The organism is Thermodesulfobacteriota bacterium, assembly GCA_025062045.1.
Lineage (GTDB): Bacteria > Desulfobacterota > Syntrophorhabdia > Syntrophorhabdales > JANXAF01 > JANXAF01.
Map to the genome: position 1 here is coordinate 1 of JANXAF010000002.1, position 229,261 is coordinate 229,261.

Sequence of the window (229,261 nt, forward strand, 5' to 3'; positions counted from 1 at the left end):
CCTGCTAGAAAACCACTGGTATCCCGACTCAAATAAACGGGATCCTTCACTTTTTCGGAAGTTGAGGCGGCTGATAATAGGAAAACCTCTTGGCACACCTGAATACCCCATTTTTCATAGACTCTCCCTCATACCCCTCCTTGCCTGGATAGGGCTTGGGTCTGATGGTCTTTCATCTTCCGCCTACGGGCCTGAAGAGGCTTTTAAGATAATAACAGGCCATTCTTATTTGGCCATTTTTCTTGGGCTTGCAACCGCGATTACTGTCTTTACCATTTCTTATGCTTATTCCCGTATAATCGAACAATTCCCGTATGGTGGAGGCGGATACGTAGTTGCAACCCATACCATAGGCAAGCATGCAGGAGTTATATCAGGTTGCGCTCTCCTTGTGGACTATATGCTTACGATTACAGTTTCTATCGCCTCATGTGGAGATGCGATATTCAGTTTTCTTCCAGTCTATCTCCACAAATACAAGTTAATCTTTTGCGCCAGTCTCATCTTTTTTCTCGTAATCCTCAACCTTAGAGGGGTCAAAGAGTCGATTCTCGTTCTTGCCCCGATATTTATAACTTTCGCCGTAACACACGCGATCCTCATAGGATACGGAATCTTAAGCCACATTTCCGAGGTAAGCCATCTCGTAGAGGATGTAAAAAGAAGCGCATCCCAAGACATATCGAATATCGGTCTTTGGGGTGTAATTGCCATATTCCTTAGGGCATTCTCACTAGGAGGCGGGACATACACTGGACTTGAGGCGGTCTCAAACGGAATGCAGATTATCCGTGAACCTAAAGTAGAGTATGGCAAGCGAACCATGGCCTATATGGCAACTTCTCTAGCCATTACCGCGTCAGGTCTTTTATTCTGCTACTACCTCTTCGAAATTAAACCCGTTCAAGGCAAAACCCTTAATGCTTGCCTTTCGGAAGAAATATTCGGGAGATGGACTTTTGGAGATTCTTTAGCTTTTCTTACTGTCCTTTCTGAGGCTGCCCTTCTTGTTCTTGCTGCCCAGACAGGGTTTGTAGATGGACCTAGGGTCATGGCGAATATGGCAATGGATTACTGGCTTCCAAGAAAGTTCGTTTCCCTCTCTGAGCGTCTTACAATGCAGAATGGGATTCTCCTTATGGGCCTTTCCTCCCTCATCCTCTTGTTTTACACGCACGGTTCAGTATCAACCCTCATAGTGATGTATTCTATCAATGTCTTTATCACCTTTTCCATTTCCCAATTCGGCATGATAAGGTTTTTTTCGAAAAACAGAGAAATCGACGCAAAATGGAAAAGACACGCCGCAATCCACATTTTTGGATTTTTTGTGTGTTCACTCATACTCTCCATTACAGTTTACGAGAAATTTGAAGAGGGTGGATGGATAACTCTACTTATTACAGCCTTCATCATATCCCTTTGCTATCTGATACAGGCGCATTATAGAAAGGTTCAGGTCGAGATGGCGAAATTAAGTGAGCTTCTTTTGGATGTGCCCGTATCAGAGAAAGAAAACAGAGAACCCCCAAAAAAGGAGGATATGACCGCAATTGTTCTTGTAAATGGCTATAACGGATTTGGCCTTCACACTTTTTTCTCCATATTAAAAAGCTTTCCAAACGTTTACAAAAACTTTATATTCGTTACTGTTGCAGAAATAGATTCGGGGGCATTCAAAGGGATCGCTCAGATAGAATCTCTAAAGAAGTCCGTTTATGCTTCCCTCGAAAAGTATGTAAAACTTGCCCGTAGACTTGGTTATCCTTCCGATCATAGGATGGATTTGGGAACAGATGTTGTAGAGAGTGCAAGTGAGCTTGTAAAAACCCTAGTTACAGAGTACAAACATTCAACGGTCTTTATGGGAAAACTCGTTTTTAGACACGAAAACCCCTTCCATAGAATCCTCCATAACGAGACCGCTTACGCTATCCAGAGGCGTCTGCACTGGGAGGGAATCGCATCATTCATACTTCCAATTCGAGTCTCGATTTAAAATCTCGTCTGAAGCTAATATAAGTTCTCAAATTCTTTGACATACTTTGCTCTTTCTGATATCTAAGTTTGGGCCCTAAGAAACGGTTATACAAACCGGCGGGGAGAGTTCCTAAGGAAGGATCAGTGATTCCTGTTTTAGTTCTTTTAGTCATCGCCCTTTTGTATTTCCATCCTTTTTTGAGCGGAAAGCTAATATTCATCGAGAGGGACCTTTCCGTTTTTTTTATTCCTCCCAGGTACCTATGGGTTAAAATGGTGAAGGATCTCGAATTTCCCTTGTGGAATCCACATCAGTACTCTGGGATTCCGCTTTTTGCCACACTTCAGCCTGGCGTACTGTATCCGCCACATCTTTTTTATCTTATTTTACCCTTCAACATAGTCTGGAACTACCTCATCATTCTGCACTTCTTCTTTTCCGGAATTACAACCTATTTTTTCATGAGGTACATGGGAGGGTCAAAAATTGCTTCATTTCTTGCGGGTACGGTCTTTATGCTTTCCGGGTATACCCTTTCGGTCCACAATCTCATTCCGCATCTTTTCTCCGTCTCCTGGTTCCCCCTTGTTCTTCTTTTCTTTCTTAAATCCCTAAAAGAAGGGAGAAAAACCTCAAGAGTTTTCGCATCTTTCTGTCTTACTATGCAGTACCTTTCCGGCGCACCTGAAGTAGTTTTAATGACTCTCGTTGTTCTTTCGGTACTTTACTTTATTTCCTCAAGAAAGGATCTATTATCGGGTGGCAAAGTTCTACTTCAAATCTTTCTTCTTTTCATACTACTTTGTGCGGTTCAGCTTCTTCCATTTTTTGAACTGCACCTTGCAAGCATAAGGAAGGGGGGTCTCAGTTATGAGGAGGCAACAACATGGTCCTTTGCGTGGAAAGACTTCCTTCTCTTCTTCATGCCGGATGCGTATAATTATTTCGCGGATGAGACAAGGTACTGGAAAAACCAAGCCTGGCTTAAGACTGTTTACATAGGGTTCGCACCTATTTTGCTTACAATCTTTTACTTTCTTTCCCAGGACAAAAGGCGCTATGTAGTCCTCCTTTTTATGGTCATTTCTTTTATCTTTGCTTTAGGCAAACACACACCCCTATACAAACTCATCTACCATGTGCCTCCTTTCGGGAGTGTGAGATACCCTGTTAAGTTTCTATTTCTTTTTTTCTTTTGCATCTCATTCACGTCTTGTTTTGGCTTTGATGTTTTGAGGGAAAAGATAAAGGAAAGAAGGTTCTCTTCGGCAGCTAGATTTTTTTTCTATTTGGGATTCGCTTTTTTCATATCCTTCTTTTACATAGTGTTTTTCAAGGACGATGTGAGAAATGCCTTCTACCAGATCGGGTTTGCACCTGACCGCTTCCACGATGTGGATTTCAATATCCACAACTTAAGAAGGTTTTTCTTCTTCGCCTTCCTTTTCTCCATTCTTCCTTTTATTTATCTTAACATCAAAGCAAAAAGACCAGTTCTTTACTTTATGGTCCTTGTTGCAGGAGCTGATCTTTTTCTTGCAAACTACGGCTACTGCGCACATGCTCCGTGGGAGTTCTACATTCAAAAGACTCCGTTGATTGAAAAGATGTCCCAAGAAGGGACCTTAGGTAGGTACTTTCTGACCCCTAGAACTTCCGAGCAGTACAAGTTTTTCCCTAGAAACAAAATAGCACCGGGACCTTACTTTGCCCAGGTCTTTGGGCTTTACTCCATAGACGGCTCGGAAGTCATGAGGATCTGCTGGCATGACGTGATTCTGAATACTATAAATGCTATGCCCTCTTTCAGTGCCGCAAAAAGACTCCTTGAAATATCGGGAGTAAAGTACGTCATTTCCTCAAAAGAGATAGATGACAAAGATGTAAAGGAACTAGAAAAAATCGAATCGAGCGGTGAATTCGTAAGACTTTATAGCCTAAATTCTTTCCTGAGAGCCGAAATTATGGGAGCCAAAATTGCAAAAACCGATATTGACGCGTTAAACATGATACTCGATCCTAAATTCGGTTACACGAGTTTCATCGTTATTGTAGATGGCACAGAAAGTTCACCCGAGAGGATGCCAACTAAGGGAAGTATAAAAATAATGGAATATTCACCCCATAGAATTTTAATTGAGGCTTATTCTGAAAAAGAGGCGTACCTTTACCTATCTGACACATTCTATCCCGGATGGAAAGCATACGTTAATGGAAAACAAGTTAGGATATTGAGGGCGAATGTAGCTTTCAGGGCTGTACCGATTCCAAAGGGTGATTCTCTTGTTGAGTTTGTCTATAAACCCCTTTCGTTCTATATAGGCCTTATTCTTTCCTTTTTAGGATCTGTTTTTTCATTGCTTTGCCTTTATTTCGACAGAAGGGAAAAAAGTGAAAAGTTTAAAGATCGAACTTAAACGTTTTGAGGATTTTGGAAAACCAAAGGAGATTTTCTTTTTTCTTGTCGTATTATACTCAGGGATCTTAGGTGGCTATTTAAAACCTCTTTTCGGAATCACCATCTTCTTCGTGCTGTGTCTTGCTTTACTCTTTCTCTTTTTAAAAGAGATGAAACTCAACTCCGATTCGTTAATCTATTTGCTTTTCGCTATGTTTTGCGTTCTATCCACGTTGTGGGCTCCCAATAAGCACAGCGCTTTACTCTTTTCACAGAGTATCCTTGCCGGGTCGATCTTTTACATTGTGCTTAGGTCTAATGAGAGACTTTTACCAAAGGTTCTTACGCTCCTTATAGTTTGCGGTCTAGTCCATTCTGTTTTCGGGCTTATCCAACATTCGAGAGAAGTTCCGTCTGGCTTATTTTACAATAGAAACCCTTATGCCGGATTTTTGACTCCTTTAGTTTTTTTGTCCCTTTATCCCTTTTTAGAAAAAAATCGCTCAATTTGCGGTTTCTTTTCTTTTTTCTTCATCTTTTCGGTCTTCCTTTCCGGCTCACGGGGTGCAAGCACATCGATTCTGGCTTTGTTCATAATTTTAATCGTCTACTTGATCGTTAAAAAAGATTGGTTAAGCCTCAAAAGAGCATCGATCGTAATCCTTTGCAGCTTATTTGTTTACATTGTATTTTTACAAGGGAAAGTCGTTCTGTGGAAGAGCAGCTTGCACGAACCAACCTACATAGAAAGAGGTTTCACAACGGATCGATTCGAAAAATTTAGATCATACCCGGAAGCCCTCTTTATGTCGCCCCTCATTGGCCAAGGAATGAATTCCTTTCGAGTGATTTCTTTGACGATCGATTGTCCCCCCTTGAACATTTGGAAGGACGTTCACGCTCATAATCTCTTTTTCAACATCTTACTTGAGCTTGGAGCCGTTGGGTTTTTACTCTTTTCGGCTTTCCTAATCTCAGTCTTTAGGATGGGTTATCAATCGGATACCATTCTTTCAATCCTTCCCTTGATCTCTTTCTTTTTGCCAAACCTTTTCGAATACAATTTCCCTGCTCCTCCGTTCCAGGTACTTCTTCTTACCCTTTGTGCCTCGTCTATAAAGAGAAAAGCGAGCCCTTTCTTCCTAAATGTGCGCATAAAAAAAATCCTATGCTTGGGAATGGTTCTCTTTTTTCTCATTTCTTCTCTTTTTCCAGTTTTCGGGATCACCCTTTTTAATCGCGCAATAAAGATCGCTGAAAAAGACATGGAGGCAGGATTCAAGCTCATGCTTTACGCAGACTCGCTTTGCTGGTGCTGTGCTAATATACCTCTTGCTATAGCCGATATGCTGTATCAAGCTTACGACGCGGATAGAAAAAAAGGAGAGCCCCTTTTACCCCTCATAGAACGCTATTATAAAAAAGCTCTCGAAAGGGACAAAGGATCGGTCGAGTATCACATAGAACTTGCAAAATTCTACTTTAGAACAGGAAGGATACAAGATGCGGAGGCTCAGCTTCTTTATGCGCAAAAGCTATTTCCTTTCAGCACTGACTTAAAATTTGAGATGGGCCGCTTTTATAGAGAAAAAGGGGACTACGCAAAATCGATCCAATTCTTTTCGGAGCTATTAGAGCTTTACTCGAAATACGATATCTTTCCGGAGCTTAAAATTCGCGTTCTCGAAGAGCTGAATATGACTTACAAGCTTAAAGGAGATACGGACAATTTGAGAAATACAAAAATGTAAATTGAGGAAAAAGAGTAATGTAACTTTGCGGCTTCCTTTCCAATTTTCTTGACAAGAATTCAGAGATAGTATAATAAATCGCCGTTATCGCATAGAAATCCTAAAAAAGGAGGTTTGTTATGTCTCCATTCCTGTGGGTTGTATTTGTTGGCTGTGCGAGTGGCATTGTATTCGCTTTATGGCTAATAAAGTACGTTCTAAGCCTTGATACCGGAACGGACGCGATGAGAGATGTTAATTCCAGAATAAGTGAGGGTGCTTGGGCATTCATAAAGAGGCAGTATTCAACCATCGCGGTAACTGCTATCGTAGTCGCAATAATCATCGGGTTTCTAATAGGGGGATTGAGTGGAAAAGCTGAACTGGATATGCTCCAAGTCACCCCATTTGGGCTTGGATGGAGGACTGCCTTAGCCTTCCTTATCGGTGGATTGTGCTCCTGCGTATCAGGGATAGTCGGCATGTGGGTTGCCGTTAAATCCAACGTAAGATGTGCCGCAGCTTCCCACAGAAGTTTAAATGAAGCCTTGACTGTGGCACTAAGAGGCGGGGCTGTATCCGGTTTCCTTATTGTCACACTAAGCCTACTTGGTGTTACCGTGATGTTTATAGCCTATGGAGGTCTTGAAGATCCCCATATAGCACCCCATCTTACCGTCGCTTTTGGCTTTGGTGCCTCCATGGTTGCACTGTTTGCCCAGCTCGGTGGTGGAATTTACACAAAGGCAGCTGATATGGGAGCAGATCTTGCAGGAAAGGTTGAGGCTGGAATTCCAGAGGATGACCCGAGAAACGCGGCTGTCATAGCCGACCAAGTTGGTGACAATGTCGGTGACTGCGCTGGACGTGGTGCGGATCTATTTGAATCCACCGCAGCGGAAAACATCGGAGCAATGATCATCGGTTCAAGTCTCTATGCCATATCTGTGAAGTCTGGAATAAAACCCGACGTCGCCGTTGGATGGGTACTATTTCCCCTTGTCATCCGCGCCATAGGAATAATCGCAAGCATAATTGGTGTTCTCGTTGTAAGAAGCAAAAAAGAGTTCGAACCTCCAATGGACATATTAAACAGGGGATATTATGTCGCATTAATCCTCTCAGGTATAGGGATGGTTTTGACGTGCTGGCTCATGTTTGCTCCCATGTGTGAAGGTTGGGCATACCTTATGGGAGCTGGGCTCGTAGGCATTATCACAAGCGTATTCGTCATATACATCACAGAGTACTACACAGAGAGCCGTTACGCGCCCACAAGAAAAATAGCAGAATCCGCAAAAACAGGACCTGCTACTGTGATGGTCACAGGGATTTCCGTCGGATTTGAAACTATCATGCCAACGGCCATACTTATAAGCGTGGCTCTTCTGATTACATACTACTTTGGAATCAAGGCAGGCCTTGACTTACCCTGGTGGATAAGTGGCGCCTACGGCACCGCCATAGCGACTATGGGAATGCTCATGACCTGTCCCTATATCCTTGCTGAGGACACTTTTGGACCGATAACTGACAATGCGAACGGTATAAACGAGTTTACAAAGGCAGGTGAGCATATAAGAAGGGTTACGGATCATCTAGATGCCGCAGGAAACACAACAAAGGCCTTAACAAAAGGTTATGCCATGGTATCTGCTGGTCTTGCAGGTTTCTTGCTCTTCCAGGCATACTTTGACAGGGTTTTACTCCTCACAGGAAAAGAAGGCGAGCTTTTCAATATCAACCTTGTCATCCCAGAGGTCCTAATCGGAGGAGTACTGGCTATCATGATGGTCTTCCTTTTTAGCGCTTGGGGATTGAGAAGTGTGGGAGATGCGGCATCGAAGATAATAGAGGAAGTACGTAGACAGATAAAGGAAGATCCGGGGATACTGGCAGGAACCTCACGGCCTAACTATGCCAGAGCAGTTGACATAACAACGAGGGCGGCCTTAAGGGGAATGGTAGCTCCGGGCCTTCTTCCTGTTCTACTTCCCGTTGCTATAGGACTATTTTTCGTCTATTTCCAAGTTACGGGAGTAAATGCACCTTACGCTGTTGGAGCATTTCTTATGGTTGGGACCTTTTCGGCAATCTTACTGGCTTCCTTTATGAATAACGGTGGTGGAGCTTGGGACAACGCGAAAAAGTACATAGAGGACGGTAATTTGAAGGACGATCAAGGAAACGTTATCCCAAAACACTCTTTTGCCCATGCAGCGGCGGTTACAGGGGATACTGTTGGAGATCCCCTAAAAGACACAGTTGGTCCTTCTCTTCATATTGTAGCTAAGCTTATAGCTACTGTTACACTAGTTCTTTGTCCCCTCTGGTTATAACAAAAAACCCCGGCCGAAGCCGGGGTTTTTTGTTTGTTTATATTCCTCTATGCTTCGACAAGAATAGTGACTCTGTCACCAATTACTTCAGCAAAGCCAGCCCCTGCACTTATTACGTTTACCTTGCCCCCCTTTATGTACCTTATTTCTCCCGGCTCCAAGGTCGTGAAAAATTGAATGTGGCCAGGTAGGATTCCAAATTCACCTAGTGTGCCACATGCTTCAACCATATCTACTTCATCTCTGACTAAGACTTTGTCTTTCGCTATAATTTCAAGATAAAGTTTTGCCATTTTTCACCTTAAAAGTTTCTTTGCCTTTTCGACAGCCTCATCTATTGTTCCCACCATGTAGAACGCTTGCTCCGGAAGATCATCGTGTTTACCCTCTATGATCTCTTTGAAGCCTCTGATCGTCTCTTTTAGAGGAACGTACCTTCCAGGAATACCTGTAAAAGCTTCAGCAACAAAGAAAGGCTGGGACAGAAACCTCTGTATCTTTCTTGCCCTGGCCACAAGGATCTTATCCTCCTCTGAAAGCTCTTCCATACCGAGAATCGCGATTATGTCTTGAAGCTCCTTATATTTTTGGAGGATCCTCTGGACCTCCCTTGCTACATAGTAGTGCTCTTCCCCAACTATTTTTGGATCAAGGATTCTGCTTGTGGAGTCGAGCGGATCGACTGCCGGATAGATTCCAAGCTCAGCTATCTGTCTCGAAAGAACCGTTGTTGCATCAAGATGAGCAAACGTGGTAGCCGGAGCGGGATCCGTTAAATCGTCCGCAGGGACATAAACGGCCTGAACAGATGTAATCGAACCCTTAAGTGTAGATGTTATCCTTTCTTCCAGCTCACCCAAGTCTGTGGCAAGTGTTGGCTGATATCCGACTGCGGATGGCATCCTTCCGAGAAGTGCGGAGACCTCCTGGTTGGCCTGTGTGAATCTAAAAATGTTGTCTATGAAGAGAAGCACATCCTGACCCTCTTCATCCCTGAAATACTCCGCTATGGTAAGGGCTGTCAAACCAACCCTAGCCCTCGCACCAGGAACCTCTGTCATCTGGCCGTACACGAGTGCACATTTGTCAAGAACTCCCGATTGCTTCATCTCAAGCCAGAGATCATTTCCCTCTCTCGTTCTTTCTCCCACGCCTCCAAAGACCGAAATACCACCATGGTGCATGGCTATGTTGTGTATCATCTCCATGATTATGACTGTCTTTCCAACGCCAGCACCTCCAAAAAGCCCGACCTTTCCGCCTTTCGGATAAGGCTCTATAAGGTCTATCACTTTTACCCCTGTCTCAAGGAGCTCTATTTTGGTGTTCTGCTGTGTAAGAGGGGGTGCGGGTCTATGGATTGGGTATCTCTTTTCAGTCTTTATTTCGGGAAGGCCATCTACGGGTTCTCCAACTACGTTGATCACTCTCCCGAGCACTTCCTTTCCCACAGGAACCGTAATCATCGTACCTTTATATGTCGCCTCCTGCCCCCTTTTTAAGCCATCCGTTGTATTCATCGCGATACACCTTACCGTACTGTCACCGAGATGTTGCGCCACTTCAAGTACCAAATTGTCCTTTCTGTCGTCGATCGCGGGGTTTGTGACGTAGATGGCACCATATATAGGCGGTAAACTGTCTGTGGGGAATCTCACATCAACAACCGTCCCTATGATCTGTACTATCTTTCCCTTGACTTCTATACTCATCTACAACCCCTCCTTAGAAAGTCGTTCTCTTTACCGCCTCAGCACCACCAACTATGTCGAGCATTTCTTTGGTGATGCTCTCCTGCCTCTTCTTGTTGTAGAGAAGCGTCAAAAGATTTATCATCTCGCCGCAGTTGTTCGTCGCATTATCCATAGCGTTCATCCTGGATGCGTGTTCCGAGGTCTGAGAATTGAGAATCATGTGATACACCTTGGTCCTTAAATACTCCGGTATGAACCTTTCAACAACATATTCGGCTTTGGGTTCATACAAATAATCTATGGGTCCTTCATCCCTTTTTGTTTTAATTGGGATTAGCTCTTCGGTTCTAACTTCCTGTCTTATTGGGGATCTGAAAAATGTATAGATGGCGACGATCTTGTCAAATTCGGAGGTCAAATAGTAGGACATAAAGTCTTGAACCATGCTTTCAATATGCTCTTTCTCAATCCTTCTTAATTCGATCCATTCCTTAACTATTGGAACACCTTTTTTGGCAAAGTAGTCCCTTATCTTCTTTCCCAGAACGTAAAGCCCTATTTTTTCGTACTGATCCTTCATCTGAGAGATGAGATTGTCAATTGCCGCATTCACATTTGCGTTAAAACTTCCGCATAAACCTCTGTCGGACGCACAGGCAAAGATAAGAAGGTTTTTCTGCTCTTCTCTCTCCATAACAATAGGGTGTATGTTTTTACGTACGCTAGAAAGAAGCCTTTCTTTTAACTCTTCAATCTTTGACGCGTATGGGCGGGTCCTTTCAAGTTCTTCGTGACACCTCCTCAACCTAGATGAAGCGATCATCTTCATGGTCCTTGTTATCTTTTGAGTGCTTCTGATACTCGCTATCTTTCTCCTGATATCCCTCAATGTCGGCATAGTTTCAGTCCTTAGTATTTGAACTTATCTCTCAAATCTGAAAGTGCCTTATTTAACCTCTCTTCTATGTCAACGTCTATTTCTTTTTTCTCCCTTATGTCCCTTAAAATATCGGGGTAGTTACTATCGAAGAACTGGTATAGCTCTTTCTCGTACCGTTTGAGAACTGATTCGGGATACATGTCGATATAGCCATTCATGGCTGAGTAGAGAAGAACAACCTGTTTCTCCATCGGGATAGGTTCATAAAGATCCTGCTTTAGTATTTCTGTGAGCCTCGAGCCTCTCGCAAGCAGAGCCTGGGTTGCCCGGTCTAGATCGCTACCGAATTTTGCAAATGCCGCAAGCTCCCTATACTGGGCAAGTTCAAGTCTCAGTCTTCCGGCAACCTGTTTCATCGCCTTAGTCTGAGCGTTGCCTCCGACCCTTGACACAGATATTCCGACATTTATGGCTGGTCTGATCCCGGCGTAAAATAGCTCCGGTTCAAGGTAGATCTGACCATCCGTAATCGATATAACATTGGTAGGTATGTACGCCGAAACATCTCCTGCCTGCGTCTCAATTATGGGCAGAGCTGTAAGTGACCCGCCTCCATGGGCATCATCCCACTTTGCAGCCCGTTCAAGAAGCCTAGAATGTAGATAGAAGATATCGCCAGGATAAGCCTCTCGTCCGGGTGGTCTCCTAAGGAGGAGGGAAAGTTGCCTATAAGCAACTGCGTGCTTCGACAGATCGTCATAGACGATAAGTGCATGCCTTCCCGTATCCCTGAAGTATTCGCCCATTGCACATCCTGCATAAGGAGCCAAAAACTGCATAGGAGCTGGGTCTGAAGCTGTCGCCGCGACAACAATTGTGTACTCCATAGCCCCGTAAGTCCTAAGGATGTCTATTATCCTTGCCACCGAGGACCTTTTCTGCCCTATGGCTACATAAATACAGTAAACATCTGAATCCCTCTGGTTTATTATCGTATCTATCGCAATGGCCGTTTTTCCCGTTCCCCTATCACCTATGATGAGTTCCCTCTGCCCCCTGCCGATTGGGATCATGGCATCTATCGCTTTAATTCCCGTCTGGAGTGGCTCTTTTACAGGCTGCCTAACGACGACTCCTGGGGCTATCCTTTCCACATTCCTGAACTCTGTAGCCAAAACGGGTCCTTTTCCGTCCAATGGATTTCCGAGACTGTCCACAACCCGTCCAATCAAAGCCTCACCTACAGGTACCTGGGCTATTCTATTCGTCCTTTTTACGATATCCCCCTCTTTTATCTTGAAGTCCTCACCGAAAATCACAGCCCCTACGTTATCTTCCTCCAGATTCCACACCATTCCCGTAATTCCGTGGGGGAACTCCAAAAGCTCCCCAGCCATTGCGTTTTCGAGACCGTATATCCTTGCGATCCCGTCACCTACAGAGATAACGATACCTGTCTCCTCAAGGTCTATTTTTCTTTCCGCGCTCGCTATCTTTTGTTCTATTATTCTACTTATTTCCTCTGCTTTTAACTCCATGGTTCACTCCTTTAAAAGCGTTTCTTTCATTGAGTCTAGCTGTTTTCTTATCGTACCGTCCAAAACCCATCCGTTTAGAACCAGTTTTATCCCTGCAATCAGTGATTTATCTTCGATCACAGTAAGAACGATCTCTTTCTTTATCTTTTCCTTCAGTATATCGATTATCTCCGTAAAAATCCCATCCTCTAAAGGAAAAGCAGTGTAAAGTTTTCCCCTTACGATTCCATCCTTTTCGTCCACAATTTTTGTATACTCTTCCAGAATCGCCGAAAGATACCTGATCCTATTGTTTTCCAGTAAAAGAAGCAAAAGATTTGAAACCGCAGAAGACAGGTTCAACCCCCTTGCAACATCAGAGACGATCTCTTTCCTAAAATTCAAATCGAAAAGCGGATACATAATTGCTTTGTAAATCCTCTCGTTTCCAAAGACCAATTTTGTGAAAGACTCGAGCTCTTCCCTATAGCGCTTGTAATTTCCGTCCTTTTGTCCTACTCCAAAGAGACCAAAAGCGTATCTTCTCGCAACATTTCTGTGGATCAACTGACGCTCCTCAGCCTTTCTATAAAATCTCGGACCAATCTGTCATGGTCCTCTTTTTTCAAATTCTCTCTTATGATCCTTTCTGCCTCATCGACACATTTTTCTGCTATTTTTTCTCTGATCATGAGCCTCGTCTCTTTAAGTTCCTGTTCTTTAGTAAGAATTGCCTGTTCCCTAAGTCTTTCCGCAAAGGCTTTCGCTTCCGAAATTATCATATCCCTTTGAGCATAAGCCTCCTCCATCACTTTTTTCTTTATCTCCTCCACCTCCGTATCTAAGGCTTCGAGTTTTCTCTGCAACTCGGCCTTTAAAGTCTCTATCTGGGCGTATGTAGTCTTTCCCGTTTCTATCTCATTCTTTACTCTTTCATGTCTTTCTAAAAAAAATTTTTTTAAAGGTTTTCCCGCAAACTTGACGAGAATGGCGACAAGGATTCCGAAATTAATGAATTTGAAAAGAATCGAAAGTCCGGACTCCTCACCGTGCATCAGTCTACACTCCTAAGAAGGATTTTTCTTGCAATCTCCTTTGCTAGTCTTTCAGTTTCTAAAGAAAGCTTTTCAAGCACCACCTTCGTTTCTTTTTCTATTTCTTCCTTCGCTCTTTTTACGTCCGTAGCTACTTCCCTTTTTGCGCTCTCGAGAATCTCTGTGAACTCTTTTTGTGTTGCAAGGAGAATCTTCTCTCTTTCATCATATATGGGTTTCTTTCTCTCCTTTAAGAGCTCCTCGTATCTTTTCTCCATCTCCCGGAGATTCTCCCTTTCTTTTTCAATCTTAAAGATGAGGTCCTTGATGGTCGATTCCCTCTTATTTAAGGCTTTAAGGACTGGCTTGAATAAAAGAAAATTAAGAAGGATCAAAACGACAAGAAGGTTCACAAACTGAATCAAAAGCGTATAGTTAAACTCTATCATGTGCCGGGCTTGGAAGTTTTAGAAAAGATTCACGATCTCTTAAATAACACAAATAACTTCTTCATTTCAAATCTTTTTCTAACCCATAACCGATTTGACAAGATAAATCTTTCTTGGGTAATATAACCCCATGATTGAAAGATACACGCTGCCAAGAATGGCAAATATATGGAACGAGGAAAACAAATTCAAAAGATGGCTAGAGATAGAGTTACTCATATGTGAAGCATACGCCAAACTCGGTGTAATTCCGGAAGACGTTTTGAAAGAGATAAAAGAAAAGGCAAAAGTAGACGTAGAAAGGATAAAGGAACTGGAAAAAAGAACAAAGCACGATGTTGTAGCTTTTATAGAGTGCGTATCTGAGTACATTGGACCATTATCCAGATATTTTCACATGGGGATTACGTCTTCTGACATTCTCGATACCTGTTTTTCCTGCCAGTTAAAAGAAGCGTGTGAGATCATAATCAAAGATGTAGAAGAACTCATGGAGGTCTTAAAGAGGAGGGCCTTCGAATTCAAAGACGTTCCGATGATCGGCAGAACACACGGAGTCCATGCTGAGCCTATCACTTTTGGACTGAAGCTTGCCAATTTTTACGATGAGATGAAAAGGAACCTAGAAAGACTCAAAAACGCAAAAGAAAGGGTAAGCTATGGCAAAATATCTGGTGCTGTCGGAACTTACGCGCATGTTCCTCCTTTCGTAGAAGAATACGTAATGGAAAAGCTTGGTTTAAAAGTTGCTCCTATATCATCCCAGATCATATCTAGGGATTATTACGCAGAGTTCTTTACAACACTTGCCATTTTGGCATCCACAATCGAACGCATGGCGCAAGAAGTACGGCATCTCCAAAGGACAGAAGTGAGTGAGGCTGAGGAATTTTTCGATGTTGGACAGACTGGATCATCTGCTATGCCCCACAAAAGGAATCCCATAGCATCTGAGAATCTCTCAGGTCTTGCAAGGCTAATTAGAGCTTATGCACAGGCGGCGTTGGAAAACATTCCTCTCTGGCATGAGAGGGATATAAGTCATTCATCGGTAGAGAGGGTTATAGGACCGGATGCCACAATACTAGTCGACTATATGCTGGAAAGGTTAAAGAACCTTTACGATAGGCTTCTTGTCTATCCTGAAAAGATGAGGATGAATTTAGAAAAAACAAGGGGCCTTTATCACTCGGAGAGCGTTCTTGTCTCCCTAATGAAGAAAGGGGTTCCGAGGAGTACCGCGTATAGAATCACCCAACAAATCGCCATGAGATGTTATGAGAATGGCCTTGATTTTAAAAATGAAATAAAAAAAGATGAGGAAATACGAAAATATCTCAGCCTCGAGGAAATAGAAGAGGCTATAGACGATAAAAAGTACCTAAGACACGTCGATACAATATTTAGAAGAGTCTTCGGTTAAGACCGCAAGGGATGCCGGCTAACCTTCCCCCTCAGTATTACGAGGAAGAAAAAAAACTAAAGGAAGCCAAAACTCCGGATGAGAAGATAAAGATCATCGAAAGGATGCTCGCAATAATACCTCACCATAAAGGAACGGATAAACTCATAGGTTCGCTTAGGGCAAAAATCGCAAAGTTAAAGGAAGAGAAGGAAAAAAAACCCCAAACAAGAAAGGGTATAGAAGCCCTCTACAACGTAAAAAAAGAAGGGGCTGCCCAAGTTTTATTTCTAGGTTTTCCTAACGCCGGAAAGTCCTCCTGTGTTGCCGCGTTATCCGGAGAATATGTGGAGATTGCCGACTATCCTTACACAACAAAGATGCTTCAGCCAAGGATGATGAGGTACGAGGACATCTGGATTCAGCTTGTAGATACCCCCGCAATTGGTGATGACAGTACAAACATGTGGTTCGGCAATATGGTGAGGAAGGCTGATCTTATTTTAATTGTGATTTCGGTTGAAGAGGATCTCTTTACAGAATACGAGCTTATTATGGAAGAGCTTTCTTTACACACTAAAGAGGTCAGTAAACCGTACATAGTAGTCGTCAACAAGATGGACCTTGCGGAACATTCTCAAAAGTACGAAGAATTTGAAAAGGCTTTAAAAGCAAAGGGTGTACTCTCCATTCCATTTTCTGCAACCCACTTTATGAACCTACACGAGTTAAAAGAGCAGATTTTTATAAGGTCAGATATCATAAGGGTCTATTCCAAACTTCCTGGTAAAAAACCTGACATGGAAGTTCCATTTACATTGAAGAGAGGAAGCACTATTTTAGATTTTGCCGAAGGGATACATAAAGATTTTGTAAAAAGGCTTAAATATGCAAGACTCTGGAGAAGTAACGTTTTAGCAGGAATGATGGTGAGTAAAGACTTCCTTCTTGAGGACAAAGACATAGTTGAACTTCACGTATAGACCGCTTACCGAAGACCAAATCAAAGAGATCCTACAAAAAAGCTTAACATTGACGGAGATGGATCTCAAAGAGAGGGTAAAAAAGGATCCTGTCTATTTTCCTCATCTTTTCAGTGAACCTAAAGATATAGAAATAGCTGCTTTCATAGCGGCCCAGTTCTCTTATGGAAATATCGTCCAGATAATGGCATTTTTGAAGGAACTCTTCTCCCGGATAGGCACAAGACCTAAAGAATTCATAATCTCAGGTGAATTCAGTAAACTAAAGGGTCTTTATTACAGATTCCACAAAGAACGGGAGATAGAACTCTTTTTTTTCACACTCAGAAACATACTTTCGATTTACGGAAGTATCGAAGAACTTTTTTCGCACGTCTATAAGGGGGACACGACAAAAGCAATCTTTTCATTAAGGGAGAGAATTGGCATCCCGGCTGGAGAACTCAAATTTTTTTTTCCTTTGGAATCCAAGACCAATCCACTCAAAAGATGGAACCTTTTTTTAAGATGGATGGTGAGAAAGGATGGAATCGACTTTGGAATATGGAACCTTCTGAGACCCAGAGATCTTCTCGTACCTTTGGACACCCATATCTTCAAAGTTGCGAAGTGTCTCGGTTGGATCCAAAAAAATAAAAAGGATCTTGAGGCTGCAAAAGAAATCACAGCCAAACTAAGACTCATCTCTCCTGAGGACCCTTTGAAGTACGACTTTTTTATATGCCATTTTATAGGAATCGAGAATAAGTGTCCCGGTATAAAGAGAGATTTGTGCAAAGGGAGATGTATCTTTTATGGCTGACTTTTCAATCATAAGCCTTGGGTGCCCAAAAAACTTGGTAGATTCTGAGTATATAGTGGCAAGGCTCAAGACAAATGGGTTCGAGTTTGTCAATGAGGGTAGATACATTATAGTCAACACCTGTGCATTTATCGAAGATGCCGTAAGGGAATCACTCGACACAATCATCGAGCTTGGAGAGAGAAAGGCAAAAACTAACCAAAGATTGATAGTGATAGGGTGTCTCGTTGAAAGATACAGAAATGATGTCTTAGAGCTTCTTCCCGAGGTTGACGTCTTTATCGGAAGGTCTCACTATCGCTTTATCGAAAAACTTATTGATAAGACCGGCATTTTCGTAAGCGATGAACCTTTTTTCGAGACCTATCCGCGACAAGTTTTAACAAAGCCCCCCCTCGCCTATTTAAAGATCCAGGAAGGTTGTGATAACTTTTGTAGCTATTGCACCATACCAAAAATCCGTGGTAGCCTCCAATGTAGATCCCCCAAAGACATATTAAATGAGTTTTTATGGCTTTTGGATGCCGGATTTAAAGAGATAAACATAATAGGGCAGGATATAACTAAATATGGAAAGGGGGTGGATCTGGATCTTACGGGCCTTTTGTCTGAAATGCTAAAAATATCGGGCAACTACTACATACGACTCCTTTATATGCATCCCAAAGGGATAACCGATGATCTTGTGGATCTTATCGCCGGTGAAGAAAGGATAATTAAATACTTGGATATCCCGATTCAACACTCCGAGGACAGGATACTTGCCTTGATGAACAGGGGTTACAATAAAAGGTATCTTATAGAGCTTATCGAAAAGATAAGGGGGAAAATCCCTTCTGTCACATTGAGGACGAGTGTAATAGTTGGCTTCCCTTCCGAAACCGAAGACGAATTCGAAGCTCTCTTACGGTTTATAGAGGACTGGAGTTTCGACATGCTCGGTGCGTTCATGTACTCCCGAGAAGAAAAGACACAGGCTGCAAAGATGAAAGGACAGTTGACGAAAAAAGTAAAAATTGAAAGGTTCAATAGACTTATGGAAAAACAGAAAGCCATCTCTAGAAATAGGCTTAAGAGGCTCCTCAATAAGAGGACGAAGGTTATAGTTGAGGAAGAAGGACACCCTTACATGCTAGGAAGGATTTTGAATCAGGCTCCTTCTGTAGATGGGATCGCGTTCATAAAAGGGGACGCAAAAAAAGGAGAGATCCTTGATTGTGTAGTTACAAAAACTCTCGATTATGATGTAGTCGTTCAAGTTATCTAAAGAGGGGAAAGAGGATGGAACCAATATCCGAACTTATAGAAGTCAGAAAAAGGAAGATGGAAGAACTAAAGGCTCTAGGGATAAAACCTTATCCCCAGACAAGATTTCTCTCATCTACATCGGAGGAGGTGAAAAGGCTTTACGGGGAAAAAAATGAAGAAGAACTTGAAAAAGAGATGCCAATTGTCAGATTGGCTGGAAGGATAATCTCTTTCAGGGACTTTGGTAAAAGCGTCTTTTTCCACATCCAAGATAGGAAGGGTAAGATCCAGGTGTATGTGAGAAAAGACGTGCTTCAATTTCCATCATACGAAGCTTTTAAAAAGCTCGACATTGGTGATATAGTTGGAGTTGAGGGATCCGTCTTTAAAACGAAGACTAAAGAACTTACCGTGCTTGCAAAGACTGTCACACTCCTTGCGAAGTCCCTTAGGCCTCTCCCTGAAAAATGGCATGGATTGAAAGATGTGGAGGAGAGATACAGAAAGAGATACCTTGACCTTATAGTGAACGAAAAAGTAAGGGAGATTTTCGTAAAAAGGTCAAAAATTACAAATTTTATACGAACATACCTGACTGAGAGAGACTTTCTAGAAGTTGAGACCCCTATGATGCACTTAATACCTGGAGGAGCTGAAGCGAAACCCTTCGTAACTCATCACAATGCTTTAAATCTCGATCTTTACTTGAGAATAGCCCCGGAACTTCATCTAAAAAGGCTGGTAGTCGGTGGCTTTGAAAGAGTATTTGAGATCAACCGTAATTTCAGAAACGAGGGGATTTCTGTCAAACACAATCCCGAATTCACAATGCTTGAATTTTATCAGGCCTATGCCACATACGAAGATCTCATGGTTCTCCTGGAAGAGCTGATTTTTAATCTGGTGACTGAGCTTACCGGTACTACAACCCTTAGCTTCAAGGGCCATACAATAGACTTTAGGCCTCCGTGGAAAAAATACACCATAAATGAGGCTTTGAAACTTTTGGGTGGGATAGATGTTGAAAACTTAAACACTTATGAAGCACTACAGGCAATCGCCAAAGATTTAGGTATACATGACTTAAAAGACGCTTCCAGGGGAAAGATCCTCACGAAACTCTTTGAAGTGGTCTGCGAAGATAAGCTTATAGATCCTACTTTTATAACCCACTATCCCGTGGATGTTTCTCCGCTCGCCAAAAGGAGTGAGGAGAACCCCGATGTTGTTGAAAGGTTTGAGCTGTACATTGGGGGAATGGAAATAGCGAACGGTTTTAATGAGCTAAACGACCCTTTCGACCAGAGAGATAGATTCTTAAAGCAGGCACAGAAAAAAGGTGAGGAATATCCCATAGATGAGGACTATATTGTTGCCTTGGAACACGGTATGCCACCTACCGCTGGATGTGGAGTAGGCATAGATAGACTCGTTATGATCCTTACCGATAGTCCCTCCATTAGGGAAGTCATTTTATTTCCCTTACTTAAGCCATGAGTATCGAGACGCAAATAGGTTTAAGATACTTAAGGTCGAAAAGGAAAGAGGCTTTTATCGCATTTACGACCCTAATAGCCATAATTGGAATCGCCATAGGGGTTATGGCCCTTGTTGTGGTAATAGCCGTAATGACTGGATTTCAAGAGGAAATAAAAAACCGGATACTTGGTATCAGTCCCCACGTTTTAGTTCTAAGCCTAGATGGCGAAATCAGAGATCCAAATAAAGTAATTGAGACCATAAAAAAAGAGAAAGGCATAACCTATGCCTTTCCTTTCCTCCAATTCCAAGCTCTTATCCTTTCGAGAAACCAACAGACGGGTGTGATCGTAAAGGGGGTGAACCCTGAGGACGTACCATTTTTGGCTAGAATAGTAAGGGCGGGAAGTATAGGCTCTCTCAAAACTGATGGGAATGTCCTTGTGGGAAAGGAGTTATTGCGCCAGCTAAATCTTATGCCAGAGGATGATTTTCATCTTATGATACCTTCTTCCGGTATCTCCCCTTTTGGGCTTATTCCCGAAATTTATAGGTTCAAGGTTGGCGGCGTTATAGAAACGGGGATATTCGATATAGATAGTGTTATTATCCTTATGTCCCTAGATGCTGCGCTTAAGCTTACAGGAATGCGCATAAACGGAATTGAAGTTCGACTGGAAGATGCCTACGAGGCGGAAAGAATCAAACAGACAATCGTAAAAAAACTAGGTTTGCCATTTTTCGCTAGAACATGGATCGAGATGAACAAGAATCTATTTTCCGCTTTGAGGCTTGAAAAGATCGCCATGTTTATCATCCTTGCTCTCATAATCTTTGTGGCAAGCTTCAACATAATCAGTTCTCTCGTTATGACGGTGATGGAGAAAAAAAAGGACATTGCCATCCTTAAGTCATTCGGAGCAAAAAAGAGGATGATAATGAAGATATTTGTAATCGAGGGAATGGCGATCGGTATTTCCGGTGCGATAATTGGGTCGGTTTTTGGTTACATTCTCTGTGAACTCATAAAAAGATACAAAATAGTGACCTTACCTCAGGATATTTATTACATAACCCATCTGCCTGTGAAGATAGATCTTACAGACATCTTACTTGTCGGCTCTGTGACACTCATCATATGTGCCCTATCCACCATATATCCTTCTTACAAGGCAGCAAAGGTTGACCCAGTCGAAGCACTCCGCTATGAGTGATATCATCATAGAGGCATTCGGCATAAGAAAGTCATTTCCGAAAAAGAACGGCTCTATAGAGGTTCTAAAAGGCATAGACTTAAAAATAGAGAGGGGAGACTTTTTGACCATCATGGGGCCTTCCGGTGCGGGAAAGAGTACCCTTCTACACATACTTGGAACTTTAGATAGACCAACAGAAGGGGAGATAAGATTTGAAAATAGAAGAATAACCGATCTAAGCGAAGATGAACTATCTATTATAAGAAACGAAAAGATAGGGTTCGTATTCCAATTTTACCATCTCCTAGAAGACTTCTCGGTCTTAGAAAATATCGCCATGCCACTCCTCATCAGAGGAATCAAAATGAAGGATGCACGAGAAAAACTCGAAAGGATCCTTGCTTTTTTTGGCCTTACTGAAAAAAAGGAGCACAGACCTTTCGAACTTTCAGGGGGGGAACAACAAAAGGTAGCTATAGCAAGGGCACTCATCTGTGACCCAAAGGTTATATTCGCCGATGAGCCGACAGGAAACCTAGATAGGAAAACCGGTTGGGAAATTGTAAAACATTTCGTGGAGGTAAACGAGAGGTTTGGAACGACCATCGTACTAGTAACCCATGACCCGGAGATAGGAAGGATTGGAAAAAAAAGATTTAGGATGTTGGATGGGGAGATCTTTCCAACCTCGGAGTAAACTAGATTGACACGTATTTCAAAAACTTCCCGATTATGGATAGAGGGCCTGACTTGAAAAGACTGTCGGATAACGATTTTTTCTTCACGTTCGACCAGTTCTCATAATGGACGATTTTTTCGATCTCGAGTCTTTTTGGTGCATCTGGTCTCTCTTTAGGATATCCCACTGTAATGAGAGCTATCACTTTCACATTTTCCGGAATACCCAAAATTTCTTTTACCTTTTCTTCGTCAAACGCTCCTATCCAGCAGGTGCCAAGCCCCAGACTTTCTGCAACAAGAAGTATGTTCCCGCCCGCAAGAGTAGCGTCGTAAATCCCGAATTTACTTTTGTCCTTCTCATAACAGAGAACTATTATGCACGGAGCCTTTGCGACATGTGAAGACTTAAAGAAAAAAAATTTCGCGTACTCTCCTATCTCTTTTCTCGTCTTCTCATCACGGACTACAATGAAATGCCAGGGTTGAATATTTGCACCGGTTGGAGCCCACCGGGCAGCTTCCAAAAGTTTTATTAAATGTTCTTCCGGAATAGGCCTGTCCTCATAAATTCTTATCGATCTTCGTCTTTTGATAAGATCTAGTATCTCCACATTAAAAATTATATCCTATGCTTCGTGAGTTTTGAAAAATCTCTTGACACAACTTTTTTCCTTCTGCTAAAAACTCATCTAAAAAAGGGGTTGGTAATGCAAAACCTGGCTACTTTTCTCTTTATTTTTATCTTTGTCTTTCTCAACCTTACAGATGCTTACGCCCAAAGATCAATTCCTCAAAACCGCAAATTGGCAAAAAAAGTTGCAAGCACTCAAACCGTCTTGGAACAGACCGAGATCGCTAATCCTGATGTGGAATTCATAAGGCATAGGGTAAAAAGGGGTGAGACACTAGCAGAAATCGCTAGGATGTATGGGGTAAGTGTTCACGAGATAAGGTCTTTAAACGGACTTCGCTCGAAGAGAATCTCTGCCGGAAAGATACTTGTTATTCCGAAGAGGTTAAATGAGGAAAAGGAAGAAGAGATACCGGAGTTCACATATGGAAGGTGGAAAGATCCCAATGAAAGATATATGCTCGTTAAGGTGGCAAAGAGTTTTGTAGGCGCTCCGTACAAACTTGGAGGAAGTAGCGTAAGAGGAATCGATTGCTCCGCGTATGTTAAGAAGATCTTTGAAATATTCGATGTGAATTTACCTAGAACTGCAAAAGACCAGTTTAAGGTGGGCAGACGAATAGAAAAAGATGAACTTGCAATCGGTGATCTTGTTTTCTTTAAAACGAGACCGGGAAAGGATTATCCTACTCATGTGGGAATATACATCGGTAATGGAAAATTTATTCATGCCTCATCTCACAATAAAAGGGGAGTGAGGATAGATAGTCTTGATTCGGATTTTTATAGAAGAACTTACGTTGGTGCAGTAAGGGTGAAGGAACTCCCAGAAGATTTAAAAGAAGAAAGGAAGGATTTTCGCTCGGATCTGAGTTCGTAGGCTTTTGAGAACAAGAAAACTCATATTAGCCTTCTTTCTTACTTCCCTTCTCTTTCACATTTTCGGATATTCCGTTTTGGCCTTACGACTTGAACCTTTTATCCATGTTTTTTACCTTATCATCTGGTGGTCATTCATCATAGGGCTTGATTCGATCATAGCCCTTACGAGAGGTAGATCTTTACTCATCTCTAAAGGTATCTTCACTACCATTGCTATCTCCAGCGCATATTGGTCGATATTCGAGCTCATAAACGTGAGAATCCAAAATTGGTTTTACATAAATTTGCCAAGTGAAATTGCCCTCCGGTATTTTGGGTATTTTTTTGCTTTTGGAACCGTCATCCCTGCTATAGTGACTGTGAGGGAGGCTTTAAGATTCTTTGTGTTTCGAGGAATGAGGCTAAAGAAGAAGGTTTTTATTAAAAACTATCCCGCACTTTCAATATCTCTTGGCTCTTTCACATTCCTTCTTATGCTCTTTTATCCGGATTATCTCTTTCCCTTTGTGTGGGTTGCACCACTTCTTGTCATTGACGGTATAAACTACAAAAGAGGGCACGAATCGTTTGCCAACAAGATAGAAAATGGAAGCTATGAAGAAGTGTTATCCACAGCTCTTTCCGGACTTACATGCGGTCTTCTTTGGGAATTCTGGAACTACTTTGCTTTGGCAAAATGGGTATACTCCGTGCCCTTCTTCGAGGAAATGAAGCTTTTCGAAATGCCAATTTTGGGTTATTTTGGCTTTGTTTTCTTCGCTTTAGAGACTTCTGCTTTTCTGAACTTTTTAAATGGCGAGGGCCTTTCCAAAAAGAGGCTCACCACTTTTGCCGCTCTTTTAGTCTGTATATTCATATTCCCGTTAATAGATAGGCATACCGTCTTTTCCTTCAGGCCAAAACTTGAAGAACTCTACTTTATCGAAAAGGAAAAGATAGAATACTTCAAATCGCTGGGCATAAAAAGCAGCTACGGGCTCAAGGCTCAACTTTTATCTCCCTTTGAGCAAGAAAAACTTAAGCTACTCCACCTTTACGGTTTGGGACTTCCCAATCTCAAAAAATTGGAAAAAGCTGGGGTGAATTCCGTTGAGGAACTAGCCAAACTCGAAGAACGTGAGCTTTCTCAGATCATAGGAGAGAAAAATTTAAGGCGAGTAAGGTTGTACCTGAAGGAGGCAGAAAAGCTTACAAAAAGGTCAAAAGGGCCTCAACGATCTTAAGATCGGGTTCAAAAAAATCGAAGTCGGCCAATTCTTCTTTTGTGACCCATCTTACTTCTTCGTGTTCGATAGGTGTAGGCTCACCTGATACATACTTCGCCCTATAGGCGTAAAGAACGATATCTTTGCCGGAATCGGTTTTATAGTTTACATGTGATATACAGTCTAAAACGGTTATATCCAGATTGAGCTCCTCTTTTATCTCTCTTTTAAGGCAGTCTTTAAGATCCTCCCCTCTTTCTACCTTTCCTCCTGGAAACTCCCACTTATCTCCCTCTTTGTCTTTCCTTTTTGCTATAAGGATCTTTCCGTCTTTTTCGATTATTCCACAGGTAACCAGTATCGTTTCTTTGCCCATCTTAGACTATCTCTATTTTCACCTTTTCCCCCTTCGTAATCCCAAATGTATCTTTAATACTCCCTTTGAAACGGGCAAATTCAAGGTATCCTGAGCTTCCAACAAGGCACGTAAGTTCATCATCCATATAGGTCCTGCTGAGCTTTGTAAATACGAGATCCTTAATGATAATCCTAAAGTTCTGTTTTCCAGTAAATTCAAAGAAGAGCTCGTAATGGATGTTAGTTATGGCATTCCCAAACCTGTCGAACCTTACGATCTCACCGTAAAGTACATCGTTTATTATGTCCGGAAAATAGGACGAGTCTATTACGGGATTCTGCACCTTCTCTCCAAAACTCGACGGATGGAACCCTTTAGCAAGATACACAGCTACAGGAGCAAATATGTCTCTGCCGTGAAAGGTGTTACTTATTTTTTTTAGCATAAAATCTCTGTTCGATATTTCATAAACCTCGAATTCTTCATCGAGGATGAGTGTGTATATGCCGTTATCGGGCCCTACAAAGAGGTGATTATCCTTTGACACTATAATTGGTCTTCTTTTTGTTCCCACTCCAGGGTCAACAACTGTCACATGTATAGTTCCGGATGGGAAAAACGTGTAATATTCCTTTATCACAAATGCTGCTTCCCTTATGTCCTGTGGCTCTATTTCGTGCGTGATATCTATGGTTTGGACATCCACTTTTAAATCTGAGGCGAGGTTTAAGATCACTCCCTTCATTATTCCTACGTATGGGTCTTTTGTTCCGAAATCTGTAAGAAGGGTTATAAGTTTCATCTAACCGAAAATAGTAGCTATTTTGTCGAAGGGTCTCTCGATTATGCCCTTTTCTGTTATAAACCCAGTAATCAGTGAGTTTGGAGTAATATCGAATGAGTAGTATCTCGCTTTAAAAGATGGCATTGTGATGTATCCTCTTTTAAATTTTATCACCTCTTTTCCTTTCCTTTCCTCGATCGGAATCGATGATCCGGAAGGTATATTCCTATCGAATGTCGATCCGCAGCACGCAACGTAAAAAGGTACGTTATGGTTCTTAGCACACAGCGCTATCATGTAAGTCCCTATCTTATTTGCCGTATCCCCGTTTGCCGCAACGCGGTCAGCACCCACTATCACTTTCTCTATCATCCCTTTTGACATAAGAAGACCTACGTGGTTGTCCGGAACGATTTCAAATTCAATCCCAAATTTATTAAGTTCATAGGCGCTCAACCGTGCACCCTGAAAATATGGCCGTGTCTCTGTAAGGAACACCTTTATATTCTTACCCTGTTCCTTTGCCCTTCTTAAAACTCCTAAAGCGGTTCCATACCCGCCTGTTGCCAGTTCTCCAGCATTGCAGTGGGAGAGGATCGTATCACCATCCTCGATAAGAGCTGCCCCGTGTTCCGCAAGTGAGATGTTATTCTTTATATCCTCTTCATGTATTAGGCGGGCAAGATCAAAGAGCCCAGAAAGTAGACTTTCGGTTTCTGCATGTCTTTCGCATTCTCTTTTCATCCTATCTAAAGCCCAGAAAAGGTTATAGGCCGTAGGTCTCGTTTTTGCAAGAACTGTATATATTCTCTCTATATCTTTCTTCGTCACCTTTTTCTTCCTCCTAGCCACCTCCCGTACTCCAAAGGCAAAACCGTAGGCTCCAACGATTCCTATGAGGGGCGCACCTCTAACAACCATATTCTTTATGGCTTTTACAAAGTCCTTAAGGCTTTTTAGCGGAACCAGGACTTCCTCAAAAGGAAGTCTTCTCTGGTCAAGCACAAATAGCTTTTCATCTTTAAGAAAGATGTGATCACTCAACGTTTATTTAACCTTTCTTTTAGAAGCTCATTTACAAGCTTAGGATTTGCCCTTCCTTTTGTCTCCTTCATAACTTGGCCTACAAAAAAACCGAAAAGCTTCTCCTTGCCCTTTCTATACTCTTCCACTTCCTTTGGATGATTGGCAATGACCTTTTCGACTACCTCTATGAGCAACTGAGGATCAGAAATCTGCACGAGTCGTGCCTTTTCTACGTATTCCTTGGGAGAGATCCCTTTTCTAAAAAGTTCAGGGAAGAGTTCTTTCCCCATTTTTATGCTTATCTTCCCCTCTTTTATCAAATCGAGAAGTTCTGCGAGATACGAGGGGGGAAATACGATTTTATCTATCGGAGTTTCAGCTTGTTTAAGTTCCCTTAAAATTTCGGTCATTATCCAATTGCTTACGGTTTTGGGTTCGGGATAGAGTTTCACCGTCTCTTCGAAGTAGTCCGCGAGTTTTTTTTCAGAACAGAGGATTTGAACATCATATAGTGGCAGACCATACTCTTTTATAAACCTCTCTTCCTTCTCGTGGGGAAGCTCGGGGATAGTCTTTCTTACGGATTCTATCCATTCCTCATTTACGATGAGAGGAAGAAGATCTGGGTCGGGAAAGTATCTGTAATCATGAGCTTCTTCCTTTCCTCTCATGGAGTATGTTACCCCTAAGTCAGGGTTAAAAAGCCTAGTTTCCTGGATTATCTCTTTTCCTTCTCTGAGCAACTCTATCTGTCTTCTTATCTCGTAATCGAGTGCCCTTTCGATGTATTTAAACGAATTCAAGTTCTTTATCTCAGTCCTAGTACCGAACCTCGTGTCCCCTTTTTTTCTCACCGAGACGTTAGCATCGCACCTCAAACTCCCTTCTTCCATGTTTCCGTCACATATGTCTAAGTACATGACTATACTCCGCAAGAGCTTTAAATACTCAACAGCCTCCCGCGGACTCGATATATCAGGCTCTGTAACGATCTCCAAAAGCGGGATGCTCGCCCTGTTAAAGTCAACGAGGGTGTAAGAGCTTGCCTCTACCGTTCCCTCGTGGATTAACTTTCCTGCATCCTCTTCTAAGTGTATTCTTTTTATCCTTACCTTTTTTCTTCCTTGGTCTCCATTTATGAAAATAAAGCCGTCTGAGCAAATAGGCTCCTCGTACTGGGATATCTGGTAACCCTTGGGGAGGTCCGGATAATAGTAATTCTTTCTTGCAAAAACACTTCTTTTATTTATCTTGCAATTAAGAGAAAGTCCAAGTTTTATGGCATACTCTACCGCCTTTTTATTGAGTACCGGTAGAGCACCTGGCATACCGGTACAGACTGGGCAAGTATGGATGTTTGGCTCTGCCCCGAACTTCGTTGAGCAAGAACAGAAGAGCTTACTCTCTGTCAGAAGCTGAGCATGGACTTCAAGTCCTATTACCCCTTCAAAATCCCCGTAGTCCAAGGCGATCTCCAGCGATTCATCAGTATACATCACGCTGTTTTGATTTTCAAAGCTCTCTTCTCTTCTTGAAAAACGGATAAGACCTATGTGAACATTAATTTGGATATGGAGATAAGAAGGATAGATGCATTATCCGTTACTGTCGCTATCGACAACTTTTACGATGCTTTTTTTGATGACCCTCCTTGCGGAAAAAGGTATAGAACCCTTCCTTCAAGATCTATATATGCTGAACACGGTCTCTCCTTTTTTGTGAATGCCTTTTTAGATCGTAAGAAATACTCCTTTATTTTCGATTTCGGCGTAGACGGAGAGCTCCTTCTCCACAACTTTGAGGTTTTAAAAATTGAACCAAAGGGAGCTTCGGCCTTGATTCTAAGCCACGGCCATTTTGACCACTACGGAGGTCTTTTACGTCTTGTGAGGCATCTCGGTTCTTCTGGAATAAAGGGTCTTCCTCTCTATTTGGGCTCAGGAACTTTCGCAAGAAGGTTCGCCAAGAAAAAAGACGATGAAGGGCTTATCGATCTAGGAATGTTAAGGAGGGAGGAGCTCGAAGGCGTAACCAGGGTGTACGAGATAGAAGAGCCTTTGGAATTTTTACCAGGGTGTTATATCTCTGGAAGGATCGAGATGAAAAACGACTACGAGGATATATCTAGCGGCTTCTTTGTGGAAAGAGAAGGGATTCTCGCAAATGACGATTTCAGAGAAGAACTAGCTCTCTTTTTCCTTTTAAGAAGAGGACTTGTTATAATCTCTGGGTGTGCCCATAGGGGTATAGTAAATACAGTAACCCAAATCGTGGACCAGACAGGCATAAGAAAAATCTACGCTCTTTTTGGCGGATTCCATCTTCTTGAAGATGAGACAAGGATAAGAAAGACTATAGAGGGCCTTGAAGCTTTCTCTCCGGACTACGTGATTCTCTGTCATTGTTCGAGCTTATCCGCTAAGCTTCTGTTTATGAAACTTGTGGGGAAAAGATGCATAATAAATACGGTTGGAACAACATACAATCTCTAACCTACCATTTTTCGGTTAAAAAGATCGGTCGGGGCTCAATTTTTCGTTCTTTAATACTTTCCTTTCCAGCATAAGAAAGATCCTTTCAAACAAAACAGACATGAGAGAAAGGATAAAAAGGCAACTTACGATGATATCTACCCTTATTAGGCTTTCGGCCCTCATAAGAAGTGCTCCTATTCCTTTTGGCATCGCCACCATCTCCGCTGCGATAACGACACGGAAAGCGCCCCCGGATGAGAGCCTAAGCCCGGAAAATATGGATGGTAAAGCCAATGGGATGATGACCTTTGTGGCTAACGTAAGACCTTTAGCACCCATACTCCTTGCGACTTTTACCATCCTTTGGTCGATATTTTTTATTCCTGATCTCGTGTTGTAACATGTCGGAAAGAACGAGTGGATGGCTATAACTGATATGGGAAGGGCTTCCCCTATGCCAAGCCATACCATAAGAAGGGGAACCCACCCAAGTGCAGGGATAGGATATAGAAAAGCTATTATCGGGTGGAGCGATCTGTCAATCAGATCTTTATAACCCATCATAAAACCTGTTGAAATCCCAAAGACGATCCCTATCAAAAAGCCGCATATTACTCTCATAAGACTCCACAGTATATGATCTCCCATAATACCAGACAAAATGAGCCTTCCCGTCTCCACTAAGACTTTCGTGAAGGGTGGAAAGAGATTTCCCATCTCTCTTGGAAGACTACGGCATACAATTTCCCATGAGGCAAAAAATAAAAGGACCGGAAGGACCAAGTATAGGTTTTTTCTCCCTGCTAGAGATCCCATGCGATTATACTTTCCGCATTAAAAGATTCCCTTATATATCCCTTCTTTGCCATATAATCTATCGTCTCCTGGATCACTTTTCTGTTTAGCTGATTTGTGAATTCGAGTCTGGACATAGATATGAGTGCTTCTTGTTCCTTTATCGAGAGTTCGGCTTTTGGATCAAGCCTTTCGCTAAATCCAACTTTAGAGCCTTCTAAAGATAGATATCTCGCGAGTATTCTCGATGAATCTTCTCTTTGTGTATTTATCCAATGAGTAGCCTTTTTTGTTGCGCGTACGAGTTTTTTTACAGCTTCTCTTTTATTTTTTAACACCTCTTCTTTAACCACGATTACGCTTCCCTGAAAGTTTGGCCAGATGTCTTTTGCGGTAAGCAAAACTTTAAGACCATCCCTTTCTGCGAGCGTGACGAAATGTTCAGGCATGAACGCCGCATCTATGGATCCTGATCTTAGCGCGATAAGCATGTTTTGGGGGTTCATCCGCACAACAGAGGACAGAACTTTCTCCTCTTTCAATCCAAGACCGTCGATCGTTCTTCTTAAGATGAGATCCGTTGCGCTTCCTTCGCTTATACATCCGATCCTTAGAGCTTTTATGCCCAAATCATTTACACTCTTTACCCTTTTTGGGTTCACGACAAGCCCAAAACCGTATAAATGGCTTCCAAGAACTATTTTCAGTCTTATCCCGCCATTCGAATAGGCATTGATCGCTGGAACGAGGCACATAAAGGCAGCTTCTATGTTTCCCTTCTTCAATGATGAGGCAAGGGCAACACCTGTCATATAAGCCTCGTGCGATTTTATCTTTAGATTTTCCTTTTCAAAGATCCCTTTTCCTTGAGCCACATAAAAGGCTGCGGAATGGCTATTGAATTCCAAAGCCACCGAGATCTCATCCTCAGCGAAAACCAAGCTTCTACAAAGTAAAAGGATTGCAAATAGAAAGGAAAACTTTATTTTCATTCCTCGTAGACCCTTATCCTCCTTAACTTGAATATTAGGAATACCTCCTTTTTTGTGGCAAGGCCGAGTTTATGAAAAGTCTCTCTAGGAAGCTCAATTGTTAGATGGTTTTTGCCAACTTCAACATTCATCTGAACGAGATGGGAAAACTCTTCCACCTTTTTGACAATGCCCTTGAATCTATTAACGGGAGGACCCGGTGGAATTTCCGGAGAAACGTATATGTCCCTTGAGGATAACGCAATTTTTCTTATCATTCCGTCTTTTTCATAGGGTATAACGAGCGGCAAATCACCGCATGTTGCTTCATACAGCCCATAACCTAAGGGTCTTACGTTTTCTACATCAAGAATGTTCATTGTCCCCATAAATCTCGAAACGCTTTCGTTTTTCGGAAAGAAGAAGATCTCCCTTGGTGTTCCTATTTGTTCGATTCTGCCTTTACTCATAATTGCCATTCTGTCCGCCAGCTCTTCCGCTTCCACGAGGTTGTGGGTCACATGAATCGTTGTTACGTTAAATCTCTCTTTCATTCTTTTCAGTTCCAACCTTAAAAATTTTGATGTGGAGAGATCTATGTTGGCCAGGGGCTCATCTAAAAGCAAAAGCTTTGGAAAAGGAGCAAGTGCTCGAGCAAGGGCAACTTTCTGTCTTTCTCCACCACTTAAAGTTCTGACATCTCTTTTTAAGAGATGGCTTATCTCTAAAGAATGCGCTAAAAACTCAACCCTTTCTTTTATCTTTTCCTTAGGGTACTTCATGATTTTAAGCCCAAACTCAAGATTTTCTTTCACGTTGAGAAATGGAAACAGCACGCAGTCTTGAGGTACATAACCTACTTTTCTTTCTTCTGGAGGGACATGGGTGAGGTCTTTTCCATCAATGAAAATACTCCCCTTTTTCAACTTGTGGAAACCAACTATAGATTCGACAAGAACGGTCTTTCCCGCACCGTTTGGTCCAAGGATTACAAAATACTCCTTTTCTTTGATTTCAAGGTCTATATCCTTCAGGTGGAAGTTCCCAACTTCGACGCACACACCTTTTAGCTCAACCAACTCTATCTATACCTCCCATTTTTTGAGCGTTATAGTCTAGTGTATATAACGAATGCATGTCAAGCTTGCTCTAACCTTTTTGGGAAATCGATTGCTTAACTTTATTCAATCTGCTATAAAAAATAGCCACTGCTAAAATGGAGCTTGACGAATTCGATTACCAATTACCAAAGTCTCTCATAGCGCAGTATCCGAGAGAGGACAGAGCTTCATCACGCCTTCTTATTTTCATTAGGAAGGAGGGGAGGATTATACATGATCGCTTCAGGAACATCCCCAATTACTTTCGGCCAGGAGACGTACTTGTTCTAAACAACACCAAAGTTATTCCAGCGAAGTTTGAGGCAAAAAAGGTAACAGGTGGTCGCCTGGATATACTTCTTACAGGAAGGGTAGATGAACGGACATTCACATGCCTTGTGAGGAATGCTGGGAAAAAGACTGAACTTTCCGCAAAAATAGGCGAAACCGAAGTAATTCTAAAAAGAGAAGGCCAGGAATGGTATTTATACCTTCCCGGGGGAGAAGCAGATTTTCAAAAAATTCTTGGACAAGGAAAGATGCCTCTGCCCCCCTATATAAAAAGACCCGTTACAGACGTGGACTTCGAGAGATACCAAACAGTTTACGCAAAAGTTGAAGGTTCAGTTGCCGCACCAACAGCCGGTTTTCATTTTACCCAAGAAATCCTCGAGGAATTGGAAAAGAAAGGTGTTCTTATACTTTACATCACCCTCCACATAGGTATGGGAACGTTCCTACCTGTAAAGACCAGAAGAGTTGAAGACCACAGGATGCACAGAGAATACTTTTCCATGGATGAAAGTGTCTATGAAAGTGTACTTAGGGCAAAAGAAGAAAAAAGAAGGATAATCGCGTGTGGGACGAGTACCGTCAGGACACTGGAGACTGTCTTTACCGCAAAAGAAAGAGTACTCGCAGGATACACTGAGCTCTTCATATACCCCGGATACCGATTCACCGTTTGCGATGCTCTCATAACGAACTTCCATTTGCCTAAATCGACACCTTTGATTCTCGTCTGCGCTTTTGCTGGGAAAGAAAATGTGCTTAGGTGCTACCGACAGGCTATAGAGGAGGGATACAGATTTTATAGCTACGGAGATTCCATGCTGATACTATGAGCATCATAGAAGTAATAAAGGTCGATGGGTCTGCACGCTTAGGGTTGCTAAAAACTTCTCACGGCACAGTTAAAACTCCAGTATTTATGCCCGTTGGGACACACGGAGTCGTTAAAGCTATCATGCACCGGGACCTAAGGGATATCGGAATAGAAATGATTCTGGCGAATGCTTATCACCTTTACCTTAAACCAGGGGATGAACTCATAAAAGAGCTCGGAGGCATTCACCGATTCTCTGGATGGAACGGTCCTATCTTAACGGACAGCGGCGGTTACCAGATTTTTAGCCTTGCCCGCTTAACAACCGTAACTGAAGACGGTGTCATATTCCAGTCCCATATAGATGGTTCACGGCATTTCCTTTCACCCGAGAAAGTCATAGAGATCCAAGACAACATAGGAGCAGATATCATCATGTGCCTCGACGAGTGCATACCCTACCCAGCTTCCTACGAGTATACGGAGAGAGCAACAGAACTCACAACTAAATGGGCGAGAAGATGCAAAAATGTGGAAAGGAAGAATAAAAGTCTCCTCTTTGGCATAATTCAGGGGGGCTTTTACCGGGTATTGCGTTTGAAGTCTGCCCATGATTTAATAAATATCGGCTTTGATGGGTACGCAATAGGAGGGTTATCGGTTGGAGAACCCAAATCCCTCATGTGGGAGATGGTCGACACCGTCATTGGACTTCTTCCGGAAGACAGGCCAAGGTACCTTATGGGCCTTGGATTCCCCGAGGACATAGTAGAGGGGGTTAAAAGGGGTATAGATATGTTCGATTGTGTCATTCCCACAAGGCTTGCAAGAAACGGAAATCTTTTTACTTGGCAGGGAAGGATAAATATAAAAAACGCGAAATTTAAAAAAGATGAAAGGCCAATAGATGAAAACTGTGAGTGCATAACGTGTAGAACCCATTCACGCGCATACTTAAGGCACCTACTTCTTTCCCATGAACTTACGAGTTTTTATCTCAACACCATCCATAATCTCTACTTTTACTCTAAGCTTATGGAGAGAGTGAGGTCGGCCATCGCACATGGTGCGTACGAAGAGTTTTATGAGGATTTTATGAAATCATGGAAAGGAGGAGAAAGAAATGATGGAGATAGCATATGCGATGGGTAGTCAGGCTCAGGAACAGCAAGGCGGAACCGAGCCGTGGGTGAGTCTGATACCCCTTGTTCTGCTAGGTCTCATATTCTACTTTCTTCTTATAAGACCCCAGCAAAAGAGGCAAAAGCAACATAAAATGTTCCTCGAAAGTTTAAAAAAGGGGGATGAGGTTGTCACAGCAGGTGGACTCTGCGGAAAGATATCCGGAATAACGGATAACTACGTTACTTTAGAGATATCCGATAAGGTAAGAGTTAAGGTGTTAAAGAGCACCATAATCGATAGGATGAAAGGAGAGTAAAAGTGCCAAGATACGAGAATATCATAATTCTAAATCCCGAGACTCCCAAAGAGGAAAAGGAGGAATTGCTAAAGAGGGTGAGAACGAATATCGAGAAAACTGGGGCCAAAATCATAAGGTTCGATGACTGGGAAGTGAGGAAGCTCGCCTATTCAATCAAAAAGATGGACAGGGGTCACTATTTCTACATTCTATTTGACGCCCAAAAAGAGGCAATTCCTCAACTCGATAGGTTCTACAAAACACAGGACAACTTACTCCGTCACCTCTTCGTTAGAGTCGACGATACAGAAGAGGGTCCCAAAACAGTCCCAGAGCAGGTTATTTTTGATGAGCTTGAGGGTGAGTACAGTTGAACCGCATCTTTTTGACCGGGAAAGCCGGAGAGGTGAGGATCTTTTTTACACCCAGAGGGGAAAGGATCGCTCTCTTTCTTTTAAGAGTTGATGATCTTGACATAATAGAGGTCATGTATCTTGACAGTGAGGGGAAACTAAAAGAAGAGGACATTTCTGGGAAAACATTAATGGTTGCGGGCACTCTTGCAAGGCCCGAAAAAGAATGGAAGTTTTTACGCGTAAAGGCAAAAAACATTGCGCTTATGGAGGACTAGATGGCTAATAAACCTAAAAGTCAGGATTTGCAGAAGAAAAGGATTTATGTGAGAAAGAAAGTCTGTAAGTTCTGTGAGGATCCGGCTTTGAAGATCGATTACAAAGATCCTAAACTCTTAAAGCAGTTCATAACAGAAAGGGGGAAAATAATGCCCCGAAGGATGACAGGTACCTGTTCATACCATCAAAGAAAACTGAGGAACGCAATTAAGGTTGCTAGAATTATCGCTCTTTTGCCTTTCACCACTCTATCGCGCTAGGGGGAAAAGATGAGAGTGATCCTTACGGAAAATGTGGAAGGTGTTGGAAAAAAAGGTGAAGTTATAACCGTTAGGGACGGCTACGGGAGGAACTATCTCATACCTAAAGGACTGGCGGTACCAGCAACGGAAGGGAATCTAAAAAGGTTAGATCATTTGTTGCGGGAAATGGAAAAAAAAAGGCAGAGGATTGAGAGGCACTCTCAGGAACTGAAAAGACTCTTGGAAGAGAAGGTTGTTAATATTTACAAAAAGATAGGAAAAGACGGAAAGCTATTTGGTTCAGTCACCCAGAAGGATATCTCAGACGCCATCCAAAAGACTTTCAAAATCTCGATTGATAAGAGAAATATAACGATCGAAGAACCAATAAGAAGCGAAGGCATCCATACGGTTGAAGTGGATCTGGGTCAGGGGATCAAAGCTTCGTTAAAGATTTCGGTGGAAAGAAAAGAGTAGATGGAGCTAGCCAGAGCAAAGAAATTCAAAAGAACGAGATTAGAAGCTAAGGTACCTCCACAGAATCTAGAGGCCGAGCAGTCGGTCTTAGGAGGCATTCTTTCGGATCCCGAGGCAATAAACAAGGTTGTAGATCTCATATCTCCGGAGGATTTTTACAGGGAAGCTCATAGAAAGATATACGAACTGATGGTCGAACTTTACGAGAAAAATGAGCCTATAGACATCATTACGTTGAGTTCGCTCGCAAAAGATAAAGACCTCCTCGATGAGATAGGAGGCGTGACATATCTGAGTTCTCTGGTGGATATAATGCCTACTGCCGCAAACATAATGCAGTACGCAAAGATAGTCAGGGAGAAGGCCATACTGAGGGAAATGATAAATGTGGCTAACGAGATCATTGAAAGGAGTTACGATGTCGATCTCGATGTGGAAGATTACGTGGACTATGCAGAAAGGATGATATTTAGGATTTCGGAAAAAAAGTTCAGACCATCATTTTATCCAATAAAAGACATTGTAAAAGAGAACGTTAAAACTATTTGGAAGCTCTATGAAAAAAAACAGGCTGTAACAGGAATACCAACCGGTTTTATAGAGCTCGACAGGCTGACAAGCGGTTTACAACCATGCGACTTTATAGTTGTGGCAGGAAGACCTAGCATGGGTAAGACCGCATTTTGTATGAACATTGCCCAGTACGTATCTCAGCTCAAAGACCCCCAGATAGCTGTAGGTATCTTTTCGATGGAGATGTCAAAAGAACAGCTTGTAACAAGGATGTTAAGCTCAGAGGCTGAGGTTGATCATGCGCGCTTAAGGACAGGGACCTTTTCAGGAAGCGAGCTGCAAAGGATATTCCAAGCGGCCGGAAGGTTATCGGAGGCCAAAATATTTATAGACGATTCGCCTTCCATGACCATTTTGGAGCTAAGGGCTAGAGCAAGAAGATTAAGTAAAGAGCATAATGTAGGCTTGATAATAATCGATTATCTCCAGCTTATTAAGGGTAGAGGGAATGCAGAGACAAGAGAGCAGGAGATATCTGAAATCTCGAGGTTCCTTAAAGCGCTCGCCAAGGAACTGAAAATACCGATAATCGCCATATCTCAGTTAAACAGGATGGTCGAACAGAGGGAGGATAAAAGGCCCCGTCTCGCAGACTTAAGGGAGTCGGGTGCCATAGAACAGGATGCCGATCTTATACTTTTTATATACAGGGACGAAGTTTACCATAAGGACAAGGAATCGAACAAGGGGATCGCAGAAATAATAATAGGTAAGCAAAGGAACGGCCCAACCGATACAATAAAACTCGCATTCATAGACAAATACGCTACGTTCAAGAACCTTTTCAGGGAATGACAATACCAAATGCGCTTTCTCTCTTTAGGCTCGTAGCCACTTTTTTCTTTATCTTTTTCGTAACTAAAGAAATGTTCGGTTTTGCCTTCACAATCTTTTTGCTACAGGCACTCAGCGACCTTGCGGATGGTCTTATAGCAAGGAGGTTTGGATTTAAAACCCTTATGGGTACTTATCTAGATCCGATAGCTGATAAGTTCATGCTCCTTTCAACCTATTTGATCCTGACTTACAAAAGTATGGTCCCAAAATGGCTAACTTTCATCGTCCTTTTCAAGGATTTTCTCATTCTTTTGGGATTCTTCACTCTATATAATTTTTCTGTGCGAATAGTTCCAAACCCAAGACCTTTAGGTAAGATATGTACTGCTTCCCAGATGGTGGCTATCGCATATCTTCTCTGGGCAGGAACCGAAGGTTATGTTGACTACTTTTTTTACGCAACCGCCATTTGCACAGTTCTTTCTACGTTTGATTATTTCTTCTCTGGCCTTTTTCTTTATGCGAAATATAGACTCAATAAAGGGTGAACGGGTTTATAATTTTAGGACGAAGAAGCTTGCAAGGGTCACAATTATTCCAAGGAGCTTTATTCCCAAAGCAAAAGTGAAGTGATCTCCAAAAAATCCTAAAATATAGGGAATAATCCCTATCCCAAAAGCAGAGGCTATCGAGACAACAAATCCCATTGCGAATGCTCTCTTCTCCAAAGGAAAGATCCGAGAACTCAAAACGAAACATAAAGGAAACATCCCAGAGATCAGGGTGGCCTGCAGGAAAAGAACGTACTGCATGACATCCCAAGAAAAAAACGGGCACGAAAAAGTAAGAATCCCTGAGCTAAAGAGGATAAAAAAGAGTAGTCTTTTTATGTCGAAAAATTCTAAAAGAAAACCCACCGTAAAAGAAAAGACAAAGGCACCTATCCTTGTGTAACCTAGTATTTTCTGTGCAAGGGAGATTTCGAGCGTAAGTTCCTTTGAAAGATAAAGGGGCAGTATATAGTAGAGCCCCATGTTCCCGCCGGCTGCGACAACGAGAATGAGACTTATTATCCATAAAGTTCTGTTTCTAACTATTTCCGAGAAGATTCTTTTCGTATCCTTCTTTTCAACTTTTATCTCCTCGACCTCCTTTGTGATTAGGTAGAATAAAATACTTGCCAAGGCGAAAACCACAGCCAAAATGATGAAAACGCCTCTCCAAGAGGTGTGTTTCAAAAGGTAGTAAGCTATAAAAGGGGCAAGTAAAATACTTGCGGAGGCTGCCGAATCGTGGATGGGAATCACCTTTTCCCAAAGGCGTTCATCATAAATCTTGGTGATAAGCGAGATTGAAGATGGTAGATAGATACCAGCTGTGAATCCAAGCCCAAATAGCAAAGGATATAAAAGAAAGAAGAAGCTATTGAAAGAAAGGAGAGTAAGGAAAAACGCATTGAATATGAAAGAGATAAGTATCGATTTCTTATGGCCTATCGCACCTGAGTAAATACCCATTAGAAAAAGGGCAATCCCATTTCCTATCGATATGGAAGCGAAAAGGCCTCCCGCCAAGGTATGCGAGATTTTGAACTCGTCTTCCAAGATAGGAGCTAGAGGGGCTAAAACTGTTCTACAGGTGAAGATGAGAAACCAAAAAAGCCAAAAAAGTATAAGGTATGCTATTGAGGTGAGATCGAATTTCCAAAAGCTTTTCATTCCTGTTTTAAGACCATGTTCAGACTAACATATGTAAACTTTGCAATTCCAGTTTTTTATTGACAAAAGAGCCCAAGTTACGTAGAAAGATAATGGGGCTTAGAACAAAGTTCTATACACAAAACGGGAGGAAAGATGCGTAGAATCATGCAGGGAAACGAAGCCATAGCAAGGGGCGCCTACGAGGCAGGGGTTATCGTTGGCTGCGCCTATCCTGGAACCCCAAGTAGCGAGATTTTAGATGCTTTATCTAAGTACGATGGAGTTTATGCGGAATGGTCGCCCAATGAGAAAGTAGCAATTGAGGTTTGCCACGGAGCTTCGATTGCGGGCGGCCGGGCCATAGCATGCATGAAACACGTTGGACTTAACGTAGCATCTGATCCATTCATGACCATCTCCTACACAGGGGTTAAAGGAGGGTTTGTGGTTGTAGTTGCCGACGATCCTGGCCAGCACAGTTCTCAAAACGAGCAGGACAGTAGAAACTGGGCTAGGTTTGCAAAAGTGCCAATGCTCGAACCATCCGATGCACAGGAGTGCAAGGATTTCACAAAGCTGGCATTCGATATAAGCGAGGAGTTCGACACCGTTGTGCTTATAAGGAGTGAGACGAGGGTATCCCATAGTTATTCTTTAGTCGAACTGGGTGAAAGGAATGTTGTAAGACAAGAGTTCAATTTAAAGAAGGAGGATACGCCGAAGTACACCATGATACCCGCTTTCGCAAGAAAGCGAAGGATAGAGGTCAAAAACCGGATGGAGAGACTGAAAGTTTATGCGGATACAACTTTCCCTTTCAACGTTGTCGAGATAAACGATCCCGAAATTGGATTTATAACATCTGGAGTTTCGTATCTCTACACAAAGGAGGTCTTTCCGGAATATTCTTTTCTTAAGCTTGGTATGGTTTGGCCGCTCCCTTTAAGGCTCATTGAAAATTTTATAAAAAAGGTGAAAAAGGTCATAGTTGTTGAAGAACTCGATCCTTTCTTGGAGACTGAAATAAAAGCCATGGGATTTAAGGTCTCCCACGGAAAGGATCTACTACCGGAAATAGGGGAGTTCACGCCTGATATCATAGAGGAAAGTCTAAGAAGAGTTATAAAAAAGAAAGCCTTAAAAAAACCGAAAGAAAGGCTCGACGTTTCAGATCTGCCGCCTAGACCGCCCAACATGTGCGCCGGATGTCCCCACCGTCCTATGTTCTACATTCTCAAAAAACTCGATCTTTTCGTTTTCGGCGATATCGGTTGTTACGGTCTTGGCGCATCTAAACCCCTCTCCGCTATGCACATGTCAACATGCATGGGCGCGGGTGTTGGTGGTGCCTATGGCGCAGGAAAGGTACTAAAGGAAGGATGGCTTGGGAAGATATGTGCGGTGATTGGCGATTCCACGTTTTTACACTCTGGGATTCCCCCTCTTATGGATGCGGTTTATAACAAGGGTTATTCCACAACGATTATACTTGACAATAGAATTACGGCTATGACAGGCCAACAGGAACATCCCGGGACAGGGTACACTATCAGGGGAGAACCTACACATGCCGTTGACTATGAGGCTTTAGTCCGAGCTCTGGGCGTGAAGCATGTAAGGAAGGTCGATCCGTATAAAATTAAGGAGACGATGGAGACAATAAAGGAAGAGGTTGAAAGAAACGAAGCCTCAGTGATAATAACAGTTAACAGTCCGTGCATGCTTTTGAGAAGGGAAAGACCGAAGGAAAGGTTTCTCTATAAATTTTACACCGTTGATGAAAATTTTTGCAGAGGCTGTAAAGCCTGTCTCGAGCTTGGCTGTCCGGCGTTAAGCTGGAAACCGAATCTCGACAAGAAAAAGGGGGTCGCCTTTATAGTTGAGGATCAATGTGTGGGATGTAGTGTCTGTGCCCAGGTGTGTAGATTTGAAGCGATAAAACCGGGAATTATAAACACACCGAAAGATGCCTAAAAAAGGATCGTCTCCAGAGTATACACAAACTGTGCCAGCTGTCGACCAAGCACTTAGAATACTATTTTTTATGGCAAAAAGCCCCCATCCAAAGCTCTCTTTAACAGAGATATGTAAGGGTGTGGGGATCCATAAGAGCAAGGGCTACTCTATTTTGAATACCCTCATAAAATATGGGCTTGTCTCTAAGGATACGGAGGATAAACAGTACACATTAGGTCTTGGGCTTCTTTCTCTCTCTAGAAAGGTCATTGAGGATTTAGATTTGAGAAAACTTTCTCTTCCATACCTGGAAAAAATAGCAGCTATCACAAAAAAGACAGCCATTTTTGGAATCATTTTCGGGGAGAACCTCGTTGTTGTTGCAAAAAAAGAAACGGAAAACCCAATAAACGTCACTATAAGGCTTGGCTCCAACTTCCATGTGACTTACGGTGCCCACGGAAGGGCAATAGCGGCTTTCCTTGGCGAAAAGGAGCTAAACTCGCTACTTAAAAGAAAGAAAATTTACTTTTTCGGGAGTCCTTCGAATTTTGACAAAAAAAGGTTCGAAGACGAGTTGCAAAAGTGTAGGCTTAAGGGGTATGCTTGCGATATAGGAGAACTATACCCCGGTATCTCTGCCATTGCCGTGCCTGTTTTCAGTTCCAAAATGAGCGTGATTGGAGTCTTCATTGTCCTCGGGGCGTACGGCGAAGACAAAGTAGAAGAGTATGGAAAGGTACTCCTTGAATGTGCAAAAGAGTTCTCATTAAGTCTAGGAGCTGATCCAAAACTCACATACGATAAATACAAAAAAGGAGATTGACGCATGGATGAGAAGGAAATTCAAGCTATTAGAACAACAACTTGGTCGGCCGGACCAGGTTGTCACGGCGGTTGTGGCGTAATCGCGTATGTCAAGGATGGTAGGCTTTTAAAGATTGAGGGTGACCCAAGCCACCCCTGGAATCAGGGAAGATTATGTGCGCGTGCTTTGGCTATGAAGCAGTACATCGAGCATCCAAAAAGACTGAGAAAACCTCTTCTACGGAAAGGAAAAAGAGGGGAGGGAGTCTGGGAGGAGATATCTTGGGATTTTGCGTTCGACTTCATAGAGGAAAGGATGAAAAAAATTAGAGAGGAGTCCGGGCCTGAAAGTTTCATATTTGCTATGGGAACGGGCAGGGATATAGGCCCTTGGATCTCAATGCTTGCATATGCATACGGAAGTCCGAATGTCATGTTTGCTTTGAGCGGAAACGCTTGTTACAGCCCTAGGATTGCTGCTCTTGATACTTTTCAGGGCGATTACTGTGTTTTTGACGCGGGTCAATGGTTTGAAAAGAGGTATGACGATCCAAGATTCGTTCTTCCTCAATGCATGATAATTTGGGGTTACAACATTCATGCCACATGTCCCGACAATCTGTTTGGCCATTGGATAGTAGACATGATGAAGCGAGGCACAAAGATAATAGTTATAGATCCGAGGTTCACCTGGTTTTCATCTAGGGCTGAGATCTGGCTACCTGTAAGACCTGGTACTGATTCGGCACTGGCTATGGGACTACTCTACGTTATATTAGATGAGGGACTGTTAGATTATGAATTCCTTAAAGAATGGACAAACGCCTCTTTGCTTTTGAAAAAAGACAAAGATCAGCTCCTTCGTGAAAGCGATATCTATCCGGATGGAAAAAGAGAAAACTTTCTAGTCTGGGATGAAGAGGCTAAAAGGGTTTCGGTCTGGGATACGGAAGAGCTCTGTTATAGGCCTCAAGCATCAAAAGTGGCAATCTCCTGCGAAATTTCTCTTTTGGATTTAAACGGCAAGGAGATAAAGTGCCATACCGTATGGGATGCTTTCCAAAAAAGGGTAAAAGAGTACGATCCAAAGACCGTTGAAGGTATAACTGGCGTGCCGGCAAGCGACACAGTGAGAGCGGCTAGACTCTATGCCAAAAGCAAACCCGCCTCCATCCACTGGGGTGTACCGATAGACATGACTCCAAACGTAACACCCCTTTGTCACGCAATCGCGTGTCTTTGGGCTTTGACGGGCAATCTTGATGTTCCGGGAGGTAATGTTATTGCAAGATTCGCGTTTGACTGTGTCGCCTATGCTCTGCCCGGTTCGGAAGGGGTAATAAAACTTAAAACCAAAAAGCAGGATCTATTAAGGATCGGGAGTAATAGGTTCGGCCCTTTTCAGAAATTCATATGGAGATGTCAAACTGATAGTGCCTTCGAGCAGATATTTACCGGGAAGCCTTATCCAATAAGGGGAATGTGGATCCAGGCTTGTAACCCTCTTGCAGGGATCGGAATGGATCCTAAAAGGTGGCTTGAAGCATTTTTACGGCTCGATTTTATTGTAGGTGTGGATCTTTTTATGACTCCGACTTTAATGTACGCTGACATAGTTTTGCCTTCCGCAACATTTTTAGAAAAAAATGGAATAAGATCATGGTGGGTTCCGCTCCAAAGCATAAATAAAGCGCTAACGATCGATGATTGCAAACCCGACATCGAGATAAACTTTGAACTGGCGAAAAGATTCGACCCAGAGTTCAAATGGAAGACGGTGGAGGAGCTTTTCGACGATATACTTAAGCCATCGGGACTTACCTATAAAGAACTTCAAAATAAAGTATGGGTATTTCCCCCCGAGGGTCATCCAAGCCATCCGTATTTTCGTTATAAGAGGGGGCTTTTACGAAAGGACGGAAAGAAAGGATTTCAAACACCTACTGGCAGATTTGAACTTTACTCTGTCCTCCGTGAAGATTGGGGATACGAGCCATTGCCGCTTCACGAAGAACCCCCTTTTAGCCCTTCATCCCAACCGGACCTTGCGAAAGAATATCCTTTGGTCCTTTCTACGGGGAGGAGATCTCCCGTTTATTTCCACAGCGAACATAGAATGATTCCACATCTTCGCATTTTAGAGCCCGATCCAATTGTGGAGATTCATCCTGAGACCGCAAAAAAGTACGGTATCTCTGATGGAGAATGGGTCTACGTCGAAAACTGGATGGGAAAAGCGAAATTCAGGGCGAAGGTCACACCAATAGTCCCAAAATGGATGGTTATGGCGACCCATGGCTGGTGGTTCCCTGAAAGAAAGGCTGAAGAGCCTGAGCTTTTTGGAGTTTGGGAGTCGAATATAAATCTTCTCATCCCAATGGGCTATAACGGAAAGGACGGTCTTGGAGCTCCAATAAAGCATCTACTTTGTAAAATTTACAGGGCCTAAAAAGGAGAGTCCTATGGAAGACAAGGATATATACGGAATCCTTATAGATTACGAGTACTGTACCGGTTGCTACACCTGCGTTGTGGCCTGCGCTCAGGAATACGGATACGAGCCTGGAGTTTCCGGCATGAGGGTTATGGAAATCGTAGAAAAGCTTCCCAATGAGAAGTATTATCTGGTCTATCTTCCCTTTCCCACAGAAGTCTGTACGCTATGTATAGGGAGGGTAAGGAGGGGGCTCGAACCACAGTGTGTGAAGCACTGTATGTCCAGATGTCTGGATTTTGGACCTTTAGAGAGTCTTATAAAAAAAATGAAGGAGAAGAAAAGGACTGTTCTTTTTAGACCCAGGTAGCGAATTCGTTTCCTAGTTTCGAAGTTTATACCTTACGAGCTTGCCTGTTACCGTTCTAGGAAGCTCTTCCACAAAGGCTATAGATTTGGGAACTTTAAAATGGGCTATTTTTGCCTTTACGTGTTCAATAATCTCTCTTTCTAAGTCATCGCTAGGTCTATATCCTTCATTTAAAACGACAAAAGCCTTAATTTTTATGAGACCTTCCTCAGATGGCACCCCTCCTACACCACACTCTTTCACCGCTGGATGTTCCATCAGCGCATTTTCTACTTCCAGAGGGGATACCCATTGCCCACTTACTTTTAACATATCGTCTGCTCTTCCCTGATAGTAGAAGTATCCATCTTCGTCCATGAGAAAGAGGTCCCCGGTATTAAACCATTCACCTTTTATCACCTCTTTATTCTTATCGTGCCTCCTCCAATAACCGGGGGTGACCCCATCGTTCTTTATCCATAACGTACCTACACTTCCCTGTTTTACCGGTAAGCCATCATCGCCCCTTAGTTCTCCTTCAAATCCCTGGATAATCTTTCCACTCGATCCCGGTTTTCTTTTTCCTTCTTTATTTGCCATGTAGATTCCGCCAACATCGGTACTACCAACTCCGTCTATTATCTCGAGAGAAAATCTTCTCTCCCATTTTTCGAATATCTCTTTGGGGAGTGGCTCCCCCGCTGAAACACACGCTCTTATCGAAGAGAAGTCACAAAAACCTCTTTTTTCGACTTGCTTCAAAATAGCATTGTAAAATGTAGGCACACTAAAAAAGATGGAGGGCCTTTTAGTCTCGATAAGCTCTATTATATCTTCTGGTCTCGGCCATTTTGGCCAAAGTATGACTGACGCTCCATACAAAAGAGGTATCTCCAAGGAAGCATTTCTCCCGTAAGAGAAGAACATTTTGGATGTGGCAAATATGACGTCTTTTTCAGTTATGCCCAGTATAAGCTCCGCAAATGGCGGTATATAGTAACATATGTCGTGGTGGAGATGGATAACACCTTTCGGCACCCCTGTAGTTCCAGAAGTATACATCCAGAATGCCATGTCGTCTTTGGATGTGGTTTCAACTTGAAGCTCGGATGAGCCTTTTGATATAAGCTCAGAATAGTTTATGGTTCCTTTTTCGGATCCTCCGACTATTATTACGTGTTTTAGGGAGGGCACCTCTTTTTTTATTTCACGGATTTTTTCGTAATGTTCAAAATTAACAAAAAGGGCTTTTGATCTCGAATCGGAGGCGAAGAAAACGTAATCTTTCGGCTGGGCGAGCGTGTTCACAGGACAAGGGACGGCTCCTATCTTCATCGATGCAAGATAGGCAGTTATGAATTCGGGGGAATCGTTAAGAATGATGAGGATCCTATCTTCGGGTTCTATCCCTAAATTTTTTAGGCTGTTTCCGAGTCTATTAACGGACAGATAAAGATCAGCGTAGGTTATTCCTTGATCTCCATAGTAGATAGCGACATTTCCTCCCCTTTCTTCCCTTATATGCCTTTCGAGGAGTAGATCAACCTGGTTAAAAAAATCTGGAACTTTGTAGTCCAGAAGGGAGATGCGCCCCATCTTTTCACTTCACAAACGACGGAAGGAAAGTTGCAATTGGTGGGTAAAAAAGGAGTATTATAGAAGCAACAATCATGGCTATAAGGAACGGGAATATGCCTTTGAATATCTGCTCTAGTGGAACATCCTTGGCAATTCCCTTTATCACATAGACATTAACCCCGACGGGCGGGGTAACGACACCCATGCATGTGACAAGCACGATTATAACCCCAAACCATATGGGATCATATCCTAAATTAAGAACAATAGGATAAAGGATAGGGATCGTAAGAATGATAAGCGGAATAGCGTCTATGAAACATCCACCCACAAGGTATATGGCGATTATGACAAGCATAATGACAAAGGGCGGGACCTCAAGGGATGAAACCCAGTTAGATATAAGGAGAGGCAACTTAGAAATAGTTACAAATTTTCCAAAAACAGTGGCACAGGCAATTATCGTAAGGATCATACAAGAGGTCCTTAGGGCTTCCCTCGTATTTTGCACAAAGGAATCCCATGTAACCTCTCTTCTTAGAAGACCAAGTACTAAAGCACCAGCTGCTCCTATTCCTCCTGCCTGAGTGGGTGTAAAAAAACCAAAAAGGAGTCCACCAACGACAAGAATAAAAAGGCCCACAGCATCCATGATCCTAAGACAGGCTATGACCTTTTCTTTTAGCGTTGATCTTTCTCCCTTCGGCCCGTATGTAGGGTTTTTGTAGCATATTATTATTACAGCTACGCTCATAAGGATTGCGAGGAGAATACCTGGCAATATACCAGAGATAAAAAGCTTGCCGATGGACTGTTCCGTCATGAATCCGTAAATCAAAAATATTACGCTTGGCGGTATTAGTATTCCCAAACTTCCCGCAGCTGCAATGCAGCCCGTTGCAAGCGTATCGTTATATCCATACTTTTTCATAGCGGGAAGTGCAAGCTTTCCCATAGTAGCAGCTGTGGCAGTAGAAGACCCACAAATAGCCCCAAAGGCAGCACACGCAAATATTGAGGCGATAGCTAACCCACCCCTTATGTGGCCAAATACTTTGTAGGCCGCATCGTAAAGCCTCGAACCAAGTCCTGCAGAAAAAGCATAGTAACCCATGAGGATGAACATCGGAATGGCACTAATAGAGTAAGATGTGAGCTGCTCAAAGATGTTTCTGGGGAGAATGGCAAGACCTGTTTTTAATGATGTTACATAGGAAAAACCCAGAAATCCTACAAACGCCATTGAGAAAGCAATAGGCATCCTTATTACAAAAAATAAAACAAGGACCCCTATTCCGATTATACCTACCGTTTCTGGGCTCATCTCTTCATCCTCACATTTTTTACAACTTCTAAAAGGTAGAAGAGAATGACCGGGATTGTACTTAAAGCAAAGGCGTAAGCAAATGGGTATAATGGCAATTTAGATACTGATCCAATCTCACCGGAAAGCTGAAGAGATCTCGCATACTTAAGACCGTAGACTAGGAGGACCAAAAAGAGGATAAGACAGCAAAAAGAGACAAAGATATCCAAAATTTTCTTTACATAAAAAGGCAACTTTTCAGAGATAAATTCGATCTTTAAGTGGGTTCCTATGAAAAGGCCAAAGGCGATCGCAAAAGCTATCGCCACTACCTGGGCAAAGCTTATTATCTCTAATGCCCCTGGCAGGGGCCATCTAAAGAATTTAGCGCCCACAACGTCGACTAAATTTGCAAAAAACATGATAAGGAAGAAGATGGCCCCTATGCCCTCCATGTATCTGCTTACCCGTCTCGTTAGCTTCTCTAACGTTCCCATCAGTGCACTACTTTATCCTTACGTCGTCTGGACCAGTCGTTGACTTTATCTTAAGCTCCCTTTGCTTTTTCAACCAGTAGTCAATCCTTTCCTTCACAAAGGAGATCCATCCCCTCACATCCCTCTCGGAATAACCAGCGGCCACCATTGATTTTATGTACTTGTCAATCACCGTTTCGGCAGCCTTTATCCATCTTTTTTCCTCTTCAGGGGAGAGAGTGATAAACTGGATCCCTTTCTCCATACCTAGCTGTTTTCCATCGATGTCTATTTCATTCCACATTGTAGCCAGCTTTTCCTGGAATGGATATTCGTTAAAGACTTTCTTTACGTCGTCAGGAAGTTTTCTCCACGTATCCTTATTCATGACGATATAGAAGTTATACTGCTGTCCGATGCCCCAACACTCCGTCGTGTATTTTATGACCTCTGCAAATCTGAAGGCTCTGAATGTCTCCATAGGGATATAAACTCCATCTACTACCCTTTTTAGTATCGCATCGTACGTCTCCGGAGCGGCAACGCCCCTCGGTGTTGCACCTAAAGCAGAAACGACATCGGCTATGTAACCCATCGCCCTGATATTAAGCCCCTTCAAATCCTCGAGCTTATAGACTGGTTTTGTCGCAACCATCATTACGTTTATAGGAGAACTGTGGAGAGTGAGAACATGTACATCATCCCATTCCTTAGGTCTAAATCTTTTGAAGAAATCGTTGACCACGTGGTTCGACACCCAAGCATTTGGAAAACCGAGTGGCATATCGAGGACTTCTGTGACCTTAAATCTGCCAGGTGTGTAAGCGATGTGAGAGAATCCTATATCCGCTATACCCTGGACAACCCCATCATACATCTTGGCTGGGCTAAGAAGCGTACCTGCGGGGAAATAGCTGAATTTCACCTTCCCCCCTGTTCTTGCCTCGATGTCCTTTATGAACTCTTCACAAATCTTCGACTGCCTCGCAACCACAGGGAAGTAGTTGGCCCATTTGAGCTCGATTGCCGGTGCACAGAGAACAGAATCCGCAAGGAAAAGAAACATTAAACCAACGAGCAGAGCATAAGAAAGTTTCCTCATGATCCCCTCCTTTAAACATTGTTTGATCTATCTTTATTACTTTTTCTTCAAAGATGTCAAGTGAAAAGAGAATACGACTGTTCTAACATTTTTTGACTCGCCGTTTAAAAACGGAGTATATTTTTCCATGCAAATTTTAAAGGGAGACGATTACTCCGCTTTTCAAATAGCTTGCGATCTCTTAAAAAAGGGCGAGATCGTCGCTTTTCCAACAGAAACGGTCTATGGACTCGGTGCTGATGCCTTAAACCCACACGCTGTCCTTAAGATTTTCGAAGTAAAAAGGAGGCCGCGTTTTGACCCGATAATCGTTCATGTTTCCGATTACGAATGGGTGCGGCAAATAGTGAAAGGATTTCCGGAAGAGGCAAAAAGGATAGCGGAAAGGTTCTGGCCAGGACCCTTAACTATCATTCTAGAAAAGAATGAAAAAATTCCAGACATAGTAACAGCGGGTCTTTCCACCGTCGCTGTACGTATGCCCTCCCATCCTATTGCTAAAAGGCTTATAGAATCCTTCGGGAGACCGATCGCCGCACCTAGCGCAAATCCATTTGGATACATAAGTCCAACAAAGGCCTCCCATGTGGCAAAGCTTCTAGGGAACAGAATTCCTCTCATAATCGATGGAGGAGATACGGTATTCGGGATCGAATCGACCGTTATATCCGTGGAGGGACAAAGGATAACAGTTTACAGGTTGGGTGCAATAGCGATTGAGGAACTTTCAGAGTTCGGAGAGATTGTGTTCGCCCATTCGGGAACAGAAAAATACCGTTCACCCGGACAGCTTCCCTACCACTACGCACCACATAAACCCTTAAAAATAGTTGATGGCCCAGAGATGGTAGAAAATCCTCTGTCCTCCTATCTCGCCTTTAAAGAACCAGAAAAAAAGGTTAATGCCAAATACATAAGAGTACTCAGTAAGACTGGGGACTTAAAAGAGGCAGCTTTTAACTTCTTTTCCTATCTTTTGGAGCTCGACAGAGATGACGTAGAGATAATTTACGCTGAAAAGATTCCAGAAGTTGGTCTCGGTCGTGCAATGATGGAAAGACTGAAAAAAGCGGAAAAAAAACATCTTCTTACTTGAGAAAGTGAGTTTTAGATGTTATTTTAGAGGCCGGTCTTTGGCAGGGGCAGGAAGTTGAAATACTCTTGTAAAATTGAGCACTTAAAAATGAATCAGTACATTTTATCAACAAGATTTCAACAAAAAATGTTGAAAACTTGGCTTGTAATTTTTTTTCTCTTTTTCATCTTTGGTTGCTCTGGTCCCCAAATAAGACCCGAAAGGTCTATAGCAATAACAGTGGGTATGACTCAAGAGGAGGTAAGGAGTTCGCTTGGCGAACCCACTTCAATAAGCATGACTTCTTATGGTACAATCCTTTGGACGTACAGGCCCTCCTGGAAAATTTTACCTGACAGAGGGGGCACCCTAATTGTCGAATTTAAAAATAACAAGGTAATAAAAGTAGTCAGGATGAGGTGAAAGATGCTCTGTGCGGATTGCCAAGAGAGAATAACAAAGATTGAATGTCCGAACTGTGGAAAGAATGTCTACGTCCTTGGCCAATACTGTTACGAATGTGGTAATGAGCTTCCATCGGAAAGTGAAGACTTTGAAAGTCGGATTCTTTGCAGCGACGAAACTTGTATTGGAACAATAAATGAGAACGGTATCTGTAATGTCTGCGGAAAACCTTATAGTCCATAAGCTATGTCACTTTTTGAAAAGCTAAAAGAGGGACTAAAGAAGACAAGGGATCAGATTAAGACGAGAATCGAATGGGCCATAAGGGGCACATTCGATGAAAGTGTTTTTAATGAGATAGAGGAAGCCCTCATCCTTTCCGACTGTGGTGTCGATACATCTTCAAGGCTTGTAGAGCAGTTAAAGGAGAGATGGAAGAGGGGATACATAAAGGATGAAAAACAGTTAAAAGTTGCTCTTCGAGACTTAGTCGAAGAGATCCTTAAGAAGGTTGAAGAACCACTCTATGTGGACAATTTTAAACCTTTTGTGATTCTGACACTTGGTGTAAACGGTGTTGGAAAAACGACAACCATAGCCAAATTGGCAAAAAGATTAAAAGACGAAAAAAAGAGTGTGCTTCTGGGTGCTTGCGATACCTTCAGAGCAGCAGCAATTGATCAGATCTCCATATGGGCCCAGAGGGTTGGGGTAGATATCGTCAAAAGTAGAGAAGGTTCTGACCCTGCAAGTGTGGCATACGATACATTGAAGGCTGCAAAGGCTAGAGAAATGGACGTTGTTATTCTTGATACGGCAGGAAGGTTACATACAAAGCATAACCTTGTGGAAGAGATTAAAAAGATAAAAAGGGTGATTGCCAAGGAGATAAGTGAAGGACCCCACGAGACCATGCTCGTTTTGGATGCAACAAACGGGCAGAATGCGATCCAGCAGGTAAAATCTTTCCACGATGCTCTGCACGTGACAGGATTGACAGTGGCAAAGCTCGACGGTACTGCAAAGGGGGGATTTATCTTGCCGATTGCAGAGCGTTTTAAGATTCCTATAAGATACGTAGCCACGGGAGAAAAGCTTGAGGACCTCTCCCCTTTTTCTGCAAAAGAATTCGCTAGGGCTCTCTTTGAGGACTAAATTCAGGTTGCCCTTTCCAGAGCGATTAAGGCGGCGCCTAAGGCCCCAACTATCTGAGGTTCAAAGTAGACTTTAATTTCCACGCCTAGGGCAGATTCAAGGGCCTTAACAACACCGATGTTTTTTGCAACCCCTCCTGTCATTACCACCTCTTTTTCAATGCCACCTAGCCTATTTATTAGACCCAGCGTTCTATCGGCGATGGCCTTGTGTATCCCGTAAAGGATATCTTCCAGCTCCTCTCCTTCGCTTAAGAGGGAGATCACCTCTGATTCCGCAAAGACTGTACATATGCTACTTATGCTTATCTCTTTTTTGTGCTTAAGCGATATACCACCAATTTTGTCTATGTCCACATTCAGAGCATGGGCCATGACTTCGAGAAACCTTCCCGTACCTGCCGCACATTTATCGTTCATTTCGAATTCAACAACCCTTCCCTTATTATCTATCCTTATTACCTTTGTGTCCTGACCACCTATGTCTATCACTGTTTTGGCGTCGGGGAAAAGGTAGTTGGCGCCCCTCGCGATACAGGTTATCTCTGTCACTGTATCATTGGCAAAAGTTGCTCTTTTCCTTCCGCAACCTGTTGCAATTATGTAGGATAAGTCCTCCATGCTCTTTTTAGGGTACGCCAACACCTTTTCGAGTGCTTCTTCCGCCGTCTTTTTTGAGTCTGCACCGGTTTGCATTATCGTGTAGTTCACTATGCCTTTTTCCTTTTCAAAAAGGAGTGCTTCGGTCGTAATCGAACCTATATCTAGACCAGCAACCAGCATGCCATTGCCTCTTCTTCACTCGATGACAGCAAGAACCGAATCCGCTTCCACATCGTCGCCGGGTTTTACCCTGATCTCCTTTATCGTGCCAGAGCAGGGTGCGACAATAGGCATTTCCATCTTCATCGCTTCTAAGACAGCGATTTCGTCGTTCTCATTTACCTTGTCCCCAACATTTACTAGAACTTTAACAATCTTTCCAACCATTGGTACGGTAACCTCTGTCGCCATAACTACCTCCTTGACACTTAACTTAGGCCTTTCTATAACCCAAGACGTACTGGGCAATGATCATTTTTTGTATATTCGAAGTACCTTCTACGATTTGATAGGACTTTGCGTCCCTAAAGAATCTTTCCACAGGATACTCCGTAGAGTATCCGTAAGAGCCAAAAATCTTTATAGCTTCGGAGGCGCAGAAATTCGCTGATTCAGCCGCGTAGTACTTGGCAACCGATGTCTCCAAGGTGTTGTTGATGCCCTGATCCTTCTGCCATGCCGCTCTTAGGACGAGAAGCTTTGCTGCCTCGTGTTCTACGTACATTCTGGCTATCTGCTCCTGAATCATCTGGAATTTACCTATCTGCTGACCGAACTGCTCCCTTTCGTTTGCGTATTTGACAGCCTCTTCAATACAAGTCTGGGCAACGCCTACTGCTCTTGCTGCTGAACTAAGCCGCGTAAAGTTCAACATGTACATACAGATTTCGAACCCTTGTCCTTTCTGGCCAATCAAAGCACTTTTAGGGATCTTTACGTCTTCGAAGAATATTTCTCCCGTTGGAGCGCAGAAAAGCCCAAGTTTAGTCTCTATGGCTCTCTGGGTTATACCAGGAGTGTTAAAATCAACGATGAATGCGGACATCCCTTTATGCTTTGCGGACCTGTCAGTCATCGCATAGACTATACCCACATCAACGTACGGAACACCGGATATCCATGTTTTCGTTCCATTGAGAATGAAGCCATCATCTACTTCGGTAGCAGTTGTTCTCATGCTCGCTACGTCAGATCCCGAGTTAGGTTCAGTTATTGCGAAGCAGCCTTTTAGAGTTCCAGCAATTAGTCCGGGCAAATACTTTTCCCTCTGCTCTTCCGTACCGTATTTTAGAAGGACCGTCTGGGGCCCATTCATCTGCAGATTGAACGGCAATCCGTATGAAGGGCTCACTCTTGCAACTTCGATAGTCATGAGAGTTGCAGCCAGGTGCCCCTCGGGAAGTGCGAGTCCTCCGTATTTTTCAGGAGCTATACACGCAAACATTCCTTGCTCGCCCATCTTTTTCACAATTTCAGGACGGAATCTGTGTTCCTTCTCATCCTCTTCCATTGTAGGTTTTATGTGTTTGAGTGCGAACTCGTAAGCCATCTTTCTCATTTGCTCGAGTTCTTCAGAAATTCTAAAGTCCATCTCATTCACTCCTTTCTTTCTGGTTTGTGAAACTGTTAACAACCTATCATATCAGAGGGTATCTTGAGTGTCAAGACCATTTTTGAATGTGGAACTTGATCTTCAAAGATCAAGCATGCTTCCAGAGGCAAAATGAGACTCTCCCAATGTCCTTTTTGTCTAAAGCTAAGGGCTACAGCTATCCGTGCAGTCTTTAGTATTTCGTCTTTCTGGCTTGACCCAATTTTTTCTTTGAATTAAAAGCCCTCAAAGATGTGCCTTCGTCGACGGTTAGAACGCCTAAGGACGTGCTAAATTGAGTCTCGAGAAAAGAATTTTTTGACCTAATCCTTACTCCATCTAGTTGGGCAATAAGATCGTTAAACTATTCTATCACGTCGTTCGATTTACAAGATCGGTCCCGAATGCTAACATTCTTTTATGGCCTACGAATTTTTCGAGTCTGTCCTTGTCGTTTTTGGAATATCCGCATCGATAATATACCTCCTTGGAAAAGTAAAGCTTCCATCCATTGTTGGTTTCCTTTTAGCTGGCACTATTATAGGGCCCTATGGGCTTGCTCTCATCAAAGACATAAAGGATGTGGAAATGACGGCTGAGATCGGGATTATCCTTCTTATGTTTACTATTGGAATTGAGTTTTCTTTAAGCAAACTTTCGGCTTTAAAAAAGGAAGTCTTTTTATTCGGTTCTCTCCAAATACTTTCCACAACGGCAATATGTACGTTTTTCGGCTACTTCATTCTTGACACAAAACTTACAAGTTCCATCTTTTACGGGTTCGTCATAAGTTTGAGTAGCACAGCCATTGTAATGAAGCTACTTGCCGAAAAAGGCGAGTTGAATACGAGACACGGAAGGATATGTGTCGGGATTCTTCTATTCCAGGATCTGTGCGTTATTCCCTTTATGCTCCTCACAAGGCTTTTTTCCGAGGCAGAAATCCAACTTGCAGGAGGCTACATTTTCACTCTTTTTAAATCGATTCTCATACTCTTTTTCGTTTTTACTTTTTCAAGAACTGCTGTTCCCTACCTCCTCCACGAAATAGGAAAGACGCGCATGAGAGAACTTTTCATCCTTGTCACCGTCCTTATATGCATGAGTACTGCTTACTTTACATCGAAACTCGGTCTTTCCTTAGCCCTGGGGGCATTTCTTGCAGGAGTTTTGATCTCAGAGTCAGAATATTCTTCGCAGGTTCTTTCTGATATGCTTCCGTTCAAAGAGATATTTTCGGGGATATTTTTCATTTCCGTGGGGATGCTCCTCGATCTCGACTTTTTGAAACTAAGGTTTTTTGAGGGGCTTCTACTCGTTGGCACCGTCATTTTTATTAAAGCCTCTGCAATCTTTTTTACAATCTACCCATATTTGAGGTCATTGAAGATCACCCTTAGGGCAGGTTTTTTTCTCGCCCAGATAGGAGAGTTCTCCTTTATTCTCGCCTTTGCCGGAAAGATGGCGGGTTTGATCGATGATTTTGAATATCAGACTTTTATAACGATAACCGTAGTGTCAATGCTACTTACTCCTGTAACTATGAAGTATACACCTGGTTTCGTGGATTTTCTTACCAAGAGAAGACCATTTTACTTTCTCGAAAAGACAAGTAGATTGAAGGATGGGGAGATACCGGTAAGAAAGACAAACCACGTAATCATAATAGGTTTTGGCTTAAACGGAAGAAATTTGGCACGAGTTCTTAAAGAGTCCCAGATACCCTACGTAATTCTTGAGCTTAATCCCGAAACTGTCAGGAAATCGCGTAAAAGAGGCGAACCCATATACTACGGTGATGGAACAAGTCCCGAGATTTTAAGAAAATTGGGTATACGGTTCGCGAAAGTCCTTGTCGTTGCGATTTCAGATCCGATAGCTACCAAAAGGATAGTAGAAATCGCAAGGATGGAAAACCGAAAACTACACATAATTGTAAGAACACGCTACGTATCAGAGATGGAAGAACTTCTGGCGCTTGGGGCAGATGAGGTGATTCCTGAGGAGTTTGAAACATCTCTCGAAATCTTCGGGCGCGTACTACACCACTTTGGCGTTCCAAGAAACAAGATTTTAGAAAAGATAGAAACTATAAGAAGCGACGGGTACAAAACCCTAAGGGCTGACACACTTGCCAAAACGAGGGTTGGTTTGGAGTGCTTCGTGGTGGAGGGGCTTGAAATGGATAGTTACTTTGTCGAAAAGGACTCTTGGATTTGCGGTAAATCGATAAGGGATATCGATCTCAGGGCAAAAACGGGCGCTACGATTATAGCGGTAAGGCGAAACGAAACTAATATACTTAATCCAGACCCTGACCTTCCAATAAGAGAGGGCGATATCCTAATCTACATTGGAACAAAGGATCAGCTTCTATCAGCCTTTCACTACCTGAGTAAGTGATTCTGAGGAAAATATCGATGTAAGAAGATAAAGCGCTTGGAGATAAGAAGTTGGACAGAGGGGAAAACATTCTTTGCACCTGGCACACTCTTTAGATGCCACTTCTGGTATAAAACGGACTTCTCTTTTTAGCCCGCTTTCCATAAAAGTAATAGCGTACTTTTTCTTGATCTCCGCACAGTATCTAACACATAAACCACAAAGTATGCAGAATACAGGTTCTTTTGGAAATTTACCGTCTTCGGCCTGATACTCCTCTTTGAGCTTTTTGAGTTCGGGGGCTTCAGGAGCTCGGGCGAGTAAAAGTTCCACGATGATTTTTCTTATCTTTTCGACTTGAGGTGTCCTTGTCCTCACAATAAGTCCCTCTTCAACTGGATAAAGACATGATACAACATAAGTTATTCTTCCTTTCGTCTCTATCTCCACGGTGCAGAGCCTGCAACCACCGTAAGGTTCTAGATCTTTCCTGTAACATAGAGTCGGAATCTCTATCCCTTCTTTAAAAGCTACATCTAGAATCGTCGTACCCTTTTCTGCCTTAACTTCCCTTCCGTCTATGACTATTTTTACGTCTGACATCATTAACCCTCTCTTTTTAATCTCGATTCAAACTCGTGCCAAAAGTATTTGAGAGCGTTCTCAAGGGGATACGATGCAGTTCTTCCAAGCGCGCAAAGGGATGCCTTTCTTTGAGCGTCGCATATTTCTTTTATGGTCTCTATGTCTTTTTTCGTGCCTTTACCCTCTCTTATCCTGTTTAGCAAGTTTTTTATCTGCCTTATCCCTTCCCTACATGGAACGCATTTCCCACACGATTCACCAGACAAGAAGTCTAAAAAGTAGAGAACTACTTCCAGCATATCGTCTGTCTCATCAAGAACAAGAAGCCCTCCCGCTCCTATTGGAGCTCCATACTCAGCCAAAGTATCGAAGTCCAACGGCAGATCGATCAAATCTTTGGGGATCGATCCGCCCATCGCCGATCCTAGATGGACAGCCTTTAGAGCCCTTCCGTTTGTTGTTCCCCCACCAATCTCGTAGACTATCTCTCTGAGTGTAATTCCGAAGGGAACTTCAATAACACCAGCGTTCTTTATTTTTCCAGAAAGCGATATGAGTTTCGTTCCTTTACTTTTTTCTGTCCCTATAGCCGAATACCATTCGGATCCTTTTGCCACAATTAGAGGAACATTTGCCCACGTTTCAACGTTATTGAGATTGCTCGGTCTCTCGTATATCCCACTTACGGAAGTCCTTATGTATTTTGGCCTCGGTTCCGGGACCCTCCCTTCTATCGATCTCATAAGCGCACTCGATTCGCCTGAAACGAATATCCCTATATCCAAATGGATCTCTACATCAAAATCGAAACCACTTCCCATTATGTTTTTCCCGACAAACCCATACTCTTTTGCTCTCTTTAATGCCACTTCCACGTTCCTTTTTAAGCTCGGCGAGTCATGTCTCAAGTATATAAAGCCCTCTTTCGCACCTATGGCATACGCACCTATTATCAAACCTTCAAGGACTAGGTGTGGATTCCCTTCTAGGATCGCCCTGTCCATGTAGGCACCGGGTTCGCCCTCGTGGGCGTTTACGATGACATATTTTATTTCTCCTTTTGCGTTTTTAGTTGTCTCCCACTTCTGACCAGCCGGAAATCCACCTCCTCCCCTACCTCGGAGATTTGCCTTTTTTATCTCTTCGAGAATTCCATCCGGCGACATCTCAAAGAGTGCTTTAGCCAAAGCAGAATATCCACCTATTGCTATGTAATCCTCAATGCTTGTGGGATCGATTCTGGAATTATATTCGAGAATGTATCTCGTCTGCTTTTTGTAAAATGGGATCTCCTTTAGTTTTTGGATCCTACCTAAAGCTGGGTCTTCGTAGGTGAGTCTTTCCACTATCCTTCCAGAAAGTAATGTCTCTTCTATTATTTCCTCCACATCTTCCACTTTAACTTGGAGATAGCATATCTCTTCGGGATAAATTATGATGCTCGGCCCAGAAGAACAGAATCCATGACAACCCGTAAGCTTGACTTCTACCTTACCTTTGAGCCCTTTTTTTTCTATTCCTTCCCTTAGGAGATGAGCAATCTTCGGACCCGATAACGCTCGACACGCCGCACCTCCACAAACGGAGATCGTCTTTTCCATAAGGGTTAGACGAGACTCAAGTATCTTTTTGAGCTCGAGAAACTCTTGGTAAGAATTTATCCGTTGCATAGTCCTTCCTTTTTTCAAAGGATCTTTTCGATTACATTCTTTAAGTCCTCGGCCTTTATCCCCACGTAAACTTCACCATCCACTTCTATTTCTGGCCCAAGAGCGCATCTCCCAGAGCAAGACGATGTTTCAAGCTTAAATTTCATATCGAGAGTCGTCTCCCCTTCCTCAATTCCTAGCAAGTTTTTTAGTTCCTCCAGTATCTTTTTGCCTCCCCGGAAGCAGCAAGAAGAACCCATGCATACCTTAACGGTGTGGTCAGCACGCGGTATTAAACTAAAGGCTTTATAGAAACTCGCCATTCGGAATATCTCGCCCGGTGGCAAAGATAGTTTTTCGCCAAGATAGAAGACGGACTCCCTAGGAATGTAACCTTTCTCATGCTGGATGTCTATTAGCATCTCTACGAGGTAATTTCGTTTACCGTTATACTTGGCAATTATTCTATCTAGCCACTCCATCTTGGGCTCCTTCTGGTCTCTGATATTAAAAATCCTTCCCTTTCTAACTCTCCCAAAAGCTTAATGGCCTTACGCATTTCCAATTCACGAGATTCTTCTAGCCAAGCTTTGGGGTCTATTCCTTTCTTTCTTGATCTTAGGATAAGGACCATCCTTATCTTGTCGAGTATAAGCTTCTCGATCATCCTCTCTACATCCCTATCATTGAAAAGTTCATCTATGGCCTTTACGCTATTTTCAGGGAACCTCAGTCTTTCCCTCTCAACCAGCTTTATATATGGTAAGAGACTGAGTACCGCATCTAGCCTTTCGGTAAGGACTTCTTGTGCCAAATTTTCTTTCTTTCCTATTGGGCCTAAATCCTTCATCTCTTTGATGAAACTATTCATGACCTCCGCAAATCTCACCCCTTCTGCCGACGAGAGGAACTCCATCCTTAGCCTTTTGGGATCTAACCCTATAAAGCCGAAGATTCTTTTTAAAAGCAGTGTCATGGCGTAAGCGTGCAGATTCCCGTCCGTTGCATAATGGCATTCCCCAGGAAGACAGCCTACTATTATGATCCCGTCTGCCCCTTCCTTTAGGGATGTTATCACGAAGGAAGGGTCAACCCTTCCTGTGCACATTACACGGATTAACCTGATATCTGGGGGGTATTGCAGCCTGGAAACTCCAGCCAGATCGGCTGCCCCGTACCCTCACCAAAAACAAACAAAGCCTATTAGTTTTGGTGCGTATTCGAAGGTGTTCATCTTCCCTCCTAGTCCTTTTCCTTATAAGCCTTAAGCCCCTCTCTTATCTGTGTCAAAAGTTGATTATCTGTGAAATGCTTAAGCTGGATAGCGTTCGTCGGACATTTAGCACAGCAAAGTCCATCGCCTTTGCATAAAACTGGATTGACTTTAGCCTTCTTTCCTTTTTCCGTCTCGTAAAAGTCTACTGCGCCGTAAGCACACACAGATATGCAAGCACCACAAGACACACACGCGTCTTCGTCCACTTCGCACACGGATCCAGAAGCATAAACATATTCACTCGAAAGAACTGTTATCGCCCTTCCTGCCGCACCATATGCTTGATTTACAGTCTCGTTTATGTGTTTTGGATAATGGGCCATTCCGCACAAAAATACTCCTTCCGCGGAGAAATCGACAGGCCTTAGCTTCACATGGGCCTCTTGGAAGAATCCGTCCGGGTTCAAGGGAACTTTAAAAAACTTTGAAATCTCACGGTTCTTCTTGGAAGGAACTACAGCCGAAGCAAGAACGAGTATATCAGCTTCCAGCTCGAGCTCTTTCTTCATGATTCGATCCAGAACAACTATTTTCATCAATTCCTTTCCATTAAATGTTTGGACTTTAAGTTCTGGCGGTCTTTCGACATCATACCGTATGAAGCGAACGTTCTTACCCTGGGCTTCCCTATAATACTCCTCAAAGAACCCATATGTCCTCATATCCCTAAAGAGGATGTATATGTCTTTGTCGGGATATCTCTCTTTCACCTTCAATGCATTTTTAATCGAATGGCTACAGCAGATTCTGCTACAGTAATTCCTCTCCCTATTCCTTGAACCGACACACTGGATCATAACTATTGAATTTGCTTCTTTTAAAATCACGTCATCCTTTGCCACCACTTCCTCAAATTCCAGGTTTGTTAACACAGATTTGAGCGTGCCGTATCCGTACTCATTAGGCTTTAGCTCTTCCGCCCCGACAGCTATTATCGCAACCCCATGTTTTATGACAGAGATTTGGTCCTTTGTCCTTATCCGTGTCTCAAAATTCCCGATGTATCCTGACACATCCACGATCTCCGAATTCGTCCTCACATGGATCCTGGGATCAGAATGAACCTGTCTTATAAGCTCCTCGGTGTAAGATCGAATGTCGAACCCATCTAAGGTAAAGTAGAGCTTTTTTGCGTATCCCCCAAGCTCTTTCTCCTTCTCAATAAGATAAACCTCATAGCCCTGTCTCGCTATGCTTAGCGAGCAGACCATTCCGGCGATACCGCCGCCAACGACCAGAGCCCTTTTGTCAATGGGCAGTTTCAGCTCCTCAAGAGGTGCAAGATGCACAGCCCTCGCAACTGCCATTCTTACTATGTCTTTGGCTTTTTTTGTGGCAAGTCTTTTCTCTTTGGGATGGACCCATGAACAGTGCTCTCTTATGTTAGCCATCTCGAAGAAATACTGATTGATTCCCCCTTCCCTTAGCGTATCACGAAATAGGGGTTCGTGGGTTCTCGGTGTACATGCAGCGACAACCACTCTGTTTAATTTTTTTTCCTTTATGACTTCCGCTATTTCCTTTGCGGTATCAGTGGAGCACGCAAATATGGACTCTTGGGCATGTACGACGTATTTTAATTTTGACGCAAATTCAACCACTTCCGGCACATTGACAACCCTACCTATATTGGCGCCGCAGTGGCACACAAACACCCCGACTCGGATCTCCTCACCTTTGGTATCCCTTTCTTCTGGGTAAACCCTCTCCTTCGTTAGAAGGTTTCTCCTTATTGTCAGTAACTCTCCGCACTGGCTTGCGGCACCACTTCCTGAAACTACCGATTCTGGAATGTCCATGGGGCCAAGAAATGCGCCGCTTACAAATATGCCGGGCCTTGAACTTTTGATCGGGTTCGAAAGTGAGGATTTGGAGAATCCGTATCCGTTAAGCTCGATTCCAAACTTTTTTGCAAGTTCGTCATGTCCTTGAGGAGGCCTGAGCCCGACCGAGAGTACCACCATATCGAACTCTTCTTCCTTTACTCCTTCTTCTGTGGCATATTTGATTCTTAGGTTTTTCGTCTCCTCGACTTCACGTTCCAAAGAGACATAGCTCCTTATGAACCGAACACCACTAAGGTTCGACGCTCTCTCATAAAACCTTTCGAAGTCTTTTCCAAAGGCCCTTATATCATTATGAAAGACCACGCATTCACACTCCGGTTCGTGCTCCTTTGTAAGGATCACCTGTTTCTGCGTATAGGCACAGCATACTGATGAACAATAAGGAGATCCGGGTTCCCTTACAGTTCTTGATCCAACACACTGTATCCAGGCAACCTTTTTCGGATGAGTCTTATCCGATCTCCTTAATATCTCCCCCTCATAGGGACCGGTTGAACAGAGTAGTCTTTCGTATTCGAGGCTCGTTATTACGTTTTCGTAAAGTCCGTATCCAAACTCGGCTGTAAGAAAGGGATCAAAGACTTCAAATCCCGGTGCGAGTATTATCGCTCCTACTTCTATCTCCTCCCTTTTCGGCTTTTGAAAAAGGTCTATCGCTCTATTCTTACATACTCCCGCACATATTGAACATTTTTCACCACCAAGGTAAAGACAGTTGTCCCTCTCTATGTATGCAACAAGGGGAACCGCCTGAGAGAAATAAACGTGGATCGCCTTGTTTTTGGAGAGCCTCTCGTTGTATTCGTCATCCACTTTTATCGGACAGAACTCGGTGCAAAGCCCACATCCCGTGCATTTACTCTCATCTATGTACCTAGGCTTTTTTATTAGTGTCACAGTAAATTCAGGATATTCTCCTTCGACTTTTTCGATCTCAGTGTAAGTTAGAATCTCTATGTTTGGATGTCTGCTACACTCCACAAGTTTAGGAGACTCTATGCACATTGAGCAATCGTTCGTAGGAAACGTTTTGTCCAGCTTCGCCATGTGTCCGCCTATTCCAGGAGCCCTTTCAACGAGATAGACCCTAAAACCTGACGAAGCAAGATCTAAAGAAGCCTGAATTCCACTTATGCCACCTCCCACAACCATTACATCCGCAATCTTTTTCCTCTCAAAGTCTTTAATGAGTTCTAGTATCCTTTCCTTCGTTATTATTTCCCCTCTCACCTTTCTTCCCCTTCTTTCAAGTTACCTCATTTATAATCTCTGTCAGATCCTTAATCTGCAAGCCTTCTTCATATCCTAGAACCAATCTACTGTCTTCTAACGCAGTAATACAGTAAGGACATGCACTCACAATGTAGTTCACGCCTAGTCTTACCCCCTCTTTTACCCTTATATTCGAGAATCTCTCAGTTTTTTCAGTCTCCGCCCATATCCTTCCACCACCCATTCCGCAACAGAGACTCGAAGCTCTATTCTCCCGAAATTCCAAGACTTTAAGAGAGTCAACCGACGCTAACACCTTCCTCGGTTCCTCGAAAATGCCACTGTGTCGCCCTAGATAGCATGGATCGTGATAGACAGCACATCCATTCATCTTTTTATCTATGGAGAGTCTTTTTGACTCTATGAGCTTATATATGTACTCAGATATGTGGACGATTTCGAAACTCGCCCCAAAGATGGGATACTCGTATTTGAAAGTGTAGTAGCAGTGGGGAGAGGAGGTAACTATTCTTCTTACACCAAAGTCGACGAATCTTTTTATGTTTTCTTTGGCAAGCCTTTTAAATACATCTTCGTTTCCAGTCTTTCTTATACTTTCTCCGCAGCACATCTCAAAATCCCCTAAAATACCGAAATCCACTTTCGCCTTCTTAAGCAATTGAACCTGGGCTTTAGCTACATTTTTAAGCCTCGGATCGTAACACATATAGCAGCAGACGAATAAAAGAATTTCCATCCCTTCTTCGTAAGTCGGCACATGGAGCTCTTCTGCCCATCTTGAACGTTCTTTCGGATCTTCATTGAATGGGTTTCCCGAAGATGTAAGGTACGTGGCAACCTGTCTATAAGTTTTTACTGAAGCTGGAAAAACTCCGTAAGATGTTGCCATTCTCCTTAAGGCAACCATATCCTCTATTTGCCTTACATCCCTAGGACACAGAAGAACACACTTTCCACACGTTGTGCAGATCCAGATGTCCTCTTTTTCTATCTCCGAAAGTCCAAATGTGGCATCTCTTATTATCTTCCTTACACTTAAAGTTCTTACCCGATTCCACGGGCATACGGCATCGCACTTACCACACTGGTAACAGTACTTTATTCTCTCGCCACCGTACCTATATATCTCTTCTATAACCTCTTTTTCGGGGACGAACCTTTCCATTGGCTACCTCTGGATTTCTTTGGCTACTTTCGCTATCGTGTCAATAACCTTCTCAAGTCCATGTCGTCTAAGAAGTGTCATTACCGAAACCGTAAGCTCATCTGTCTTTCGAGGTTCTATCTCGACTTCTCTTTCAACGTAAGTTAGGGCACCGGGATGGCATTCCTTTACACAAAATGGGATGTCTGTGTCTTCACCTTCACACCCGTCACATTTCAAAGGAAGGCCCGATTCCGGATCCTTAAATGAGTCCCTTGAAGGACAGGATGCAGGACAGAACTCACACGTTTTGAATTCCCTGCCCTTTATTGTGAAGGCGTTTCTGGCGTTACATTCGGCTTCCGTGTACTGTCCGGCCCTGATCGCTATGTAGTTATCTGAAAATTCGTCTATTAGCACACGTATTCTCGCCCTTGCAGGGTTTACGCTCGCGTATTTTGGCGTTGCGTGAATCTGTGAGCAGACTATCTCACAGGATCTACAGCCTGTGCACTTGTCCATATTGAACCTTATCTCTTTAATCTTCTTTTTTATCCTCTGTCCTTCCATCTTTTTGCGCTCCTTTGGCCTTATATCCCCCAAGGATACATGTCTTTGTACTTTTCGTAGACGTTTGGAACCTCATCATTTCCTGTGAGAATTCCTCTTTTTAGGAAATCCTCAGCCACAAAATCCAGATTCAGTTTTCTTAAAGTCTCAACCGTAGGAATCCCTTCTTTTGTCCATCCCTGATACTCATAGTAGCAGTCAAGTAATATCTGTTCGTACTCCGGATTCCTAACCGCCCAGTGGTCTTCAGGCGGCTTTTCGTCAGCCCTTCTCATACCCCTCCTCACGTTAAGCGCCCGGACGAGATTTCTATTTCTTTTGTAAACTGTCCAAACCTTGTCCTCATCAAACTCAACGCCCGTAGTAAGTTCAAGAATCTGGGGAATGTTATGGATATGATAGACGGTTCTCCCACCGAACTGACCCCTAAAGGAAGACACAAATCCGCAAAGGCCCGTTGCGTCGTCTATATAGTGCATGGCCTCGTTCCATTCAGTTATGGCGCAGGCCATCTCTATCGTCACTCTCTCCCTCTTTTCCCATTCGAGAAACCATCTTTTGAACCTCTCATCCTTTGCCGCAACCCAACCCTCTACAAATTTTTCCCTCTCTTCGCGGGTAGGGAGAGGATCCTGCGGAAATGAGCCTTCTATTTGAGTTATGTTCATCTTTTCACCGGTTGCGATCATTAAGAAGTATGGTGGGTTCAGTTTTCCGAGTTTTATTGGAACCTGTTCGAACTTCTTGGTGGTATTGTGATCGTAAGCTTCTGCTCCTTTGCCTATCTTCCTTGCAGCCCAATAAACCCCATCGGCAAGGATGTCTCCTATCCCCTCCCTTTTTACGATTTTATCGAGAAAGTAGAAGAAGCGACCCTTTATATCCTTTGGCATCCCCGGAAGGTCGTTATCTGTCAGTATCCCCGCCTCATAGAGCTCAAGGGCAAATGCGATGACTTGCGGGGTTGTGTAGGAGTCTAGTCCTAGATTCTGAGCGACACCCAGTATATCGTAACTAAAGTCCAATTCCTGGAATGCTGCCATATGGTACGTGTCTTTTCCGAAACATTTGTAGGAGAATCTCTTTCTGCCAGGCCAGGATATAACGTTATGGCATTTTTTTGGACAGTTAAAACATCCGGTCTGTCTGTCCAAATGATCGTATTTTAATTTTGTGAATCTCTCCTGAATCTCTGGCGTCCAATATCCTTTCCTCCTTACCCTTGCGTTTCCCCATGCGAAGTTGTCATGGTGGAAGCTATCGTCTTCATCTACCGCCATCCAGTCACCCACAAAGGGATTTTCAGCTATCTCCTTTCTCAATCTGTTTCCAAGCTCAAAAACTTTTTCTGGATTTGCAACGTAAACATCTTTCGTTCCCCTTATTGCTATCGCCTTGAGCCTTTTGTCGCCCATTACCGCTCCAGCACCCCTTGCTGCGCTGGCATGGCTGTGATCGATCGATGCGTAGTAGACCCTATTTTCACCGGCAGGTCCTATAGCTGCTATTTGGAAGCTATAGCCCAGTTCTTTTTTTAGAACTTCCTGAGTATCGTACGTCCCAAGCCCTTTTAAGTGGCTTGCATCTCTTATTTCGACTTTGTCGTTGTATATGAGTATGTATACGAGTTTGTCGGCCTTTCCTTTAATGATTATCTTGTCGTATCCCGCAAATTTCATCTCCGGCCCGAAATAGCTTCCCATCATTGTATGCGCGTGAAGATTGGTCTGGGGAGAAAAGGTGTTGACGATTGTTCTATTTGCGCCTGGGATCGGGGTGCCACAAAGTAGCCCGGAACTAAAAATCAAAAGGTTGTCCGGAGAAAAAGGTTCAACCTCCGGGGGTACCCTATCCCATAGGATCCTGTCTGCCGATCCCTGGCCTCCGATGTAAAGCTCAAGCCAGCTTGGATCAGATTCAACTTTTTCTATGTTTCCTGTTGATAGGTCAATCTCCAAGAAGTAACCTGTTTCTGCGTACCTCATGCTTTCACTCCTTCTGAGCTTTTTGACTGTTTTGCTCGTCTATCTCTTTTGCAGTGGAAATAAGTAGGTTAACGACATCAGTTATTTTACTTTCGGGAAGCTGGCTTTTAAGGCCCACAACCCATATGGCCGATTGCACAGTTCTACTGCCTGAGGCAACCGGAACTGCAAGGCCAACCATGCCTTCTATATATTCTTCAAAGTCGTATGCTACTCCTTCCCTCTTTACCCTGCGGATCTCCTCTTTATACTTCTCTCTATCTACTATACTTTTTTCGGTATACCGTTTGAACTCTACCTTTGCCAAAACCTCGTCAATCTTCTCTTCAGGAAGTTGAGAAAGCATCGCTTTTATTCCGGCTCCTGCAAGGGGTGGCATGACCATTCCTATTTCCGAGCTAAGCTTTATTCCGTAATCGGCTTCCACTTTATCTATAAGTACGGCTTGGGAGCCCGACCGTACTCCGAGAAATACGGATAGGCCTGTTTTTTCCTTAATAAGATCGAGGTACGGGTGTACCTTGTGGATCATATTTGACCCTCTCGCGCTCATGCTGGCCAAACTGTAAAAGAGAGTGCCTAAAGCGAATTTCCCCGAGGGAAGCGATTCAAGAACGCGAAGCTCAGAGAGGGTGTAAGTTATGTTGTAAACGGTACTTTTGTTTAAGCCCAATCTCTTTGAAATCTCTGTTATTCCTAGGGGTGTTTGAGCTTTTGCCAAGGTCTCTATTATTTTAAAGCATTTCTCTACTGCCGGGACTTTTCGAAATTTGTTCTCCATGTTGAACGTTATGTTTTATATAATAAACGGCAAGCTATGTCAAGGATTTTTTAGATTCAGAGGCTTTCGAGAATTTGGGCCAACATTCTTTCAAGCTTTGCCTCTTCTGTATCATCCGCGTATTTTGGCGGAAGAACATCTGGGAAGAACTGGAATATGCCCTTTATGATGACCTCCGCATGGGGTGGACATCCGGGAAGATGGATACCATTTTTCGCGTTGTGAAGCTGACAAGTGCCCATGAATAGATTTACTCCATTAAGATCTATTTCTCTTCCAGCGTATGGACCAACGTAGATTTTTACAGGCTTTTCTAACGGTCTGTCTATGAGGAGATTTCCTGGTTCTTTTGGGTCTGGCCTTCTGAGTTTATGGAGAACGAAATGCAAGTATCCTTTACATCCCGGACAGGCTCCCTCCTCGTAAATCTTTAGGTCCCGACCTGAATTTAGATTTATTTTTGGCATCTTGAAGGGACTTCTAACCTCTTCTATCTTCGCCCCTATTACCTTTATCCTTTCCTGCTCAACAGGACCAAAACCCTGAATGTACGCTAAAAGAACGGGTGGTGAATCGAATGGCTCAAGCCCCATTATTCTCATACAGGTTGCGTCTATGGCAACCGGGTTTTCTCCTCCGATCAAAAGATTCATGACCTTCGGACTTCCCGATACGGGACCGAAGTCTTCTTGACCGACAAGGCCATCAACTATCGTTAGTTTTGTTCTCACAAGATAATGGATGTTTACAAGGTTCTGCCAAAGGCCGAAAAAGTGAGTCATGTACTTTTCTATAGGCGGCATTGTACCTTGAAGATTCTTTATGGCAAGCGAAACACAGGCTGCAAAATGGAGTTTCATTACAGGAAGGTTTATGATGACATCCGCATCGAGGAGCGTTTTCGGTACTTTCCTTGAGTTCATCCTCCTCCCGTAGGGAACAGGCATCTCCACAGTCTCATCAGTATTTAAGTCAACAAGGCTTACCTTTCCTGGAAAAGACTCTTCCAGTCTATCGTAACCGTAGATCTTAAACATCTTCGTTGTTGCACTTCTATTTATGGAAGAGCCCTCAGCAACGATGATCCGGGAAGCGTAAGGTAAAAGGTGCCTAATTAAAGCGTAGACGAGCCTTAAGTCTGTAACAACTCCCCCTTTGTATATGCCATTCACCATACCGTGGTCGGCAACGATATTGGGTTTCAAAACTACTGTTTGGCCTTTTTTCACATATTTTCTCACGCCTCCTAGCTTTTCAAAGAGTTCTTTTACCGCCTCGTAGATGTCTTCTTCCGACTGGGCCGGATTAACTCTTTGGATGACAACCCGTTCTACTTTTTTAGAAGGTTTTATCTGCTTTATCTCTTTTAGCCTATCGAAGTATACAACTGTACTTAGTTCGAGCTTCTCTCTGACATAGGACCCATCTTTTACGTATCGAAATGGCCTAAAGCCATAGTCGATAAGGAGCCTCCTCTTTTCTAGATCCATCTTATGGATAGTTGCGGAGACAAGACTGTGCTTAGCTAAAATGGAATCAAGCGCACAAAAAACTATCTCAGATTGGTTTGGACTTTCGTCTATGTATATCTCCTCTATGTTGCTTTTTTCCAGGTCAAATACCAAAAAGCCGGAAAATTTTTCTCTTTTCTCTATCCCGTATACTAGAGGCTTCCCTTTTTTCCAATTGCTCCATAGAAAATCCGCATACCCTTCCATTCCTCCAAGCTTCGCGTAATAAGCAGAGATTGCCTTCCTTATCTTCTCAGATAATCTTATCCTTTTAAGGACCACTCCTTCCATCTCTATCTCTCCTTTCTTGGCTTTATAGAGGGAAAACCCATCAGGGGACCATCTCGTACTCCAAAGCGATGAAAGGCATAGGATCGATAAGTTTCAAAATGTTGGTGTCCGTCATAACGGACCAATCTAATCTATATGGGAGATCTTTAAGTAAAATTCCAAAAGAAATGTGAATATGGGGGGTTATGTCTTTTTGCCTTTTTGCCGCAAGGGTACCTATAACTTCACCTCTTTCAAAGCACATACCCTTTTGCAAATTATTTTCCACATTTATGTGTCCCAAAGCCCATACTATGTTTGGATGCGAAAAGAAAAAAACTGATCTCCCAAGATAGTCATCGATGGAGGACAAAACCTCGCCAGAAAAGATACACGGGATGAGCGTCCCTTCCTCTAACTTTTCGATTTTCCCGTTTTTCTTTCTATAAAAGCAGAGGTCTACTCCTTCATGAGGTCTCTTTCTCATTTCCGTGGGTCTCCACCACATCTTCCAGCTTTCAAACAACATCCCTGGACGGAATACCCAGTTTCTAAACCCGTCCAGTCTTTTTTTGTTCACCTTACAAAAGAGGGCGCTCCAGTCTTTTTTACATTTTATCACGGACAGTATCTTAAACCGAAAGGTCGGAAAAATTCAAAAAGACCATGAGCTCGTAGTAAATCGAATTTTAGGTTCTTTTAGCTTCCCAGTCTTAATAGTTTAGCTCCTGTACAAGGATTGCAGAACAATGTAAATAAATAGAGGATGGATGGAATCTTATACGTCGTTTCTACCCCCATCGGGAATCTAAAGGACATCTCTGAGAGGGCCGTTTCAACTTTAAAACTTGTCGATTTCGTTGTGGCCGAAGACAGAGAAAGGGCAAGAAAGCTTTTAAACTCGATAGGTGTGAAAAAGAGTATCGTAACCATAAACTCCTACACGGAGAAAAAGAAAGCCAAAGTTATAGTTAAAAAGATCAAAAACGGCGCTTCCTGTGCGCTTATTTCTGGCGCGGGGACTCCTTGCATTTCTGACCCAGGATTCTTCGTTGTCTCTTCTTGCCACGATGAAAGGATAGAGGTCAAAGTTGTGCCTGGCCCTTCTGCGCTGACGGCTGCAATTGCTGTAAGTGGGATTCCCATGGATCGCTTTCTTTTTTGGGGTTTTCTTCCCCAGAGGAAGAGCAAAAAAAGAAAAATTTTAAAAGAACTCGCCGGTTTTCCCTACCCTATCATATTTTTTGAGTCACCTAGAAGACTCCTTGAAACTTTACGGTTGATACACGAGATGTTAGGTTTAAGAAGGATCGCAATAATGAGGGAGATGACAAAAATTCACGAAGAAGTCATAAGAACAAATACCGAAAAAGCACCCGAACTCTTTGAAACTAAAAACCTTCTTGGCGAGTTCACAATCATAGTTGATAGGGCGGAAAGACGAGAATAAAACGACTTCCTTTTCCTTTTTCACTCTCTACAAAGATTTCACCCTTTAGTGATTTAACTATCTCGTAGCTTACGTAAAGGCCAAGACCGACCCCCTGATGTTTTGTTGTGAAGAACGGCTTAAAAAGGTTCTTTTTTGTCTCCTCGTCCATTCCACATCCGTTATCCTCAATAACTATCCTTAGACTTCCGTCCTCAGTGTTATCCGTCGCAATTTTTAAATACCCATTTTTCTCTCCTATTGCCTCTATCCCGTTTTTTATGAGATTTATGAGGACCTGGCATACTCTTCCGTGTACGCCAAAGATTAAAGGATTCTCTGCCCTAAGCTCCTTTTTTATCTCTATTGGCCTTTTTTTGTACTCATTGTAAAGGATCCTTAAGGAATCTTCTATTGCTCCATGGACATTAACTTGCGACTTTTCCTCCTCCTTTTGCCTTGTTGCATAAAGAAGGCTCTTGACTATATTTTCCGCTCTGTTAAGTTCTTTCAAACAGAACTCCAAGTCACCGTAAAGATCTCCCTCTTTGTCAAGTCGATCAATATGGTATTCTATTGTGCTTCTCACAGATGCCAAAGGGTTATTAAGCTCGTGGGCAACTCCCGCAGCGAGTCTTCCGATCTCTGCGAGGCTTTCGCTTCTTATTAAAGCCTTTGTCTTCTCTTCAACCATTTTCTCAAGGGACTCACTGAAATCTTTTAGCTGCCCATAGATATAAGCATTATCAATTGCAAGCGCCAAATTGTTCGCAAGGATACTCAAAAGCTCTATCTCTTCCTCCGTATAAAGGGTCATATCCAGCTTCTCCCCAAGGAGAAGTTCTTGAGGGGCCCGATCTGATGGAACGACAAGACCGACTCTGTAACCTTTTCGCCACTCTGGGTCCGTTTCGCTAAAAAACCTTACATTTCTTTGCGGTTCCTTCAAAAGACGGGGCCTTATTGCACATTCCCTTAGCTGGAATGCGGATCGGAGCCTTCCGATGACAAACTCTTTTACGTCTTGGATAGAACCTATTTTTAGGATAGACAAGCTCAACTCTTTTAGAATGCCTCTTCTTTTTAGCTCTTCCTTTAGGGTCATGTTGAGTACGATTGATTCTATCCTATCTCTGAAAGCAAGAACGAAGGCAAGGCTCACAAAAAAGGCAAAAAGGGAATTAAGGTAGGGGTTAATATCTCGTCCATAGAGGTGATCAACTATTGTGATTAACCCAAGAAAAAGCGCAGACGAGAGGAAAAAGAAGATGAAGAACAAAAGCCCTCTATTCAAAAATATCTTCCATTCCATTATGTCATGTTTCAAGAGAGAGTAGGCGAGTAATGACATGGGAAGGAATATGAAGTTGCCGAAGGGATAAACATCCCATCCAAGAACAACTAAAAGATCGAAATGGCTAAGAAAAGCGGAACTCCCCATGCTTAAAATTATGTACTTTACTTTAGCCCTCTTTAAAGCTACCGTTTCTTCCCGCAATGAAGAAAATAAAATAAACATGGATAGTCCTATGCTTACGATGCTTAGAAGTCCGAATGCGTAGAATAGTGGCCCGGCCGTAGCAAAGAATCCGAAAAAGTGTCTTCTAACTCCAGAGAGATAGTAGTCCGTTTGGGTAAAAGGCATAAGCAAAAAAGAAATAGCGTAAAGAACTTTGTAAACCTTTGAATACTCTCCTTTTCCCGTAAGAGCACAGCTAAAGTGCATATAAAGAGGGATTATGAAGACTAAGAACATGTGATCGAGGCGGCTTATTTTTAAAGCTTGAGTCTCATCTTCAACCAGAGTTAGAAGCATTTTGTCGAGGTTTAGAAAGAACCCCAGAAGACACACGAAGGAAAAAAGGATATTTTGTCTTTCCGTCTTTCCTCTAAAAATGCCAATTACAAAGAAAATGAAAAGTACTATACTCGAGATAAGCGGAGGAATCGTGTAAATGCTCATTGACCTGAAAATTACAAAAACTTGGTTACCTGTTCAAGCCTATTTTTTCGGATTGTTTTTCTGTGGTATAAAATTTATGTGTGAGGGAGCGTCTCCTCTATAACGCGCTTGCATTCGTACTTGCCGGGGGGGCTGGCGAAAGACTTTATCCCCTTACCAAGGATAGGGCGAAACCTGCGGTTCCTTTCGGTGGTAAATACAGAATAATAGATTTTACCCTCTCTAACTGTATAAACTCCGGTATAAGAAAGATCTTCGTGCTACCCCAGTACAAATCCCATTCGCTTCTTAGCCACATAAGGGATGCTTGGAGTGTTTTAAACCCCGAACTTGGCGAGTTCATCACCCATCTCTCCCCCCAGATGAGGGTCGGCGAAGACTGGTACAGGGGAACGGCTGATGCTGTATACCAGAATCTCTACCACCTTGAAGGTTTAGACGTGGACTACATCCTCATTTTATCCGGTGACCATGTCTACAAAATGGATTACGGGCCCTTCATAAGGTATCACAGGCAAAAGGGCGCCGATCTCACAATCTCTGTGATAGAGACTGATATAGAGGAGGCAAAACGTTTCGGGGTCGTAGAGATCGACAACGAATACAAACTTCGGGCCTTTTATGAGAAACCAGACAAACCACCTTCAATCCCGGGCAACCCAAAAAAGGCTTTGGTCTCAATGGGTATATACGTGTTCAAAAGGGACGTCTTGATGGATGTTGTGAAGGAGGATGCCAGCAAAAATACATCCCATGACTTCGGAAAGGACATAATCCCCTCAATGATAGGCAGATACAAGGTATATGCCTACCGATTCGGTCAGGGAAGGAAGAAAGATTCAGGCTACTGGAGAGACATAGGTACCATAGACGCCTACTACAAGGCGAACATGGATTTGGCCTCGGTGAACCCTACCTTCAACCTCTACGACAAAACCTGGCCCATCAGAACTTACGAGGGCCAATACCCTCCGGCCAAGACAGTTTTTGCCGACGAGGAGAAAGGAAGAGCCGGAAAAGCGCTCGATTCGATAATCTGTAGCGGAGTGATAATAAGTGGTGGCAGGGTCGAAAGGAGTATTCTCTCCCCAGGAGTCAGAGTGAATAGCTACGCAGAGGTCAAGGATTCAATCCTTTTTCATAATGTAAATGTGGGAATGAGGGCCAAGATAAGAAGGGCCATCATCGACAAGGGCGTGCGAATCCCAGAAGGTGAGAAGATAGGCTATGACCTGGAAAAGGATAGAAAAAGGTTTTTCGTCTCCCAAGAAGGGGTAGTTGTTGTGCCGCGAGGAACTGTTATAAAATAATCTTCAGCTTTTCCTTTCAGGTATTAGATCGCACAATTTGAGAAGGCTTTCTTTGTAGGGGGAGAAGGGGATCCCTTTTATGCAATCCTTCGCTTCCTCTATAAAAGTTTTTGCAATTTTATAAGTCTCAATAAACCCGTTCCTTTTCTCAATGAAATCCTTTACAGCCAGGAAATCTTTGGAGTTTATGCGCGTCTTTTTAAAAATTAGCTCCACCATCCGTCTTTCAGCCTTTGTTGATGACTTTAAAGCCAATATGAGGGGGAGGGTCACCTTTCTCTCCTTAAGGTCAGTTCCTATCTTTTTGCCCAAGGTTCTTTCCTCCGAAACGTAATCCAAGACGTCGTCAGTGAGCTGAAAGGCGAAACCTAGTTTTTCACCGAACCTTCGAAAAGTTTCCCTTGTATCTTTTCCCTTCTTCGCCAAAAGGGCTCCCATTTCACAGGCTGCCCCAAAAAGACTTGCTGTTTTGAACCCTACTATCTCGAAATACTCTTCCTCTTTGAGGTCAAGATCTCCCGTCCTTAAGACCTCTAGTATCTCGCCTTTTGTAACTTCTGTTGTCGCCCGGGAGATTATCCTTATCACCTCTTTATCCCCATATTTACTTACTATCTCAACAGCTTTCGAGTAAAAAAAATCACCGAGAAGCACCGACTGTTCATTTCCCCAGAGTTCATTAACTGAAGGTCTGCCCCTCCGGATCTTCGCGTTGTCAAGGACATCATCGTGCAGCAAGGTCGCCGTGTGGATAAGTTCCACAATGGCAGCGTAGGGTATTGTTTTCCTTCCCCTGTAATTGCACACCCTCGCCGAAAGGATAACTAAGGCTGGCCTTATTCTCTTTCCTCCTCCACCCATGACATATTTGCTAACTTCATCGATAAAAGGAACGTTCGAACTCATGCTTTTTAAGATAAATTTTTCAAATTTTCCAAGTTCTTCCCTTATTACATCCATCCTTTAAAGCTCGTAGTAAGTTTTAACTTCCTCCGTGTATTCAGAACCACTGTACACATAAAGTGGTCTTTCGACCCGCACGCCAGTTTTCGCACCTTTCCTTAGATCAGCAAGGACTAGGTTTGCCTCCTCTTCTGCCCTTGAATGTACGAACCTCAGTCTCTTCGGTTCCAGCATATGCTTTTTCCCAAAGTATATTAACTCTGAGGTCCTGTAAGCAGGGTATATAAGGTAGAGACGTCCGAGGAATTTTAGAAGCAGTCTACCTACGTCCATTATCTCTTCCAGTCGCAAGGAGGTCTCGTACCTCGCAAGATGCAGAGATTTTTTGGGGCTTTTCCTTCCCGATTCCTCCCTGGTGTAAGGGGGGTTGCTGATTATAACATCGAAGGGTTCCTTTTTTAGCTCCTCTTTTAGCACTCTTATGTCTCCGTGGATGAATTGAACATTCTCACATCTGTTGATTATCTTGTTCTTTTCTGAAAGTCTATAAAGCTCTTCTTGGATCTCCACTCCCAAAAAGCGGTTTTTAAACCCCCGAAAAGTAAGATATATTGGGATAATTCCACACCCGCTGCCTATTTCTAGAACTCGGTCGCCTTCTTTGAGCTCGACGAAATTGCAAAGCAGAATAGAATCGATTGAAAACCTATAGCCTTCTTTTTTTTGGATAAAGAAGAGTTTCTCGTTGAAAAGGACATCGAGTGTCTCGTCATCTCCTATTTCGATTGGCTTATCCATATCTGTAAAAGATTGGACCCGTCGGCAACTTGGGATAGAAGTAGGTTGATTTAGGGGGCATGGTCAGTTTTGCCTCTGCTACAGATTTTATTTCATCCACTGTCACAGCGGGACAGATAAATGCCACATCGACATGTCCTTCCTTCATAAGCTTTTTCGCTTTCTCAAGCCACGGGATAAAATCAATCTCACGATCCTTAATCTTTAGGAGGCCTTTTATCACCCGATTGTGGATCATTTGGATCTTTAATTTCTTTGAGGGGTCTTTCCTTTCTTCGTGCCCCCTTCTTTCGATCTCGAAAATGTATATGACTTCTGGGTTCTCCTTTCTTAAAAACCCGAAGGATACCGTCTGTGGATCCTCAATTTTTGATTTCAGTTCCTTTAAGTTTTCTCCCGGAATCTTATATGCGGAGTGAGGGTACTTTTTAAGAAGAAGTTGGAGGATCTCTTCCGTTCTTTCTCCATCACGAAACCTTACGAGCCTGTGATAGGGAAGGATCCGGAGACCCCGACTGAACATATTCGTAAGGTAGATTGGAATGTGCTTCAACCTCAATCTTTTGAACACTGCAAGCCTATGATGACCATCCGCAATGTAGATCTTTTTATTTTCCATAAACTCTCTGATTCTATCTATGTCTCTTTTCAATCTCACCCTATGAAACTCTGTATGTATTTCGTTTTCCTCCACAAATTCAAAAAGCTTCTCCTTTTTGGCCCCATCGATAATTTCTTCGATTCTTTCCTCTTTATCAGCGTAAAGGCCGAACACAAAGTTTGTAAAAGTTTTTATGGCCCGAAAAAGCCTCTCCCTATCCTCTTTCGGTTCTCTCCTTGTCCGCTCATGCGTTAGTATTCTTTCTCTGTCTAACCCTATAAGAGCCAAAAATCCTCTCCTTTTATACGTTTCACCGTCTAAAGTAAAAGTCTGTTCGCAAATGTATATCGACTCCTCATCCTCTATGAGGACTCTTTCGTTTATCCATTTTTGGAGTGTTATTCTTGCCGCCTCGTAGCGGTTCGCTTTTTTAGAATCCATCGGTAACTCCAGCTTTATTGCGTTATACGGCGACATTCGGTAGTAGTATTTTGGCTCATCGATAACGTCATAAGGTGGACATATACACGAGGATAGATCATTGACTACTTCCGGGTTGTAAAGTAAACCTTTGAAAGGCTTTATGCTATCCGGAAAAGACATGAATTCTTTTAACACACATCTGGAAGAAACGTCAAAACTTGGCTTTTAGTCCGCCCTTTTTGACAGTCACAGGGATGAGCAAATAAAATAATTTAGGGCCATCATGAAAAAAAGATTCAGGCTTGTGAGTAATTACGAGCCAAAAGGAGATCAGCCCCGCGCCATATCTAAGCTGGTCGAAAATTTATCCAAGGGTGTGAAACACCAAGTTTTGCTTGGTGTGACAGGGTCTGGAAAAACCTTCACAATGGCAAATGTTATAGAAAGGACTCAAAGACCCGCTCTAATCATTTCGCACAATAAGACGCTTGCAGCTCAGCTTTTTACAGAGTTCAAAAACCTTTTTCCGGAAAACGAGGTCCACTTTTTCGTAAGCTATTACGACTACTATCAACCGGAAGCGTACGTGCCGCAAACCGATACATACATTGAAAAGGACGCCTCCATAAACGAAGAGATAGACAGAATGAGGCTCCTTGCTACAAACGCCCTCTTCGAAAGAGATGATGTCATAATAGTCGCGTCAGTATCCTGTATCTATGGCATCGGTTCACCCGACTCTTATTACGGGATGATTATCTCAGTTGAGGAAGGTCAAAAGATCGACAGAAGATCCTTTTTAGAAAGACTTATCCAATGCCACTACGAAAGGAACGATTTCGACTTTTATAGGGGTCGTGTACGGATAAAGGGCGAAAACGTAGACATATACCCTCCATACGAGGAAGAAAGGGCAATTAGAGTTGTTATAGATGACGACAGGGTCTCGAAAATCTACGTCATCGATCCTTTAAGTGGCATCTTGAAGGAAAGATTAAAAAGATGTGTTATCTTTCCCGCATCCCATTATGTTACTCCCACCGATAGGCTGGAAAGAGCGATAAAATCGATTGAAGAGGAGCTAAAGGCGCAACTTCGCCATCTTAGATCGCAGAACAAACTCCTTGAAGCTCAAAGACTTGAGGTGAGAACCCGCTACGACCTTGAGATGCTAAAAGAAATGGGCTACTGTCCGGGGATCGAGAATTATTCCAGACATCTCTCAGGCAGGATGCCAGGCGAACCGCCTCCCACCCTTCTCGATTATCTGAAAGAAGATACAATAATAATGATAGATGAAAGTCACGTCACCATACCCCAACTTATGGGGATGTACAGGGGCGACAGATCCCGTAAAGAGATTCTTGTTGAATATGGTTTTAGATTACCTTCTTGTCTCGACAACAGACCTTTGACGTTCGAAGAATTCGAAAGAAGGGTAAGGCAGGCCATATACATCTCTGCAACCCCGGATGAGTACGAACTTCGAGTATCCCAAGGTCATGTGGTCGAGCAGATCATAAGGCCTACAGGCCTTATGGATCCCCAAGTCGAGGTAAGAAGCACGAAAAACCAGATAGAGGTTCTACTAGAAGAGATAAAAACCGTAATAAAAAGGAGAGAAAGGGTCCTTGTTACCACCTTGACAAAAAGATTCGCAGAGGATCTTGTGGACTTCCTTTTAGATAAGGGTATAAAAGCCAAATACCTCCACTCTGACATAGATACTCTTGAAAGAGTATCAATTGTCCGTGATTTAAGGCTTGGGAAATTTGACGTCCTTGTAGGCGTCAACCTTCTGCGGGAAGGACTAGATATACCAGAGGTTTCTTTAGTTTGCATTCTCGATGCTGACAAAGAAGGTTTCCTCCGTTCCTCCACCGCCCTTATCCAGACTTTTGGCAGGGCTGCAAGGAATGTGAACGGAAAAGTCATAATGTTCGCCGACAGAATCACGGATGCCATGAGAAAGGCTATTGAGGAGACCGAAAGAAGGAGAGCAATTCAGAAAAAGTACAACGAGGAACACGGGATAACGCCGGAAACAATAAAAAAATCTATATCTGACGTACTCTCCTCCATTTACGAAAGGGATTACTACTCAGTGCCCATTGAAGATTTCGATGATTTACAGATCGAACCCAAAAAGATCCCTTCCATAATAAAGAAGCTGAAAAAAGAGATCGAAGAGGCCGCAAAAAGGTGGGATTTTGAAAAGGCTAAAGTTTTGCGCGACAGACTCTTAAAGCTAGAAAGAATGGAGATGATCCTCTGATGATTGACATCTCGAGATTACCAGAAAGCCCGGGAGTCTATCTCTTTAAGGATAAAGATGGAAGGATACTTTACGTTGGCAAGGCAAAGAATATTAAAGAGCGAGTAAAAACTTACTTCAGGAACGATTTTAAAAATCCGAAAACGCAAAACCTCATAAAAAAAATTTTTGACCTTGAGGCCATAATAACTTCAAGTGAAAAAGAGGCTTTTCTTTTAGAGAACAACCTCATAAAAGAGTACGCTCCCCCTTATAACGTAAACTTGAGGGATGACAAGACATACATATCGATAAAGATAACGACTGCCGAAGAATATCCCGGACTTTACATAACGAGAAACGTAAAAGATGACGGGTCTACCTATTTTGGTCCTTATCCCCATGCGCATGATGTAAAAGAGACTCTAAGACTACTACAGCGTATATATCCATTAAGAAGATGCAAAAACACGGTATTTCGAAAACGGTCGAGGCCTTGCATACTTAACGAGATAGGCAGGTGTCTAGCGCCATGCACGGGTCAAGTAACTAAAGAGGAGTACGCAAAAGTAGTCGGAGCTGTTATCGACTTTCTCTCAGGTCGGGCCGATGAGCTACTCAAGGATCTGGAACAAAAAATTCAGAATTACGCAAAAACTTGGCAATTTGAGGAAGCCCAAGCCCTAAAAGAGAAATACATGGCCATTAGGGAGATGCTGGAAAAGCAGAACGTTCACTCCCACTTCGGAAAAGACAGGGACGTTTGGGCATTCCTTTGGGGTTCTGACATCTTCCGCTGTGTCGTCCTTAATTTCCGGCGGGGTGTTCTCATAGGAAAAAAGATTTACAAAAAAACGGTTTTTTGCCCGTACGACGATGACGAAATTGTCTCTCTCCTTTTCCAATATTACAGTTTCAAACCGATCCCTGATGAGATTATCCTTTCCGAAAAGGTAGAAGGGGTCCATCTCTTAAGAGAGTATCTTAGCGAAAGAGCCAAAAAAGACGTGTCCTTTAAAGTTCCATCCGACGACGAGACTCGCGACTTGGCCTTCATGGCAATTGAAAACCTTTACGCGGACGATATGCCGCTCGACGTAGCTTTCGTAAAGTACCTTCATCTTTCCCGCAAACCACGAAGAATAGAAATTTACGACTGCTCTCACCTCTTCGGAACGAGTCCATATGCAGCAATGGTAGTATTTGAGGATTTTAAGATGAAGAAGGAGGACTACAGGTTATTCCGTATAAAGGATGCTAATCCCATGGATGACCTTGCCTCACTAAAGGAGGTTCTGACAAGGAGAATAAAAGACTCAAGCCTAGGACCCCTTCCTGATCTATTCATAGTAGATGGCGGAAGAGCTCACCTCAACGCATTAAGCAAAGTTCTCTCTGAGTTAAAAATTGAGGCCGATCTCATAGGAATAGCTAAAGCCAGAAAAAGGAAGAAGCTGGAAGATACCATATATCTTCCCACGAGGAAGAATCCCTTATACCTTCCCAGATCTTCGAGCGTCTTTAAAGAGCTTATTAGGATGAGGGACGAGGCACACAGATTCGCCTTATCTTCCCACAAAAGGGGAAAGAAAAAGGATGCTTTCGGCGCATGATCTTCTCTCTTCACCCATAACACTTAAGGGCATCGTTATGGTCATAGGCGCTCCGGATACTGGTAAAACTTACCTATGCAGGGAGCTCTTTAAAAAAGCGAAACTTTCCCAAAGAAAGGTCTCTCTCCTCGACCTCGATGTTGGCCAACAAAGCCTCGCATATCCTGGAACGGTTGCTCTTACATACGAGCTTTCCGATTCTTTTCCTAACTTTCACAAGATGAGGTTTGTCGGCACAATAAATCCTTTTTTACGCCTTGAGGAACTTATAGAAGCCGCGAGGTCGCTCCTTTCCTATTCTATAAACTCCGATCTCACCATAGTTGACACATCTGGGCTTGTCGCAGGAGAACAGGGAAGGGTTCTAAAGACAAAGAAAGCTAACGCTCTCCTTCCAGACTTAATAATAGCGATCCAGAAGGAAAATGAGTTGGAGCACATTCTAAAGGAACTTAAAAACTTTGAAATTATAAGGGTTTCTCCCTCCTCACTCACTCAGGTGAAGACAAGGGATGTGAGAATAAGAAACCGAACGCAAAAGCTCGTGTCCTATTTTTCCCTACCGCAGAACCAATTTTCCATAAAGCTCAAACACGTAAGGCTAAAACCTGATGGTCTGCGAGGATGGAACCTTCCTCCGGGACGTATAATAGGTTTAAATAGCAAAAACGAGACTGTAGCATTGGGGCTTTTAGAGGGGATTAGTAGAGAAACCCTCTTCTTTTCCTCTCCCCTCCCTATAGATAGAATTGGGGAGGTCGAAGAGATCGTCCTTGGCGAGAGGGGTTTAGACCTTGTCCTGGAAACCTGTTGAAACTTTCGGACTTTTGTTTTATCATTTACGAAACCTCCAAAGGCAAATGTCAGATAATTAAAGCCATGGATATCCGAAGAATCGAGTCCTTCTTAAAGGAGAGGCTCTCTGAATCTCTAGATGCGGAATCATTTAAGACTTGGATAGAGCCTATATGTGTAGAAGAGGTGCATCAAAAGAAAATCACTCTTTCAGTGCCAAACAGTTTTTTTAGGGACTGGGTCTTAGAAAACTACTCCTCCACTATAAAAAACGTTCTTTTTGACATCATGGGTCAGGATGTATCTGTCGAATATACGGTAAAGAAACAATCTGAGCAAAGAGACAATAGACGGTTCCTATACGAAGAGAAACGACCGACCGGGATCTTTAACCCAAAGTACACTTTTGACAATTTTGTCGTCGGAGCAAACAACCAATTTGCGAATGCCGCGGCTTTAGCAGTTGCTACGAATCCTGGAAAGACTTACAATCCCCTATTCATCTACGGTGGTGTCGGGTTAGGTAAGACCCACCTCCTTAACGCCATTGGGAACTTCGTAATAAAACATGGAACTATAGAACCCGATAAAGTCTGTTATATAACTGCAGAGGTTTTCACTAACGAGCTAATAAACTCGCTACGTTATCAGAAGATGGATGAGTTTCGGAATCGCTTTCGAAAGATGAGTATACTTCTCATAGACGATATACAGTTCATAGCTGGAAAGGAGCGGACACAGGAGGAATTCTTCCATACTTTCAACGCTCTTTACGAAGGCATGAAGCAGATAGTGGTTACGAGCGACAAGTTTCCAAGGGACCTTGAAAACATCGAAGAAAGATTAAAGTCCCGCTTCGAGTGGGGTCTAATAGCCGACATTCAGCCTCCCGACATAGAAACGAAAGTTGCGATCTTAAAGAAGAAGGCTGAGGAGGAGAACATCGATCTGCCACTGGATGTGGCGTTTTATATAGCCTCACATACCGACGATTCTGTAAGATCGCTCGAAGGATGTCTAAAGAGGTTAAGTCTATACGCCTCCCTTCATAACGCCGAAATCACACTTGAACTTGCAAAGACGGTTATGAGCGGCTTTTTAAAGAAAAAAGATCGACCTGTGAGCGTAGAAACAATAATAAGGGAGGTCGCCAAGTACTTTTCCATTAGGCCTCAGGATCTCCTGTCTAAGAAAAGGGCAAGATCGGTTCTCCTGCCAAGACAGATCGCTCTATACCTTGCAAGAAAACATACCGACCATTCTCTTATAGATCTCGGTCAAAAGTTCGGGGGAAAGGACCACGCAACGGTTATACACGCCATAAAAAAGATCAAACAGGAACTCGATTTCAACAAAGAGTTGAAAACTGCTGTAGAGAACATAGAGAGGAATCTAAAAGAGAGATAAGGTTACAATGGGTGAACCGGAATTCAACATCTATTGTTAAAAAAAATCGCTTTATTTTCACCGTTTTATCAACTTTTTCAACAGGTGATAGACTCTTTATTACGGGTGGTGATTTATGTTTGAAACAGTAATAGCAAGAGACAAACTTCTAAACCCTCTCTCCTTCGTTGTAGGAGTAACCGAAAAGAAGAACCTTATGCCTTATCTCGCCAACGTTCTTCTCTATTTCGGGAAGGAAAGCTACACCTACGCCACAGATCTCGAAATTTCGGCGATAGCAAAAGTCGACCACGAAACTCCCGAGGAAACTTTCATTCTGGTTAACGCAAAAAAGTTCTATGACGCTCTTCGGGAGATGGAAAGGGGAGATATTTTCCTTACTGTAACCGAAAGTCTTTTGATCGTTAGGCAGGAAAACACCGAGTTTGCACTTACGCTTTACCACCACGATGACTTCCCGGAACTCAAACCACTAAACCCTGAGACTAAATTCCAGATAAGAGGTAGAGAACTCCTAGACGTTCTCGATTCCATCTCTTTTGCCATGGCTACTGATCAATCAAGGCCAGTTCTTTGCGGTGCTTTTCTCAAGCCTGAAAGTGAGAGATTTACAATTGTTGCGACTGACGGTTTCCGGATGGCCGTAAGGAGAGTTCCTCTATCTGGGGTTGAACCTTTTCCTGGGGTTATAGTGCCACTAAGAGCGATAAAAGAACTCGAAAAGACAATTCCGGAAGAGGAAAACGTGGTAATAGAAATTGAAAAGTCACAAGTTTGCTTTAGGACATCGTCTGCGACAATCATTTCAAGGACTGTGGAGGGGAAATATCCGGACTACGAGGCCGCAATTCCAAAGAATTACAAAATCAGAGCGACATTTGAGAAGGTTCATTTCCAAAGGGCTTTAAAGAGGGTATCTGCTCTTCTTGGAAGGAACGAACCAATACGGATTCTGTTCCTTTCGGATGGGATAGAACTGTCTTCTCGCTCGCAAGAAGGAACGGCCAAAGAGGTGATTCCAGCGCGGCTAGAAGGCAAATCGAAAGATTTTTACTTCAACGTGAGGTATCTCATGGATGCCGCATCCCGTGCGAGGGGTGATATGATTACTATTGAGCTTCCTGAAGATTTTGGAGCTATTTTACTTGAGGACTCTTCTGAGAAGGACTATGTAAATGTTATTATGCCTGTCAAGATGTGAGGGTTTTGTATGAGAGAGTACACGGCTCAAAACATAAAGATTCTTTCAGGACTCGAAGCAGTGCGCAAAGTCCCGTCTATGTACATCGGAAATACAGGTGTAGAAGGTCTCCATCAGTTAGTTTACGAGCTCGTGGATAACAGTGTGGATGAAGCGATTGAAGGCTTCTGTGATAGGATAAATGTGACGATCCACAAGAATAACAGCGTAACGTGCGAAGACAACGGTCGAGGGATACCCGTTGAGATGCACACTACTGAGAATATTCCGGCCTTGGAAGTGGTCCTTACCAAGCTCCATGCGGGTGGAAAGTTCGACAAAGAGAGCTACAGGTACTCCGCAGGACTTCACGGCGTTGGTCTTTCAGTTGTAAATGCTTTATCCGAGTATTTGGAAGTAGAAGTAAGAAGAGACGGTAAGGTCTACTTTCAAAGATACGAAAGAGGTTCAAAAGTAACTGAGCTAAAAATAATAGGAGAAACTGATAAGACAGGTACGAAGATAACATTTCGGCCTGACAGAACTATATTTGAAACTATAGAGTTTAGTTTCGATTATCTAGCTCAAAGGATGAGAGAGATTTCCTTCCTCAATAATGGGATTCACATAGTTCTCACTGATGAGAGAAAAAATAGGAGGCAGGAGTTTAGGCACGAGGGTGGAGTGAAAGGCTTTGTAAAGTACCTCAATTCGACAAAAAACGTCCTTTTTGACGATCCGATTTACATCCAGTATTCTAAACCACCTCTCGACTTTTTCGAAGTCGCCATCCAGTATAACGATGGATATACAGAGACGATTCAAAGTTTTGTGAACAATGTAAACACGAAGGACGGTGGAACCCATGTTGCTGGCTTTAGATCAGCCCTTACGCGGTCCATTAATACGTACATCCATAAGCACCTGGACAGGAAGTATAAGGAGACCGTTTCGGGAGATGACATAAAAGAAGGATTAGTCGCGGTTATAAACCTAAAGATCAAGAACCCTCAGTTTGAAGGGCAAACCAAAACAAAACTCGGTAATAGCGAAATAAAGGGTCTCATTGAGTCCGTTCTTAATGAAAGGCTTTTAGAGGAATTCGATCTTAAGCCTGATGTGGCAAAGGCGATTGTAAATAAGGCTTTCGAGGCCAAAAGGGCAAGAGAAGCCGCAAAGAAAGCGAAAGAGCTCATAAAAGGCAAAGGATTGATGGAAAGTGGAGTCTTACCCGGAAAACTGGCAGACTGTCAGGAGACTGACCCGGATTTGTGTGAGCTTTTCATAGTTGAAGGTGACTCGGCAGGTGGCTCTGCCAAGCAGGCAAGGAATAGGAGGACACAGGCTATTCTGCCACTTAAAGGAAAGATACTGAATGTGGAAAAGTCCACAACTGAGAAGATCCTCGCAAATGAAGAGATAAGATCAATACTTTTGGCTTTAGGGATAAACTCCGGACGATCCAACCGGCCAAGGTACGGAAAGGTCATAATAATGACGGATGCCGATGTTGATGGTTCCCACATAAGGACACTCCTTCTCACTCTTTTTTACAGGAAGATCCCAGAGATTATAGAGAGAGGATCGCTTTACATTGCCCAACCCCCTCTTTTCAGGGTAAAGCACGGAAGCAAAGAGATATACGTGAGGGATGAGAAAGAACTAGAAGAGTTCGTGACAAAAAGAGGCTTAGAGAGGATAGAGTGTGTTCTTGGGGGCAAGTCAGTATCCGGTGAAATGCTCTTGGATAAGGTAAGGTCCATAAGAAAAATAGAAGGGTTCTTCAAAGAAATGCAAAACCTGGGGCTAAAGAAAGACATCTGTTTTTTGCTTTTGGACGAAAGATTCTATGAAAGGGAACATTTCGAGACTGAAAAGAACATGTTGAGCGTTGCTTCTGCAATAGAGAGGATAGGCTATGTAACGGAGTTGAGAGTTGATCGGGAGCACGGCCTTTATTGTCTGAATGTCAAAGATCCCAGAGAAAATTCTAAGGAGATACTACTTTCCTACGATCTTCTCTCAGGCTATGAGTTTTCGGAGGCTAAAGCTCTCTATACGGAGGTTAGAGAGTTTTACTTGGGTAGCTTTGAAGTAGTTGATGGAGCAAGAAGGCAAGTTATGAGGGTCGATGATTTCATAAGGTTTATCGAAGAGAAGGGAAGAGAAGGCCTTACCATCCAGCGTTACAAGGGTTTAGGAGAGATGAACCCCGAGCAGCTTTGGGAGACGACTATGAACCCAGAGAAGAGGACCCTAGTTAGGGTATCGATTGAGGATGCGGTTGAAGCTGACCAGATTTTTGCGATTCTTATGGGCACCAATGTGGAAAGAAGGAGGCTCTTTATAGAGGAGAATGCGCTCAATGTGAAAAACCTTGACATATGATGGTCATAGGATTAACTGGAATCATAGGTAGTGGAAAATCGACAGTTTCGAGGATTCTTTCGGAAGAAGGATACCCTGTTATAGATCTTGACGAGATTGTCAATGAACTAATCGGTAAAGAGGAAATAGTACGTGCGGTAAAAGACCTTTTCGGTGAAGATTTCGTACATGATGGAAAAGTTTTGAAAAAAAAGTTGTCGGAGAAAGTTTTTTCGGACGAAACTCTTCTAAGAAAGTATGAGGCCTTGGTACACCCAAAAGTGATCGAGGAGATGAAAGGAAGATTAGAAAAGTTAAGAAGCGAGGGACAAAGAATAGTCTTTGTTGAGGCTCCACTTATATTCGAGACAGGTACTCGGGCCTTATTCGACAAGGTTGTTGTAGTTTACGCAGAAGAAAAAGAAGTGATAAGGAGGATGGAAAAGAGGGGGTTCGAAAAGACTGATGTGATTATGAGGCTTAAAAGGCAGATACCAATAAGCGAGAAAGAAAAAATGGCAGATTTTGTTATATACAACACTTCGAGTCTTTCGGAACTTAGGCTTAAGGTTAAAGAACTTTTGGAAAAGATAGGGGAATGGGAGGGAGAGTAATGCATCTTAACGAGTTGAAGAAAAAGAAGATTGAAGAGTTGATGCAGATCGCGAAGGATCTTGGAATAGAGAACGCTTCGGGAATGAAAAAACAGGAGCTCATCTTCGCGATACTTCAGGCCTACGTAGAAAGGAACGAAACGATTTACGGAGAAGGCGTGTTGGAGGTTCTGCCGGAAGGGTTCGGCTTCCTTCGATCACCTGAGTCAAACTATCTTCCGGGTCCTGACGACATATATGTTTCTCCGTCCCAGATAAAGCGCTTCAATCTGAGAACGGGGGACACAACAGCGGGCCAGATAAGACCACCGAAGGACAACGAAAAGTATTTCGCCCTTCTTAAGGTCGAATCTATAAACTTCGATGACCCTCAGGTGGCGAAGGAAAAGATAATATTCGACAACCTGACACCTATCTTTCCCAACGAAAGGATAAAGCTGGAGACCACCCCAGACAATCTTTCGGCTCGGATTATGGATCTTTTCACTCCGATCGGTAAAGGGCAAAGGGGGCTTATCGTTGCCCCACCAAGAACGGGAAAGACTGTACTCCTTCAGAACATAGCGAATAGCATAATAAGGAACCACAAAGAGATTTACCTTATTGTTCTCCTCATCGATGAGAGACCGGAAGAGGTCACCGAGATGATGAGAACCGTTGACGCCGAGGTAATTAGTTCCACTTTCGATGAGCCTGCAACGAGACACGTGCAAGTGGCGGAAATAGTGATCGAGAAGGCCAAAAGGCTTGTAGAGCACAAAAGAGACGTCGTAATTTTGCTTGATAGTTTGACTAGGCTTGCAAGAGCTTATAATACTGTCGTTCCTTCAAGCGGAAAGATACTGTCTGGCGGGATCGATGCAGCGGCCATGCAGAAGCCGAAGAGGTTTTTCGGGGCGGCAAGAAAGATTGAAGAAGCAGGAAGCTTAACGATTATAGCCACAGCCCTTATAGATACTGGCAGTAGAATGGATGAGGTGATATTTGAGGAGTTCAAAGGGACAGGAAACTGCGAAATTTACCTTGACAGAAGACTTGCGGAAAAAAGAATCTTCCCAGCCATCGATATCAACAAATCTGGAACGAGAAGGGAGGAACTTTTACTGGACCCCGATGATCTTTCGAGAATCTGGCTTCTTAGAAAGGTTTTACAGCCTATGAATCCGGTTGAGGCGATGGAATTTCTAATCGAAAAGTTAAGCGACACTGAATCGAACAGGGAGTTTTTGGACTCCATGAGTAGAGGAGGTCAAAGATGAAAAAGGACATTCATCCAGTTCTGAAAAAGGCTATTGTGAGATGCGCATGTGGGAACACATTTGAGACGCTCTCGGTGAAAGAGAGGATAAACGTGGACATATGCGCAAAGTGCCATCCCATTTTTACTGGAAGAGAAAAGATCGTGGATACAACAGGACAGGTGGAAAGGTTTGAGAAACGGTATAGGAAGAAATGATGTTTGAGAAGCTTAAAGAGTTAGAGATTAAATTTGAAGAACTGGAAAAGGAACTGGCGGACCCCGCTATTTTTTCTGACGTTGAAAAGTACAGGAGAATAGCGAAAGAGCACAATGAGCTCGAAAAGACGGTGAGCCTTTTTAGGGAGTGGAAGCGTGTAGCAGAGGAGGAAGAGAAACTCCTAGATATGATTGACGAGGAAAAGGACGAAGAACTTAGGCTTTTAGCAAAGGAAGAACTTAAGGTTTTAGCTAGAAGGAAAGAAGAGCTTGGAAAGATGATACGGGATGAGCTTTTAAAGAAGGATGAGAAGGAAGTAAAAAGCATGTTTCTCGAGATTAGGGCTGGCACCGGGGGCGAGGAAGCTGCACTCTTTGCGGGCGAGCTTCTTTCTGCGTACTTGAAGTACGCGGAGAAAAAGAAATGGAAGACAGAGATAGTGAGTTTGTCTCTTTCAGATCTGGGAGGAGTAAAAGAAGCCATAATTGTCATCGATTCTAAAGAGGCATACAATCTTTTACGCTACGAAAGCGGGGTACATAGAGTGCAGAGGGTCCCTGTGACTGAGGCTCAAGGAAGGATCCACACGTCTACAGTCACGGTTGCGGTTTTGCCTGAACCCGAAGAGACCGAGATAGTGATAAACCCTGAGGATTTACGGATAGACGTCTTCAGGGCAAGTGGGCCGGGTGGCCAACACGTAAACAAGACGGAATCTGCTGTTCGCATAACGCACATCCCGACAGGCATTGTCGTTACTTGTCAGGATGAAAAATCTCAGCATAAAAACAAGGCGAAGGCTCTGCGGGTTCTAAGGGCCAGGTTGAAAGAGATGGTAGAAAGGGAAAAAGCAAAGGAGCTCAGTGAGGAGAGGAGAAGACAGGTAGGTACTGGCGAGCGAAGCGAAAAGATAAGGACGTACAATTTTCCTCAGGGCAGGGTCACTGACCATAGGATCGGTCTTACGATTTATAAGATACAGGATATAATGGATGGTGACCTTGACGAGATAATAATACCTGTCACAGAGCATTTCAAAGCAGAGGCCCTAAGAACCAAAGGATGGCATTGAAAAAGAGGGATCTTTTACTCTCGGTTAGCAAGGTAAAAAAGGAGGAGATCATTTGTATCATTTCGTATGTGCTAAACGAGAGCAAAGAAAAGGTACTTTCGACTTTAGACGAACTGATAGGAGAATTGGAAAAAGAAAGGATTGCGAGTCTTATAAAGGAGAGAGAAAAGGGAAGACCGCTTGCTTACATTACTGGAAGGAAGGAGTTCTATTCCTTAGAGTTTTTGGTAAACGAATCGTGTCTTATTCCCAGACCTGAGACAGAACTTATCGTGGAAGAAGCAGAAAAAATTATAAAGACAGGAGGGGTCGAAAGGATACTCGATATGGGAACGGGTTCGGGAATAATAGGAATAACACTTGCAAAAAGAACGGGGGTTCCGGTTCTCTGTATAGACATCTCCAAGGAGGCCCTCTTTATTGCAAAAAGAAATGCACGTTTAAACAGAGCGGAAGAAAAAGTAGTTTTTTTATGTTCTGACCTCTTTTGTGCGTTAAATTCTAAAAAGAAGTTCGATCTTATTTTGGCGAACCTCCCCTATGTAGCTCAAGAGGAGTGGGAAGAGTTGCCTGTAGATGTGAGAGAATATGAGCCAAAAGTCGCTCTTTGGGGCGGTAAGGATGGATTAGAGGTCATAGGGAAGTTTGTTGATAGAGTCGATCGGTACATCTCTTTTGGAGGGAGAGTGCTTCTCGAGTTTGGGAATCAAAAGCAGAAGTCTATCCTTAAAAGTAAGCTTGAGGAGAGAGGTTTCCATGTGGAAATCTTAAAGGATTATTCAGGGAGGGAGAGGGTGATAAAAGGGGTATGGAAAAACTTGTCATAGAGGGCGGCTATAAATTAGAAGGAGAAGTTTCGATAAGCGGCTCTAAGAACGCGGTACTTCCTGTCCTTGCTGCGACACTTCTCGCAAAGGGGGAATTCCGGATAGGTAATGTTCCTAGGCTTAAAGACGTTGAAACGATGATGGAGCTTTTGAAGCTTCTGGGATGCGAGGTGGAATGGATCGACACAAGGATGCTAAGAGTTGATACTTCTAGGGCCGAAAATTACGTTGCTCCATACGATGTGGTAAAGAAGATGAGAGCCTCTGTGCTGGTTATGGGTTCTCTCGTGGGAAGACTGAGACGCGCAGTTGTATCCTATCCTGGGGGATGCGCCATAGGCGTTCGACCGATAGACATGCACCTTGAAGGTTTAAAGAAAATGGGGTGCGATGTGGAACTCAAAGGAGGATACGTGGATGTTAATGCACAAAAGATAAGAGGAGCAAAGATCTCTTTTAAGACGAAAACAGTAGGAGGAACGGAAAATCTTATGATGGCTTCTGTTTGTGCACCAGGAGAAACGATCTTAGAGAACGCGGCGAGGGAGCCAGAGGTAGTTGATCTTGCGCGAATGCTTAAAAAAATGGGAGCAAAAATTGAGGGAGAAGGAACGGACGTGATAAGGATCGAAGGTGTCAGTGAATTACACCCGTGCGACTATGAGGTGATCCCTGATCGAATTGAGGCGGGTACTTATCTTGTGGCATGTGGAATAACGGGTGGGGAAGTCATCATAAAGGGGTGCATCCCCGAGCACCTCCGCTCTGTTATAGAGAAGTTAAGAGAAGCTGGAATGGAAATAGTGGAAAAGGATGGAGAGTTATTATCCCGCATGAGAAGGAAAAGACCGATTGCCTGTTCAGTTTCGACCATGCCATATCCTCATTTTCCGACTGACATGCAGGCTCAGTTTATGGCATTTATGTGCGTGGCTAACGGAATAAGCCGTATCACAGAAAATATATTCGAAAATAGAATGCTCCACGTAGCTGAGCTAAAAAGGATGGGGGCGGATATAGAGCTTTCTGGGAGAACCGCGGTAGTGAGAGGGGTAAAGTCACTATCCGGAGCCAAGGTTATGGCCTCCGATCTCAGAGCTTCGGCGTCTCTTGTCCTAGCCGGGCTTAGATGCGAGGGAGTGACAGAGGTTCTAAGGATATATCATTTGGACCGAGGCTACGAGCGGATAGAGGAGAAATTGAAAAAATTGGGAGCAAAGATAGAAAGGGTGGAAGATGAAGATATGGGAGCTTGAAAAGGATAAGGACGAACTAGTAGCGTTATTGAACGAGGTGAGATTTAAGAGAAAGGAGGAGGTAAGGAAGGAGGTTCTTGAAATAAAAAAGAGGGTCGAAAAAGAAAAGGAGAGAGCATTAATCGAACTATCTAAAAGATTTGACGGTTGGGATCGCGAATACAGTTTAAAACTGACGGTGGAGGAGATAAGAGACAGTTTGAGGAAGGTAAAAGAGGAAGACATCCTGTTACTTAAAAGAATGGCGCAAAGGGTGAGAGCATACCATGAGGATAAAAAGAATGATAGGAGACTTTTTAGAAGAAAAGGTCTTCTCGTAGAAGAAGACTATGTAGCCATAGAGAAGCTTCTCATATACGCTCCTGGTGGAAAAGCGTCATATCCCTCGTCGCTTATCATGGCAGCGGTACCCGCCCTAATTGCTGGAGTAAAGGAGATATACGTCACAAGTCCAGCCCCAAAGGGAGAAGTAAATCCTTACCTATGTGCGGCGGCCGAAGTCTTGGGGATAACAAATGTTTACCGTGTAGGTGGCGCACAAGCAATATTCGCATTTGCCTTAGGTCTGGGTGAGATACCGAAGGTGGATATGATAGTTGGGCCTGGAAATGCCTACGTCGAGGAGGCAAAGAGGGAGTGCTTCGGCCTTGTAGGGTTAGATACGATTGCGGGACCGTCCGAACTTCTAATCCTGGTAAAGGAGCCGGTTTTTCCCGATTTGGTGGCAAAGGATATGCTTTCCCAGGCGGAGCACGATGAAATGGCTTTGGTTTGGCTTCTCTGTAGGGATCGAAGATACATAGAAGAAGTAATAAGTCACCTATCCTCGTACTCGCAGAGGGCCCAAAGAAAAGACATAATAGAGAAAGTTTTAGAGAGGAACGCCTTCTTCGTCCATTATGCGAGTGAGGAGAGAGCCATAGAGACCATAAATAGAATAGCGCCCGAACACCTTGAAGTTATAGGAGATGTTAATGTGGAAAAAATCCTCTACCCCGGTATAATTTATCTGGGGATTACAACGCCGACAGCTTTAGGGGACTACTACATAGGGACAAATCATATTTTACCGACGGGCGGTTCAGGAAGATTCCTAGGCGGGCTCTCCGTTGAGACCTTTAAAAGAAAGAGGGTGATGGTTAAGTGTGACCTTGATTTTATTTTGAAGCACGGAAAGCACGCCGAACGTCTTGCTGAAATAGAAGGACTCGAATGTCATAAAGAAGCGATCAGGGCAAGAAAGGAGAGGAGAGATGAAATTAAAGATTGGGTTTCCAAAAGGGAGCCTTCAAGAACAGACCCTAAGACTCTTTAAAAACGCCGGTTACTCGGTGAAAGTCGCAGAAAGGTCGTATGTGCCTTTAATCGATGACGATGAGATGGAAGGACTCCTCATTCGGGCACAGGAAATCCCGAGGTACGTAGAGAGCGGGATCTTGGATGTGGGCATTACGGGACTCGATTGGGTGCTTGAGCAAGAGGCGAAGGTTGTTCACGTTGAAAGATTAAGGTACGGAAAAGTTGGTTTTAAAGGTGTCAAGTGGGTTGTGGCAGTCCCAAACGACTCTCCCATAAAAAGAATCGAAGATTTAAGAGGAAAGAAGATCGCCACAGAACTTGTTAACTTTACAAAGAAGTACTTCCAGGAAAGAGGGATAGAGACGTTTGTGGAGTTTTCATGGGGAGCCACCGAGGTAAAACCGCCTCTTCTTGCCGATGCCATCGTGGAGGTAACGGAGACAGGTGCCTCTTTGAAAGCGCATAACCTGCGGATAATCGAAACGGTTTTAGAATCGGAAACGGTAGTTATAGCGAATGAAGGTTCCTGGCAAGATAGCTGGAAGAGAAAAAAAATAGAGAATATAGTTATGCTTCTCAGGGGAGCGCTTCTTGCTGAGGAGAAAGTGGGATTAAAGATGAACGTTCCGAAGGAAAGATTGGAGGATGTGACAAGGATACTTCCTTCTTTGCACACACCGACCATCTCGAACCTCTACGATCCCGGGTGGGTAGCGGTGGAAGTCATAATAGATGAGAAGATTGTGAGAGATTTGATTCCCGAACTGAAAAGGGCTGGGGCCCAAGGTATAGTTGAATATCCGTTAAACAAAGTGATTTTGTAGGAGAAGAGGGTGACAAGACGATCAGACCTTTTAAGAAAAACGAAAGAGACAGAGATAAAGGTTTCCCTAAATGTGGAAGGAGAGGGTAAGTACAGGATCGTAACGCCCGTTCCTTTTCTAAACCATATGCTCGAGCTTTTCGCAAAGCACGGCAACTTCGACCTAGAAATTGAGGCGACTGGAGATGTAAACGTCGATCCCCACCACACAGTGGAAGATTTAGGTTATGCGCTTGGTGCTTCTTTTTATGAAGCCCTTGGAGACAAAAGAGGTGTAAACAGGTATGGGTATGCTTTAATACCGATGGACGAGACCCTTTGTCTTTTCGCTTTGGATTTAAGTGGAAGGCCACATCTTGCGGTTAAAGGAAGTTTGAAGGGGTTCGCGGGCTCATTCGACACAGGGCTTATAGTCGACTTTTTCTGGGCCTTTGTGAATGAATCCAAAATGACTATACACATACACATTCTTTCCGGAAGGAATCCTCACCACAAAATTGAGGCCATATTCAAGGCTTTCGGAAAGGCTATGAGAATGGCCGTAGATGCAAGTGAAAAACAAGGAGATATTCCATCAACGAAAGGTGTTCTTTAATAAAATTTAATTGCGAGAGAGGGGAGTTGAACCCCTACGGTTTGTAACCCCTGGATTCTAAGTCCAGTGCGTCTGCCAGTTCCGCCACTCTCGCTTTAATCTTTATTGATTTTACAACCGAAGGCTTTATGTGTCAATAAAGGGACCATTGCGCTGATCCCTACGGATGCCTTAAATTTTTTACGCGATGAAAGTTGTGGAAGTGAGAGACCTTGTTAAAAATTATAACTCCCTTAGAGCAGTAGACCGGGTGAGTTTCGATATTTTTAAAGGTGAGTGCTTCGGGTTTCTCGGGCCAAATGGTGCTGGAAAGACAACGATAATTAGAATTCTTTATGGTCTTTCTCCCCCAACATCGGGCGAAGTTAGAATTTTTGGGATGGACATAAAGACGGATGCTCCATTGATAAAAGCAAAGATAGGAGTTGTTCCACAGGAAGAGAACTTGGATGTGGAGCTATCTGTGATGGAAAATCTCATAGTCTATGCCAGGTTTTTTGACATACCAGGGAAGAAAGCTAAAGCCATCGCGGAAAGGCTGCTTGAATTTGCCAATCTTAAAGAGAAGAAGGCGGAAAACGTAAGGTCACTTTCCGGCGGAATGAAAAGATCGCTCCTTTTGGCGCGGGCGCTCATTAACGACCCGGAACTCATCATCTTGGATGAGCCTACGGTAGGGCTAGACCCTAAGATGAGAAGGATGATCTGGGAAAGATTAATAGAGCTAAAGAGTAACGGTAAAACTCTAATCCTTACGACCCACTACATGGAGGAAGCCCAAAGGCTTTGCGACAGGGTCGCAATTATGGACCAGGGTAAAATAGTTGAGCTGGGTAATACTCAGGAAATAATAAAAAGGTACGGAGGAGACTTGGAAAAGGTTTATCTTAGGCTTACTGGGAAGAGTCTAGGAGCATGAGCGTAAAGAGAGCACTAAGAGTTTTTCAGAGAAACTTGGCGGTGTACAAAAAACTTTATAGATCGAGCATCGTGCTTAACTTTTGCGAACCCGTCCTTTACATTTTGGCGTTTGGGATAGGACTCGGGGCCTATATAAAGGAGATAAACGGAGTTCCGTATATGGAATTTATCGCACCTGGCATAATCGCGTCATCCTCTATGTTCGCATCCTGTTATGAATGCACTTATGGCACTTTCGTGAGGATGAACTTTCAAAGGACATTCGAAGCGATACTTTCCACCCCCGTTTCAGCTTATGAGCTCATTCTGGGTGAACTTCTATGGGGGGCTTCAAAGAGCGTATTTTACGGCAGCATAATCATACTGACCCTCCTCCTTCTAGGCATATTTTCGTCCTTTTCCTTATTTCTAGTCCTTCCTGTGCTTTTTTTAAGCGGGTTTGTCTTTGCTCAACTCTCTATAATTTGTGCTTCCTTTGTTCCAGGTATCGATTCTTTCAACTACTTTTACACGCTCTTTATAACTCCCATGTTCCTCTTTTCGGGAATATTCTTTCCTGTCGATATACTTCCGGAATCCTTGCGGATAGTTGCAGAATTCACTCCGCTTTACCATTTGACCAATCTGTGTAGGGGATATGCGTCCGGGGAATTTTACGGGACAATTCCGGATCTTCTTTGGCTAATCGGGTTTGCTTTAATTTTATTCCCCTTCCCCTTTCTTCTCATGAAGAGAAGGATTGTAAATTGAAAATGGTCGGAAATTCTCGTAATATGATAGGCATGAGGAAGATAATGTACTACAGCACGAATAATTACCAAGAAAAAGTGGACTTTGAGACGGCCCTTTTGAACGGAATGGGCTCAAACTATGGGCTATACATGTTCTCGAAAGAGGACATTCCGCATTTGAGTATGGAAAAGATAAAAAGTATGCGCGGTATGTCTTATGCGGAGATAGCCTACGAAGTTTTGAGTCCCTTCCTTTTATCAGAGATCCCAAAGCCCGACCTAAGAAAGCTCTTAAATAACGCCTATGATGAAGAAAAGATAAGGACCCGCGTAGAACATGTAACCGGAAGGACTTACATAATGTGGCTCACGGACGGACCCACATATTCATTTAAGGACTATGCTGCCAGGTTTTACGGTCGCGTACTCGAGTTTTTCTTAAAAAGGAGAAAAGAGAGGAGAATAGTCATAGTGGCAACGAGCGGTGACACAGGAGGTGCGATAGCTGATGCACTCTACGGGCTGGAAAGCGTCGATTTATGCGTATTCTATCCTAAAGATTCAATTTCGGAAGAACAGAGAAGACAGATGACCACCCTTCAGGGGAACGTATACGCGTTCGAGGTGAATGGGGATTTTGACATTTGTCAGGCGTTGGCAAAGGAGATCCTCTCTGATAAAGAGTTTGCTAAAGAGGTTTTTAAACAGGCATCAATTTTTACTTCGGCGAACTCCATAAGCATAGGTAGACTTTTGCCTCAGGCCGTCTATCCGTTCTATGGTTATTCTAGGATCGAAGATGGAGGTTTAGGTTTTATAGCATCAGTTCCCTCAGGAAATTTTGGAAATATGATGGGGACCGTCATCGCAAAAGCTATGGGCCTGCCGGTTCGAAAAATAATCTGCGCACTGAATGAAAATGCAGAATTCATGGAGTTTTTGAAGGAAGGGAGGTACGTTGTAAAACCGACGGTAAAGTCGCCTTCTTCGGCCATGAACGTTTCCCATCCGAATAACATTGCGAGGCTTTTTGACTTTTACGGCGGTCACATATACGATGAAAGGGATGTGGAGAAAAACGAAGTAGTGAGGCGGGGAATCATAGACAGAATGCCAGATATGGAGAAGTTGAGAAGGGATATAGAGGCGATAAGTGTTTCGAATGAGGAGCATTACAAGACAATAAGGGATGTCTATTACCAGTTCGGGGTACTACTGGACCCTCACGGCGCGGTTGGCTGGAATGCTTTAGAGAAGTACCTAAAAGGCGTACACGATTTCCCCTCAATTGTCTATGAGACTGCCCATCCCGGAAAATTTCCGAAAGAGGTTGAAAGGGCCGTCGGTTTTAAGCCTGAAATTCCTTTCGGTATAACGAAAAGAATGGAGATGGAAGAACGAATTTACAAAGTTGAGAGTGAACCGGAAAGAACAGAATCTGGACTTAGGCTTACAAAAAGACAGGTGGAAGAGGCAAAAAGCAAGATAAGAGAGATTTTGGCACCATGAGAAAGATCCTTTGCGTCGGTCTTATTTTACTTATCTTCGTGGATACCTCTTTCGGCAAGACAAGGATTGTCGCGAGTATCTTCCCGTTTTATGACTTCACCCGCCAAGTGGTGAAGGAAAGGGCTGATGTACATCTTCTTGTAGGTGCAGATGTGGATCCCCACCATTTCGAGCCTAAACCGAGCGACTTTTTGGAGATCAGGAGGGCTGATTTCTTTGTATATGGAGGTAGTGAAATTGAGCCGTGGGCGGCAAAAATAATAAAAGGGATCATTAGTGAGCGACCATATATCGTTCCATTAGGGGAGGGATTGGATCTTGCCTATTCAGGAAAAGGTGTCAAGGATCCCCATGTCTGGCTAGATCTTACTTACGTTGAAAGGATGGTTGTTACTCTTATGGAGAGTCTTTCGCAAAAAGATCCGGGAAACGGAGACTTCTACAGAAAAAACGGTAAGCTCTACATAGAAAAGATAAGGCAACTAGACAGGAAATTCGAAAGAACATTATCGTCTTGCAAAGTAAAAACGATCGTTCACGCAGGTCATTACTCTTTCGGTTATTTAGCAAAACGGTACGGATTAGGATATTTTGCCGCCTATCCTCCGCATATGGAATCGGATGTTCAACCGAAAAAGGTATGGAAGATGAAAGACATTCTGAAAAAGAACCGGGCAAAGTTTGTCTTTTACGAAGAGTCGAAGAATCGAAAGCTGGCGGAAAAATTAGCAAAAGAGCTCGGTATAGAAATTTTACCCCTCAATCCTGGCCATTCTGTTTCAAAAAAGGATCTGGAAGGGGGGATAACGTTTGAAAAAATCATGGAGAATAACCTTCAGAGTCTTAGGAAGGGCTTGGAATGCAACCCGTAGTTTCCGTTAAAAATATCGATTTTTTTTACAACTCGGAATTCGTTCTAAAAGATGTGAGTTTCGAACTTAAAAAAGGAGATTATTTAGGGATTGTTGGACCCAACGGTTCTGGAAAGACAACTCTTGTGAGATTGATTCTCGGTTACCTTAGGCCAAAGAGGGGAGAGATTGAGGTTTTCGGAAAAAGCCCAAAAGATCTAAAAACGAAATCCCTTATAGGATATTTGCCGCAAATCATCCCAGACAGAAAATTCCATTTTCCTTTGACAGTTATGGAAGTGGTTCTCATGGGGCTTGTTTCACAGAAAAGCTTTCCAAAGTTAGTAACTAAAAAAGATGTGGATAAGGCTACAGAAGTTCTTAAAATGATGAACGTGCTTGACCTACAAAAGAGACTGATAGGCGAACTTTCCGGAGGCGAAAGACAGAAAGTATTTCTGTGTAGAGCGCTTGTTCATGAACCTGAGCTTCTGATTTTGGATGAACCAGTAAGTGCACTAGATCCGGAAAGTAGAGGCGAATTTTACGTCCTACTTGAAAGACTTAGGAAAGAGAGAGAAACAACCATAATCATGGTTACACACGATGCAGGAGAAATAGGCAACTACGCAACGAAATTGCTCTATTTAGACAGAAGAGTAATCTTTTTTGGGAGCTTTGAAAAATTTTGTGAGTCGGAGGAGATGACAAAGTACTTTGGCGAACACTCCCAGCACCTTATATGCCATAGACATAACAGAAAAAAGGCATGGTTGAACTCTTTAGAGAACCATTTATTCTTAAAGCAGTAGTTTGTGGGATTTTAATCTCTGTACCCCTTTCCGGACTAGGTCTATTTTTAGTGTTGAGAAGGTTATCTCTCATCGGAGATGGACTGGCCCATGTGAGTTTTGGAGGGGTCTCTTTAGGGATACTTCTAGGGAAGTCACCTCTATATTTCACAATCCCCTTTTGTGTGTTAGCTTCCATAGGTATACTTAAGGTGAGAAAGGCGGTAAAGATAAGTCCGGATGCTGCAGTAGGCATCATATCTTCTTTTGGTATCGCGTCAGGCATCGCTATTTCAGCCTGGAAAGGGGGATTTAGTCTTGAGGTTTTAAACTACCTATTTGGCAGTGTCCTTTCCGTGCACGACGAAGATCTACTCATTGCTTTTATTTTCAGCATTATTTTCTTGGGGTATCTCATTTTTTTTTATACTGACCTCATATCGACCACTTTTGATGATGAACTTGCCTACGCTGAGGGGATAAACGTCGAGAGGATCAATACGATACTTGGAATTTTTACGGCTTTAACTATTGTACAGGCAATAAAGATAATTGGTGTTCTTCTTGTCACATCGCTTCTAATAATGCCTGCTGTGACCGCTTTGCAGTTTTCGAAAGGTTTCAAAAGGACACTTTTCCTTTCCATGATCTTTGGGGTTATCTCTGTTGTTGTGGGGATAGGGCTTTCGATAGTAGTCGATTTGCCTTCTGGGTCCTCGATAGTACTTGTGAGTTTCGGAATTCTTCTCCTCTCCGTCTTCTTTGCGAGAAAAAAACGGTTGACAACCGGTAAAAACTGAAAAAGAATAAAAATCAGTAGCCAAAAGCCTCTTTGGGAGGTCAAAATGGTGGAAAAGCGTGGCATCGATTGGTCTTCTCTTTGGAAAAAGGATGATTGGGTGTCCGTTTGGATAGGCTTTCTCATACTCATTGTTTTTCTTGCGGGATTCAAGTTTTCAATGCCCAGCTGGAAATGGATGAGTGATGGAGCTTTTCAAAAGAAGGTTGAAGGTACAATCGAAAAACTTGAAAGATTAGCAAAAGATGCGGAAGCGAAGGGCGAGCACGCGGTGAAAGCATCTGCTTTAGCTGCCGTTGGTGCGATCAAATCAAAAGAAAGAAAGGCGGTGGGGGAGGCAGGAAAGAAGTTGGAGGAGGCGGCTAAAGGCGCAAAAGACAAGGATGTGAAAAAGGCGGGGGAGAAGTTAGGTAAGGATTTAAAAGATTGGTCGGGACAACTTATAGGAAAGGTATTTTCCGGTGGAAATCTTCTAAGGATGGTTTACCTTTTTATCGCCCTTGCAATACTTGGGTCAATCGGGATAATCGTTATGGGACAGCCGGTTTCTAAATTTATCGTAGGATTTCCGGTGGTCTACTTCCTTGGGGTCTTAGCTTTCATTATCGGAAATAATTATACAGTGTCTTACTGGGGATTGGAGGTGGTCTTCTGGGCTCTGATTTTAGGGCTTGTAGTTAGCAATATACTTAGGGTGCCTGATTGGCTTAAACCTGCAATAAGGACTGAGTACTTCATTAAGATAGGTCTTGTACTTTTGGGCGCCGAGGTTCTTTTTCCCACAATAGCCAAAGTTGGGGCATACGGGATCGTGCAATCTGTCCTGGTCATTGCTGTAGTTTTCTACTTCTGCTTCTGGGTGGCAAAGAAGCTCGGTCTTGATGATGAATTTGCTTCAATCCTCGGAACTGCGGTGTCAATATGCGGAGTTTCAGCAGCTATTGCTGCAGGTGGAGCAATAAAGGGAGATCCTAAAAAGGTAAGTCACACGATATCACTCGTTTTGCTATGCGCAATCCCTATGCTCATACTTGAACCTTTGATAGCCAAAGCTGTGGGGATGGCGCCTGAAGTTGCAGGTGCGTGGATAGGCGGTACGATAGATACAACAGGAGCTGTGGTTGCGGCGGGAGCAATTGCTGGAGAAGCTGCGATGGCTGTAGCCGTGGTTGTAAAAATGGCTCAAAACGTGCTTATAGGGGTCGCCGCTTTTCTCCTTGCACTTTGGTTCGTGCTTAAGGGGAGAGAGGTTGGGGAGGCTCCGAGAGCGATTGAAATATGGTATAGGTTTCCGAAGTTCGTAGTGGGATTTCTCGTAGCATCTATAGTCTTCTCTTTTTTTATGAGTGAAGCTTTTGCAAAGGCTATAACCGCATCCACAAGTGGGTTTAGGGTATGGTGGTTCACCCTGGCATTTATATGCATAGGGCTTGAGACGAATTTCAAAGAACTAGTGGCGATGGGTGGGGGAAGGCCGGCGATTGCATTCTTATTGGCTCAGCTTTTTAACGTGTTTTGGACACTTCTTCTTGCCTATCTCTTATTCGGTGGCGTGCTTTTTCCTCCGCCGAAATTCTAATTCGGGGCCGAAAGGCCCCTTTTTGATCTATGAAGAAGGTTCTCTCATTCGATCTCGAGGGAACGCTTGTGACCTTAGAATTTGGTGAGATAATCTGGAATCACGCTATCCCCCTTGAGTTTTCGAAAAAGTACGGGATCTCTTTCGATGAAGCCAAAAGACTTGTGATCTCTGAATATCAGTCAGTTGGAGAGGAAAGAATCGAGTGGTACGATCTGGAATACTGGCTTAAGAGGTTCGATCTAAAAATTAAACCTTTGGAGCTTCTAGATAAGTATGAGAAGCATATTAGACTTTTTGACGGGGTCAAAGAGGCGCTAGAGATGCTCAAAGAGAGATTTACCTTAATTATCTCTTCCAATGCTACAAGGCTCTTTATCGAAAAGGAACTTAGGTTTTCGGGCATAGAGCATTTCTTTGCAAAAATCTTTTCGGCAACGAGTGACTTTCAGCTTACCAAAAAGAGCATTCTGTTCTACAAAAAGGTACTGGAAGTTCTTTCTCTATCTCCAGAGGAGATGGTGCATGTGGGGGACCATCGTCTCTTCGACTACGAAATACCAAAAAGTCTTGGTATAGACGCTTATCTTGTGGAAGAAGAAAGGACGGTCAAAGAGATAGTTTCGGCTCTATGAAAAGATGTTACAATTGCGGGACGGAGTTAAATTATGGAAAGGTTTCAAGAAGGGACGAGTGCCCCAAATGCGGAAAAGAGCTTCATGTCTGTTTAAACTGCAGATTCTACGATAAATCGAAAGCGTATTTGTGTGCTGAAGTTAGAGCCGATCCTCCTTTAGACAAGGACAGAGCGAATTTTTGCGAGTACTTTGAGTTGAAAGAGGAAGAGGAGCAAAAAACTGGTAGACTTGAAGCGGAAAGGATCTGGCAGGAGATATTCAAAAAGAAGAAATGAAAATGCTCGATCTCACATCCAATAGTAACCCTTTTGGTCCTTCAAAGAGGGTGAGAAATGCATTGAGGAAGGCGATAAAAAAAATAAACAAAGATTCGGGCAGGGAGAAAGATCTGCTGATTAAATACATGGCCATGAAATGCGGGGTGGAAGTAAAAAGGATCGTTTTTTTTTCGAGTCTGCCTTTATTTCTTAAGGCTTTTTTTTCAGAATATTCGGTTAGATCTGTCGGTCTTGTGGCACCTGTTTCTAAAAGGCTGAAAAATATACTTGAGCGTGTTATAGCCTCGAGCAAAAAAGAGATTTTAGTAAAAGCAGGTTCATCTTTGGATGACTTTTCTTCGGGAGAGCCGATCGATCTCCTCTTTTTGATTTATCCGCACGACGTAGTTGGAGCAAAGACTTCTTTGCTGTCGCGGAAGCTTTTAGATTGGGCACTATCAGAAGGTGTCAAAATCATAATAGATGAAACCTTTTTGGAATTTTTGGAAAGCCAGGAGATCCGGAGGGAGTATAAACTGGGAGAGGTAACGCTGGTAAAGAGTTTTTCTGAATTCTACGGACTTTCTGGTCTCGATCTTTTCTGCGTATGTGGCGGTGAAGAGATCGTAGAAAGACTAAGGCCACATCTTGAAGTTGCGGACGCTTCCATCCTTGCTTACTGTGCGGTAAGAACTGCGCTTAAGGACAAAAAGTTCAGAGATAGAACTCTCTCATTATTAAGGGAGGAAAAGAAATACGTAATCGATAAGTCAAAGAAGGCAAAGACGCTCATTGTGGAAGATACTGGAAGTCATATTTTGCTCATAAAAAGCCCACACTTTGCGAAAATAGATGAGATTTTAAGAAGGAAGGGAATCCTCGTGGACACCTATCTAGATCAGGAGAACGTTTCGTACATACGGTTTCCTTTAAAGAAAAGGAGAACGAATGCTCTATTTATAAAAACGCTTCTCGCTATTGTGGAACCTTTTGAAAAACTACCAAAGAAAGACTCAGAGCCAGTAAGAGTCGACCCTTCCGCCACCCATTTCGTGCCTTAGTACCCATGCGGTAAGCTTCCCAGGATCTATAGGTGTTTTTCCTTGAGTCTTCGGTTTAGGAAACGAAAGGATTTGGCTCTTTGTAAAAGTCTCTATTCTTTTCTGCCACCTTTCCATATTCTTATCCCGTAGATCTATCCACTCTTTTTCCGCGAACCGCTCTACGTTTTCCTCGTTTATCGTCCAAGGCTTTTGCTCCCAAGCCTTATCGGGTATTTGCCTTTTAGCGAAAAGTAATTTTTTGCCGTCTGGAAGAAGAATAGGTATCCCGATCGAAAGGGCCTCCTTCCTCAAAGGATTATCCTTTTGCAGAATGAAGGACTCAGCCGTGCGTGATAGTTCAGATGGGCTCAATTGAATCACATCCTCCTCGTAAGTAAAGCATATTTTAAGGATGGAAGCCTCAAATATGAGCTTGGAAACTTTTGGCCCTAAAAGGCCGTAAGAGAAACCGGCGCCTCCGTAACTTTCGATTTCTGCCAAAGCTACATCTCTTAAGATTCCTGCCCTGTATGTTGAGCCAATGACCGAAGAGTTGATGCCGGATATTACGTCTTTTGCGTAGGGAACGCCCTCTATACAATCGAGTACAGCTTTTGCAACCTCTTCAGGGGTCACAAATTCCATAAGTCCTAGCTCTGTTATTGCTTTGAACTCGTAAGGAGAAAGATAGCCATTTTCGCCTGTGTCTATGTAAGTCCCCTCGATGAACTCGTTTTTTTCAAAATCTCGAAAGTCGAACCCTTCGAGGGTGAATGTGGTGTTATCTTCGAGGATAAAAGGCCTATCTAGTCGAGAATCGTAAGCTTTTATAGGTTTTCCCGACCTTATTATGGTTCCGGTTGCTATACCTTTCCAGGCTATCATGGTAGCCGGCTTAACTTCCTTTATTATGGGCAAGCCGGGAGTTCTACTCATTACAAAGAGGAGCATGGAGTGGGCACCGGCAAATGCCGATTTCATCATCAAAAGTTTAGAGGGCATCTCTTCTCCGTGGGTGAAAGGAATGTTTAGCCCCATACCACCTGTTCCTGTTGTTCCAACTTTTACGTAGATTTTTACGTTCGCTCTTTTTAGTGCTTCTTGGAGGATCTGTATGTGCCTTACAAGAAAAGGTAAACCTGATGCGAGAAGAATCTTTGAAAAGAGGGTCTCTTCCGAAAGACTGGCCTCTGGCGGCTTAAAAAAGGACTCGTAAAATGAATAGATATCAGTATAGGCAAGAGCAGTTGCAGTGTTTATACAGTCGATCACTATCTCGGGACGATACTCAACGATAAAACTGAAAAGGGAAGAGGAGTTTAAAATGTCTTCTGTAAGATCGTCGAAACTGTCTTTTAGAATGATGGAAAGCTCCCTTTTACCAAGTTCTCCTGAAGGTATATCCTTTAAATCCTTCCGGACAAATAGATTTCCCCAGAAAGGAACGATCTCACAGAGAGATCTATAAGAGGAGATTTTTTCAAGGAGTTCCTCCACCTCCTCTTTCCGCAAAGAAGAAACAAAGACCTTTTTGGGATTTTTTGCCAAGATCTGTTTTGTGAGTGCCATTCCCACTTCGCCGTACGCTCCGAGAATCATAACTGTTGAACCCGTGATTTCCATTTTTACCCCCCTAAAATTTTGGTGCCGTCATAGTGGTTTCTTCAGTTTGCTTTTACTCTTTTTATTAATCTTCCGCGAACATCTCCAAAAAGAAATACGTCCCGAATGAGCCCCTCTACCGGATAAAGGCCAGAAGAAAGCCACCCCTCCACGTAGCCAGATGAAGAATTGACAAGGTCTGGGTCGACCTTTATGAGAACGTGGTAATCTTTTAGAGCCGATCGACCATTTTTTGGGCGAAGAACAGTAATTTCGTAGTTTGTAAATTCCTTCCGTCTAAGGATCGGAATAGAGTAATTTGAACCCTCCTTTATCTGACCATAGACACCGTAACGGAAGTTATAGGCTGCCGTAAGAAAATCGTTATGATCCGAGCTCTTTGGTACTTTGAGGTGATATTCCCTAACTTCACTGCCATCCTTTATTCTCTTTATAAGCCACTCTCCCCTATTTTCGTCGAATGTACACATGAGCTGCCTTTTTCTTTTGCCCAAAGTGACATTTTCCTCGTAATAGACCGTTTTTAACCTTCTGCCTCCATCGATTTCCTCCGCGATTGCGATATATTCGTCGGATCTTTCAATAGATGCGAAGGCTGCAAGGCTTTTCGTCCTGCCTTTTAGAGTTATGATGTATCTGCCTTTGGTCTGTGACCTAGAAAAGAAGATTGTGACTTCTGCAATCCCTTTGATAAACCATAAGTCTATCTCATAGTGGAGCTCTTCTCCTACAAAAGTCTCCCCGATTGAACTCTGACCGAAAGCGAAAGAGACGAAAGTAAAAATTAAAAGGGAGATGAGTAAAAGACCTCTCATAAATCGCGTGATTTAATCTCTTTTGCTTTCTCAGGGGACAAAAGAGGTTTGAGCTCAAAAGAGTAATCGGCGTATTCGTCCTTTTTCTTTATGAAGAGCCAATCGTTTTTTTTGTTTTTTAGCTTCGTCAGGACGAAGAGACCTTTCAGAATTCTTCCTTCCATCGACACTTCTAGGATCCCCTCATCTAAGCTTCCCTTTACTAGCTTATATATGCCTTTATCCCAAATGAGCACAGGTCCTGCACCATACGATCCTTCTGGAATTACGCCTTCAAAATCGGCATATTCGATTGGGTGATCATCCACAAGAACGGCTAGTCTTTTGTCTTTGGGTGAAAGCGTGGGCCCTTTTGGAATGGCCCAAGATTTCAAAACCCCTTCCATTTCTAGCCTTAAATCGTAGTGGAGTTTTCTTGCGTGGTGTTCATGGACTACAAAGATAGGCACAAAAACATAGTACCACCATATTGGTCATTTGTAAACCTTAAAAGACAGGGTTCGACTAGCGCTGATCTAGGAAAGGAGCCTTGAGAGACCTTAAGTAGATTGGCAGCTTTTATGCAAAGTTTTAGAAAAATAAGAAAAGTCCTGCGATTTTTTTAGGTTAGTACTAATCGCCCTTTTCCATTCTTAACTCCCAGCGATAGATTTCATCCTTTGCAGCCCTCGCGTCCGGTGCGTCAGGATAGAGTTCAAGGTAGATAGACATGTTTTTTATGGCTTGATTAAAATTTTTGACTTGGGCGTAATTTAGCGCCAAAGCCTTGTAAATTAAAGGAAAGAAAGGTTGAATTTTTAAAGCCCTCTTATACTCTTCTATCGCCTTCTCAAACTGACCATCCTGTGTGTACGTTTCTGCCCTAATGACCATTCTTCTTGCCTCTTCAGGAAGCGCAAACATGTGAGGGTGCTTTGCGATTAGATCTGCTATGTGATTCCTTACCATTTTTGCTTCCTTTTCATCCGCAAGTTGAAGGTAACTGGAATAATTCCTTATAGCTTCTCTTAGCTGACCCTTTGCCTCATTATCTTTTGCCGATTTGAGTATTGCCTCCTTGTAAGGTTTCCATAGAGCTTTAGCGAGCGCTATGTAGTTTTGGTAGAATACGCTTTTCGTTTCAAACAAGTCGTCTCCTACTTGGGAAAAAGCGTCTACTGCCTTATTCATATCCCCTGCTTTAGAGTAAACTATACCCTCTAGGAGTCGATCGAAACTATCCTTTTTTTGGGAAAGAACCTTTAATGCCTCATCGTAACGACCTTTTTCGATATGGGTAAAGACTATAGCCCGCCTTGCCCATTCATTTTTAGGATCTAAGATGAAAGCCCGTTCTGCGTCCCTAAAAAAAGCCTGAGTTGCTCCGAGTTCCTTCTCGGCAAGGGCCCTTATGGCAAAAACGGCTGCCAATGGAGGATCCTTTTCGGAAGAGTGTCTTGTCCAGTAGGATACTTCAAGGACTATATCTTTTGGCTTATCCCATTTTTTCCTTTGCACAGTGAAAATAACGGTAGGTTCTTCGCGTCTTAGAGCTCTGAAAAGTTCTCTTAAGTCGGACAGGGTGACAGGTTGCCCGTTGATCTTGAGAATGCGATCGCCAACTTGAAGTCCAGCTTTTTGGGCAGGGGATGATTCCTTAATTTCTGCGATGACTAATGTACCATCCTCCTCTTTCATGTTGATCCCTATCAAGGATGTTTTTTGGGCAATGACTATCGTTGAGAGATTGGCCGCCTCATTAAACTTTCCGAGATTAAAATCGTGGAGGATTTCTATTAGCCGATACTCGGCCATAAAAAACTTGTCCATTTCGCTGACCCTGATTTTAAGCCTTTTTCTTATCTCTTCAGGGAATGACTCGAACTCCGACCCCAGATATAACTCTCTATTCCTTTTAAGGGCGGATTCATGCTGTCGTGACGGAAGGTAGTAGTGCCGTAAGACATTCCCAGAGGAAGAGAGTGTTAAGACGAATCCATCGGGGAAATAGGCTTTGTAAATTGCATCCCTCACCTTATATTCCTCGCAAGAAATAAGGGTGCATGGAAAATAGGCGATCGCCATATTTTCGGCTGGATCGAACTTCCACATAGCTGCTTCATTTGATACCATTTTTTCTGAAGGGCGTACCTGGCCCAAGGTTGCACCTGAAAGCGAAAGGAGAACGAGTGCAATGAGTGCTATTTTTATGATGAAGCATCTAAGTGATGTCATCTCATTACCTCCGTGAATCTCATTTTTAACTCATTTAATTCCTTTTCTATAACCTCCTTTTGGCGGATGAGTTTTTGTTCATCGTCTAGTACTTTCTGATACTCGGCGTCTATTTCGTGCTTTAGCGCGATAGTCCTACGAAGAAGATCGTCTAACTCGTTCTTTTCGGTGGGCGTTTGGGCAGTCTTTTTTTGAAGCTCCATCCTTTTTATCTCCTCCTCAACTTCCTTTAGCCTTTTTTCCGATATTTCTCTTTTAATTTTTATCTCCTCCATCTTTGCGATAGTCTCTTGAAGGACATCGAATTTTGGTAACACCTCTTTAAAAAGCCTCGAGTTTTGGGCAAGCCTCCTACTCATCTCCACTGCTTTGCGACTATCCATAGCATTTATAAGTTCTTTAGGTGGTTTGTAATCGATATCTCTTGGAGAAATGGATGGGCCTTCAAAGGCAAAGGTTGCCCAAAAACGGGCCGCCTCTAAGTCTCCATTCGATAGGGCGGTCTCTGCCATCTTCGAAAAATAAACCGTGCGCAAAAGTTCTTCCTTGACACTGTCGGCCGAAGATTCTAGTTTCCCCCTCGGATGATCCCAGTCTATGGGTGATAAGGATGGTTGAGTTTTTACGGGACTGAGTGTAGTTCCCATTCCGACCTTTTGGAGAATGCTCTCTCCTGCCTTCTTTCTCTCCTCCAATTCTTTTTCAGCCCTCCTTTTAGCCTCTTGAAGATACCTCTCCCAGGCCTCCGTCGTTTGATTGGTCTCCTCTCCTTTTTTTATTTGCTCATCCGTTTTTTGGGGAAGGAAGAGGTAATTGAAATTAAAAAGGGCGCTAAAGAGAGGCTGCAAAACACTTTTAATCATTTGGAGCTGCATCTGTTGCTGAGGAGATCTGGGAGTTACGGAAGGTTTAACTTGAGGGGGCCTGCAGTAGATGCGGAATTCTTCGGGTGTGTACCAATTGCCATCAAACGGACAATGAATCTTGGCTCGGGGAGTCGGAATGTTTTGAGCGAAACTCCAAAAGCTCGTGCCAGTTAAGAGGATTGCGATTACAATCATAACGGGCATTTTTTTTCTTAAGGCAAATAATTGCTGGATTTCTTGTCCCATAAGTTTCACCCCTTTGTTTTGATAAAAGCGGGACGGGTTCCATAGTTTGCTAAAATTCTATGAAGTTAAAGTTTCCCTGTCAATTTAAGCTAGTGCACCTCGGAAGTATACTTCTTTTGAGATTAGACCCAAGTGTATTCAGTGTTTTTGGTTCTGGCTAGTTATCTCTCGACAGTTATTCTTACTTGAAGAAGGAACGTCACTTGGAGGTGAGGGGGATCGAACCCCTGACTCCCTCGTTGCGAACGAGGTGCTCTCCCTCTGAGCTACACCCCCTCGAACTTTAGAATTTTTTTTACCTTCTCTTTCAATTCGGATGTATCCGCCGATTTAACAACGTAGTCGTCGGATACCCAGCTTGCGAAGTCTTGTTTATACTCAGTGTAAGCGGAACAGAGTATAACGGGAAGATCTTTATTGATGCTCTTTATTTCATTTAGGGTTTTCATACCGTCCATACCTGGCATCCTGATATCGAGTATGACTAGATCGTAGGGCTCTTTTTTTATTTTTTCGATGGCTTCGAGACCGTCTTCTGCAAGTTCTACACTAAATCCTTCATCTTCCAGTTCCTCTCTGTAGAGAAGCCTTATGTGCTCCTCGTCATCCACAACGAGTATTTTGGGCTTCAATGTCCCTCAAACCTCAAGTTTAGATTTTATCATTTTGCTTTACGGATGTCGAGTCGTAAGGAGCTGGGAGGTAAACAATAAATGTGGCACCTACTCCTGGGTGGTTTTGGACCTCTATTTTCCCCTTGTGGCTAAGTATAATCTTGTTGGAGATGGAAAGACCGAGGCCTGAACCTTTTTCCTTTGTTGTGAAAAAAGGGTTGAAGATGTTATCTACGATGAGGGGGTCTATCCCGCCTCCGGTGTCAGAAAAAGCGATCCCTACGAATGGTTTTTCATTTATAATCTTTTTGAAGGTTTTTATCGTTATTGTGCCCTCCCCTGCCATTGCCTCATGGGCATTGACAAGAATGTTTATGAAGACTTGTTTTATCTGGTGCGGATCGCAAAGAATAGGCGGGATCTCTGGTTCAAAATCTTTTAAAAACCTTATTTTCTGCCAGAGGGGATCGTGACTGAAAAACTGGATAAGTTCATCGAGTATCTCCTTTACATTTTTGGGAACCATCTCTAGCTTTACGTCCCTTGCGTAGTTCAATATCTCCTCTAGAATAGCTTCAAGCCTATGGACCTCACTTAAAATTATGTCGAGATAATGTTTCTCTTTCGACTTAAGCTCCAGCTTTTTTGCGAGCCTTTTTGTGAAACCGCCTATGACGACTAAAGGGTTTTTTATCTCGTGGGCGATGTTTGCGGTCATCTCTCCCAAACTTTTTAGTTTTTCCTGTTCTATTATCCTCTCCTGGGCCAGACTTAATTCGTGAACAAGGTTCTTAAGCTCCATGTTAAGGAAGATGCTTTCAAGACCGCTAGCCAAGTAGTTAGAAATTGTTTGAAGAAGGTACACTCCATCGAGCTCATCAAGGGGGGGGTTTTCTGGATTCCTCAAAATGGTTATCACTCCTATTGTCGTTCCTTTTGACACAATTGCGGTTGAGTAGAGAATGTACCTATCCAAAACGGAAGTGTTGGCGGGTTGAGACAGGCCCAAGACTCTGCTTTCAATTCTTTGTAAATCGCTTTCAAGGTTCTGGGATAAAGTTCCAAAGGTTGCACAACTGGGGAGGTTCTGTGTGTATTTCTCGTTTATCCTTATCCGGACAAAATCGGCGCCAAAAGTTTTAGCTAAGATTAGGGCCAAATTTTTGAGAACGTTGTCAATATCCCGGTTCGATATGAGGACTTTTCCAATCTCAGAAAGGGTCATAAGCTCTGTTATCCTTTTTTTCGAATCGGTATAAAGTTCGTTAAGCTTGAAAAGGCCGACCAATTCTTTCGCGGTAATTTCGAGAAGGATAGTCTCAGAGCTGTTAAAAAATGTGCCGGAGGAAGAAAGTAGAGCAAGTACTCCATAGCAGTTGCTCTCGTCAGAGATGGGGTAAAAGGCGAACCTTCTGTAAGAAGGAATTATGTTGTCCAGATCCGGTTTTAGGAGTAGCCCTAACCTTCTGGGAACGTTTTCGATGTTAAAAAAAAGAGTCTCCCTTTTTTGGGCTACGGAGCCAATTATGCCTTCTCCCAGTTGCGGTCTATAGGAAGAGAGGATGCTTGATGTTTCAGTCTTTTCCGTGGAATATTTCAAGGTTAAGCGTTTGTCTTTATCGAGGACATAGATGAAGATTTCGGAAGATTCAATGGCCCTCTCTAAGAGACGAACTATGTGACTTATTCTCGCATCTATGCGGATATTCGAGTGGGATATCTCTACGAGGCGACGGACAATATCAACGAGATCCATGTCGCTCGATGGCAAGTTTGTAAAGTTTTATATACTCCCTTGCGGATCTTTCCCAGGAAAAGTCCTGTAGCATGCATCTTTTGATTAACTGCCGCCATGCGGTCTTGTCACTATATAGCGATAATGCCCGTCTTATCGCAGATAGGAGAGCCTCCTTTGAGTACTCTGAGAATTTAAAGCCGGTGCCTAAGGAAGGGTTCTCACTGTAGTCGACTATAGTGTCGTCAAGCCCTCCCACGGCTCTCACAACGGGGACAGTTCCATATTTAAGACTATATAACTGGTTTAGCCCGCAAGGTTCGTACCTCGAGGCTAAAAGGAAGATATCAGCACCGGCCTCTATGAGATGGGCAAGCTCATCATCATAGCCGATTTTAAGACCGATGGATTCTGGGTACGTTCTTTTGAGCTCTTCGAGATCTTCGTGGAATTTTCTTTCGCCTGTACCCAGTATCACGTACTGAACATCGAAATTTACGAGATCCGGGATGGCCTGGATTATCAAGTCTAGGCCTTTCTGTTCGGAGAGGCGAGAGATAGTTGCAATAAGGGGTTTATCGGTGACTGGAAGGCCTAAAGTTTTTTGGAGAGCGATTTTATTCAATTTTTTGTTTTCTATTCGGTCTGGGCCATAGTTGTAGGGAATTTTTGTGTCCGTTTCGGGATTCCATTCTTCGTAATCTATCCCGTTTACGACGCCGAAGAGGTCGGAGGCTCTCTTTTTTAAAACGCCATCGAGCCCGAATCCGAACTCAGGAGTCTGTATTTCTTGGCTATATTTTTTGCTTACGGTATTTATGATGTCAGCAAATATTATGCCCCCCTTTAAGAAGTTTATCTTTCCGTAAAACTCGAGGTACTCAGAAGTGAAGAACTCCCAGCCGAGGTTCAAAAGGTGCATATCGTAATGCCAAAAGATGCCCTGATAGCCTAAATTATGGATGGTAAGTAAGGTGGCCACATTCCTAAGGAGAGGGTCGTCTTTATAGTGTACCTTAAGGAACATTGCGGAGAGGGCTGTCTCCCAGTCATTGAGGTGGAGGACGTCAGGAATGAATCCTGTGATCTTTATAGCTTCGAGGATGGCCTTCGAAAAGAAGGCAAACCTTTCTGCGTTGTCAAGGTAGTCGCCGTCCGGGGTGCTATAGAGGTAGTCGCGATAAAAGTACTCGTCTTTTTCAATGAGATAGGCAATTATTTCGTCATACTGGCTTTCGATTATTTCGGCCTCGACAATTCTGTTCGATATAGGGCAGGATATCTTCCAGTTGTGGTATCGCAAGGGAAACTTTTCGCCTATTTGCTTATGTTTGGGAAGGATAACCCTCGCATCTACGCCCAGTTTTTTTAAAGCCTTAGGGAGACTTCCGGTTACATCGGCCAAGCCCCCTGTCTTTACAAAGGGGTAGACTTCGGGGGAGGCTATGAGAACCTTCATGCTTTAAACCTCCCTCAGGAAAGAAGTGGCTTCCTCCGGGGGTGTAGGGTTTATGTAAAATCCGGTTCCCCACTCAAAACCCGCAAGCCTGGTAAGCCTTGGGATTATTTCGATGTGCCAATGGTAATGGGGAAGGTATGAAGTGTTAAGTGGGGAAGTATGGATTATAAAGTTGTAAGGAGGCCTCTTTAATCCCTTATCGTATTTTTTTAGAATAACCGAGAAGATCTCGGCCAGGGAAAGGTAACTATTCGATTGAGCATGCTTTTCAAAATGGGATTCGTGGTTTTTTGGGAGTATCCAGATCTCGAAGGGGAACCTGGAGGCGTAAGGTGAAATGGCGAGAAAGCGGTCGTTCTCAAAAACGACCCTTGTCTTTTCATCTTTCTCTTGGGCGATTATGTCACAGAAGATGCACCTTTCCTTCAGTCGGAAGTGGGTCAGTGCACCCGCCATTTCTTCGGAGACGATTTTGGGAACAATTGGTAAAGCGATGAGTTGGGAATGGGAATGGTCTATAGATGCCCCAGCCCTCTGACCGTAGTTTTTGAAAACCATGATGTATCTGAATCTTATGTCTTTTACTAGATCCTCGCATCTTTCCCTAAAAGCTATGAAGATGTCGGCCAATTTTGGAATTTCCATATCGAAAAGATGCTCATCGTGATCTGGAGTCTCAATTATTACCTCGTGCGCGCCAATCCCGTTCATCCTGTCGTAAATACCCACACCTTCCTTTTGGAGGTCTCCTTCGATCCTTAGTGCTGGAAATTTATTAGGTACGACTCTCAAAGTCCAGCCGGGTCTGTCTCTAGGGGAGCCGTCTCGCCTTATGGCAAAGACTTCAGGGGGGGTCATCGATTCATTTCCAGGACAAAGGGGGCAGACAGTGGGCCTCGTATAAGGAGTCTCATCGAGGACGAATATTGGCCTTTTACCTCTTTCCTCAGAGATTATTACCCATCTGTCGCTTACCGGGTCCTTCCGCAATTCTGGCATTGTGTTAACCTCTGGCGTCTTCTTTATTTTGACAGGGGGCGTGTGCGAGTGTTAAGTTTAAACTGAAATCTATGATCCCTATAAAAGATAACATACCTACCCGGACCTTCCCCATTATAACAGTTGGTATAATCTTTGTAAACATCTCGGTCTTTATCTGGCAATCTTTTCTTTCACCTAGAGAGGAGGAACAATTATTCCTTTATCTGGGTCTCATTCCAAGGGAGCTAACACTCGCTCTCTCCTCAAGAATCGAAATTCTGCCTTATAATCTGGTTACGCTTTTTACGTCGATGTTTTTGCACGGCGGGGTCTTCCACGTAGTCGGCAATATGCTCTATCTGTGGATATTTGGGAATAACATAGAGGATTCCTTTGGTCATGGGAGGTTTGCTTTCTTTTATCTGCTTTCTGGAGTATTTGCGGCGATCGTTCAATACCTTTACGATCCTTTGTCTAATGTACCGATGATTGGTGCTTCGGGGGCTGTTTCTGGTGTTTTGGGGGCATATCTTGTGCTTTATCCTTACGCGAGGGTTATAACACTAGTCTTCATATTTATATTTGTTAAGATTGTGGAACTTCCAGCCCTTATTTTTCTTACATTCTGGTTTCTAATGCAGTTTCTCCATTCTGGGATGGAAGGGGTGGCGTGGTACGCGCACATAGGTGGATTCATATTTGGGATTTTTATGGGAAGGCTGTTTGCCAAAAGACGCGTAAAAAGATTGTGGCGCTAGATCGGAAAATTGTTTCACGTGAAACAACCTTTTGTCCTTCTCGTTAATCCTTACATTTACGATTTTGCAGCGTACAATTATTGGTCCAAGCCACTCGGACTCCTCTATATCGGTGGGATTTTGAGAAAAAATAAAATTGAGGTTTTACTCATAGATTGTATGGAGGAAGACAAAAGAAAAAAGAAAGAAGATGGCCGCAGTCCTTACGTGAAAGAGAAGGTCAAAAAACCTGATGCCCTAAAGGAGATAAAACGGCCGCTTAGAAGATATGGCATTTCTCCGAAGAGACTCGTAGCGGCTCTAAAAGAAATACCGAATCCAGATATGATTTTCGTGAGTTCGAGCATGACTTATTGGTATTTAGGGACAAAAGAAGTTGTCCACATCCTAAAAGAGATTTATCCCTCGATACCAATAGTAGTCGGAGGAATTTATCCGAGCCTCTGTTGGGAACACGCCCAAAGAACGCTAAATGGAGCAGATCTTATAGTTTCGAAAGAAAAGATTAACACAATCTATACTTACCTCGAAGAGAGACTTAACATCAAATTCTCTTTTAAACCCCATTTGGAGGACTTGAATTCCCTCCCACTGCCTGCTTTTGATCTCTACGAATCGGTCGACTTTGTTCCCCTTCTAACTTCGCTCGGATGTGTATTCAGATGTACCTATTGTGCAACAAACTATTTATATCCAAAGATGAAAAGGATGAAACCGAAAAAAGTGTTAGAGGAGATTTCATACTGGGTTTCTTTTGGGGTTAGAAGGTTTGTTCTGTACGATGACTGTTTCCTTGCCGACAAGGACAATCACGCAGTCCCAATCCTTCGCGGAATAGCTACTTTTAAAGAGAAAGTGGAGATTTACAATCCGAATGCGCTAAATGCGGTTTTCATCGACGATGAGGTTGCAAGCCTTCTCTCGGAAGCAGGTTTTATGGAAGTAAGGCTTGGACTTGAGTCGTTGAATCCTTTTACCCAGATTAATACAGGCGGAAAAGTAGATACACAAGGATTGAGGAAAGCCGTATCACATCTTATGGCAGCTGGATTCAAAGGGAAAGATATCCACATTTATCTTTTGGCAGGGTTGCCCAACCAAAGATGGGAAGAAGTAAAAGAATCTATAGATTTTGTCTTAGATCTAGGATGTACCCCCCACATAGCCGAATACGCACCGTGTCCAAAAACAGAGATGTTCGAAAAGAACAAAAGGATTGCACGCTTTCCAATCGACGAAGAACCGCTATTCCACAATAACACGCTTATGCCCTTTGCCTGGTCAGGTTTTACCGAAGATGACCTTCAATATCTCAAATCTTACTTAAGACAAAATATTCAGCGGCTCTCCCAAGATTTGACCCAAAGGGTACCACACAAATGTTTAAAAGAACAACTCACACAGACTTTTGAGACTTGAGCAGGAGGGCTGAACGGGAAGGACGGATCCTTTATTTCGCTAATCGCGGATTTTGTTAATTCTTTTACAGATTCTAGTCCTTCTCTTATACCCATCTCTGAGAAAGGATCAAGAATACACTTATCGTTTAAGAATTTTTGACCCAAAAAGAAGTAAAAACCCCTTATCGTTGTTGGATCAAGGTCAAATTTTTTCGCATAAAGAAGTACATAGAGAGGTATCTGAAGCTTTACAGGCTTTAATGGATCTTTTCGCTCCAATAAGCTCTTTAGCACGTTGCTTTTTAATAGATACACGCTCGATTCACCCGATGTTTTAAAATCGATAATTTCAATTTTCGAATTCCTCTCCTGAACAAGATCTATACGGAACGCGAATTTTGCACCGTAAAGTTCCTCCTCTATAAAAGTCTCGGCCGAAAGTACCCTTATCGTATCGGACGAAGCATGCTTTCTCATATAGTCCAAAACGTGGTGCAATCTCTTTTCAATTTGCCTTTTTACGAGGAAGGCCCTACCATCGAGGTAGCTTCCATATCTTCTTTTGAAAATCTCATCGAGAATTTCGCTCATTTCTTCATTAGAGAAAGAATGGGGCAAGATTCTTTCATTCAATTTCCTTTCGAAAAAGGTCTTTAGGGCGAGATGCACTATTGTTCCAATGTCAGATCTTCCAATTCCTTCACGAATTTCTTCCTCAGCTTTTAATCCAAGGACATACTTGTAATAAAACCTGATCCCACATTCCAAATAGTCATCGATTGCCGTTGGGGAAAGCCTGACCAATTCTAGAAGTTTAAAGACACTTTGATTTTTTTCTTTTGGTCGGGGAAGAACGTTTGATAAGCTGACCTTGTAGTTTACGTATCTTATAAAAGTGTGGTCGTCCAGAGGTTTACCAATTTTCTTCTCCATCTCCCACACTATCCTTTCTGCGAACCTCGACCTTATAATCTCAGTATTTTCAACGAATAGGAGATGGACCTCCTCTGCACCGCACAAAAGGGTATTAAAATAGTAGTAGAGCAACCCCTCCCTGTCTTTTTCGGTAGGAAGCCCAAGAATCTTCCTAATCTTATAAGGAATGAAGTAATCTTCCGTAAGATCAGGGAATACTCCTTCGTTAAGATCGAGGAAAACAACCCTTTTGAATTTCAAATTCCTCGTTTCAAGGAAACCCAAGATTTGGAGACCCCTTGTCAGGTCACCTTCGAAGGGAAAAAAGGAGGAAGATATGAGCCTAACGAAAAAATTAAAATAAGAGTCCCGACTTTCGAACACCAATTCTCCAAAGAGGGAATTCTTTGCCCTCTCAAACTCGTTCATAAAGCCTTGCGCGTAACGGTAAAAGAATGGATCATAAGAAGCGGTGCTATTCTCTGAAAGGTAATAGATTACCTCGGAACACTTGCGAAAAAAGTCTTTGACACTCTTTATATCAAGAAACGGAAGGAAAAGATTTGCGTGTATACCTTTTATGTAATCTCTCACGATGGTCTCATCCTTAGTAGACAGACAGGAAAAGTTAGCTATCCTTCCGGGTAGTTTTTCTTCAAGGTATTCGAAGTCGGAAAAGCTGTAGGGAAGCACATTCTCAAGTACGTTTTCGATTTGTTTAAGAATCGTAGCAGTCTTTTCTGATCCTCCTAAAGAATGTAAATTTTTAGCGTATGGGTGATGTAAAAACCGTAAGTAAGTGGGAATGTGGACCTTAGAATCTTTTAAGTTTCGAACTACATCGAAAAGGCTCATAAAAAAACCAAAAAGCGGTGTTCGCGAAAGTGGATATCCAAGCGAAATGTTATAATCTTCGGGCTTGAGGTGAGAAATCCCGTGTCTTATGAGAGGGATTAGCGTTTCCGACCTTGGAAGCACCACTAAGACATCATCGATCTTTTCTGTCTTCCTTAATATCTCCTGCAAAATCTTCACCTCTCCGTGAACATCAGGAGCTGAATAGAGAAAGATCCTCCGGTTACTAGACGTTATCTCACCTTCCTTTTGAATTATGAAGAAAAAACCATCCTTGGCAGAAAGCTTTGAGAGTATTTTTCTTTCTGAGTTTGTAAGGGCATAAAAACCGACAAATATGATTCTTTCGAAATCTATTTTCGTTAGTAGATCGTCCCTTTCTGAAAGTTCCACATATCTTTTCGATCTTGTGCAAAATCCGGAATCCTCAATTCTTTTATAAAACTCAGAGTAAATGGTGGATAAAAAGCGGAAATTGTTCGAGGAGTAAGAAGGCACATGTATGGAGTACTCAATTTCTCGCAATCTTTCCAGAGTTACACCTTCTATGTAAAGCTCTTCGAGTAAACTTAGGATCCTCTGACCCAAACTTAAAAAAATGCTAAAATCTGCGAAAGTTTCCGAAAGCCAAAGTCGTTCTTGGCATATCTTGTAGATTATATAGATCGCATCCAAAGAATCGATCGGTTTTGACCGGAAAAGTCGACGGTGGAGGTCGAGCACAAAATCGTCCATAGAATAAATAACAGGGGGTATAAAAACCTTCTTGGTCTTTTTCGCTATTTTCTGACGAAGATAGCTTGCGGGTCTCCTTCCGGGGTAGACGACGGCGTTCGTAGAAAAGTCAGACCCGTCACTTTTGAGGTATTCTATGACTACCTCCTGAAGATTGACTGAGCTATCGACGATTACAATCTTCTCTCTATCTATGAACTCAAATCCATCGGGTATCACACCGAAACGACCCTCATTTCATCAACGTAGAATATAAAAGCCCGGACGGATCTTCCTTTGAAGACCGAGGATATAAGTCTTTTATATTTCTCGACTTGGGTTCTGTGTTCTGGGATAGGTTCGCCGGTTTTATATTCAAGGATGGTAACGCTTTCAGGATCGATAACGATCCTGTCTATTCTATAGACATTTCCTAAATGATCCGCCACCTCAAACTCATTTTTCACAAGCCTTCCAAGTTTTTTTGTAAAAAATGAACGGATAGGATCAGTCTTTATGGATGTAGTAACGAGCCTTGTAATTTCTTCCATGTCAGTAGAGTAACCGAGTTCATAGGCAAAAAGATAGGCCTTCCACCTAAGATCCTCCAAAGTTATCTCTTCCGCGTACTCTATAGAGGCAAAAAGCTTGTGGATCAATTCACCCCTCTTTTTCTCACCGATTCCAAAAAAGGAAGACCTAATCCCTTCGTAAACCGGTAAACACTCTTCATATGTGAAAGTGATCTCATTCTGTTTTTTACGTAGTGCAGCCGTGTTTCGTTCTTTGATTCCGTACCTTTTTCCGAACTCCTCGGTCAAGAAGTCAAAAGGAAACGCTGCGTCTTTTTTTGAACAACATACGACGTATAATTCATCTTGAGCCCTTGTAAAGGCCACGTAAAGGAGATTTAATAGCTCTGCATAAGCAGACTCTTCCTTTTCCATTCTTAGATTTTGAAGTCTTTCGCTCGAATCGGCCAAATCCTTTTTTATTTTTAGAGGCGCGAAGTACCCTCTTTCGTCTCTTATAACATAGTCCATCCGACCTAGGTAGCTAAACTCTTCGAGGTAAACGAATACAACTGGAAAACCAAGTCCTTTCGCCTTATGAATGGTCATAAGTGTTATAGCATCCGCATTTTGTGGCAGAGAAATATCAAAAAGTCCTTTTTCAGACTCTGAAAAAAGAAAAAAGTCAACGAAATCGCCTATGCATCCCCACCTTTCAGTTTCGAAGGCGCGAGCTACCTCGAGGAACTTTAAAAAAGCGGCCTCTTCAAAGGGGAACAGATTGAAGAGATCGAAGTGCTTGTAGATCCTTGTAGTAAGGTCATAAAGGGGCAAATAGGAAGCTGAGCTTAAAAGGTCTTGAAAATGGTTTGCCCAAAAGTCAGGATATTTTCTTTCAAAAATCTTATACAGTGGTTCGTTGTCTAGCCTTTTTTTCTTTTCCAAAAAGATCTCAGAAGGATCAAAAAAAAGGTTGTTTTTAGCTAAAAAAGTTGAATATGTCTCACTCAAAAGAAAGGACGCGAATGAAAAGTCGTCCGTAGGGGAAAAGAGGAACGATAAAAGAGTAAGGATTTCGTGAATTATCTTTCTGAATCTTATGTCTATACTACTGTGAGAGATAACAGGAAGGCCCATTCCGTTAATGATAGATGCAATATGTGTAACGTAGCTATTTCTCTCGGCCAATATGGCCACATCGGATAGGGCATAGCCCCGCTCCAAAATGTCATTTATTCGGGATGAGAAGTACTGAGCCAAAACTTTTTCGTCCCCGCTTAAAATCTTCTCTATTTCGACGTACCCAGCTCCCTCTCTCACAACCTTTTGTTGAACCTCATCGAGTCGAGTAAGAGCGAGAGCTCCTTGATAACGGGATTTAAGAATTCCATTTCGGAGGAACAAATTCTCGACAAAATCGAGGATTGCTTTTTTCGATCTCCAGTTAACGTCCAATCTCTCAACCTTTTTACTATCTTTGCATGACGGAAACTCATCGCCCAACTCAAGGCCCCTCATGATTTTTAGGTTCGCTCCCCTAAACCCGTATATTGCCTGTTTTGTGTCGCCAACGACAAAAAGACTTCCTCCCAGAGAGAGTGACTCCTCAATAAGAGGTTTTAAGTTAAACCACTGTATGGGCGATGTATCCTGAAACTCGTCTATGAAGAAGTGGTAAATTGTTTCGCCAAGCTTAAAATACACATCAGGAACAATCTCAGAGCTAAGATTTTCAGCAATCTTTCTCCCTATGTCTCCTATAAATAACCTACCCTCTTTTTTCCTCTTTTTCTCCAAAAAGTCCCTTAGTCCATCGAAAACGGACATGTACGGCTGATAAAATGAGATAGAGTAAAGATAAGCATACTCTGAAAGAAGCTTTTGAAATTCATTCCAAAGATTTTGCAAAGTTCTGTAAGCGTTCTTTAGTTTTGCATCAGTTTCCTTCGGTACGCAGATAGGGAGTTCCTTTTTTGCGAAGGAAAAGAAGGATGTAAAGTCGGAAGACGAAACGATCTCTGGAAATTTTGTGTCGATTGCGGATCTTTTTTTGAAGGTAAGACCCGATTCCTTGGCTAGCCTAACTATCTTCAATGCTAAATCGGCAAGACTCTTCTCACACTCAAAAAGATGGTCGAGTTTTTCTAGGATAAGAGGTGCACTCGGAGTCGTGCAGAAGGAGCTGTAGATGGTTTCAATTTTCTCCTTTATGTCTTTTTGCGGATCCCAAAGATATGATACTTTCGTGGACTCTATAATCGATACAAGTTTATCTAGGAAGTTTTGCCCTTCCTTTGAAAGGATGAGATTTTCCAGATATACATCCAAAGCGTAAGCTAAATCTTCGGAGTTGGAAAAAACGAACTGAATCTCTGGGGGATAATCGAAGTTAAAAGCCTCAGCCTTAAATATCTTAGCCATGAAACTGTCTATTGTTCTTATTTGCAAATCGGAATAGTTGGCAAGGATGTAATCTATGAGAAGTCCTGATCTTTTTTTTAACTCCTCATTGCTTATGGAAAGGAGATTTTTTAAACTTTCCATTCTACTTTTCTCGCCAAAATAAAAAGCCTTCAGGGTCCCTAGAACCCTCTTTCGCATCTCGTTTGCTGCGTTGTTGGAAAAAGTAATGGCGAGCATGTTTTTAAAATCGCTTTTAGGGACGATATCGGAAAGCAAAAACTGAACGTACCTTTCTGTTAAGGCATGAGTCTTACCGGAACCAGCGGAAGCCCTAACTATGAGAATGTGGGGAAATTTAATCTCTGAGTCCTTTTGAGCCTTCATCCTTAAAAGCTGAAGAGACATTCCATCTTCGGCTTTTTTGGCTTTTTAACCCTAAGCCTCTCAACGAAAGAATCGGGAATTTCTGAAAGGAAGGGAGAGGGAGACCTATCTTCGCTGTGGATTAAGAAAAGCTCATCCTTTGCCCTTGTCATGCCGACGTAGAGCAAACGCCTTTCCTCCTCAATGTCGAACCCGTCGGTCTGTCTTAGCGGGATACGACCTTCGTCGAGACCCACTATAAATACGCAGGAAAATTCAAGTCCCTTTGCCCTGTGAAGCGATGTTAGGGTTACAGCGTCAAAGTGAGGAATATAATCGTCCTCGCGAGTAAGTGTCATAAGGAAGGAAGGGACCTCTTTTAGACTGAAAGAAGAAAAAAGTTCTTCAATGAGAAAAGTAAGCCCACAGTTTTTCTGACGCAGGATTGGTAGAAGCTGGAAAAAGTCACGGACGGTAAGATCTTGGAGGCTTGAATCATTTTTTAGAGCCTCAGTAATAAGCTTTATGAGCTCGCGCAAACCGTTCTCAGAACCTTCAAGCCTCCCACCTATTATTTGGTAAGGGATCTTTGAGCTCTCGAAGGCTCTTTTTAAAAAAGACGCTTCCTCATTGGTTCTATAAAGGACAGCAAAGTCGGAAAAGGAAAGACTCAATCGGTCCTTTAAAGGTCTTACATTTTGAGCATCGATCTGATCCAACCCGCCAATTCTCCTTTGTATCTCCCCCACTATAAAATCACCTGCCGCATAAGGATTAGGCACGCATGCGACCTTTATCTTAGGACCTTGCTCCCTTTTTGCGACTAGAGGATTATCCATTCTCATTTTGTTGTTCCTTATGAAGGCCGTAGATGCTTCGATTATGTTTTTCGTTGATCTATGGTTCTCATTCAGTTTTAGAACCTGACAATCTGGATAGTCTTTTTGGAAATCTAAAAGTATGGAAGGATCAGACCCCCTAAATCCATATATGGATTGATCTACATCGCCGAACGCGCACAGAACGCTTTTGTGAAGTTTTACGATGTTCGATATGAACTCATACTGGGCCCGATTTAGGTCCTGAAACTCATCAACGAGTACGTGTTCTATTCTCGGTTCCCAAGACAAGTCTTTTACGATTTCTGCTGCCTTAAGGATGAGATCTTCGAAATCATAAAGGTCATGAGCCCTAAGCGTCCTTTCATAGATTTCAAATACGCTATCTTCTGGGTTAAAGACCATGCGATTTTTCGCTTTCTCGATCCTTTTGGCCTCCAATTTTGCAGTTTTTTCATCGCCAACTATCGTTTTTAAAATCTGAATCTGCGTTTCCCTGTCTATTACTCTTATCTCTTTCTTTGTGTAGGCCTCAAGAAACTTAAGAGCCAGTCTATGGATAGTGCCAACAAAAAGGGATGAAATTTCACCTCTAAGGACCCTTTGAAGCCTTTTATAGATTTCGGTTGCAGCTTTGTTGGTAAAGGTGATGGCAACTATGGAGGAAGGTTCCACCTTGGAATTTAGAAGATACTCGATCCTTTTTGTTAACGCGTATGTTTTTCCCGTACCGGGACCAGCACAGACAAGAAGGTTGTTTGAAGAGTCTTCACAAACCTTCCTTTGACTCTCATTAAGATCTTCCACGTTTTACTCTATTTCTATCTTGATCTCTTTTGGTAGATCTTTCTGGAGCTTAGGTATCACTATCTTTAGTACTCCGTCCTTGTAAGAAGCCTTTGCTCTTTTTGCCTCAACTTCCGTGGGCAAAGGTATTATCCTTTGAAAAAACCCGTAGAATCTCTCCTTTCGGAAAAAGCTTTCGATGTCTACATCTTCCACCTTTTTCCTTTCACCTCTTATTGTGAGTTTATCCTCAGAGACTGTGATAGAAACGTCCCTTGGATCTACCGCGGGAAGATCCGCGTATACAACTATATCGCTTGGCGTTTCAAACACGTCTATTGGAAAGACCCAGGGAGTTTCCTCTATAACTGGAAAGATAGGTCTTCCGAAAAACTCATCGAAGATCCGATCCATCTCTTCCTTTATAGAGAGGAGATCCGACTCCCAAATCGATCTCCAAGGTGTAAGGGGCATTTATTCCTTCCTCCTTTTTATTTGCTTTTTCGAGATGTTTCTTATAATTTTAATGGATCGCTATTTTTTTTCAAGTTGTTATGGGCTATCCGTCTTACATTGAACTGAAAAAGAGCGGAGAACTTGACGAAAGAATAAAGAGTCTCTATGGGCTTATGAATCCTTGTAGACTCTGTGCCAGAGAATGCGGTGCAAAAAGAAAAAGCGGTGAGCTCGGTTACTGTAAAGCACCTTTCGATCTCTATATCTCTTCGTACTTCGCCCATTTTGGTGAGGAAAGGCCGCTTGTTGGAAGATACGGATCCGGTACTATATTTCTCACTTTTTGCAACCTCAAATGCGTATTTTGCCAAAACTACGATATAAGCATTTACGGATACGGTGAGAAGGTCAGCGTGACAGACATGGCAAAGATGATGCTAAGATTACAGTTAAGTGGGTGCCATAACATAAATTTCGTAACCCCGACCCATTATATACCCCACATAGTAAATGCTTTATCGATGGCTATCGAAGAGGGGCTTTCACTTCCGCTCGTGTATAACTGCGGGGGATACGAGTCAGAAAAGGTTATAAAGCTTCTTGATGGCATATTTGACATCTACATGCCTGACATCAAATTTTTAACACCCGCTTTGGCGGAAAAGTACCTTAACGCTAAGGACTATCCCGAAATTGTGATGCGGGTGCTAAAGGAGATGCAACGCCAGGTGGGCGATCTTGAACTAGATGAGAGTGGAATCGCAAAAAGGGGCCTCATAATAAGACATCTCGTTATGCCATCCTGTGGGGATGACACAAAGAAGGTCCTCGATTTTATAAAGGAGGAAATCTCTGAGAACGCGTTTGTCAACATAATGGCCCAATATAGACCTTGCCACAAGGCAGAAAACTTTCCTGAAATCGCAAGGAGAATAACTGCAAAGGAGTACTATTTTGCGTTGGAGTACGCACGGTCCATAGGACTAAAAAGGGCTTCTAATCACTGAGTCTCCTTTTTAAGATCTCGTTGACTTTTAGGACTTCGTTTACATCCCTTCCCTGGATCTCCCAGCTGTAGTTTCCCTTTCCGTCCCTTTTTACTTTTATCTTTATGTCGGCCTTCAAACTCTTTTTTAACTCCTCAATCTGTTTCTCGTAACTCGTTTGAGTTATTTTTTCTTCTGGTTTCTGACGGTTTACTAAATCTTTTGCCCTCTCACAACCAAAAAAGATAAGTAAAGCAATCAAAAAGACTACAAAAAAACCGACCCTTTTACGCATCCGGAAAAATGGTATAATGACTCCAGGGGAGTTTGCAAGGGTGTCTTTCGTAGGCTCGAGAAAAAAGAAAGCGCTTAAAGAAAGGATGGAAAAATTGGGTATTTTTGAATCGGACCTGGAAGAGAGGTTCATCAAATCTGGAAAGCCCGGGGGACAAAATGTAAATAAGGTTTCGACATGCGTCTATCTTAAACATATTCCGACTGGTATTGAAGTGAAGTGTCAGAAGGAGAGATCTCAGGCTTTAAACAGGTATCTGGCACGAAAGATTCTCGTCGAGAAGATAGAAGAACTCCTCAGAGGAAAGGATTCTGAAAAGTGGAGGAAGATTGAAAGGATAAGGAAAAACAAGAGAAAAAGAGCAAAAAGGGCAAAAGAAAAGAAACTCAAAAAGATGGAGACGATTGTAGAAGAGATGGGAGCCGAGAACCCGAATCCAAATTCTTATCAAGGTCCCTGAACTTTTTAGAAAGCATATGGGCTAGCCTCAAAGGTTCCGGCGTCCTATACCCCCTTGAACACTTAAGAACAATATCCATAGACGAATGGATGTCGATCTTATAACCCGGTGAGACAAAAAGAGGCTTCGTATCGTTTTTTGTAACGAGTGCAAGACCGATTATTCTCTCCTTAAAGTAAATGGGAGTAAAAAAGCCACGGACTTTCTCGGGAGGTCTAAATTCGCCTATGAGGATAGACTTTGCGCAACCTAAAGATGGAATCCCTGTAATAACCCCAACGTAGGTCGCTATACCCGCGGATCTGGGATGGGCGAGTCCATGACCATCAACAATTAAAACATCTGGTTTTAGCTTGAGCTTCGATATTGCTTTTAGGAGGGCCTTCCCCTCCCGGAAACTTAAAAAACCGGGAATGTATGGAAAGTCTATCGAAGTTTTATAAAGACTGCTCTCAACGGGCACTAGATCTTTGAACCGAAATACGGAAGCGACAGCGTAAATATACTTGTCCGAATAGGAAGCATCGAGCCCGCAGACGAAATTTATTGACATGAGATTGAAAGAGGGGTTCGCTTTTTTCCCGAAAAAAAGTTGTATCTTTCTTAGCTTTTCAAACTTTCCCGAGAAAATCTTCATTCGGTTATTATATAATAGTTTACCTTTCCGGAGGTAAAAAGCATGGAACTTACAAAGCTTGAAAGACCCTCTTTAGATAAGTTTACGGAAAAGAAGAAGCTCTACTGTGTAAATCACATATTCATCAGCCGGAAAGATGAAGAATTCAAAACCATGCTCGATAGGTACTGGACTGAGATCGACGAACATTTACGAAAGTTGGAGGTGGCTGGCAGGATAAACAAGATCTTTATAGAGGGGCTCATCTATGAAAGTGACGAAAGCGTCTCTGAGATAAAGGAGATAAATGAGAACCTTTACAATCTTTTGAAGAAAAGGATAGACGAGGGTGGTAAGATAGTACCAATTGAAGATCGGGATACGTTTTCTGCCTTTGTGGATCTGAGAAACTGCCTCTTTATAGTCAAAAACAAGGAGGTGTATGAAAAGCTCTACCGATTCTTCAAAGAGGTTGCGGAAAAGAGGTTTGCTTCGATAAAGAAGGCCATAATGGACGCGCTTGAAGAGAAAGAATCGGCCCTCCTTATAATGGATGAGCATGTACGATCCGTTATAGACTTTCCAGAGGAGATCGAAATCTTCCTTGTCGTTCCTCCATCTTACGACGACATAATGAAGTATTTAAGGAGCAAAAGATAGAACTGTGCCTTTCGACGAGAAAAGATTTAAGGAGTGGTTAAGCAAACTCGATTTGGATCTTTACGGATTTGCTGATATGTCCAATTACGAAGGGGAGCTAGTAAGCATTGAAACCGATCTTAAAAAAAAGCTACCATACGCCATATCTATAGGATTGAAACTTTCAGATGCCGTCTTGGCTACAGTAAAAGATGGTCCTAACCTTCTATACTACCACCATTATAGACAGATAAATGCTAGACTCGATAGGTTTGCCACATCCATCGCGAGAAAATTAGAAAAAGAAGGTTATTTAGCTTTACCCTTTCCCGCATCTCAAATTGTCGATTGGAAAAGGCAATTGGGGCATATATCCCATAAACGAGTTGGAGACCTTGCAGGTCTCGGATGGATAGGAAGGAATAACTTACTCGTTAACGAAAAATACGGCTCAAAGGTGAGATACACGACAATTCTTACAAACATGCCTTTGTCTTCTGGGCAAAGGATGGGATTCTCATGCGGAGATTGCAGAGCGTGTGTGGAAGTTTGTCCGGCAGGAGCGATAAAGGAGGACCCAAAGGACTTTGACCATTTGGGATGTTACAGAAAGATAACAGAACTTAAAAACCAACGTAACATAGGCCAGCACATATGCGGAATATGCGTTGAGGCTTGTGGAGGGAAAAGGGCTAATCGACTCGGATAGGAAGATACTGATTTAGAAACTCCTTTAGAGCTCTAATCGAGATCTCCCTCCTATGAAAGATCCCTGCTGCTAGTGCGGCCTGACAGTTGGTCTTCAAAAAGACCTCAAGGAAATGTTCGCTTTTGCCTGCACCACTTGACGCAATCACAGGAATTGAAACTGACTGCGAAACTGCCTGTATGAGTTCGATGTCAAAACCCATTTTTGTTCCGTCTCTATCTATAGAATTTAGGAGAATCTCTCCGCATCCTAACTGCTCAACTATCTTTGCAAGGGTTATTGCATCTATGTTGGAGCCTTCTCTTCCTCCCTTTGTGGTGCACATAAAATAACAGTACCTTTCACCGTTAGGTCCTGGAATCTCGGTTTCTATAGTCACGTTTTTCGTGACGTTAGGTGATGTGACGTAAACCCTTTTCGGATCTATTGAAACAACGACAGCTTGGCTTCCATAGACCTTAGATATTTCTTCAATAGAGCTTTTGCCGGAAGGACCATTTTTAAGGAAATCCTGGGCGATAACAACAGCATCGGATCCTATAGAGACTTTATCCGCCCCTGACCTAAAATAGGCAGATGCCACATCAAGGGCGGAGTAATAATTTCCGTGATCGTCTTTATATCCCTTTATTCCGCCACCTATGGTTAGTGGTATAAAAACGTTTTTTGAGGTCTCCTTAAGGAGATCCAACATTGGCTGGTCAAATAAAGGGTAGTTCCTAAAACCAGTTATATTTAGAAAGACGATCTCGTCGGCACCCTCATCAAAATATTCTTGTGCCATTTTCACAGGATTTCCGAGATTTCTAACCTTCTTTGTCTCTTTGTCCCTTACGTCGTACCTGTCACCCTTTGTCACAACAAGCCTTCCGTCATCGTCACTTCTCACATCAAGGCAAACAACGATCCTTTTTGAAAGGGTTGTTTTTTCTGGACAAAGAGATGGCATAAAGGGACTTTTACGGTTAAGAAAGTTAGATAACATACGCAGTCCGGCCTTTCCGCTCTTTTCGGGATGGAACTGTGTACCCACTATTAAACCTTTCTGGACAGAACTTACAAATTCCTCTCCGTAATCTGTCCTTGTGAGCACGATTTCTTCATCCAACGGTTCGACAACGTATGAGTGCACAAAGTAAAACTTCTCCTCACCTTTTAATCCATCAAAGATAAAAGATGGCTTCTGGGCCTTAATCCCGTTCCAGCCAATATGGGGCACACTTAAATGAGTTCTAAGCCTTCTTACTTTCCCCTTGAAGAAACCTATGCCCCTTTTTCCCGGTGCTTCTTCGCTCTCTTCGAATAAAAGCTGCATACCAAGACATATTCCTAAATACGGCCTTCCAGATTTGAGATACTCGATAAGGGGTTCTATCAAGTCTTTCTTCCTTAGGCTTTCTAGTATTTCACCAAAGGCTCCAACCCCTGGAAAAACGATTGTCTCTGCAGAGAGGATATCTTTGGGAGTTTTAACGAACTTTACCTGGAATCCAAGCTTTAGGATGGCGTTAGTTACACTTCTTACATTACCAGCTCCGTAATCAAGTATCGTAATCATGAGACCTATAGTAAGAAACGTTTGTCGAGCACCCGATACTGGAGGGCCTCCAGTATGTGGTGCTCATCGATCACTTCGTTTTCTTCCATATCAGCGATCGTTCTTGAGACCTTAAGAATCCTGTGGTAAGCCCGGGGCGATAACCCAAACCTTTCGCAAGCATTTTCCAGTAAGTTTTGAGCCTTCTGAGTAAGTATACAGTATTTCTTGATGTATCTTGCAGGAATCCTAGAATTGAAGAGAAATTTTTTCCCTTTGTACCTTTCCTCCTGAATTTTACGTGCTACCATCACCTTCTCCCTCATCAGCTCTGATGATTCCTCATCTTTGGAAGAGGAAAGCTCAGAGACGCTCACAGGAGGAACCTCAATGTGGATATCAATCCTTTCCAGAAGCGGTCCAGAAATCCTTGATCGGTATTTCATTATCATCCGAGGAGTGCAGGTACAGACATGCCTTCTATCACCAAAGTATCCGCAAGGACAGGGATTCATTGCGCAAACCAGAATAAAGCTTGCAGGGTAGGTCACAGAGTGGGTCACTCTGGAAACTGTAACGAAGCCATCCTCGATTGGTTGTCTTAAAGCCTCAAGGACGTTTCTTTTGAATTCGGGAAGTTCATCGAGAAACAAAACACCATTATGGGCTAGCGAAACCTCACCAGGCTTAGGTATGTGGCCTCCACCGATAAGCCCGGCGTCCGATATGGTGTGGTGGGGGGCCCTAAAGGGTCTTTCCGTGACAAGACCTTTTTCACTGGGAAGGATTCCAGCAACGCTGTGGATTCTCGTTGTCTCGATAGCCTCTTCGTACGTAAGCGGAGGCAATATTGTGGGAATCCTTCTTGCAAGCATCGTCTTTCCGGATCCAGGGGGACCGATCATAAGAATGTTATGGGCCCCAGCGGCTACTATTTGCAAAGCCCTCTTTGCCTGTGAATGGCCTTTTATGTCCGAGAAGTTGACAAGATTATTTGTTAATTTGGCTTCGGAAAAAGGATCCTCGCTTTTGTGCTCCTTTAGAGTTTTATCTCCCCTGAAAAAATGAACTATGTCCAAGAGATTTTCTCCTGAAAGAACATTAAGCCCCTTAACTATTGCTGCCTCCTTTGCATTTTCGGAAGGGCAGATTATAGTCTTTATGCCATCATTCTTTGCAAGAAGGGCCATAGAAAGGACCCCTCTTACGCTCTTGATCCGGCCATCGAGAGATAGTTCACCAGCTATAAGGACTTCAAGAGGTCGTTCCTTTGGTACTACACCTACTGCCGAAAGAATTCCAATTGCTATGGGCAAATCGAAAGAGGCTCCTTCCTTCTTTAGGTCCGCTGGAGCAAGATTTACGGTGATTCTGTCGTTGGGAAACTCAAACCCGCTATTTTTTATTGCCGCTCTCACCCTCTCTTTGCTTTCCTTTACGGATGCCTCAGGTAAGCCGACGATGTTGAAAGACGGAAGCCCATAGCTTATGTCGGTTTCAACTTCGACCCTTATGGCGTCTATACCGAGTATAGCCGAAGTTATAACCTTAGAGATCATCGGAAAGAAAGTACCGAGCAAGTTCCCTCACAAAACCAGCGTATTCATGGGTACAAACCAAAACCCCGTTCTTTGCTGCAACGACTATCAAACCATCGACTCCCAGAACACCTAGATTTAAATCATCGCTGATTATGATCGAGTTTTTAACGTCCGATACAAAGGCATTTCCGATCCTTACGAGAGAGTTCTCATCCTTTTTTAAAATCCTAAAAAGGGAAGCCCAGGTCCCCACGTCGTCCCAGACAAAATCTCCCTTTACCATGAGCACTTCTGTCGACTTTTCCATAACGCCGTAATCTATGGAAATCCGAGGTAATCTTTTATAACAGGCCGAAAACCTCGCAAAATCGCCATTCTCCTGGTAAGAAAGAGCCTCTTTTAAACCTTCAAATAATTGAGGGAGACACCTTTCAATCTCACGAAGGATAGCTGATGTTCTCCAAACAAAGATTCCAGAATTCCAATAAAAGTCACCAGCCTCAAGATACTCCTTGGCCTTTTCCAGGGAAGGTTTTTCCACAAACCTTTGTACCCTGTAAACAGGTGGCTCAGAGAGTGAAAAAACCTCTCCTACCCTTATATAGCCGTAGCCGATCTCTGGTCTTGTTGGACGGATACCGAAAGTTAAAAGAAAATCGGTCTCTTTTGCAATCTCTACTGCCCGCAAAAGAGCTATTTTGAAAAGGTCTTCAGTCCCTATGTAATGATCGGCTGGAAAGAAGGCTACTACGGGATCACCGAAAAGTTTATTTAGAAAGAAAACCGAATAAGCGATACATGCGGCTGTGTCTCTTCCCTCAGGTTCCACGATGATAAAATCTGATTTCAAATTCGGATATAATTCTTTAAGCGTGGAAAGATGTTCTTGAGCCAAGACGAAGAATATCCTATCTTCAGGAAAGACCTTTTTTAACCTCTCGTATGTAAGTTCTATCAGAGAATTTCCATCTATGAGCTTTAGGAATGGCTTTGGCGATCTTGGGGTACTAAGCGGCCAGAACCTTTCGCCTTTACCGCCAGCCATTATAACGGCACAGACAGTATCGGTCATTTCAGAAATTTAATAAGCTCGGGAAGGTAGTAGGATGCACTTCCGGCAAAAAAGAAATCAGTGATTGACCTTGTAAAGGGTGTCCTTTCTATGTTTATTTCTACGATCACAGCTCCATGAGATTTTGAAATGAAGGGTATCTCAGCAGCAGGGTAAACAACACCGGAAGTTCCGATAACGAACATAACCCTGCACGATCTGGCTTCTTCGTTTGCCCTGATCATGGCATCGAAAGGTATACTTTCACCAAAAAAAACGACATCCGGTTTTAATGCTCTCTCGCACCTTGCACATCTTGGATAAGGAAAGATGCTCAAAACGTCCCTTGTAAATTCAGTTTTATACTTGCATGAAGGACAGACAAGCCATCTGTGATTGCCGTGATACTCGATCACATTTTTGTTTCCTGCAAGGTGATGGAGACCATCCACATTCTGGGTTATGATAGCCCGAAGGTAACCCATCCTTTCTAATTCACTTAGTGCCTCATGGGCTGGAGAAGGTTTGGCATCGAATATAACCTGCGCCATTTCCCTAAGCATCATCCAGACCTTTTCAGGATGGCGCATAAAGGAACTTATATGTGCGTACTCATCCGGGTCATACCTTTCCCATAGTCCTTGGGCTCCTCTAAAAGTAGGAATACCACTTTCCACAGAAATACCGGCACCCGTGAAAGCGACAACATTTGCCCTCTCTTTTATAATCTCAGCTACCCTCCTTAGGTCCTCCATCTCTCCTCCAACCGATTCTTATGGGACCTTTGAACCCTTAAAAATATCTTTGAATGCTGGAATTATGCCGAACCCATCAGCCTTCTTCACTGCCCTTTTTATTGCTTCAGCTACAACAAATGCGGCAAGGACACCGACTAAGTTTATGTCTGCTTCAATTTCTCCTGTAGACAATGCGAATATCAAATCCCCATCAAATGTTGTATGAGCCGGGCTTATCGTCTTCATTATGCCGCCGTGGGCCATCTGGGCTACCTTCGTTATATCCTTTTTATCGAACTTGGCATTCGTCGCAACTACTCCCAAAGTTGTATTGACCATTGCAAACTGTCTTTTTACGTAACCTTCCCGCATACATTTCATCGTATCGGCGAATTCATAACTCTTAGAGTCTTTTCGAGCACCGGCTATTATCTTTCCGGTAACGTTGTCTAAAACATCGCCAAAAGCGTTAACGACGCAAAGTGCACCGAGGATAAGACCGTTGGGCATCACAATACTACTCGTCCCAACCCCGCCCTTCATAGCCCTTTCCATCTCGAAAATTTTGCCGACCGTAGCACCAACACCAACACCTACACTTCCTTCGGAAACCTCATACGAGGAAGACTTGCATGCCTCATAACCCATCTCGGGGGTCGGTTTTGCATAAGCGTCACCGAATGCGAGATCGAATATGACAGCCGTAGGAACTATTGGGATCTTTCTTACACCTACGTCAAAACCGATTCCTCTTTCCTCCAGGTATGCCATAACGCCCTGAGCTGCCTCAAGTCCAAAAGAACTACCACCGCAAAGTAGAATCGCATGGATATGCTCTACTACATGGCTTACACTTAAAGCATCGATCTGTCTCGTACCTGAGGCACTTCCCCTTATGTCGATACCGCAAGTAGCACCGTTTTCACAAAGTATGACTGTGCAGCCTGTATAACCTTTAAAGTCCGAAGAGTGTCCGACTTTTATGCCGGGTACATCTGTGATGGCGTTCCTCATGTTTTTCTCAATTACTTTTTAATTCTTCTTTAAACTTTTTGAGTCTCTCAGCTATCTCTTCGTACTTTATTGAAAGTATTTGGCAGGCAAGGATAGCCGCATTTTTTGTCGCATCTATACCGACAGTTGCAACAGGAACGCCGCTTGGCATCTGAACTATTGAGAGAAGAGAGTCTAAACCCTTTATAGCACCGGCGCTCAGAGGAACACCTATAACCGGTAATGTCGTATGGGCTGCAAGAACTCCGGGAAGGTGGGCAGCGAGTCCCGCAGCTGCTATTATAACTTCAATACCTTTATCCCTTGCAGTCTTCGCATATTCCACTGTTTTTTCCGGATTCCTGTGAGCTGAAGAGACCTCTGCTACAAATTCCACACCCATTTCTCTTAAAAAATTGAAAGCTTCTTCAAGTTTTGGAAGATCGTTTTTGCTTCCAACGAGAATAAGAACTTTTGGTTTTTTGTCCATTGCGGCAGTTTCTATCATACACGAACCTCCTTTTTGTTTTCAACAGAAATTTCTCACTTTTCCTCTGTAAAGCGGAATATTTCAAGGACCGATACAAAAAGGGCCACAATAAGAGGACCCATTATGATTCCGAGAAGTCCAAAAAGACTTATTCCGCCAAGGATGCTAAAAAAAACAAGTATAAGAGGCATTTTTACCTTTTCTCTAACGATAAGGGGCCTCACAACGTTATCAATCATGCTTATCACACCAAAACCGAAGGCAAAAAGGATTATAGCTTTGGCGAGAAGACCCTGGTAGAGAAGAAAAAAAACGGTTGGTCCCCACACGCCGAATGTGCCAACGATCGGAACGAAGGAGGCAAAGAATATGGCGAATCCTAAAAGGGAAGCCCTGGGAACATCGAGAAGATGAAATATAAAACCACCTGCGAGACTTTGCAAAAGGGCGACCACCACACCTCCGTATATGGTAGTAACGATTATGTCCCTTATTTGGCGAAAAAGGATCGATTTTTGTTCTGGAGCAAAGGGCAAATAGTTGCTCACCCTTTCGATGAAATAGGGGCCATCCTTTAAAAAGAAATAGATAGAGATTAGCATTAACAAAAAATCCATAAAGAATGAAGGGATACTCTCAACTGTTACCCTGAGTTTCTTAAGGAGACTTTTTACCGCATCGGAAAGTGTGTGGATAAGGATCTCGGTGAACCTCTCCCGATCGATAGAGAGTTTTTCCATGGCCTTTTCGATTCCTTTCTGAAACCTGGGGTCAGCGACTATTTTGTCTACGAACTCCATCCTCTCCCCTTTTATGGCCTTTAAAATCTCGTCAATCTCGCGTGCCACAGAGTATGAAAAATAGGCAATGGGTCCTAAGATCATGAGAAGAATGATGATGACGGTAAGGAACGAAGATAAAGACCTCCATCTAAGGTACTTATTTAAAAAAGCGTAAAAAGGGTAAAAGACTATGGAAAAAACAATTGCCCATGCAATCGGTGATATGAAGGGCCTTATTATGAGATAGGTTGCGTACCCCAAAGCGAAGATTAAAAAAAAGAGGATAAGATAGTAGAATCTGCTCCTCTTTAGCATGCTACCTTTCCGTGTCCTTCTTCCCTTCCCACTTTGAGAAGAATCTTAAAAATAAAGAAGAGATTAGAGTCTTTAACCCCTCTACTACTGATCTTAAACCTTTTGGATCAGGACTTACCATCTCGAAAAGAGAAAGGAGTCTATTTGAAACCTTCAATAAGCTCGCAAGCTCTTCCCTTAAGGGAAGGGAATCCTCAAGCAAAGTTTTCAGATTTTTCAAGATAGTTTTTGAGTCTTCTAGTATAGTTGGCAGATTTTCATCCAGGGTTTTTATAATGGAGTCCACTCTCTCAATCATCATTTTTAAACGAAAAAGGGTATAGATCAAGGCACCCGCCAAAAGAAGAAGAGTCACACTTAAGATTGTTAGCCAAAATTCCATGCAGATCTAATAGTACAGTAAACTGTCTGGAGCTTCAAGAGGATTGATTGTTCTTGCATAAGGGGCAAGGTTGTGCTTATTATATAACAATCTTTACTGTTCCTCTATAATCTCTTGGGTAGGAGGGCAAGATGAGAAGGCTGCGCGGGATGACGATTCTATCACTCTTTGTCTCCTTTATTTTTGCCTTTTTGGTCTTTGGTTGTGCAAAACCGCCAAAGCAAGAATTAGAGACTGCGGAAAAGGCTCTAAGCGATGCTAAGGCGAAGGAAGCCCATATCTATGCCGAAGAGACTTACAAAAAGGCTGAAGAGGCTCTAAGTAAGGCACAGTCTCTCGTAAATGAGAAAAAATACAAGGAGGCAAAGAAGTTAGCTCAGGAGGCAGAAAAGCTGGCTAGACAAGCCGAAACTGAAATCGAATCCGGAAAAGCAAGGATGAAGGAAGAGACGGAAAAACTTCTGAGCGACATAAGAACTTCCATAGAGGAAACGAAAAAGATGATTCCTGAGGTCGTAAAAAAGAAAATCATATCTAGGGAAGAGGCGAGAACGTTATTAAGTAAATGGGAAAGTGAGCTTTCGTCCGCAAAAGAGAACTTTGACAAGGGTAACTTAAAAGATGCTAGAGATAAGGCGAAGGCCCTTATGGATGAGATAAATGAAAAAGTCAAAGAGATGAAAAAGTAAGAGAGGAATTCATGTGGGAAGATATGTCCCTTGAAGATGTTGTCAGGTGTGCCAGTGATCCTTATCCTTCCATCAGGGAATGGAAGAGAAAGTCCGGCAAAAAGGTCATAGGAACAACCTTTGCTGATGTGCCCGAAGAGGTGATACAGGCTTTTGACATCTTGCCTGTCACCCTTATGGGCACAACCAAACCGCTAAAGAGGGCCCAAGCCCTCCTTCCTGATAACGCCTGCTCCCTTGCAAGAAGTAACCTTGAGCTTGTATTAAGCTACGAGACCGATCTCTTTGACGGGTTCGTACTGCCCCAAGTTTGCGATACGACACAACACATGTCTGACATATGGAGGATAAACGTAAAAGCTGATTACTTTGAAAGCTTTCTTGCCCCCCGCCAGGTTGACAGACCGAGCGCAAAGTACTGGGTGAGAAAGGAAATAGATAGACTTATCGACTCTTTAAAAAACTTTTCCGGAAAAGATCTGGGGCCCACGGATCTTAAAAGATCCGTGGAGATTCATAACGAGAATAAAAGGCTTCTTAAGGAGATATACTCGATAAAGAACGAGAATCCTTCGTCTGTTTCCTCGAAGGAATTCTTTTCAATGGTCAAGATCTCTCAGCAGGTGGATAAAGGTGAGTTTAATAGATCCTTGAAAAAGATCAAGGATAGCCTAAAACCTGGCAAAAAGGAAGGTTACATTGATGTCATCCTTTGTGGAATCACCTGTGAGCCCATAGAGATATACGGACTATTCGACGAGTTAAAGTTGAACGTAATTGCAGACAATCTGCTTATTGGAAGTCGCTACTTAGAAGGGGAAGTGGAAGACGGGGAAGATCTGATTGATAAGCTAACTGAAAGGCACTTCAAAAGGGGCTTCTTCTCACCTATTCACGGAAACGTATTTGCAGAATTCGAACAGATAAAGAAACTATACAAAGAGAAGAACGCAAAGGCTGTAATTTACGTACACATTGAATTCTGCGAGTCCCAGGAGTACGATCTTCCAGACCTTAAAAGGATGATGAAGCAAGAAGGGATACCGATGCATGTAATAGAGACTGAATATCAGACAACGTCTCTGTCCCATATAAGGACGAGACTTCAAGCGTTTATCGAATCAATAAAGGGGATCTAGATGAGCGAAAAGCAAAAAAAAGAAATGACCAAATCCCAAATCTTATCAAAAGAGATAACGGAAGAGTACCTTGAAGAGGCATTTCGAGCCAAAAAGGAGGGTAGAATCGTCTGCTACACGACAGCCATCTCGCCGGTTGAGATCCTCGTTGCCCATGACATAATTCCAATCTACCCTGAAAATCACTCGGTTGCTAATCTAGTGGCAAAAAAGGGTGCAGAGATGTGTTCATTTGTCGAAGGGTTGGGCTACTCGAGTCACCTTTGCGCATACGCGAGGTGTGACCTTGCCTACAGGGCAACGGGCCGTACGGTAACAAGGGGGATTCCTGAACCGGACATGTTCCTTGCGTGTAACGCCCAGTGCTTTACACTAACTAAATGGTTCGAGGTATTGTCCAGAAAAGGAGGCGGACTACCCCTTTTTGTTTTTGATACACCACAGTACATACGGGATAGAAGGGCTAGGGAAGAGATTGTTAAGTACTGTGTGATGCAGCTGAAAGAACTCATAGCTTTGATTGAGGATCTAACTAAGAGAAAGTTCGACTACGACAGACTTAGGGAGGTTCTTAAGTATTCGAGGGAGGCAAGTCTACTTTACAGAAGATTCCTGGATATGGCCCAATACAAACCTTCGCCTATTAGCATCTTCGATGCTCTCATAGGAATGGCAATAACCGTGTACAGAAGGGGTACACCGCAGTGCGTGGAATACTATAGAACACTTTGCGACGAGATCCAGGAAAAAGTGGAAAAGGGTATAGGTGTCCTTCCAAAAGAAAAGGAAAGGTTCAGGCTTTACTGGGAGAATCTTCCTATATGGTATAAGTTCAGTGATCATGCGAAACTTTTGAGCTCTTATGGAGCTGTGATTCTAACCTCCCTTTACGTTCATGCCTGGAGCTTTGAATTTGACCTCGACAAGGACCCACTTTACACTCTCTCTGAGAATTACGTTTCAAGGTTTTCAAACGTGACACTCGAAGAGAGGGTCGATATGGCTTTAGAGCTTTTTGAAAGGTATTCTTTGAACGGGATGCTCATGTTCATGAATAGGAGCTGTAAGGCCGTCTCCTTCGCTGTACCAACCTTAAAAGAGATCCTCACAAAAAGAACGGGTATACCTGCACTTGTCTTTGAAAGCGATATGGGGGACCAAAGGTTTTACTCGGAAACCCAAATAAGAACAAGGATTGAGGCGTACTTCGAAACTTTGGAAAAGTTAAACCTGGCAAGGGGATGACTGTAAGCCTAAAAGCATTCGCTCTGCTCTCTCCAAGTCTTCTTGTGTGTCGATTCCAAAACCAGAATATTCTACCAGTAAGACTTTTATTTTAAAGCCGTTCTCTAAAACTCTTAACTGTTCAAGAGATTCTGCCTCTTCAAGTATACCCCTTTCCATTTTTACAAATTTTTCCAAAAATTCCTTCCTATAGGCATAGATACCAATGTGCTTGTAAATATCGGCTCTTTCTTTTCGGACGAAATAAGGGATTGGTGACCTAGAAAAATAGAGGGCATAAGCGTACTTATCTAGAACCACCTTCACACATTGGGGATTCTTATATTCGGCATCATCAAATATCTTTGTTGCAAAAGTGGCCATGCTTTCTTCCGTCTCTTCCATGTAATCGAAGAGCTTATCGATGAGGGAGGGATCCATGAAGGGCTCGTCACCCTGGAGGTTAATTATGATTTTTGCGTCAAGATCCTTTGTTGCCTCAAATACACGTTCGGTCCCGCTCGAGATTTCTTTTCCTGTCATTACAACATCACAGCCGAATGACTGGGCAAGATCTCTTATCCTCTCATCATCCGTGGCTATAATTATCCTATCCTTCTTTTTGGACATAAGCGCCTTTTCGTAGACCCACTTAAGGATCGGTTTACCTCCCAAAAGTCTTAAAGGTTTTCCAGGTAACCTTTTAGATCCGAACCTTGCGGGTATGGCGATGAGTCTCATAGGGCAGCCTTACTTTTAGATAAATTGAGAGGTTCTGTCTGAGCCAAATATTTTTTTAGAAAGATTCCAGTATAGCTTTTTTCACATTCCATGATCTCTTCCGGTGTTCCAACTGCAACAACCTCCCCACCCCTTATGCCTCCTTCAGGACCGAGGTCTATGATGTAGTCAGCGCATTTTATCACATCCATGTTGTGCTCTATAACTACGACCGTATTTCCCCTTTCTACAAGTTCGTTTAGCACCTTGATGAGCTTTTCTATATCAGAGAAATGTAGACCAGTTGTTGGCTCATCAAGGATATAAAGGGTTCTTCCAGTTTCCCTTTTTGACAGTTCACGGGAAAGCTTTATCCTTTGAGCTTCTCCGCCAGAAAGAGTAGTAGCAGGCTGCCCAAGCCTTATGTATCCTAATCCGACATCGTAGAGCACCTTTAGCCTTTTCTTTATTTGGGGATACGCATCGAAGAAATCCATAGCTTCTGTAACCGTCATTTCGAGGACATCGGCTATACTTTTCCCTTTGTAAAGAATCTCTAAGGTGTCCCTGTTATACCTTTTGCCTTTACACTGGTCGCAGACTATGTAAACGTCAGGCAGAAATTGCATCTCTATCTTTACGTAACCTTCCCCTTTGCAAGTCTCACATCTTCCTCCCTTAACGTTGAAACTGAACCTACCCTCTCTGTAACCGCGGATTCTAGACTCTGGTAGCCTGGAAAATATTTCTCTTATGTAAGAAAAGACACCCGTATAAGTTGCAGGATTAGATCTGGGAGTCCTTCCTATAGGGGACTGATCTATGTCTATGACGTTGTCTATTGCTTCGTATCCGTAAATCCCTGTTACCTCTCCTGCTTTTTCCTTCGATTTATAAAGCTTCTGCTTGAGAAGAGGATAGAGTGTGTCAACGATAAGGGTACTCTTTCCCGAGCCAGAAACCCCGGTTACGCAACTAAAGACCCCAAGAGGTATCGATACGTCTATGTTCTTTAAGTTATTAGCCCTCGCACCCTTTATAGTGATAAATCCCTTAGGCTTTCTTCTAACTTTGGGAGTCTCTATCCTGAGTTTCCCAGAGAGATACCTTCCAGTGAGGGAGTCTTCGCGATTGGCAAGGTCGTGAGGTTTTCCCTGAAAGACAAGATAACCCCCGTGTTCTCCTGCTCCGGGCCCAAGGTCGATAACATAATCCGACTGGACTATGGTTTCGTAGTCGTGTTCGACCACAATTACCGTATTACCCAGATTTCTAAGACGAATTAAAGTTTTTATGAGTCTTTCGTTGTCCCTCTGGTGGAGCCCTACACTAGGTTCGTCCAAAACGTAAAGGACGCCGGTAAGACCTGAGCCTATCTGTGTTGCAAGCCTTATCCTTTGAGCCTCTCCTGAGGATAAAGTCGCGGAAGTCCTGTCTAACGTTATATAGTCAAGACCAACGTCGAGTAAAAACTGCAACCGGGATGTGATCTCTTTAAGTATCATTTTTGAAATTTCCCTCTCTTTCTCGGTAAGGGTCAAGTTTTTGAAGAAACTTAGTGCCTGCTCCACTGTCATTCGGGAGACTTCGTGTATGTTAAGCCCCCCTATCTTCACCCATAACATCTCCTTTTTCAAACGGGCGCCTCCACAAGTAGGGCACGGAACGACATTTATGAATCGTTCAAGCCTTTCGCGCTCCCAGGGACTTGCGTTTTCCCATTCCCGTTTCAATTCTGCTATAACCCCCTCGTAGGGTTTTTTAACGATCTCCCTTTTCGAACCCCTATCGACGTAAAAAGGTATCTCCTTTCCCCGAGTTCCGAAAAGAAGGACGTTCTTTATCTCATCGGGAAGTTCCTTAAATGGTTTTCTGATGTCTATCTTGTAATAGTCGACGATTGATTCGAGAAAAGAAAAAAGATGGACGGGGTTTTTGTCTGCCCACGGAGCAATGGCTCCTTCCCTTAAAGAGAGATCTGGGTTGGGTACGATGAGGGCGGGATCGAAGTATTCTTTAACTCCAAGCCCGTAGCAGTCTGGGCAGGCCCCGTAGGGGTTATTGAAGGAAAACATCCTGGGAGTAATTTCTGGGTAACTTATCCCGCAGTCAGGACAGGCAAAATTTTCGCTAAAAAGATACGTGTCAGAATCGGTCTCAATCTTTACGAGGCCCTGCGCTTTAGAAAGAGCGAGTTCGATCGATTCGAAAAGTCTTCTCTCTGCTCCATCCCTTAGAACTACCCTGTCAACAAGGAGGTCTATTTCGTGTTTTTTGTTCTTGTCCAGATTTATCTCTTCGGAAAGTTCATACATTATACCGTCGATCCTTACCTTTGTGAATCCTTGTCTGCGTAGTTCCTCGAGCTCTTTTCTGTATTCTCCCTTCCTCCCTCTCACGATTGGGGCGTATACGGAGATCTTAGTCCCGTAACCTAGATCAAGAATGGTATCGACTATCTGAGGTACGTGCTGGCTTTTTATTTCCTTGCCACAATTGTAGCAGAAGACATGCCCTATCCTTGAAAAGAGAAGCCTTAAGTAGTCGTAAATCTCTGTTACGGTCCCAACCGTACTCCTCGGATTTTTGCTCAAACTCTTTTGCTCTATGCTTATTGCGGGAGAGAGTCCCTCTATGGAGTCCACGTCGGGTTTATCCATGAGTTCTAAAAATTGTCTTGCATACGAGGAGAGGGATTCCACGTATCTTCTCTGGCCTTCAGCGTATATAGTATCGAAAGCGAGGCTCGACTTTCCGGAGCCACTGGGCCCCGTTACAACAATGAGCTTGTTTTTGGGGATTATGACATCGATATTTTTTAAATTGTGCTGCCTTGCACCTTTTACGATTATTTTATCCATGCTTGGAGACCTAAAATGAAGATGGATAGTAACTTAAGACCTATTTTTCATCATGAGTTCAGGCTTTTTTAAGTAGACCTCCGTATTAGGCGGGACAGATTCCGTAAGCCAGACATTTCCGCCTATGATTGACCCTCTTCCTATTACTGTGTTACCACCCAAAATAGTTGCATTTGCGTAGATTATAACGTCATCTTCTATAGTTGGATGTCTCTTTTTATTCCGTAAAGATTCACATTCCTCTTTACTCAAAGATAGGGCTCCTAGCGTTACTCCCTGGTATATCCTCACTCTATTGCCTATTTCTGTTGTCTCCCCGATAACAACACCAGTTCCATGATCTATAAAAAAGCTTTCACCGATCTTTGCTCCAGGATGGATGTCGATCCCTGTTCTACTGTGGGCGTATTCAGTCATAATTCGAGGGATCAAAGGCACACCGTTTACGTGGAGAAAGTGGGCGATCCTATATACGGTGATTGCGAAAAGCCCGGGATAGCAAAATATAACCTCATCATAGTGTTTGGATGCCGGATCACCCTCGTATGCGGCTTTGACATCCTTTGCGAGGATCTCCTGTAGGTGAGGTATCTCGTCTAAAAACTTCAAAGCCACCTCGTACCCGAACTCGTCGCATGGAATGCAGGGTTTACCGTACCTTATACATTCGTGCCTATAGGCAAAGGTTATCTGTTCGGAGAGTATATTGAAGAGCTCTGTAAATTTTTGGCCGAAGTAGTATCTTATGGAGTTCTCATCGAGCCTCTCGAGAGTGTGGTATCCTGGATATATGAGCTCTATCGCTCTGTATATAATGTCAATAACTTTGACCCTGGAGGGTATCGGTTCGGGTTCTATGTGTGTAAACCTCCCCCCCTTTTTGTAGTTCTTTAGCATCCTTTCAACAGAGGCGGCTATGGCTCGACTGTAATTTTTCTTTTGAAGGGGCCTATTGCAGACTTTTTTCTTTTTTTGGGACTTACTCATGGGGCTAATTTTACCTTATTTTGGAAAAAAATGACAAAACTAAAGGCCAAAATAGCCTATAAGTGATAAGAAGTATTGATAGAAAAAACCCAAAGTAAGTAAAATTTAGATCCATGGATCGTCTGAAGTTAATCAAGTTGTCAGCCGTCTTTTTACTTCTTGTGATCTGTCCTTCAAATGTCCGAGCTATAACTCTTGAGGAGAGCATAAAAAGGGGTCTTTCCGTTTCTTATTCAGTAAAAGAGCAGGAAGAGCTTACAAAGAAGGCGAAATTCACTTACCTTTCCACCATAGACCCGTATCTTCCGCGATTCGACCTCGAAAGTTCATACTCTAGGGTTTTTTCGCCTGTAAAATCTCTAGATACGGTTAATTTTGATTTTCAAAGGGACACTTATCGATTCGGAGGGGTGATTTCTTATCGGATCTTTGATGGCGGGGAAAGGTATGCAAGAAGAAGGGGCGCCTATTTTACTTATGAGAAAAGTATCGAGGAATCGAAAAGGGTACGACAAGATGTGGCCTTCAACATAAAGAAACATTTTTACGAAGCTCTTGGAAAGAAAGAAATTTTGCAATTGAAAAAGGAATCACTGAATATAGCTCAGAGAATATTCGACCTCACAAAGGCAAGATACGAAGTAGGTGTGGCAAGGAAAAGTGATGTGCTTCAGGCAAAATTTAGAATGGAATCCCTAGCGATAGAGTACGAAAACGCACAGATGGAGTATAGAAAGGCTCTTTTGGCGTTAAAATCGATTCTCCTAGCGAAGGAGGAAGAAATTTTAGAAGTTGAAGGGACTTTGGAGAAGCCTGCGATTAAGTTTCAAAAGGAAGAACTCTTAAAAAGGGCTCTCTCCTCTAGACCGGAATTACTGGCACAGGAAAAAGAGCTAAAAAAGTTAGAAATGGTCCATAAAGAGAGGAAGGCCGTTTGGTATCCAAAGATCGATGCGGATGTGCAACATTCAAGGCATGATTCAACATTTTTTCCCCAGCGTCGGTCTGATCAATTCTTCTTATCTTTGAATTTGCCCATATTCGATGGTGTGGGAAGGTATTACACGTTAAAGAGCGTGGAAAAGGAGATTGCCTCCGCTTACGCGAATCTTTTGGAGAAGCGAAGGTTGGCAGAACTTGAAACGCTCGAGACCCTCTACGATTACGAAATGTCGGTAAAAAATGTGGAACTCCATGAAAAACTGGTTCAGGAAGCGGCAGCCAGCTTCGAACAATCCTTAGGAGAATACAGGGTTGGCAAAAGCGATATTCTAAGTGTTCTTAATAGCGAAAAAGACTTAACCCACGCAAAGGAAAAGTATATAATTTCTCTCGTCCAGGCAAATATCGCCCTCTCCCTTTTGGAAAAGGTCGCTTATCTCAAAGAATATTAGAGGCTCTTCAATGAAAATAAGACTAGTCGTCATACTCCTTTTGGTCCTTGTGGGTGCGGGCCTTACGGCCTATTATACCACAGCGAAGAGGGCTGAAAAATCGAAAAATTTTGAGGAAGAGGCCCAAATCAGGAGAGGAAAGATCATTCACTTCACTGAACAGACAGGGATCATCAAAGCTCAAGTTGGGGCAATAGTTAAAGTGGGAACAAGGGCTACAGGAGAGATAGTTGAGCTTCCATTTCAGGTTGGAGATTACGTTCCTAAAGGGGCCTTAATTGCCCGTATAGACGACAGGGAAATCCAGGCAAATAAAAGAGAGCTTGAGGCTCAAATAGAAGAGCAGAAAAAGGACATAGAGGCAAAACTTGCTAATTATCTATACTGCGAAAAGAACTACGAGAGGGAGCTTGTCCTTCTTTCCCATGATTTAACAACCAAGGACAGTGTTGACAGGGCAAAAAAAGAGCTTGATATGGCAAAGGCCCAACTAGAACTTTCCAAGGCAAAACTTAAAGGCCTTGAGGAAAAACTTAAAGCTTTGGAGGTGAGACTTAGTTACTACTCCATATACTCGCCAATCTCCGGTTATGTGGCCGAGATTACAACCCAGAAGGGAGAGACCGTTGTGACTGGTCTTTCGGCCGTCAATCTGATAACGATCATAGATACGAGAAAGTTAGAAATGTGGATATACGTGGACGAAACAGACATTGGAAGGACAAAACCAGGAATGAGGGTTGAATATTGGGTCGATGCCCATAAAGACAAGAAGTTTAGGGGAAAAATTTCAACGATTTACCCCCAACCTCAGGTTATGCAAAACATAGTCTATTATCTGGCAATAGTTAAAATTGATCCGGAATATGCAAAATTTTTAAGGCCTGAGATGACTACCCACGTAAGGATTATAATAGAAGAAAAAGAGAACGTAGTTTTGTGCCCAAATGAGGCGATTAGATTTGAGGACGGAAAGTATGTGGTATATGTGAAGAAAATGGGCGGCATTGAAAAAAGACCGGTAGTATTGGGTATCAGAGACGAAAGGCATACAGAAATTTTATCTGGTCTCGAAGAAGGCGAGATCGTCCTTCTTACGCCCAAAAAGCAGGCCCCTCATTCTAAGCTAGGCGTAAAAAAACCTGGCCGATGATAAAATTAAGGAACGTCAAAAAGAGCTACTTTTTAGGTGATCGGGAGATAACCGTTCTTAAAGGGATCGATCTTGAGATTGAAAAGGGAGAGTTCGCAATCGTCATGGGTGTCTCCGGTTCCGGAAAGACAACGCTCCTAAACATTATAGGGCTTTTGGACAAAAAAACCGATGGTGAATACTATTTTATGGGTGAAAACATAGATGGACTCTCTGACGAAAAACTGGCTCGACTTAGAAATAGACACATAGGTTTCGTATTTCAGCAGTTCTTCCTTTTACCATACCTCACGGCACTGGAGAATGTACTCATTCCCATAATATACTCGGACAAGAAGATAAAAAACCCTAGAGAAAAAGCAAGGGAGCTTCTTGAAAAATTTGGCCTCAAAGACAGGATGAATAGTAAGCCTGGCCAACTGTCAGGTGGGGAGCAACAGAGAGTGGCAATTGCGAGAGCTCTTATTAATGATCCCGACCTTATCCTCGCGGACGAACCAACTGGCGCCCTCGATTCTAAAACTGGAACGGAGATAATGGAGTTGTTTAAAATGCTAAACAAAGAGGGAAAGACTGTCATATGTGTGACCCATGACCCGAATGTGAAAAGCTTTGGCAGAAGGGTTTTAAAAATAGCGGATGGAGTTATAACCGAGGATGTTAAAGCTTAAAGAGTATCTAAGGGAGACATTTAAGATCCTTTATTTCTATAAACTCAGGGTCCTGTTTTCATTTTCCGGAGTTGCTCTCGGGATACTCTCAATAAGTATAATAGTTACGACGATAGAGGGTGCAAATAAAAAGGCTAAAGACATCTTTGAGTCCCTGGGTCCCGATTCGATCATGGTTTTTAGCGGAAGCGAAAGACAGAGGCAGGCAAGGATACGGGTCAACACACTTACCCACGATGATGCGGAAGCTATAGGGCGGATAGCTGGTATTTACCACATTGTGAAGGTTCTCGGTGTTAGAGCTCAGACGGTAAAGCATAAGGACAAAAAATGGCAGACACTTGTAGTTGGAGCCACACCAAACTATTTTTCCTCGTTCTCCTGGAACTTTCGTATGGGTGGTCCCTTTGACGACGAGGACGAGAAAAAAAGTGAGGCGGTTTGTGTTCTAGGTTGGAAAGTGTATAGAGAGCTCTTTGAGATGGAAGATCCCGTAGGAAAATGGATTATCATTGGACGGCTACCTGTAAAAGTCATTGGCGTCCTCGAGGAAAGAGGTGGTACGGTGGGTGGTCCCCACATAGACGACAGAATCATACTCCCCTTATCGACCGTAATGGAGAGACTTTCCAATGAGAGAAAGTATCTCTCCTTCATAAGGCTTAAGACTTTGAGAGATCCAGAAGAGACAATGGAAGATATAAAGAAAGTTTTGAGGAGAAACCATGGTATTCTTGAGGGACAGGAAGACGATTTCACAATAAGGAGCGCTAAGGACATCTATGATTTTGTAAGTGTCATATCTGGGTCACTCTTTCTTTTTTTAGGCACTGCCTCATGCATAGCATTGATTGTGAGCGGATTTGTTTTGGCAAACCTCTTTTATCTTACTATTGACGAGAGGAGAAAGGACATAGGCATACGGAGAACTTATGGTGCCTCAAGAAGAGGTATACTCATTTCTTTTCTCTTCGAGTCCATAACTATAACACTTATCGGAGGAATTGTAGGGGTCAGTTTAAGCTTTCTTTTAGGTGGCACGTTCGAAAGGTTTTTCAATATTCCTATGGTCTTTACCCATAAAGTGATCCTTTTCGCGGTCTTATTCAGTTTTTTGACCGGCCTTATCTCAGGGATTAGACCTGCTATGAAAGCAAGTAGAATCGAGCCCATAGAGGCGATAAGATCGTAATCTTAGATGGTGGATCTTTTAATTTTTCACTTAAAGATAGCCCTGAGAAACCTTCTAATTCATAAAAAGAGAATGGTTCTTTCCCTTTTGGGAATCCTTTTTGCTGTGATGAGCCTAGTAGCTTTTGGAAACATAAGTGAAGGACTTAAAGCAAAGCTTGAGATGGAAATTTCGAGGTTTGGCGAAAATCTCATCATCTTAAGATCGGGCATCTTTCATGTGGCTGGGAGGACATCTGCCCAGTTCAGCGAAGCAAGAACTCTAAAAATGAAGGATATAAAAAGCATAAAAGAGTCTTTAGTGGAAATCGAAGAAGTTGTTCCATTTTTCGATAGTTCGTACCCTTTGCGGTTCGGCGAAAAGAAAGTAACAGCCCTAATTGTTGGTGCAGAAAATGGTGTTTTTAACCTGAGAAATGTGGAGATCTTTGAGGGAAGGATATTTACAGATAAAGAGGAAGAGGATCTAGAAAGGGTTGCGGTTGTGGGGTTCAAGGTCTACGAGAATCTCTTTGCACCTTTCTCCCCGATAGGTAAATACCTTCTCATCTATAGGGTGCCGACTGAAATAATTGGTGTGATGAGCGAGAAAGGTTCTGATCTTTTCGGGCAGGATCAAGATCTCGTAGTCTATATGCCCCTCAAAACATTTATGCGGAGGTACAGCAATGTGGACTATGTGAAGGGAGCCTATATAAAGGTGAAGGAAGGGGTTCCACTATCTGACGTAAAACAAAAGATAAGGAGTTTTTTGCGTTCTGTAAGAAAGATGAAGCCTGAGGAAAAGGACGATTTCTCAATATTTACAGTGGAAGACATTTTGAAGACAAAAGAAGAGGGAACAAGGCTTGTGTCAATTCTTACCGTCATCTCATCAATCATATCCTTTCTCATAGGTGGGTTAGGGATATTTGCTATAATGTTACTCTCCGTTACAGAGCGAAGAGTAGAAATTGGAATAAGAAGAGCATTCGGATCGAGTAAGAAAGACACAATTTTTCAGTTTCTTGGAGAATCGACTGTCGTTTCCCTTATCGGGGGTATAAGTGGTGTACTTTTCGGTTTTGCAGCGACGATCATAGTTGACGCCATAGGGGACTTCCCTTTCAAAGTTTCGGTAAAGAATTTAATTCTTGCCCTTTCGGTATGTGTTTTTGTGGGAATCATTGCAGGGATCTATCCTGCTATGAGAGCAACCACATATGAGCCGACAGAGGTCCTCTCCTCTTAGTCTAGCTCTCTTAGCGCTCTTTCTGCGAGGTCTCTAAGGATAGAAGATTGGGAAGACTGACTTATAGCTTCAAGATCTTTCTTTGCCTCTTTCTTTTCCTGCCTCATCTCCTTTATCCGAGCGAGGTAAAATCTTGCGATGTCTGATAAAGTCCCCTCTTTTTCTTTAGCGATCTTTAGAAAGATCTTTTCCGCCTGAGAAAGATAAGACTCATTTCCGGTCAATATTGACTGCCGAAAAAGAACGGCCGCTTTTGAAAGCTCGTACTGTAACTCGTTCTCCCTTTTTTTTTCGTGCCAGGCGTAAAGGATAAAAAGGCAGATTATTAAAACGACACTAGAAGAAAGGATAATAACAAGCCTTAGGTGTGTTCTTATGTAAGTTTGGAACCAATTTACAGCTTTTATGAAAAAGTCAGGTTCCTTTATTTCCTTTTTGATTCTTTTTTTTCGCACGGTCTCTATTTGAGCATAAGTTCGAAGAGACTGTCAATGGTATTAGGCAGTGAAGAAATCAAAAGAGCGGTTTAGAGATCGTAAAAATCAGCACGTTTCTCGAAGCATCCCTTCTGTACTCAACGTTCTTTATCAGTTTCTTTATAAGTCTTACCGATTCATCCCTCTTCCTTCCTTCTTCGGCTGGGTATGGTTCGATATCCGAAAGAAGCATGTTGTAAGGCCTGCCGTAATCTGTTATGATCACAATGAGAAAGCCAGCGTCTGTTACTGAACATTCAACTGATATCTCGCCACCCTTATTTTGATATGCGTTTTCTGCTATGTTTTTCATTGCCAGATAGCTCGCATTTCTTATCTCTTCTATTCTAGAGTCTTCAAAACCGGCCTCCCAGGCGTGGGCACAGATGAAATCAGTAAGTGTAAGTAAGGAACCTTCGTCAGTACCTAAAGTGATCTCTCGTCCTGGAATACCTTCGCTCCAAAATGGATTCTTCTTTTCCATAGTAATTATCCCTAACATGGCATAAACGGATTTGCAAATACCTAAGAATCCCTGTAAATTTATCTTGCCGTGAAAAGGATCGTAATCGGTACAGCTGGTCATGTGGATCATGGAAAGACTGCCCTAATTAAAGCTTTGACAGGAATAGATTGTGATCGGCTTAAGGTCGAAAAGGAAAGAGGAATAACGACCGAACTCGGTTTTGCCTACTATAAAGGGGGAGAGGATCTCCTTTTAGGAATCGTTGATGTCCCAGGACATGAAAGATTCGTAAGGCACATGGTTTCCGGAGCTTGGGGAATAGATATGGTTCTTCTCGTTGTTGCAGCCGATGAGGGTGTGATGCCTCAGACGAAAGAACATGTGGATATATGTGAACTTTTAGGGTTAAAAAAGGCTATCGTAGCCGTAACAAAGATAGACCTCGTAGATGAGGAGATGCTTGAATTAGTGATAGAGGATGTAAAGGATTTTTTGAAGGGAAGACCATTCGAAAAGGCGCCAATAATACCGGTATCTTCAGTTACTGGACAGAATATTTCTCTTCTTAAAAGTACTATAATGGAAGTTGCCAAAGACGTGCCTGAAAAGTCTAAAGAAGGCATTTTTCGGCTTCCCGTTGACAGAGTCTTTTCAGTGAAAGGGCACGGTACTGTTGTAACTGGAACTTGCATTTCCGGAAGCGTAAAAGTGGGGGAGCAAGTAGAGATTTACCCTATCCATAGATACGCGAAAGTGCGATCGATTCAAGCATACTATGAGGAAAGGCAGAAAGCGTTTGCCGGGGAAAGGGTCGCCTTAAATCTTCAAGGTATTGACAAAGAAGAACTGGAAAGGGGTGTGGTAATCGGCGAGCCAGGCCGTCTAATCCCTAGTATAAGAGTGGATGTTTCGCTTAAGTTACTCGACCTTCCGATAAAACCGATAAAGAGCGATACGATCTTACGGTTTCACATAGGCACTGCTCAGAGGGAGGCAAGACTTATCATCCTAGAAAAAGACGAGATAAGGCCGGGTGAAGAGCTTTTCTGCCAGTTCGTTTTTTTGGAACCGATTGTGGCAATGCCTAAAGACAACTTTATCATAAGGGGATCATATTTCCCCTCGCAGACGATAGGAGGTGGTGTTATCCTCGATGTAACGGCAAAAAAGCATAAGAGGAAACGCCCAGAGCTAGGCCTGATATACAACGTTTTGAGAAATGGATCCCCGAAAGACAGGCTCGAATTGTTCGTAAAAGACAGGGATTATGAGGGGTTGTCTCTTGCCGAACTTGAAGCGATCTCCGGACTGAATTCAAAGGAGCTTGAAGAAGGCATATCAAGCTTGATGGGAGAAGGGAAGGTCCTTGTTATCTCGAGTCATGTGATGCATGAAGAGTTTGTCAGAGCTTATAAGTCAAAACTTATTGAGATTCTCCAAGAATTTCACGAACGGAATCCTTTAAAGATAGGGATTTCAAGGGAGGAATTGAAACAGAGATTGCCGAAGGTGAAGGATAGTTTCTTCGTTTTCGTTTTAGATGCTCTGGTAAAGGAAGGACAGTTAGAGATAGAAAAAGACAGAATAAGACACAAACTCAAAAAGCCTGAAGGAATGGATATCGATTCCCTAGAAAGGGAGATTATTTCCAGGCTCCACAAATACGACCTCTGTGCCCCTTCCATCTCGGAGTTGAACCAGGAACTTAAGCACCCGGAGAACATGCTGAGAGACTTCTTAGAGAGGCTCGTGTATGAGGGAAAGGTTGTAAAGCTAAAAAAAGATATGTACATTCACCCGGAAAGTTTAGAAAGATTTAGAACTGCGGTTGTGAGCTTTCTTAAGGAGAAAGGAGAAGCCTCGCCATCTGAGATAAAGTCAGTTGTGAACATATCGAGAAAGTATCTCATCCCTCTTCTGGAATATCTGGATGAAGTGAAGATAACGATCAGAAAAGGGGATAAAAGGGTCTTAAGGGAGATAAGCTTTTGATGTATAACTTCCAAGGATGGTCATTTTTCCGATCCATGTCTGGAAACTTAATGGCAAAAGTGTGCCAAAAGAGCTATGACCAAGGACTACTACGAAATTCTTAACGTTTCTAGAAACGCGGACGAGAAAACCATAAAAGAGGCTTATAGAAAACTCGCCCTTAAATATCATCCTGATAGAAATCAAAACGATCCTAGGGCCTTGGATAAAATGAAAGAGATAAACGAGGCCTACGCTGTCCTTTCGGACCCGAAAAAGAGAGAAAAGTATGATTTACTGCGGAAAGAGTTTGGAGATCGAGCGTATGACTACTTCAGAAAGGATTATTCGGAGGAGGACATATTTAGAGGCTCGGATATATTCGAGCTTCTAGATGAGATATCGCGTGCTTTTTACGCGGCTGGCTTTAAAAAGAGAGGATTCTTCTATTTCTATACAATTTTCCAAGTGCCGATTTTTAAGTTTCTTATCCGCAATGTCCCCTGGGGAGATAAATGGTATGACGAGGATTTGAGCGGGACAATCTATATCGATGAGGAAGACGCAAGAGTTGGAAACAAAGTCTCCTACTATGACAAAAGGCTCGACAAGCAGTTCATAGTGACGATTCCGCGGAACATAAAAGATGGTCAAGTGATAAGATTGAAAGGGGCCTTCGGTGACGGAATATTTTTTCCGAAAAGGGACATATATCTTACAGTCCGGATAAGAAAACCTTTTCTTAAAAGGATCTTCTCAGCCATAAAAAAATTCATTAATAAGGTAAGCCCATAGGTCACGATTTTTTTATCGTGAAAAGATACTCGGCTGCCGAATATAGGCCGAAAAACAAAGCGATGATAAGAACTATTAGACCCGGCTCCGGATAAATTCCCTGTTGGAAGATGGGCTCAGGAAAAGAGCGGTTAAAAAGGATCAATGAAATGCCAAGTATTTGCAATGCGGTTTTAAATTTTGCTGACCTTCCTGGAAAAATGGTGACCCCCTCACTTGCATAAAGCCCTCTTAAACCGTTGACAAAGAATTCTCTAAGAACGTGAAGAAGCGTGAGCCAAAGTGGAACTATCCGGTAATATGAGAGAGTTATAAGACAGGATGCAACAAGCATTTTATCAGCGACCGGGTCTATGTAGACACCAAACTTCGAATTAATCTTCAGCCTTCTTGCAAAGAAACCGTCCAATCCGTCAGTTATTCCTGCAAAAACAAAGAGAAAAAAAGAGATGAGAAAGAAACGGTTCTCCTCCAGGGAAATAAGAAAGCAGATGAGAGGAACAGAAAGAATTCTTGCAAAGCTTAAACCTGTTGGCAAAGTCCAAAGGTGGACCTTTTCATCTTGAGTCTTCATTCAAGGATTTAAGCTTTCTGTAAAGGTTCTTCACTTTTTTTACGTAGTTAACCGTCTCATCTATGGGAGGGATAGCCATTCTGTTCTCTATTATTCTTTTCGGTCCCGCGTTATACGCGGCAAGCACGAGGTCTAGATCTCCCTTAAAGTAGTCTTTAAGTAATCTTAAGTACATAATGCCACCTCTTATATTCTCCTCTGGATCAAAAACGTTCCTAAGATTCAACATCCTTGCCGTCTCAGGCATTATCTGCATAAGGCCCATGGCACCCTTTTTTGAGACCGCATAGGGATCGAAATTAGATTCAGCCATGATCATGGCCACAACGAGAAGAGGATCGATGTTAAATTTTCTTGAGTAATAATAGATTATAGGATCGTATTTTCGATTCCTTCTTATGCCTGTCTCTTTGATTTCGTAAGGGTTTGTCCCGTATATGACTATCTTGTACTCTTTGTTTCTTGGTTTAACGTTTGTAAAATGGATCACCCCTTCTTCGTCAACGTATGAGTAAATGGCGCAGTGTGTCCGGGATGGGCCAAAAACGATAAAAAAAAGGGATAAACAGATTAACGTAAGCCTTCTCTTTTCTAACCCCATTTTGCCTCATTGCTCCCCAATTAGTTTTTTGAACTCCTCGTAAGTTATCGTCTTTACCCCCAATTGTCTAGCTTTTTCAAGTTTTGAGCCTGGATCTTCCCCTACTATAAGGTAATCGGTTTTTCTAGATACAGATGAAGAGGCATGCCCACCTAAAGACTCGATAAGTTCTTCGATCTTTGACCTTTCCTCCGGAAGCCTTCCTGTAATTACGAAAGTGAGACCTTTCAAAGGTTCCCTTTTTTCCTTTTGTTCGCCTTCATAATCGGGATTCTCTATTTTTAATCCCATCTTCTTCATCTCTTCTATGGCCCCTATGTTTTCGTCCCGTCCAAAAAAGTCAGATACTGATTGGGCTATTTTATCTCCGATCTGTTTTATCTCTAGTATCCTTTCCCTTTCTATGCCATAGAGGTCCTCCACGTTTCTAAAATGTCTAGCCAGAAGTTTTGCGACATATTCACCCACGTGTAATATTCCCAATCCGAAAAGGAATCTGGCAAGGGTTGTGTTTTTGCTTCTCTCTATCGCGTTTATCAAGTTCGATGCGGACTTCTCTTGGAACCTGGGAAGTTTTAAAAGATCCTCTTTTTTCAGTTTGAAAACGTCGGTGAGGTTTTTGAGAAGACCAAAGGAGTAGAGAAGTTCAACGTTTTTTTCTCCGAGCCCCTCAATGTTCAATGCGTTCCTGGAGGCAAAATGGATTATTCTCTCAATAACCTGGGCTGGACAGTTGATGTTCACACACCTTATTGCCACCTCACCTTCAACCCTTACAACTTTGCTTTTACACTCGGGGCAAACATCCGGGATTGGAAATATCTTCTCAGAGCCTGTCCTTTTCTCCTTTATTGGGGCGATTACATGGGGAATGACATCTCCTGCCCTTTCGACTATCACGTAATCCCCTATCCTTATGTCCTTCCTTCGCATCTCGTCAAAATTGTGAAGAGTCGATCTTGTGACTGTTACCCCTCCTATCCTTACCGGTTCAAATATAGCGTAAGGAGTCAAAACTCCCGTTCTGCCTACGGAGGCTCTTATGTCTATGATTCTTGTTGTGCCTTGGTGCGCTGGAAATTTGTAAGCGATAGCCCATCTCGGTTCCCTTGTTTTTACCCCTAAAATTCTTTGCAACTCAAAATCGTTTACCTTTATTACAGCTCCATCCGCTTCAAAGGGAAAATCTTTTCTTTTCGATTCCAGTTCCTTTAAGGCGTCTACAACTTCCTTTATTCCAGTCACCACTATGAACTCATGAGGAACTGGAAATCTGGCAGACTGGAGCCACCTTATGAACTGTTCCTGAGTTTTGAACTCAAGCCCTTTTGAAAATCCTAGTCCGTAAGCAACGAAATGGAGCTTCCTTTTCGCCGTGATCGAAGAATCGAGCTGTCTTACGGAACCTGCCGCAGCGTTTCTAGGATTGGCAAAGAGGGGTTCGCCGTTTTTTTCTCTTTCCCTGTTTAGGCGCTCGAACTCCTCAATGTCCATGTAAACTTCTCCCCTTATGTCGATCTCTTCTGGCACAACCTCTTTGTCAATCTTAATTGGAATACTTCTTATAGTTTTGATATTTAGTGTGACATCTTCTCCTTCATAACCGTCCCCTCTTGTCGAAGCAACTTTGAGAAATCCTCCTTCGTAAGTTAACTCTACTGCCAACCCATCGTACTTTGGTTCAACAGTGTACTCAATGGGACCTTCAGTCTTCAAAAATTTCTTTACCCTCTCGTCGAATTCTTCAACGTCCTCGTACGAAAAGGCGTTATCGAGAGATAACATGGGCTCGCGATGTTTTACCTTCTCGAATTTGTCGAGTGGAGGAGCCCCAACTCTTTGGGTTGGCGAATCTGGGAGTATGTATCCATAACGCTCTTCAAGCTCCTTGAGACGCCTAAAGAGCCTGTCATACTCCTCATCGGAAATTACAGGAGAATCCAATACGTAATACCGGTAGTTGTGGTAGTTTATCTCTTCCACCAACTTTTTGATCTCTTGCTGTATTTCTGGAGGGACGGTCCGTTCCATATATGTTTATTATAGCAGATTCTCAATTTTGGGCGTACAAAGAGAAAGCTTACCAGAATTTTGATATTTCATCTGAGAGCCTTTTTTTTATCTCCGGTCTCTCCCTATCTATGTATTCTATTGCTGGTTTTAAGAGTTCAGGTGGATACTGACCGAAAAGATACTCCTCTTTTCTTATATGCCAACCGAAACTCTCCCATCTTTCCATTGTTTCCTTCTTAAACTCTTCAACCTCCTCTGGGGTCATCCTTCTTGTTGAGAAAAAAGGCGACAAGTGAGGCGACGGTTTTCCATAGTAAACCATAAAAAGTTCCCATTCTTTGAAGTCCTGTTTTGAGCTAAGAAATGCACCAAACTTTCTAATTACTGAAACGTACTGATGGAAGATCCCTATGTACGGAGGAGCTGAAAACTCAGGCTCTTCCTTACTTCCCAAATAGAATTCCACCTTTCCGACAAAACCACTGTCCATCTCCTCCTCGATAAATGAGTCAGTCTCAGAAGAACTGAAGCCCTCATCTTCCAGAATCTTTCGTAGGGTCCCGAGATGAAAGAGATAGGGTTCATATTCGTAGCCACCAACAAAGACATTTCTTATTCTGAGTCTCCCCCCTGGTGCAAGATATACTCCAGAAGAGAGAATACCGCGGACCAAAAACTCTATCTTTGGTCTATTTATAGCCTTTTCACAGAGTATGAAGAACTTCCGAGAAAATTCTTCATTGGCAGGTGTCCTATCGTAATGGTAAAGGGAACCCTCTTTGACTACCACTTTTCTCTCGGAGAGTTTCTCCAAAGCCTTTTCTACCCAAAGTGGGTCTTCTCCTGTCATACTTGAGAGTTCCTCAAGGCTAAGTGGCTTACGACTATCCCTCAGTACTTTTAGTGACTTAATTACAACAGGTTCCATCAGTAGTTTTTAAAAGCTCTTTTTTTCATTTTTAGGTAATCCTCGATGACCATCTCGCCAAGTCGCAGAGGGGAAGTGAAAAAAACCCTTCCTAAGTTTTTTCTCGCAAGGATAGATGCAAATTCTTTAAGCTCGTAACTTTCGTCGAGCATTATTATGTTAAGGGTAATCCCAGACTGACGATAGTAAAGGGCTTCTTGGATAACGCCACCTATAGCTCTACTGAATCCAACATACTTTCCATCTTCGGTATTGGGCTCAGTATCAGTTATGAGGTAGGCCTGTTTGTCACCCTTTTCATTAGCAACAGCCTTTCTGAAAGCTCTCATGGCTGCCCTTATGTCAGTTGATCCTCCGGCGAAACTCACATTTAGGATATCGTAGTAAGGGATTTCCCTAACGCAAGTGGAAAAGAGATAAACTTTAAGCAGATCCTTAGGCTCTCTCTTTATGAGTTCGGCCAAGGCCAAAGAAGTATCTATTGCCGCATTCATCTTATCACCGCTCATGCTGCCTGACTCATCTATTATGAGCCCGGAAACCATTCTCGTTTCCTCTATCTCCTCATAAACATAAAAATCTTCCAACTGAAAAGAGAGCCTATTTTTTATACCCTGCCTCTCTAAAGCATTAAGGAGAGTTCTCTCAATATCGATTCTCTCATACTCGTCACCTATTTCGTAAGGCCTGGAGGAGAAAGAGAGGTCAATTCCAAAGCCGATCTCGCCAGTTCTGTGGACACCGGCACCTTTTTCTGTCAGTTTTTCTAAGATCTTTCTTAATACGTTTTGGGCGAGTTTTCTTGCTCCTTTTGGGGTAATTTTTATCGTATCACCGTCCATCTGGATGTCGCCAAGATCAATGTACTCTTTTAAAGCATCCTCCAAGTCCTTTTGCGTTATATCTTTCGGTTCGTACTTAAGTCTCCTTATTTCCCTTTCCAGCTCCTCTTTTATCCTGTCTCTTCGTATTCTTTCTGCAATCTTTTCTGCGTCTTCGCCCTCGAAAAGCCAGTCGACAGATTGAAGAGCCAGTTCCTCGTTCCTTTTTTTCAGTTTCTCCTCGTATTCTGCCTTTTTTCTTTCGATTTCGGTAAGTCTCTTTTCCCTGTAAGCATTAGCCCGCCTGCCAAGCGAAGTGTCCGAATATCTTATTCGTCTTAAAAGGTCTTCCAAAGAACGATTCCTCATGTAGGAAATCTCTTGTAAGAAATCTCTGTCCTGGAACCTCACTGGAACACATTTACTTCCACTGCACTCTTGCATGCGTTACCTCTTCTGAAAACTTCCCATTCTCGGAACAAAAAAGCGTTGCTCAATTGAGCGGGAGGCCAAATTCCTATGCCAGGCCAAATTAGCGACAAGTTCGAGGGCTGAGTAGTTGTACTCGTCAAGAGTTTTCTCATCCACTTTTTCGGGAAAAAGGACAATCTCCTTTTCATTTTTGTTCCAGTCATCATTTATCTTATCCTTTGCGACCCTTTTAATCTCCTCAACGGCACGCAAAACTTCAGGATAAAATTTAAGTCTTTCGGTTATGTGGGTAAAATCATCTTTGAGAATGGAATCTAGCTCCTCTGAAAATCTATCTTTTTCGACTTCAATCCGGTATGGGAAACTCTCTATGCTTTTACATAAGAGATATTCAGACAATTCGTCACTCTTTCTCAAACTCTCTTTCGGGTTATCGAAATCGACAAGATCTGCTCTAAGGGCCATTCTCCCTCTTAAGGCTAAACTCAACCCAGTTGCAGCATCTTTCAGTGAAGCAACCCTCCTTCCGTCCAGTTCAACAGATCCATAAGTATGGTCGAGGGCCCGTATGGTTGCGCGAATGGAAGCTTTCCTCTCGAGAAGGGGAGAAACCCTGCTCTGCCTTACCGTTTCATTTATGAGTTCCATTATCCACCAGGGAACGATGCTTTTTCTGTCGAGCTCATCAATTGCTGGATACAAAGGTAAACCGTCTTCTTCGGATACTTGAGTTTCAATTTCTATTTTAAACTTTTCCTTAAGCATTATCTCTTCTTCAACTTCCTTGGCAGGCAAATCCATATATATGAGCTCCAATCTGTCTAGAAGTGGCCTAGGTACCTCGTTCACATGGCTAAACCCCTGAGGGTTACCCGTAGCGATAAGCACAAGGTCTAGAGGGTGCTCCCAATTGTACTCCTCTAAAATCGCCTTCTTTTCCTCAAGTACGGGATGGAGTATAACCTGCACCTTTGTCCGTATTGCTGGTAGTTCGTCGATAAAAAGGATTCCTCTGTTAGCCCTGAATATTCCAGTTCCAGTAAATACTCTTGGATCAGACGGGGACTTGCCCTGTGCTATGGCCTGTATATCCTTCAAACCTAGAAGCTTCGCTTCGTTTGTGTACTCGTTTCCCTGAACCCTTGAAAATCTTTTAAATCCTGGTACAATCTCGATCCCAAATTTTTTAACCGGATCCTTTGTGTTTCTACATCTGGGACATAGTAATCTCGGAGGCCATTTTGGATCATCGTTGTACGGACAACCCCTGATGACAGGAATGGGTAGAAGGAGCTTAGTTAAGCTTTTAGCGAGTCTAGTCTTTCCAGTTCCTTCCTCCGAAACGAGATACGGATTTGCACCAGAAAGTAACGCTATAAGGACATCCCTTTTTACCGATTCCCTGCCCTGAATGTCGGGTAGGGGATCCTCTCCGTTTTTGACCTTATTTAGGATTGAGTACCTAAGTTGGTAAACTACAGGCAAGGGCTGATAATTAGCTAAATCGAAACCCTTAGCCTTGCCCTTTGCGGTAAAATTAACACCCATCTCTAGACCACTTGCGAAAACCTTAGATTCACCCTTGAGCCCTTTAGCAGAATGAATGATCCTAAGGAAGGAAACCTTTTTTGAGACAAGTACGAAAATTTTATAATTAGCTTCATTACGGTTCGATACATAAATAATACACCTTACCGCCTAAGAAACGCAACGGCCTATTTTGGCTATAGTATTTGTAGAATAAACAAGCCTTGAAAAACGGAAAAAAGGTTAATGCTCAGTTATCAAAATGAGATCCTAAATTATTAAGGTACGGTTTTACATCATAAATGGAAATCTGCTATAATCGATGAAAGATGCGCGGAGGAGACCAATGCGGATAGGAAACTTTGAAGTAGAAGATCTTGCTGAAACTCCGAAAGATCCCATTGCAATTGCAGCTCTTTGGCCCTGGATAGATGTAAACAACGTCGGAACTGCTGTGCTTAGGGAGATAAGGAACAGGTACAATGCACGGCTTATTGGAAGATTGGCTACTCCGGGGCTCTTTTACGATTTTACGAGATACAGGCCCCAGATAGAACTGGAAGATGAAATCAAGGGAATGTCGATTCCTAATACAACGGTTTATCTGGCCAGAAGGGAGGGCAATAAAGACCTGATTCTTATAAGGATGAGAGAGCCCCATTCTCATGCTGAACTTTTTGTTCGATCCGTCCTTAAGCTTTTGACGGTATTTGGGGTAAAGACGTACATCGTTGTGGGGAGTATGTACGATGCGGTTCCTCATACAAGGCCTCTGATAGTCAACGGATACGGTATGGGAGAGAGTGCAAAGGAGATAGTGAGAAAAAATGGAGTTTTGTCCATAAGCTATAGGGGACCGTCAAGTATAGTCAATATGGTCACAAAGAAGGCCTACGAGTCGGGAATAGAAACGATGGTCTTTATAGTTTCTATACCTCAGTATGTAATCCTCGATGAGGACTATGCAGGAAAATTGCGACTGATTGAACTATTAAGCAGAATAATCGACATTCCGGTAGATCAGGACGACTACATAAAAGTGTTGGAACAAAAGAGCATCATCGGAGAAAACGTCGATAGATCTCCGGAGATAAAAGCTATACTTCCCCATCTTGAGAAGATGTACGACACGCGGGTAAAGGTTGCAGGAAGAGAAGGTACCCTGGAACTTTCTCCGGAGATGGAAGAGCTTCTGTGGAAAACTATGGGTAAGGATGTGGGGAAGGCTTAAGCGAATGCGAGACGATAAATATAGCGATTCCATAAAGCCCAATAGAACAGAGAAGGAGAAAGTCTAGCCCAAATGCTAAAGCGATAAGAGAACCGGCTTGAGGGGCAAGAACTGACGCCATTCCGTTTATGTAGTAAGCAAAAGGTGTTACAGAGGGATCCTCTTGGCACAATACCTTAGTGCCTAAAGGAAAGAAAAAGCCCATAAAGAAACCCAAAGCGAAAAGGTAGACAGTCATCTCCTTTAAAGGATCGAAAAGATATAAGAGAAAAAGCAGGATCGGAACGATTGGCACAAAAAGAATAATCTTTTTTTCTTTAAGGAAAGAGACAAATAGAGATCCAAAGCCGGCAGAAAGGAGGAAGGAAGCCACAACAATCGAAAAAGTATCGACTGGAGATCCGTGGATCTTTAAGAGTCTGTGGATGAATAAGACCTCAACAAACATAAAACCAAAACCAATAGAGAGGAAGTAAGGGATTATTCGGCAAGAGCCAGCTGTGAGAACTTTGCCCTTCAAAAAAGCATATGCCAAGGTAAAAAGAACAAAAAGAGAAAGAATGAAAAATAGAAACGGAAGGGCCATACCCTCCATGATAAAGTACGCGCACCCTTTATTCGTGATACGGTAAATATCTTTTATGCGCGAAAGCTTAAGGAAATAATTGAAAAAGGGCCTTTGGTCTGTTGTGATCCTTATGTCGAAAGGGTAAGCTTTTATGAACTCGCTTGCGGAGGAGTCAGAAAGGATGAGAATGAAATCCTTCTCCGGAAGTCCCTCAATCAGATTTTCAGAAAGAAGGTTTGGAGGGAAAACGGGCTCAAACATTCTTTCTTTCAAAAAATTTCTTACCCTTGAATAGTCTTCATCCCTAAAACCATCCTTTTTAACGAGAAAGCCGATCGTATCCCAACTGGCAAAAACCAAAAGATGTTTTTTTACAGGCAATAGATTCGAAATGTGTAGAGCGTAAAATAGATTGTTAAAGAGCTTAAGCTCGTATCTCGGTGGAGGAACGCGAAATATCTGAATAAAGAGAAGGCCCCTCTCCTCTAATGCATATAGATACTCAAGGAAAGCATCTACTGTTGTTTCGTAGTCCTCCTCGAGTCCAAAATTTCCAGAGGGCAAATAGTAAGTTCTTGAGATCACGATAAGGTCGAATTTTTCCTTAGTTTCTTTTAGAAACTTTCTCGTTGATGTGTGCAAGAGGTTTCTTCCGTAAAACTTTTCCAAGAACTTTCGCACTGACGTGTCCCTTTCTGCAACGTAGAGTTTTTCAACTCCCTGAATTTTGGCCGTAATTAGTTCCAGTCCACTGCCTAGACCGACAAAAAAAACGGTTTTTGGTCTCTCTTCGATAACATAAGGAAGAAAAGATGGAAGAAAGCGAAGGAACTCCACATTTTGGATCTTACTTTCCTCTAAAAATATCCCACTAATCTCAGCATCTTTACAAAGTAAGAGACCGCAGGGAGCCTTCTCGGTAAATTTGAAAGAAAGCCCGGGAGCATACCTTAAGTGGGGGTTCCACACTATATCCAACCTGGAATCTCTTGTGTAGATTGTGTCGATAAGCTCCGAGTGTGGCATTTTTAAAAGGGATGGAAGGCCCTTATATTCAGAAATGCGTATTGGAAAATAGTTTAAAGCTATAGCCAACGATAAAGGGAGGGGAACAAAAAGATAAAGAAGCGAGAAAATGTCTTTTGTTAGTAGGCGAAAGAGAAAAGAAAAAACGGAAACTAAAGAGAATACCAGACCTAAAGCTGTCTCAGGGCTCATTTTGTCGAGCAAATACGGAGCGAGAAAAGCACCACATGCTGCACCCACAAGATCTGCGGCATAGATTTTTGCGGCAAAACGTGCGTACTCCCTATAGCAGAGACCAATTAGAAGGCCATAGGCCCAAAATGGGCATAAAATTGGGATTATCTTAAGAATGAGATAGAACAAGTGGGTTTTTTCCCAAAGTAGTTTCACGTGGTCGAACGGTATAAAGTGAGAAACCAAAAAATGGAAAGGAAAGGAAAAAGAGAGCAAAAAAGAAGCATCTAAAGGCTTTATCTTAATAGTATTCCCTAGCACGTAAACTGTTAGACTGCCAAGGACTATACCGAATATCGATATTGCCAAAACGAAGGATGCAAAGTGGTATGACAGGGTTATTGAAAATATCCTTAGGAGGAGAACTTCAAAAAAAAGCACGGAAAAGGAAGAGATAAAAACAATTAGGAAAATACTGACCATCGGTACTTTAGTTATCTATCACGGGTTACTTAATAATGGAAAACTTTCTTGAGCTTTGAGAAAAGACCTGTTAAAGTCTCTTTATGGATCGAGAGTTTCACTACTACATCACTTACTTTCTTGCGCTCCGTGCAGGATTTTTGAAAGAGGAAGCCCATATTATCGCCTATTCTAGCCAGTATACGGATGACAATACGTTAATCTTTAAAGTGAGTTCTAAGAAGGGGTTATACGTAAATTACGTAAGCCAAACGTTTAATATCTTAAGACCCCAAAAAAAGCTTCTTAGGATTTATCCAATCTTTCACTTTATGCCAGGATCGAAAGAAGAAGTTCAAAGCTATGGTTTTACGAGAAAGGATGGAAAGGTTCACGTTTTGAATACAATACCGGGGAACAAGAATAGCCTCCTTATTTTGGAGGATGCGATAAACTCGAGGAACCTTTTTCGAATAGGAATCGCCTGCCACACTTTTTCAGATACATACGCTCATCAAAATTTTGTCGGTTTACCCGATCCCTTAAACTCGAAAGCAAACTTTCAAGAAAAACTAATTCCCAACGTTGGACATGCCGACTTTAGGAGAAAACCTGACAGACCTTATTTGGTCTGGGAGGATGTGAGGCTTAAAGAGAGCCTGAGAATAGTGAATAACAAAGATAGGGTTTTAAATGCGTCGCGCGAAATTTATAAAAAACTTTGCAGTATCACTGAAAAAGACCCTTATGGCGAAGACTATGTCATAAATTCGATAAGTAGTGTGATCGGGGATCCATTATGGAAAGAGGAGAGAGAAGAATCGAGGATCGAAAAATACAAAGATCTCTTGGGTAAAGATTTCATCCCTTACGAAAGAACCCTATGGCTTAAGGAAGCTTTAATCTTTGATGCTTTCTCATCTTTTATCCGTGCCATAGACGCCATCTTCGGCAGCTTGGGTCTTATGCCATTTAAAATCCCCGCAAAGGCAAAGGAAGATTTCGAAAATTCGAATTGGTTAAAATTTCAGGAAGCAGTAAAGGAACACCAGAGATTAGCACTAGACCTTCTTGGGCCTGTCTTTGGTGAAGTTGAAATCGATAATCTATAGGTTTTTTCCAGTTGTTGTCATGCTTAGGGTTCCGTGTTTTACCCCTTTTATGGAACGTAACTTATCTGCAAGTTTCTGCACTTGGACGGGATTTCCCCTCACTGCTATGAGTTCCAAACAGTTGTTGTGATCGAGATGTATATGTTGAGTAGAGATTATTATGCCCTGAAAATCGTGCTGGATATCCGTTATCTTATTTAAAAGGTCTCTTTTATGATGATCGTAAACGAGGGTTATCGCACCGGCAACCTCATCACCCTCAAGCCATTCCTGCTTTATAAGCTCCTGCCTTATGAGGTCCCGTATAGCCTCAGATCTATTTGTATAGTTTCTAGACTCAATAAGAGCATCAAACTTTTCTAAAAGATCTTTTTCTAATGAGACCCCAAATCTAACTATATTCGACATAGCTTTTCCAACCATAGCACAAAAACCTTATACTGTCAATTCGAATACTTGGGAAACCTTGGGATTCTTAAGATTTTGTAGGCGCGACGGGTATTGAACCCGTGACCTCTACCGCGTCAAGGTAGCGCTCTCCCACTGAGCTACGCGCCTTATAACTCTTTATATCTATCAGCAAAGGATAGAAATGTCAATAAGTGGTTCCCTTTCGGGTCTTATTTCTATATAATAATGCACAAGGCACAATGGCGAAAAGAAAGAATCTCATAATTATTCTTTGCGCAACGTTCATCTTTTTTAGCGCTACTCTTTTTGCGGAAGACAAAAGGGTAGGAATCTTAGTTGAGAAAGCCCCTGAGCGGGAAGTTTTTACGTGCAAGTACTGTGGTGTACCACTCAGTGCTGGAAAGATACACACCGAGGCAAACCATATCATAGAGAATCAGATAAGGAATCGACTCTTTTATTTGGGAATTACTCCGAACGAATGTAATGAAAGTGTGGAAAGATGTATCTACGTTTTGATCTACCGGTTCCAAGAAAGGATAGGAGGACCGTATTCGGTAGATAAGCCGGCAAGTGTGGGATTCCATATGCACCTTTTGGAGGAGATGCGCCCTATTCGGTCTTACACTTTTGATGAGGAACAGAAACCACTCTTTAGCAACTTATTTAAGTTACTGAAGTTTCTAAAAAGGAAAGGCAGATGGGTTGATGCTTCTACCCTTTCTGAAGAGGGAGTAATCGATGGGATTAAGAAAATAATTTTAGAGGGTGAGTCAAAATGAGAGTCCTTTTTGCTATGGATCTTTTGGATGGGAAGTGTGTGAGGCTTACAAGAGGAGACTACAGTCAAGCGAAAGTTTATGGTGAAGATCCCATTCTCATGATCGAGCAGATGGTCAACAAAGGAGCAAGAGACTTCCACATAGTAGATCTAAATGGCGCAAAAGAAGGTAGACCTAGGCATTTGGAAATAATAAAAGCTATAAGGGAGAGGGTTCCCGGTTACATGGAAGTGGGGGGCGGTGTAAGGACTAAAGAAATCGTAGAGATTTACAAAGACCTTGGTGTCGACGGCGTTGTAATAGGTACCAAAGCCTTAATAGACCCAGAGTTTCTTCCTTCCGTAAAAGGGATCGGAGACATCACACTGAGCCTTGACATCCTTAATGGAAAGCCTATGATTATGGGCTGGAAAAAAGAGTCAGGAAAAGACCTTGAAGAGATCATAAAATTTGCCGAGGAATGTGAAGTTAACTATCTTCTTGTGACCGCGATAGAGAGGGATGGTACCTTGTCAGGTCCAGATTTTGAAGTGTTATCAAGGGTCATTGGTAGTACCCGTATCCCGGTGATTGGAAGCGGCGGGGTAAGGACCCTTGAAGATGTGAAACTTTTACTAGATATGGGCGCATATGGTGTCGTTGTGGGAAAGGCTATCTACGAGGGTAAGATTAGAATAGAAGAAGTAACAAGGTTTTTCTCGGAGAACTGAATGGAGGAAGAGATTAAACAATTGATAAGCCTCATCAAGTGGGACAGAGACGGACTTGTTCCTTGTGTGGTCCAGGATTTCGAAACGAAAGAGGTTCTCATGCTGGCATACATGAACGAAGATGCGCTATTGAGAACAATAGAGACGAAAAAGGCCCATTACTATTCAAGATCGAGAAAAAGACTTTGGCTCAAAGGAGAAGAGTCAGGACATACCCAAGAGGTAAAAGGGCTTTTCATTGATTGCGACAACGACGCAATCCTCCTTCTTGTGGAGCAGAAGATCGCAGCCTGCCACACTGGCTACTATTCCTGCTTTTACAGAACGTTTGAGGGGGGGTTGAAGGTTGTTGGCAGAAAAGTTTTCGAGGAGGAAAAAGTTTACGGAAAATCGAAATGAAAAGGCTCGCAAAGGACTTTTTAAGTCTTGGTCCTTTGGGGTACTTTCCGTACTTTCCGGGCACCCTCGCTTCTTTACTTATCTGTCTTTTGTTATTCTTTTTACGTTCCGATAGTCCTTTAATTTTTGAGATTTCTGTTCTATTTGTCCTTTCTTCCCTTACAGTCGTTTCTGTTCTTACTAGTGACCTAAAAGAGAAGGATCCACGCTTCGTAGTCATGGACGAAGTTATAGGTATGTATCTTACAGTATTAAATCACACCCCTTGCGCGTTCAATCTCTTTGTGGGATTCATTCTTTTTAGGTTTTTTGATATAATGAAACCGTACCCACTAAAGAAGATTGAAAAGTTACCGGGGGCTTTAGGCATACTCGCCGATGATATACTTGCTGGTCTTTACGCTAATCTATCCCTCTGTTTGATAGAACGTCTTTCGAGGAATGTCCTGTGAAGTTAGAGGAGAGGATCGGAAAGATTCTGACTGAGAAAGGATTAAAGATTGCAATTTCAGAGTCGTGTACGGGCGGACTTGTCGGGCACCTTATCACTAATGTGAGTGGGTCCTCCAACTACTTCGAGGCTTCGCTTGTAACGTACAGCAATGAGTCGAAATGGAAATTTCTAAATGTGGACAAAGAGGTCCTCGATGAGAAGGGTGCCGTAAGCGAAGAAGTGGCTGTTCTTATGGCTAAAGGTGTACGAAAAGCAACGGGGGTGGACATCGGTCTTTCTGTTACAGGAATTGCAGGGCCTACTGGAGGTACAAAAGATAAGCCTGTAGGATTGGTCTACATTGGGCTTTCTGTCAAGGAGGGAGACCTAGTAAGGAAGTTTCTTTTTTCGGGTGAGAGGATGGAAATAAAAGAAAAAGCTGCCTACGAGACACTCAACTTACTTCTGGACTATTTGGAAGGAAGGTTATTTTGAGAGCTTTTATAGCCCTCGATCTACCGGACCGAGTAAAAACGTACCTTCAAACTGTTATACGGACGCTATCCGAAAAAGAGGAGGAAACTAGGTGGGTAAAAAGCGGAAACCAGCATTTGACTCTTAAGTTTCTCGGGGAGATAGAGGAGGGTTTGAAAGAAAAGATAATAGCGGTATTAAAAAGTTCTACTCAAGGTTTTCCTTCCGTGAGAGTGCGTTTAAATAGGATTGAGGGATTTCCGGACAGTAAAAAGGCGAGAGTCGTTGTTATCACCTTAGCTTACGGAGTCGATGAACTAAAAAAACTGTTTGAGATTTTAGAAGAAGGACTCTCCAAGATCGGTTTTGAGAAGGAACGTAGAGAGTTTGTTCCCCATATAACGTTAGGAAGGAGAAAGATTGCAAAAGCGTTACCTGGCAATATTCGTATTGAACCGATCGAGTTCGTATTGGAAGATCTCGTCTTCTATAAAAGCACTCTCACACAGAATGGACCTATCTACGAACCTATATGGAAGGTAAAACTGACAGAAAGGGGTGGTGAAAATGCCGAAAGATGAGCAGACGAACAAAATCAAGGCACTTGAGATGGCGGTTACGCAGATAGAACGACTCTTTGGGAAAGGTTCGATAATGAAGCTCGGTGAAAGGGCAAGCGTCGATGTGCCAGTCGTTTCAACAGGCTCACTGGCCCTCGATATCGCTTTGGGGATAGGAGGCCTACCTAGAGGGAGAGTAACCGAAATATTCGGACCTGAAGCGTCGGGAAAGACGACTTTGGCTCTTCAGGTTCTAAGCGAAATTCAAAAGAAAGGCGGGATAGCCGCATTTATCGATGCTGAACATGCACTCGATGTGAAGTACGCAAAAAAGATAGGAGTGAACACAGACGAACTTCTTATCTCTCAGCCAGACACTGGGGAACAGGCTTTAGAGATCGCTGAGATCCTTGTGAGAAGCGGTGCGGTTGAAGGTCTTGTGATAGATTCAGTGGCTGCCCTCGTGCCAAGAGCTGAGATTGAAGGGGACATGGGGGATGCGCATATGGGATTACAGGCTAGACTCATGTCTCAGGCACTCCGCAAGCTGACTGCAACTATAAGTAAGTCTATGACCACGGTAATATTCATAAATCAGATGAGGCAGAGAATAGGCGTTCAGTTCGGGAACCCTGAAACAACGACCGGAGGAAATGCACTGAAATTCTATTCTTCAATAAGACTCGAAATAAGAAGAGTGTCGGCCATAAAGGATGGACAGGAAGTGATAGGTGCGAGAACCCGGGTAAAGATAGTCAAGAATAAACTTGCGCCGCCCTTCAAAGAAGCTGAATTCGATATGATTTTTGGGGAAGGAATATCGAGGGAAGGAGATATAGTAGATCTGGGTGTGGAGCTTGGACTGATAGAGAGGACTGGAACCTGGTACTCCTATGGAGAAACGAGACTCGGGCAGGGAAGAGATAACGCAAAAGAGTTCTTGAAAAGGCACCCTGAAGTGGCGAGGGAGATCGAAAACAAGATCCTTGCTCATTACGGGCTTTTAAGGAGCGAGGCGTGACATCGAAAGAGATAAGATCGAAATTTCTTAGGTATTTTGAATCTAATGGCCATACCATCTGCGAAAGTTCTTCCCTTGTGCCCTATGATGATCCAAGTCTGCTATTTGTTAATGCAGGCATGGTTCAGTTTAAAGGGGTCTTTTTGGGAATTGAGACAAGACCTTACTTAAGAGCTGTTTCGTGTCAAAAATGTGTAAGAGCAGGTGGAAAACATAATGACCTTGAAAACGTTGGAAAGACCTTAAGACATCACACATTCTTTGAAATGTTAGGGAACTTCTCTTTCGGAGACTATTTCAAGAAGGAGGCCATCGCCTACGCGTGGGAGTTTGTAACTAAAGAGCTGGATCTGGAAAAAGAAAGGATCTGCATCACGGTCTTCAAAGAGGATGAAGAGGCTGAAATTATTTGGAAGGGGATGGGTATCCCTAGCGACAGAATATTTAAACTTGGGGAAAAAGACAATTTTTGGTCAATGGGAGACGAGGGTCCATGTGGCCCGTGTTCAGAGATCCACTACGATATGGGAAAGAACGTCGGTTGTAGAAGGCCCAATTGTGGGGTCACCTGTGACTGCGACAGATTTCTGGAGGTGTGGAATCTGGTTTTTATGCAGTGGGAGAGAAAGAAAAACGGTGAAATAAAACCCCTGCCGAAACCGTCGATTGATACGGGTATGGGACTTGAGAGGATTTCGGCCATCATGCAGGGAAAGATTGGAAACTATGATACGGATCTTTTTTCCCCAATCATTGCAAAAGTAGAAGAAATCTCTGGAAGAAGATACGGTCAAGACGAAGAGACTGACATCGCAATAAGGGTTATTGCAGACCACATAAGAGGGGCAACATTTATAATCGGAGATGGGATTTTACCGGAGAGGGAAGGAAGAGGCTACGTGCTGAGAAGGATAATAAGGAGAGCTATGAGGTACGCAAGAAAGATCGGAATAGATGGAAACTTTCTCTATAGCCTTTCAGGAGTTGTTGTAGATCTTATGGGGGATATCTATCCTGAGATAAAGCAGAACCATCCACACATAGCTATGGTGATAAAAGCGGAAGAAGATAGGTTTAGAGAAACATTAACATTCGGGACTAAACTTTATGAGGAGGTTTCTGAGAGCATAAAGAAGACAGGCGGAAAGATCATCCCGGGCGACATAGTTTACAAACTTTACGACACTTATGGTTTTCCTTTGGATTTGACGATGGAGATGGCAAAAGAGGATGGTCTTGAGTTGGATCTTGAGGGTTTCAATAGGTCGCTCTTCGAGCAGAAAGAAAGATCAAAAGAGATAGCAAAAGCAAAAAAGGAGACGATCTATAGGTACGATTACTCTGGGATAAAAGAACCAACAGTATTTGTCGGCTACGATCGGCTAGAGTGTCCTGCAAAGATTCTCATGGTTTTAAAAGATTCGATCCCGTGTGAGGAGCTCAAGGAAAAAGAGGAAGGGGAGATAATACTCGATGGGACCCCCTTTTACGCAGAAGGAGGCGGGCAGGTTCACGATGAGGGGACTTTAAAAACGGAAAATGGCATAGTGAAAGTTACCCATGTTAAAAGGATCTTTCAAGACGTCATAGTCCATAGGGTAAGAGTTGAGCGGGGCTTTGTTAGGAAGGGTGAAATAGTTAGTGCAGCCGTGGACCCTTTAAGAAGAAGGGATGTTTCAAGGAACCATACCGCCACCCATCTTCTCCACTACGCTTTAAGAACGGTTTTAGGCGATCACGTGCGCCAGAAAGGCTCTCTTGTCGAAAAAGAAAGGCTGCGATTCGATTTCGCCCATTATAAAGCTATCGATCCCCATGAATTGTGGAAGGTAGAAGAAATAGTGAATGAGAAAATCATGGAGTGTGAGGACGTAAAGATAGAGATTAAGCCAAAGGAAGAAGCTATCCGCAGCGGTGCTATTGCTCTATTTGAAGAAAAGTACGGTCAGATCGTTAGAGTGGTGAAGATAGGGGATTTCAGCGCGGAGCTTTGCGGAGGGACCCATGTGAAAAATACAGGAGAGATAGGATCATTTATGATTTTGAGTGAGAGTGCTCTCGCATCCGGAGTTAGAAGAATTGAAGCTACAACTGGAAGATACGCGCTTTATCACTCAAGAAAAGACAGAGAGACGATGAGAGAGATCTCATCCATCCTGGGCGTGGAAAAACAGAAGCTTATGGAAAGGATTCAGGAACTCACAACGGCCCTAAAGGAGAAAGAAAAACAGATTGAAACTTTAAAAGAGGCAATTGTTTCTCAGAGAGTGGATGAGGCAATAAAGGAAGGATACGAGATTGACGGAGCTAAGGTTGTATCCGTTTTCGTAGAAGATGGAGAAGTAGAATTTTTGAGGAAAGTATCGGATATGATAAGGGAGAGGAGTAAAAATGCTATAGCCATCGTTGGAACCCGCAAAGAGGATAGAGGAATAATCGTTGTTGCAGTAAGCAGAGGCCTTGAAAATAGGTATAATGCAGGTGAGATCGTAAAAAAGATTGCTGAAAAGTACGGAGGAAGGGGAGGAGGAAGCCCGAATCTGGCCCAAGGAGGAATTCCTGGCGATAGAGTGAAAAACGCTATAAAAGATAAGACCCTTTTGGAAAGTATTCAGATGAGAAACTGATGGAGGATTACCTAAAAAAAGTACCCATTTTTTCATCTCTTAGGGAAACGGAACTCAAAGAGATCACAAAAGTCGTAAAAAGAAAAAGGTCGGGCAAGGGAGAGATTGTGTGCCAAGAAGGGACAGCCGGGGACTCAATGTACGTTGTACTGTCTGGGAAGGTAAAAGTGTCGCTTTTTCACGAAGGGAAAGAGTACATCCTTTCGATCATCGAAAAAGGTGGATTTTTCGGAGAGCTCTCTCTGATAGATGGACTACCGAGATCGGCAAGCGTTGAAACATTAGAAGATTCTGAATTTCTCGTATTGAAGAGGGATGAGTTCTTACGCCTCCTAAAGACATATCCTGAGATCTCAATAGAGATAATGAAAACCATGGCTACTAGACTGAGGAACACTGACGAAAAACTGAAAAACCTCGCATTCTTTCCGGTAGAGAACCGCATATTGAATTATCTTATCGAACTTGCAAAAAAAGAAGGTATTCGTATTAAAAACTACGTGATCCTTAAAAAGCGTCCTTCCAACACAGAGATAGCAAATTTCTGCAACTGCGCGAGGGAGACTGTCTCAAGGGCGATAAAAGCATTAAAGGAGAAAGGAATTATCATGGAAAATAATCGTCAGTGCATAATCTTTCCTCCCGAAGATCTAGCTTAATATTACGCTTCTATGATCTTCGTTTCCCAATAAGCTCTTTTGTACGCATTGATGTTTTTCTGGGCCACATTTTTGAACCTTTCTTTTACAGGCTCATCTAAAGCGTCTATGGGAAAGAGATTGGAAGCTTTGATTAAGGCTCCGAGCATTGTTGTATTCGTTATGGTTACCCCCATTTCCTCCCTTGCTATTTTCAATGCGTCGACGTATGCTATCCTAAAACCGGGAAAAAGTTTTCTTAGAGACTCTTCGTCGAGATTCGTGCTTATTACTACCATACCACCGGGCTTTAATCCTTCCGCAATATTTCCTGTGTTGACGAGACTTGAGTCGAGAATAACTATAAAATCAGGTCTATAGATCTTCGATCTCAACCTCACGGGTCTATCTGAAACCCTAAGAAAAGCTTGAACAGGTGCCCCTCTCCTTTCTGGACCAAAGCTCGGAAAAGCCTGGGCATAAAGTCCTACAGATATAGCGGCCTGGGCGGCAAGCTCAGCTGAGGTTACAGCTCCCTGACCTCCTCTTCCATGAAACCTGATTTCCTTCATAGCGCTCTCCTTTCATGAAAATTTTTTTATCGTATTCTCCATATGGTTCCTTCTTTTGTGTCTTGAAGGACTATACCTTTCTCCAAAAGCTCCTTCCTTATTCTATCCGCCTTCTCGTAATCTCTCATGGTTCTGGCCTCTGCCCTTTCTTTGATCTTTTTTTCAACGTATTCCAGTTCCAATCCGATACGCTCAAGGTGTCTCTTTTTTTCATCAAACTCGAAAGTGTAAGGATCTTTGGCGAGTAAACCCATAATACTTGAAAGCCTTATGAGCGTTTCTCTGGCGTTTAAAATGTAGGGGTAAGCACTTTCATCCTTTTCGTCGATAAGTCTATTGAGCAATCTTGAAAGTTCAAAGAGTTGGGAAAGGGCGTAAGGTGTATTAAAATCGTCTTCCATAGCCTCGTAAAATCTTCTTTCTTTGAGTAAAACCTCATCGTGGGGTTTCTCGTACGTTATTTTGTCGGCATCTAGTTCTTTAGCCCTCATGAGAGTGTAGTATAGCCTTCTCAAGGCTTGATAGGCGTCCTCTATTGCCTTTTCTGTGTATTCGATGGGACTTTTATAGTGGGTGGAAAGGAAAAAAATTCTTAATGCTTCTGGTTCGTATTCCTTGAGAAACTCTTTTATTAGAAGGATGTTTCCTAAGGATTTAGACATCTTTTCCTTGCCCATATTTACAAAACCATGGTGAACCCAGTACTTGACGAAATCTTTGCCGAAGGCGGCTTCAGACTGAGCCTTTTCGTTTTCATGGTGGGGAAATATAAGATCCTGCCCACCGCCGTGTATATCTATGGGTATTCCCAGATACTTCACACTCATGGCCGAGCATTCGATATGCCAGCCGGGCCTTCCTTTCCCGAAAGGAGAATCCCAGAAAGGCTCACCTTCCTTGGAGGCTTTCCATAATGCGAAGTCCAGAGGGTTTCTTTTTTTTTCATCGATTTCGACTCGAGCCCCATGGAGCATCTCACTCAGATTTCTTTTAGAGAGCTCCCCGTATTTGGGAAAGCTTTCGACTGAGAAGTAGACATCGCCGTTCACAATATAGGCATTCTTTTTCTTAACGAGAATTTCGACGAGATTTATCATGTCTTCGATGTGCTCTGTTGCGCGAGGTTCGTACGTCGGTTTTAAAATATTGAGCATTTTCATGTCTTCATAGTATGAACCAATGTACTTTTCTGCGATCTCGTGCCAAGGGATACGTTCTTCTTTCGCTCTTTTTATGATCTTGTCGTCTATGTCCGTGAAATTCTTCACAAATAATACGTTTAGGTTCTTTGAAAGGAAGAAACGGTAAATGGTATCAAAAATTATGGCGTTTCGAGCATGACCTATATGGCAGTGATCGTAAACGGTAACCCCACATACGTAAATCTTTACTTTGCCATCTTCGCTTTGTATAAACTCTTCTTTTTTTCCGCTTAAGGTATTGAAGATCCTTTGCGGCATAGGGACGAATATTTACCACGACGCTTATTGTTTGTCAAAGATCTCAGAGAGGATTTTTGGGACGTTTGCAAGGAGGGCCATAGCTTTTTTAGCATCTTCGCTGCTTAAATTTCCGAGTCCGCAGCTAGGCGTAATAAGGATATTGAGCTCCTTTTCAAAAGGTTTGATTTTCGAAAACTCGTCAAGAAACCGGCAAAGAATCTCCTTTATCTTTTCTTGTGTAATCTCTTTTATGTCATCTGTGGAAGGGACTATGCCTGGAGAAATTGTGCCTTTTCTTTCAAGGAACCTTTCGAGATCTTCCCTAAAAAGGAAGATATTCTCCAAGAAGTTATAGGCGTCGTAGTTTATTATATCGGCATTGGATCTTAGAACTAATGACCAGTCCGTATTGCCGCAGCAGTGTATCCCGATTTTTGCATCAATCTGATAAAATGCCTCATTAAGAGCAGAGATTAGCTGATCTTGCGGCAGTGACAAGTAGGAAGACCCGTATGCCACAAGGTAAGGCTCATCAAAAAATAAAATCACCTCTTTACTGGGAAGCCGGTTTTTAATTTCAAAAACCATCCATCTTGCCTTCATGTTGATAGTTTTTTTTAGGATGCCAAAGAAAAAATCGTCGTATATTATGGGTAATCCTCTTTTATCTTTTATACCCATAGCCATGCTTATTGGGCCTGTTATCTGAGTCTTTACGGCCTTTACGGAGCTTTCGATCTCTTCGATCCTTTCTAAGAGCCTGTAAAATCCTGGAATAAGTTCTTTTCGGATAGCAAAGCTTTGGACTTTCTCCTCTGTAAGATGTATTAAAAATTCTTCCCAGTCCTCTCCATCATCCACGCGGGGATAGACATTGCCTATATCATCGATATAGAAGAAAGGGACACCGTCTAAAAAAGGTACGTACATATTTTCCAGTTTGGATCTGCGAGGAAGCTGGGGCCAAAAGGGAATTTCAGGACATTTGTTAAATATTAAATCGATAGCTTCGTCTACGTCTGTAAAAGGGAGACTGCCTATACCGGTTATCAAGGAAAACCTCCGGAAAAATTTTAGTAAAATTTTTGGCAAAAAACACTAAATTTGATTTATTTCGGCCCAAAAGACTGGTATAATTTTCGCAAAAGCCCCTTCTTAAACGTCCGGCCAAGCCCACGTTTAATAAAGGGTTAGAAAAGGTAGAAGGAGGTAACATGGAAGAGGCAAAGTTGAATGACACCGTGAGGGTACATTACAGGGTTTCTCTAGAAGATGGCTCAATCTTCGACTCCACAGGCGAAAAAGAACCGTTCGAGTTCACGATAGGTAAAGGGATGGTCATAAGTGGGTTCGAAAAGGGAATTATTGGAATGAAAAAAGGGGAAACCAAAATATTTTCCGTTTCTCCTAGCGAAGCTTACGGAGAGTATGATGAGAATCTTGTGTTTTCAATTGAGAGAGACTACATACCACCGCACATAAAACCTGAAGTTGGAATGGTTCTTAGGGTTCACTCACCTTATGGATTCTCAAGCCTTGTTACGGTAAAAGAGATTGACGATGAAACTGTGATACTCGATGCCAACCATCCACTGGCTGGCAAAACACTTATATTCGAGGTAAGACTCGTAGAGATTCTCAAATGATCGGATTGTTAGGAGAGAAAAAGGCCTCTACCTGGCAAGGCCCTTTCTCTCCTATTTCTTTCCGTTTTTCTATCCCATTGCGCGCATACCGTTGTCGAGTTTGGTCTAAATGTAAACCCATCTTCCAAATCTGAAAGTGGGTCGATCTTTTTTTATTCTAGCCATATCCTCACAATTTTGGAGGCTAGACTTCCCACTTTTTACCTATCTTACGTTGATTACGATGTTTGAGATCCTTGTGTGTCTTTTTTTCTCAGCCAAAATTACACCTTTCTGAGTTTTATACCTGCTTACGCTCCTTTTTCGCTACAGGTCTTTTCGTTTAATCTATAAGATTTTCTAAAATTGGCATTTTTGATTTTCCCAATCTTTGAGCTTTTTGCGATGGCCTAAAATCTTAGGTGGGAAAAAGCTATTTTCTAGCTTAAATCCTAGACGTTTGCGGCCGGAAAATTGACGTTCCCGGATAAAATAATTCTTTGCCCCGGGTAATGGGCCTTGGCAAAGACTTCTTTCTCTTGGGGAGATGAAAAACCACGCATTAAAAGGGTTTTTTTTATTTCTTCTTTTAGAGACTTAATTGGAGCTAGTTATGTTTTTTATTCATCCTTTGGAAGATGTATAGGGAATGGCGGGGTCGAATTCCTTGACATCATCTTTTTTCTCTTTTTGCCCATATTACTCCTTCTCAATCTCCTTCTGATTCTTGTCTTTTTTGTAAGCGATGCCATAGGATCCTCCTTTCTAATGGAGGATACCATAGTTGTCTTCCAATTGCAATTTTTGCTTGATGTAAGGGTCTTATGGTGTTATGAATATTGCGTAAATGGTAGGACTGGTAAAAGACGAGCTCTTTCTGGAACATAAGCCCGAGGCGTATCATCCGGAAAATCCGAAGAGGTTGGAATACATTTACAAGATGTTACCGGAAATTGACCAGGATGGCATATTTTATATAAGTGCCAGAGATGCGGATCCTTCCGAGATTACATACGTACATGATCCGTCTTACGTGAACTTTGTTGCCGCCACCTCAGGTTTTTGGAGAAGGCTAGATCCGGACACGTATGTGTCTCCTAGATCTTATGAAGTGGCTTTAAGAGCAGTTGGCGCCACAATATCGTTGATAGATGCGGTAATGGAAGGAAAAATAAGGTGTGGTTTCGCTCTGATTCGTCCTCCCGGACATCATGCGGAAAAGAAAAAAGCCATGGGTTTCTGTCTTTTCAATAATGTTGCTATAGCCGCAAGGCACCTACAGAGGCTTTATGGACTTAACCGGACCGCGATAATCGATTTTGATCTCCATCACGGAAACGGGACACAGAACTGCTTTTACAGAGAGAATTCTGTACTATACATTTCCACCCATCAGTACCCCTACTACCCCGGGACTGGTTGGCTTGATGAAATTGGTGAGGAAGAGGGTAGAGGCTATACTGTGAATGTCCCCTTACCGTATGGGATGGGTGATGAGGATTATGTCTTCGTTTTTCGTGATCTCATCTCGCCCTTACTTAGACAGTACAAACCTGAATTTATCTTGGTCTCGGCAGGGTTCGACGCGTACCATAGAGATCCTCTTGGGGGTATGTCGTTAACTGAGGATGGATATGGAGCATTGACAAGGATTTTAAATGATATAGCGAGGGATGTTTGCAAAGGGAGACTGGTTTTTGTCCTCGAAGGCGGATACGATCTACAAGGGCTTTGTAGTTCGGTAAAAAGAGTAATTGAGGAGCTGAAAATCTCTAGGCCCTTTGGCTCGGATACCGAACTTAAACCGTCTAAAAGAGTCATAGAAATTGTGGCCGAAATTAAAGAGAAGCTCTCGCTCTACTGGCGACTTTAATCGGTTTTTCTTTCCATAATCATCTCCTTAAGCTCTTTTCCGACCTTGAAGTAGGGTAATCTTTTTGGTTTGACATTCACTTTTTCACCGGTTTTGGGATTTCTTCCTATGTAGGCTCCATACTGTCTTGAAGAGAAGCTTCCGAAACCTCTTATCTCAACTCTTTCCCCGTTTACAATAGCTCTCTTTATGCTCTCGATGATGGTATCGACTGCGATTTTGGCTATCTTTAAATTAAGTCCCTTTCTTTCTGCAAGTTTCGCTATTAGATCGGCTTTATTCATGAATTTCCTCCTTATAAGTTTTGAGCACAGTAAGCATAAGCATTTTTAAATATACATAAACCGTCGGGTAAAGAGGGTAGTTTTTCTCTCATCCATCTTGGATGTTGAAATCTATCGACATAGGCTTCAGGGTGTGGCATAAGACCAAAAATCCTGCCTGTTCTATCGCATATACCCGCTATGGCCTCCTGTGATCCATTAGGATTCCACGGGTATAGGTGCGTAACATAGCCTTCTCTGTCTGTATACTGAAGTCCTATATGGTTTTCTTCCTTAATTCTTTTTAGAACCTCCTCGTCTTTTGCCACGAACTTTCCTTCTCCGTGCCTTACAGGAAGGTATAAATGATCGAGGCCTAAAAGAAAGATACAAGGTGAACCCTTATTAACCTTAAGGTAAACCCATCTGTCTTCAAATTTGCCCGAATCGTTAAAGGTAAGCGTTGCAGTCTGCTCCTTGTACGAGCCGCCCAAGCCTGGTAGGAGTCCCGTCTTTACAAGAAGCTGGAATCCATTACATATTCCTAAAATGCACTTGCCGTCGTTAACAAACTTTATGAGTTCATCTATAAAATAGCCTTGTCTTCCCTTCAAAGGTTGGTACTTCCATTTAACAGCCTGTGCCTTGGCTGAACCGAGGTCATCTCCATCGAGAAAGCCTCCAGGAAGTGTAATAAACGCGTATCTGTGGATTATATGGGGCCTTTCCAAAAGTTCGTAGATGTGGATAAGGTCCGGCGAAAACCCCGCAAGCTCATGAGCAAAAAAGGTTTCCCTCTCACAGTTAATGCCGTTTCCAAAAAGAACTAGGCTTTTTGGCCTTTTCTTTCTCATGTGGCGTAACTGTGGAGGCCAGATAGGAGAAAATTAACACCGAAGTATGTAAAGAGCACACTTAAAAAGCCAATTATAGAAAGAAGAGCAAGCCTTTTTTCAGTCCATCCGCGCACGAATCTTCCGTGTAGTAAAACTGCATAGATGATCCAAGTGATGAGTGACCAAGTCTCTTTAGGGTCCCAGCTCCAGTACGATCCCCAAGCGTAGTGTGCCCAGACAGACCCTGAAAGAATCCCAAGCGTCAAAAAAATGAATCCTATCGAAGCGCTAGTGTAATTTATCCTATCCAGGACCAAAAGATTGGGTATCGGCCCTTTTGAATGGAAGAAGAAAAGGACACCGCAAATGAAAGAGAGAAAAAAAGAGGCGTAAGCGATAAAACACGTAAGAACGTGAATATGTAGCCAGTTACTCTGTAGTGCTGGAAGGAGAGGTCTTATCTCTCGATCGATTGTTGGTGAAAGATTAGCATAGGCCATGATAAGGAAACTTCCGCCTATGGCGAGAAGGTATATAATATTGCTAATAAGCTTCTTCCTTAGAATTAGGGCGATACCGGTTATGCACCAGGAGAAGATAACTAAAGACTCGTAGTAGTTTGAAAGCGGAGCATGTCCGAACCCGATTTTGTATGACTCGATCCAGCGCACAATCAAAGCAAAAGTGTGGACGGAGAAGACAATCATGGTCGCAGGAAAAAGGAATCTTTGTCTAAACGGAGTCATTATCAAAGAAAGGAAAAGCAAAAGCAAATAAAGAGAAGTGGCAAAAAGAAAAACAGTCTCATTCCACATGGAATTTTCCCTTTATTCTTTCAATTTCTTTAATTGCACTCTCTTTGGTCCTTCTCGAACGTACCAATACCCAAAGCCCCTCTGTGTCTTTTCGCAAATAGATCCTTTTGGGGGTAACAAAGAAGTTTAAAAAAAGACCAAAAATGAGAAAAGAAAAGCCAGACCAAACCACATATATCCCAGGATCTTTTGATACCTCAAGAACGGTGTAGATATCCTCTTTTATGTCTTTTAGCGTTACTGTCCTCCCCGCTATTCTTTTTGTTTTCATTCTTTGGACGTCCCTCAAAAACCAAACGGTCTGAGGACGGTCCCCTTCTAAGTAGCCGACAAGGATCCCTGGGCCAAAATTGTGAATAGAACTTTCGTACCTTACAACCCTCATTATGAGATCGCCTTCCCTTAGTATCTCAAATTCCTTAAGCACCCTTTCGTTTCCGTCTACGTCGAAGTAAAAAATACCCTCCTTTCCATAGCTTGACTGATAGAAGTATATACCGGCGTATTTAAGTGGACGGTTTACCTCTATCTGGCTTTCTAGAACCTTTGTACCGTTCTTTATAATTTCCAATTCGGTTATGTATTCCTTAGGGGTTGAGCCATCAGGGTAATATTCAATACGGAAGTCCCTGCATTTTAAAGAAAAATCAAGCTTTATATTTTCTGAATTCCTACCCCTTTTTGTTACGTAATCGATCTCCTCCCCCTCTCTTAGGACTATAAAACCCCGAAAACCGAAAAGTAGTCCTATAAGACTCCCAAGGAGGATAAGGATTATACTTCCGTGGACTAGATGAATGCCAAATTTAGAAAGTCTTCCCTTCTCTAACAAAGCTCCTTCCGCAGTCCATTGAACAAGTCTATAATCATTCTTTAGACTCTCAACCGCAGATTCAAGAGTTTTGCCCTGAACATACAAAGAGTCTTTAGAGCTTTTAAACGTTTCGAGAAGTGGTATTTCTTGATCAGGGAAAGAAAAATCTTTTTTGAGTCTTTTGAGACTGCAGAAAAAGAGATTTACAGTGAAAAGAAAAAGCAATGAAATGAACCACCAGGTGTGAAAAAGGTCATCGAGGCCTAAAAGGAATATTATCTTATAAGTCGTCTCTGAGTATAACTCAAGGTATTCCTGTGGACTCGCCCGTTGCTTGATAAGAGTCCCGAGGATACAACTTATCGCTATGATGGTGAGGAGAATTACTGCAAATCTTACTGAACTTAGAAATTCAAGTATCCGCTTCCCATACCTTACTTCTTGTGACATTCTGTACACTTTGTTGGTGCCTTGATACCCTTAGCAACGACTTCTTTGTGACAATCTATACACATTTTGTGGTATGCGTCTTTAAGGAGAGTTACACCTGGTTTACCATCTTTTGCAGGGTGGCATTTGATGCAAAGGTCTGGTTGCTGAGGATCCTGATCTTTGTGGTGGCACTTGTCACAGGCAATCTTGTGCTTGTCAGTATGGAGAGGATGGTTGAAAACTACAGGGGCTAGCCTTCCCCCTTCCATCTTAAGAGTTATTACCTCTGGTATTTTTTTCTGGGCTGTACTTCCAGTTGCAAGAATGAGGATGGATAAAAAAGTAACGATTACTCCGAAAACGAAAGACCTAATAACCATTCTACCCCTCCCGTTTAGATTTGCCAATTTATAAATCAAAAGCTCTAGCCAAGTCAAGAAAAAGAAAAAGTTCGCAATTTCCACTTGACAAGGAGTCGAATTTCTTCTACTTTTACTTTAAAACGATTTTAACCTAGGAGGAACGATCATGGCGAAAAGGTATGAGATTTACAAATGTAATGTCTGTGGTAATATTGTGGAAATACTCCACGCAGGGAAAGGACAGCTCGTCTGTTGTAACCAGCCTATGAATCTCCTTGTAGAAAACACAGTGGAGGCCTCCTATGAAAAACACATTCCTGTCATTTCTAAAGAGGGGGAGAAAATAGAGGTAAAAGTTGGATCGGTTCCCCATCCAATGGAAGAGACCCACTACATCGAGTGGATTGAGATTCTGACTGACGGCCGGGTACTTAGGCAGTTTTTAAGTCCAAAAGAGGAACCGAAAGCCCTCTTTTATGAGGGAAGCACAGAGATCACAGCCAGAGAATACTGCAATTTGCACGGCCTATGGAAATCAAAGTAAAGGGAGGTGCATTATGAAGAGTATAAAAGGTACAAAAACAGAAAAGAACCTACTTGCGCTATTTGCTGGTGAATCTCAGGCGAGGAATAGGTACACATTTTTTGCATCGGAGGCAAAGAAAGAGGGCTACGAACAGATTGCCTGGGTATTTCTTGACACAGCGGATAACGAAAAGGAGCACGCAAAGAGACTCTTTAAGTTCCTAGAAGGTGGGGAAGTGGAGATAACCGCAAGCTATCCGGCGGGAAAGATATCCAACACGCTTGAAAATCTGAAGGCAGCTGCGGAAGGTGAAAATTTGGAATGGACTAAACTTTACCCTGAGGCCGCAAAAGTAGCTGAAGAGGAGGGTTTCCCGGAGATAGCGAAGGTCTTTTTGGAAATCGCAAAGGCCGAAACTGAACATGAAAAAAGATACAGAGCTTTCATAAAAAATATCGAAGAAGGCAGGGTGTTCAAACGGGAAGTGCCGGTAAAATGGAGATGCAGGAACTGCGGATACGTTTACTTCGGAGAGGAGGCTCCGGAGAGATGTCCGGCGTGTGACCACGAAAGGGGATACTACGAGCTATACGTGGAAAACTACTGACAGGTAAGGCCGGGTTTTCCCGGCCAATTCCTCATCCTTCCCAAATTGACTGTCCTTACGGCAGGTGGTAGACTACTTGAGTGGCAAGCGGTTTTAAGGTGCCCAAAAGATTCTACTTTTACGTTTGCAAAGAGATCCTATACGTTTTTTTAGTTTCTATCTTTTTACTCACCTTTGTTCTTATACTTGGCAGAATAAGAAAGCTTACGGACCTCATAATAAACAAGGGGGTTGAGGTTCAAGACATACTACTTGTCCTTTTATACACAGCGCCGTCCTCTCTCATGTTTACGCTCCCTATGGCTTTCATTTTAGCTACAATTGTAGTCCTCGGGAGGCAATCTGCAGAAAATGAGCTATTAACCCTGAAAGCCTCGGGAATAAGCCTTAAGTGCCTCTTTGTTCCTGTTTTTTTTTACGGTATTGCTATAGCCATTTTGGGACTAGCAAACACTCTTGTCTTTATTCCTAAAAGCGGAGAGCTTTTAAGAGAGACTGTTGTAAACATTATAAAAAAGGGAATCACAGTAGAAGATAGGGAAGGTGTATTTAACGACTCCATTCCTGGCATTGTGATTTACATTGATAAAGTACAGATGAGGGACGGGTATTTTTCTGGCATCCTTGTCTCAGATGAAAGAGAAAAGGATGTAAGACAGATTGTGACTGCGAAAAAAGGTATTATAAGCTTCGATCCTTCGAGTATGAACTTAACATTCGTACTGAAGGATGGAGTTTTACATAGATGGGAAAGGGAGAAGGATATTTACAGGAATCTGGCCTTTAAGGATTACAACTTCACAATAGATCTGAATACTATCCTGCCCAAAGGGAGACCACTGAGAAAGAAGCCTTATGAGATGGATATGGGAGAGCTTAAAGACCGAATAAAAATGGAACAGAATCCTTCACGAAAGTACGAGCTTCTCCTGGAACTTTACAGAAAAATCTTTCTTCCCCTTTCATCTTTATCCTTCAGTCTCCTTGCGGTACCTTTAGGTGTAAGAAGGAGGACTGAGGGGAAATTTGCAGGAGTAACTTATGGCCTTTTTCTTTTCGTTGTGTACTACCTTTTGATTGCCTTCTCGGATTATGCCGGAAAAACGTTACAGATTCCAGCGGCACTTGCAGCCTCTTTGCCTAATCTCTGCGTGGGAATTATTGGTCTTTATCTTGCCTTTCGTCTCAACCACGAGGAGTACGTAAATTTTTATCACAGAATGAGATTTTTTAGCGAAAAACTCCATGAAAAGGTTAGACAAGTACTTAATAGGGACGACGATAAAAGTTCTCCTTATATGTGAAGCAGCAGGTCTCTGTGTTTTCACGACGATTGACTTTTTCGAAAACATAGACCTTTTTGCCTCATCCTGGCAGAACTTTGCGCTTTCCTTGGTCTATTTGGCCTTTCGGATGCCCCACTTTGCTAATTTGGTACTACCACTTGCTTTTCTCATCTCAATGCTTGTCACTTTCACCATCATGATAAGAAACAACGAAATGATAGCCATAAGGAGTTCTGGTATCAGCACATTATTTTTTGTACGTCCCCTCCTGTATCTCGCACTGATTCTTACTTTTGTAAATTTTTTCGTATCTGAGTTCGTATCTGCAGAGGGACTCAAAGTTTCGGAGCATATCTTCAGGGCAAGGATAAAGAAGGAGGAAGCTTTTATCTCTTACAAGAACGATGGGATATGGATTAAAAAAGGGAACGTGATAAGTAAGATAGACTTATTTGATGGAAGGGATGACACCGTAAAGGGTGTTACAGTCATAGAGCTTTCCGATGGGTATAGAATAAAGAGGAGATTTGACGCAAAAGAAGGTTTCTTTTCTGGGGAAAAATGGATACTCAAAGATGTGATAGAAAGGAACTTCGACGAAAGTGGGGTTCTCTCCAAGAAGGTCCATACATCGCTAAGCGGACTTATACATGAACCTCCTCAGGCTTTCAAAAATGTCCAGAGAAATCCCGATGAGATGAGCATAAAGGAGTTATTAGCGTATATAAAGAGGCTTAAAGAAAATGGGTACAGTGTCAAAAGATACATGGTGGATATTCATAATAAAGTATCCTTTCCTTTTGTGAACGTTGTTATGGTAACACTCGCTTGTTCGATCGGGTTTAGGTATTCCAAATCTAAACAAATATCTTATGGAATCTTTCTAGGTCTCGTAATTGGAGCGTCCTACTGGCTTATCCACTCTCTTTCCCTTTCTCTTGGTTATTCGGAGATTTTTCCTCCGATCTTTTCTGCATGGCTTACAAACCTCCTCTTTTTCTCATCTGGAATCATAGGCGTTCTTACTCTGCGGACATGATAGATTACAGATCGATGTTCTTAGCTCTCCAAAAGAGAAGAAAAATTTATTTGGATGTAGAGACAGACTTTTTAGGAAGGATATGTGTCATAGGGATAGCGAAAGAGAATAGGGATTTCATCCAGTTTTACGGAGAAGAAGTTCTTTTTATCAACGTTGAAAAACCTCTATGCACTGCAGATATTATTGTGACTTTTAACGGAGACAGGTTCGATTTACCACTCATCAAAAAACAGCTAAGGATTGATCTTTGGGAGTCGCACCTATCATTGGATCTTTGTAAAGTAAAAAAAAGTATGGGAATCAAAGGAGGCCTCAAAGAGGTGGAAGAATTTCTAGGAATACCAAGAAAAACTAAAGGGCTGAGAGGATATGAAATTCCAAGGCTTTGGGATCGCTACTTACGTTATGGAGACAAATATGCACTAGATCTCATCCTCGACTACAATAGAGAAGATGTACTAAATCTAATCGAAGTCGAAAAAAGACTCCGGTATCTTTTGGAGGTAAAAGATGGAAAAACTTTTCGAGATAGAATCGACCTATAACCGGATAAGAGGGATTATCACATATCCTCATCAAGATGAAGGGGTTTTCCCATGTGTAATACTTTCCCACGGTCTTTTAAGTTCTAAGAACAGCATAAAATACGTGGAAGCTTCAGAGAGATTGAAAGATTACGGGCTAATAAGCGTAAGGTTCGATTACCATGGATGTGGTGAGTCTGGGGGTAAAATAGAAGAGACAAGTCTCACAAAGAGGATCGAAAATTTAAAAAAAGTGCTGGACTTCGCAGTATCTGATCCGAAAGTGGATAAAAAGCGGATTGGCATACTCGGGAGTAGTTTCGGAGGAACTACAGCTCTCGTTTTAGCATCGAAAGATAAAAGAATAAAGGTCCTTGCTTTGCTTGCCACTCCTTATAAGCTTGGAGAAAAGACTAGCGAGGTTTCAAAAGTCCAGTTTCACGATTCTTTTTTTCAAGATTTTTCAAAGTACGACATACTTTCATCCGCAGGGTCAGTTTCGTTCTGTCTTTTAGTGCACGGGCAAAAGGATGAAACGGTGCCCGTTGAGCAAGCAGAAACGATATTTGAAAGGTTACGCCCACCTAAGAAACTGGAAATAATAGAAGGTGCAGATCATACCTTTTCTGACCCAAACCATAGGAAAATGGTCATAGATCTAACTTGTCAGTGGTTTCAAGAGCATCTACTTTAAAATTTCTTTTTTTTCGTTTCTCGTTCTTAGATGATCCTTTATAAAGTCGCCAATTACGTGGCTTAACCCGATCCCCAAAGCGAGAGAGAGGGCCATAATTACTCCTCCAAAGACTATAAGGAAGCTAACAGTGATGATCGTATTGCCGATCCCTATGTACTCGAAAACTATCCCAAAAGTTATTATTATTAGAAATATCCGCACAGCCTTCGCAATGATGTCCCCGTACTTTATGTTTGCGTTTTCGCAGGTCATGAAGATGAGCCTGCCCATGAAATTGCTAAATATGATCCCGATTATGATGATAACAACGCTTGCGACTACAACGGGTAAGGCGTTTGAAATCCTTAATGCGTACTCCGAAAATTGCGTGACGCCTATGAAATTAAGCCCGAAGGAAAGGAAGGATATTATGAAGATCCAATACACGATTTTGCTTAAAATTATAGAAGGACTTGACTTAACTCCACCCTTTTCCAAAAAATTGGCAACTCCGGCATCCTGAGCCCATCTATCGAACCTTAAGACCATGAGCACTTTTTCGAGAAGCTTTCTTATAAGCCAGCTTACAACAATACCCCCGAGCATTACAATGACGAGAACAAGAATGTTTAAAAAAATTTCTGTGAAATTCTCGTAAAGATCTATGAATAAATCCTTGAGAAATTCCTCCATACCAAGAAAATATTATTTAGAAACGGATAACTATGTCAAATTGGTCATCTTTGTTGCCTCTTCGACAGCCTCTATTATTTTTTTATAGCCAGTACACCTACAAAGATTCGATGATATTGTCTCCACTATTTGGACTCTGTCTGGTTTAGGGTTCCTCTCAAGAAGGGCTTTGGCCACCATTATCATCCCAGACGTACAGAATCCACACTGGACTGCCCCTTTTTCAATGAAGGCAGACTGTAGAGGGTGCAACTTACCCCCCTTCTTTAAGCCTTCAACAGTTTCAACACTCGAACCATTTAATTCAACTGTGAGGACAAGGCAAGACCTAACGGGTTTACCATCGACGATAACAGTACATGCACCACATGTGCCAAGACCACAGGCCTCTTTTGCACCGGTAAGTGAAAGCCTTTCACGAAGTGTCTCTAAAAGGGTCTCGTATGGTTTTACTTCTATGGCAGTCTCTTCCCCATTTAAAATAAGTGATACTTTGTGGAATTGCATATCAGTCCCCCGTTTTTAAACTATTTAGTAGCCTTTTTGCGATAACCCTTCCCATCTTCTTTATGTACAGAGCAGAAACGACTGTGTTATTTACAGGTTTTAAATCCCTATAGACATTTTCGAGAATCTCAGGGGCTTCAATAAGGTTCGAAGTGGATATTTCGTAGACGAGGGGACGAGGCCCAACTGCTCCTATGACTAGCCTTTTTCTTTCAAAATCTCCTGATATGGCACCGTTTATCAACGGATAATCAATCGATCCCCTAATTCTTATCTTTTCAAACATGCCTTCTTTTTTCTCGTTTTTTATAAGTATCTCTTTAAGGATCTCTCCATCTTTAAGGTTGAAAGGAACTCTAGAATCTCCGGAGAATAACTCGGAAATAGGAAAGGTTCTTTTGCCATTTTTTCCGACACTCACAAGATAAGCGTCTAAAGAGAGTAAAGCGGGCGCAAGGTCGCTTGCGTAATTTGCGTAACAGACATTCCTTCCGCCTGTTGCATGGCAGATGTCCGCGCCCATCTTGTAACAAAAACCTTTTGCCCTCCTCCACTCAAGGGATTTGTTATAGAAAAGACACCTCGTATCCTGAAGGATATTCCCCCCAACCGTTCCTCTCATCTGGAGGGTTTCACATGATGTAAGGGTACAGGCCAAGTACAAAGGGGGATAATTTTTGAGGATAACGTCATTCTCCTTCAAATCGAATATGGTAGTATTTGCTCCTATTGATATGAATCCATCAGCAATCTTTATCTGAGAAAGCTCTTTGATTCCTTTTAAATCGATAACTACTTTGGGGGTTTTGAGTCTTAGCTTTAAGCGAGGGATGAGATCTGTGCCTCCTGCGAGGAATACCGCTTCACCTCCGTACATTTCATATATCTCTAGGGCTTCGTCCAACTCCCTTGGCCTTCTATAGTCGAACTTCGGCAGAATCATTCTGCCACCCCTTCCTCTATGATCTCTAGAACCTTGTCTGGGGTCAGGGGAAGCTCAATAAAAAGTTTTCCAGTGGCGTTATAAAAAGCGCTAGCTACGGCACTATGGGCACTCATTCTTATTGTTAATCCCCCTTCCTTTGCCCCAAAAGGGCCTTCAGGGTCTATGGTAGTGACTATTAAACTTTCTATTTCCGGCATATCCTTCGCAGTGGGAATCTTGTATTCAAGAAGATCAGGGTTTAGAAGGAAACCATGGTGCCACATATTACCTTCCATTATAGCGGCAACACCCGCTTGCATTACTGCTCCTTCGAGCTGACCTTCCACAGCCATTGGGTTTATGGCTCTGCCACAGTCATGGACCGCTATAAACTTAGGGATCGAGATTTTTCCGGTTTCCCTGTCAATTACTATCTCGGCGACGGAGGTTCCGTAACTGAAGGTCCCGGCCATTTGTCCGTAAGGCCTCGCTACCCATTCCCTTTTGAGGTCTATGTTTGGAAAGTAAGATCCCTTTCCCATAATAGGCTTTCCCTTAAGAAAAGCCTCTCTCACGATCCAAGAAATCGGTATCTTATTTTCGGGATTATTCTTCGAGTAAACCATTCTATCTCGTAGAACGATGTTGCTACCGTCTCCACCGAGCTTCTCTTTGGCGATTTCGATTATCTGGCTTCTAGCATCCTCGCAGGCTCTCTTTACCGCGTTCACACCCACAAAAGCTGCAGCCTGTGAATAGGCACCAGGATCCAAATTTGTAATTTCTGTATCCGCATTCACTATGTTTATGTCCTCCATGGGTATGCCTAGAATCTCTGAGGCCACTTGGATGACCATAGATTCGTTTCCTTGACCATTGTCAACAATGGCTGTAATAATTGTGGCCTGACCGTCATCGTTAAATTTTACAAAGCAGGTGGAGCCTGACCTAAAACCCATGGGGAATCCACACATGATAGCTACGCAGCCCATCCCGATGCCTTTATATTTTTCGCCTCTTTTCCATTTCATTCTGAAATTCGATCTCCTTTCAGCTTCCTCAATAGTCTCTTTTAGACCGCAGCTTATGATTTTCGATCCCGTCGCTGTGACATCGCCAGTTGAAAGCCCATTTTTAAGCCTCATCTCAACTGGATCGATCCCGAGCTCCTTTGCAATAAGGTCCAACTGGGCTTCACATCCGGCAAGAAAAGCCCTTCCGTGACAACCGTACATACCCCTTATCCCTTTGTTTGTGTAAACCCTGTAACCGTTGTATCTTACATTTTGCATTCTGTAACATTCTTCATAAACATAAAATGGAACTGAGGCAGCAATTGGACCTGTGCTACTATATGCGCCGCCATCGTATATAACTTCGTAATCCCTTGCGATTATCGTGCCGTCCTTTTTTACGCCCGTTTTGATTTTTGCAATAATATCGTGGACCTGTCTTGAAGCTATAGCATTTTCCTCCCTTGAAAGTACAAGCTTTACCGGCCTTTCTGTCTTGATGGAGAGTAGCGAGGCTATAAAGTCCGCGGGAGCAACCTCTGACCTTCCACCGAATGCACCACCTATAAAGACATGCCTGACCCTTATTCTATTTAGGGGAATCTTTAGGAGGTTTGAGAGTGCCTTAGCCCTCACGTGGGGTCCTGCATTTGGCATCCAAAGATCGAGATATCCATTCTTGTAGTATGCAACGCAAGCATAAGGTTCTAGCATTGCGTAAGATTCACCTTTTGCCCTAAACTTATCCTCCCTCACGTAATACGCTTCCTTAAAAGCCTTATCCACATCGCCAACTTCTATGTGTACATGGATGTTTATATTTCTTGGGTAGTTTTCATGGATGAGCGGAGCCCCCTCCTTTATAGCTTCTTCCGGATCGAAAACCGGTTCTAAAGGTTCATATTCGACCTTTATTTGATCTATCGCTTCGAGCGCTGTCTCCTCGTCTATTGCAGCAACTGCCGCCACGTCTTCACCTACGTACCTAACTTTATCGACAGGAAGCATAGCATGGTCCTGCGTGTACTTAAAGACGCCCCATTTAACTCCGTATCCGTCCTTTCCTGTAACAACTGCTTTTACCCCAACTACTTTCTCCGCCCTTGATGTGTCGATATGGAGTATCTTGGCATGCGGATAAGGACTCCTCAAAACCTTTGCAATTAGCATATTTGGGAGTTTTATATCAGCGGTGTATTCAGCCGACCCTGTTACTTTGTGAATGGAATCGGTCCTGGGTACCCTTCTACCCACGACGTAAAATTCTTGTTCCATGCTACCCCCACCTTGGGAAAAGTCTACGGATAAAATAAAGGATTTTTAAACTCAATGCAAGGAAAATTTGTATACAAAGTTTCTCCGGGCGAGTAGCCCTATTTCATGAGGCCTGGAAGAAAGGTTGCTATTTCTGGGAATATGGTAAGGAGCAAGGCGAGAACAATTTTTGCTATCCAGAAAGGTACCGCACCCCGAAAGATTGTGGAAAGCGGTACATCTTTTGCGACACCTGCCGTAACGTAAACGCAGATACCAACAGGAGGGGTGAGTGTGCCGATACTTACCATAACTATAAGCACTATACCGAACCAGACAGGATCAAATCCAAGTTTTATTATGAGCGGGTGCATGATTGGAACTGTAAGTGCTATTATGGCAAGTCCATCAATAAAGCATCCGAGAAGGATATAAAAAACGTATATGCCAAGCATAATAACGTAAGGAGAAACAGGCAATCCCAAAACAAATTCTGAAAGCTTTGTGGGAATGTTGGTAACAGTGATAAAACGGCCAAACATTGTAGCCCCAATCAGTATTAGAAAGACCATCCCCGTTACTGTGGCGGCCTCATTTAAGGCGTTCCTGAAACTCTCCTTTGTCATCTTTTTTGTCACCAAAGAATAGACAAGCGAGGCAAATGCTCCGACAGCAGCTGCCTCAGTGGGTGTGAAAACCCCTGTGTATATTCCTCCCATAGACAGAATGAAGATACCAAGTACCGGGTAGATCTTTGAGGAAACTTTTATTTTTTCAACAAAGCTTGCAGGTCTTAGTTGGGTCGAAGGAGCCACACTAGGATCGATCCTTATCCATATTGCAATCACGAACGTGTAAAGAATTATTAGAACAATCCCAGGAAGTATTCCGGCTATGAGAAGCTTTCCTATTGACTCGTATGTCAATAGTCCGTAAAGAACAAGAGCAGTACTTGGCGGTATAAGAATGTCGATTCCACCGCCCGCAGCTATACAACCGGTACTGAAAGAGTCTTTATACCCATATCTTCTCATTTCAGGGAGTGCAACTGCCGTGAACGTGGCCACCGTTGCAATTATCGAACCGGATAGGGCACCAAATACACCGCAAGCCCCAACCGTTGCCATAGCGAGTCCCCCTCTAAATTTTCCGATCCAAACGTTCAGGGCCTCGTATATTTCTCTTCCCAGTCCAGCATGAAGAAGGAATAAACCCATAAGTACGAAAAGGGGTATTACACTTAGGGCATGAACACTCGCACTTGCAAAGACATCCATACCAAGCTTAGCAAGAGTAGCCTTAACGTTCGTAAGATAAGCAAATCCGCAAAGTCCTACGAGTAACATTGAGAGCCCAATGGGAAGCCTTGTAGCCATAATGAGGAGGAACCCGATTATACCGAGAATTCCGACGAGTTCGGGGCTCACCTGTCTACCCTCTTGAAAGACTCGACAAGATCTAGAAAGAGGGCTAAAAAGAATATGAACGTACCAAAAGCTGCAAGGATAAAAAAAGGATAGATGGGAATGTGTAAGACTCCCGTAACCGTTTTACCGAGATAGAGCCTTTTTGCATGCATAAGAAGCTGCCAAGTCATGATGAGAGTCAATCCAATGCTTATTAGGTAAACTATGCGGTCAAGGCAGATTCTTGCCTTCAAAGGGAGTTTTGTATAGGCAGCTTCAATCGCTATGTGGCCTTTTTTTAACTGGGTATAACCGATTGAGAAAAAGACGAAAGTTGCAAGCATCAACTCCGTTACTTCATAGGAGCCGGTTACGGGAGCCTGGAGGAACTTGCGGCCAAAGACATCGATTATGGTCAGAAACATCATGGCCATAAGAATTACAAGACCCACATCCTTAGTCCTCTGAACGAGGGCGACAATTATCCTTCTTCCCACTACTTCTCGAACTCCCTGCTAAGTTTCATCATTTCGTCAAAGAAACGTTTTCCGGGTAGTCCTTTACCCTCCATCTTTGCTATCCAGGCGTTATAAACGGGAGCCACGGCACTACGCCACTTTTCGAATTCCTCCCGTGTCAACTCGTGGATTTGAACATTTGCTTTTCTGTGGATTTCTATAGATTTCTTCGCTATATCGTCGTATATTGCGGCCCCTTTAAAAGCTATCTTTCTTCCTGTTGTATCCTCGAGCACTTTTCTGTCTCTAGGAGAAAGTTTTTCGTAAGCCTGTTTATTCATGGCAACTATCATTACAGGCACATACGCATTAAGCACTGTTGCATATGAAGTCACTTCGTAGAGGCGAAAATGCATGCTGGCTGACCACGGTGTGAAAACCCCATCTATGACCCCTCTCTTTAGCATCTCGTACTGTTCACCGACAGGAGCCGTGATAGGAGACGCACCAAGAGCTGATGCAAGTTCTTTAGTAGAAGGACCATGAACCCTAATCTTTAAACCTTTAAGGTCTAAGATACTCCTTATCGGCTTTTTGGTGAAAAGTTGTCCGGGATCACCAGCCCAAATCCAAAGAATGTGAGTATCCGCATACTCTTTTCTAAATTCCAATATTCTATCCCAGATTCCATATATCGTCTTTGTCACATGCTGAGCCGAATTAAATATGAAGGGTAATTCAAAACCTTCCGTTAAAGGGAATTTACCTGCGGTATAAGAGGGAAGCGTATAAATTATTTCCGCAACTCCTGTCACAACGGAGTCGTAAAGGTCAGCGGGCTTAGCAAGAGTGGCATTAGGATATATAGTTATCTTTACCCTACCTTCCGTTAGCCTTTCGACTTCTTTGGCCCAGGGCTCAATGAGCTCAGCGTGCATCGCATGAGAAGTTGGAACAAAATGGGCAAGTTTAAGTTCAACTCCCGAGCTAGTGTTGATAAAGAGTAAAAAGCACAATAAAAGAACAAAAAGCACGGCAAACGATCTTTTCATCGGATATACCCCCTCTCTTTTTTTGTGATATTCTAATTACCGTTTGGCTAAGCTGTCAACTCTTCCTATCGGAGAAGAACTGAGGCACGACTAAAAAATGCTCGATTTAAAAAGTTTGCTAATCTCCTTCTTTTTCAAATGCACTTTTTGGAGCATTACATACTGGACATCTCCAGTCTTCGGATAGTTCCTCAAAGGGAACCTTCTCTACCTTTTCATCGTATCTATATCCGCATATGGTGCATGTCCAAACCATAGTTCCTCCCTTATTTACATGATTGACAGATTCCGTAAAGATCTATTTGAACTCTTTCTACTTGAAACCCTTCTGGAAGTGTACTTGGAAGACTAAAGGATATTTCCGTAGTTATGTCAAAAACCTTTCCGCATTTTGTGCATACAGCGTGGGAGTGGGGCGTCGTTGAGGGATCGAAGCGCTTTCTTTGAGGGTCTACGGTAAGTTCATGTAAGAGCCCTCGTTTTTTGAGCATCTCCAATGTGTTATAGACTGTAGCAAACGAAATGGTTGGAAACTTCATTGAGACGGCCCTAAAGACATCGAGGGCGGAAGGATGTTCTTTGTTGTCTTTAAGGTATTCGAGTATTGCCATCCTCTGCGGAGTCATCTTAAAATCATAGGGCTTCTTTTTGTCTTTTGGCACCACGGTGATATGTTAAAATTTGAAAAAATTACTGTCAAGTCATTTTTTTCAATTATGATTTATATGAATGCGGGAGGGAACATGAGATCTGACAAGATGAAAAAGGGCTTAGAAAGAGCACCTCATAGATCCCTATTTTATGCTTTGGGATACGAACCTGAGGAGATCGAAGGGCCTATAATAGGGATTGCGAATTCGGCAAACGAACTGATTCCTGGGCACATGCACTTAGATAGGATATCGAAGGCAGTAAAAGAGGGAGTCAGGATGGCTGGCGGGACACCCATGGAATTTTTTACGATTGGACTCTGTGATGGGATAGCCATGGGGCATGAGGGAATGAAATACTCTTTATGCTCGCGAGAACTTATCTGCGATTCAATTGAGGTCATGGCAAAAGCTTACCCCTTCGACGGACTTGTCCTTATACCGAACTGCGACAAAATTGTTCCTGGAATGATGATGGCAGCCATGAGACTAAACATCCCTACAGTAATTATAAGTGGTGGACCTATGCTTAAGGGATACTTCAGAAAAAGACCGATCGATCTTATATCTGTGTTTGAAGCAGTTGGGAAAGTGACAAAAGGAGAAATGAACGAGGAAGAACTAAAAGCGCTTGAAGAGAACGCCTGTCCCGGACCAGGTTCCTGTAGCGGTATGTTTACCGCCAATTCGATGAACTGTATCTGTGAGGCTTTGGGCATTGCACTTCCTGGAAACGGTACTATACCGGCCGTATACTCCCAAAGGATTAGGCTCGCTAAACTTGCAGGGAAAAAGATCGTAAGCCTCGTAAAAAAAGGGATATGTCCTAGGGACGTTATGACTTTGGAGGCATTTAAAAATGCTATAGCGGTTGACATGGCTTTCGGGGGATCCACGAACACGGTACTCCATCTTATAGCAACTGCGCGCGAAGGCGGTATCAGTCTGGATCTTTCCGTTTTCGACGAGATCTCCGAAAAGACGCCCCACATATGCAACATGAGACCTTCTGGACCTCACCATCTGGAAGACCTTTATCACGCGGGTGGTGTCTTTGCAATAATGAAAAGGTTAGCCGAGAAAGCACTGATAAATTTAGACTGTTTGACAGTTTCAGAAAAGCGGATTGGCGAGATCATAAAGGAGACAGAGATACTTGATGATGAAGTCGTAAGACCCCTTGAGCGTGCTTACGATGAAAAAGGGGGTATCACGGTCTTAAAAGGGAATTTGGCCCCAGAAGGCGCAATTGTGAAAAAGAGCGGTGTAGAGAAAAGTATATGGAGATTTGAGGGAAAGGCAAAGGTGTTTAACAGTGAAGAGGAGGCGGTAGAAGCTCTAAAAGCAAAAAAACTGAGACCGAAGGATGCGTGTATCATAAGATACGAGGGCCCAAAAGGTGGCCCAGGGATGAGAGAGATGCTTGCCCCGACAAGCCTCCTTGTCGGTTTAGGCTTAGACAAGGACTGCGCATTGATAACGGATGGCAGATTTTCTGGGGGAACGAGAGGGCTTTGTATTGGACATGTCTCCCCTGAGGCCCAAAGTGGAGGACCGATTGCTTTCGTTGAAGACGGTGACGGAATCGTAATAGACATAGGCAAAAAACTCATTGAAGTTCTGGTACCAGAAGGAGAGATAGAGCGAAGGAAAAGAAACTGGAGACCTCCTGAGCCAAAAATAAAAGAAGGCTACCTTGCGCGGTACTCGTACTTTGTTAGTTCGGGATCCTATGGAGCAGTGCTCTCTTTTTCGCCTTCTGGCGGTTGAACTGGCCCAAGCTTTGTGCTAACCTTAGAAACCGAAGCTTTTTAAAGGGACTTCTTTATGGATTACAAAGACACACTCAACCTCCCGAAGACAGAGTTTCCAATGAAGGCGAACCTTCCGCAGAAAGAGAAGGAGATACTGGAGTACTGGAGTAAGATAGACGTTTATGGAACCCTTCTCAAAAAGTTTGAAAATAGTGAAAGTTTTGTGCTACACGACGGTCCTCCGTACGCTAATGGCCATATTCATTTGGGAACGGCTCTAAACAAAATCCTCAAAGACATTATAGTAAAGTCGAGGTTCATGTTCGGTTACCGAGCAGACTTTGTTCCCGGTTGGGACTGCCATGGCCTTCCAATAGAGCATCAGATAGAGAAGGAGCTCAAAGAGAAGAATTTAAATCCGTCTAAACTCGAGATGAGAAAGCTCTGCAGAGCTTATGCAGAAAAGTATATAAACATCCAGAGGGAAGAGTTTAAAAGGCTGGGCTGTTTTGGGGACTGGGAAAGACCCTACATAACGATGGATTATGACTATCAGGCCTCAATCATCGAAGAAATGATGAAGTTCTTTTTAAGGGGTGAGGTTTATAGGAAGAAAAAACCGGTCTACTGGTGCATAAACTGTGTTACGGCCCTTGCTGAGGCAGAAATAGAGTACGAGATGGAAAAGACCATATCTATTTACGTTAAATTTCCTCTGAAAGAGGAGTATCGAACGAAGCTTTGCGGTCTTTCTCATAAGCCAGTCTTTATCCTCTGTTGGACAACGACCCCATGGACGTTGCCTGCGAATCTTGCTCTCGCCATAAATCCCGAGTATGAGTATGTTACGGTGGAGACGCAAAATGAAATTTACATCGCCGTTCGGGAGCTCATGGAAGACCTTATGAAAAAGGGTGGCTACGTAGAGTATGAAATCTCTGGTACTTTGAGAAATGATGTCCTAAAGGATCTGAAATTCAGACACCCCTTTTACGAACGTGATTCTATAGTGGTATTCGCCCAATATGTTGCAAAAGATGTGGGTACGGGAGTTGTCCACATAGCACCTGGCCATGGGGAGGAGGATTACGAAACCGGTCTCGAGTATGGACTCGAATGTTATTCACCCGTCGACGAGCGGGGAAGATTCACAGAAGATGTTGAAGAATTTAAAGGTTTAAATGTGTTTGAGGCAAACAGATTCATAATCGAGAAACTGAAAGAGAGGAAGATGCTCTTTTATAGCGAAGAGACGGAACATTCCTACCCTCACTGCTGGAGGTGCAAAAAACCGGTAATCTTTAGGGCAACAGAGCAGTGGTTCATCTCTCTCGACAAAAAGGACCTAAGAACTAGGGCTCTTCGGGAAATCGATAAGGTAAAATGGGTTCCAAAATGGGGTAGGGAAAGAATATACAATATGCTTCTTGCAAGGCCCGACTGGTGTATATCGAGGCAGAGGAGCTGGGGAATCCCCATAACCATTTTTTACTGTTTGAAGTGTGGCGATCCATACTGGTCGGAGGAGAGTTTCAGAAAGGTCATAGAGGAAGTAAAAAAACGAGGTGCGGATGTTTGGTTTGAGGAGAATGCCTCGTATTTCCTCCCTGGAGATGCACGCTGCGGTAATTGTGGTGGAAGTGAATTCAGAAAGGAGGAAGACATAATAGACGTTTGGTTTGACTCCGGTGTTAGCTGGGCGGCTGTATGCAAAAAAAGGAAGGAGCTCAAATTTCCAGCCGATCTTTACCTTGAAGGTTCTGACCAGCACAGGGGTTGGTTTCATAGCTCACTTCTTACCTCTGTGGCTAACGAGGACAGAGCGCCTTATAAGACTGTACTGACACATGGGTTTGTGGTAGATGGAACTGGAAGAAAAATGTCGAAGTCGTTAGGTAACATAATCGCACCCTACGAGATAATCGATAAGTACGGCGCTGAGATATTGAGACTTTGGGTGACATACGAGGATTTCAGAAATGACATGAGAATTTCTAACGAAATAGTTTTGAGGCTTGTTGAAACTTATAGGAGAATAAGAAACACACTACGTTTTCTACATGCAAATCTTTACGATTTTCGTCCTGACAAAGATTCTATCCCGTACGAACAGCTTTCCTTTGTCGATAAATGGATCCTTTCTCGTCTATACGATGTGGTGCTTAAGTGTAAGGAAGCTTACATGGAGTACAATTTCCACGTGATATACCACACGGTTCTTAACTTCTGCGCGGTTGATTTGAGCGCCCTTTATCTGGACATCGTGAAAGACAGGCTTTATGTTGAAAGGAAAGACTCACCTAAAAGAAGGGGTACTCAACATACGATGTACCAGATACTTGTAAGTCTGGTAAAGCTTATCGCTCCTATTCTTTCTACGACAGCAGAGGAAATGTGGCTCCATCTTAAGGGTTTCAACGCAGAAGATAGTGTATTTCTCAATGGATTTCCTGAGGTAGAAAAAAGATTTAAAAATCCCGAGATAGAGGCCCTATGGGAGAAGATACTCCATATGAAGGACGCAACTAACAAAAAGATCGAAGAAAAGAGAAACGAAAAACTAATAGGCCACTCCCTTGATGCAAAAGTTACGCTTTCTCTCAAAGAGGATGACTACAATGCTTTAATACCGCTTAAAGACGAGCTCCGCGAGATTCTTATAGTGTCCCAGCTGAAGATAAATAAGGGCGAGGCTTTTTTTGTAGAAGTTGGAAAGGCCGAGGGTAGAAAGTGTGAGAGATGTTGGCACTACTCGGAAGATACTGGAAATTACGGAAACTATGTAAATGTATGTGGTAGATGCGCAGATATTCTCTCTTCCTTATAAGCGCGTTTGTATTTGTCTTAGATCAAGTGACAAAAAAGTTGATTGAAAAAAACTTGCCCTATGGTCAAGAAATCGAGTATCTTCCTTTTTTTTCCCTTGTCCATGTGAAAAACTATGGCGGGGCTTTCAGTCTCCTTTCCGGATCCGAATATTCATTCATCGTTTTTACTTTGTTGCCCCTTTTAGTTGTGGGAACGATCTTCTTTTTACTCATCAAAGGTAACCTTGTCCTTTCTCAGAGGGTGGCCCTTTTACTCATTCTCGGGGGAGCCCTCGGTAATCTATATGACAGAATAACGAAAGGATACGTTTTAGACTTTCTGGACTTCCACTACAGAGGCTTTCACTGGCCTGCATTCAATGTGGCTGATACAGGCATAACAGCAGGGGTTATACTTTTTCTTTTGAGAGAGTTAAGTTGGAGTTTAGCGTGGACGACGAAGCAAGAGAAGAAGAAAGAAAACTAAAAAGGCTGAGATTTATAGTCGACTTTGCCTTAAACTTTATCAGAATTAACGATATTTCGCATGATGAGGCGTTAAGAATCTTTGAAGGTGTAAAAAAGCACGCCTTGATCCTATTTCCGGATAAAGAAGAGACCTTCGATATTATCTATGCCCCAAGATTCAGAAGGTTACTTAACGAAAAGTATAAAAGGTCATAGGACTTGAACTTCTAGTGGAAAATCCGTAACTCTCTCTAGGCCCCACTTCCTTACTATGAAGTCTACCTCAAGTCCCGAGGCACCGAGACCGGGGATTACGAATTTGGGTTCAAAGGCGAATACCATGCCTTCTTTAAGAATCATCTTTCGTTTTTCAGTAATAACGGGAAGTTCATTTATCTCAAGACCGAGTCCATGGCCAACAAAACTGACCTTTGTCTGGCCATAACCCATGAAAAACTCATCAAGGCCAGCCCTTTTTGCAAGGCTTTTTGCTTTACTGAAGATTTCAGTAGCATCTACCCCTTCTTTACCAAAAGATTGGACCTCACTAATTATCTCAAAGGAACACTCGTAGGCCCTCCTCATAATCTCGTCCTTCCATTCGCCTATAAGAAAGAGTCTTGTTTCGTCTGTAATATAACCGTTATATCCGCCACCGTAATCGACAAGGGTAGGCACCCCTCTTTCTATACGGTTAAATGAAGGACCCTGGGCGATTGCCGGAGTAATTCCATAGCCTGATATGGGGACATCCGCGAAGGAGGCGATTGTGCTTGTGAGCCCGTGAATGACGTAGATGTTCATCATTTCTTGATTCATTCCTCGCATGCGGAGAAAACCTTGATGGCCATTGATTCTTCCTACATACTCGAGTCTGGCAGCTACATCGAGCTCCCTTTCGCCCTCGGCTATCACTTTTTTTGCCTCGTCGAAGACCTTTCGAATGATCATGCCCGATTTTTTGATCTGCGAGATTTCGAACTCACTTTTTACAGCCCTTATTTCCCTAAGAGCCCTGGATATATCCTCAATCTCATGGTCCTTCAGTATCTTTTTCCACCTCTCGTAGATAAGTACAGGAATCACATCCAACTCCATCCCACACCTTTTTCCCTTAGTTAGGTACTTCTCGATATGACCCTTTAGGTCCTTCTCACTTTTGATAGGGATTTGGGATATGGGAGATTCGATCCTTGCCCTTTCCTGATTTTTTTCGACGAATAAAATGGGTTCATCCTCTAGCGGCACAAAAAGAACGGACTTCTGGGTGGTTCCCGTAAAGTAGTATACGTCGGCGTTCTGAAGGATTATTGCACAACAAAGGCCACTCTTTTCCATGTGATCCTTGAGGTTTTTTATCCTTGCTTGAAGCTCTGAAAGGGAGGCGCATTCAGTTAGACTTATGTTTTCGGACGTACTCATTAACCCTCCTTACCACCTCTTCTTTCTTTACCTTTTCAGTATTTTCAGAATCTCTCATCTTTATCTCCACATATCCCTCTTTTAGGTTTTTTTCGCCAATTGTCACCCTAATTGGCACACCTATAAGATCACAGTCCTTAAACTTCACGCCCGGTCTTTCATCCCTGTCGTCGAGTAACGCATCAACACCGGCATCTATAAGCTCGGTGTAAACTCTCTCGGCCACTTCCATAGAATAGGAATCGGTGACATTTATTGGAAGAACAGTAACTTCAAAAGGGGCAATGGAAATGGGAAGGATCATACCGTTTTTATCGTGTTTTTGCTCGATTGCGGCGGCAAGAGTCCTTCCCACACCTATCCCGTAACAACCCATAACTATGTACTTTTCCCTACCATCTCTATCCAGAAACTTAGCGTTCATCGCCTCGCTGTACTTGGTTCCCAGTTTGAATATATGACCCACCTCAATCCCCCTTTTGGAAAGGAGACTTCCCTCGCACCTAGGACAAGGGTCGCCAATTTGAGCGTATCTTAGGTCGTAAAAACCCCTAACTTCCAAGTCAGATACGTTGACCCCTAATATATGTGTATCTGCCTCGTTTCCTCCGACAACGAAGTCCTCCATTTGACCCACCTCTTTGTCAGCGTATAGCGGGATCGAAAGGCCAAGAGGGCCAGAAAAACCGAGAGGTGCTCCAGTAATTCTTTCTATCTCGTCACCGCTTAAAAGTTCGACAAAATCGAGGTTTAAAAGATTCTTTAACTTCGTTTCGTTTACTTCCCTGTCCCCTCTTATCAGTACACCGAATGTCCCTTTTTCGCTCTTGTAAAGAAGCGTTTTTAGGATCCGTTCTTTCGGAACATTCAAGTACTCTGCGACCTCCTCGACCTTTCTTTTATTGGGAGTGAGGACCTTTTTGTAATTTCCTCTCTTTCCACTTAACTTGAAATTTCCCCCTATCTCTGCTTTTTCATGGTTTGCACTGTAGCCGCATTTTTCGCAGAAAAATATTATGTCTTCCCCAGTTTCGGCAAGGACCATAAATTCATGAGAGAAACTTCCTCCTATTTCGCCCGTGTCCGCTTCTACAACCGTAAATGTAAGTCCACACCTTCTAAATATATTGGCATAAGCATCGTACATGGCAGCGTAACTTTTTTCCGCATCTTCTTCAGAACGGTCGAAGCTATAAGCGTCCTTCATCACGAATTCTCTAGCCCGCATCACTCCAAACCTCGGTCTTATTTCGTCTCTGAACTTTGTATGTATCTGGTAAAGAATGAGAGGCATATCCCTGTAAGAACGGATTTCTCTCCTTGCTATATCTGTCACTACCTCTTCATGGGTAGGGGCAAGACAGAGCTCTCTTTCATTTCTGTCTCTAAATCGCAAAAGTTCCTTTCCGTACTTTTCCCATCTTTTGCTTTCTGTCCACAGCTCTTTGGGCTGGACAATAGGCATAAGTATCTCCTGGGCACCTTTTTTATTCATCTCATCCCGGATTATGTTTTCTATTTTACGTATGCATTTGAGACCTAGGGGTAGCCAGCTGTAAATGCCAGAAGATAGCCGCATGATGAACGAAGCTCGAACCATTAGTTTATGGCTTATAACTTCAGCATCTTTAGGGTCCTCCTTCAAAGGAAAATAGAACACCCTTGAGAATCTCATTCTGTCCTCCACTTAATTAGCTGAGAGATCTTATATGGAGCGAACCCTTTTTTCAGAGTGGGATATCCTCATCCTCTTCATGCGGAAACTCTTCCTCGATCTCCTCTTGGAGACCTGGCTCTTTCTGTATGTCTTCCTGGGGTGGTGGTGTTGGGAGCATTCTTAAATCGGTTGCAACTATTTCGTAAGCTCTCCTTTTTATCCCGTCTTTACCCTCGTATTCTCTTGACTGGATCCTACCCTCTATGTACACTAGTCTCCCCTTTTTTAGATATTCCCCGCATATCTCACCAAGTTTTCTCCAAGCGATTACCCTATGCCATTCTGTTTTCTCGAATCTATTGCCGTTTTTGTCCCTTCTTACCTCTGTTGTGGCCACATTGAAGGTGGCAACAGGTATACCATCAGCGGTGTGCCTCAGTTCAGGATCTGCTCCTAGCCTTCCGACAAGTATCACTTTATTCACACCGGCCATTTTACCCCCGAAAGATGATGTCTTAGTAAAGTTATAGTAAGCTCGGGAAAAAGTCAATCGGCATTTGAGATATACAGTTTAAAACGAAAAGTTAACTTTCAGCATATCTCTTGTATCAAAAAAAATGCCGAAGGCATTTCTTCTAGATCTTTTTATTGTCACTAGACATTCTTTGTTGTACGAACATACCGTGAAAAAAAGAAAATCGGGAAAGGAAAAAAGATCGATACGCGTTATTATGAGGCTGAACAAGGAGGAACATGAAGTTTTTGAAAAGAAGGCATCCTCTCTAGGAACGAATATATCTTCCTTCCCTATCCGTCACGGAAGGATCGATCTAGGAAAGGAAGAGCATAAATAGAAGGGGCAAGGGATGGCATCAAAAAAGGAAAAGACAACAAAGAAAAAAAACAACGAGCAAAAAGAAATAGTAAAGAACTGCCGCTATTTTTTTTTGAACTTTAGCCTGAGCGGACAGCCCAAAAAACCGTATCTTTCCCTTAAGGAATTCTCTAAGTATTTTTTATAGTGCGCGGGTATGGACTGCGGATGGTTTGAAAAGAATACAAAAGATGGCGGACAGATACCCACCTGAGTTGCGTAGTATATCTTTACAGTTCTTCCCCCCGCGGAGGGAGGCTGCCTTTCCTCCAAAATACTTGTCAAGGCACGGTTAAGCTCGGAAGTCTCAATCCTTTTTTTCATCTCCGAGTCGACTTGAATATCGGCATATAATATTTTGTCGATGTTCTTCTTTTTTAGTGCCGAAACGAAGATGCAAGGACAAAAGCTAGCATGGGGAATTCTTGCTCTCAAAAGTCTCAGATACTCTTCTTCTTCCATCCTCGTCTCTACCAAGTCCCACTTATTTACGACTATTACAAGTCCTTTTCCATAGTTAAGCACAGTATGGACGAGAGAGGCTTCTTGGTGGCTTACCCCTTCGTGTGCGTCGACGATGAGATTGACTATGTCGGATCTTTCTATGGTCTTTATAGCGCTTGCAACAGATTTTACTTCCACCACCGTATTGACCTTACTTTTCTTTCTTATGCCGGCCGTGTCTATTATGACAAACCTTCTTTTATGAAAAACAATTTCAGTATCAATGGCATCCCTTGTTGTTCCAGGAATTTCACTAGTTATCATGCGCTCATCTCCAACTATTGCGTTAACGATGGATGACTTTCCTGTGTTGGGTCTCCCAATTATGGCTATCTTTAAAGGTTCTTCCTCCTCAGAAGTGTCTTCTCCCTGAAAGGCTCTTAGCGCTAATGTCAGCGATTCTAAAAGTTCGGTGAGGTTTCTCCCATGAAGAGCACTTATGGGAAAAATTCTATCCATACCGAGTGCGTAAAACTCAGACAAATCCTTGATCTTTTTTTCGCTGTCTATCTTATTAACCACGTAGAAGACAGGCTTGTTTGCCTTTCTTATGATTCTTATTCCCTCCTCGTCTTCCGGAAGGAGACCCTCAGTGACATCGAAAAGGTAAACTATGACGTCTGACTCTTCGAGAGCCCTTTCAATCTGTTTCTTGACACCTAGGGCTATGCTATCCTTCGATCCAACGTCAAAACCACCTGTATCACAGAGCATAAAGCTAACCCCGTTGTACTCACACCTGGCATAATTGCGGTCCCTTGTGACCCCGGGTATGTCTTCTACGATGGCCTTCTTTGATCCGGATATCCTGTTAAAGAGAGTAGATTTTCCAACATTCGGTCTTCCAATTATCGCAACTAAAGGTAAATTTCTCTTTACAGTCTCGATGCGGGATCCTTCCATCTTTTGCAGCCAAAGCCTCTAATCCGAGATTATGACGGAACTCAAATTTTTTAAGATCCTTAAGGTCGCCCCAAATATTGTTTCGCCACTGTAGATGAGAGAATCTTCGTTTTTAAAGTCAGGAGAGAGGATTATATCGAGAGGCAAAAATATCAAAAATGCAACCTCCCTCCGACTGAGCCTAAAATTATAGGGCGAATTTATCCAGGCAACATACGGAGAGACAAGGTAACCGGATATTGTATACAAATCGTCCAGCCTACCGAGCACCTCTAAATCTTGTCTTTTTAATCCTATTTCTTCAAAAGACTCACGGAGTGCCGCATCCAGAGTATTTCCATCGGTTTTCTCACACACACCACCAGGAAAAGATACTTCACCCTTGTGGATCCGAACCTCCGTAGTTCTCTTCGTGAGAATTATGGAAAGAGGTTCTGTCCCTGCGTATATCGGCACAAGGACAGCGGCTCTTTTTGCCCTATCATCTTTTATTTTTTTTGGCTCATAAAGTGATATCTTCCTTTCTATTTCCTTACGGGTTATTGGATTCATCCTTTTTTTTCTTTTCCTCTTCCTCCTCCTTCTTTTTCTCCATGGCCTCCGTTATTTCAGTGAGTCTTTTCATGACAAGATAATTGATAGTATCCTCGGGGTAGGTGCCATCTTCCCGCATTTTTCCTGCAGGTAAACCTGTCAGTATCTCGAGTCCCTCCTCCATCTCTTTTATAGCGTATATTGTGAATTTCCCTTCCCGTACAGCATCGACCACGTCCTTTTTGAGCATGAGATTTTTAACGTTTCTTTCTGGGATTATGACGCCATGTGATCCATTTAAACCCCTCATCCGACATAGTTCAAAGAATCCTTCTATTTTCTCGTTTATACCGCCTACCGGCTGTACCTCTCCGTTTTGATCCATAGATCCTGTGACAGCAATGCTCTGTTTCAAAGGTAAATTCGCGATACTGCTTATGAGTGCGTAAAGCTCGGCGCACGTTGCGCTATCACCCTCAACCATCTCGTAAAGCTGCTCAAACGTTATGGATGCCGAAAGTGTAATAGGTTTCTTTGTCGAATATTTGCTACCGAGATAACTCGAAATGATAAATATCGCCTTCTCATGTATCCTTCCGCTCAACTTCGTTTCCCTTTCTATATTTACGATACCAGCCCTTCCCGCGTAGGTTTTAGCGGTTATTCTTGACGGCTTTCCAAAACTATAATCACCGAGATCCAAGATGGCAAGCCCATTTATCTGGCCAACCTTTTCCTCTTCGGTGTCAACGATTAGTGTACCTTCTAACATCATTTCCCTCAGTTTCTCTTCGAGCCTGTTTACCCTGTATATTTTTTCTTCAAGCGCTTTAAGTACGTGCCTGCCACTTACGACGTTGGAATTTTCTTGCTTAGCCCAGTAGTTGGCCTCTCTTAGAAGATCTGCTATTTGACCAAACTTTGTTGATAGCTTTTCCTTATGTTCCGCAAGTCTTGAACCATACTCTACCACTCTTGCGCACGCTGACCTATCAAAGGGGAGAAGGTTTTCAGCCTTTTGGATGTAGGATATAAAAGATGCGTACCTTTTTATGTTTTCCTCATTTCTCTCCATTCTTGTGTCGAAGTCCGCCTTTACCTTAAAGAGGTTTCTCCACTCTTCGTCGAGATTGTAAAGGATGTAGTAATAAAAAGGATTGCCGATCACTATGACCTTCACATCTAAAGGTATGGGTTCGGGTTTGAGGGCAGATGTGCTCATAAGCCTATACTGCTCAAGAACATCCTCTATTTTTATCTCCTTATTTTTGAGTGCCCTCTTTAACGCATCGTAAGAGAATATGTTCTTCAATAGATCCTCAATGTATAGAACAAGATAGCCACCATTGGCCTTGTGGAGGGAACCGGGTTTTATCATGGTAAAATCCGTAACCGCAATCCCATAGAGGTACTTGTACTCTATCCTTCCAAAAAGATTAAGGTATGAAGGGTTACTCTCAAAAATAACAGGAGCCCCCGTCCTATCCCCGTTACTGACAAGAACATTTACAGAGTATTTGCTAAATGACGGTTCAATCTTTGGGAGTTTGAGGAAGGGAAACGGTGAAGGGATATCAGGCTGGGCTCTAAAATCCTCGATGTTGGATAAGATATCCTCCTTTACGTCTTCCAGGTATGATAAAATCTTTTTGTTGTCACCGTATTTCTTCTTTAAGGCATCCACAGCTGGCTGCAAAACCTCAAGGGCTATCATTTTTTCAAGACGAGAAATCATTTCGTTCACCAATCTTTCTGCCTGTTTTAAAGCCCTTAGAACGTCATTTAACTTTTCTTGTAATACCCTCCCCCTTTCCTCAAGAAGCCTTCTTGTCGGTTCATCTAGAGCATCAAATTCGTCTCTGGTTAGAGGTTCGCCTGAGACTTTCGCTGGAACTATAAGTATGCCAGCCGGTGTTTTCCGAAGGAGAAAACCCTGTGATCGCGCCTCCTCTTCAAGCTTTCTTAAATATTCTTCCTGCTTTTCCTGAAATTCGCCTATGATCTTGTTTTTCTGAACCTCATACTCTTTTGATTCGAAAGCCTTTGGTATCTCCGTTTTCAAGTACTTTACAAGTTCTTCCATATCTTTTTGGAACTCAGGTCCCTTACCTGGTGCGAGAGAAATAGCGCAGGGTGAATCGGGATCTTTAAAATTGTAGACGTAGCACCAATCTGACGGAACGGGCTCCTTGTTTGCAACCTCTTGAACGAGGTTCATCACGACGGACATTCTGCCACTTCCGGTTTCTCCAAGGACGAAGATGTTGAACCCGGAGCTCTTCATCCCGAGGCCAAAGTCGATAGCCTTTAGGGCCTTTTTCTGACCTATAATCTGATACTCCCCCCCGAGCTCTTCCGTCGTTTCAAAAGGGAACAGACTTTCGTCACAAACCTTATAGAGATCCTCTGGGCCTAACTTTCTCACATCCATCCCTCCGGATTGCGTATGAGCTAGATAATACATATTTTTTTTCCTTTCCTTCCGTCAACACTTTTTTCCGAACAGCCGTCATTTTTGCCTTTTCTTGACAAAGATGGGACGCATTATTAATTTATGTTAAGAGTATTCATGGCTCTGACCGAAAGGGAAGAAAGGATACTGGAAATCATAATTGAGACATACATGGATACAGCTCAGCCCGTGGGTTCTAAACTAGTGTCAAACTATCTCAACAATAGACTTAGTGCCGCAACGATCCGCCACATAATGTACGAACTGGAGGAACAGGGTTACCTTTATAAGCCATATTCTGTCTCTGGAAGAATCCCCACCGGAAAGGCTTTCAGATACTACGTGGATTCTTTATCCAACTTTAAGGCTCCTGCAAAAAGGGAAAGAGAGCTAATCTCAAGTTACTTTAAGCAGGGTTATACGCACTTGGAAGAGGTAATGATAGATACCTCGCGTGCCCTTGCCGCGATTTCCAGGTATGCTGGTATTGTTGTTGAGCCTAAATTGAATTCGATGCAGTTCAAAAGAGTCGAGTTTGTTAAGCTTTCAAATAGATCACTTTTGGTCCTTTTTATCACGTCTTCCGGCATGGTGTATAAGAGGGTGTTGAGCCTTGAAGAGAACATACCTTTTAGTGTTCTTGAAAGTATGAAACAGTACATGAATGAAAGATTTGAAGGATTGACATTTTCTGAACTTAAGGGAAAACTTCTCGAAGAGATAAAGAAAGATACTGAGGACTTTAAAGTCCTCATATCAAAGATAAAAGAATCCCTCGACTCTCTCATAGCCGGAAGCGAAAAACGGGAGATCTACATTGAAGGGACATCGAAGATCATTGGGTTACCTGAGTTTACAGATATCATCAAGGTAAGGGAGATATTTAAAGCCCTCGAACAGAAGGAAAAACTTCTAAGCATTCTAGACAGGTGTCTTTCTGAGAAAGATGTAGTTGTGCTTGTAGGAGAGGAATGCCAGATGAGAGAGATGAAGGATATGAGTATTATCGCTTCCTCCTTTGCGATAAACGAAAAGAGAGCTGGAGTTTTAGGAGTCATAGGCCCTGTTCGTATGGATTATTCTAAGCTTATTCCGGTTGTCACTTATACAGCAAAGGTTTTGACGGATTACTTAACGAAGATGTGAGGTGTGCCATGCAAGGGAACGGAGAGGATATAAAACAGAAAGGTGAAACCTTGCAGGAAGAGATAAAACCAAAAGAGGAACACGAGGAACAGAAGAAAAGGAAAAAGAAGGACGAAATAATTGAAGAATTAAAAAAGACAATTGAGGAGAAAGAGAAAAGCATAAACGAACTCAAGGAGAGGCTTTTATACCTGCAAGCCGACTTCGAAAATTACAAGAAGCTCAAGCAAAAGGAGAAGCAAGACATTATAAGGTACGGAAATGAGGTGCTGATAAAAGAGCTTCTTCCTGTTATCGATAACCTTGAAAGAGCGTTAGACCACGCCCAGAGGACGTGCGATATCAAAGGGATCGAAGAAGGTGTGCGACTCACATTGAACCAGTTTCTTAGAGTTTTAGAAAAGGCAGGAGTTACAAGAATAGAATGTGTTGGTCAGAAGTTCGATCCAAACCTCCATGAAGCTTTCACAGAAGAGGAAAGGACCGATTGTGAGCCAGGTACTGTGCTCTGTGAGTTCCAAAAAGGCTACCTTTTGGGAGGAAGACTACTGAGACCAGCGATGGTCTGTGTCTCAAAAAGACCTTCTGAAGCAAAGGAAGAATCCGAATCACTAAGGGCGGAATCATAGAGTGAATTGGATCCGTGGCAAAGGACTACTATCAGATCCTCAATGTAGATAGGAATGCAACCGAAGAAGAGATAAAAAAGGCCTACAGAAGGCTCGCACTAAAGTACCATCCAGATAGAAACCCTGGCGACAAAGAAGCAGAAGAAAAATTTAAAGACATAAACGAAGCATACCAAGTCCTCTCTGATCCGGAAAAAAGAGCAAAGTACGATCGGTACGGAACGGTAGACGGCGTAGATTCGATATTCGATTTCGGATTTAGAACGAGATTCGACGATTTCTTTGAGGATTTCTTCGGCGACTTTTTCGGAAGGACAAGAAGAACAAAAAGAGGAGAAGATCTTAGGTACAATTTAGAGATAGAGTTCGAAGAAGCGATTTTCGGGTGCGAAAAGGAGATAGAGGTTCCAAAGGAAGAAAAATGTCCCGTCTGTAACGGAACTAGAATCGAACCGGGTTTCAAACCCAACGTATGCGGAGCATGTGGCGGAAGGGGCCAGATCCGTTATACTCACGGGTTTTTCACGATAAACAAGACTTGTGATTCATGTTATGGAGAGGGTTACGTAATAAATCATCCTTGCAAGGAGTGTAAAGGACGGGGCTATGTAAAGACAAAAAAGAGACTGAATATAAAAATACCTCCAGGGGTAGATTCCGGCACAAGATTAAGAATCAGAGGAGAAGGTGCGAAATCTCCAACTGATACTCATCCCGGAGATCTTTACGTCGTAATCCATGTAAGACCACATCCCATATTCGAGAGGGACGGAGACAATGTCATCGTTAGAGTGGATGTTGACTTTCCTACTCTGTGTCTTGGCGGTGAGATAAAGGTGCCTACCCTCGATGGGGATGTAAAAATAGAGATTCCACCCGGAACGCAGCCAGGGAAAGTTATCCGATTAAGTGGCATGGGAATCCCAAAAACGAGAGGGTATGGGCGAGGAGATGAGCTAATCTATTTAAACGTCAAAATTCCCACAGAGCTTACAGAAAGACAGAGGCGATTACTAGAAGAGTTAAAAGAAGCTTTTAAGAAGCAGAGCTAGCTCTATCTTATGAGCATCCCGATTCTATCCCATCTTACATATCCCCAGATATTTTTGGGCTCTTTATTCCACGAAAAATAAAGTATGAATGCCTTTCCTACCAAATGTTCCTTCCTCACAAATCCCCAAAACCTGCTGTCTAAACTTCTGTCCCGATTGTCTCCAAGAACGAAGTACGAATCCTTGGGCACCTTTACGGGACCAAAGTTATCCCTCGGCGCCACATTTCTCGGAAGGATTATTGGATCAGCAAAGATAGCATAAGGTTCTGCTATTTTTTCCCCATTTAAATACACTACTTTGTTTTTTATCTCTATAGTATCCCCCTCAATCGCTATCACCCTTTTTATAAAATCCTTAGTCTCATCCATGGGGTACCTAAAAACTATCACATCGCCCCTTTTGGGTTTAGATATCTCGTAGATGATCTTGTCAGTAAACGGAACTTTTACAACGTAACTTAGCCTGTTTACGAGCAAATGGTCCCCAACGAGGAGCGTAGGCTCCATAGAGCTACTTGGGATTTTAAAAGCCTGAATAAAGAAACTCCTCACAAAAAGCGCAATTACGAGGGCTATAATGAAAGACTCGAGGTACTCTCTGATTTTACTTTTTTTTCTATTCATAAGGTTTTTGTGGAATTACATCTTAAGAGGAGCTTCCACTCCTAGCATTCCTAAACCTTCTTTGATTATCTCCTTTATTACAAAGACCAAAACCAGCCTTGCCTGTGAAATCTCTTTGGCTTCAGTGAGGATCCTTGTGGCATTATAGTAACCGTGGAATTTCTGAGCGAGCTCTATAAGATAATACGTTATTCTATGAGGCTCCAAGTGCTTTGCAACGTCTTCTACAACTTCGAAGAATCGACTAGAAGCTTTCATTAACTCCAGCTCGTCTTCAAGGGAAAGGAGATCTAAAATTTTTCTATCTACGCTTCTTTTTGTTAGCCAATCTATTTCGAATCCTTCTTCGAGGGCATTTCTCAAAATACTTTCTATCCTTGCGTGAGCATACTGGACGTAATAAACTGGGTTCTCGTTACTTTTCTTCTTCGCTAAATCGAGATCAAACTCTAGATGGGCATCGTTTTTACGGGTGAGAAAGATGAACCTTGCGGCATCTTTTCCGACCTCGTCAACGAGTTCTCTAAGACTGGTAAACGTAGCCTCCCTTGTTGACATACCGACTGGTTTTCCATCTTTAAGGAGTGTGACAAACTGGATAAGTATTATTTTTAGGAGCTCCTTATTGAGATTAAGGGCGGAAAGAGCAGCCATTATCCTGGGAACGTATCCGTGATGGTCAGCACCCCAGACATTTATAAGAAGATCATAACCCCTTAAAAACTTCTGCCGATGGTAAGCGATATCGGAGGCGAAATAAGTCTTTTCACCGTCTGACTTCACAAGAACCCTGTCCTCATCCTGTTCAAATAGGCTTGTCTTAAACCACTTGGCCCCATCCTTTTCATAAACATAGCCAGACTCTTGCAAAAGCCCAATAGTTTTATCCACAAGTCCAGACTCGTAGAACTCTGACTCCTTTTTGAAACTATCGAAGAAAACACCAAATTTTTCTAAGTCCTCCTTTATCCCTTCCATTATTCTATCTGACGCATATCTGGCTAGAAATCGCACAGCCTCGGATCTTTCCTTTGGAAGAGTAATACCCTTGTGCAAAATCTCTTTCGCGATATCTTTTATATACTCGCCCTTATAAAAGTCCTTGGGGAAATCGACCTCTTCGGAGGAAAGCTCCTTAATTCGTAAATATACGGATTCGCCTAATGTCTCCATCTGCCTTCCGGCATCATTTATATAGTACTCTCTTGTAACGCTGAAACCGACCTTTTCGAGAACCCGGGCAAGGGCATCGCCGAATGCGGCACACCTTCCATGACCTATATGTAAAGGTCCTGTAGGATTGGAACTCACAAATTCAACAAGAACCCTTTTTTCTCTTCCTAAGGCAGGAAAGAAAGGCTCCATCCCATGGATAAATATTTTAAAAAGACACTCACGCAGAAAACTGGCTTTTAAATAAAAATTTAAAAACCCACCCCCTGCGACCCTTTTTTCCGTACAAATATCGTCCACTTCCAAGTTTTCTAAAAGGATTTGGGCTATCGTTTTGGGATCCTTTTTCAAAGCCTTAGATAGATAAAAAGCAAGATTTGTCGAATAATCCCCAAATTCCTTCTCTCTGGGAACCTCCACATGGGGGTCAATTTCAATTTCTTCCGGTATTATCCCTTTTGCTTTCAAAAGGTGGCAGGCTTTCTTAAGTCTCTTTTTTATCTCCGCCTTTATCATTGACGCTCTCTTCGTCTTTTATGGTAATATCCCTCACAAAGTCCGGACATCTAAGGGATATATCGTTTCTTCTCATAAACCTTTTCTGACAGTTTTCCCTCCACGCACAGATGACACAGAGGGTCTTTTCCATTAATAATCCCCCCTTATGAGCTCAGAATACGCCTCGGGCAGTCTCCTTTTAAGAAGGGGCCACATATCCCTTACTTTTTTTTGATGATCAAGGTCTATTTCGGCAATAATGAGACTATCGTACATGGCCGCAGGCCCGGATATTAATTCTCCCTCCGGATCGACACAGAAGCTCATACCATAAAAATCCTGTTGCCTTTCACTTCCCACTCGGTTGACCCTCATGATATAAAGACCGTTAGTTATTGCATTTGCCTTTATCACCGTTTCCCATAAATTTTGCGTTCTAAATGCACAGGCCGTTGGGGCAAAGACGATTTGAGCACCCTTCAAAGCCAAAATTCTGGTCCCTTCTGGGTAGAGATTGTCCCAAGACAACTGTATACCTATCTTTACTGGCCCCAAAGAAAAGACAGGAAAGTCAGACCCTCTCGAAAAGTAATATTCCTCCTCCCAAAGCGGAATCTGAGCTAGGTGAACCTTCCTGTAAATACCTACAAGTTCGCCTTCTCCGTTTATGACCATGCAACTATTGTAGTATGTATGCCTGGCCTTTTCGAAAAAGGGAAGCAATATAGAAACTTTATACTTTTTAGCCCTCTCAAAAAAAGGTTTGAAAAGAAAAGACTTTGGCTCATCGGCGAGGTCAAAAAAGGACCCGTTTCTTTCCCTGGGAAACCAAAATAGGTTAAAGATTTCGTGAAAACACACGATACTTACACCTTTATCCATGGCAAGGTCTAAAAATTCTAATGCCTTGTCAATGTTTTTATTTTTGTCCTGCGAACAAGAAAACTGAATTCCAGCTATTCTCATCGGGAGGGGTTCATTCACCCTTAAAGAGAGGTTTTCTTTTTTCGACGAAGGCTGTCATCCCCTCCTTTTGGTCTTTTGTTCCAAAGCATATGCCGAAGTTCGTTGCCTCAAGGAAGAGCCCCTCCTCCAAACTGAGATAGAGGCTTTTATTGACACACTCTTTAGCTAACCTTACTGCGATAGGTCCGCACGATTTTATCGTCTCAGCAAGAGAAAAAACCTCTTTCATTAGATCATCATGAGGAACAACCTTATTCACAAGACCCATCTCGAAGGCCTCTTTGGCAGTTACGACCCTACCTGTAAATATGAGTTCCTTTGCCCTTGCCAGCCCCACAAGTCTAGCCAGTCTTTGGGTTCCGCCGAACCCGGGATGTATTCCGAGTGTGACTTCGGGAAAACCGAGTCTCGCTTTATCGGAGGCGTATATTATGTCACATGCAAGGGCCAGCTCTAGACCACCCCCCAATGCATATCCATTAACTGCGGCAATTACGGGCTTAGGCATGTTTTCAAGTTTGGACAAAACCTGATGCCCCTTTTTCGAAAATTCCATTCCAGTAGTCGGATCCATGTCTTTCATCTCAAGGATATCCGCGCCGGCAACAAATGCCTTGTCTCCTTCCCCTGTTAGAATGATGATCTTCACATCCGTTCTTTTTTCTAGTTCGTCGGAAAGGTTTTTAAGTTCTTCAAGGGTCTCAGAATTTAAAGCATTTAGAGCCTTAGGCCTATTGATTTTAACAAGTGCTATTTCATCTTTTATGTCGAAAGAAATGTTATTGTAAGCCACCTTATTCCTCCCTCTCTAGAACTGCTGCAAGGCCCATTCCTCCACCGATGCACATCGACACAAGCCCATATTTTAAGTTCATCCTCTTCATGGCGTGGAGTGCGGTTGTTACGAGTCTGGCTCCAGTGCAACCTATTGGGTGACCAAGAGATATTCCTCCTCCAAAAAGGTTACATTTGTCCATGCTTATGTTTAGTTCCCTTATGCAGGCAATTGCCTGGGCGGCAAAAGCCTCATTCAACTCTATTATATCTATCTGATCAATTGTCAAATTAGCTTTCTTCAATGCTTTTTTGATTGCAGGGATGGGGCCCAATCCCATATAGGCTGGATCTACACCGGCGCTTGCCCATGCAATTATCTTTCCAATGGGTTTAATACCTAGCTCCAAAGCCTTCGTTTTCGACATAACGACTACGGCAGATGCAGCATCGTTTATCCCTGATGCATTTCCGGCTGTTATTGTCCCATCCTTCTTGAAAACAGGCGGTAACTTGGCCATCTTTTCCAAAGAAGTCTCCATCGGTCTTTCGTCGGTATCAAAGACGATCGGCTCTCCCTTTTTTTGTGGCACGGTCACAGGAACGATCTCTTCTTTAAAAAGGCCATCTTTTATGGCCTGTCTTGCCCTCTGGTGGCTCATAAGTCCGAACTTGTCCTGCTCTTCCCTAGAGATACCATACTTCTCAGCAATGTTTTCTGCAGTGACACCCATATGATAACCATAGAATATCTCCCAAACCCCATCGAGTACCATAAGATCGACAGCTTTCGCGTCAAACATTCGGGCACCCCACCTCATGGCTGGAAGGGCAAAAGGAGCCATGCTCATATTCTCCATACCGCCTGCAACGATAATATCCGCGTCTCCGGATAGGATGGCCTGAATAGCACATATTATTGCCTTAAGCCCTGAGGCACAGACTTGGTTCACAGTATAGGCGGTCGTCTCCTTGGGTATCCCGGCGTATATACTTGCCTGCCTTGCGGGATTCTGTCCCTGACCGGCCTGAATAACACAACCCATTATTACCTCATCGATTATAACCTCTTTTAGGGAATCATCATAATCGTAATATTTATCCTCCAGCTCAGTTCGGGTATTCCCGCCAAATATCTGAGGTGCGTATTCAAGATCCTTACTTCTTGAAGGTCTAATGCCAGCCCTTTTTAGTGCTTCCTTTATCACTATAGCACCAAGTTCTACGCATGGCACATCTTTTAATGATTGCCCGAACTGCCCTATTGGAGTTCTTACGCAAGAAACTATTACTGCCTCTCTCATGCAATTCTCCTTTCATTGAGAAATTGAAAAAAAATTCACAATCTTTTATCCTAAATAGGTGCTTTTGTCAATGATTTTCGGGATGAGGGGGTAGATATGCCGAAGATGGGGCTCGAACCCATACGGGCTTACGCCCACTAGATCCTGAATCTAGCGCGTCTTCCAATTCCGCCACTTCGGCATTACATTTAAATAAAAAAATATTTGCGAAAAATGTCAAGGGTTGGGCCATGAAAGTTATAGAAGGGTTAGAGAAGCTACAAAGACTTGGAACCTCGGTCATAACAATTGGAAATTTCGATGGGGTACACATAGGTCATAGAAAGATAATAGAAGAAGCTAGAAAGAAAGCAGAAGAGCTGAATGCAACTTTCGTAGTTTTGACTTTCGATCCCCATCCTTTGTTTGTACTTAAGCCTGAAAACATAAACGGACTTATAACCCCACTTCCAGTAAAAAAAAGGATCTTGGAGGAGATGGGGGTTGACGTTCTAGTTGTCCTAAAATTTGACGAGACTCTGAGAGACTCTCAGCCGGAGGTTTTCTTTCGGAAAGTTCTCATAGATAGGATCGGAGTTTCAGCCGTTATCCTTGGCAGCGACTTTAGGTTCGGAAAGGATCAGAAAGGAAATGTGGAGTTGGTGGAGACGCTTTCAAAAAAGTACGGAGTATTCTTTAAAAAAATCGATCCAGTAACTATTGACGGCGAGAAGGTTGGAAGTAATAAAATCAGAAAATTACTCTTAGACGGCGAGATAAGAAGGGCAAATGAACTTTTGGGTAGGCCATTTACAATCGTAGGAAAGGTCGTATATGGGGCTGGGATTGGAAAAAAAATAGGTTTTCCAACAGCGAATTTAGCTTTTCTCGAAAATCAAATTTTACCGAAAAACGGTGTTTACGTGACAGAGACTGAGTTTCAAGGTAACTATCTTCCCTCTGTTACAAACATCGGATTTAAACCGACCTTCAATTACAATAGAATATGTCTCGAAACCCACATTTTAGGATTTAACCAAGACATTTACGGTATGGAGTTGGAGGTCAGATTTTACGAAAGAATACGGGATGAACAAAAGTTTGATTCAGTAGAAGGACTCAAAACCGCAATAGCCGAGGATATCTCTAAAGCAAGGGCTTTCCTCTCTAGACTTCAAGCAAACGCTCTTTTCACGAAATCGACTATCTCCCGTTCCATTCCTATATAAAAGTGATCTGTTTCGAGGATGGTTATCGATTTTTCAGGCTGGGGAAGGCTTTGGTATACTTCCATATTTTGGGAGACCGGTGAAATTTCATCCATCGAACCGCAAAGAAAGTATATCCTCTTTTTAAAACGCATAACCGGTTCTTTTTCATAAACCGAAAATGGGTAAGATACGAGGAGAAGATCTGAGACTTTATCCTTCTGGATGGACACCTTTGCGCAGATCCACGCTCCGAAGGAATATCCTGCAAGAACTAGCTTAGCGGAAGGGTTGAGTTTCGATTCAAGGAACTCTATGGCGGAAAAAAGATCCTTCTCTTCCCCCCGCCCATCATCGTATGATCCTCCACTTTTCTCAACTCCCCTGAAATTGAATTTAAGGGTTGTAAAATTAAGCTCCAGAAATCCCCTCTCGAGGGCAAAGACTACGTTATTCCTCATGGAACCACCGTAAAGGGGATGCGGATGGCATATAATAACACCCAGATCCTTTGAGCCGTACGTTAATACTCCTTCCAAAGGATATTCCGATTCGATCCAAACCCTTTCTATTGACACTATGTTCTTAATTTTGGTAGTTTTTGACACCGAATTCAAGCGAAAAATGGGCATTTTCAAAAAGAAGGAAAAGAAAGAAGTTAAGGCTCACAAAGAGATAGACATCAAAAAGGAGATAAAAAAAGCTGAAGCGGAAAAGGAAGAGGCATTCTGGATAAAGTGTACGTCCTGTATGGAGCTTCTTTACAGAAAAGAGGTTGAGAGGAACTTCAGTATCTGTCCTAAGTGCTCTTACCATTTTCCGATATCTGTAGAAAAACGTATAGAATTTACTTTTGAGGAAGGAAGTTTCAAAGAGCTCTATGAGAATTTAAGGCCCGTAGATTTTTTGAAATTCAAAGATACGAAACCGTACAAGGCTAGGCTTCAGGAACTTTTTGAAAAGACTGGAAGGAGGGATGCTGTACTCTGTGGACAGGCGAAGATATTCGACATGGATGTGCTCTGTGCGATATTTGACTTCAACTTCATGGGCGGCAGTCTGGGCTCGGTTGTGGGGGAAAAGATAACGAGGCTTCTGAAAGAGGGAAAGGAGAGGAGAATTCCGGTTATTGTTTTTTGCACATCTGGCGGTGCAAGAATGCAAGAAGGAATAATGTCCCTTATGCAGATGGCGAAAGTAACAGGAGCGATTTACAAATTAAAAAAGGACGGTGTACCCTATATAACGGTCCTCACCGATCCTACCCTAGGAGGGGTAACGGCAAGTATTGCCATGCTTGGGGACATAATAATCGCTGAACCTAAGGCAATGATAGGGTTTGCAGGTCCGAGGGTTATAAAAGAGACAATCAAAGAAGAGTTGCCGCCTTCGTTTCAGAGGGCCGAATACTTGTTAGAACATGGCATGATAGACATGATAGTCGATAGAAAAGAGATGAAGCAAACTCTTCACAAAGTTCTGTCGATTATCTATCCATGAGGGATTCACCTGTAGTTAGGCACATCTTAAGCATGGAGAAGAAAGGCATGGTCTTTGGCCTTGATGGGATTAGATCTATTTTGGAAGCCATAGGAAACCCGCAGAATGGCTATAAGACCTTACACGTTGGTGGTACCAATGGAAAGGGATCAGTTACGAAGATCCTTTCAACGATTCTTACCCAGCATGGATTAACGACGGGAAGATACACATCTCCCCATCTCCATTCCATAACTGAAAGGTTTTCGATAAACGAAAAGGATATCGATTATGAAGAATTCGTGGAGATTTCGGAATATATCTGGAAGAAGATAGAAGAAAAGGGGCTTTTAGACTCATTCACGTTCTTTGATTTCACAACCGCTTTGGCCTTCGAGTATTTCAAGAAAAAATCGGTTGAAATAGCAGTAATAGAAGTAGGACTGGGTGGAAGGCTCGATTCTACCAATGTCATCTTTCCACTTGTCAGCGTAATCACAAACGTCTCTTACGACCACATGGATTATCTTGGAAAGACCATCTCCTCTATTGCCAGAGAGAAGGCCGGAATTATAAAAGAAGAGACACCCTGTGTCACAGGAACAAAAGGTGTTGCGCTAAAGGTTATAAAAGATGTGGCAAAACAAAAAAATGCACCTCTTTATATACTGGGTCGGGACTTCTCGTTTCAAAGAAAGAATGAAAAAGTGATGGAGTATAAAGGTTTGAGATGGCACCTACCAAACCTTTACATCAATCTTTTAGGGGACCACCAGTTCTTTAATACTGCCTTGGCCCTCTGCGTTTTAGAGATTCTCGAAGAGAAAGGCTTTAAACTAGAAGAGCCTAAAATAAGGGAAGGACTTTCTAAAGTTCAGTGGATGGGAAGGCTGGAAGTAGTAAAGGAAAGACCCATGATAATACTCGATGGGGCCCATAACGTTCATGGTCTTTCCGCACTCTCTCAATACGTTTTAAAGAACCTTTCCGAAAAGAAAATCATCTGCATATTCGGGGTCATGAAGGATAAGGAATTTAGAAAGATGGCTAAAGAAATATCCCTTTGGGCCCAAGAGATCATACTTACAAGACCTTCAGTTGAAAGGGCTCTTGAAGTTCCTAAGTTGAAAGAATGTTTACCGTACGCCCATACTACGGATTCTGTGAAAGAGGCTCTTATTTACGCAAAAAGCGTAGCGGACGACAAAGATGTCATCATAGTTACTGGCTCGCTTTTTACGGTCGCTGAGGCAAGAAGCTTGATAGATGAGATTTTTTAGTGCCTTAGCCCTCCTTCTTTTCCTTTTCCCATCCTTTTCGGAATGTGCCTTTTCAGAAAGAGCCGAAAAAATAGAAGAAGTTCATGTCGAAGCTGAAGTTCTCGAGTACGAAAGGGAAAAAGGGATAATTGTTGCGACTGGAAATGTGAAACTCGAATCAAAAGACCGCATATTTTCAGCATCAAAGGTCATCTTTAACGAGGTAACTAAAGAGATTTTTGCGTATGGTAACGTCTATCTTAGGGATGGAGAGGATTCAATAATATGTGAAAGACTTTACTTCGACCTCGAAAAGAAGGAGGGATACATAGAGAACGGAAGAATCTACATAAAGAGGGGGAATTACCACATAGAAGGTGACTCTATAGAGAAAAGAGGCGAAAATAGGTACTGTCTAAAAAAAGCGTCTTTGACAACGTGTGACCCTGAAAGGCCTGACTGGAAATTTACCGCAAAGAATGCTGACATAGTAGTTGGGGGGTACGCGCGCTTACGGGGAGCCCAGTTCCGGATACGGAATATGCCGATCTTTTATCTTCCGTGGGGAATATTTCCCGTCAAAACTGAAAGGGAGACGGGTTTTCTCATACCTGAATTAAGGATCTCGAGTAAAGATGGGATAATCTTTTCCCCGTCATTTTTCTGGGCCATAGATAAGGATAAGGACGCAACATTTTATCTTTCTTACATAGAGGAGAGGGGTTTAAAACCTGGAGTCGAATTCAACTACGCAATAAGGAACGACAAAAGGGGGGAATGGTTCTTTTACATCATCGATGACAGAAAGTACAAGCACGGAAGATACGAGCTAAAAGGAGAACATGTCGAAACCTTCGCTAGGGATTTAACGTTAAAAGTTAGGGGTAGGTTCGTATCGGATATAGACTATCTTAAAGACTTTGGGGAAGAATCGGAAGAAAGAAGTGAGGCGCTTCTTAAGTCTTTAGCTTACTTGGAGAAGAGGTTCAAAAACGCGTACTTTACTGGAGAAGTATCTTACTTTCGGGATCTACGTCAAAAAAACAACGATTTCACGTACAAGTACCTACCTTTTTTGAGTCTTTTTACGGATCGCCTCTCAATCCTAAGGAACATGTTCCTTTTTAACATAAATTCTGAAATCGTAAACTTCTACAGGGAAAGGGGCTCAAAACACGCGAGACTTAACTTCGAACCATCCATTTCTAAATCGTATTCATCACACGGATTCAACTTAAAAATTACAGGCAGTCCAAACATAAAGTTATACTTGACAGAAAAGGACGGTGAGCAAACAAAAACCTTTCGAAGCGTTGAAACGCTAAAACTCGAAAGTTCCTTCAACACTCACCTAAAAAGAAGATATAGTTTGGGATTTCAAGAAGGAGGCTTACATAGCATCATAAAACCACAAATCACTTGGACTTTCCTTCCAAAAATCTCACTTACCAATGTCCCATACATAGACCCATCGGATAGACTATTCGAGACAAACATTCTTACGTATTCTTTGGGTCACTATCTTACCACAAGGGGAGAATCCCCAAAGGAATTGTCAATTTTTGAGGTGGAACAGTCATTTTCGCTCACCCGTACCCTGGAACCTTCCACGCTCTATGAAGGAAGCGGAAGAAGGTTTTCGGATGTAAAGGCGAGGCTCAAGCTAAGCCTCATAAAAAATCTTGGCTTTTCAAATCAAAGTGTAATAAATATTTACGGTGACGGATTGAGGGCAATGATAAACGAGTTCGCTTATAACCCAAAAGAACATACCGGAATCTCAATCTCCCACACCTACACGAAGGACCTATCCCATGAGATCTCCTTCGGTATGATGGCAAGATACAGAGATTTTTATGGAAAATACGGGGTTAGATACTCGTTTTTTAATCACGAATGGATGGACACCTCATACGAGATAAAGTACAGTCCTTTGTGTTGGGCTCTTACGCTTAAACTCACCCAGACAAAAAGACCGAAAGATACGAGTTTTAAAATCAACTTTGACCTAAAAGGCATAACCGAAAGGGCTAAATAGGGAGGGTTTTAATGAAAGGGGTCATCCTTGCAGGAGGACTTGGAACGAGGCTCTATCCCTTAACGAAGATCACGAACAAACACTTACTACCAGTCTACAATAAGCCGATGATTTATTACCCGCTGGAAACCCTCATTAAAGCAGGCATTAAGGACATAATGATAGTGACCGGTGGGAATAACGCTGGTGACTTCCTTAAGCTTTTGGGTAACGGGAGTGAGTTCGGTCTTAAACATCTCAACTACACCTATCAGGAGGGAGAGGGCGGGATTGCGCACGCTCTGTCTTTGGCGGAGTATTTTGCAGATGGGGAGCCTATCTGCGTAATCCTTGGAGATAACATCATCGAAAAAAACATAGTAAAGGCTGTTAGGAACTTCGAAAAACAGAAAACGGGTGCAAAGATCCTTCTAAAAGAGGTCCCGGATCCTGAAAGATTTGGGGTGGCGGAGATTGAAAACGGAAGGCTCGTAAGGATAGTGGAGAAACCCAAAAAACCAAGAAGTAACCTTGCGGTAGTAGGGATATACATGTACGATTCGAAAGTCTTCGACATAATCCGTACATTGAAGCCTTCTGAGAGAGGTGAACTTGAGATTACGGACGTCAATAACGCCTATATAAGAGAGGGCACCATGACTTATGAGATGCTTGAAGGTTGGTGGACTGACGCTGGAACTTTCGAGTCTCTACTTAGGGCAAATATACTAGTGGCTCAGACAGGTGCAAATAACGACTGAAATGATTGAAGGCGTAAAGGTTAAAAAATTGACTGTTATCCCCGATGAGAGGGGAAGACTTATGGAGATACTCCGTTGTGATGATGAAATATTCAAAAAGTTCGGTCAGATATATCTTACGACTACCTACCCCGGTGTTGTAAAGGCATGGCATTACCACATGATTCAGGACGACTACGTAGCGTGCATCAAGGGAATGATAAAGCTTGTCCTCTATGACGCCCGGGAAGGATCACCGACAAAAGGTGAGATAAACGAGTTCTACATCGGTGACTATAATTTCTCACTAGTCGTTGTACCAAAGATGGTCTACCACGGATGGAAATGCATAAGTGAATCGGAGGCCTTAATAATAAACATACCGACAGAGCCTTACAATCGGGAAAATCCCGACGAATATAGAATTCATCCTCACCTAAATGACATCCCTTATAGATGGGACAGAAGGGACGGGTAAAATGAGAATCCTCGTAACTGGAGGATGTGGTTTCATAGGGAGTAACTTCATAAGGTACATGCTGGAAAGGTATCCCTATGAAATAGTGAATCTTGACAAACTTACATACGCCGGAAATTTGGAAAATTTAAAAGATCTGGAAAAGGACAGAAGGTTAAGGTTTGTAAAGGGTGACATAGCAGACTTAAGGCTCGTAGAAGATGTTTTCGATCTAGGCATAGATGTTCTTATAAACTTCGCTGCCGAATCCCACGTGGATCGCTCAATTATAGACCCTTCGGACTTTATAAAAACAAACGTTTTCGGAACCTATACTCTGCTGGAAGTGGCAAAAAGAAGAGGAATCTCCAAATTTATCCAAATCTCAACGGACGAAGTTTACGGTTCGTTAGGACCTGAAGGAAAGTTCACAGAAGAAACCCCACTTTGCCCAACAAGCCCATATTCGGCATCGAAAGCTTCTGCCGACCTCTTATGCCTTGCATATTATAAAACCTACGGACTTCCAGTTATCATAACCAGGTGTTCAAACAATTATGGACCTTACCAGTTTCCAGAAAAGCTCATCCCCCTTGTGATAACTAATGCCTTGGAAGACAAGGAACTCCCCATATACGGCGATGGAAGAAACGTAAGGGACTGGATCCATGTTATAGATCACGCTCGCGCTATAGACCTCGTGTTACACAGAGGAAGACCGGGACAGATTTATAACATCGGAGCTGACAACGAGAGAACAAACATAGAGATTGTAAGGATGCTCCTTGACATACTTGGAAAACCTTACTCCCTCATAAAGTTCGTGAAGGACAGACCCGGGCATGATCGAAGGTACGCCATCGATGCTGCAAAGATAAAAAGGGAACTTGGCTTCAAAACCGAAATCGAATTTGAAAAAGGACTGCCGGAAACAGTTAACTGGTACATAGAGAATAGATCCTGGTGGGAGAGAATAAAATCTGGTGATTATATGAGGTACTACGAGATCGTCTATGGAGGAAGATGAGGATCCTCTTTGCAGGCGGAAAAGGATTAATCGGCAAGAACATAGTTCCCTTCTTCCTCCGTTTTTACGAATGTTCAGTTTTCGATATTGAAGATTGGGATATTTTGGACGAAAAAAAAGGCAAAGAAATCATAAAAGATCTTAAGCCTGATATTGTTGTGAATCTTGCCGCCTATACTGACGTTGATGGTTGCGAGGAGAATACCGAACTCGCAGAGATGGTAAACGTATATGGTGCAGAAATTGTTGCTCGTCTTTGTGCGGAAAACGGAATTCGTCTTGTCCACTTCAGCACTGACTATGTTTTTGACGGAAAAAAGAACCTTCCGTACATTGAAGAAGATGTAGCTGTGCCTCTTTCAGTTTACGGACGGACAAAATTGGAAGGAGAAAAGAGGGTACTTGCAATCCATCCCAATCCTCTCATTATTAGGACCCAATGGATCTATGGACACGGAGGAAAGAATTTCGTAACTAAAATACTCGAGGTATCAAAGACTGAAAAGGAACTTTACGTTGTTAACGACCAGTTTGGGTCTCCGACATACGCGAAAGATCTCGCGGAGCCTTTAAAGTTACTCATAGATCTTAAAAGAAATGGAATTTACCACCTTTCAAATTCGGGAATCTGTACATGGTATGAACTTGCATGTGAAGTCTTCAGAATAAAACAGGTTTCAACTAAGGTGATTCCTGTCTCGTCGAATGAAATAAAAAGGAAGGCCAAACGTCCTGCGTTTTCTGCTTTAAGCACTCAGAAACTCAAAGGGGAGACCGGTTACACATTAAGACACTGGAAAGAGGCTTTAAAAGAGTATCTAGCCGAGATTTGAAAGCCATCTTTTTTGGGGATGCCCACCTGGGCAGAAAAACAGTCAAGGAAATAGATTATCTTCTCAATTTCATAGATGAGACTCTCTATGAGGCCGATCTAATATTCATTCTTGGGGATATGTTCGAATTCTACTACGGGGATTTTAGCTACGAGTGGTTTAATCCCTTTTTGCAAAGACTGAGAAAGCTAGCGGAGGTAGGAAAGGAAATATTCTTCCTCGAAGGGAACCATGAGTTTTCACTCGGTAAGTACTTCGAAGAGAGATGGCTTTGTAAACCGATCCCATCAATCGTTACGTACTTAGACAATTTGAAGGTTTACATCTCTCACGGGCACGAGATTAAAAGTTCTCTTTTGGGTCGTCTCCTTCGAAAGAAGTTGACTTATAGGTTAATGGAGCTTTTTGGACCTAGAGTTTCATGGAGATTGGCAATGGCTTTGAGACCTCTTTTGTCGAACAAAAAAAAGGGATTTAACCAGAAAACGGTAAGGCTCTTTAGGGCTTACGCTGAAAAGAAACTGAAAGAAGGGTTTGATGCCATCATTCTTGCCCACTCGCATATTCCGGATCTTTATGAGATTGTGGATGACGACAAAAGAAAAGTATACCTCAACACGGGGGACATAATAAGGTCCTCCACCTACGGTGAGTATGTCTCAGGTCAAGGCTTTTCTTTAAAAAAATTCCTGCCAGGTTCTGAAGTCTCTTTTTAAATCCTAGGCTTTGTTGCCAAAAAGAGGAATAGGTGGTAAATATGTGTCTATGGAGGTTAAGAAAATCCACATTGTATGTAAGAGGGGAAAAGAAGAATCCTTAAAAATCGCAAAACATATAATCGAAAAATACGGAAAATCCTTCGAAGTGAAGCTAGATGAAACATCAGCGGCCCTTTTAAAGTACGAAAATAAGATAGAACTGGAACAGGTAGGAGAAGGGGCTGATTTGATAGTTGTTCTTGGCGGGGATGGAACTCTTCTTAGCGTCTCTAGAAATTCTGTGGGAAGAGAAGTTCCTATTTTAGGAGTCAATTTAGGAGGACTCGGGTTTTTGACCGAAGTCAGTGTTGAAGAGCTAGATGGAGCTTTGGAAAAGATTCTTTCAGGGAAGATGGACGTGTCAAAGAGGATGATGCTATGTGTGATAGTCGAGAGGAAAAAGGAGGTGATCCTTGAATTTAACGTGCTAAACGATGCGGTGATAACGAAAGACGCTTTGGCTAGAATAATAGACGTAGAAACGTACGTCGACGACGAGTATCTAACGACTTACAGAGCCGACGGAATAATATTCTCAACACCAACGGGTTCGACAGGGTACTGCCTTTCTGCCGGAGGCCCGATTCTTTATCCTTCGATGGAAAATATCGTCGTTGTTCCCATATGCCCTCACACTCTCACTATGAGACCACTTATTTTGCCGGATGACGTAGTGATAAGGGCGGTTTTAAAATCAAAAGATGAAAAGGTGATCCTCACTCTAGATGGCCAAGTTGGTTTCCCGTTAGAATACGGGGATGAGGTTTTGGTTCAGAGATCTCCAATTGTGACGAAGCTTGTAAAATCCCCGAGTAAGGGTTACTTCGAGATTTTAAGGACCAAGTTAAAATGGGGCGAAAGATAAAGGATGCTTTCGTACCTCAGGATTAGGGATTTCGCGATAATAGAGGAACTGGAAGTGGAATTTGAGAGAGGATTTAACGTCATCACAGGAGAGACAGGTGCAGGAAAGTCTATCATAATAAATTCGATAGGGGCCCTTATAAGTCCAAAGGTCCCTTCCGAGCTTTTAAAAAGGGACGCCAAGTACGGGGAGATAACAGCCCAGTTTTTTATAGGGGAAAAGGATGTTACGATAAGGCGAATCTTTGCTCCTTCCGGCCGCGGTAAAATCTTCATTGACGGCGAGCTTGTCCCTTATGGAAAACTAGAAAAACTGGCGAACATCCTAGTTAACATCTATAGCCAGAATGAGTATCAGAATCTCCTCCAGAAGGAAAGATACGTCGACTTGCTCGACCAAATGTTAGACCTTACGGAAGATAAGAATATGGTTAAGGATCTATTCTTGAAGCTTAAAGCAGTAGAAAGTGAACTGGATAAGCTCTCGATAGATGCAAAAGATAAAGAAAGAGAGATACCCTTGCTCCAATACCAGATAAATGAGATAGAATCTGCAAAAATCAAAGAGGGCGAAGAAGAAGAGCTCAAAGAGAGGCTAAGACTTCTTCGGGAATCAGAAAAGATCCTCCTTGCGGTGCGTATGCTTATTGACGAGCTATACGAAAAGGAGGATTCTGTAAGCTTAAAAGTGAAGCGAGCTATAAGTAATCTTAAACCGATGTTAAAGTTTCCCGAAATCGCATCCCTATCTACAAAACTTGAGTCATTGCTATTAAACATAGAGGACATACTCTTTGACGCAAAAAACCTACTAAAAAAGATAGACGTTGATTCCTTTGAGGTTCAGAAACTAGAGGAGAGGCTGTCTAGGATTTATACTATCAAAGAAAAATACGGAAAAAGCTTGGAAGATATAGAAAATTTCAAAGAAAGTGCTAAAGGGAGGCTAAACCACCTTTTAACTCTTGCAAACAGGCTCGAAGGTAAAAAAAAAGAAAAAAAAGAGCTCGAAGAGAGACTGATTAAGGCTACAAAAGAGCTGTCAAAGAAAAGGCTGGAAGGGGCTAAAAGAATGGAGAAACTTATTGTTTCAGAACTAGAATCTCTTTCGATGAAAGGGACTGAGTTCAAGATAGATATCAGAGACAAAGGCCGGATCGATGAGACAGGATCTGATGATGTGGAATTTCTCATATCCACAAATCCAGGTGAGCCGTTAAAGCCTCTGAGGAGAATAGCGTCAGGTGGTGAACTCTCGAGGATAATGCTAGCCATAAAGAAGCTCACGAGCAAAGAAGAACCAAAGACGTTGGTCTTTGATGAAATAGATGTGGGAATTGGTGGAAGAGTGGCGGAACTTGTAGGAAAAAGATTAAAAGAACTATCGCGTATGCACCAGATAATCTGCATAACCCACCTGCCGCAAATAGCGGCATACGGCGACAGCCACTTTGTGGTTGAAAAAAGACTTCTTTCTGGGAAGACTAAAGTGACAATAAGGAAGCTTGAAAGGGATGAAAGGGTATTCGAGATTGCAAGAATGATAAGCGGGGAGCAGATTACAGAGAAATCCGTAAAGAAGGCCGAGGAAATGCTAAAGTATGCTTAGAAAGGCTTTACCTGAAGATATAAGGTATATCCACAAAATGATAAACGCTTCGGCCGCGAAGGGAGAGATGTTGCCTAGATCGCTCGCCGAGCTATACGAAAATTTGAGGGATTATGTGGTTTACGAAAAGAACGGAAGGATCGTAGGAACAGGAGCCCTCCATATATGCTGGGAAGATCTTGCTGAGATCAGATCTGTCTGTGTGGTAAAGAGATGGCGCAGAAGCGGGGTTGGTTCGGAAATCGTGAAGTTTTTGGTAAATGAGGCAAAGGAACTAAAGATAAAGAGGATTTTTTTACTCACCAACCAGGAAGAGTTCTTCCGGAGACTCGGTTTCAAGACTGTCGAAAAAAAAGAGCTTCCGCAGAAGATCTGGACCGAGTGTGTAAGATGCCCTAAATTCCCCAATTGCGATGAAAAGGCAATGGCGATGGAACTGGGAGGAGATGATGGATCTCGAAAAAGTGCAAAGACTAGTAAAAAAAGAGTTTGATGGATACGAAATCTTTTATCTAAGAGAGACTGTAAAGAAGTTGGAAAGTAGGAGGTGTGAACTTTACAATTTCGAATTTTCTAGAGAGGAAGGAATCGCACTTAGAGCATTGAGAGGCAAGAAGCTAGCCTTTTCGTACACATTTGGTTTGGAAGATGAGGATTTAAAGAGGCTTATAAAAAAGACAGAAGAGATCTTTCCGTATCTTGAAGAGGACGAGGCCTATGAATTTCCAGAAAAAAGGAAAAAGGAGGAATACCCCGAACTTCAAATTTACGATAAAGATGGAGAAGATCTAGATCTTGAGGAAAAACTCGAAAGACTTTTAAAAATGGAAAGAACGATAAGGGAAGATCGAAGGATTGTTGCGACAAGACACTTAGAACTTCTCGAATCGACAAGTTTTGTTGAGATTTTGAACTCTAACGGACTTTACGTTTCCGGAAGGAAGACGCTTTATACTGTCTCAGCTTTGGCGGTAGCTAAAGACTTAGAGGAGGTTTCATGGTACGACTTAATCTGGAGTCATAGATTCGAAGATTTAAACTTTTTAGAGTTCGGTGAAATGGTCCGGGAAAAGGCTATCTCTTTTCTCTCCTCAAAGAAACTAAGAACAGGAACCTATAACGGTGTACTTAGACCTCGGGTTGCATCAGCCCTTCTTTCTATCCTTTCTAGCTCTTTTCTTGGAGAAAACCTCTACAAGGAAAAGACGAGACTAAAAGGCAAGATAAATGAAAAGTGTTTTTCGGAGCTTTTAGATATCGAGAATACAGGGACTTTTGGTCCATCGTCATTTCCATTCGATGGAGAAGGCTTTCCATCAATAAGTACGAAAGTCGTAAGCGGAGGTTATTTTCAAGCATTCCTCTACGATTCTTACTATGCTAAAAAGCTTGGCACGTCATCTACAGGTAACTGCGTAAGGCAAAGCCTACCCGATATGCCAAGATGCGGAATACGAGGTCTCTTTATAAGGGAGGACGGTGGAGAATTTCCAGAACTATCAGAAGGTGAAATCGTGCTTGAAGATTTGATGGGTACTCACACTGCAAATCCTGTAACAGGCGAATTTTCACTGGGTACTTTGGGATTCATAAAGGAAAAAGGACGCCTTGTACCTTTTCAGGGAGTCATGATATCAGGAAACGTTTTTGAAGTATTTGAAAATGTGAGAGCAATCGGAAAGGATCTTAAATTCTACGGAAACTACGGCTCCCCTTCACTTTTTGTTGAGGGGCTTAGAATAAGTGGGTCGTGATTTATTATTCTGAAGAGTGCTTCTCGTATCTTTTTTTCTGACATGCTGGGTAAATTCTCTATGAGGGATCTTATAGCAAGGTCAAGAGCGGACCAATCGATATCATTATTTACTACCTTCATTATTTTTTCATGTTCCGTCCTTTCTATCCTTTCTTTCGAACCGACTAAAAGTTCTTTTATCCTTTCGCCAGGACGTATCCCAGTATAGACTATTTCAACATCCTCCTCCTTAAGCCCCATCAGTCTAATCATGTCTTTTGCCAGATCGACTATTTTTACAGGTTCTCCCATGTCGAGGACGTATATTTCTCCACCATTGCCCATGGCCCCAGCCTGCATTACAAGTTGAACTGCTTCC

At 42.7% G+C, this 229,261-nt stretch carries 217 protein-coding genes, 4 tRNA genes and 3 pseudogenes; 114 read left to right on the plus strand and 110 right to left on the minus strand.

The window, feature by feature from the left end; translation table 11 throughout:
* Positions 1 to 61: 61 nt before the first annotated feature.
* The 4 genes from NZ583_01670 to NZ583_01685 all read left to right on the plus strand — a co-directional run bounded on the left by NZ583_01670 (position 62) and on the right by NZ583_01685 (position 8,448).
* Positions 62 to 1,999, plus strand: coding sequence for an APC family permease (locus NZ583_01670; protein ID MCS7280325.1), 1,938 nt, complete (start codon positions 62 to 64; stop codon positions 1,997 to 1,999).
* A 125-nt stretch (positions 2,000 to 2,124) separates the two neighbouring features.
* On the plus strand, positions 2,125 to 4,398 hold the full coding sequence (locus tag NZ583_01675) for a YfhO family protein (GenBank protein ID MCS7280326.1): 2,274 nt from the start codon (positions 2,125 to 2,127) through the stop codon (positions 4,396 to 4,398).
* Complete coding sequence (locus NZ583_01680; protein ID MCS7280327.1) at positions 4,373 to 6,130, plus strand: tetratricopeptide repeat protein; 1,758 nt, start codon at positions 4,373 to 4,375, stop codon at positions 6,128 to 6,130. The genes NZ583_01675 and NZ583_01680 overlap by 26 nt, the downstream gene beginning before the upstream one ends.
* Before the next feature lie 119 nt (positions 6,131 to 6,249).
* Positions 6,250 to 8,448 (plus strand): sodium-translocating pyrophosphatase, encoded by a 2,199-nt coding sequence (locus NZ583_01685; GenBank protein ID MCS7280328.1) that lies wholly within the window; start codon positions 6,250 to 6,252, stop codon positions 8,446 to 8,448.
* Between the two features lie 47 nt (positions 8,449 to 8,495).
* Here NZ583_01685 and NZ583_01690 read toward each other — a convergent pair whose 3' ends face one another.
* From NZ583_01690 to NZ583_01720, 7 genes are read right to left on the minus strand one after another with little or no spacing between them, the layout of a single operon-like run.
* Positions 8,496 to 8,741, minus strand: a complete 246-nt coding sequence (locus tag NZ583_01690) for a hypothetical protein (protein MCS7280329.1) — start codon at positions 8,739 to 8,741, stop codon at positions 8,496 to 8,498.
* 3 nt (positions 8,742 to 8,744) lie between these two features.
* Positions 8,745 to 10,160 (minus strand): F0F1 ATP synthase subunit beta, encoded by a 1,416-nt coding sequence (atpD, locus tag NZ583_01695; protein ID MCS7280330.1) that lies wholly within the window; start codon positions 10,158 to 10,160, stop codon positions 8,745 to 8,747.
* 13 nt (positions 10,161 to 10,173) lie between these two features.
* Positions 10,174 to 11,040 carry an ATP synthase F1 subunit gamma gene (atpG, locus tag NZ583_01700; GenBank protein MCS7280331.1) on the minus strand — a complete coding sequence of 289 codons (867 nt, stop codon included), beginning with the start codon at positions 11,038 to 11,040 and terminating at the stop codon, positions 10,174 to 10,176.
* A gap of 11 nt (positions 11,041 to 11,051) precedes the next feature.
* Complete coding sequence (gene atpA / locus NZ583_01705; protein ID MCS7280332.1) at positions 11,052 to 12,560, minus strand: F0F1 ATP synthase subunit alpha; 1,509 nt, start codon at positions 12,558 to 12,560, stop codon at positions 11,052 to 11,054.
* A gap of 3 nt (positions 12,561 to 12,563) precedes the next feature.
* Positions 12,564 to 13,106, minus strand: a complete 543-nt coding sequence (gene atpH, locus NZ583_01710) for an ATP synthase F1 subunit delta (protein MCS7280333.1) — start codon at positions 13,104 to 13,106, stop codon at positions 12,564 to 12,566.
* Complete coding sequence (locus tag NZ583_01715; protein MCS7280334.1) at positions 13,103 to 13,594, minus strand: ATP synthase F0 subunit B; 492 nt, start codon at positions 13,592 to 13,594, stop codon at positions 13,103 to 13,105. Before NZ583_01715 ends, atpH begins: the two co-directional genes overlap by 4 nt.
* Entirely contained in the window at positions 13,594 to 14,022 is a 429-nt protein-coding gene (locus NZ583_01720; protein MCS7280335.1) for an ATP synthase F0 subunit B, read from the minus strand. Before NZ583_01720 ends, NZ583_01715 begins: the two co-directional genes overlap by 1 nt.
* 130 nt (positions 14,023 to 14,152) lie before the next feature.
* On the opposite strand from NZ583_01720, the gene purB reads away from it, so the two are divergent.
* Genes purB through NZ583_01755 form a run of 7 tightly spaced genes read left to right on the plus strand, consistent with a single transcriptional unit; the run spans position 14,153 to position 21,829 of the window.
* Positions 14,153 to 15,445 carry an adenylosuccinate lyase gene (gene purB / locus NZ583_01725; protein MCS7280336.1) on the plus strand — a complete coding sequence of 431 codons (1,293 nt, stop codon included), beginning with the start codon at positions 14,153 to 14,155 and terminating at the stop codon, positions 15,443 to 15,445.
* 11 nt (positions 15,446 to 15,456) lie between these two features.
* Entirely contained in the window at positions 15,457 to 16,407 is a 951-nt protein-coding gene (locus tag NZ583_01730) for a 50S ribosome-binding GTPase (protein MCS7280337.1), read from the plus strand.
* Entirely contained in the window at positions 16,391 to 17,209 is an 819-nt protein-coding gene (locus tag NZ583_01735; protein ID MCS7280338.1) for a TIGR02757 family protein, read from the plus strand. The genes NZ583_01730 and NZ583_01735 overlap by 17 nt, the downstream gene beginning before the upstream one ends.
* Positions 17,202 to 18,476 (plus strand): 30S ribosomal protein S12 methylthiotransferase RimO, encoded by a 1,275-nt coding sequence (rimO, locus tag NZ583_01740; protein MCS7280339.1) that lies wholly within the window; start codon positions 17,202 to 17,204, stop codon positions 18,474 to 18,476. The genes NZ583_01735 and rimO overlap by 8 nt, the downstream gene beginning before the upstream one ends.
* Before the next feature lie 14 nt (positions 18,477 to 18,490).
* Complete coding sequence (gene lysS, locus NZ583_01745) at positions 18,491 to 19,954, plus strand: lysine--tRNA ligase (protein ID MCS7280340.1); 1,464 nt, start codon at positions 18,491 to 18,493, stop codon at positions 19,952 to 19,954.
* Positions 19,951 to 21,150, plus strand: a complete 1,200-nt coding sequence (locus NZ583_01750; protein MCS7280341.1) for a lipoprotein-releasing ABC transporter permease subunit — start codon at positions 19,951 to 19,953, stop codon at positions 21,148 to 21,150. The genes lysS and NZ583_01750 overlap by 4 nt, the downstream gene beginning before the upstream one ends.
* Complete coding sequence (locus NZ583_01755) at positions 21,143 to 21,829, plus strand: ABC transporter ATP-binding protein (protein MCS7280342.1); 687 nt, start codon at positions 21,143 to 21,145, stop codon at positions 21,827 to 21,829. Before NZ583_01750 ends, NZ583_01755 begins: the two co-directional genes overlap by 8 nt.
* 1 nt (position 21,830) lies before the next feature.
* Here the strand turns inward: NZ583_01755 and NZ583_01760 are convergent, their stop codons facing one another.
* The gene (locus NZ583_01760) at positions 21,831 to 22,424 is read right to left on the minus strand and encodes a nitroreductase family protein (GenBank protein ID MCS7280343.1); all 594 of its coding nucleotides are present in this window, start codon (positions 22,422 to 22,424) and stop codon (positions 21,831 to 21,833) included.
* 96 nt (positions 22,425 to 22,520) lie between these two features.
* Between NZ583_01760 and NZ583_01765 the strand changes: the two genes are divergently transcribed.
* Positions 22,521 to 23,324 (plus strand): peptidoglycan endopeptidase, encoded by an 804-nt coding sequence (locus tag NZ583_01765; GenBank protein ID MCS7280344.1) that lies wholly within the window; start codon positions 22,521 to 22,523, stop codon positions 23,322 to 23,324.
* Between the two features lie 4 nt (positions 23,325 to 23,328).
* On the plus strand, positions 23,329 to 24,549 hold the full coding sequence (locus tag NZ583_01770) for a helix-hairpin-helix domain-containing protein (GenBank protein MCS7280345.1): 1,221 nt from the start codon (positions 23,329 to 23,331) through the stop codon (positions 24,547 to 24,549).
* Here the strand turns inward: NZ583_01770 and NZ583_01775 are convergent.
* The 4 genes from NZ583_01775 to gatB are packed head-to-tail and all read right to left on the minus strand — an operon-like array spanning position 24,515 to position 28,195.
* On the minus strand, positions 24,515 to 24,907 hold the full coding sequence (locus NZ583_01775) for a (deoxy)nucleoside triphosphate pyrophosphohydrolase (protein MCS7280346.1): 393 nt from the start codon (positions 24,905 to 24,907) through the stop codon (positions 24,515 to 24,517). The genes NZ583_01770 and NZ583_01775 overlap by 35 nt on opposite strands.
* 1 nt (position 24,908) lies before the next feature.
* Positions 24,909 to 25,691, minus strand: a complete 783-nt coding sequence (locus NZ583_01780; GenBank protein ID MCS7280347.1) for an SAM-dependent chlorinase/fluorinase — start codon at positions 25,689 to 25,691, stop codon at positions 24,909 to 24,911.
* Positions 25,692 to 26,717 carry an S-methyl-5-thioribose-1-phosphate isomerase gene (mtnA, locus tag NZ583_01785; protein ID MCS7280348.1) on the minus strand — a complete coding sequence of 342 codons (1,026 nt, stop codon included), beginning with the start codon at positions 26,715 to 26,717 and terminating at the stop codon, positions 25,692 to 25,694.
* Positions 26,714 to 28,195, minus strand: a complete 1,482-nt coding sequence (gatB, locus tag NZ583_01790; GenBank protein MCS7280349.1) for an Asp-tRNA(Asn)/Glu-tRNA(Gln) amidotransferase subunit GatB — start codon at positions 28,193 to 28,195, stop codon at positions 26,714 to 26,716. The genes mtnA and gatB overlap by 4 nt, the downstream gene beginning before the upstream one ends.
* Positions 28,196 to 28,270: 75 nt before the next feature.
* Between gatB and NZ583_01795 the strand changes: the two genes are divergently transcribed.
* Positions 28,271 to 29,191, plus strand: coding sequence for an MBL fold metallo-hydrolase (locus NZ583_01795; GenBank protein MCS7280350.1), 921 nt, complete (start codon positions 28,271 to 28,273; stop codon positions 29,189 to 29,191).
* 15 nt (positions 29,192 to 29,206) lie between these two features.
* On the opposite strand, the gene NZ583_01800 is transcribed toward NZ583_01795, so the two are convergent.
* Genes NZ583_01800 through NZ583_01810 form a run of 3 tightly spaced genes read right to left on the minus strand, consistent with a single transcriptional unit; the run spans position 29,207 to position 32,018 of the window.
* The gene (locus tag NZ583_01800) at positions 29,207 to 29,989 is read right to left on the minus strand and encodes an ABC transporter permease (GenBank protein MCS7280351.1); all 783 of its coding nucleotides are present in this window, start codon (positions 29,987 to 29,989) and stop codon (positions 29,207 to 29,209) included.
* The gene (locus tag NZ583_01805; GenBank protein MCS7280352.1) at positions 29,977 to 30,960 is read right to left on the minus strand and encodes an ABC transporter substrate-binding protein; all 984 of its coding nucleotides are present in this window, start codon (positions 30,958 to 30,960) and stop codon (positions 29,977 to 29,979) included. The genes NZ583_01800 and NZ583_01805 overlap by 13 nt, the downstream gene beginning before the upstream one ends.
* Positions 30,957 to 32,018: an ATP-binding cassette domain-containing protein gene (locus NZ583_01810; protein MCS7280353.1), complete on the minus strand. Its 1,062-nt coding sequence runs from the start codon at positions 32,016 to 32,018 to the stop codon at positions 30,957 to 30,959. The genes NZ583_01805 and NZ583_01810 overlap by 4 nt, the downstream gene beginning before the upstream one ends.
* A 137-nt stretch (positions 32,019 to 32,155) precedes the next feature.
* Between NZ583_01810 and queA the strand changes: the two genes are divergently transcribed.
* The 9 genes from queA to NZ583_01855 are packed head-to-tail and all read left to right on the plus strand — an operon-like array spanning position 32,156 to position 37,816.
* Complete coding sequence (gene queA / locus NZ583_01815) at positions 32,156 to 33,163, plus strand: tRNA preQ1(34) S-adenosylmethionine ribosyltransferase-isomerase QueA (protein MCS7280354.1); 1,008 nt, start codon at positions 32,156 to 32,158, stop codon at positions 33,161 to 33,163.
* Positions 33,160 to 34,296, plus strand: coding sequence for a tRNA guanosine(34) transglycosylase Tgt (tgt, locus tag NZ583_01820; GenBank protein ID MCS7280355.1), 1,137 nt, complete (start codon positions 33,160 to 33,162; stop codon positions 34,294 to 34,296). The genes queA and tgt overlap by 4 nt, the downstream gene beginning before the upstream one ends.
* Positions 34,268 to 34,585: a preprotein translocase subunit YajC gene (gene yajC / locus NZ583_01825; protein ID MCS7280356.1), complete on the plus strand. Its 318-nt coding sequence runs from the start codon at positions 34,268 to 34,270 to the stop codon at positions 34,583 to 34,585. Before tgt ends, yajC begins: the two co-directional genes overlap by 29 nt.
* A gap of 2 nt (positions 34,586 to 34,587) precedes the next feature.
* The gene (gene rpsF, locus NZ583_01830) at positions 34,588 to 34,941 is read left to right on the plus strand and encodes a 30S ribosomal protein S6 (GenBank protein ID MCS7280357.1); all 354 of its coding nucleotides are present in this window, start codon (positions 34,588 to 34,590) and stop codon (positions 34,939 to 34,941) included.
* Between the two features lie 32 nt (positions 34,942 to 34,973).
* Positions 34,974 to 35,198 carry a hypothetical protein gene (locus NZ583_01835; protein MCS7280358.1) on the plus strand — a complete coding sequence of 75 codons (225 nt, stop codon included), beginning with the start codon at positions 34,974 to 34,976 and terminating at the stop codon, positions 35,196 to 35,198.
* Complete coding sequence (gene rpsR / locus NZ583_01840; protein MCS7280359.1) at positions 35,199 to 35,459, plus strand: 30S ribosomal protein S18; 261 nt, start codon at positions 35,199 to 35,201, stop codon at positions 35,457 to 35,459. It begins immediately after the preceding gene.
* 9 nt (positions 35,460 to 35,468) lie between these two features.
* Entirely contained in the window at positions 35,469 to 35,918 is a 450-nt protein-coding gene (gene rplI, locus NZ583_01845) for a 50S ribosomal protein L9 (GenBank protein MCS7280360.1), read from the plus strand.
* A complete protein-coding gene (gene dnaB, locus NZ583_01850; GenBank protein MCS7280361.1) occupies positions 35,919 to 37,286 on the plus strand; it encodes a replicative DNA helicase in 1,368 nt (455 codons plus the stop codon).
* Entirely contained in the window at positions 37,283 to 37,816 is a 534-nt protein-coding gene (locus NZ583_01855) for a CDP-alcohol phosphatidyltransferase family protein (GenBank protein ID MCS7280362.1), read from the plus strand. Before dnaB ends, NZ583_01855 begins: the two co-directional genes overlap by 4 nt.
* Before the next feature lie 6 nt (positions 37,817 to 37,822).
* Here NZ583_01855 and NZ583_01860 read toward each other — a convergent pair whose 3' ends face one another.
* Positions 37,823 to 38,986 carry an MFS transporter gene (locus NZ583_01860; protein MCS7280363.1) on the minus strand — a complete coding sequence of 388 codons (1,164 nt, stop codon included), beginning with the start codon at positions 38,984 to 38,986 and terminating at the stop codon, positions 37,823 to 37,825.
* Positions 38,987 to 39,121: 135 nt separating this feature from the next.
* Here NZ583_01860 and iorA point away from each other — a divergent pair, with 135 nt between their 5' ends.
* The 4 genes from iorA to NZ583_01880 are packed head-to-tail and all read left to right on the plus strand — an operon-like array spanning position 39,122 to position 44,535.
* Positions 39,122 to 40,942: an indolepyruvate ferredoxin oxidoreductase subunit alpha gene (gene iorA, locus NZ583_01865; GenBank protein ID MCS7280364.1), complete on the plus strand. Its 1,821-nt coding sequence runs from the start codon at positions 39,122 to 39,124 to the stop codon at positions 40,940 to 40,942.
* Positions 40,935 to 41,750: an IclR family transcriptional regulator gene (locus NZ583_01870; GenBank protein ID MCS7280365.1), complete on the plus strand. Its 816-nt coding sequence runs from the start codon at positions 40,935 to 40,937 to the stop codon at positions 41,748 to 41,750. Before iorA ends, NZ583_01870 begins: the two co-directional genes overlap by 8 nt.
* A gap of 3 nt (positions 41,751 to 41,753) precedes the next feature.
* Complete coding sequence (locus tag NZ583_01875; GenBank protein ID MCS7280366.1) at positions 41,754 to 44,180, plus strand: molybdopterin-dependent oxidoreductase; 2,427 nt, start codon at positions 41,754 to 41,756, stop codon at positions 44,178 to 44,180.
* A gap of 13 nt (positions 44,181 to 44,193) precedes the next feature.
* Entirely contained in the window at positions 44,194 to 44,535 is a 342-nt protein-coding gene (locus NZ583_01880; GenBank protein MCS7280367.1) for an oxidoreductase, read from the plus strand.
* Between the two features lie 12 nt (positions 44,536 to 44,547).
* Here the strand turns inward: NZ583_01880 and NZ583_01885 are convergent, their stop codons facing one another.
* From NZ583_01885 to NZ583_01900, 4 genes are read right to left on the minus strand one after another with little or no spacing between them, the layout of a single operon-like run.
* On the minus strand, positions 44,548 to 46,110 hold the full coding sequence (locus NZ583_01885; protein ID MCS7280368.1) for a benzoate-CoA ligase family protein: 1,563 nt from the start codon (positions 46,108 to 46,110) through the stop codon (positions 44,548 to 44,550).
* 4 nt (positions 46,111 to 46,114) lie between these two features.
* A complete protein-coding gene (locus tag NZ583_01890) occupies positions 46,115 to 47,416 on the minus strand; it encodes a TRAP transporter large permease (protein ID MCS7280369.1) in 1,302 nt (433 codons plus the stop codon).
* A complete protein-coding gene (locus NZ583_01895; GenBank protein ID MCS7280370.1) occupies positions 47,413 to 47,895 on the minus strand; it encodes a TRAP transporter small permease in 483 nt (160 codons plus the stop codon). Before NZ583_01895 ends, NZ583_01890 begins: the two co-directional genes overlap by 4 nt.
* Positions 47,896 to 47,902: 7 nt before the next feature.
* Positions 47,903 to 48,976: a TRAP transporter substrate-binding protein gene (locus NZ583_01900; protein ID MCS7280371.1), complete on the minus strand. Its 1,074-nt coding sequence runs from the start codon at positions 48,974 to 48,976 to the stop codon at positions 47,903 to 47,905.
* Positions 48,977 to 49,103: 127 nt separating this feature from the next.
* On the opposite strand from NZ583_01900, the gene NZ583_01905 reads away from it, so the two are divergent.
* The 3 genes from NZ583_01905 to ftsY all read left to right on the plus strand — a co-directional run bounded on the left by NZ583_01905 (position 49,104) and on the right by ftsY (position 51,611).
* A complete protein-coding gene (locus tag NZ583_01905; protein MCS7280372.1) occupies positions 49,104 to 50,072 on the plus strand; it encodes an L-threonylcarbamoyladenylate synthase in 969 nt (322 codons plus the stop codon).
* Positions 50,073 to 50,477: 405 nt separating this feature from the next.
* Positions 50,478 to 50,699: a hypothetical protein gene (locus NZ583_01910; protein ID MCS7280373.1), complete on the plus strand. Its 222-nt coding sequence runs from the start codon at positions 50,478 to 50,480 to the stop codon at positions 50,697 to 50,699.
* 3 nt (positions 50,700 to 50,702) lie between these two features.
* Complete coding sequence (gene ftsY, locus NZ583_01915; GenBank protein ID MCS7280374.1) at positions 50,703 to 51,611, plus strand: signal recognition particle-docking protein FtsY; 909 nt, start codon at positions 50,703 to 50,705, stop codon at positions 51,609 to 51,611.
* 2 nt (positions 51,612 to 51,613) lie between these two features.
* On the opposite strand, the gene NZ583_01920 is transcribed toward ftsY, so the two are convergent.
* The 3 genes from NZ583_01920 to NZ583_01930 are packed head-to-tail and all read right to left on the minus strand — an operon-like array spanning position 51,614 to position 53,804.
* Positions 51,614 to 52,393: an acyl-CoA dehydratase activase gene (locus tag NZ583_01920; protein MCS7280375.1), complete on the minus strand. Its 780-nt coding sequence runs from the start codon at positions 52,391 to 52,393 to the stop codon at positions 51,614 to 51,616.
* A 15-nt stretch (positions 52,394 to 52,408) separates the two neighbouring features.
* A complete protein-coding gene (locus NZ583_01925; GenBank protein MCS7280376.1) occupies positions 52,409 to 52,660 on the minus strand; it encodes an acetyl-CoA carboxylase biotin carboxyl carrier protein subunit in 252 nt (83 codons plus the stop codon).
* Positions 52,647 to 53,804 (minus strand): acyl-CoA dehydrogenase family protein, encoded by a 1,158-nt coding sequence (locus NZ583_01930; GenBank protein ID MCS7280377.1) that lies wholly within the window; start codon positions 53,802 to 53,804, stop codon positions 52,647 to 52,649. The genes NZ583_01925 and NZ583_01930 overlap by 14 nt, the downstream gene beginning before the upstream one ends.
* Before the next feature lie 420 nt (positions 53,805 to 54,224).
* Here NZ583_01930 and NZ583_01935 point away from each other — a divergent pair, with 420 nt between their 5' ends.
* Positions 54,225 to 56,207 (plus strand): cation:proton antiporter, encoded by a 1,983-nt coding sequence (locus NZ583_01935; protein MCS7280378.1) that lies wholly within the window; start codon positions 54,225 to 54,227, stop codon positions 56,205 to 56,207.
* Here NZ583_01935 and NZ583_01940 read toward each other — a convergent pair.
* The 11 genes and pseudogenes from NZ583_01940 to NZ583_01990 form a co-directional block, all read right to left on the minus strand.
* Positions 56,181 to 56,789 carry a 2Fe-2S iron-sulfur cluster-binding protein gene (locus NZ583_01940; protein MCS7280379.1) on the minus strand — a complete coding sequence of 203 codons (609 nt, stop codon included), beginning with the start codon at positions 56,787 to 56,789 and terminating at the stop codon, positions 56,181 to 56,183. The genes NZ583_01935 and NZ583_01940 overlap by 27 nt on opposite strands.
* A gap of 2 nt (positions 56,790 to 56,791) precedes the next feature.
* On the minus strand, positions 56,792 to 58,441 hold the full coding sequence (locus tag NZ583_01945) for an SLBB domain-containing protein (protein MCS7280380.1): 1,650 nt from the start codon (positions 58,439 to 58,441) through the stop codon (positions 56,792 to 56,794).
* Between the two features lie 14 nt (positions 58,442 to 58,455).
* A complete protein-coding gene (locus NZ583_01950) occupies positions 58,456 to 58,902 on the minus strand; it encodes an NAD(P)H-dependent oxidoreductase subunit E (GenBank protein MCS7280381.1) in 447 nt (148 codons plus the stop codon).
* Positions 58,890 to 59,585, minus strand: a pseudogene (locus NZ583_01955) (hydrogenase iron-sulfur subunit). Before NZ583_01955 ends, NZ583_01950 begins: the two are co-directional and overlap by 13 nt.
* A gap of 77 nt (positions 59,586 to 59,662) precedes the next feature.
* Positions 59,663 to 62,695: a CoB--CoM heterodisulfide reductase iron-sulfur subunit A family protein gene (locus NZ583_01960; protein MCS7280382.1), complete on the minus strand. Its 3,033-nt coding sequence runs from the start codon at positions 62,693 to 62,695 to the stop codon at positions 59,663 to 59,665.
* Positions 62,696 to 62,789: 94 nt separating this feature from the next.
* A complete protein-coding gene (locus NZ583_01965; GenBank protein MCS7280383.1) occupies positions 62,790 to 63,941 on the minus strand; it encodes a (Fe-S)-binding protein in 1,152 nt (383 codons plus the stop codon).
* Positions 63,942 to 63,944: 3 nt separating this feature from the next.
* A complete protein-coding gene (locus NZ583_01970) occupies positions 63,945 to 64,490 on the minus strand; it encodes a (4Fe-4S)-binding protein (protein MCS7280384.1) in 546 nt (181 codons plus the stop codon).
* Between the two features lie 20 nt (positions 64,491 to 64,510).
* Positions 64,511 to 66,475, minus strand: coding sequence for an aldehyde dehydrogenase (locus tag NZ583_01975; protein ID MCS7280385.1), 1,965 nt, complete (start codon positions 66,473 to 66,475; stop codon positions 64,511 to 64,513).
* A 4-nt stretch (positions 66,476 to 66,479) separates the two neighbouring features.
* The gene (locus NZ583_01980; GenBank protein ID MCS7280386.1) at positions 66,480 to 67,256 is read right to left on the minus strand and encodes an IclR family transcriptional regulator; all 777 of its coding nucleotides are present in this window, start codon (positions 67,254 to 67,256) and stop codon (positions 66,480 to 66,482) included.
* Positions 67,257 to 67,312: 56 nt separating this feature from the next.
* Positions 67,313 to 69,058, minus strand: coding sequence for a DUF362 domain-containing protein (locus NZ583_01985; protein ID MCS7280387.1), 1,746 nt, complete (start codon positions 69,056 to 69,058; stop codon positions 67,313 to 67,315).
* A gap of 40 nt (positions 69,059 to 69,098) precedes the next feature.
* Positions 69,099 to 69,524: a hypothetical protein gene (locus NZ583_01990; GenBank protein MCS7280388.1), complete on the minus strand. Its 426-nt coding sequence runs from the start codon at positions 69,522 to 69,524 to the stop codon at positions 69,099 to 69,101.
* Positions 69,525 to 69,803: 279 nt separating this feature from the next.
* On the opposite strand from NZ583_01990, the gene rsmI reads away from it, so the two are divergent.
* On the plus strand, positions 69,804 to 70,487 hold the full coding sequence (gene rsmI, locus NZ583_01995) for a 16S rRNA (cytidine(1402)-2'-O)-methyltransferase (protein MCS7280389.1): 684 nt from the start codon (positions 69,804 to 69,806) through the stop codon (positions 70,485 to 70,487).
* Here the strand turns inward: rsmI and NZ583_02000 are convergent.
* Positions 70,456 to 72,429 (minus strand): ATP-binding protein, encoded by a 1,974-nt coding sequence (locus NZ583_02000; GenBank protein ID MCS7280390.1) that lies wholly within the window; start codon positions 72,427 to 72,429, stop codon positions 70,456 to 70,458. The two genes, rsmI and NZ583_02000, sit on opposite strands and share 32 nt — an antisense overlap.
* 80 nt (positions 72,430 to 72,509) lie before the next feature.
* Between NZ583_02000 and glgC the strand changes: the two genes are divergently transcribed.
* Positions 72,510 to 73,739 carry a glucose-1-phosphate adenylyltransferase gene (gene glgC / locus NZ583_02005; GenBank protein MCS7280391.1) on the plus strand — a complete coding sequence of 410 codons (1,230 nt, stop codon included), beginning with the start codon at positions 72,510 to 72,512 and terminating at the stop codon, positions 73,737 to 73,739.
* Positions 73,740 to 73,742: 3 nt separating this feature from the next.
* Here the strand turns inward: glgC and NZ583_02010 are convergent, their stop codons facing one another.
* The 3 genes from NZ583_02010 to NZ583_02020 are packed head-to-tail and all read right to left on the minus strand — an operon-like array spanning position 73,743 to position 76,644.
* Positions 73,743 to 74,699: a polyprenyl synthetase family protein gene (locus NZ583_02010; protein MCS7280392.1), complete on the minus strand. Its 957-nt coding sequence runs from the start codon at positions 74,697 to 74,699 to the stop codon at positions 73,743 to 73,745.
* A 3-nt stretch (positions 74,700 to 74,702) separates the two neighbouring features.
* A complete protein-coding gene (locus NZ583_02015) occupies positions 74,703 to 75,440 on the minus strand; it encodes a methyltransferase (GenBank protein MCS7280393.1) in 738 nt (245 codons plus the stop codon).
* Positions 75,433 to 76,644 carry a DUF1015 domain-containing protein gene (locus tag NZ583_02020; protein ID MCS7280394.1) on the minus strand — a complete coding sequence of 404 codons (1,212 nt, stop codon included), beginning with the start codon at positions 76,642 to 76,644 and terminating at the stop codon, positions 75,433 to 75,435. The genes NZ583_02015 and NZ583_02020 overlap by 8 nt, the downstream gene beginning before the upstream one ends.
* A gap of 103 nt (positions 76,645 to 76,747) precedes the next feature.
* Between NZ583_02020 and uvrB the strand changes: the two genes are divergently transcribed.
* The 15 genes from uvrB to hisB all read left to right on the plus strand — a co-directional run bounded on the left by uvrB (position 76,748) and on the right by hisB (position 94,023).
* Positions 76,748 to 78,739 (plus strand): excinuclease ABC subunit UvrB, encoded by a 1,992-nt coding sequence (uvrB, locus tag NZ583_02025; GenBank protein ID MCS7280395.1) that lies wholly within the window; start codon positions 76,748 to 76,750, stop codon positions 78,737 to 78,739.
* A complete protein-coding gene (uvrC, locus tag NZ583_02030; GenBank protein MCS7280396.1) occupies positions 78,739 to 80,331 on the plus strand; it encodes an excinuclease ABC subunit UvrC in 1,593 nt (530 codons plus the stop codon). The genes uvrB and uvrC overlap by 1 nt, the downstream gene beginning before the upstream one ends.
* Positions 80,315 to 81,145, plus strand: a complete 831-nt coding sequence (locus tag NZ583_02035; protein MCS7280397.1) for a Clp1/GlmU family protein — start codon at positions 80,315 to 80,317, stop codon at positions 81,143 to 81,145. The genes uvrC and NZ583_02035 overlap by 17 nt, the downstream gene beginning before the upstream one ends.
* A gap of 65 nt (positions 81,146 to 81,210) precedes the next feature.
* Entirely contained in the window at positions 81,211 to 82,533 is a 1,323-nt protein-coding gene (dnaA, locus tag NZ583_02040; protein MCS7280398.1) for a chromosomal replication initiator protein DnaA, read from the plus strand.
* Between the two features lie 115 nt (positions 82,534 to 82,648).
* Positions 82,649 to 83,734: a DNA polymerase III subunit beta gene (gene dnaN, locus NZ583_02045; protein MCS7280399.1), complete on the plus strand. Its 1,086-nt coding sequence runs from the start codon at positions 82,649 to 82,651 to the stop codon at positions 83,732 to 83,734.
* Between the two features lie 9 nt (positions 83,735 to 83,743).
* Positions 83,744 to 86,101, plus strand: coding sequence for a DNA topoisomerase (ATP-hydrolyzing) subunit B (gyrB, locus tag NZ583_02050; GenBank protein ID MCS7280400.1), 2,358 nt, complete (start codon positions 83,744 to 83,746; stop codon positions 86,099 to 86,101).
* Positions 86,098 to 86,694, plus strand: a complete 597-nt coding sequence (gene coaE / locus NZ583_02055) for a dephospho-CoA kinase (GenBank protein MCS7280401.1) — start codon at positions 86,098 to 86,100, stop codon at positions 86,692 to 86,694. The genes gyrB and coaE overlap by 4 nt, the downstream gene beginning before the upstream one ends.
* Entirely contained in the window at positions 86,694 to 87,953 is a 1,260-nt protein-coding gene (gene rho / locus NZ583_02060; GenBank protein ID MCS7280402.1) for a transcription termination factor Rho, read from the plus strand. Before coaE ends, rho begins: the two co-directional genes overlap by 1 nt.
* Positions 87,950 to 88,150: a 50S ribosomal protein L31 gene (gene rpmE / locus NZ583_02065; GenBank protein MCS7280403.1), complete on the plus strand. Its 201-nt coding sequence runs from the start codon at positions 87,950 to 87,952 to the stop codon at positions 88,148 to 88,150. Before rho ends, rpmE begins: the two co-directional genes overlap by 4 nt.
* Positions 88,150 to 89,223, plus strand: a complete 1,074-nt coding sequence (gene prfA, locus NZ583_02070; protein MCS7280404.1) for a peptide chain release factor 1 — start codon at positions 88,150 to 88,152, stop codon at positions 89,221 to 89,223. Before rpmE ends, prfA begins: the two co-directional genes overlap by 1 nt.
* Entirely contained in the window at positions 89,220 to 90,050 is an 831-nt protein-coding gene (prmC, locus tag NZ583_02075; GenBank protein ID MCS7280405.1) for a peptide chain release factor N(5)-glutamine methyltransferase, read from the plus strand. Before prfA ends, prmC begins: the two co-directional genes overlap by 4 nt.
* Entirely contained in the window at positions 90,032 to 91,306 is a 1,275-nt protein-coding gene (gene murA / locus NZ583_02080; GenBank protein ID MCS7280406.1) for a UDP-N-acetylglucosamine 1-carboxyvinyltransferase, read from the plus strand. The genes prmC and murA overlap by 19 nt, the downstream gene beginning before the upstream one ends.
* Positions 91,287 to 92,621, plus strand: a complete 1,335-nt coding sequence (hisD, locus tag NZ583_02085; protein ID MCS7280407.1) for a histidinol dehydrogenase — start codon at positions 91,287 to 91,289, stop codon at positions 92,619 to 92,621. Before murA ends, hisD begins: the two co-directional genes overlap by 20 nt.
* Positions 92,560 to 93,429 carry an ATP phosphoribosyltransferase gene (gene hisG, locus NZ583_02090; GenBank protein MCS7280408.1) on the plus strand — a complete coding sequence of 290 codons (870 nt, stop codon included), beginning with the start codon at positions 92,560 to 92,562 and terminating at the stop codon, positions 93,427 to 93,429. Before hisD ends, hisG begins: the two co-directional genes overlap by 62 nt.
* A gap of 9 nt (positions 93,430 to 93,438) precedes the next feature.
* Positions 93,439 to 94,023: an imidazoleglycerol-phosphate dehydratase HisB gene (gene hisB / locus NZ583_02095; protein ID MCS7280409.1), complete on the plus strand. Its 585-nt coding sequence runs from the start codon at positions 93,439 to 93,441 to the stop codon at positions 94,021 to 94,023.
* An 11-nt stretch (positions 94,024 to 94,034) separates the two neighbouring features.
* Here the strand turns inward: hisB and NZ583_02100 are convergent.
* Positions 94,035 to 94,117 (minus strand) — tRNA-Leu (locus NZ583_02100).
* 93 nt (positions 94,118 to 94,210) lie between these two features.
* Between NZ583_02100 and NZ583_02105 the strand changes: the two genes are divergently transcribed.
* Genes NZ583_02105 through NZ583_02150 form a run of 10 tightly spaced genes read left to right on the plus strand, consistent with a single transcriptional unit; the run spans position 94,211 to position 103,160 of the window.
* Positions 94,211 to 94,942, plus strand: a complete 732-nt coding sequence (locus NZ583_02105) for an ABC transporter ATP-binding protein (GenBank protein ID MCS7280410.1) — start codon at positions 94,211 to 94,213, stop codon at positions 94,940 to 94,942.
* Positions 94,939 to 95,694, plus strand: a complete 756-nt coding sequence (locus NZ583_02110) for an ABC transporter permease (protein MCS7280411.1) — start codon at positions 94,939 to 94,941, stop codon at positions 95,692 to 95,694. The genes NZ583_02105 and NZ583_02110 overlap by 4 nt, the downstream gene beginning before the upstream one ends.
* 32 nt (positions 95,695 to 95,726) lie before the next feature.
* On the plus strand, positions 95,727 to 97,184 hold the full coding sequence (thrC, locus tag NZ583_02115) for a threonine synthase (GenBank protein ID MCS7280412.1): 1,458 nt from the start codon (positions 95,727 to 95,729) through the stop codon (positions 97,182 to 97,184).
* A complete protein-coding gene (locus tag NZ583_02120; GenBank protein MCS7280413.1) occupies positions 97,181 to 98,056 on the plus strand; it encodes a zinc ABC transporter substrate-binding protein in 876 nt (291 codons plus the stop codon). Before thrC ends, NZ583_02120 begins: the two co-directional genes overlap by 4 nt.
* Complete coding sequence (locus tag NZ583_02125) at positions 98,044 to 98,847, plus strand: metal ABC transporter ATP-binding protein (GenBank protein ID MCS7280414.1); 804 nt, start codon at positions 98,044 to 98,046, stop codon at positions 98,845 to 98,847. The genes NZ583_02120 and NZ583_02125 overlap by 13 nt, the downstream gene beginning before the upstream one ends.
* Positions 98,805 to 99,626: a metal ABC transporter permease gene (locus NZ583_02130; protein MCS7280415.1), complete on the plus strand. Its 822-nt coding sequence runs from the start codon at positions 98,805 to 98,807 to the stop codon at positions 99,624 to 99,626. Before NZ583_02125 ends, NZ583_02130 begins: the two co-directional genes overlap by 43 nt.
* 45 nt (positions 99,627 to 99,671) lie before the next feature.
* Positions 99,672 to 101,204, plus strand: coding sequence for a putative sulfate exporter family transporter (locus NZ583_02135; GenBank protein ID MCS7280416.1), 1,533 nt, complete (start codon positions 99,672 to 99,674; stop codon positions 101,202 to 101,204).
* A gap of 29 nt (positions 101,205 to 101,233) precedes the next feature.
* A complete protein-coding gene (locus NZ583_02140; protein MCS7280417.1) occupies positions 101,234 to 101,839 on the plus strand; it encodes an HAD family hydrolase in 606 nt (201 codons plus the stop codon).
* Positions 101,836 to 102,117 carry a hypothetical protein gene (locus tag NZ583_02145; GenBank protein ID MCS7280418.1) on the plus strand — a complete coding sequence of 94 codons (282 nt, stop codon included), beginning with the start codon at positions 101,836 to 101,838 and terminating at the stop codon, positions 102,115 to 102,117. Before NZ583_02140 ends, NZ583_02145 begins: the two co-directional genes overlap by 4 nt.
* A 2-nt stretch (positions 102,118 to 102,119) precedes the next feature.
* Entirely contained in the window at positions 102,120 to 103,160 is a 1,041-nt protein-coding gene (locus NZ583_02150) for a hypothetical protein (GenBank protein MCS7280419.1), read from the plus strand.
* Here NZ583_02150 and NZ583_02155 read toward each other — a convergent pair.
* From NZ583_02155 to galT, 10 genes are all read right to left on the minus strand, one after another.
* A complete protein-coding gene (locus tag NZ583_02155; protein ID MCS7280420.1) occupies positions 103,113 to 104,765 on the minus strand; it encodes a short-chain dehydrogenase in 1,653 nt (550 codons plus the stop codon). The genes NZ583_02150 and NZ583_02155 overlap by 48 nt on opposite strands.
* Positions 104,766 to 104,806: 41 nt before the next feature.
* Positions 104,807 to 105,580 (minus strand): DUF3108 domain-containing protein, encoded by a 774-nt coding sequence (locus NZ583_02160; protein MCS7280421.1) that lies wholly within the window; start codon positions 105,578 to 105,580, stop codon positions 104,807 to 104,809.
* Positions 105,577 to 106,029 carry a 3'-phosphoesterase gene (locus NZ583_02165; protein MCS7280422.1) on the minus strand — a complete coding sequence of 151 codons (453 nt, stop codon included), beginning with the start codon at positions 106,027 to 106,029 and terminating at the stop codon, positions 105,577 to 105,579. The genes NZ583_02160 and NZ583_02165 overlap by 4 nt, the downstream gene beginning before the upstream one ends.
* Positions 106,030 to 106,192: 163 nt before the next feature.
* Positions 106,193 to 107,794, minus strand: a complete 1,602-nt coding sequence (locus NZ583_02170) for a PDZ domain-containing protein (protein ID MCS7280423.1) — start codon at positions 107,792 to 107,794, stop codon at positions 106,193 to 106,195.
* Positions 107,791 to 108,489 (minus strand): hypothetical protein, encoded by a 699-nt coding sequence (locus NZ583_02175; protein ID MCS7280424.1) that lies wholly within the window; start codon positions 108,487 to 108,489, stop codon positions 107,791 to 107,793. Before NZ583_02175 ends, NZ583_02170 begins: the two co-directional genes overlap by 4 nt.
* A 621-nt stretch (positions 108,490 to 109,110) precedes the next feature.
* Positions 109,111 to 109,182: transfer RNA gene (locus NZ583_02180), tRNA-Ala, on the minus strand.
* Positions 109,173 to 109,538: a response regulator gene (locus tag NZ583_02185; GenBank protein ID MCS7280425.1), complete on the minus strand. Its 366-nt coding sequence runs from the start codon at positions 109,536 to 109,538 to the stop codon at positions 109,173 to 109,175. Before NZ583_02185 ends, NZ583_02180 begins: the two co-directional genes overlap by 10 nt.
* Positions 109,539 to 109,557: 19 nt before the next feature.
* The gene (locus NZ583_02190; GenBank protein MCS7280426.1) at positions 109,558 to 111,291 is read right to left on the minus strand and encodes an ATP-binding protein; all 1,734 of its coding nucleotides are present in this window, start codon (positions 111,289 to 111,291) and stop codon (positions 109,558 to 109,560) included.
* Entirely contained in the window at positions 111,263 to 112,714 is a 1,452-nt protein-coding gene (glgA, locus tag NZ583_02195) for a glycogen synthase GlgA (GenBank protein MCS7280427.1), read from the minus strand. Before glgA ends, NZ583_02190 begins: the two co-directional genes overlap by 29 nt.
* A gap of 3 nt (positions 112,715 to 112,717) precedes the next feature.
* Positions 112,718 to 113,713 (minus strand): galactose-1-phosphate uridylyltransferase, encoded by a 996-nt coding sequence (gene galT, locus NZ583_02200; GenBank protein ID MCS7280428.1) that lies wholly within the window; start codon positions 113,711 to 113,713, stop codon positions 112,718 to 112,720.
* Between the two features lie 71 nt (positions 113,714 to 113,784).
* On the opposite strand from galT, the gene NZ583_02205 reads away from it, so the two are divergent.
* On the plus strand, positions 113,785 to 114,453 hold the full coding sequence (locus NZ583_02205; GenBank protein MCS7280429.1) for a rhomboid family intramembrane serine protease: 669 nt from the start codon (positions 113,785 to 113,787) through the stop codon (positions 114,451 to 114,453).
* A gap of 18 nt (positions 114,454 to 114,471) precedes the next feature.
* On the plus strand, positions 114,472 to 115,872 hold the full coding sequence (locus NZ583_02210) for a cobalamin-dependent protein (protein ID MCS7280430.1): 1,401 nt from the start codon (positions 114,472 to 114,474) through the stop codon (positions 115,870 to 115,872).
* Here the strand turns inward: NZ583_02210 and NZ583_02215 are convergent.
* Genes NZ583_02215 through NZ583_02230 form a run of 4 tightly spaced genes read right to left on the minus strand, consistent with a single transcriptional unit; the run spans position 115,791 to position 123,714 of the window.
* Complete coding sequence (locus NZ583_02215; GenBank protein MCS7280431.1) at positions 115,791 to 118,577, minus strand: PD-(D/E)XK nuclease family protein; 2,787 nt, start codon at positions 118,575 to 118,577, stop codon at positions 115,791 to 115,793. The genes NZ583_02210 and NZ583_02215 overlap by 82 nt on opposite strands.
* The gene (locus tag NZ583_02220) at positions 118,574 to 121,657 is read right to left on the minus strand and encodes a UvrD-helicase domain-containing protein (GenBank protein MCS7280432.1); all 3,084 of its coding nucleotides are present in this window, start codon (positions 121,655 to 121,657) and stop codon (positions 118,574 to 118,576) included. The genes NZ583_02215 and NZ583_02220 overlap by 4 nt, the downstream gene beginning before the upstream one ends.
* Positions 121,639 to 123,261, minus strand: coding sequence for an ATP-dependent helicase (locus NZ583_02225; GenBank protein MCS7280433.1), 1,623 nt, complete (start codon positions 123,259 to 123,261; stop codon positions 121,639 to 121,641). Before NZ583_02225 ends, NZ583_02220 begins: the two co-directional genes overlap by 19 nt.
* 3 nt (positions 123,262 to 123,264) lie before the next feature.
* Positions 123,265 to 123,714 (minus strand): Hsp20/alpha crystallin family protein, encoded by a 450-nt coding sequence (locus NZ583_02230; protein ID MCS7280434.1) that lies wholly within the window; start codon positions 123,712 to 123,714, stop codon positions 123,265 to 123,267.
* A gap of 80 nt (positions 123,715 to 123,794) precedes the next feature.
* On the opposite strand from NZ583_02230, the gene NZ583_02235 reads away from it, so the two are divergent.
* Positions 123,795 to 124,703 (plus strand): radical SAM protein, encoded by a 909-nt coding sequence (locus NZ583_02235; protein ID MCS7280435.1) that lies wholly within the window; start codon positions 123,795 to 123,797, stop codon positions 124,701 to 124,703.
* On the opposite strand, the gene NZ583_02240 is transcribed toward NZ583_02235, so the two are convergent.
* Positions 124,693 to 124,977 carry a hypothetical protein gene (locus NZ583_02240; GenBank protein ID MCS7280436.1) on the minus strand — a complete coding sequence of 95 codons (285 nt, stop codon included), beginning with the start codon at positions 124,975 to 124,977 and terminating at the stop codon, positions 124,693 to 124,695. The genes NZ583_02235 and NZ583_02240 overlap by 11 nt on opposite strands.
* A gap of 16 nt (positions 124,978 to 124,993) precedes the next feature.
* On the opposite strand from NZ583_02240, the gene NZ583_02245 reads away from it, so the two are divergent.
* On the plus strand, positions 124,994 to 125,437 hold the full coding sequence (locus tag NZ583_02245) for a peptide chain release factor-like protein (protein ID MCS7280437.1): 444 nt from the start codon (positions 124,994 to 124,996) through the stop codon (positions 125,435 to 125,437).
* Here NZ583_02245 and NZ583_02250 read toward each other — a convergent pair.
* The gene (locus NZ583_02250; GenBank protein ID MCS7280438.1) at positions 125,364 to 126,074 is read right to left on the minus strand and encodes an endonuclease V; all 711 of its coding nucleotides are present in this window, start codon (positions 126,072 to 126,074) and stop codon (positions 125,364 to 125,366) included. The two genes, NZ583_02245 and NZ583_02250, sit on opposite strands and share 74 nt — an antisense overlap.
* Positions 126,075 to 126,116: 42 nt before the next feature.
* On the opposite strand from NZ583_02250, the gene NZ583_02255 reads away from it, so the two are divergent.
* Both NZ583_02255 and NZ583_02260 read left to right on the plus strand, forming a co-directional pair.
* Complete coding sequence (locus NZ583_02255) at positions 126,117 to 126,713, plus strand: hypothetical protein (protein ID MCS7280439.1); 597 nt, start codon at positions 126,117 to 126,119, stop codon at positions 126,711 to 126,713.
* A 4-nt stretch (positions 126,714 to 126,717) separates the two neighbouring features.
* Positions 126,718 to 127,401: a hypothetical protein gene (locus NZ583_02260; protein MCS7280440.1), complete on the plus strand. Its 684-nt coding sequence runs from the start codon at positions 126,718 to 126,720 to the stop codon at positions 127,399 to 127,401.
* Here NZ583_02260 and hisH read toward each other — a convergent pair.
* Genes hisH through NZ583_02300 form a run of 8 tightly spaced genes read right to left on the minus strand, consistent with a single transcriptional unit; the run spans position 127,385 to position 135,229 of the window.
* A complete protein-coding gene (hisH, locus tag NZ583_02265) occupies positions 127,385 to 128,959 on the minus strand; it encodes an imidazole glycerol phosphate synthase subunit HisH (protein MCS7280441.1) in 1,575 nt (524 codons plus the stop codon). The two genes, NZ583_02260 and hisH, sit on opposite strands and share 17 nt — an antisense overlap.
* Before the next feature lie 5 nt (positions 128,960 to 128,964).
* Positions 128,965 to 130,497 (minus strand): YifB family Mg chelatase-like AAA ATPase, encoded by a 1,533-nt coding sequence (locus tag NZ583_02270; protein ID MCS7280442.1) that lies wholly within the window; start codon positions 130,495 to 130,497, stop codon positions 128,965 to 128,967.
* On the minus strand, positions 130,487 to 131,551 hold the full coding sequence (locus NZ583_02275; protein ID MCS7280443.1) for a mannose-1-phosphate guanylyltransferase: 1,065 nt from the start codon (positions 131,549 to 131,551) through the stop codon (positions 130,487 to 130,489). The genes NZ583_02270 and NZ583_02275 overlap by 11 nt, the downstream gene beginning before the upstream one ends.
* A complete protein-coding gene (locus tag NZ583_02280; protein MCS7280444.1) occupies positions 131,548 to 132,285 on the minus strand; it encodes an NAD-dependent deacylase in 738 nt (245 codons plus the stop codon). The genes NZ583_02275 and NZ583_02280 overlap by 4 nt, the downstream gene beginning before the upstream one ends.
* 18 nt (positions 132,286 to 132,303) lie before the next feature.
* Positions 132,304 to 133,281, minus strand: coding sequence for a P1 family peptidase (locus NZ583_02285; GenBank protein MCS7280445.1), 978 nt, complete (start codon positions 133,279 to 133,281; stop codon positions 132,304 to 132,306).
* 7 nt (positions 133,282 to 133,288) lie between these two features.
* Positions 133,289 to 133,768, minus strand: coding sequence for a 5-(carboxyamino)imidazole ribonucleotide mutase (gene purE / locus NZ583_02290; protein ID MCS7280446.1), 480 nt, complete (start codon positions 133,766 to 133,768; stop codon positions 133,289 to 133,291).
* Positions 133,769 to 133,803: 35 nt separating this feature from the next.
* Entirely contained in the window at positions 133,804 to 134,847 is a 1,044-nt protein-coding gene (locus NZ583_02295) for an AI-2E family transporter (GenBank protein MCS7280447.1), read from the minus strand.
* Between the two features lies 1 nt (position 134,848).
* Positions 134,849 to 135,229 carry a hypothetical protein gene (locus NZ583_02300; protein ID MCS7280448.1) on the minus strand — a complete coding sequence of 127 codons (381 nt, stop codon included), beginning with the start codon at positions 135,227 to 135,229 and terminating at the stop codon, positions 134,849 to 134,851.
* A 131-nt stretch (positions 135,230 to 135,360) separates the two neighbouring features.
* On the opposite strand from NZ583_02300, the gene NZ583_02305 reads away from it, so the two are divergent.
* The 3 genes from NZ583_02305 to NZ583_02315 are packed head-to-tail and all read left to right on the plus strand — an operon-like array spanning position 135,361 to position 138,302.
* On the plus strand, positions 135,361 to 135,918 hold the full coding sequence (locus NZ583_02305; protein ID MCS7280449.1) for a DUF4398 domain-containing protein: 558 nt from the start codon (positions 135,361 to 135,363) through the stop codon (positions 135,916 to 135,918).
* A gap of 11 nt (positions 135,919 to 135,929) precedes the next feature.
* A complete protein-coding gene (locus NZ583_02310; protein ID MCS7280450.1) occupies positions 135,930 to 137,057 on the plus strand; it encodes a 2-hydroxyacyl-CoA dehydratase family protein in 1,128 nt (375 codons plus the stop codon).
* Positions 137,058 to 138,302, plus strand: coding sequence for a 2-hydroxyacyl-CoA dehydratase family protein (locus NZ583_02315; protein MCS7280451.1), 1,245 nt, complete (start codon positions 137,058 to 137,060; stop codon positions 138,300 to 138,302).
* Here the strand turns inward: NZ583_02315 and kdsB are convergent.
* Genes kdsB through NZ583_02330 form a run of 3 tightly spaced genes read right to left on the minus strand, consistent with a single transcriptional unit; the run spans position 138,282 to position 142,849 of the window.
* The gene (kdsB, locus tag NZ583_02320) at positions 138,282 to 139,022 is read right to left on the minus strand and encodes a 3-deoxy-manno-octulosonate cytidylyltransferase (GenBank protein ID MCS7280452.1); all 741 of its coding nucleotides are present in this window, start codon (positions 139,020 to 139,022) and stop codon (positions 138,282 to 138,284) included. The two genes, NZ583_02315 and kdsB, sit on opposite strands and share 21 nt — an antisense overlap.
* The gene (gene uvrA, locus NZ583_02325; protein MCS7280453.1) at positions 139,019 to 141,862 is read right to left on the minus strand and encodes an excinuclease ABC subunit UvrA; all 2,844 of its coding nucleotides are present in this window, start codon (positions 141,860 to 141,862) and stop codon (positions 139,019 to 139,021) included. Before uvrA ends, kdsB begins: the two co-directional genes overlap by 4 nt.
* Positions 141,863 to 141,895: 33 nt before the next feature.
* Complete coding sequence (locus NZ583_02330) at positions 141,896 to 142,849, minus strand: serine acetyltransferase (GenBank protein ID MCS7280454.1); 954 nt, start codon at positions 142,847 to 142,849, stop codon at positions 141,896 to 141,898.
* 113 nt (positions 142,850 to 142,962) lie between these two features.
* Here NZ583_02330 and NZ583_02335 point away from each other — a divergent pair, with 113 nt between their 5' ends.
* From NZ583_02335 to NZ583_02355, 5 genes are read left to right on the plus strand one after another with little or no spacing between them, the layout of a single operon-like run.
* A complete protein-coding gene (locus tag NZ583_02335; GenBank protein ID MCS7280455.1) occupies positions 142,963 to 144,243 on the plus strand; it encodes a TolC family protein in 1,281 nt (426 codons plus the stop codon).
* A 10-nt stretch (positions 144,244 to 144,253) separates the two neighbouring features.
* Positions 144,254 to 145,396, plus strand: a complete 1,143-nt coding sequence (locus tag NZ583_02340; protein MCS7280456.1) for an efflux RND transporter periplasmic adaptor subunit — start codon at positions 144,254 to 144,256, stop codon at positions 145,394 to 145,396.
* A complete protein-coding gene (locus tag NZ583_02345) occupies positions 145,393 to 146,067 on the plus strand; it encodes an ABC transporter ATP-binding protein (protein ID MCS7280457.1) in 675 nt (224 codons plus the stop codon). The genes NZ583_02340 and NZ583_02345 overlap by 4 nt, the downstream gene beginning before the upstream one ends.
* On the plus strand, positions 146,054 to 147,259 hold the full coding sequence (locus NZ583_02350; protein ID MCS7280458.1) for an ABC transporter permease: 1,206 nt from the start codon (positions 146,054 to 146,056) through the stop codon (positions 147,257 to 147,259). Before NZ583_02345 ends, NZ583_02350 begins: the two co-directional genes overlap by 14 nt.
* A gap of 6 nt (positions 147,260 to 147,265) precedes the next feature.
* Positions 147,266 to 148,489 (plus strand): ABC transporter permease, encoded by a 1,224-nt coding sequence (locus NZ583_02355; GenBank protein MCS7280459.1) that lies wholly within the window; start codon positions 147,266 to 147,268, stop codon positions 148,487 to 148,489.
* Here the strand turns inward: NZ583_02355 and NZ583_02360 are convergent.
* Together NZ583_02360 and NZ583_02365 are read right to left on the minus strand one after the other, a co-directional pair.
* Entirely contained in the window at positions 148,486 to 148,944 is a 459-nt protein-coding gene (locus NZ583_02360; protein ID MCS7280460.1) for a hypothetical protein, read from the minus strand. The genes NZ583_02355 and NZ583_02360 overlap by 4 nt on opposite strands.
* Before the next feature lie 58 nt (positions 148,945 to 149,002).
* Positions 149,003 to 149,560: an ATP-binding protein gene (locus NZ583_02365; GenBank protein MCS7280461.1), complete on the minus strand. Its 558-nt coding sequence runs from the start codon at positions 149,558 to 149,560 to the stop codon at positions 149,003 to 149,005.
* Here NZ583_02365 and selB point away from each other — a divergent pair.
* Entirely contained in the window at positions 149,519 to 151,423 is a 1,905-nt protein-coding gene (gene selB / locus NZ583_02370) for a selenocysteine-specific translation elongation factor (protein ID MCS7280462.1), read from the plus strand. The two genes, NZ583_02365 and selB, sit on opposite strands and share 42 nt — an antisense overlap.
* Before the next feature lie 75 nt (positions 151,424 to 151,498).
* Positions 151,499 to 151,696: pseudogene (locus NZ583_02375) on the plus strand (DnaJ domain-containing protein).
* 502 nt (positions 151,697 to 152,198) lie between these two features.
* On the opposite strand, the gene pgsA reads toward NZ583_02375, so the two are convergent.
* Genes pgsA through NZ583_02405 form a run of 6 tightly spaced genes read right to left on the minus strand, consistent with a single transcriptional unit; the run spans position 152,199 to position 159,114 of the window.
* Positions 152,199 to 152,771 carry a CDP-diacylglycerol--glycerol-3-phosphate 3-phosphatidyltransferase gene (pgsA, locus tag NZ583_02380; GenBank protein MCS7280463.1) on the minus strand — a complete coding sequence of 191 codons (573 nt, stop codon included), beginning with the start codon at positions 152,769 to 152,771 and terminating at the stop codon, positions 152,199 to 152,201.
* The gene (locus NZ583_02385; GenBank protein ID MCS7280464.1) at positions 152,755 to 153,372 is read right to left on the minus strand and encodes a lytic transglycosylase domain-containing protein; all 618 of its coding nucleotides are present in this window, start codon (positions 153,370 to 153,372) and stop codon (positions 152,755 to 152,757) included. Before NZ583_02385 ends, pgsA begins: the two co-directional genes overlap by 17 nt.
* Positions 153,373 to 153,378: 6 nt before the next feature.
* Complete coding sequence (gene ligA, locus NZ583_02390) at positions 153,379 to 155,403, minus strand: NAD-dependent DNA ligase LigA (GenBank protein ID MCS7280465.1); 2,025 nt, start codon at positions 155,401 to 155,403, stop codon at positions 153,379 to 153,381.
* Between the two features lie 49 nt (positions 155,404 to 155,452).
* Positions 155,453 to 156,313, minus strand: a complete 861-nt coding sequence (locus tag NZ583_02395; GenBank protein MCS7280466.1) for a hypothetical protein — start codon at positions 156,311 to 156,313, stop codon at positions 155,453 to 155,455.
* The gene (locus NZ583_02400; protein MCS7280467.1) at positions 156,313 to 157,578 is read right to left on the minus strand and encodes a hypothetical protein; all 1,266 of its coding nucleotides are present in this window, start codon (positions 157,576 to 157,578) and stop codon (positions 156,313 to 156,315) included. The genes NZ583_02395 and NZ583_02400 overlap by 1 nt, the downstream gene beginning before the upstream one ends.
* 3 nt (positions 157,579 to 157,581) lie before the next feature.
* On the minus strand, positions 157,582 to 159,114 hold the full coding sequence (locus tag NZ583_02405) for an AAA family ATPase (protein MCS7280468.1): 1,533 nt from the start codon (positions 159,112 to 159,114) through the stop codon (positions 157,582 to 157,584).
* A gap of 325 nt (positions 159,115 to 159,439) precedes the next feature.
* Between NZ583_02405 and NZ583_02410 the strand changes: the two genes are divergently transcribed.
* Entirely contained in the window at positions 159,440 to 160,324 is an 885-nt protein-coding gene (locus NZ583_02410) for a PAC2 family protein (protein ID MCS7280469.1), read from the plus strand.
* On the opposite strand, the gene NZ583_02415 is transcribed toward NZ583_02410, so the two are convergent.
* The gene (locus NZ583_02415; GenBank protein ID MCS7280470.1) at positions 160,296 to 162,533 is read right to left on the minus strand and encodes a hypothetical protein; all 2,238 of its coding nucleotides are present in this window, start codon (positions 162,531 to 162,533) and stop codon (positions 160,296 to 160,298) included. The genes NZ583_02410 and NZ583_02415 overlap by 29 nt on opposite strands.
* Positions 162,534 to 162,658: 125 nt before the next feature.
* On the opposite strand from NZ583_02415, the gene NZ583_02420 reads away from it, so the two are divergent.
* Entirely contained in the window at positions 162,659 to 163,666 is a 1,008-nt protein-coding gene (locus NZ583_02420) for a hypothetical protein (protein MCS7280471.1), read from the plus strand.
* Here the strand turns inward: NZ583_02420 and nikR are convergent.
* Both nikR and NZ583_02430 read right to left on the minus strand, forming a co-directional pair.
* Entirely contained in the window at positions 163,661 to 164,074 is a 414-nt protein-coding gene (gene nikR, locus NZ583_02425) for a nickel-responsive transcriptional regulator NikR (GenBank protein MCS7280472.1), read from the minus strand. The two genes, NZ583_02420 and nikR, sit on opposite strands and share 6 nt — an antisense overlap.
* 78 nt (positions 164,075 to 164,152) lie before the next feature.
* Positions 164,153 to 164,224, minus strand: a tRNA-Val gene (locus tag NZ583_02430).
* Between the two features lie 92 nt (positions 164,225 to 164,316).
* On the opposite strand from NZ583_02430, the gene NZ583_02435 reads away from it, so the two are divergent.
* Genes NZ583_02435 through NZ583_02475 form a run of 9 tightly spaced genes read left to right on the plus strand, consistent with a single transcriptional unit; the run spans position 164,317 to position 171,742 of the window.
* Positions 164,317 to 164,859, plus strand: a complete 543-nt coding sequence (locus NZ583_02435; GenBank protein MCS7280473.1) for a hypothetical protein — start codon at positions 164,317 to 164,319, stop codon at positions 164,857 to 164,859.
* Complete coding sequence (locus tag NZ583_02440; protein MCS7280474.1) at positions 164,856 to 165,569, plus strand: 1-(5-phosphoribosyl)-5-[(5-phosphoribosylamino)methylideneamino] imidazole-4-carboxamide isomerase; 714 nt, start codon at positions 164,856 to 164,858, stop codon at positions 165,567 to 165,569. Before NZ583_02435 ends, NZ583_02440 begins: the two co-directional genes overlap by 4 nt.
* Positions 165,570 to 165,968, plus strand: coding sequence for a phosphoribosyl-AMP cyclohydrolase (gene hisI / locus NZ583_02445; protein MCS7280475.1), 399 nt, complete (start codon positions 165,570 to 165,572; stop codon positions 165,966 to 165,968).
* The gene (locus NZ583_02450) at positions 165,965 to 166,420 is read left to right on the plus strand and encodes a phosphatidylglycerophosphatase A (protein MCS7280476.1); all 456 of its coding nucleotides are present in this window, start codon (positions 165,965 to 165,967) and stop codon (positions 166,418 to 166,420) included. Before hisI ends, NZ583_02450 begins: the two co-directional genes overlap by 4 nt.
* Positions 166,417 to 166,896: a CinA family protein gene (locus NZ583_02455; protein MCS7280477.1), complete on the plus strand. Its 480-nt coding sequence runs from the start codon at positions 166,417 to 166,419 to the stop codon at positions 166,894 to 166,896. The genes NZ583_02450 and NZ583_02455 overlap by 4 nt, the downstream gene beginning before the upstream one ends.
* Positions 166,893 to 167,456: an RNA 2',3'-cyclic phosphodiesterase gene (thpR, locus tag NZ583_02460; GenBank protein MCS7280478.1), complete on the plus strand. Its 564-nt coding sequence runs from the start codon at positions 166,893 to 166,895 to the stop codon at positions 167,454 to 167,456. Before NZ583_02455 ends, thpR begins: the two co-directional genes overlap by 4 nt.
* Entirely contained in the window at positions 167,443 to 168,456 is a 1,014-nt protein-coding gene (gene recA, locus NZ583_02465) for a recombinase RecA (GenBank protein MCS7280479.1), read from the plus strand. Before thpR ends, recA begins: the two co-directional genes overlap by 14 nt.
* Positions 168,453 to 171,083 carry an alanine--tRNA ligase gene (gene alaS, locus NZ583_02470; protein MCS7280480.1) on the plus strand — a complete coding sequence of 877 codons (2,631 nt, stop codon included), beginning with the start codon at positions 168,453 to 168,455 and terminating at the stop codon, positions 171,081 to 171,083. Before recA ends, alaS begins: the two co-directional genes overlap by 4 nt.
* Entirely contained in the window at positions 171,083 to 171,742 is a 660-nt protein-coding gene (locus tag NZ583_02475; GenBank protein ID MCS7280481.1) for a Crp/Fnr family transcriptional regulator, read from the plus strand. Before alaS ends, NZ583_02475 begins: the two co-directional genes overlap by 1 nt.
* A 2-nt stretch (positions 171,743 to 171,744) precedes the next feature.
* Here NZ583_02475 and NZ583_02480 read toward each other — a convergent pair whose 3' ends face one another.
* Genes NZ583_02480 through NZ583_02490 form a run of 3 tightly spaced genes read right to left on the minus strand, consistent with a single transcriptional unit; the run spans position 171,745 to position 174,788 of the window.
* The gene (locus tag NZ583_02480; GenBank protein ID MCS7280482.1) at positions 171,745 to 172,293 is read right to left on the minus strand and encodes a 2-oxoacid:acceptor oxidoreductase family protein; all 549 of its coding nucleotides are present in this window, start codon (positions 172,291 to 172,293) and stop codon (positions 171,745 to 171,747) included.
* A gap of 26 nt (positions 172,294 to 172,319) precedes the next feature.
* Positions 172,320 to 173,753: a cysteine--tRNA ligase gene (gene cysS / locus NZ583_02485; protein ID MCS7280483.1), complete on the minus strand. Its 1,434-nt coding sequence runs from the start codon at positions 173,751 to 173,753 to the stop codon at positions 172,320 to 172,322.
* Positions 173,754 to 173,777: 24 nt separating this feature from the next.
* On the minus strand, positions 173,778 to 174,788 hold the full coding sequence (locus tag NZ583_02490) for a hypothetical protein (GenBank protein MCS7280484.1): 1,011 nt from the start codon (positions 174,786 to 174,788) through the stop codon (positions 173,778 to 173,780).
* Between the two features lie 161 nt (positions 174,789 to 174,949).
* Between NZ583_02490 and NZ583_02495 the strand changes: the two genes are divergently transcribed.
* A complete protein-coding gene (locus NZ583_02495; GenBank protein MCS7280485.1) occupies positions 174,950 to 175,381 on the plus strand; it encodes a peptidylprolyl isomerase in 432 nt (143 codons plus the stop codon).
* Positions 175,382 to 175,980: 599 nt separating this feature from the next.
* On the opposite strand, the gene NZ583_02500 is transcribed toward NZ583_02495, so the two are convergent.
* The gene (locus NZ583_02500; protein ID MCS7280486.1) at positions 175,981 to 176,112 is read right to left on the minus strand and encodes a hypothetical protein; all 132 of its coding nucleotides are present in this window, start codon (positions 176,110 to 176,112) and stop codon (positions 175,981 to 175,983) included.
* A gap of 95 nt (positions 176,113 to 176,207) precedes the next feature.
* On the opposite strand from NZ583_02500, the gene NZ583_02505 reads away from it, so the two are divergent.
* On the plus strand, positions 176,208 to 177,233 hold the full coding sequence (locus tag NZ583_02505) for a histone deacetylase (GenBank protein ID MCS7280487.1): 1,026 nt from the start codon (positions 176,208 to 176,210) through the stop codon (positions 177,231 to 177,233).
* Here NZ583_02505 and NZ583_02510 read toward each other — a convergent pair.
* The 5 genes from NZ583_02510 to NZ583_02530 form a co-directional block, all read right to left on the minus strand.
* Positions 177,230 to 177,517, minus strand: a complete 288-nt coding sequence (locus NZ583_02510; GenBank protein ID MCS7280488.1) for an integration host factor subunit beta — start codon at positions 177,515 to 177,517, stop codon at positions 177,230 to 177,232. The genes NZ583_02505 and NZ583_02510 overlap by 4 nt on opposite strands.
* 11 nt (positions 177,518 to 177,528) lie before the next feature.
* The gene (locus NZ583_02515; protein ID MCS7280489.1) at positions 177,529 to 178,350 is read right to left on the minus strand and encodes a phosphoribosylformylglycinamidine synthase subunit PurQ; all 822 of its coding nucleotides are present in this window, start codon (positions 178,348 to 178,350) and stop codon (positions 177,529 to 177,531) included.
* Complete coding sequence (ccsA, locus tag NZ583_02520) at positions 178,347 to 179,039, minus strand: cytochrome c biogenesis protein CcsA (protein MCS7280490.1); 693 nt, start codon at positions 179,037 to 179,039, stop codon at positions 178,347 to 178,349. The genes NZ583_02515 and ccsA overlap by 4 nt, the downstream gene beginning before the upstream one ends.
* Positions 179,040 to 179,136: 97 nt before the next feature.
* Positions 179,137 to 180,411 (minus strand): cytochrome c biogenesis protein ResB, encoded by a 1,275-nt coding sequence (locus NZ583_02525; protein ID MCS7280491.1) that lies wholly within the window; start codon positions 180,409 to 180,411, stop codon positions 179,137 to 179,139.
* Complete coding sequence (locus NZ583_02530; GenBank protein MCS7280492.1) at positions 180,396 to 180,773, minus strand: cytochrome c family protein; 378 nt, start codon at positions 180,771 to 180,773, stop codon at positions 180,396 to 180,398. The genes NZ583_02525 and NZ583_02530 overlap by 16 nt, the downstream gene beginning before the upstream one ends.
* Before the next feature lie 148 nt (positions 180,774 to 180,921).
* Here NZ583_02530 and NZ583_02535 point away from each other — a divergent pair, with 148 nt between their 5' ends.
* From NZ583_02535 to NZ583_02560, 6 genes are all read left to right on the plus strand, one after another.
* Positions 180,922 to 181,299: a desulfoferrodoxin gene (locus tag NZ583_02535; GenBank protein ID MCS7280493.1), complete on the plus strand. Its 378-nt coding sequence runs from the start codon at positions 180,922 to 180,924 to the stop codon at positions 181,297 to 181,299.
* Positions 181,300 to 181,312: 13 nt separating this feature from the next.
* Positions 181,313 to 181,888 carry a rubrerythrin family protein gene (locus NZ583_02540; GenBank protein ID MCS7280494.1) on the plus strand — a complete coding sequence of 192 codons (576 nt, stop codon included), beginning with the start codon at positions 181,313 to 181,315 and terminating at the stop codon, positions 181,886 to 181,888.
* A gap of 80 nt (positions 181,889 to 181,968) precedes the next feature.
* Positions 181,969 to 183,192: an LptF/LptG family permease gene (locus tag NZ583_02545; protein ID MCS7280495.1), complete on the plus strand. Its 1,224-nt coding sequence runs from the start codon at positions 181,969 to 181,971 to the stop codon at positions 183,190 to 183,192.
* Complete coding sequence (gene lptG / locus NZ583_02550) at positions 183,134 to 184,213, plus strand: LPS export ABC transporter permease LptG (protein ID MCS7280496.1); 1,080 nt, start codon at positions 183,134 to 183,136, stop codon at positions 184,211 to 184,213. The genes NZ583_02545 and lptG overlap by 59 nt, the downstream gene beginning before the upstream one ends.
* Positions 184,210 to 184,761, plus strand: coding sequence for a ribonuclease H-like domain-containing protein (locus NZ583_02555; GenBank protein MCS7280497.1), 552 nt, complete (start codon positions 184,210 to 184,212; stop codon positions 184,759 to 184,761). Before lptG ends, NZ583_02555 begins: the two co-directional genes overlap by 4 nt.
* Positions 184,727 to 185,434 (plus strand): alpha/beta fold hydrolase, encoded by a 708-nt coding sequence (locus NZ583_02560; protein ID MCS7280498.1) that lies wholly within the window; start codon positions 184,727 to 184,729, stop codon positions 185,432 to 185,434. The genes NZ583_02555 and NZ583_02560 overlap by 35 nt, the downstream gene beginning before the upstream one ends.
* Here the strand turns inward: NZ583_02560 and NZ583_02565 are convergent.
* The 9 genes from NZ583_02565 to NZ583_02605 all read right to left on the minus strand — a co-directional run bounded on the left by NZ583_02565 (position 185,426) and on the right by NZ583_02605 (position 193,386).
* Positions 185,426 to 186,109, minus strand: a complete 684-nt coding sequence (locus NZ583_02565) for a hypothetical protein (protein MCS7280499.1) — start codon at positions 186,107 to 186,109, stop codon at positions 185,426 to 185,428. The two genes, NZ583_02560 and NZ583_02565, sit on opposite strands and share 9 nt — an antisense overlap.
* A 30-nt stretch (positions 186,110 to 186,139) precedes the next feature.
* Complete coding sequence (locus tag NZ583_02570) at positions 186,140 to 186,616, minus strand: (2Fe-2S)-binding protein (protein ID MCS7280500.1); 477 nt, start codon at positions 186,614 to 186,616, stop codon at positions 186,140 to 186,142.
* Between the two features lies 1 nt (position 186,617).
* Positions 186,618 to 187,559, minus strand: a complete 942-nt coding sequence (locus tag NZ583_02575; GenBank protein MCS7280501.1) for an FAD binding domain-containing protein — start codon at positions 187,557 to 187,559, stop codon at positions 186,618 to 186,620.
* Complete coding sequence (locus tag NZ583_02580; protein MCS7280502.1) at positions 187,556 to 189,829, minus strand: molybdopterin-dependent oxidoreductase; 2,274 nt, start codon at positions 189,827 to 189,829, stop codon at positions 187,556 to 187,558. The genes NZ583_02575 and NZ583_02580 overlap by 4 nt, the downstream gene beginning before the upstream one ends.
* A gap of 98 nt (positions 189,830 to 189,927) precedes the next feature.
* A complete protein-coding gene (locus tag NZ583_02585) occupies positions 189,928 to 191,235 on the minus strand; it encodes a TRAP transporter large permease (protein ID MCS7280503.1) in 1,308 nt (435 codons plus the stop codon).
* A complete protein-coding gene (locus NZ583_02590; protein MCS7280504.1) occupies positions 191,232 to 191,711 on the minus strand; it encodes a TRAP transporter small permease in 480 nt (159 codons plus the stop codon). The genes NZ583_02585 and NZ583_02590 overlap by 4 nt, the downstream gene beginning before the upstream one ends.
* Entirely contained in the window at positions 191,711 to 192,724 is a 1,014-nt protein-coding gene (locus NZ583_02595; protein ID MCS7280505.1) for a TRAP transporter substrate-binding protein, read from the minus strand. Before NZ583_02595 ends, NZ583_02590 begins: the two co-directional genes overlap by 1 nt.
* 118 nt (positions 192,725 to 192,842) lie before the next feature.
* Positions 192,843 to 192,980 (minus strand): rubredoxin, encoded by a 138-nt coding sequence (locus NZ583_02600; GenBank protein ID MCS7280506.1) that lies wholly within the window; start codon positions 192,978 to 192,980, stop codon positions 192,843 to 192,845.
* A 10-nt stretch (positions 192,981 to 192,990) separates the two neighbouring features.
* Complete coding sequence (locus NZ583_02605; GenBank protein MCS7280507.1) at positions 192,991 to 193,386, minus strand: transcriptional repressor; 396 nt, start codon at positions 193,384 to 193,386, stop codon at positions 192,991 to 192,993.
* Positions 193,387 to 193,467: 81 nt separating this feature from the next.
* Between NZ583_02605 and ilvD the strand changes: the two genes are divergently transcribed.
* Genes ilvD through NZ583_02625 form a run of 4 tightly spaced genes read left to right on the plus strand, consistent with a single transcriptional unit; the run spans position 193,468 to position 198,619 of the window.
* The gene (ilvD, locus tag NZ583_02610) at positions 193,468 to 195,144 is read left to right on the plus strand and encodes a dihydroxy-acid dehydratase (GenBank protein MCS7280508.1); all 1,677 of its coding nucleotides are present in this window, start codon (positions 193,468 to 193,470) and stop codon (positions 195,142 to 195,144) included.
* Positions 195,145 to 195,201: 57 nt separating this feature from the next.
* Positions 195,202 to 197,955: an isoleucine--tRNA ligase gene (gene ileS, locus NZ583_02615; protein MCS7280509.1), complete on the plus strand. Its 2,754-nt coding sequence runs from the start codon at positions 195,202 to 195,204 to the stop codon at positions 197,953 to 197,955.
* Positions 197,928 to 198,422: a signal peptidase II gene (gene lspA / locus NZ583_02620; protein ID MCS7280510.1), complete on the plus strand. Its 495-nt coding sequence runs from the start codon at positions 197,928 to 197,930 to the stop codon at positions 198,420 to 198,422. Before ileS ends, lspA begins: the two co-directional genes overlap by 28 nt.
* Positions 198,386 to 198,619 carry a hypothetical protein gene (locus NZ583_02625; protein ID MCS7280511.1) on the plus strand — a complete coding sequence of 78 codons (234 nt, stop codon included), beginning with the start codon at positions 198,386 to 198,388 and terminating at the stop codon, positions 198,617 to 198,619. Before lspA ends, NZ583_02625 begins: the two co-directional genes overlap by 37 nt.
* On the opposite strand, the gene NZ583_02630 is transcribed toward NZ583_02625, so the two are convergent.
* Genes NZ583_02630 through ssb form a run of 3 tightly spaced genes read right to left on the minus strand, consistent with a single transcriptional unit; the run spans position 198,614 to position 201,975 of the window.
* Positions 198,614 to 199,825 carry a Xaa-Pro peptidase family protein gene (locus tag NZ583_02630; GenBank protein ID MCS7280512.1) on the minus strand — a complete coding sequence of 404 codons (1,212 nt, stop codon included), beginning with the start codon at positions 199,823 to 199,825 and terminating at the stop codon, positions 198,614 to 198,616. The genes NZ583_02625 and NZ583_02630 overlap by 6 nt on opposite strands.
* Positions 199,794 to 201,500 (minus strand): proline--tRNA ligase, encoded by a 1,707-nt coding sequence (locus NZ583_02635; GenBank protein ID MCS7280513.1) that lies wholly within the window; start codon positions 201,498 to 201,500, stop codon positions 199,794 to 199,796. The genes NZ583_02630 and NZ583_02635 overlap by 32 nt, the downstream gene beginning before the upstream one ends.
* A gap of 52 nt (positions 201,501 to 201,552) precedes the next feature.
* A complete protein-coding gene (gene ssb / locus NZ583_02640) occupies positions 201,553 to 201,975 on the minus strand; it encodes a single-stranded DNA-binding protein (GenBank protein ID MCS7280514.1) in 423 nt (140 codons plus the stop codon).
* A gap of 124 nt (positions 201,976 to 202,099) precedes the next feature.
* On the opposite strand from ssb, the gene NZ583_02645 reads away from it, so the two are divergent.
* Positions 202,100 to 202,336: a hypothetical protein gene (locus NZ583_02645; GenBank protein ID MCS7280515.1), complete on the plus strand. Its 237-nt coding sequence runs from the start codon at positions 202,100 to 202,102 to the stop codon at positions 202,334 to 202,336.
* Positions 202,337 to 202,419: 83 nt separating this feature from the next.
* On the opposite strand, the gene der is transcribed toward NZ583_02645, so the two are convergent.
* The 3 genes from der to NZ583_02660 are packed head-to-tail and all read right to left on the minus strand — an operon-like array spanning position 202,420 to position 206,728.
* Positions 202,420 to 203,763 (minus strand): ribosome biogenesis GTPase Der, encoded by a 1,344-nt coding sequence (gene der / locus NZ583_02650; GenBank protein MCS7280516.1) that lies wholly within the window; start codon positions 203,761 to 203,763, stop codon positions 202,420 to 202,422.
* Between the two features lie 18 nt (positions 203,764 to 203,781).
* A complete protein-coding gene (locus NZ583_02655) occupies positions 203,782 to 204,315 on the minus strand; it encodes a CoA pyrophosphatase (protein ID MCS7280517.1) in 534 nt (177 codons plus the stop codon).
* Positions 204,296 to 206,728: an AAA family ATPase gene (locus NZ583_02660; GenBank protein ID MCS7280518.1), complete on the minus strand. Its 2,433-nt coding sequence runs from the start codon at positions 206,726 to 206,728 to the stop codon at positions 204,296 to 204,298. The genes NZ583_02655 and NZ583_02660 overlap by 20 nt, the downstream gene beginning before the upstream one ends.
* 123 nt (positions 206,729 to 206,851) lie before the next feature.
* Here NZ583_02660 and hrcA point away from each other — a divergent pair, with 123 nt between their 5' ends.
* From hrcA to dnaJ, 3 genes are read left to right on the plus strand one after another with little or no spacing between them, the layout of a single operon-like run.
* Positions 206,852 to 207,895, plus strand: coding sequence for a heat-inducible transcriptional repressor HrcA (gene hrcA / locus NZ583_02665; GenBank protein MCS7280519.1), 1,044 nt, complete (start codon positions 206,852 to 206,854; stop codon positions 207,893 to 207,895).
* Positions 207,896 to 207,903: 8 nt separating this feature from the next.
* Positions 207,904 to 208,524: a nucleotide exchange factor GrpE gene (gene grpE / locus NZ583_02670; GenBank protein ID MCS7280520.1), complete on the plus strand. Its 621-nt coding sequence runs from the start codon at positions 207,904 to 207,906 to the stop codon at positions 208,522 to 208,524.
* Between the two features lie 14 nt (positions 208,525 to 208,538).
* Complete coding sequence (gene dnaJ, locus NZ583_02675) at positions 208,539 to 209,576, plus strand: molecular chaperone DnaJ (GenBank protein MCS7280521.1); 1,038 nt, start codon at positions 208,539 to 208,541, stop codon at positions 209,574 to 209,576.
* A gap of 2 nt (positions 209,577 to 209,578) precedes the next feature.
* Here dnaJ and lepB read toward each other — a convergent pair whose 3' ends face one another.
* The 7 genes from lepB to NZ583_02710 form a co-directional block, all read right to left on the minus strand.
* Positions 209,579 to 210,202 carry a signal peptidase I gene (lepB, locus tag NZ583_02680; GenBank protein MCS7280522.1) on the minus strand — a complete coding sequence of 208 codons (624 nt, stop codon included), beginning with the start codon at positions 210,200 to 210,202 and terminating at the stop codon, positions 209,579 to 209,581.
* A gap of 15 nt (positions 210,203 to 210,217) precedes the next feature.
* Entirely contained in the window at positions 210,218 to 211,891 is a 1,674-nt protein-coding gene (argS, locus tag NZ583_02685) for an arginine--tRNA ligase (protein ID MCS7280523.1), read from the minus strand.
* The gene (locus tag NZ583_02690; GenBank protein MCS7280524.1) at positions 211,860 to 212,024 is read right to left on the minus strand and encodes a hypothetical protein; all 165 of its coding nucleotides are present in this window, start codon (positions 212,022 to 212,024) and stop codon (positions 211,860 to 211,862) included. Before NZ583_02690 ends, argS begins: the two co-directional genes overlap by 32 nt.
* Positions 212,024 to 212,857, minus strand: a complete 834-nt coding sequence (locus NZ583_02695) for a hypothetical protein (protein ID MCS7280525.1) — start codon at positions 212,855 to 212,857, stop codon at positions 212,024 to 212,026. The genes NZ583_02690 and NZ583_02695 overlap by 1 nt, the downstream gene beginning before the upstream one ends.
* Positions 212,850 to 213,632, minus strand: a complete 783-nt coding sequence (locus NZ583_02700) for an enoyl-CoA hydratase-related protein (protein MCS7280526.1) — start codon at positions 213,630 to 213,632, stop codon at positions 212,850 to 212,852. The genes NZ583_02695 and NZ583_02700 overlap by 8 nt, the downstream gene beginning before the upstream one ends.
* A gap of 1 nt (position 213,633) precedes the next feature.
* A complete protein-coding gene (locus NZ583_02705; protein MCS7280527.1) occupies positions 213,634 to 214,917 on the minus strand; it encodes an acetyl-CoA C-acetyltransferase in 1,284 nt (427 codons plus the stop codon).
* A gap of 97 nt (positions 214,918 to 215,014) precedes the next feature.
* Positions 215,015 to 215,098 (minus strand) — tRNA-Leu (locus NZ583_02710).
* 49 nt (positions 215,099 to 215,147) lie between these two features.
* On the opposite strand from NZ583_02710, the gene NZ583_02715 reads away from it, so the two are divergent.
* Positions 215,148 to 216,125 carry a bifunctional riboflavin kinase/FAD synthetase gene (locus tag NZ583_02715; protein MCS7280528.1) on the plus strand — a complete coding sequence of 326 codons (978 nt, stop codon included), beginning with the start codon at positions 215,148 to 215,150 and terminating at the stop codon, positions 216,123 to 216,125.
* Here the strand turns inward: NZ583_02715 and NZ583_02720 are convergent.
* The gene (locus NZ583_02720) at positions 216,071 to 216,682 is read right to left on the minus strand and encodes a hypothetical protein (GenBank protein ID MCS7280529.1); all 612 of its coding nucleotides are present in this window, start codon (positions 216,680 to 216,682) and stop codon (positions 216,071 to 216,073) included. The two genes, NZ583_02715 and NZ583_02720, sit on opposite strands and share 55 nt — an antisense overlap.
* A 46-nt stretch (positions 216,683 to 216,728) precedes the next feature.
* Between NZ583_02720 and accD the strand changes: the two genes are divergently transcribed.
* The 12 genes from accD to NZ583_02780 are packed head-to-tail and all read left to right on the plus strand — an operon-like array spanning position 216,729 to position 228,901.
* Complete coding sequence (gene accD / locus NZ583_02725) at positions 216,729 to 217,604, plus strand: acetyl-CoA carboxylase, carboxyltransferase subunit beta (protein ID MCS7280530.1); 876 nt, start codon at positions 216,729 to 216,731, stop codon at positions 217,602 to 217,604.
* Positions 217,601 to 218,863, plus strand: coding sequence for a bifunctional folylpolyglutamate synthase/dihydrofolate synthase (locus NZ583_02730; GenBank protein MCS7280531.1), 1,263 nt, complete (start codon positions 217,601 to 217,603; stop codon positions 218,861 to 218,863). Before accD ends, NZ583_02730 begins: the two co-directional genes overlap by 4 nt.
* Positions 218,850 to 220,880, plus strand: a complete 2,031-nt coding sequence (gene lptD / locus NZ583_02735; protein ID MCS7280532.1) for an LPS assembly protein LptD — start codon at positions 218,850 to 218,852, stop codon at positions 220,878 to 220,880. The genes NZ583_02730 and lptD overlap by 14 nt, the downstream gene beginning before the upstream one ends.
* A gap of 11 nt (positions 220,881 to 220,891) precedes the next feature.
* A complete protein-coding gene (locus tag NZ583_02740; protein ID MCS7280533.1) occupies positions 220,892 to 221,620 on the plus strand; it encodes a sugar phosphate nucleotidyltransferase in 729 nt (242 codons plus the stop codon).
* Position 221,621: 1 nt separating this feature from the next.
* Positions 221,622 to 222,077 carry a dTDP-4-dehydrorhamnose 3,5-epimerase family protein gene (locus NZ583_02745; GenBank protein MCS7280534.1) on the plus strand — a complete coding sequence of 152 codons (456 nt, stop codon included), beginning with the start codon at positions 221,622 to 221,624 and terminating at the stop codon, positions 222,075 to 222,077.
* A 1-nt stretch (position 222,078) separates the two neighbouring features.
* Positions 222,079 to 223,083: a dTDP-glucose 4,6-dehydratase gene (gene rfbB, locus NZ583_02750; protein MCS7280535.1), complete on the plus strand. Its 1,005-nt coding sequence runs from the start codon at positions 222,079 to 222,081 to the stop codon at positions 223,081 to 223,083.
* The gene (rfbD, locus tag NZ583_02755; GenBank protein MCS7280536.1) at positions 223,080 to 223,916 is read left to right on the plus strand and encodes a dTDP-4-dehydrorhamnose reductase; all 837 of its coding nucleotides are present in this window, start codon (positions 223,080 to 223,082) and stop codon (positions 223,914 to 223,916) included. The genes rfbB and rfbD overlap by 4 nt, the downstream gene beginning before the upstream one ends.
* On the plus strand, positions 223,913 to 224,632 hold the full coding sequence (locus NZ583_02760) for a UDP-2,3-diacylglucosamine diphosphatase (GenBank protein MCS7280537.1): 720 nt from the start codon (positions 223,913 to 223,915) through the stop codon (positions 224,630 to 224,632). The genes rfbD and NZ583_02760 overlap by 4 nt, the downstream gene beginning before the upstream one ends.
* Positions 224,633 to 224,681: 49 nt before the next feature.
* Positions 224,682 to 225,539 carry an NAD(+)/NADH kinase gene (locus NZ583_02765; protein ID MCS7280538.1) on the plus strand — a complete coding sequence of 286 codons (858 nt, stop codon included), beginning with the start codon at positions 224,682 to 224,684 and terminating at the stop codon, positions 225,537 to 225,539.
* A gap of 3 nt (positions 225,540 to 225,542) precedes the next feature.
* On the plus strand, positions 225,543 to 227,147 hold the full coding sequence (locus tag NZ583_02770; GenBank protein MCS7280539.1) for a DNA repair protein RecN: 1,605 nt from the start codon (positions 225,543 to 225,545) through the stop codon (positions 227,145 to 227,147).
* Positions 227,140 to 227,640, plus strand: coding sequence for an N-acetyltransferase (locus NZ583_02775; protein MCS7280540.1), 501 nt, complete (start codon positions 227,140 to 227,142; stop codon positions 227,638 to 227,640). Before NZ583_02770 ends, NZ583_02775 begins: the two co-directional genes overlap by 8 nt.
* Complete coding sequence (locus tag NZ583_02780; protein MCS7280541.1) at positions 227,597 to 228,901, plus strand: TldD/PmbA family protein; 1,305 nt, start codon at positions 227,597 to 227,599, stop codon at positions 228,899 to 228,901. Before NZ583_02775 ends, NZ583_02780 begins: the two co-directional genes overlap by 44 nt.
* Before the next feature lie 152 nt (positions 228,902 to 229,053).
* Here the strand turns inward: NZ583_02780 and NZ583_02785 are convergent.
* A pseudogene (locus NZ583_02785) lies at positions 229,054 to 229,261 on the minus strand (polysaccharide biosynthesis protein).

What these genes read in the sequence shown, in the direction of transcription:
- NZ583_01685 (MCS7280328.1), top strand. Translation starts at nt 6,250, where the DNA reads ATGTCTCCATTCCTGTGGGTTGTATTTGTTGGCTGTGCGAGTGGCATT.
- NZ583_01690 (MCS7280329.1), bottom strand. Translation starts at nt 8,741, where the DNA reads ATGGCAAAACTTTATCTTGAAATTATAGCGAAAGACAAAGTCTTAGTC.
- atpD (MCS7280330.1), bottom strand. Translation starts at nt 10,160, where the DNA reads ATGAGTATAGAAGTCAAGGGAAAGATAGTACAGATCATAGGGACGGTT.
- atpG (MCS7280331.1), bottom strand. Translation starts at nt 11,040, where the DNA reads ATGCCGACATTGAGGGATATCAGGAGAAAGATAGCGAGTATCAGAAGC.
- atpA (MCS7280332.1), bottom strand. Translation starts at nt 12,560, where the DNA reads ATGGAGTTAAAAGCAGAGGAAATAAGTAGAATAATAGAACAAAAGATA.
- NZ583_01715 (MCS7280334.1), bottom strand. Translation starts at nt 13,594, where the DNA reads ATGCACGGTGAGGAGTCCGGACTTTCGATTCTTTTCAAATTCATTAAT.
- NZ583_01720 (MCS7280335.1), bottom strand. Translation starts at nt 14,022, where the DNA reads ATGATAGAGTTTAACTATACGCTTTTGATTCAGTTTGTGAACCTTCTT.
- purB (MCS7280336.1), top strand. Translation starts at nt 14,153, where the DNA reads ATGATTGAAAGATACACGCTGCCAAGAATGGCAAATATATGGAACGAG.
- NZ583_01730 (MCS7280337.1), top strand. Translation starts at nt 15,457, where the DNA reads ATGCCGGCTAACCTTCCCCCTCAGTATTACGAGGAAGAAAAAAAACTA.
- rimO (MCS7280339.1), top strand. Translation starts at nt 17,202, where the DNA reads ATGGCTGACTTTTCAATCATAAGCCTTGGGTGCCCAAAAAACTTGGTA.
- lysS (MCS7280340.1), top strand. Translation starts at nt 18,491, where the DNA reads ATGGAACCAATATCCGAACTTATAGAAGTCAGAAAAAGGAAGATGGAA.
- NZ583_01750 (MCS7280341.1), top strand. Translation starts at nt 19,951, where the DNA reads ATGAGTATCGAGACGCAAATAGGTTTAAGATACTTAAGGTCGAAAAGG.
- NZ583_01755 (MCS7280342.1), top strand. Translation starts at nt 21,143, where the DNA reads ATGAGTGATATCATCATAGAGGCATTCGGCATAAGAAAGTCATTTCCG.
- NZ583_01765 (MCS7280344.1), top strand. Translation starts at nt 22,521, where the DNA reads ATGCAAAACCTGGCTACTTTTCTCTTTATTTTTATCTTTGTCTTTCTC.
- NZ583_01775 (MCS7280346.1), bottom strand. Translation starts at nt 24,907, where the DNA reads ATGGGCAAAGAAACGATACTGGTTACCTGTGGAATAATCGAAAAAGAC.
- NZ583_01780 (MCS7280347.1), bottom strand. Translation starts at nt 25,691, where the DNA reads ATGAAACTTATAACCCTTCTTACAGATTTCGGAACAAAAGACCCATAC.
- gatB (MCS7280349.1), bottom strand. Translation starts at nt 28,195, where the DNA reads ATGTATACTGATGAATCGCTGGAGATCGCCTTGGACTACGGGGATTTT.
- NZ583_01795 (MCS7280350.1), top strand. Translation starts at nt 28,271, where the DNA reads ATGGAGATAAGAAGGATAGATGCATTATCCGTTACTGTCGCTATCGAC.
- NZ583_01800 (MCS7280351.1), bottom strand. Translation starts at nt 29,989, where the DNA reads ATGGGATCTCTAGCAGGGAGAAAAAACCTATACTTGGTCCTTCCGGTC.
- NZ583_01805 (MCS7280352.1), bottom strand. Translation starts at nt 30,960, where the DNA reads ATGAAAATAAAGTTTTCCTTTCTATTTGCAATCCTTTTACTTTGTAGA.
- queA (MCS7280354.1), top strand. Translation starts at nt 32,156, where the DNA reads ATGGAGCTTGACGAATTCGATTACCAATTACCAAAGTCTCTCATAGCG.
- tgt (MCS7280355.1), top strand. Translation starts at nt 33,160, where the DNA reads ATGAGCATCATAGAAGTAATAAAGGTCGATGGGTCTGCACGCTTAGGG.
- yajC (MCS7280356.1), top strand. Translation starts at nt 34,268, where the DNA reads ATGATGGAGATAGCATATGCGATGGGTAGTCAGGCTCAGGAACAGCAA.
- rpsR (MCS7280359.1), top strand. Translation starts at nt 35,199, where the DNA reads ATGGCTAATAAACCTAAAAGTCAGGATTTGCAGAAGAAAAGGATTTAT.
- rplI (MCS7280360.1), top strand. Translation starts at nt 35,469, where the DNA reads ATGAGAGTGATCCTTACGGAAAATGTGGAAGGTGTTGGAAAAAAAGGT.
- dnaB (MCS7280361.1), top strand. Translation starts at nt 35,919, where the DNA reads ATGGAGCTAGCCAGAGCAAAGAAATTCAAAAGAACGAGATTAGAAGCT.
- NZ583_01855 (MCS7280362.1), top strand. Translation starts at nt 37,283, where the DNA reads ATGACAATACCAAATGCGCTTTCTCTCTTTAGGCTCGTAGCCACTTTT.
- NZ583_01860 (MCS7280363.1), bottom strand. Translation starts at nt 38,986, where the DNA reads ATGAAAAGCTTTTGGAAATTCGATCTCACCTCAATAGCATACCTTATA.
- iorA (MCS7280364.1), top strand. Translation starts at nt 39,122, where the DNA reads ATGCGTAGAATCATGCAGGGAAACGAAGCCATAGCAAGGGGCGCCTAC.
- NZ583_01870 (MCS7280365.1), top strand. Translation starts at nt 40,935, where the DNA reads ATGCCTAAAAAAGGATCGTCTCCAGAGTATACACAAACTGTGCCAGCT.
- NZ583_01875 (MCS7280366.1), top strand. Translation starts at nt 41,754, where the DNA reads ATGGATGAGAAGGAAATTCAAGCTATTAGAACAACAACTTGGTCGGCC.
- NZ583_01880 (MCS7280367.1), top strand. Translation starts at nt 44,194, where the DNA reads ATGGAAGACAAGGATATATACGGAATCCTTATAGATTACGAGTACTGT.
- NZ583_01885 (MCS7280368.1), bottom strand. Translation starts at nt 46,110, where the DNA reads ATGGGGCGCATCTCCCTTCTGGACTACAAAGTTCCAGATTTTTTTAAC.
- NZ583_01890 (MCS7280369.1), bottom strand. Translation starts at nt 47,416, where the DNA reads ATGAGCCCAGAAACGGTAGGTATAATCGGAATAGGGGTCCTTGTTTTA.
- NZ583_01895 (MCS7280370.1), bottom strand. Translation starts at nt 47,895, where the DNA reads ATGGGAACGTTAGAGAAGCTAACGAGACGGGTAAGCAGATACATGGAG.
- NZ583_01900 (MCS7280371.1), bottom strand. Translation starts at nt 48,976, where the DNA reads ATGAGGAAACTTTCTTATGCTCTGCTCGTTGGTTTAATGTTTCTTTTC.
- NZ583_01905 (MCS7280372.1), top strand. Translation starts at nt 49,104, where the DNA reads ATGCAAATTTTAAAGGGAGACGATTACTCCGCTTTTCAAATAGCTTGC.
- NZ583_01910 (MCS7280373.1), top strand. Translation starts at nt 50,478, where the DNA reads ATGCTCTGTGCGGATTGCCAAGAGAGAATAACAAAGATTGAATGTCCG.
- ftsY (MCS7280374.1), top strand. Translation starts at nt 50,703, where the DNA reads ATGTCACTTTTTGAAAAGCTAAAAGAGGGACTAAAGAAGACAAGGGAT.
- NZ583_01920 (MCS7280375.1), bottom strand. Translation starts at nt 52,393, where the DNA reads ATGCTGGTTGCTGGTCTAGATATAGGTTCGATTACGACCGAAGCACTC.
- NZ583_01930 (MCS7280377.1), bottom strand. Translation starts at nt 53,804, where the DNA reads ATGGACTTTAGAATTTCTGAAGAACTCGAGCAAATGAGAAAGATGGCT.
- NZ583_01935 (MCS7280378.1), top strand. Translation starts at nt 54,225, where the DNA reads ATGGCCTACGAATTTTTCGAGTCTGTCCTTGTCGTTTTTGGAATATCC.
- NZ583_01940 (MCS7280379.1), bottom strand. Translation starts at nt 56,789, where the DNA reads ATGTCAGACGTAAAAATAGTCATAGACGGAAGGGAAGTTAAGGCAGAA.
- NZ583_01945 (MCS7280380.1), bottom strand. Translation starts at nt 58,441, where the DNA reads ATGCAACGGATAAATTCTTACCAAGAGTTTCTCGAGCTCAAAAAGATA.
- NZ583_01950 (MCS7280381.1), bottom strand. Translation starts at nt 58,902, where the DNA reads ATGGAGTGGCTAGATAGAATAATTGCCAAGTATAACGGTAAACGAAAT.
- NZ583_01960 (MCS7280382.1), bottom strand. Translation starts at nt 62,695, where the DNA reads ATGGTTGTGGGAGGTGGCATAAGTGGAATTCAGGCTTCTTTAGATCTT.
- NZ583_01965 (MCS7280383.1), bottom strand. Translation starts at nt 63,941, where the DNA reads ATGGAAAGGTTCGTCCCCGAAAAAGAGGTTATAGAAGAGATATATAGG.
- NZ583_01970 (MCS7280384.1), bottom strand. Translation starts at nt 64,490, where the DNA reads ATGGAAGGACAGAGGATAAAAAAGAAGATTAAAGAGATAAGGTTCAAT.
- NZ583_01975 (MCS7280385.1), bottom strand. Translation starts at nt 66,475, where the DNA reads ATGAGGTACGCAGAAACAGGTTACTTCTTGGAGATTGACCTATCAACA.
- NZ583_01980 (MCS7280386.1), bottom strand. Translation starts at nt 67,256, where the DNA reads ATGGAGAACAAATTTCGAAAAGTCCCGGCAGTAGAGAAATGCTTTAAA.
- NZ583_01985 (MCS7280387.1), bottom strand. Translation starts at nt 69,058, where the DNA reads ATGGAAGGAGTGGTCCTTAAAAGGATAAGATTATCTGAGAAGATAAGG.
- NZ583_01990 (MCS7280388.1), bottom strand. Translation starts at nt 69,524, where the DNA reads ATGAGAAAGAGACCTCATGAAGGAGTAGACCTCTGCTTTTATAGAAAG.
- rsmI (MCS7280389.1), top strand. Translation starts at nt 69,804, where the DNA reads ATGGATGGAATCTTATACGTCGTTTCTACCCCCATCGGGAATCTAAAG.
- NZ583_02000 (MCS7280390.1), bottom strand. Translation starts at nt 72,429, where the DNA reads ATGAGCATTTACACGATTCCTCCGCTTATCTCGAGTATAGTACTTTTC.
- NZ583_02010 (MCS7280392.1), bottom strand. Translation starts at nt 74,699, where the DNA reads ATGGATGTAATAAGGGAAGAACTTGGAAAATTTGAAAAATTTATCTTA.
- NZ583_02015 (MCS7280393.1), bottom strand. Translation starts at nt 75,440, where the DNA reads ATGGATAAGCCAATCGAAATAGGAGATGACGAGACACTCGATGTCCTT.
- NZ583_02020 (MCS7280394.1), bottom strand. Translation starts at nt 76,644, where the DNA reads ATGTCTTTTCCGGATAGCATAAAGCCTTTCAAAGGTTTACTTTACAAC.
- uvrB (MCS7280395.1), top strand. Translation starts at nt 76,748, where the DNA reads ATGAAAAAAAGATTCAGGCTTGTGAGTAATTACGAGCCAAAAGGAGAT.
- uvrC (MCS7280396.1), top strand. Translation starts at nt 78,739, where the DNA reads ATGATTGACATCTCGAGATTACCAGAAAGCCCGGGAGTCTATCTCTTT.
- NZ583_02035 (MCS7280397.1), top strand. Translation starts at nt 80,315, where the DNA reads ATGCTTTCGGCGCATGATCTTCTCTCTTCACCCATAACACTTAAGGGC.
- dnaA (MCS7280398.1), top strand. Translation starts at nt 81,211, where the DNA reads ATGGATATCCGAAGAATCGAGTCCTTCTTAAAGGAGAGGCTCTCTGAA.
- dnaN (MCS7280399.1), top strand. Translation starts at nt 82,649, where the DNA reads ATGTTTGAAACAGTAATAGCAAGAGACAAACTTCTAAACCCTCTCTCC.
- gyrB (MCS7280400.1), top strand. Translation starts at nt 83,744, where the DNA reads ATGAGAGAGTACACGGCTCAAAACATAAAGATTCTTTCAGGACTCGAA.
- coaE (MCS7280401.1), top strand. Translation starts at nt 86,098, where the DNA reads ATGATGGTCATAGGATTAACTGGAATCATAGGTAGTGGAAAATCGACA.
- rho (MCS7280402.1), top strand. Translation starts at nt 86,694, where the DNA reads ATGCATCTTAACGAGTTGAAGAAAAAGAAGATTGAAGAGTTGATGCAG.
- rpmE (MCS7280403.1), top strand. Translation starts at nt 87,950, where the DNA reads ATGAAAAAGGACATTCATCCAGTTCTGAAAAAGGCTATTGTGAGATGC.
- prfA (MCS7280404.1), top strand. Translation starts at nt 88,150, where the DNA reads ATGTTTGAGAAGCTTAAAGAGTTAGAGATTAAATTTGAAGAACTGGAA.
- murA (MCS7280406.1), top strand. Translation starts at nt 90,032, where the DNA reads ATGGAAAAACTTGTCATAGAGGGCGGCTATAAATTAGAAGGAGAAGTT.
- hisD (MCS7280407.1), top strand. Translation starts at nt 91,287, where the DNA reads ATGAAGATATGGGAGCTTGAAAAGGATAAGGACGAACTAGTAGCGTTA.
- hisG (MCS7280408.1), top strand. Translation starts at nt 92,560, where the DNA reads ATGAAATTAAAGATTGGGTTTCCAAAAGGGAGCCTTCAAGAACAGACC.
- NZ583_02105 (MCS7280410.1), top strand. Translation starts at nt 94,211, where the DNA reads ATGAAAGTTGTGGAAGTGAGAGACCTTGTTAAAAATTATAACTCCCTT.
- NZ583_02110 (MCS7280411.1), top strand. Translation starts at nt 94,939, where the DNA reads ATGAGCGTAAAGAGAGCACTAAGAGTTTTTCAGAGAAACTTGGCGGTG.
- thrC (MCS7280412.1), top strand. Translation starts at nt 95,727, where the DNA reads ATGAGGAAGATAATGTACTACAGCACGAATAATTACCAAGAAAAAGTG.
- NZ583_02120 (MCS7280413.1), top strand. Translation starts at nt 97,181, where the DNA reads ATGAGAAAGATCCTTTGCGTCGGTCTTATTTTACTTATCTTCGTGGAT.
- NZ583_02125 (MCS7280414.1), top strand. Translation starts at nt 98,044, where the DNA reads ATGCAACCCGTAGTTTCCGTTAAAAATATCGATTTTTTTTACAACTCG.
- NZ583_02130 (MCS7280415.1), top strand. Translation starts at nt 98,805, where the DNA reads ATGGTTGAACTCTTTAGAGAACCATTTATTCTTAAAGCAGTAGTTTGT.
- NZ583_02135 (MCS7280416.1), top strand. Translation starts at nt 99,672, where the DNA reads ATGGTGGAAAAGCGTGGCATCGATTGGTCTTCTCTTTGGAAAAAGGAT.
- NZ583_02140 (MCS7280417.1), top strand. Translation starts at nt 101,234, where the DNA reads ATGAAGAAGGTTCTCTCATTCGATCTCGAGGGAACGCTTGTGACCTTA.
- NZ583_02145 (MCS7280418.1), top strand. Translation starts at nt 101,836, where the DNA reads ATGAAAAGATGTTACAATTGCGGGACGGAGTTAAATTATGGAAAGGTT.
- NZ583_02150 (MCS7280419.1), top strand. Translation starts at nt 102,120, where the DNA reads ATGCTCGATCTCACATCCAATAGTAACCCTTTTGGTCCTTCAAAGAGG.
- NZ583_02155 (MCS7280420.1), bottom strand. Translation starts at nt 104,765, where the DNA reads ATGGAAATCACGGGTTCAACAGTTATGATTCTCGGAGCGTACGGCGAA.
- NZ583_02160 (MCS7280421.1), bottom strand. Translation starts at nt 105,580, where the DNA reads ATGAGAGGTCTTTTACTCATCTCCCTTTTAATTTTTACTTTCGTCTCT.
- NZ583_02170 (MCS7280423.1), bottom strand. Translation starts at nt 107,794, where the DNA reads ATGACATCACTTAGATGCTTCATCATAAAAATAGCACTCATTGCACTC.
- glgA (MCS7280427.1), bottom strand. Translation starts at nt 112,714, where the DNA reads ATGAAGGTTCTCATAGCCTCCCCCGAAGTCTACCCCTTTGTAAAGACA.
- galT (MCS7280428.1), bottom strand. Translation starts at nt 113,713, where the DNA reads ATGCCAGAATTGCGGAAGGACCCGGTAAGCGACAGATGGGTAATAATC.
- NZ583_02205 (MCS7280429.1), top strand. Translation starts at nt 113,785, where the DNA reads ATGATCCCTATAAAAGATAACATACCTACCCGGACCTTCCCCATTATA.
- NZ583_02220 (MCS7280432.1), bottom strand. Translation starts at nt 121,657, where the DNA reads ATGTCTCTTCAGCTTTTAAGGATGAAGGCTCAAAAGGACTCAGAGATT.
- NZ583_02230 (MCS7280434.1), bottom strand. Translation starts at nt 123,714, where the DNA reads ATGCCCCTTACACCTTGGAGATCGATTTGGGAGTCGGATCTCCTCTCT.
- NZ583_02235 (MCS7280435.1), top strand. Translation starts at nt 123,795, where the DNA reads ATGGGCTATCCGTCTTACATTGAACTGAAAAAGAGCGGAGAACTTGAC.
- NZ583_02240 (MCS7280436.1), bottom strand. Translation starts at nt 124,977, where the DNA reads ATGCGTAAAAGGGTCGGTTTTTTTGTAGTCTTTTTGATTGCTTTACTT.
- NZ583_02245 (MCS7280437.1), top strand. Translation starts at nt 124,994, where the DNA reads ATGACTCCAGGGGAGTTTGCAAGGGTGTCTTTCGTAGGCTCGAGAAAA.
- NZ583_02250 (MCS7280438.1), bottom strand. Translation starts at nt 126,074, where the DNA reads ATGAAGATTTTCTCGGGAAAGTTTGAAAAGCTAAGAAAGATACAACTT.
- NZ583_02255 (MCS7280439.1), top strand. Translation starts at nt 126,117, where the DNA reads ATGGAACTTACAAAGCTTGAAAGACCCTCTTTAGATAAGTTTACGGAA.
- hisH (MCS7280441.1), bottom strand. Translation starts at nt 128,959, where the DNA reads ATGATTACGATACTTGATTACGGAGCTGGTAATGTAAGAAGTGTAACT.
- NZ583_02270 (MCS7280442.1), bottom strand. Translation starts at nt 130,497, where the DNA reads ATGATCTCTAAGGTTATAACTTCGGCTATACTCGGTATAGACGCCATA.
- NZ583_02275 (MCS7280443.1), bottom strand. Translation starts at nt 131,551, where the DNA reads ATGACCGATACTGTCTGTGCCGTTATAATGGCTGGCGGTAAAGGCGAA.
- NZ583_02280 (MCS7280444.1), bottom strand. Translation starts at nt 132,285, where the DNA reads ATGGAGGACCTAAGGAGGGTAGCTGAGATTATAAAAGAGAGGGCAAAT.
- NZ583_02285 (MCS7280445.1), bottom strand. Translation starts at nt 133,281, where the DNA reads ATGAGGAACGCCATCACAGATGTACCCGGCATAAAAGTCGGACACTCT.
- purE (MCS7280446.1), bottom strand. Translation starts at nt 133,768, where the DNA reads ATGATAGAAACTGCCGCAATGGACAAAAAACCAAAAGTTCTTATTCTC.
- NZ583_02295 (MCS7280447.1), bottom strand. Translation starts at nt 134,847, where the DNA reads ATGCTAAAGAGGAGCAGATTCTACTATCTTATCCTCTTTTTTTTAATC.
- NZ583_02300 (MCS7280448.1), bottom strand. Translation starts at nt 135,229, where the DNA reads ATGGAATTTTGGCTAACAATCTTAAGTGTGACTCTTCTTCTTTTGGCG.
- NZ583_02305 (MCS7280449.1), top strand. Translation starts at nt 135,361, where the DNA reads ATGAGAAGGCTGCGCGGGATGACGATTCTATCACTCTTTGTCTCCTTT.
- NZ583_02310 (MCS7280450.1), top strand. Translation starts at nt 135,930, where the DNA reads ATGTGGGAAGATATGTCCCTTGAAGATGTTGTCAGGTGTGCCAGTGAT.
- NZ583_02315 (MCS7280451.1), top strand. Translation starts at nt 137,058, where the DNA reads ATGAGCGAAAAGCAAAAAAAAGAAATGACCAAATCCCAAATCTTATCA.
- kdsB (MCS7280452.1), bottom strand. Translation starts at nt 139,022, where the DNA reads ATGAGACTCATCGCCATACCCGCAAGGTTCGGATCTAAAAGGTTACCT.
- uvrA (MCS7280453.1), bottom strand. Translation starts at nt 141,862, where the DNA reads ATGGATAAAATAATCGTAAAAGGTGCAAGGCAGCACAATTTAAAAAAT.
- NZ583_02330 (MCS7280454.1), bottom strand. Translation starts at nt 142,849, where the DNA reads ATGAGTAAGTCCCAAAAAAAGAAAAAAGTCTGCAATAGGCCCCTTCAA.
- NZ583_02335 (MCS7280455.1), top strand. Translation starts at nt 142,963, where the DNA reads ATGGATCGTCTGAAGTTAATCAAGTTGTCAGCCGTCTTTTTACTTCTT.
- NZ583_02340 (MCS7280456.1), top strand. Translation starts at nt 144,254, where the DNA reads ATGAAAATAAGACTAGTCGTCATACTCCTTTTGGTCCTTGTGGGTGCG.
- NZ583_02345 (MCS7280457.1), top strand. Translation starts at nt 145,393, where the DNA reads ATGATAAAATTAAGGAACGTCAAAAAGAGCTACTTTTTAGGTGATCGG.
- NZ583_02350 (MCS7280458.1), top strand. Translation starts at nt 146,054, where the DNA reads ATGTTAAAGCTTAAAGAGTATCTAAGGGAGACATTTAAGATCCTTTAT.
- NZ583_02355 (MCS7280459.1), top strand. Translation starts at nt 147,266, where the DNA reads ATGGTGGATCTTTTAATTTTTCACTTAAAGATAGCCCTGAGAAACCTT.
- NZ583_02365 (MCS7280461.1), bottom strand. Translation starts at nt 149,560, where the DNA reads ATGATCCACATGACCAGCTGTACCGATTACGATCCTTTTCACGGCAAG.
- pgsA (MCS7280463.1), bottom strand. Translation starts at nt 152,771, where the DNA reads ATGAAGACTCAAGATGAAAAGGTCCACCTTTGGACTTTGCCAACAGGT.
- NZ583_02385 (MCS7280464.1), bottom strand. Translation starts at nt 153,372, where the DNA reads ATGGGGTTAGAAAAGAGAAGGCTTACGTTAATCTGTTTATCCCTTTTT.
- ligA (MCS7280465.1), bottom strand. Translation starts at nt 155,403, where the DNA reads ATGGAACGGACCGTCCCTCCAGAAATACAGCAAGAGATCAAAAAGTTG.
- NZ583_02395 (MCS7280466.1), bottom strand. Translation starts at nt 156,313, where the DNA reads ATGGAACCTGTTGTAATTAAGTCACTAAAAGTACTGAGGGATAGTCGT.
- NZ583_02400 (MCS7280467.1), bottom strand. Translation starts at nt 157,578, where the DNA reads ATGCAAGAGTGCAGTGGAAGTAAATGTGTTCCAGTGAGGTTCCAGGAC.
- NZ583_02405 (MCS7280468.1), bottom strand. Translation starts at nt 159,114, where the DNA reads ATGGGTGTTAATTTTACCGCAAAGGGCAAGGCTAAGGGTTTCGATTTA.
- NZ583_02410 (MCS7280469.1), top strand. Translation starts at nt 159,440, where the DNA reads ATGCGGATAGGAAACTTTGAAGTAGAAGATCTTGCTGAAACTCCGAAA.
- NZ583_02420 (MCS7280471.1), top strand. Translation starts at nt 162,659, where the DNA reads ATGGATCGAGAGTTTCACTACTACATCACTTACTTTCTTGCGCTCCGT.
- nikR (MCS7280472.1), bottom strand. Translation starts at nt 164,074, where the DNA reads ATGTCGAATATAGTTAGATTTGGGGTCTCATTAGAAAAAGATCTTTTA.
- NZ583_02435 (MCS7280473.1), top strand. Translation starts at nt 164,317, where the DNA reads ATGGCGAAAAGAAAGAATCTCATAATTATTCTTTGCGCAACGTTCATC.
- NZ583_02440 (MCS7280474.1), top strand. Translation starts at nt 164,856, where the DNA reads ATGAGAGTCCTTTTTGCTATGGATCTTTTGGATGGGAAGTGTGTGAGG.
- hisI (MCS7280475.1), top strand. Translation starts at nt 165,570, where the DNA reads ATGGAGGAAGAGATTAAACAATTGATAAGCCTCATCAAGTGGGACAGA.
- NZ583_02450 (MCS7280476.1), top strand. Translation starts at nt 165,965, where the DNA reads ATGAAAAGGCTCGCAAAGGACTTTTTAAGTCTTGGTCCTTTGGGGTAC.
- recA (MCS7280479.1), top strand. Translation starts at nt 167,443, where the DNA reads ATGCCGAAAGATGAGCAGACGAACAAAATCAAGGCACTTGAGATGGCG.
- NZ583_02475 (MCS7280481.1), top strand. Translation starts at nt 171,083, where the DNA reads ATGGAGGATTACCTAAAAAAAGTACCCATTTTTTCATCTCTTAGGGAA.
- NZ583_02480 (MCS7280482.1), bottom strand. Translation starts at nt 172,293, where the DNA reads ATGAAGGAAATCAGGTTTCATGGAAGAGGAGGTCAGGGAGCTGTAACC.
- cysS (MCS7280483.1), bottom strand. Translation starts at nt 173,753, where the DNA reads ATGCCGCAAAGGATCTTCAATACCTTAAGCGGAAAAAAAGAAGAGTTT.
- NZ583_02495 (MCS7280485.1), top strand. Translation starts at nt 174,950, where the DNA reads ATGGAAGAGGCAAAGTTGAATGACACCGTGAGGGTACATTACAGGGTT.
- NZ583_02500 (MCS7280486.1), bottom strand. Translation starts at nt 176,112, where the DNA reads ATGGCATCGCTTACAAAAAAGACAAGAATCAGAAGGAGATTGAGAAGG.
- NZ583_02505 (MCS7280487.1), top strand. Translation starts at nt 176,208, where the DNA reads ATGGTAGGACTGGTAAAAGACGAGCTCTTTCTGGAACATAAGCCCGAG.
- NZ583_02510 (MCS7280488.1), bottom strand. Translation starts at nt 177,517, where the DNA reads ATGAATAAAGCCGATCTAATAGCGAAACTTGCAGAAAGAAAGGGACTT.
- NZ583_02515 (MCS7280489.1), bottom strand. Translation starts at nt 178,350, where the DNA reads ATGAGAAAGAAAAGGCCAAAAAGCCTAGTTCTTTTTGGAAACGGCATT.
- ccsA (MCS7280490.1), bottom strand. Translation starts at nt 179,039, where the DNA reads ATGATTGTCTTCTCCGTCCACACTTTTGCTTTGATTGTGCGCTGGATC.
- NZ583_02525 (MCS7280491.1), bottom strand. Translation starts at nt 180,411, where the DNA reads ATGTCACAAGAAGTAAGGTATGGGAAGCGGATACTTGAATTTCTAAGT.
- NZ583_02530 (MCS7280492.1), bottom strand. Translation starts at nt 180,773, where the DNA reads ATGGTTATTAGGTCTTTCGTTTTCGGAGTAATCGTTACTTTTTTATCC.
- NZ583_02535 (MCS7280493.1), top strand. Translation starts at nt 180,922, where the DNA reads ATGGCGAAAAGGTATGAGATTTACAAATGTAATGTCTGTGGTAATATT.
- NZ583_02540 (MCS7280494.1), top strand. Translation starts at nt 181,313, where the DNA reads ATGAAGAGTATAAAAGGTACAAAAACAGAAAAGAACCTACTTGCGCTA.
- lptG (MCS7280496.1), top strand. Translation starts at nt 183,134, where the DNA reads ATGAAAAGGTTAGACAAGTACTTAATAGGGACGACGATAAAAGTTCTC.
- NZ583_02555 (MCS7280497.1), top strand. Translation starts at nt 184,210, where the DNA reads ATGATAGATTACAGATCGATGTTCTTAGCTCTCCAAAAGAGAAGAAAA.
- NZ583_02560 (MCS7280498.1), top strand. Translation starts at nt 184,727, where the DNA reads ATGGAAAAACTTTTCGAGATAGAATCGACCTATAACCGGATAAGAGGG.
- NZ583_02565 (MCS7280499.1), bottom strand. Translation starts at nt 186,109, where the DNA reads ATGGAGGAATTTCTCAAGGATTTATTCATAGATCTTTACGAGAATTTC.
- NZ583_02570 (MCS7280500.1), bottom strand. Translation starts at nt 186,616, where the DNA reads ATGCAATTCCACAAAGTATCACTTATTTTAAATGGGGAAGAGACTGCC.
- NZ583_02575 (MCS7280501.1), bottom strand. Translation starts at nt 187,559, where the DNA reads ATGATTCTGCCGAAGTTCGACTATAGAAGGCCAAGGGAGTTGGACGAA.
- NZ583_02580 (MCS7280502.1), bottom strand. Translation starts at nt 189,829, where the DNA reads ATGGAACAAGAATTTTACGTCGTGGGTAGAAGGGTACCCAGGACCGAT.
- NZ583_02595 (MCS7280505.1), bottom strand. Translation starts at nt 192,724, where the DNA reads ATGAAAAGATCGTTTGCCGTGCTTTTTGTTCTTTTATTGTGCTTTTTA.
- NZ583_02600 (MCS7280506.1), bottom strand. Translation starts at nt 192,980, where the DNA reads ATGGTTTGGACATGCACCATATGCGGATATAGATACGATGAAAAGGTA.
- ilvD (MCS7280508.1), top strand. Translation starts at nt 193,468, where the DNA reads ATGAGATCTGACAAGATGAAAAAGGGCTTAGAAAGAGCACCTCATAGA.
- ileS (MCS7280509.1), top strand. Translation starts at nt 195,202, where the DNA reads ATGGATTACAAAGACACACTCAACCTCCCGAAGACAGAGTTTCCAATG.
- lspA (MCS7280510.1), top strand. Translation starts at nt 197,928, where the DNA reads ATGCGCAGATATTCTCTCTTCCTTATAAGCGCGTTTGTATTTGTCTTA.
- NZ583_02630 (MCS7280512.1), bottom strand. Translation starts at nt 199,825, where the DNA reads ATGAGTACGTCCGAAAACATAAGTCTAACTGAATGCGCCTCCCTTTCA.
- NZ583_02635 (MCS7280513.1), bottom strand. Translation starts at nt 201,500, where the DNA reads ATGAGATTCTCAAGGGTGTTCTATTTTCCTTTGAAGGAGGACCCTAAA.
- ssb (MCS7280514.1), bottom strand. Translation starts at nt 201,975, where the DNA reads ATGGCCGGTGTGAATAAAGTGATACTTGTCGGAAGGCTAGGAGCAGAT.
- NZ583_02645 (MCS7280515.1), top strand. Translation starts at nt 202,100, where the DNA reads ATGCCGAAGGCATTTCTTCTAGATCTTTTTATTGTCACTAGACATTCT.
- der (MCS7280516.1), bottom strand. Translation starts at nt 203,763, where the DNA reads ATGGAAGGATCCCGCATCGAGACTGTAAAGAGAAATTTACCTTTAGTT.
- NZ583_02655 (MCS7280517.1), bottom strand. Translation starts at nt 204,315, where the DNA reads ATGAATCCAATAACCCGTAAGGAAATAGAAAGGAAGATATCACTTTAT.
- NZ583_02660 (MCS7280518.1), bottom strand. Translation starts at nt 206,728, where the DNA reads ATGGATGTGAGAAAGTTAGGCCCAGAGGATCTCTATAAGGTTTGTGAC.
- hrcA (MCS7280519.1), top strand. Translation starts at nt 206,852, where the DNA reads ATGTTAAGAGTATTCATGGCTCTGACCGAAAGGGAAGAAAGGATACTG.
- grpE (MCS7280520.1), top strand. Translation starts at nt 207,904, where the DNA reads ATGCAAGGGAACGGAGAGGATATAAAACAGAAAGGTGAAACCTTGCAG.
- lepB (MCS7280522.1), bottom strand. Translation starts at nt 210,202, where the DNA reads ATGAATAGAAAAAAAAGTAAAATCAGAGAGTACCTCGAGTCTTTCATT.
- argS (MCS7280523.1), bottom strand. Translation starts at nt 211,891, where the DNA reads ATGATAAAGGCGGAGATAAAAAAGAGACTTAAGAAAGCCTGCCACCTT.
- NZ583_02690 (MCS7280524.1), bottom strand. Translation starts at nt 212,024, where the DNA reads ATGGAAAAGACCCTCTGTGTCATCTGTGCGTGGAGGGAAAACTGTCAG.
- NZ583_02705 (MCS7280527.1), bottom strand. Translation starts at nt 214,917, where the DNA reads ATGAGAGAGGCAGTAATAGTTTCTTGCGTAAGAACTCCAATAGGGCAG.
- NZ583_02715 (MCS7280528.1), top strand. Translation starts at nt 215,148, where the DNA reads ATGAAAGTTATAGAAGGGTTAGAGAAGCTACAAAGACTTGGAACCTCG.
- accD (MCS7280530.1), top strand. Translation starts at nt 216,729, where the DNA reads ATGGGCATTTTCAAAAAGAAGGAAAAGAAAGAAGTTAAGGCTCACAAA.
- NZ583_02730 (MCS7280531.1), top strand. Translation starts at nt 217,601, where the DNA reads ATGAGGGATTCACCTGTAGTTAGGCACATCTTAAGCATGGAGAAGAAA.
- lptD (MCS7280532.1), top strand. Translation starts at nt 218,850, where the DNA reads ATGAGATTTTTTAGTGCCTTAGCCCTCCTTCTTTTCCTTTTCCCATCC.
- NZ583_02740 (MCS7280533.1), top strand. Translation starts at nt 220,892, where the DNA reads ATGAAAGGGGTCATCCTTGCAGGAGGACTTGGAACGAGGCTCTATCCC.
- NZ583_02745 (MCS7280534.1), top strand. Translation starts at nt 221,622, where the DNA reads ATGATTGAAGGCGTAAAGGTTAAAAAATTGACTGTTATCCCCGATGAG.
- rfbB (MCS7280535.1), top strand. Translation starts at nt 222,079, where the DNA reads ATGAGAATCCTCGTAACTGGAGGATGTGGTTTCATAGGGAGTAACTTC.
- rfbD (MCS7280536.1), top strand. Translation starts at nt 223,080, where the DNA reads ATGAGGATCCTCTTTGCAGGCGGAAAAGGATTAATCGGCAAGAACATA.
- NZ583_02765 (MCS7280538.1), top strand. Translation starts at nt 224,682, where the DNA reads ATGGAGGTTAAGAAAATCCACATTGTATGTAAGAGGGGAAAAGAAGAA.
- NZ583_02770 (MCS7280539.1), top strand. Translation starts at nt 225,543, where the DNA reads ATGCTTTCGTACCTCAGGATTAGGGATTTCGCGATAATAGAGGAACTG.
- NZ583_02775 (MCS7280540.1), top strand. Translation starts at nt 227,140, where the DNA reads ATGCTTAGAAAGGCTTTACCTGAAGATATAAGGTATATCCACAAAATG.
- NZ583_02780 (MCS7280541.1), top strand. Translation starts at nt 227,597, where the DNA reads ATGGATCTCGAAAAAGTGCAAAGACTAGTAAAAAAAGAGTTTGATGGA.